Annotated in this window: 192 protein-coding genes, 22 tRNA genes and 1 pseudogene (1 of these 215 cut by a window edge); 139 read left to right on the top strand and 76 right to left on the bottom strand. The window is 40.3% G+C overall.

Annotated features, from left to right (window positions below; all coding sequences use genetic code 11):
* The 5 genes in view from V6R21_RS26090 to V6R21_RS26070 are tightly spaced (at most 43 nt apart) and all read left to right on the top strand, a layout consistent with a single transcriptional unit that may run on beyond the window.
* Positions 1 to 405, top strand: the 3' end of a protein-coding gene (locus V6R21_RS26090) for a PNGase F N-terminal domain-containing protein (protein ID WP_334246454.1). 870 nt of this gene lie to the left of the window's left edge; the window shows 405 of its 1,275 coding nt (coding positions 871–1,275); its start codon lies off the left edge, out of view; the stop codon is at positions 403 to 405.
* 27 nt (positions 406 to 432) lie between these two features.
* Positions 433 to 2,994, top strand: a complete 2,562-nt coding sequence (locus tag V6R21_RS26085; protein WP_334246453.1) for a beta-mannosidase — start codon at positions 433 to 435, stop codon at positions 2,992 to 2,994.
* A 3-nt stretch (positions 2,995 to 2,997) separates the two neighbouring features.
* On the top strand, positions 2,998 to 4,428 hold the full coding sequence (locus V6R21_RS26080) for a glycoside hydrolase family 125 protein (RefSeq protein WP_334246452.1): 1,431 nt from the start codon (positions 2,998 to 3,000) through the stop codon (positions 4,426 to 4,428).
* Between the two features lie 43 nt (positions 4,429 to 4,471).
* Positions 4,472 to 5,581, top strand: coding sequence for a carbohydrate-binding family 9-like protein (locus tag V6R21_RS26075; RefSeq protein ID WP_334246451.1), 1,110 nt, complete (start codon positions 4,472 to 4,474; stop codon positions 5,579 to 5,581).
* 27 nt (positions 5,582 to 5,608) lie between these two features.
* Positions 5,609 to 6,694, top strand: coding sequence for a glycoside hydrolase family 10 protein (locus tag V6R21_RS26070; RefSeq protein ID WP_334246450.1), 1,086 nt, complete (start codon positions 5,609 to 5,611; stop codon positions 6,692 to 6,694).
* Positions 6,695 to 6,773: 79 nt separating this feature from the next.
* On the opposite strand, the gene V6R21_RS26065 is transcribed toward V6R21_RS26070, so the two are convergent.
* Positions 6,774 to 7,451 (bottom strand): porin family protein, encoded by a 678-nt coding sequence (locus V6R21_RS26065; RefSeq protein ID WP_334246449.1) that lies wholly within the window; start codon positions 7,449 to 7,451, stop codon positions 6,774 to 6,776.
* A gap of 442 nt (positions 7,452 to 7,893) precedes the next feature.
* Between V6R21_RS26065 and rpoC the strand changes: the two genes are divergently transcribed.
* The gene (gene rpoC / locus V6R21_RS26060) at positions 7,894 to 12,189 is read left to right on the top strand and encodes a DNA-directed RNA polymerase subunit beta' (protein WP_334246448.1); all 4,296 of its coding nucleotides are present in this window, start codon (positions 7,894 to 7,896) and stop codon (positions 12,187 to 12,189) included.
* A 74-nt stretch (positions 12,190 to 12,263) separates the two neighbouring features.
* Here the strand turns inward: rpoC and V6R21_RS26055 are convergent, their stop codons facing one another.
* The gene (locus V6R21_RS26055; protein ID WP_334246447.1) at positions 12,264 to 12,602 is read right to left on the bottom strand and encodes a hypothetical protein; all 339 of its coding nucleotides are present in this window, start codon (positions 12,600 to 12,602) and stop codon (positions 12,264 to 12,266) included.
* Positions 12,603 to 12,867: 265 nt separating this feature from the next.
* On the opposite strand from V6R21_RS26055, the gene manA reads away from it, so the two are divergent.
* The 3 genes from manA (at position 12,868) to V6R21_RS26040 (ending at position 16,512) form a co-directional block, all read left to right on the top strand.
* Positions 12,868 to 14,073, top strand: a complete 1,206-nt coding sequence (manA, locus tag V6R21_RS26050) for a mannose-6-phosphate isomerase, class I (RefSeq protein ID WP_334246446.1) — start codon at positions 12,868 to 12,870, stop codon at positions 14,071 to 14,073.
* Positions 14,074 to 14,321: 248 nt separating this feature from the next.
* A complete protein-coding gene (locus V6R21_RS26045) occupies positions 14,322 to 15,599 on the top strand; it encodes a CHASE2 domain-containing protein (protein WP_334246445.1) in 1,278 nt (425 codons plus the stop codon).
* Between the two features lie 22 nt (positions 15,600 to 15,621).
* Complete coding sequence (locus tag V6R21_RS26040) at positions 15,622 to 16,512, top strand: hypothetical protein (RefSeq protein ID WP_334246444.1); 891 nt, start codon at positions 15,622 to 15,624, stop codon at positions 16,510 to 16,512.
* 39 nt (positions 16,513 to 16,551) lie between these two features.
* On the opposite strand, the gene V6R21_RS26035 is transcribed toward V6R21_RS26040, so the two are convergent.
* Complete coding sequence (locus V6R21_RS26035; RefSeq protein ID WP_334246443.1) at positions 16,552 to 17,247, bottom strand: TVP38/TMEM64 family protein; 696 nt, start codon at positions 17,245 to 17,247, stop codon at positions 16,552 to 16,554.
* Between the two features lie 265 nt (positions 17,248 to 17,512).
* On the opposite strand from V6R21_RS26035, the gene V6R21_RS26030 reads away from it, so the two are divergent.
* The 11 genes from V6R21_RS26030 to V6R21_RS25980 all read left to right on the top strand — a co-directional run bounded on the left by V6R21_RS26030 (position 17,513) and on the right by V6R21_RS25980 (position 21,507).
* Positions 17,513 to 17,588, top strand: a tRNA-Thr gene (locus V6R21_RS26030).
* 37 nt (positions 17,589 to 17,625) lie between these two features.
* Positions 17,626 to 17,701, top strand: a tRNA-Thr gene (locus V6R21_RS26025).
* A gap of 36 nt (positions 17,702 to 17,737) precedes the next feature.
* A tRNA-Thr gene (locus tag V6R21_RS26020) sits at positions 17,738 to 17,810 on the top strand.
* 38 nt (positions 17,811 to 17,848) lie between these two features.
* Positions 17,849 to 17,921, top strand: a tRNA-Thr gene (locus tag V6R21_RS26015).
* 149 nt (positions 17,922 to 18,070) lie between these two features.
* Positions 18,071 to 18,143: transfer RNA gene (locus V6R21_RS26010), tRNA-Thr, on the top strand.
* 49 nt (positions 18,144 to 18,192) lie between these two features.
* Positions 18,193 to 18,268 (top strand) — tRNA-Thr (locus V6R21_RS26005).
* 195 nt (positions 18,269 to 18,463) lie between these two features.
* Positions 18,464 to 18,703 carry a 50S ribosomal protein L28 gene (gene rpmB / locus V6R21_RS26000; RefSeq protein ID WP_334246442.1) on the top strand — a complete coding sequence of 80 codons (240 nt, stop codon included), beginning with the start codon at positions 18,464 to 18,466 and terminating at the stop codon, positions 18,701 to 18,703.
* A 48-nt stretch (positions 18,704 to 18,751) separates the two neighbouring features.
* Positions 18,752 to 18,934 (top strand): 50S ribosomal protein L33, encoded by a 183-nt coding sequence (rpmG, locus tag V6R21_RS25995; RefSeq protein ID WP_334246441.1) that lies wholly within the window; start codon positions 18,752 to 18,754, stop codon positions 18,932 to 18,934.
* Positions 18,935 to 18,936: 2 nt separating this feature from the next.
* Positions 18,937 to 19,089, top strand: coding sequence for a DUF4295 domain-containing protein (locus V6R21_RS25990; protein WP_334246440.1), 153 nt, complete (start codon positions 18,937 to 18,939; stop codon positions 19,087 to 19,089).
* A 306-nt stretch (positions 19,090 to 19,395) separates the two neighbouring features.
* Positions 19,396 to 20,394, top strand: coding sequence for a signal recognition particle-docking protein FtsY (ftsY, locus tag V6R21_RS25985; protein WP_334246439.1), 999 nt, complete (start codon positions 19,396 to 19,398; stop codon positions 20,392 to 20,394).
* A 174-nt stretch (positions 20,395 to 20,568) separates the two neighbouring features.
* On the top strand, positions 20,569 to 21,507 hold the full coding sequence (locus V6R21_RS25980; RefSeq protein ID WP_334246438.1) for an NAD(P)-dependent oxidoreductase: 939 nt from the start codon (positions 20,569 to 20,571) through the stop codon (positions 21,505 to 21,507).
* 57 nt (positions 21,508 to 21,564) lie between these two features.
* On the opposite strand, the gene V6R21_RS25975 is transcribed toward V6R21_RS25980, so the two are convergent.
* Positions 21,565 to 22,230 (bottom strand): ParA family protein, encoded by a 666-nt coding sequence (locus V6R21_RS25975; RefSeq protein WP_334246437.1) that lies wholly within the window; start codon positions 22,228 to 22,230, stop codon positions 21,565 to 21,567.
* Between the two features lie 257 nt (positions 22,231 to 22,487).
* Here V6R21_RS25975 and trmB point away from each other — a divergent pair, with 257 nt between their 5' ends.
* From trmB to V6R21_RS25945, 6 genes are all read left to right on the top strand, one after another.
* Positions 22,488 to 23,144, top strand: coding sequence for a tRNA (guanosine(46)-N7)-methyltransferase TrmB (gene trmB, locus V6R21_RS25970; RefSeq protein ID WP_334246436.1), 657 nt, complete (start codon positions 22,488 to 22,490; stop codon positions 23,142 to 23,144).
* 71 nt (positions 23,145 to 23,215) lie between these two features.
* Entirely contained in the window at positions 23,216 to 23,896 is a 681-nt protein-coding gene (locus V6R21_RS25965) for a WbqC family protein (RefSeq protein WP_334246435.1), read from the top strand.
* A gap of 107 nt (positions 23,897 to 24,003) precedes the next feature.
* Positions 24,004 to 26,541: an ATP-dependent Clp protease ATP-binding subunit gene (locus V6R21_RS25960; protein WP_334246434.1), complete on the top strand. Its 2,538-nt coding sequence runs from the start codon at positions 24,004 to 24,006 to the stop codon at positions 26,539 to 26,541.
* A gap of 309 nt (positions 26,542 to 26,850) precedes the next feature.
* Positions 26,851 to 29,916 carry a tetratricopeptide repeat protein gene (locus V6R21_RS25955; RefSeq protein WP_334246433.1) on the top strand — a complete coding sequence of 1,022 codons (3,066 nt, stop codon included), beginning with the start codon at positions 26,851 to 26,853 and terminating at the stop codon, positions 29,914 to 29,916.
* A 25-nt stretch (positions 29,917 to 29,941) separates the two neighbouring features.
* A complete protein-coding gene (locus V6R21_RS25950; RefSeq protein ID WP_334246432.1) occupies positions 29,942 to 30,502 on the top strand; it encodes a cob(I)yrinic acid a,c-diamide adenosyltransferase in 561 nt (186 codons plus the stop codon).
* Between the two features lie 263 nt (positions 30,503 to 30,765).
* Complete coding sequence (locus tag V6R21_RS25945; RefSeq protein ID WP_334246431.1) at positions 30,766 to 32,244, top strand: TolC family protein; 1,479 nt, start codon at positions 30,766 to 30,768, stop codon at positions 32,242 to 32,244.
* Positions 32,245 to 32,322: 78 nt separating this feature from the next.
* On the opposite strand, the gene V6R21_RS25940 is transcribed toward V6R21_RS25945, so the two are convergent.
* Positions 32,323 to 33,369 carry a glycoside hydrolase family 73 protein gene (locus V6R21_RS25940; RefSeq protein WP_334246430.1) on the bottom strand — a complete coding sequence of 349 codons (1,047 nt, stop codon included), beginning with the start codon at positions 33,367 to 33,369 and terminating at the stop codon, positions 32,323 to 32,325.
* 197 nt (positions 33,370 to 33,566) lie between these two features.
* On the opposite strand from V6R21_RS25940, the gene V6R21_RS25935 reads away from it, so the two are divergent.
* The 4 genes from V6R21_RS25935 (at position 33,567) to V6R21_RS25920 (ending at position 35,900) form a co-directional block, all read left to right on the top strand.
* Positions 33,567 to 34,346, top strand: a complete 780-nt coding sequence (locus tag V6R21_RS25935; RefSeq protein WP_334246429.1) for an XRE family transcriptional regulator — start codon at positions 33,567 to 33,569, stop codon at positions 34,344 to 34,346.
* A 104-nt stretch (positions 34,347 to 34,450) separates the two neighbouring features.
* Complete coding sequence (locus V6R21_RS25930; RefSeq protein ID WP_334246428.1) at positions 34,451 to 34,657, top strand: hypothetical protein; 207 nt, start codon at positions 34,451 to 34,453, stop codon at positions 34,655 to 34,657.
* 242 nt (positions 34,658 to 34,899) lie between these two features.
* Positions 34,900 to 35,370, top strand: a complete 471-nt coding sequence (locus tag V6R21_RS25925) for a hypothetical protein (protein ID WP_334246427.1) — start codon at positions 34,900 to 34,902, stop codon at positions 35,368 to 35,370.
* A 2-nt stretch (positions 35,371 to 35,372) separates the two neighbouring features.
* A complete protein-coding gene (locus V6R21_RS25920) occupies positions 35,373 to 35,900 on the top strand; it encodes a GNAT family N-acetyltransferase (RefSeq protein WP_334246426.1) in 528 nt (175 codons plus the stop codon).
* Positions 35,901 to 35,988: 88 nt separating this feature from the next.
* Here the strand turns inward: V6R21_RS25920 and V6R21_RS25915 are convergent, their stop codons facing one another.
* A complete protein-coding gene (locus V6R21_RS25915) occupies positions 35,989 to 36,966 on the bottom strand; it encodes a vWA domain-containing protein (protein WP_334246425.1) in 978 nt (325 codons plus the stop codon).
* A 232-nt stretch (positions 36,967 to 37,198) separates the two neighbouring features.
* Between V6R21_RS25915 and V6R21_RS25910 the strand changes: the two genes are divergently transcribed.
* From V6R21_RS25910 to V6R21_RS25880, 7 genes are all read left to right on the top strand, one after another.
* A tRNA-Ser gene (locus V6R21_RS25910) sits at positions 37,199 to 37,282 on the top strand.
* A 22-nt stretch (positions 37,283 to 37,304) separates the two neighbouring features.
* Positions 37,305 to 37,379: transfer RNA gene (locus V6R21_RS25905), tRNA-Pro, on the top strand.
* Positions 37,380 to 37,439: 60 nt separating this feature from the next.
* Positions 37,440 to 37,513, top strand: a tRNA-Arg gene (locus V6R21_RS25900).
* Positions 37,514 to 37,621: 108 nt separating this feature from the next.
* Positions 37,622 to 37,705: transfer RNA gene (locus V6R21_RS25895), tRNA-Ser, on the top strand.
* Positions 37,706 to 37,735: 30 nt separating this feature from the next.
* Positions 37,736 to 37,810, top strand: a tRNA-Pro gene (locus tag V6R21_RS25890).
* A gap of 57 nt (positions 37,811 to 37,867) precedes the next feature.
* Positions 37,868 to 37,941 (top strand) — tRNA-Arg (locus V6R21_RS25885).
* 273 nt (positions 37,942 to 38,214) lie between these two features.
* Positions 38,215 to 41,490: a WG repeat-containing protein gene (locus V6R21_RS25880; protein WP_334246424.1), complete on the top strand. Its 3,276-nt coding sequence runs from the start codon at positions 38,215 to 38,217 to the stop codon at positions 41,488 to 41,490.
* A gap of 328 nt (positions 41,491 to 41,818) precedes the next feature.
* Here the strand turns inward: V6R21_RS25880 and V6R21_RS25875 are convergent, their stop codons facing one another.
* The 3 genes from V6R21_RS25875 to proS all read right to left on the bottom strand — a co-directional run bounded on the left by V6R21_RS25875 (position 41,819) and on the right by proS (position 44,647).
* Complete coding sequence (locus tag V6R21_RS25875; RefSeq protein WP_334246423.1) at positions 41,819 to 42,280, bottom strand: hypothetical protein; 462 nt, start codon at positions 42,278 to 42,280, stop codon at positions 41,819 to 41,821.
* A gap of 43 nt (positions 42,281 to 42,323) precedes the next feature.
* Entirely contained in the window at positions 42,324 to 42,959 is a 636-nt protein-coding gene (locus V6R21_RS25870; protein WP_334246422.1) for an acetyltransferase, read from the bottom strand.
* A 212-nt stretch (positions 42,960 to 43,171) separates the two neighbouring features.
* A complete protein-coding gene (proS, locus tag V6R21_RS25865; protein WP_334246421.1) occupies positions 43,172 to 44,647 on the bottom strand; it encodes a proline--tRNA ligase in 1,476 nt (491 codons plus the stop codon).
* Between the two features lie 387 nt (positions 44,648 to 45,034).
* Here proS and V6R21_RS25860 point away from each other — a divergent pair, with 387 nt between their 5' ends.
* The 4 genes from V6R21_RS25860 to V6R21_RS25845 all read left to right on the top strand — a co-directional run bounded on the left by V6R21_RS25860 (position 45,035) and on the right by V6R21_RS25845 (position 50,545).
* Entirely contained in the window at positions 45,035 to 45,973 is a 939-nt protein-coding gene (locus tag V6R21_RS25860; RefSeq protein ID WP_334246420.1) for a hypothetical protein, read from the top strand.
* A 112-nt stretch (positions 45,974 to 46,085) separates the two neighbouring features.
* Positions 46,086 to 47,876: a hypothetical protein gene (locus tag V6R21_RS25855; RefSeq protein WP_334246419.1), complete on the top strand. Its 1,791-nt coding sequence runs from the start codon at positions 46,086 to 46,088 to the stop codon at positions 47,874 to 47,876.
* 103 nt (positions 47,877 to 47,979) lie between these two features.
* A complete protein-coding gene (locus V6R21_RS25850) occupies positions 47,980 to 49,209 on the top strand; it encodes an HD domain-containing protein (protein ID WP_334246418.1) in 1,230 nt (409 codons plus the stop codon).
* 193 nt (positions 49,210 to 49,402) lie between these two features.
* On the top strand, positions 49,403 to 50,545 hold the full coding sequence (locus V6R21_RS25845) for a hypothetical protein (protein WP_334246417.1): 1,143 nt from the start codon (positions 49,403 to 49,405) through the stop codon (positions 50,543 to 50,545).
* Positions 50,546 to 50,591: 46 nt separating this feature from the next.
* Here the strand turns inward: V6R21_RS25845 and V6R21_RS25840 are convergent, their stop codons facing one another.
* Positions 50,592 to 50,861, bottom strand: a complete 270-nt coding sequence (locus V6R21_RS25840) for a hypothetical protein (RefSeq protein ID WP_334246416.1) — start codon at positions 50,859 to 50,861, stop codon at positions 50,592 to 50,594.
* 333 nt (positions 50,862 to 51,194) lie between these two features.
* Here V6R21_RS25840 and lpxD point away from each other — a divergent pair, with 333 nt between their 5' ends.
* The 5 genes from lpxD (at position 51,195) to V6R21_RS25815 (ending at position 55,957) form a co-directional block, all read left to right on the top strand.
* Complete coding sequence (lpxD, locus tag V6R21_RS25835; protein ID WP_334246415.1) at positions 51,195 to 52,229, top strand: UDP-3-O-(3-hydroxymyristoyl)glucosamine N-acyltransferase; 1,035 nt, start codon at positions 51,195 to 51,197, stop codon at positions 52,227 to 52,229.
* Between the two features lie 91 nt (positions 52,230 to 52,320).
* Complete coding sequence (locus tag V6R21_RS25830) at positions 52,321 to 53,721, top strand: bifunctional UDP-3-O-[3-hydroxymyristoyl] N-acetylglucosamine deacetylase/3-hydroxyacyl-ACP dehydratase (protein WP_334247605.1); 1,401 nt, start codon at positions 52,321 to 52,323, stop codon at positions 53,719 to 53,721.
* 180 nt (positions 53,722 to 53,901) lie between these two features.
* Positions 53,902 to 54,675: an acyl-ACP--UDP-N-acetylglucosamine O-acyltransferase gene (gene lpxA / locus V6R21_RS25825; RefSeq protein WP_334246414.1), complete on the top strand. Its 774-nt coding sequence runs from the start codon at positions 53,902 to 53,904 to the stop codon at positions 54,673 to 54,675.
* 159 nt (positions 54,676 to 54,834) lie between these two features.
* Positions 54,835 to 55,449: an ABC transporter ATP-binding protein gene (locus tag V6R21_RS25820; protein WP_334246413.1), complete on the top strand. Its 615-nt coding sequence runs from the start codon at positions 54,835 to 54,837 to the stop codon at positions 55,447 to 55,449.
* 79 nt (positions 55,450 to 55,528) lie between these two features.
* A complete protein-coding gene (locus V6R21_RS25815) occupies positions 55,529 to 55,957 on the top strand; it encodes a hypothetical protein (protein ID WP_334246412.1) in 429 nt (142 codons plus the stop codon).
* Between the two features lie 51 nt (positions 55,958 to 56,008).
* On the opposite strand, the gene V6R21_RS25810 is transcribed toward V6R21_RS25815, so the two are convergent.
* The 3 genes from V6R21_RS25810 to recO form a co-directional block, all read right to left on the bottom strand.
* Positions 56,009 to 56,635, bottom strand: a complete 627-nt coding sequence (locus tag V6R21_RS25810; protein WP_334246411.1) for a trimeric intracellular cation channel family protein — start codon at positions 56,633 to 56,635, stop codon at positions 56,009 to 56,011.
* A gap of 35 nt (positions 56,636 to 56,670) precedes the next feature.
* Positions 56,671 to 57,045 (bottom strand): hypothetical protein, encoded by a 375-nt coding sequence (locus V6R21_RS25805; protein WP_334246410.1) that lies wholly within the window; start codon positions 57,043 to 57,045, stop codon positions 56,671 to 56,673.
* Between the two features lie 87 nt (positions 57,046 to 57,132).
* Entirely contained in the window at positions 57,133 to 57,819 is a 687-nt protein-coding gene (gene recO, locus V6R21_RS25800) for a DNA repair protein RecO (protein WP_334246409.1), read from the bottom strand.
* A 500-nt stretch (positions 57,820 to 58,319) separates the two neighbouring features.
* Here recO and V6R21_RS25795 point away from each other — a divergent pair.
* From V6R21_RS25795 to V6R21_RS25755, 9 genes are all read left to right on the top strand, one after another.
* Positions 58,320 to 58,392 (top strand) — tRNA-Trp (locus V6R21_RS25795).
* A gap of 233 nt (positions 58,393 to 58,625) precedes the next feature.
* Positions 58,626 to 58,698: transfer RNA gene (locus V6R21_RS25790), tRNA-Trp, on the top strand.
* Between the two features lie 97 nt (positions 58,699 to 58,795).
* The gene (secE, locus tag V6R21_RS25785) at positions 58,796 to 58,993 is read left to right on the top strand and encodes a preprotein translocase subunit SecE (protein ID WP_334246408.1); all 198 of its coding nucleotides are present in this window, start codon (positions 58,796 to 58,798) and stop codon (positions 58,991 to 58,993) included.
* A gap of 32 nt (positions 58,994 to 59,025) precedes the next feature.
* Positions 59,026 to 59,595, top strand: a complete 570-nt coding sequence (gene nusG, locus V6R21_RS25780) for a transcription termination/antitermination protein NusG (RefSeq protein ID WP_334246407.1) — start codon at positions 59,026 to 59,028, stop codon at positions 59,593 to 59,595.
* Positions 59,596 to 59,599: 4 nt separating this feature from the next.
* Positions 59,600 to 60,043, top strand: coding sequence for a 50S ribosomal protein L11 (gene rplK, locus V6R21_RS25775; protein WP_334246406.1), 444 nt, complete (start codon positions 59,600 to 59,602; stop codon positions 60,041 to 60,043).
* 26 nt (positions 60,044 to 60,069) lie between these two features.
* On the top strand, positions 60,070 to 60,765 hold the full coding sequence (gene rplA, locus V6R21_RS25770) for a 50S ribosomal protein L1 (RefSeq protein ID WP_334246405.1): 696 nt from the start codon (positions 60,070 to 60,072) through the stop codon (positions 60,763 to 60,765).
* 2 nt (positions 60,766 to 60,767) lie between these two features.
* The gene (gene rplJ / locus V6R21_RS25765; protein WP_334246404.1) at positions 60,768 to 61,310 is read left to right on the top strand and encodes a 50S ribosomal protein L10; all 543 of its coding nucleotides are present in this window, start codon (positions 60,768 to 60,770) and stop codon (positions 61,308 to 61,310) included.
* Between the two features lie 174 nt (positions 61,311 to 61,484).
* Positions 61,485 to 61,862, top strand: coding sequence for a 50S ribosomal protein L7/L12 (gene rplL / locus V6R21_RS25760; RefSeq protein ID WP_334246403.1), 378 nt, complete (start codon positions 61,485 to 61,487; stop codon positions 61,860 to 61,862).
* Between the two features lie 149 nt (positions 61,863 to 62,011).
* The gene (locus V6R21_RS25755; protein ID WP_334246402.1) at positions 62,012 to 62,242 is read left to right on the top strand and encodes a hypothetical protein; all 231 of its coding nucleotides are present in this window, start codon (positions 62,012 to 62,014) and stop codon (positions 62,240 to 62,242) included.
* 154 nt (positions 62,243 to 62,396) lie between these two features.
* Here V6R21_RS25755 and ahcY read toward each other — a convergent pair whose 3' ends face one another.
* Both ahcY and V6R21_RS25745 read right to left on the bottom strand, forming a co-directional pair.
* A complete protein-coding gene (ahcY, locus tag V6R21_RS25750; RefSeq protein WP_334246401.1) occupies positions 62,397 to 63,704 on the bottom strand; it encodes an adenosylhomocysteinase in 1,308 nt (435 codons plus the stop codon).
* Positions 63,705 to 63,841: 137 nt separating this feature from the next.
* The gene (locus V6R21_RS25745; RefSeq protein ID WP_334246400.1) at positions 63,842 to 64,381 is read right to left on the bottom strand and encodes a hypothetical protein; all 540 of its coding nucleotides are present in this window, start codon (positions 64,379 to 64,381) and stop codon (positions 63,842 to 63,844) included.
* A gap of 577 nt (positions 64,382 to 64,958) precedes the next feature.
* Here V6R21_RS25745 and ruvB point away from each other — a divergent pair.
* The 4 genes from ruvB (at position 64,959) to V6R21_RS25725 (ending at position 69,741) form a co-directional block, all read left to right on the top strand.
* Positions 64,959 to 65,990: a Holliday junction branch migration DNA helicase RuvB gene (gene ruvB / locus V6R21_RS25740; RefSeq protein WP_334246399.1), complete on the top strand. Its 1,032-nt coding sequence runs from the start codon at positions 64,959 to 64,961 to the stop codon at positions 65,988 to 65,990.
* 340 nt (positions 65,991 to 66,330) lie between these two features.
* Positions 66,331 to 66,927, top strand: a complete 597-nt coding sequence (locus V6R21_RS25735; protein ID WP_334246398.1) for a hypothetical protein — start codon at positions 66,331 to 66,333, stop codon at positions 66,925 to 66,927.
* A gap of 247 nt (positions 66,928 to 67,174) precedes the next feature.
* Positions 67,175 to 68,365, top strand: coding sequence for a phosphoglycerate kinase (locus V6R21_RS25730; RefSeq protein WP_334246397.1), 1,191 nt, complete (start codon positions 67,175 to 67,177; stop codon positions 68,363 to 68,365).
* 80 nt (positions 68,366 to 68,445) lie between these two features.
* On the top strand, positions 68,446 to 69,741 hold the full coding sequence (locus V6R21_RS25725) for a M28 family metallopeptidase (protein ID WP_334246396.1): 1,296 nt from the start codon (positions 68,446 to 68,448) through the stop codon (positions 69,739 to 69,741).
* Positions 69,742 to 69,774: 33 nt separating this feature from the next.
* Here V6R21_RS25725 and V6R21_RS25720 read toward each other — a convergent pair whose 3' ends face one another.
* Positions 69,775 to 70,665, bottom strand: coding sequence for a DUF4382 domain-containing protein (locus V6R21_RS25720; RefSeq protein WP_334246395.1), 891 nt, complete (start codon positions 70,663 to 70,665; stop codon positions 69,775 to 69,777).
* Between the two features lie 170 nt (positions 70,666 to 70,835).
* A complete protein-coding gene (locus V6R21_RS25715; RefSeq protein WP_334246394.1) occupies positions 70,836 to 71,327 on the bottom strand; it encodes a hypothetical protein in 492 nt (163 codons plus the stop codon).
* A 432-nt stretch (positions 71,328 to 71,759) separates the two neighbouring features.
* Here V6R21_RS25715 and gltB point away from each other — a divergent pair, with 432 nt between their 5' ends.
* From gltB to V6R21_RS25695, 3 genes and pseudogenes are all read left to right on the top strand, one after another.
* Complete coding sequence (gltB, locus tag V6R21_RS25710) at positions 71,760 to 76,187, top strand: glutamate synthase large subunit (RefSeq protein WP_334246393.1); 4,428 nt, start codon at positions 71,760 to 71,762, stop codon at positions 76,185 to 76,187.
* 36 nt (positions 76,188 to 76,223) lie between these two features.
* Positions 76,224 to 77,653: pseudogene (locus tag V6R21_RS25705) on the top strand (glutamate synthase subunit beta).
* A 602-nt stretch (positions 77,654 to 78,255) separates the two neighbouring features.
* Positions 78,256 to 78,561 (top strand): DUF6787 family protein, encoded by a 306-nt coding sequence (locus tag V6R21_RS25695; protein ID WP_334246390.1) that lies wholly within the window; start codon positions 78,256 to 78,258, stop codon positions 78,559 to 78,561.
* A 113-nt stretch (positions 78,562 to 78,674) separates the two neighbouring features.
* On the opposite strand, the gene V6R21_RS25690 is transcribed toward V6R21_RS25695, so the two are convergent.
* Positions 78,675 to 79,373 (bottom strand): hypothetical protein, encoded by a 699-nt coding sequence (locus V6R21_RS25690; RefSeq protein WP_334246389.1) that lies wholly within the window; start codon positions 79,371 to 79,373, stop codon positions 78,675 to 78,677.
* 281 nt (positions 79,374 to 79,654) lie between these two features.
* Here V6R21_RS25690 and V6R21_RS25685 point away from each other — a divergent pair, with 281 nt between their 5' ends.
* The 6 genes from V6R21_RS25685 (at position 79,655) to V6R21_RS25660 (ending at position 86,142) form a co-directional block, all read left to right on the top strand.
* Positions 79,655 to 81,037 (top strand): sigma-54-dependent transcriptional regulator, encoded by a 1,383-nt coding sequence (locus tag V6R21_RS25685; RefSeq protein ID WP_334246388.1) that lies wholly within the window; start codon positions 79,655 to 79,657, stop codon positions 81,035 to 81,037.
* Positions 81,027 to 82,394 (top strand): sensor histidine kinase, encoded by a 1,368-nt coding sequence (locus V6R21_RS25680; RefSeq protein ID WP_334246387.1) that lies wholly within the window; start codon positions 81,027 to 81,029, stop codon positions 82,392 to 82,394. Before V6R21_RS25685 ends, V6R21_RS25680 begins: the two co-directional genes overlap by 11 nt.
* 89 nt (positions 82,395 to 82,483) lie before the next feature.
* A complete protein-coding gene (locus V6R21_RS25675) occupies positions 82,484 to 83,185 on the top strand; it encodes a CAP domain-containing protein (RefSeq protein ID WP_334246386.1) in 702 nt (233 codons plus the stop codon).
* A 506-nt stretch (positions 83,186 to 83,691) separates the two neighbouring features.
* Positions 83,692 to 84,423 (top strand): 1-(5-phosphoribosyl)-5-[(5-phosphoribosylamino)methylideneamino]imidazole-4-carboxamide isomerase, encoded by a 732-nt coding sequence (locus tag V6R21_RS25670; protein WP_334246385.1) that lies wholly within the window; start codon positions 83,692 to 83,694, stop codon positions 84,421 to 84,423.
* Between the two features lie 248 nt (positions 84,424 to 84,671).
* On the top strand, positions 84,672 to 85,139 hold the full coding sequence (locus V6R21_RS25665; RefSeq protein ID WP_334246384.1) for an Lrp/AsnC family transcriptional regulator: 468 nt from the start codon (positions 84,672 to 84,674) through the stop codon (positions 85,137 to 85,139).
* A 574-nt stretch (positions 85,140 to 85,713) separates the two neighbouring features.
* Positions 85,714 to 86,142, top strand: coding sequence for an AP2/ERF family transcription factor (locus V6R21_RS25660; protein ID WP_334246383.1), 429 nt, complete (start codon positions 85,714 to 85,716; stop codon positions 86,140 to 86,142).
* 55 nt (positions 86,143 to 86,197) lie between these two features.
* Here the strand turns inward: V6R21_RS25660 and V6R21_RS25655 are convergent, their stop codons facing one another.
* Positions 86,198 to 87,553, bottom strand: a complete 1,356-nt coding sequence (locus tag V6R21_RS25655; RefSeq protein ID WP_334246382.1) for an MATE family efflux transporter — start codon at positions 87,551 to 87,553, stop codon at positions 86,198 to 86,200.
* Between the two features lie 98 nt (positions 87,554 to 87,651).
* On the opposite strand from V6R21_RS25655, the gene V6R21_RS25650 reads away from it, so the two are divergent.
* The gene (locus V6R21_RS25650) at positions 87,652 to 87,774 is read left to right on the top strand and encodes a hypothetical protein (protein WP_334246381.1); all 123 of its coding nucleotides are present in this window, start codon (positions 87,652 to 87,654) and stop codon (positions 87,772 to 87,774) included.
* Between the two features lie 74 nt (positions 87,775 to 87,848).
* Here the strand turns inward: V6R21_RS25650 and V6R21_RS25645 are convergent, their stop codons facing one another.
* Complete coding sequence (locus V6R21_RS25645) at positions 87,849 to 88,766, bottom strand: chromosome segregation protein SMC (protein ID WP_334246380.1); 918 nt, start codon at positions 88,764 to 88,766, stop codon at positions 87,849 to 87,851.
* 416 nt (positions 88,767 to 89,182) lie between these two features.
* Here V6R21_RS25645 and V6R21_RS25640 point away from each other — a divergent pair, with 416 nt between their 5' ends.
* The 5 genes from V6R21_RS25640 (at position 89,183) to rny (ending at position 95,928) form a co-directional block, all read left to right on the top strand.
* Positions 89,183 to 90,382 carry a GAF domain-containing protein gene (locus V6R21_RS25640; RefSeq protein ID WP_334246379.1) on the top strand — a complete coding sequence of 400 codons (1,200 nt, stop codon included), beginning with the start codon at positions 89,183 to 89,185 and terminating at the stop codon, positions 90,380 to 90,382.
* Between the two features lie 241 nt (positions 90,383 to 90,623).
* The gene (gene pheT / locus V6R21_RS25635) at positions 90,624 to 93,038 is read left to right on the top strand and encodes a phenylalanine--tRNA ligase subunit beta (RefSeq protein ID WP_334246378.1); all 2,415 of its coding nucleotides are present in this window, start codon (positions 90,624 to 90,626) and stop codon (positions 93,036 to 93,038) included.
* 63 nt (positions 93,039 to 93,101) lie between these two features.
* Entirely contained in the window at positions 93,102 to 93,650 is a 549-nt protein-coding gene (locus V6R21_RS25630; protein WP_334246377.1) for a hypothetical protein, read from the top strand.
* A gap of 250 nt (positions 93,651 to 93,900) precedes the next feature.
* Positions 93,901 to 94,200, top strand: a complete 300-nt coding sequence (locus V6R21_RS25625) for a cell division protein ZapA (protein WP_334246376.1) — start codon at positions 93,901 to 93,903, stop codon at positions 94,198 to 94,200.
* A 129-nt stretch (positions 94,201 to 94,329) separates the two neighbouring features.
* The gene (rny, locus tag V6R21_RS25620) at positions 94,330 to 95,928 is read left to right on the top strand and encodes a ribonuclease Y (protein WP_334246375.1); all 1,599 of its coding nucleotides are present in this window, start codon (positions 94,330 to 94,332) and stop codon (positions 95,926 to 95,928) included.
* Between the two features lie 71 nt (positions 95,929 to 95,999).
* On the opposite strand, the gene V6R21_RS25615 is transcribed toward rny, so the two are convergent.
* From V6R21_RS25615 to V6R21_RS25605, 3 genes are all read right to left on the bottom strand, one after another.
* The gene (locus V6R21_RS25615) at positions 96,000 to 96,122 is read right to left on the bottom strand and encodes a hypothetical protein (protein ID WP_334246374.1); all 123 of its coding nucleotides are present in this window, start codon (positions 96,120 to 96,122) and stop codon (positions 96,000 to 96,002) included.
* A gap of 73 nt (positions 96,123 to 96,195) precedes the next feature.
* The gene (locus tag V6R21_RS25610; RefSeq protein WP_334246373.1) at positions 96,196 to 96,702 is read right to left on the bottom strand and encodes a hypothetical protein; all 507 of its coding nucleotides are present in this window, start codon (positions 96,700 to 96,702) and stop codon (positions 96,196 to 96,198) included.
* Between the two features lie 246 nt (positions 96,703 to 96,948).
* Positions 96,949 to 99,396 (bottom strand): transglycosylase domain-containing protein, encoded by a 2,448-nt coding sequence (locus V6R21_RS25605; protein WP_334246372.1) that lies wholly within the window; start codon positions 99,394 to 99,396, stop codon positions 96,949 to 96,951.
* A 524-nt stretch (positions 99,397 to 99,920) separates the two neighbouring features.
* On the opposite strand from V6R21_RS25605, the gene V6R21_RS25600 reads away from it, so the two are divergent.
* The 4 genes from V6R21_RS25600 to V6R21_RS25585 all read left to right on the top strand — a co-directional run bounded on the left by V6R21_RS25600 (position 99,921) and on the right by V6R21_RS25585 (position 106,281).
* Positions 99,921 to 100,340 carry a hypothetical protein gene (locus tag V6R21_RS25600; protein ID WP_334246371.1) on the top strand — a complete coding sequence of 140 codons (420 nt, stop codon included), beginning with the start codon at positions 99,921 to 99,923 and terminating at the stop codon, positions 100,338 to 100,340.
* A gap of 176 nt (positions 100,341 to 100,516) precedes the next feature.
* Positions 100,517 to 101,608: an efflux RND transporter periplasmic adaptor subunit gene (locus V6R21_RS25595; RefSeq protein ID WP_334246370.1), complete on the top strand. Its 1,092-nt coding sequence runs from the start codon at positions 100,517 to 100,519 to the stop codon at positions 101,606 to 101,608.
* Between the two features lie 25 nt (positions 101,609 to 101,633).
* Positions 101,634 to 104,828, top strand: a complete 3,195-nt coding sequence (locus tag V6R21_RS25590) for an efflux RND transporter permease subunit (protein ID WP_334246369.1) — start codon at positions 101,634 to 101,636, stop codon at positions 104,826 to 104,828.
* Positions 104,821 to 106,281 carry a TolC family protein gene (locus V6R21_RS25585; RefSeq protein WP_334246368.1) on the top strand — a complete coding sequence of 487 codons (1,461 nt, stop codon included), beginning with the start codon at positions 104,821 to 104,823 and terminating at the stop codon, positions 106,279 to 106,281. Before V6R21_RS25590 ends, V6R21_RS25585 begins: the two co-directional genes overlap by 8 nt.
* A gap of 386 nt (positions 106,282 to 106,667) precedes the next feature.
* Here V6R21_RS25585 and porW read toward each other — a convergent pair whose 3' ends face one another.
* On the bottom strand, positions 106,668 to 108,875 hold the full coding sequence (gene porW, locus V6R21_RS25580; RefSeq protein WP_334246367.1) for a type IX secretion system periplasmic lipoprotein PorW/SprE: 2,208 nt from the start codon (positions 108,873 to 108,875) through the stop codon (positions 106,668 to 106,670).
* 444 nt (positions 108,876 to 109,319) lie between these two features.
* On the opposite strand from porW, the gene V6R21_RS25575 reads away from it, so the two are divergent.
* The 11 genes from V6R21_RS25575 to V6R21_RS25525 all read left to right on the top strand — a co-directional run bounded on the left by V6R21_RS25575 (position 109,320) and on the right by V6R21_RS25525 (position 118,307).
* Entirely contained in the window at positions 109,320 to 110,222 is a 903-nt protein-coding gene (locus V6R21_RS25575; RefSeq protein ID WP_334246366.1) for a M23 family metallopeptidase, read from the top strand.
* Positions 110,223 to 110,330: 108 nt separating this feature from the next.
* Positions 110,331 to 110,783, top strand: coding sequence for a bactofilin family protein (locus tag V6R21_RS25570; protein WP_334246365.1), 453 nt, complete (start codon positions 110,331 to 110,333; stop codon positions 110,781 to 110,783).
* Positions 110,740 to 111,027, top strand: a complete 288-nt coding sequence (locus V6R21_RS25565; protein WP_334246364.1) for an AtpZ/AtpI family protein — start codon at positions 110,740 to 110,742, stop codon at positions 111,025 to 111,027. The genes V6R21_RS25570 and V6R21_RS25565 overlap by 44 nt, the downstream gene beginning before the upstream one ends.
* A 336-nt stretch (positions 111,028 to 111,363) precedes the next feature.
* Complete coding sequence (locus V6R21_RS25560; RefSeq protein ID WP_334246363.1) at positions 111,364 to 111,783, top strand: hypothetical protein; 420 nt, start codon at positions 111,364 to 111,366, stop codon at positions 111,781 to 111,783.
* Complete coding sequence (gene atpB / locus V6R21_RS25555) at positions 111,780 to 112,835, top strand: F0F1 ATP synthase subunit A (RefSeq protein ID WP_334246362.1); 1,056 nt, start codon at positions 111,780 to 111,782, stop codon at positions 112,833 to 112,835. Before V6R21_RS25560 ends, atpB begins: the two co-directional genes overlap by 4 nt.
* An 85-nt stretch (positions 112,836 to 112,920) precedes the next feature.
* Positions 112,921 to 113,169 carry an ATP synthase F0 subunit C gene (gene atpE / locus V6R21_RS25550; protein ID WP_334246361.1) on the top strand — a complete coding sequence of 83 codons (249 nt, stop codon included), beginning with the start codon at positions 112,921 to 112,923 and terminating at the stop codon, positions 113,167 to 113,169.
* Positions 113,170 to 113,285: 116 nt separating this feature from the next.
* Positions 113,286 to 113,768: a F0F1 ATP synthase subunit B gene (gene atpF / locus V6R21_RS25545; RefSeq protein WP_334246360.1), complete on the top strand. Its 483-nt coding sequence runs from the start codon at positions 113,286 to 113,288 to the stop codon at positions 113,766 to 113,768.
* 98 nt (positions 113,769 to 113,866) lie between these two features.
* Complete coding sequence (gene atpH / locus V6R21_RS25540) at positions 113,867 to 114,409, top strand: ATP synthase F1 subunit delta (RefSeq protein ID WP_334246359.1); 543 nt, start codon at positions 113,867 to 113,869, stop codon at positions 114,407 to 114,409.
* Positions 114,410 to 114,513: 104 nt separating this feature from the next.
* The gene (gene atpA, locus V6R21_RS25535; protein ID WP_334246358.1) at positions 114,514 to 116,094 is read left to right on the top strand and encodes a F0F1 ATP synthase subunit alpha; all 1,581 of its coding nucleotides are present in this window, start codon (positions 114,514 to 114,516) and stop codon (positions 116,092 to 116,094) included.
* An 81-nt stretch (positions 116,095 to 116,175) separates the two neighbouring features.
* A complete protein-coding gene (atpG, locus tag V6R21_RS25530) occupies positions 116,176 to 117,069 on the top strand; it encodes an ATP synthase F1 subunit gamma (RefSeq protein ID WP_334246357.1) in 894 nt (297 codons plus the stop codon).
* 563 nt (positions 117,070 to 117,632) lie between these two features.
* Entirely contained in the window at positions 117,633 to 118,307 is a 675-nt protein-coding gene (locus V6R21_RS25525; RefSeq protein ID WP_334246356.1) for a hypothetical protein, read from the top strand.
* Positions 118,308 to 118,375: 68 nt separating this feature from the next.
* Here the strand turns inward: V6R21_RS25525 and V6R21_RS25520 are convergent, their stop codons facing one another.
* The 5 genes from V6R21_RS25520 to V6R21_RS25500 all read right to left on the bottom strand — a co-directional run bounded on the left by V6R21_RS25520 (position 118,376) and on the right by V6R21_RS25500 (position 125,122).
* Positions 118,376 to 118,855, bottom strand: coding sequence for a YchJ family protein (locus V6R21_RS25520; RefSeq protein WP_334246355.1), 480 nt, complete (start codon positions 118,853 to 118,855; stop codon positions 118,376 to 118,378).
* 499 nt (positions 118,856 to 119,354) lie between these two features.
* The gene (locus V6R21_RS25515) at positions 119,355 to 120,854 is read right to left on the bottom strand and encodes a choice-of-anchor I family protein (RefSeq protein ID WP_334246354.1); all 1,500 of its coding nucleotides are present in this window, start codon (positions 120,852 to 120,854) and stop codon (positions 119,355 to 119,357) included.
* Positions 120,855 to 121,097: 243 nt separating this feature from the next.
* The gene (locus tag V6R21_RS25510; protein WP_334246353.1) at positions 121,098 to 123,641 is read right to left on the bottom strand and encodes a TonB-dependent receptor; all 2,544 of its coding nucleotides are present in this window, start codon (positions 123,639 to 123,641) and stop codon (positions 121,098 to 121,100) included.
* Between the two features lie 479 nt (positions 123,642 to 124,120).
* On the bottom strand, positions 124,121 to 124,738 hold the full coding sequence (locus tag V6R21_RS25505) for a peroxiredoxin-like family protein (protein ID WP_334246352.1): 618 nt from the start codon (positions 124,736 to 124,738) through the stop codon (positions 124,121 to 124,123).
* Between the two features lie 108 nt (positions 124,739 to 124,846).
* Positions 124,847 to 125,122, bottom strand: a complete 276-nt coding sequence (locus V6R21_RS25500; protein WP_334246351.1) for a hypothetical protein — start codon at positions 125,120 to 125,122, stop codon at positions 124,847 to 124,849.
* A gap of 216 nt (positions 125,123 to 125,338) precedes the next feature.
* Between V6R21_RS25500 and V6R21_RS25495 the strand changes: the two genes are divergently transcribed.
* Both V6R21_RS25495 and mnmE read left to right on the top strand, forming a co-directional pair.
* The gene (locus V6R21_RS25495; protein WP_334246350.1) at positions 125,339 to 125,785 is read left to right on the top strand and encodes a hypothetical protein; all 447 of its coding nucleotides are present in this window, start codon (positions 125,339 to 125,341) and stop codon (positions 125,783 to 125,785) included.
* A gap of 181 nt (positions 125,786 to 125,966) precedes the next feature.
* Entirely contained in the window at positions 125,967 to 127,349 is a 1,383-nt protein-coding gene (gene mnmE, locus V6R21_RS25490) for a tRNA uridine-5-carboxymethylaminomethyl(34) synthesis GTPase MnmE (protein ID WP_334246349.1), read from the top strand.
* Between the two features lie 164 nt (positions 127,350 to 127,513).
* On the opposite strand, the gene V6R21_RS25485 is transcribed toward mnmE, so the two are convergent.
* Positions 127,514 to 128,668 (bottom strand): J domain-containing protein, encoded by a 1,155-nt coding sequence (locus V6R21_RS25485; RefSeq protein ID WP_334246348.1) that lies wholly within the window; start codon positions 128,666 to 128,668, stop codon positions 127,514 to 127,516.
* A gap of 196 nt (positions 128,669 to 128,864) precedes the next feature.
* On the opposite strand from V6R21_RS25485, the gene V6R21_RS25480 reads away from it, so the two are divergent.
* The 3 genes from V6R21_RS25480 to V6R21_RS25470 all read left to right on the top strand — a co-directional run bounded on the left by V6R21_RS25480 (position 128,865) and on the right by V6R21_RS25470 (position 130,966).
* A complete protein-coding gene (locus tag V6R21_RS25480) occupies positions 128,865 to 129,620 on the top strand; it encodes a helix-turn-helix domain-containing protein (RefSeq protein WP_334246347.1) in 756 nt (251 codons plus the stop codon).
* Between the two features lie 371 nt (positions 129,621 to 129,991).
* Positions 129,992 to 130,603, top strand: a complete 612-nt coding sequence (locus tag V6R21_RS25475) for a transposase (protein WP_334246346.1) — start codon at positions 129,992 to 129,994, stop codon at positions 130,601 to 130,603.
* 42 nt (positions 130,604 to 130,645) lie between these two features.
* Positions 130,646 to 130,966 carry a 5-methylcytosine restriction system specificity protein McrC gene (locus V6R21_RS25470; protein ID WP_334246345.1) on the top strand — a complete coding sequence of 107 codons (321 nt, stop codon included), beginning with the start codon at positions 130,646 to 130,648 and terminating at the stop codon, positions 130,964 to 130,966.
* 164 nt (positions 130,967 to 131,130) lie between these two features.
* Here the strand turns inward: V6R21_RS25470 and V6R21_RS25465 are convergent, their stop codons facing one another.
* Positions 131,131 to 131,427 (bottom strand): hypothetical protein, encoded by a 297-nt coding sequence (locus V6R21_RS25465; protein ID WP_334246344.1) that lies wholly within the window; start codon positions 131,425 to 131,427, stop codon positions 131,131 to 131,133.
* A gap of 546 nt (positions 131,428 to 131,973) precedes the next feature.
* Between V6R21_RS25465 and V6R21_RS25460 the strand changes: the two genes are divergently transcribed.
* The 6 genes from V6R21_RS25460 (at position 131,974) to V6R21_RS25435 (ending at position 136,799) form a co-directional block, all read left to right on the top strand.
* The gene (locus V6R21_RS25460; RefSeq protein WP_334246343.1) at positions 131,974 to 132,522 is read left to right on the top strand and encodes a tyrosine-protein phosphatase; all 549 of its coding nucleotides are present in this window, start codon (positions 131,974 to 131,976) and stop codon (positions 132,520 to 132,522) included.
* 120 nt (positions 132,523 to 132,642) lie between these two features.
* Positions 132,643 to 133,434 (top strand): HipA family kinase, encoded by a 792-nt coding sequence (locus tag V6R21_RS25455; RefSeq protein WP_334246342.1) that lies wholly within the window; start codon positions 132,643 to 132,645, stop codon positions 133,432 to 133,434.
* Positions 133,412 to 133,795, top strand: coding sequence for a DUF3037 domain-containing protein (locus V6R21_RS25450; protein WP_334246341.1), 384 nt, complete (start codon positions 133,412 to 133,414; stop codon positions 133,793 to 133,795). The genes V6R21_RS25455 and V6R21_RS25450 overlap by 23 nt, the downstream gene beginning before the upstream one ends.
* A 201-nt stretch (positions 133,796 to 133,996) precedes the next feature.
* The gene (locus V6R21_RS25445) at positions 133,997 to 134,539 is read left to right on the top strand and encodes a heme NO-binding domain-containing protein (RefSeq protein ID WP_334246340.1); all 543 of its coding nucleotides are present in this window, start codon (positions 133,997 to 133,999) and stop codon (positions 134,537 to 134,539) included.
* Between the two features lie 35 nt (positions 134,540 to 134,574).
* Positions 134,575 to 135,960: an ATP-binding protein gene (locus V6R21_RS25440; RefSeq protein ID WP_334246339.1), complete on the top strand. Its 1,386-nt coding sequence runs from the start codon at positions 134,575 to 134,577 to the stop codon at positions 135,958 to 135,960.
* Between the two features lie 50 nt (positions 135,961 to 136,010).
* Positions 136,011 to 136,799 carry a DUF3050 domain-containing protein gene (locus tag V6R21_RS25435; protein WP_334246338.1) on the top strand — a complete coding sequence of 263 codons (789 nt, stop codon included), beginning with the start codon at positions 136,011 to 136,013 and terminating at the stop codon, positions 136,797 to 136,799.
* A gap of 88 nt (positions 136,800 to 136,887) precedes the next feature.
* On the opposite strand, the gene V6R21_RS25430 is transcribed toward V6R21_RS25435, so the two are convergent.
* The 6 genes from V6R21_RS25430 to V6R21_RS25405 form a co-directional block, all read right to left on the bottom strand.
* Positions 136,888 to 138,504, bottom strand: a complete 1,617-nt coding sequence (locus tag V6R21_RS25430; RefSeq protein WP_334246337.1) for a hypothetical protein — start codon at positions 138,502 to 138,504, stop codon at positions 136,888 to 136,890.
* Between the two features lie 11 nt (positions 138,505 to 138,515).
* A complete protein-coding gene (locus V6R21_RS25425) occupies positions 138,516 to 139,274 on the bottom strand; it encodes a hypothetical protein (RefSeq protein WP_334246336.1) in 759 nt (252 codons plus the stop codon).
* Between the two features lie 52 nt (positions 139,275 to 139,326).
* Positions 139,327 to 140,463 carry a hypothetical protein gene (locus V6R21_RS25420; protein WP_334246335.1) on the bottom strand — a complete coding sequence of 379 codons (1,137 nt, stop codon included), beginning with the start codon at positions 140,461 to 140,463 and terminating at the stop codon, positions 139,327 to 139,329.
* 273 nt (positions 140,464 to 140,736) lie between these two features.
* Positions 140,737 to 140,991, bottom strand: coding sequence for a DUF6952 family protein (locus V6R21_RS25415; protein ID WP_334246334.1), 255 nt, complete (start codon positions 140,989 to 140,991; stop codon positions 140,737 to 140,739).
* The gene (locus tag V6R21_RS25410; protein WP_334246333.1) at positions 140,972 to 141,286 is read right to left on the bottom strand and encodes a thioredoxin family protein; all 315 of its coding nucleotides are present in this window, start codon (positions 141,284 to 141,286) and stop codon (positions 140,972 to 140,974) included. Before V6R21_RS25410 ends, V6R21_RS25415 begins: the two co-directional genes overlap by 20 nt.
* A gap of 94 nt (positions 141,287 to 141,380) precedes the next feature.
* Positions 141,381 to 142,019 carry a peroxiredoxin gene (locus V6R21_RS25405; RefSeq protein ID WP_334246332.1) on the bottom strand — a complete coding sequence of 213 codons (639 nt, stop codon included), beginning with the start codon at positions 142,017 to 142,019 and terminating at the stop codon, positions 141,381 to 141,383.
* 530 nt (positions 142,020 to 142,549) lie between these two features.
* Between V6R21_RS25405 and V6R21_RS25400 the strand changes: the two genes are divergently transcribed.
* Together V6R21_RS25400 and V6R21_RS25395 are read left to right on the top strand one after the other, a co-directional pair.
* The gene (locus V6R21_RS25400) at positions 142,550 to 143,752 is read left to right on the top strand and encodes a sensor histidine kinase (protein WP_334246331.1); all 1,203 of its coding nucleotides are present in this window, start codon (positions 142,550 to 142,552) and stop codon (positions 143,750 to 143,752) included.
* 175 nt (positions 143,753 to 143,927) lie between these two features.
* Positions 143,928 to 145,442, top strand: a complete 1,515-nt coding sequence (locus tag V6R21_RS25395) for a flavin-containing monooxygenase (protein WP_334246330.1) — start codon at positions 143,928 to 143,930, stop codon at positions 145,440 to 145,442.
* Positions 145,443 to 145,454: 12 nt separating this feature from the next.
* Here V6R21_RS25395 and V6R21_RS25390 read toward each other — a convergent pair whose 3' ends face one another.
* The gene (locus V6R21_RS25390; protein WP_334246329.1) at positions 145,455 to 146,531 is read right to left on the bottom strand and encodes an aminotransferase class I/II-fold pyridoxal phosphate-dependent enzyme; all 1,077 of its coding nucleotides are present in this window, start codon (positions 146,529 to 146,531) and stop codon (positions 145,455 to 145,457) included.
* Between the two features lie 558 nt (positions 146,532 to 147,089).
* Between V6R21_RS25390 and V6R21_RS25385 the strand changes: the two genes are divergently transcribed.
* The 3 genes from V6R21_RS25385 to V6R21_RS25375 all read left to right on the top strand — a co-directional run bounded on the left by V6R21_RS25385 (position 147,090) and on the right by V6R21_RS25375 (position 154,406).
* Complete coding sequence (locus V6R21_RS25385) at positions 147,090 to 150,530, top strand: starch-binding protein (RefSeq protein WP_334246328.1); 3,441 nt, start codon at positions 147,090 to 147,092, stop codon at positions 150,528 to 150,530.
* Positions 150,531 to 150,602: 72 nt separating this feature from the next.
* Positions 150,603 to 153,278, top strand: a complete 2,676-nt coding sequence (locus tag V6R21_RS25380; protein WP_334246327.1) for a starch-binding protein — start codon at positions 150,603 to 150,605, stop codon at positions 153,276 to 153,278.
* Between the two features lie 219 nt (positions 153,279 to 153,497).
* Entirely contained in the window at positions 153,498 to 154,406 is a 909-nt protein-coding gene (locus V6R21_RS25375) for a PIG-L deacetylase family protein (RefSeq protein ID WP_334246326.1), read from the top strand.
* 51 nt (positions 154,407 to 154,457) lie between these two features.
* On the opposite strand, the gene V6R21_RS25370 is transcribed toward V6R21_RS25375, so the two are convergent.
* The gene (locus V6R21_RS25370) at positions 154,458 to 155,036 is read right to left on the bottom strand and encodes an alkylphosphonate utilization protein (protein WP_334246325.1); all 579 of its coding nucleotides are present in this window, start codon (positions 155,034 to 155,036) and stop codon (positions 154,458 to 154,460) included.
* A gap of 335 nt (positions 155,037 to 155,371) precedes the next feature.
* Here V6R21_RS25370 and V6R21_RS25365 point away from each other — a divergent pair, with 335 nt between their 5' ends.
* On the top strand, positions 155,372 to 156,265 hold the full coding sequence (locus V6R21_RS25365) for a dienelactone hydrolase family protein (RefSeq protein ID WP_334246324.1): 894 nt from the start codon (positions 155,372 to 155,374) through the stop codon (positions 156,263 to 156,265).
* Positions 156,266 to 156,360: 95 nt separating this feature from the next.
* On the opposite strand, the gene V6R21_RS25360 is transcribed toward V6R21_RS25365, so the two are convergent.
* Complete coding sequence (locus tag V6R21_RS25360) at positions 156,361 to 157,215, bottom strand: hypothetical protein (protein ID WP_334246323.1); 855 nt, start codon at positions 157,213 to 157,215, stop codon at positions 156,361 to 156,363.
* 383 nt (positions 157,216 to 157,598) lie between these two features.
* Between V6R21_RS25360 and V6R21_RS25355 the strand changes: the two genes are divergently transcribed.
* Positions 157,599 to 158,276, top strand: coding sequence for a DsbA family oxidoreductase (locus V6R21_RS25355; protein ID WP_334246322.1), 678 nt, complete (start codon positions 157,599 to 157,601; stop codon positions 158,274 to 158,276).
* A 45-nt stretch (positions 158,277 to 158,321) separates the two neighbouring features.
* On the opposite strand, the gene V6R21_RS25350 is transcribed toward V6R21_RS25355, so the two are convergent.
* The 3 genes from V6R21_RS25350 to V6R21_RS25340 form a co-directional block, all read right to left on the bottom strand.
* Positions 158,322 to 158,726, bottom strand: coding sequence for a group III truncated hemoglobin (locus V6R21_RS25350; protein WP_334246321.1), 405 nt, complete (start codon positions 158,724 to 158,726; stop codon positions 158,322 to 158,324).
* A gap of 222 nt (positions 158,727 to 158,948) precedes the next feature.
* Positions 158,949 to 159,320 (bottom strand): SnoaL-like domain-containing protein, encoded by a 372-nt coding sequence (locus V6R21_RS25345; protein WP_334246320.1) that lies wholly within the window; start codon positions 159,318 to 159,320, stop codon positions 158,949 to 158,951.
* 135 nt (positions 159,321 to 159,455) lie between these two features.
* Positions 159,456 to 160,244, bottom strand: a complete 789-nt coding sequence (locus V6R21_RS25340; protein ID WP_334246319.1) for a hypothetical protein — start codon at positions 160,242 to 160,244, stop codon at positions 159,456 to 159,458.
* Between the two features lie 239 nt (positions 160,245 to 160,483).
* Here V6R21_RS25340 and V6R21_RS25335 point away from each other — a divergent pair, with 239 nt between their 5' ends.
* On the top strand, positions 160,484 to 161,962 hold the full coding sequence (locus V6R21_RS25335) for a sensor histidine kinase (protein WP_334246318.1): 1,479 nt from the start codon (positions 160,484 to 160,486) through the stop codon (positions 161,960 to 161,962).
* A 23-nt stretch (positions 161,963 to 161,985) separates the two neighbouring features.
* On the top strand, positions 161,986 to 162,696 hold the full coding sequence (locus V6R21_RS25330) for a response regulator transcription factor (protein WP_334246317.1): 711 nt from the start codon (positions 161,986 to 161,988) through the stop codon (positions 162,694 to 162,696).
* A gap of 47 nt (positions 162,697 to 162,743) precedes the next feature.
* On the opposite strand, the gene V6R21_RS25325 is transcribed toward V6R21_RS25330, so the two are convergent.
* The 3 genes from V6R21_RS25325 to V6R21_RS25315 form a co-directional block, all read right to left on the bottom strand.
* Positions 162,744 to 164,147 (bottom strand): PP2C family protein-serine/threonine phosphatase, encoded by a 1,404-nt coding sequence (locus V6R21_RS25325; protein WP_334246316.1) that lies wholly within the window; start codon positions 164,145 to 164,147, stop codon positions 162,744 to 162,746.
* Positions 164,148 to 164,157: 10 nt separating this feature from the next.
* Positions 164,158 to 164,802: a DUF6436 domain-containing protein gene (locus tag V6R21_RS25320; protein WP_334246315.1), complete on the bottom strand. Its 645-nt coding sequence runs from the start codon at positions 164,800 to 164,802 to the stop codon at positions 164,158 to 164,160.
* 340 nt (positions 164,803 to 165,142) lie between these two features.
* Complete coding sequence (locus V6R21_RS25315; protein WP_334246314.1) at positions 165,143 to 165,859, bottom strand: porin family protein; 717 nt, start codon at positions 165,857 to 165,859, stop codon at positions 165,143 to 165,145.
* A gap of 45 nt (positions 165,860 to 165,904) precedes the next feature.
* Between V6R21_RS25315 and V6R21_RS25310 the strand changes: the two genes are divergently transcribed.
* The 4 genes from V6R21_RS25310 (at position 165,905) to V6R21_RS25295 (ending at position 174,220) form a co-directional block, all read left to right on the top strand.
* On the top strand, positions 165,905 to 166,783 hold the full coding sequence (locus V6R21_RS25310) for a fructosamine kinase family protein (RefSeq protein WP_334246313.1): 879 nt from the start codon (positions 165,905 to 165,907) through the stop codon (positions 166,781 to 166,783).
* Positions 166,784 to 166,981: 198 nt separating this feature from the next.
* Complete coding sequence (locus tag V6R21_RS25305; RefSeq protein ID WP_334246312.1) at positions 166,982 to 170,419, top strand: GMC oxidoreductase; 3,438 nt, start codon at positions 166,982 to 166,984, stop codon at positions 170,417 to 170,419.
* A 65-nt stretch (positions 170,420 to 170,484) separates the two neighbouring features.
* Positions 170,485 to 171,906 carry a metallophosphoesterase gene (locus tag V6R21_RS25300; protein ID WP_334246311.1) on the top strand — a complete coding sequence of 474 codons (1,422 nt, stop codon included), beginning with the start codon at positions 170,485 to 170,487 and terminating at the stop codon, positions 171,904 to 171,906.
* 196 nt (positions 171,907 to 172,102) lie between these two features.
* Complete coding sequence (locus tag V6R21_RS25295; RefSeq protein WP_334246310.1) at positions 172,103 to 174,220, top strand: 7TM diverse intracellular signaling domain-containing protein; 2,118 nt, start codon at positions 172,103 to 172,105, stop codon at positions 174,218 to 174,220.
* Positions 174,221 to 174,310: 90 nt separating this feature from the next.
* Here V6R21_RS25295 and V6R21_RS25290 read toward each other — a convergent pair whose 3' ends face one another.
* Together V6R21_RS25290 and gatB are read right to left on the bottom strand one after the other, a co-directional pair.
* Positions 174,311 to 175,432, bottom strand: a complete 1,122-nt coding sequence (locus tag V6R21_RS25290; RefSeq protein WP_334246309.1) for a TlpA disulfide reductase family protein — start codon at positions 175,430 to 175,432, stop codon at positions 174,311 to 174,313.
* 169 nt (positions 175,433 to 175,601) lie between these two features.
* Positions 175,602 to 177,059 (bottom strand): Asp-tRNA(Asn)/Glu-tRNA(Gln) amidotransferase subunit GatB, encoded by a 1,458-nt coding sequence (gene gatB, locus V6R21_RS25285; protein WP_334246308.1) that lies wholly within the window; start codon positions 177,057 to 177,059, stop codon positions 175,602 to 175,604.
* Between the two features lie 435 nt (positions 177,060 to 177,494).
* Here gatB and V6R21_RS25280 point away from each other — a divergent pair.
* From V6R21_RS25280 to V6R21_RS25245, 8 genes are all read left to right on the top strand, one after another.
* Positions 177,495 to 177,569 (top strand) — tRNA-Glu (locus tag V6R21_RS25280).
* A 38-nt stretch (positions 177,570 to 177,607) separates the two neighbouring features.
* Positions 177,608 to 177,682, top strand: a tRNA-Glu gene (locus V6R21_RS25275).
* A gap of 38 nt (positions 177,683 to 177,720) precedes the next feature.
* Positions 177,721 to 177,795: transfer RNA gene (locus V6R21_RS25270), tRNA-Glu, on the top strand.
* Positions 177,796 to 177,833: 38 nt separating this feature from the next.
* A tRNA-Glu gene (locus tag V6R21_RS25265) sits at positions 177,834 to 177,908 on the top strand.
* A gap of 38 nt (positions 177,909 to 177,946) precedes the next feature.
* Positions 177,947 to 178,021 (top strand) — tRNA-Glu (locus tag V6R21_RS25260).
* A gap of 38 nt (positions 178,022 to 178,059) precedes the next feature.
* Positions 178,060 to 178,134 (top strand) — tRNA-Glu (locus V6R21_RS25255).
* 38 nt (positions 178,135 to 178,172) lie between these two features.
* A tRNA-Glu gene (locus tag V6R21_RS25250) sits at positions 178,173 to 178,247 on the top strand.
* A 38-nt stretch (positions 178,248 to 178,285) separates the two neighbouring features.
* A tRNA-Glu gene (locus tag V6R21_RS25245) sits at positions 178,286 to 178,360 on the top strand.
* Between the two features lie 46 nt (positions 178,361 to 178,406).
* On the opposite strand, the gene V6R21_RS25240 is transcribed toward V6R21_RS25245, so the two are convergent.
* Positions 178,407 to 178,808 carry a hypothetical protein gene (locus tag V6R21_RS25240; RefSeq protein WP_334246307.1) on the bottom strand — a complete coding sequence of 134 codons (402 nt, stop codon included), beginning with the start codon at positions 178,806 to 178,808 and terminating at the stop codon, positions 178,407 to 178,409.
* Between the two features lie 269 nt (positions 178,809 to 179,077).
* Between V6R21_RS25240 and V6R21_RS25235 the strand changes: the two genes are divergently transcribed.
* Positions 179,078 to 179,821, top strand: a complete 744-nt coding sequence (locus tag V6R21_RS25235) for a 5'-nucleotidase C-terminal domain-containing protein (RefSeq protein ID WP_334246306.1) — start codon at positions 179,078 to 179,080, stop codon at positions 179,819 to 179,821.
* A gap of 1 nt (position 179,822) precedes the next feature.
* The gene (locus V6R21_RS25230; protein WP_334246305.1) at positions 179,823 to 180,779 is read left to right on the top strand and encodes a bifunctional metallophosphatase/5'-nucleotidase; all 957 of its coding nucleotides are present in this window, start codon (positions 179,823 to 179,825) and stop codon (positions 180,777 to 180,779) included.
* Positions 180,780 to 180,848: 69 nt separating this feature from the next.
* Here the strand turns inward: V6R21_RS25230 and V6R21_RS25225 are convergent, their stop codons facing one another.
* A complete protein-coding gene (locus V6R21_RS25225) occupies positions 180,849 to 184,160 on the bottom strand; it encodes a TonB-dependent receptor (protein ID WP_334246304.1) in 3,312 nt (1,103 codons plus the stop codon).
* 156 nt (positions 184,161 to 184,316) lie between these two features.
* Between V6R21_RS25225 and V6R21_RS25220 the strand changes: the two genes are divergently transcribed.
* Together V6R21_RS25220 and V6R21_RS25215 are read left to right on the top strand one after the other, a co-directional pair.
* Positions 184,317 to 185,021 (top strand): spheroidene monooxygenase, encoded by a 705-nt coding sequence (locus V6R21_RS25220; RefSeq protein WP_334246303.1) that lies wholly within the window; start codon positions 184,317 to 184,319, stop codon positions 185,019 to 185,021.
* A 147-nt stretch (positions 185,022 to 185,168) separates the two neighbouring features.
* Entirely contained in the window at positions 185,169 to 185,690 is a 522-nt protein-coding gene (locus tag V6R21_RS25215) for a heme NO-binding domain-containing protein (RefSeq protein ID WP_334246302.1), read from the top strand.
* Positions 185,691 to 185,752: 62 nt separating this feature from the next.
* Here V6R21_RS25215 and V6R21_RS25210 read toward each other — a convergent pair whose 3' ends face one another.
* The 11 genes from V6R21_RS25210 to V6R21_RS25160 form a co-directional block, all read right to left on the bottom strand.
* Positions 185,753 to 186,403 carry a hypothetical protein gene (locus tag V6R21_RS25210; protein WP_334246301.1) on the bottom strand — a complete coding sequence of 217 codons (651 nt, stop codon included), beginning with the start codon at positions 186,401 to 186,403 and terminating at the stop codon, positions 185,753 to 185,755.
* A gap of 157 nt (positions 186,404 to 186,560) precedes the next feature.
* Positions 186,561 to 190,223: an AAA family ATPase gene (locus V6R21_RS25205; protein ID WP_334246300.1), complete on the bottom strand. Its 3,663-nt coding sequence runs from the start codon at positions 190,221 to 190,223 to the stop codon at positions 186,561 to 186,563.
* A gap of 162 nt (positions 190,224 to 190,385) precedes the next feature.
* Positions 190,386 to 190,715 carry a DUF805 domain-containing protein gene (locus V6R21_RS25200; protein WP_334246299.1) on the bottom strand — a complete coding sequence of 110 codons (330 nt, stop codon included), beginning with the start codon at positions 190,713 to 190,715 and terminating at the stop codon, positions 190,386 to 190,388.
* Positions 190,716 to 190,914: 199 nt separating this feature from the next.
* The gene (locus V6R21_RS25195) at positions 190,915 to 192,489 is read right to left on the bottom strand and encodes a PepSY-associated TM helix domain-containing protein (protein WP_334246298.1); all 1,575 of its coding nucleotides are present in this window, start codon (positions 192,487 to 192,489) and stop codon (positions 190,915 to 190,917) included.
* A gap of 3 nt (positions 192,490 to 192,492) precedes the next feature.
* Positions 192,493 to 192,795, bottom strand: a complete 303-nt coding sequence (locus V6R21_RS25190) for a hypothetical protein (protein ID WP_334246297.1) — start codon at positions 192,793 to 192,795, stop codon at positions 192,493 to 192,495.
* Between the two features lie 8 nt (positions 192,796 to 192,803).
* A complete protein-coding gene (locus V6R21_RS25185) occupies positions 192,804 to 193,133 on the bottom strand; it encodes a hypothetical protein (protein WP_334246296.1) in 330 nt (109 codons plus the stop codon).
* 41 nt (positions 193,134 to 193,174) lie between these two features.
* Complete coding sequence (locus V6R21_RS25180) at positions 193,175 to 193,909, bottom strand: DUF4198 domain-containing protein (RefSeq protein ID WP_334246295.1); 735 nt, start codon at positions 193,907 to 193,909, stop codon at positions 193,175 to 193,177.
* Positions 193,910 to 194,161: 252 nt separating this feature from the next.
* Entirely contained in the window at positions 194,162 to 194,926 is a 765-nt protein-coding gene (locus V6R21_RS25175) for a DUF2490 domain-containing protein (RefSeq protein ID WP_334246294.1), read from the bottom strand.
* A gap of 9 nt (positions 194,927 to 194,935) precedes the next feature.
* Positions 194,936 to 195,382, bottom strand: a complete 447-nt coding sequence (locus V6R21_RS25170; protein WP_334246293.1) for a PepSY-like domain-containing protein — start codon at positions 195,380 to 195,382, stop codon at positions 194,936 to 194,938.
* Between the two features lie 78 nt (positions 195,383 to 195,460).
* Positions 195,461 to 196,726, bottom strand: a complete 1,266-nt coding sequence (locus tag V6R21_RS25165; protein ID WP_334246292.1) for a sensor histidine kinase — start codon at positions 196,724 to 196,726, stop codon at positions 195,461 to 195,463.
* Entirely contained in the window at positions 196,723 to 197,400 is a 678-nt protein-coding gene (locus tag V6R21_RS25160) for a response regulator transcription factor (protein WP_334246291.1), read from the bottom strand. The genes V6R21_RS25165 and V6R21_RS25160 overlap by 4 nt, the downstream gene beginning before the upstream one ends.
* Positions 197,401 to 197,727: 327 nt before the next feature.
* On the opposite strand from V6R21_RS25160, the gene V6R21_RS25155 reads away from it, so the two are divergent.
* Both V6R21_RS25155 and V6R21_RS25150 read left to right on the top strand, forming a co-directional pair.
* Positions 197,728 to 198,075: a hypothetical protein gene (locus tag V6R21_RS25155; protein WP_334246290.1), complete on the top strand. Its 348-nt coding sequence runs from the start codon at positions 197,728 to 197,730 to the stop codon at positions 198,073 to 198,075.
* A gap of 50 nt (positions 198,076 to 198,125) precedes the next feature.
* Complete coding sequence (locus V6R21_RS25150; RefSeq protein WP_334246289.1) at positions 198,126 to 198,404, top strand: hypothetical protein; 279 nt, start codon at positions 198,126 to 198,128, stop codon at positions 198,402 to 198,404.
* Positions 198,405 to 198,406: 2 nt separating this feature from the next.
* Here the strand turns inward: V6R21_RS25150 and V6R21_RS25145 are convergent, their stop codons facing one another.
* A complete protein-coding gene (locus V6R21_RS25145; protein WP_334246288.1) occupies positions 198,407 to 199,369 on the bottom strand; it encodes a Gfo/Idh/MocA family protein in 963 nt (320 codons plus the stop codon).
* A 115-nt stretch (positions 199,370 to 199,484) separates the two neighbouring features.
* Here V6R21_RS25145 and V6R21_RS25140 point away from each other — a divergent pair, with 115 nt between their 5' ends.
* From V6R21_RS25140 to V6R21_RS25130, 3 genes are all read left to right on the top strand, one after another.
* The gene (locus V6R21_RS25140; protein ID WP_334246287.1) at positions 199,485 to 199,826 is read left to right on the top strand and encodes a n-acetylglutamate synthase; all 342 of its coding nucleotides are present in this window, start codon (positions 199,485 to 199,487) and stop codon (positions 199,824 to 199,826) included.
* Positions 199,827 to 199,909: 83 nt separating this feature from the next.
* Positions 199,910 to 200,497: a hypothetical protein gene (locus tag V6R21_RS25135; RefSeq protein ID WP_334246286.1), complete on the top strand. Its 588-nt coding sequence runs from the start codon at positions 199,910 to 199,912 to the stop codon at positions 200,495 to 200,497.
* A 101-nt stretch (positions 200,498 to 200,598) separates the two neighbouring features.
* Positions 200,599 to 201,498, top strand: coding sequence for a hypothetical protein (locus V6R21_RS25130; RefSeq protein ID WP_334246285.1), 900 nt, complete (start codon positions 200,599 to 200,601; stop codon positions 201,496 to 201,498).
* Positions 201,499 to 201,549: 51 nt separating this feature from the next.
* On the opposite strand, the gene V6R21_RS25125 is transcribed toward V6R21_RS25130, so the two are convergent.
* Positions 201,550 to 202,092, bottom strand: coding sequence for a hypothetical protein (locus tag V6R21_RS25125; RefSeq protein ID WP_334246284.1), 543 nt, complete (start codon positions 202,090 to 202,092; stop codon positions 201,550 to 201,552).
* 28 nt (positions 202,093 to 202,120) lie between these two features.
* Here V6R21_RS25125 and V6R21_RS25120 point away from each other — a divergent pair, with 28 nt between their 5' ends.
* Genes V6R21_RS25120 through V6R21_RS25110 form a run of 3 tightly spaced genes read left to right on the top strand, consistent with a single transcriptional unit; the run spans position 202,121 to position 204,184 of the window.
* Positions 202,121 to 202,687 carry a GNAT family N-acetyltransferase gene (locus V6R21_RS25120; protein ID WP_334246283.1) on the top strand — a complete coding sequence of 189 codons (567 nt, stop codon included), beginning with the start codon at positions 202,121 to 202,123 and terminating at the stop codon, positions 202,685 to 202,687.
* Positions 202,688 to 202,693: 6 nt separating this feature from the next.
* Positions 202,694 to 203,437 (top strand): alpha/beta hydrolase, encoded by a 744-nt coding sequence (locus V6R21_RS25115; RefSeq protein ID WP_334246282.1) that lies wholly within the window; start codon positions 202,694 to 202,696, stop codon positions 203,435 to 203,437.
* A 39-nt stretch (positions 203,438 to 203,476) separates the two neighbouring features.
* A complete protein-coding gene (locus V6R21_RS25110) occupies positions 203,477 to 204,184 on the top strand; it encodes a ZIP family metal transporter (protein WP_334246281.1) in 708 nt (235 codons plus the stop codon).
* Between the two features lie 53 nt (positions 204,185 to 204,237).
* Here the strand turns inward: V6R21_RS25110 and V6R21_RS25105 are convergent, their stop codons facing one another.
* Both V6R21_RS25105 and V6R21_RS25100 read right to left on the bottom strand, forming a co-directional pair.
* A complete protein-coding gene (locus tag V6R21_RS25105; RefSeq protein ID WP_334246280.1) occupies positions 204,238 to 205,149 on the bottom strand; it encodes an alpha/beta fold hydrolase in 912 nt (303 codons plus the stop codon).
* A gap of 200 nt (positions 205,150 to 205,349) precedes the next feature.
* Entirely contained in the window at positions 205,350 to 205,952 is a 603-nt protein-coding gene (locus V6R21_RS25100; protein ID WP_334246279.1) for a short chain dehydrogenase, read from the bottom strand.
* Between the two features lie 189 nt (positions 205,953 to 206,141).
* Here V6R21_RS25100 and V6R21_RS25095 point away from each other — a divergent pair, with 189 nt between their 5' ends.
* Together V6R21_RS25095 and V6R21_RS25090 are read left to right on the top strand one after the other, a co-directional pair.
* Positions 206,142 to 207,788 (top strand): 7TM diverse intracellular signaling domain-containing protein, encoded by a 1,647-nt coding sequence (locus V6R21_RS25095; protein ID WP_334246278.1) that lies wholly within the window; start codon positions 206,142 to 206,144, stop codon positions 207,786 to 207,788.
* 115 nt (positions 207,789 to 207,903) lie between these two features.
* The gene (locus V6R21_RS25090; protein WP_334246277.1) at positions 207,904 to 216,762 is read left to right on the top strand and encodes an FG-GAP-like repeat-containing protein; all 8,859 of its coding nucleotides are present in this window, start codon (positions 207,904 to 207,906) and stop codon (positions 216,760 to 216,762) included.
* A 211-nt stretch (positions 216,763 to 216,973) separates the two neighbouring features.
* Here the strand turns inward: V6R21_RS25090 and V6R21_RS25085 are convergent, their stop codons facing one another.
* Both V6R21_RS25085 and V6R21_RS25080 read right to left on the bottom strand, forming a co-directional pair.
* Complete coding sequence (locus V6R21_RS25085; RefSeq protein WP_334246276.1) at positions 216,974 to 217,456, bottom strand: hypothetical protein; 483 nt, start codon at positions 217,454 to 217,456, stop codon at positions 216,974 to 216,976.
* A 593-nt stretch (positions 217,457 to 218,049) separates the two neighbouring features.
* A complete protein-coding gene (locus V6R21_RS25080; RefSeq protein ID WP_334246275.1) occupies positions 218,050 to 218,781 on the bottom strand; it encodes a helix-turn-helix domain-containing protein in 732 nt (243 codons plus the stop codon).
* 298 nt (positions 218,782 to 219,079) lie between these two features.
* Here V6R21_RS25080 and V6R21_RS25075 point away from each other — a divergent pair, with 298 nt between their 5' ends.
* From V6R21_RS25075 to V6R21_RS25060, 4 genes are all read left to right on the top strand, one after another.
* Complete coding sequence (locus V6R21_RS25075; protein WP_334246274.1) at positions 219,080 to 219,346, top strand: hypothetical protein; 267 nt, start codon at positions 219,080 to 219,082, stop codon at positions 219,344 to 219,346.
* Positions 219,347 to 219,358: 12 nt separating this feature from the next.
* Complete coding sequence (locus tag V6R21_RS25070; RefSeq protein ID WP_334246273.1) at positions 219,359 to 220,729, top strand: hypothetical protein; 1,371 nt, start codon at positions 219,359 to 219,361, stop codon at positions 220,727 to 220,729.
* A 357-nt stretch (positions 220,730 to 221,086) separates the two neighbouring features.
* A complete protein-coding gene (locus tag V6R21_RS25065; RefSeq protein ID WP_334246272.1) occupies positions 221,087 to 222,838 on the top strand; it encodes a hypothetical protein in 1,752 nt (583 codons plus the stop codon).
* A 5-nt stretch (positions 222,839 to 222,843) separates the two neighbouring features.
* On the top strand, positions 222,844 to 223,248 hold the full coding sequence (locus V6R21_RS25060; RefSeq protein WP_334246271.1) for a hypothetical protein: 405 nt from the start codon (positions 222,844 to 222,846) through the stop codon (positions 223,246 to 223,248).
* A 195-nt stretch (positions 223,249 to 223,443) separates the two neighbouring features.
* Here V6R21_RS25060 and V6R21_RS25055 read toward each other — a convergent pair whose 3' ends face one another.
* Genes V6R21_RS25055 through V6R21_RS25015 form a run of 9 tightly spaced genes read right to left on the bottom strand, consistent with a single transcriptional unit; the run spans position 223,444 to position 230,551 of the window.
* Positions 223,444 to 224,133: an arsenate reductase/protein-tyrosine-phosphatase family protein gene (locus V6R21_RS25055; RefSeq protein WP_334246270.1), complete on the bottom strand. Its 690-nt coding sequence runs from the start codon at positions 224,131 to 224,133 to the stop codon at positions 223,444 to 223,446.
* A gap of 45 nt (positions 224,134 to 224,178) precedes the next feature.
* Positions 224,179 to 224,913 carry a metallophosphoesterase family protein gene (locus V6R21_RS25050; protein ID WP_334246269.1) on the bottom strand — a complete coding sequence of 245 codons (735 nt, stop codon included), beginning with the start codon at positions 224,911 to 224,913 and terminating at the stop codon, positions 224,179 to 224,181.
* Positions 224,910 to 225,962 (bottom strand): ACR3 family arsenite efflux transporter, encoded by a 1,053-nt coding sequence (gene arsB / locus V6R21_RS25045; RefSeq protein WP_334246268.1) that lies wholly within the window; start codon positions 225,960 to 225,962, stop codon positions 224,910 to 224,912. The genes V6R21_RS25050 and arsB overlap by 4 nt, the downstream gene beginning before the upstream one ends.
* Positions 225,959 to 226,579, bottom strand: a complete 621-nt coding sequence (locus V6R21_RS25040; RefSeq protein WP_334246267.1) for an arsenate-mycothiol transferase ArsC — start codon at positions 226,577 to 226,579, stop codon at positions 225,959 to 225,961. Before V6R21_RS25040 ends, arsB begins: the two co-directional genes overlap by 4 nt.
* A gap of 10 nt (positions 226,580 to 226,589) precedes the next feature.
* Positions 226,590 to 227,936: a protein-disulfide reductase DsbD family protein gene (locus V6R21_RS25035; RefSeq protein WP_334246266.1), complete on the bottom strand. Its 1,347-nt coding sequence runs from the start codon at positions 227,934 to 227,936 to the stop codon at positions 226,590 to 226,592.
* 9 nt (positions 227,937 to 227,945) lie between these two features.
* Positions 227,946 to 228,719 (bottom strand): arsenate-mycothiol transferase ArsC, encoded by a 774-nt coding sequence (locus V6R21_RS25030; protein WP_334246265.1) that lies wholly within the window; start codon positions 228,717 to 228,719, stop codon positions 227,946 to 227,948.
* Between the two features lie 17 nt (positions 228,720 to 228,736).
* A complete protein-coding gene (gene trxB, locus V6R21_RS25025) occupies positions 228,737 to 229,678 on the bottom strand; it encodes a thioredoxin-disulfide reductase (protein ID WP_334246264.1) in 942 nt (313 codons plus the stop codon).
* Between the two features lie 19 nt (positions 229,679 to 229,697).
* Positions 229,698 to 230,168, bottom strand: coding sequence for a DUF6428 family protein (locus V6R21_RS25020; RefSeq protein ID WP_334246263.1), 471 nt, complete (start codon positions 230,166 to 230,168; stop codon positions 229,698 to 229,700).
* 47 nt (positions 230,169 to 230,215) lie between these two features.
* On the bottom strand, positions 230,216 to 230,551 hold the full coding sequence (locus V6R21_RS25015) for an ArsR/SmtB family transcription factor (RefSeq protein ID WP_334246262.1): 336 nt from the start codon (positions 230,549 to 230,551) through the stop codon (positions 230,216 to 230,218).
* Positions 230,552 to 230,686: the final 135 nt, after the last annotated feature.

Here is a 230,686-nt window from a genome sequence, read left to right as displayed (position 1 = left end):
CATGCTAAGGGAGATGAGTTTGTAAAAGAAGAGAATATTCTCTCCCTTGATGGAGAACCGCTTTATCGATTTTTCCCTTGGAGAGACGATTGTGCATCTTTCCGTCGTTTCAATCCTCATTCAGGAACATGGCAGATCAAGAGATCAACGAAGGTAAGGGACAAGTCAACCAAACAATTGGTAGAGACAGAGATTGAAGAGTTTCAGGCATCTTCTGACCTATCGCGTTCTAACTGGTGTCCGGGTTCATCGGTAACGCCATTGATGATTCCATTGGTAGGGGTTGAGGCAGGACAACATACGCTGACTATCAGTATTCCGGATGCACAGCCATTGGATACCGAAAAGAATGAATTCAACCACTGGTTGGTGTCGGCTTATTTAGTAGGAGAGATGGCAGAATAATTTTTTCACTTTCAAGTCATAAACAACATGCATTCAAAATTCAATATCGGGCTACTTTTGGGAATTCTCTTCACAGTGTGGGGGTGCTCAAAAGTAGCCCCTGTTTCTTCAGAAGAAATCACATTGCACACCAATTGGCAGTTTCGTCAGGTAGGAACTGATGAGTGGCTAAAGGCTACAGTGCCCGGTACTGTACATACGGACTTGCATTCAAACGGTAAGATAGAGGACCCATTCTATAGAGATAATGAGAAGAAGCTACAATGGATAGAAAAAGAGGATTGGGAGTATAAAACTACCTTCAATGTCTCGGCTTCTATGATAGAAAAAGACAGTATCGACTTGAATTTTAAAGGTCTGGATACCTATGCAGATCTCTATCTGAACGGAAAGCTTGTTAAGCAAACCAATAACATGTTTGTGGGGTGGACAATCCCAAGCAAGCAGTACTTGAAAGAAGGTGAAAATGAGTTGAAGATTTACTTTCACTCTCCTATCAATTTTGTGAAAGAAAAAGCCTCAAAGCTGGACTTTACCTATCCAGCAGATAATGATGCTTCTGATGAAAAGCTGAGTATTTTTACCCGTAAGGCACCTTATCACTATGGTTGGGATTGGGGACCTCGGTTTGTGACTTCTGGTGTTTGGAAACCAGTAAGCTTGAAAGCATGGAATAGTGCCAAGATTGAAAATGTGCAGTTGGTACAGAAAAAACTGACAGATGAGCTTGCTGAAGTGACTGCCAATTTTGAACTGACCGCTGCTATGGAATGTGAGGCAATATTGACAGTGTCAAGTGCTGATCACTTGTTTGCGAGCCAAACGGCAAAAGTAAGGTTAAAGGCTGGTGAAAATCGTTTGCCACTGACTTTTCAGGTGAATAATCCAAAACGATGGTGGCCTAATGGTTTAGGGGAAGCATTCTTGTACAATATCAATACTTCGGTTGAAGTGGCAGGGGAAGTTTGTGACCAGCAGGATGAAAGAATGGGGCTTAGAACCCTTGAAGTAATCAATGAGCCGGATAGCTTGGGAGAGAGCTTTTATGTGAAAGTCAACGGAGTTCCTGTTTTTATGAAAGGAGCGAATGTAATTCCTTCCGACTCCTTCTTGCCGAGGGTGACCCGTCAGAAGTATGAAAAAATGATGGATGATGCAGTCACTGCCAATATGAATATGCTTAGAATTTGGGGTGGCGGCGTATATGAGAGTGACACTTTTTATGAGTTGGCAGATGAGAAAGGGTTATTGGTATGGCAAGATTTTATGTTTGCTTGTACGCTTTACCCTGGAGATAAGGACTTTTTGGATAATGTAAGGCGGGAAGCCATTTACAACGTCAAACGCTTGAGAAACCATCCTTCTTTAGCCCTTTGGTGTGGTAACAATGAGATACAGGTAGGTTTTGATAATTGGGGTTGGGAAATCACCTATCAGTATTCGGATGAGTTACGCCAGAAGCTATATAGTTTTTATGAAAGCCTGTTTAAGGAGCTGCTGCCTGAAGTGGTAGCTGAATATGATGCAGGACGTTTCTATTACCCATCTTCTCCTATCAGCAATTGGGGAAAGAAAGAAGACTTTGCTAAGGGAGATAATCACTTTTGGGGTGTTTGGCATGGAGAGTATCCGTTTGAAAGTTTCAAGGAGTATATTCCCCGCTTTATGAGCGAATTTGGCTTTCAGTCATTCCCCTCTTTTAAAACACTTCAGAAAATTACTAAGTCTGAGGATCTCGGGTTGACTACTGAGGTGATGAATACTCATCAGAAAAGTTATAAAGGAAATAAGCTGATTAAGACCTATATGGAGCGGGACTTTATCATTCCTGAATCATTTGAGGATTTTGTTTATGTAGGGCAACTCTTACAGGCAGAAGGAATGAAGTTGGCTTTTGAAGCACAGCGTAGGGCGATGCCTTATTGTATGGGGACCTTGTATTGGCAATTCAACGACTGTTGGCCTGCTGCCTCTTGGTCATCAATAGACTATTATGGAGAATGGAAAGCCATGCATTACTATACGCGCAAAGCTTTTGCTCCTATTCTGGTATCTCCTGTTGAAGAAAATGGGGAAGTCAAGGTATATATCGTTTCTGATCTGCTTGAGAGTCGAAAAGGTTTATTGAAAGTGGAGGTAAAAGACTTTAATGGGAAAGTGCTGGCAAGTCAGGAAAAAGCAGTTGTGGTTCAACCTAACAAAAGTGATGTGTATTTGGCTTTGCCGTCTAGTGATAAGTACAAAAATGCTTTTGTGAAAGTCACCTTCCAAGGAGCAGATAATAGTGTTTTAGAGAATGTACTTTTCTTCCAAAAACCAAAAAATCAGCAATTGCCAAACCCACAGATAGAGATGCATATAAACAAGGTGAAAGCAGGGTTTGAGGTAAAACTTACCTCTGATAAGTTGGCAAGATATATATTCCTTCAGTTAGATGGAGAAGGTTATTGCTCTGATAACTATTTTGATCTTTTACCAGGAGAGGAAAAGGTTATTACAATATCTGATACAACTTTTGAAAATGCAGCAGAGCTGGAAAAAGCAATTCAGGTAAAGTCATTGACAGATTGTTATCCACAAAAATCATAAGCAATGAGAAGAAGGGATTTTTTAAAAAACACATCAGTCGCGTTTGTTGGGACTGTCGCATTAGGCAATTTGAATGTAGCTTATGGTTCAAGTCAGGCTACTTTCCTTTCAAAGAGACCGAAGAAAGAAGATAGGAAATTCCGTTCTGAAGCAGTGGATAAGTTGATTGCTAAAGTGAAAAAGCAAATCAATGATCCAGAACTGGCGTGGATGTTTGAAAACTGTTATCCCAATACGCTAGATACTACAGTGGAAGTATTTGGGGAAAGGGATGGGAAACCAGATACAGTGATCATTACAGGTGATATTCCAGCAATGTGGTTGAGGGATTCAACGGCACAGGTTTGGCCTTATTTGCCCTTGGTGAATCAGGATGTAAAGTTAAAGAGGCTTGTTCGGGGACTTATTCACAGGCAAAGCTATTGCATTCTGATAGATCCTTATGCGAATGCCTTTGAGGTAGATCCAACCAAAGCATCTATGTGGGGCTCGGATTTTACAACGATGAAACCAGGTTTGCATGAACGTAAGTGGGAGATTGATTCTCTTTGTTACCCGATTCGTTTGGCGTATGGTTATTGGAAAGAAACAGGGGATAGGTCTGTTTTTGATGATGAGTGGAAGTCCGCAATGCAAACAGTGATCAAGACTTTTAGGGAACAGCAACGGAAGGATGGAGTTGGTCCTTATAGTTTTATGCGGAAAACACAGAAACAGGAAGATACATTGCCAAACTGGGGAGCCGGTGCGCCAATCAAGCCAGTTGGGTTGATTGTTTCCTCCTTCAGACCTTCTGATGATGCAACCCTTTTCCCTTTCCTGATTCCTTCCAACTATTTTGCCGTGACCTCACTAAAGCAACTGGAAGAAATTGCCCAAGAAGTTTTGAGTGATAAGGAGTTGTTAGGAGCTGCTAAATCTTTGAGAGAAGAAGTAGAAGTGGCACTCGGACAATATGCTAGGGTAAATCACGCCAAATATGGAGAGGTACTGGCTTATGAGGTAGATGGGTTTGGGAACAGGGTGTTGATGGATGACGCTAATGTACCTAACTTGTTAGCCTTGCCTTACTTGGATAGTATCGATGTAAAAGATCTCCTTTATCAACAAACCCGGCAGCTGGTGTTAAGTGAAGATAACCCTTACTTTTTTAGGGGGAAGGCAGGTGAAGGAGTAGGCGGCCCACATGTTGGGTTGGACTACATCTGGCCTATGAGTATTATCATGAGGGGGATGACGAGTATTGATGACAATGAAATCAGAAAGTGTCTACAGCTGCTGAAGACAACCCATGCTGATACAGGGTTTATGCATGAGTCTTTTCATAAGGATGATGCGAGTAAGTTTACCCGCTCTTGGTTTGCTTGGGCAAACACCTTGTTCGGGGAATTGATCCTGAAGATTCATAAGGAAAGATCATACCTATTATCCTGATGAAGTAACTTTTTAGAATATCAAACTAAACCAGAAACCTCAGATGACTCGCATTTACTTTCTGACACTTTTTTTATTACTGACTTTTCATTGTGGTTTTACTCAGGTTTATGAAAAACCGGAAGAAATAACCCCTCAGGCTTATTTATGCTATCACTCTAAGGAGCCTTTGAAAATTGATGGGAAACTGGATGATACATCATGGGAGATGGCAGCTTGGAGTGCTGACTTTGTTGATATAGAAGGGGATGAAAAACCAAAGCCATTTTATAGGACACGTATCAAGCTACTATGGGATAAGGACTACTTATATGTAGGGGCTGAGATGGAAGAGCCTCATATATGGGGAGACATTACCGAAAGGGATGCGGTGATTTTTCACAATAATGACTTTGAGATTTTTCTGGACCCAGATGGCGATACCCACAACTATATGGAGTTTGAGGTGAATGTATTGAATACAGTTTGGGACTTAATGCTGAATAAGCCTTACAGGAATTGGGGGAGATATATGAACTCTTGGGATATGCAAGGGTTAAAGTCTGCGGTAAGCCATGAAGGTACTATAAACAATCCTAATGATGTAGATAGGAAGTGGAGTGTAGAAATTGCCCTGCCTATTTCATCACTGATAGAGTCCTCAGGTAAAAAGCAGCCAAAAGAGGGTGATCGATGGAAAATCAACTTTTCACGGGTACAGTGGGAGCATGAATTGGTAAATGGAAGCTATCAGCGTAAGAGAAACCCTCAAACAAGAAAACTATTGCCAGAGTACAACTGGGTATGGTCTCCTCAAGGAGTTATTAACATGCATGTACCTGAGCAGTGGGGATATCTTCAGTTTACCAGCAAACCATCGGGAGCTGTTTCATTGAAGCCAGAAATGAGAGAAGAGAAAATTAGAAGACATCTATATGATATACTATCCTTGCAAACAGCTTATAGAAAACAAAACGGCAGCTATGCAACACATTTAAAAGACTTAGGTGTTACATCGATCAAAGTGGGAGATGAGGTTTTTCCTCTTGAAATGGTGGCGTTAGGGAGTGCTTTTACAGTTAGGCTTTTCGATAAAATAGCAAAACAGTATTTCTATCTCCGTGAAGATAGCAGAAGTTGGATTGAGAAGGAACAAACCCAAAAAGTAAACTAAACAGCAATTCAATTCATAAATAACATCATGCAAAGAAGAAACTTTATCAAGAATGTAGGTATTGCCTCTGCGGGCGTTGTAATGGGAACTTCATTATTGTCAAACGCATTTGGCAGGGTGCCGAACCTTCCCACGAACTGGATGTGGATGCACGCTAAACCTGAGTGGACAGAAGACAAGTGGCTATCAACGTTGACTCAACTTAAGGAAGCCAATATTGAAGGACTGCTATTGGGTGGAGGTAAAAATATGTTGGAAAAGGTGATTCCGTTGGCAGAAAAGGCAGGGATCGAAGTGCATGCTTGGATGTGGACCTTAAACCGTAATGGTGATGAAGAAGCTTGGAAGCATCCGGATTGGTTTGCCGTAAGTCGTGAAGGGAAATCCTGCCACGAGCATCAGCCTTATGTAGAATATTATAAATGGACTTGTCCTTCCAAAAAGGAAGTGCGGGAACATATTGAAGCACAAGTAAGGGAATTAGCGCAAATAGAAGGGCTAAAAGGAGTGCATTTGGATTATGTACGTTATGCAGATGTGATTTTACCGATAGCACTTCAGCCTAAGTATAATCTTGTTCAGGATAAGGAGTACCCTGAGTTTGACTTTTGCTATTGCCCAACCTGTCAGCAGAAATTCAAGGAGGAATATGGAAAAGATGTGATGAAACTGGAAGACCCTACTGCTGATGCGGATTGGAGGCAGTATCGTTACGACAGCGTCACAAGGTTGGTGAATCACTTGTACAAAGTAACGCATGAATATGATAAACTGCTTTCGGCTGCAGTGTTCCCACAACCGGATTTGGCACGTAAGATTTGCCGTCAGTCTTGGGATGATTGGAGTTTGGATATGATCTTCCCGATGTTGTATCAGAACTTCTATAGTGAGGAGCTGGATTGGGTGAAGTCCTCAGCCAAAAAAGGTGTGAAAGCATTGGATGGTAAGTTTCCTCTTTATGCAGGACTTTTTATTCCTTCTATTGAAGCTACAGACTTTGACGAAGCATTGAAAATGGCAAAAAAGGGAGGAGCAAAGGGAGTCTCTGTTTTTGATCTTAACTCAATGACGACAGCGCATTGGGACGCACTGAAGCAACGCTCAGTTCGATAGTTTGATATGCTAAAAATAAAGCGGTTCAAATCTTTAAGATTTGAACCGCTTATTATATAAGTACTCTATGTTTTTTTATTTAAAAGCTTGAAAGTGTTAGACCCACAACGATGGTACGTGTATCATCAGAGAAGTTAACGAAGGCATCGTCTTCAAACAAGTTGGTGAAACTGTAGTAACCAAATACATTGAAAGCGCCATATCCAATACGTAATGTGCCTCCTGCTCTAAAACGATTCAGGTTGAAGTCCGCTTTGTTTTTCAGCTTCTGATTGTCATCACCGACTTCATACTTCACTTTTGTATGAGCGTCAAACAAAACACCACCTTTTACACCAACACCAATTCTAAAAGCATTTTTCCCTGGGTGTGTTCTGAACCTGAACTCTAATGGAACATCAATATAGTTCACAGCAAGTTTAGTTTTTTTGACATCATCAACAATCAGTCCCTCGCTTATAGGAAAGCCTACTGTTTTGCCATCCACTTTACCCAAGGTAATATCATCATCAAAGAAGTAACTTTCATGGCCATATCCTAAACCTGGGTGGAATGTGAATTTCTCACTGCCTAGAGTGAACTCATACATGTATGATATATTGATTCCTCTTGATTGGGTTTCTAAATCGAACGGTTCTTCATCAAGCATTGCTAGACCAAGATCGAAGTAAAAGTTGCCTGGTAAATTCGATGGTACCTGGGCAAAAGTGACATTAGCTACGAACAGCAATGCTGCTAAGGCAAATAGTTTTTTCATCGACAATTAATCGTATTTTGAGGTTATTCTTATAAAAAGTATTTACAACAGTTTAGCGCTAAATTTTAAGACGTTACTGCTTTACAAGTAGGTAAAGCTCAAGAAAGGAATTTCAGTATAACAATGAGACTAAGTCCAATTTACTAGGGTTTAAATAAAGTCTGATTGTGATTTACTGAATGTAACATTTCTATGTAATTGGTCTTGTCAACTGTATCATAAAGATGGCTGAAACTCCGGTGTAGACAAAAAAATTGCAATATAAATTTTAAGGGAGTTATATTTTTTTGTGTTGATATAAGGCTGAATTTGGATTAATGCAGTGATGAAATTGTGTTTTTTAATGTCTATTAATAAAAAAAAGAAATAAAAAAAGGGTGCGGGTAGAAAAATTATTTATTAATAGATATATTTGCAAGCTTAGAAAAACCGCAAATTGCAAATGGCATTCAGAAAAAACAAAAAAATCAACAACGACTTTACGAAAGTCACCATTAGCTTAGCGTCACCAGAATCAATTCTGGAAAGCTCTCATGGTGAAGTGACTCAGCCGGAAACCATCAACTACAGAACTTACAAGCCTGAAATGGGCGGTTTGTTTTGTGAGCGCATCTTCGGTCCTGTAAAGGACTGGGAGTGTCACTGTGGTAAATACAAGCGTATTCGCTACAAGGGCATTATCTGTGATAGATGTGGGGTAGAAGTTACTGAGAAGAAAGTACGTCGTGAGCGTATGGGACACATCCAGTTGGTTGTGCCTGTTGCACATATTTGGTACTTCAGATCTCTGCCTAACAAAATTGGTTACTTGCTGGGGCTGCCTACCAAAAAACTGGATCAAATTATCTATTACGAAAGATATGTAGTAATCCAAGCGGGTGTTAAGGCAGAGGACGGCATTCAGAAAATGGATTTCCTGACAGAGGACGAGTATTTGGATATACTGGATAAACTGCCTAGAGAAAACCAAATGCTGGATGATGATCACCCTGATAAGTTTATTGCTAAGATGGGTGCTGAATCACTTGAAATGCTCCTGTCAAGAATTGCTTTGGATGACTTGTCTGCTCAATTGAGAGATGCGGCAAACAACGATACTTCTCAACAGCGTAAGGCTGAGGCCTTGAAACGTCTGAGAGTAGTAGAAGCATTCAGAGATGCAGGTTCACGCATTGAGAACCGTCCTGAGTGGATGGTAATCAGCATGGTGCCGGTAATTCCACCAGAACTTCGTCCATTGGTGCCTTTGGATGGTGGTCGTTTTGCGACATCAGATTTGAACGATCTTTACAGACGTGTTATTATTCGTAACAACCGTCTGAAAAGACTGATCGATATTAAAGCTCCTGAAGTAATCCTTCGTAACGAGAAGCGTATGCTTCAGGAAGCAGTTGACTCACTGTTTGACAACTCACGTAAAGTGAACGCAGTGCGTTCGGATGGTAACAGACCATTGAAATCACTTTCAGATATGCTGAAAGGTAAGCAAGGTCGTTTCCGTCAAAACTTGTTGGGTAAACGTGTGGACTACTCAGGCCGTTCGGTAATTGTAGTAGGTCCTGAACTTAAGCTGCACGAATGTGGTCTGCCTAAGAATATGGCAGCCGAGCTGTTTAAGCCGTTTATCATCCGTAAGCTGATTGAGCGTGGTATCGTAAAAACAGTGAAGTCTGCCAAGAAAATTGTAGACAGAAAAGATCCTGTTGTTTGGGATATCTTGGAAAATGTACTGAAAGGACACCCTGTACTGTTGAACCGTGCTCCTACGCTTCACAGATTGGGTATTCAGGCATTCCAACCAAAACTGATCGAGGGTAAAGCGATCCAGTTGCACCCACTAGTATGTACGGCCTTCAACGCCGACTTTGACGGTGACCAGATGGCGGTTCATGTGCCACTAGGACACGAGGCTATCTTGGAAGCGTCTACCTTGATGTTGTCTTCGCACAATATCCTGAACCCTGCGAACGGTAAACCAATTGCGGTACCTTCTCAGGACATGGTATTGGGTCTGTACTACATCTCGAAAGGTAAGCGTACTATGGGAGATGAAGTAGTAAAAGGTGAAGGAATGATCTTCTACAGTGCTGAAGAAGTAATCATCGCCCTAAACGAAAATAAAATCTCCCGTCATGCATGGATCAAAGTGAAAACTAAGGTTCGTAATGACGATACTGGAGAGTTGACAGAACAACTTGTTGAGACAGTAGCTGGTCGTGTGGTATTTAACCAGCACGTACCGGAGGAAGTAGGTTACGTAAACGAACTACTTTCGAAAAAGTCACTTCAGGTGATTATCGCAAGGGTTGTGAAGATTGCTGGTATGGCAAGAGCTGCACACTTCCTTGATGATATCAAGTCATTAGGTTTCCACATGGCTTATAAAGGTGGTCTTTCATTCGGTTTGGATGATGTAATTATCCCAGAAGAAAAAGTATCACTGATTGAAGAAGCTAAAGAAGAAGTGGAATCAATTACTGGTAACTTTATGATGGGTCTGATTACAGACAACGAACGTTACAACCAGGTGATTGACGTTTGGACTAAAGCCAACAGTGCTTTGACCAACGAACTGATGAAGCAAATGGAGGAAGACAGACAAGGCTTCAACTCAATTTACATGATGATGCACTCAGGAGCCCGTGGTTCAAGAGAGCAGATTCGTCAGTTGGGTGGTATGCGTGGTCTGATGGCGAAACCTCAGAAGAACCTTTCAGGAGCAAGTGATGGTAACATCATTGAAAACCCGATCCTTTCAAACTTTAAGGAAGGTCTGGACGTATTGGAGTACTTTATCTCCACTCACGGTGCTCGTAAAGGTCTTGCCGATACAGCCCTTAAAACAGCCGATGCGGGTTACCTGACTCGTCGTTTGGTTGACGTTGCACAGGACGTAGTAGTAACTGAACGGGACTGTGGAACATTGAGAGGTCTGACTATGACTCCTCTGAGACAAAACGATGAAATCGTTGAGTCAATCTCAGACAGAATTGAAGGTCGTTCAAGCTTGGAAGATGTTTATCACCCAGCTACAAATGAACTGATCGTAGGTGCTGGAGAGAGAATCTCAGAAGAATTAGCCCTGAAAATTGAGCAGGCAGGTATTGAAGAGATTGAAATCAGATCAGTACTTACTTGTGAAGCGAAACAAGGGGTTTGTTCGAAATGTTACGGTAAAAACCTTGCTACAGGTAAAAATGTAGGTAAAGGTGAGGCTGTAGGTGTAATTGCCGCACAGTCAATTGGTGAGCCAGGTACACAGCTGACACTACGTACATTCCACGTTGGTGGTGTGGCCGGTGGTTCTGGAGTAGAATCAACTATCAACGCCAAGAAAGGTGGTAAAGTAGCATTCACAGAAATGCGTTCTGTACCTACCGTAAAAGACGATGAACAAGTAGATATCGTAATGGCACGTACAGCGGAAATCAACATTACTGATGATAAAGGTAAAGTGGTTTACAACGTGAACATTCCTTACGGTTCATACTTGAAAGTGAAAGAAGGAGATGTTGTAGAGCAAGGTCAGGAGCTATGTAGCTGGGACCCTTACAACGCCGTAATCCTTTCACAATTTAACGGTACTGTACGCTTCGAAGCAATCGAAGAAGGTATTACGTTCCGTACTGATACTGACGAAATCACAGGTATGTCAGAGAAAGTGATCATCGATACGAAGGATAAGGCTAAAAACCCTACGATCGTGATCGAAGCTGACAACGGTGAAGTAGTGGCATCCAACATTCCAGTAGGTGCACGTCTGTCAGTAGAAGATGGTCAGCGTGTGAAGGCAGGTGATATCCTCGTGAAGATTGCAAGAGCCGTAGGTCGTGCAAGAGATATTACGGGTGGTCTGCCAAGGGTAACAGAGTTGTTTGAGGCTCGTAACCCATCTAGCCCTGCTGTTGTGTCTGATATCGACGGTTTTGTAACTTATGGTGCTGTGAAACGTGGTAACCGTGAGTTATTCGTTGAGTCTAAGGATGGCGTGAAGATGAGATACATGGTACAGCTGTCGAAGCACATCCTGGTACAGGAAAATGACTTCGTGAAAGCTGGTATGCAGTTGTCAGATGGTGTGATTACTCCTTCTGATATTCTGAAAATCATGGGTCCAACGGCAGTACAGGAATACCTGGTAAATGAAATTCAGGATGTATACCGTCTGCAAGGTGTAAAAATCAATGACAAGCACATTGAGGTAATCGTACGCCAAATGATGCAGAAGGTAATTATCGAAGACAACGGTGATACACTATTCTTGCCTAACCAAGTGGTAGACAAGTGGGAGTTCCGTGAAGAAAACGATAAGATCCTGAACATGAAAGTGGTAACTGATGCAGGTGAGTCGGATCGTTTCAAAGCAGGTCAGCTGGTAACAGCTAAAGAGCTTAGAGATGAGAACTCTACATTGCGTCGTCGTGATATGAAGCTAGTGAAAGTAAGAGACGCGCAACCTGCAATCTCAAGACCTACACTGCAAGGTATCACGCAAGCATCACTGGATACGAAATCATTTATCTCAGCAGCTTCCTTCCAGGAAACTACTAAGGTATTGAGTGAGGCATCTATCCGTGGTAAGGAAGATCACTTGAACGGTCTGAAAGAGAACGTGATTGTAGGTCACCTGATTCCAGCTGGTACTGGTCTGAGAGAATACCAGAAGATCAAGGTGGGTCCTAAGGATGAGTATGAAGCGCTTTTAGCTTCAACTACTGAAAAGGATATCATCAGATAATCAGCTATTGCGGTTTCTAAAAAATATAAGCCTTCCAGAGTAATCTGGAAGGCTTTTTTTATAAGCTTTTTCTCCTAGTAAGAAGATACAACTAGGTTTCTTGTCAAGATATTGTGACCTGAACTGTAAGTGAAACTATACTCTCCAATCGGTAAGTCAATCATCTCACTAAGAGAGTCAGTAGCTGAATCCAAAGCTTTGGTAAGCACTATTTGACCGTGTTTATCTCTTACCTCTATTTGGAAATGGAGATCCTGATTAAAGAGGATATGGGTGTTGAAAATAGAGTGTGAGTGTTTTTTGAATGAGAATTGGATTTTGTCACTATTGAAGTCTGCACTAACGTCGGTATTATAGTTGGAGCATAGTACAAACATTTGGATTAATTCTTTGGTCTTAATGTTCACTTTCATGATAGTAAGGGTAGGTTAGTAAAGGTTTGGATTTAATTGTATATACAATATAAATGCGGAGTAGGACTTTCTCAATGATTATTAAAGGAAGTTCCATTACAATAGTTTATTTATACAATGTTATTTTCTTTTTGGAAGACTTCTAAAGGGTGAAGAATGAAGTGTAGATGATAAAAATCCTGCAAGCATTTTTTAAGGATTTACCTACCTTTATGGCGCTTTAACAAGACATCAACTTTTTAATCACTTAAGTTTGAGCAAAATCATGAGCCAAAAGAAAATCTATAAACTAGAGGGAGTTGTACAGCATTATGCATGGGGAGGAGAATCCTATATTCCTGCACTCCTTGAAGTAGAAGCAGAGCAAGGTAAAAAATATGCAGAATATTGGATGGGAGCACATGATAATGCCCCTGCACTGATTGGAGATGACAAGCAACCTTTGAACAAGGTACTGGAGGCAGATAAGAATGTATTATTGAATGCTGATGTAGCAGCGAAATTCGGTAGACTTCCTTATCTTTTTAAGGTATTGGATGTTAAGGATATGCTATCTATTCAGGTACACCCAACAAAGGAGGAAGCTGAAAAGGGTTTTGCTTTGGAAAATAAAGCTGGTATACCTATTTCTGCTTCAAACAGAAACTATAAGGATGATAACCACAAACCTGAAATTATGGTAGCTCTAAGTGAGTTTTGGTTATTACATGGTTTTCGTCCTGAAAACGAACTGAAAGAAATCTTAGCCTCAGTTCCTGAGTTTAGACACCTACAGGAAATATTTGATAATGAAGGTTACTTTGGGCTTTACAAGTATGTAATGGAGTTGTCTCAAGAAGAGGTAAATCAGTTGCTGAAGCCTTTGGTAGAACGTGTACTACCATTATATAAAGAAGGAAAACTAGAAAAATCATCTGCTGATTACTGGACAGCAAAAGCTGTGGATTCAGCTGACTCTTCAGATTATGACAGAGGTATCTTCTCTATTTACTTTTTCAATATTGTCAAGGTGAACAAGGGGGAGGCAGTATTTCAGGATGCTGGTGTGCCACATGCTTATTTGGAAGGACAGAATATGGAACTGATGGCTAACTCTGATAATGTATTGAGAGGAGGACTGACGCCAAAGCATGTAGATGTTCCTGAGCTGCTTAAGCATGTCACTTTCGAGGCCGTACACCCTAATATAATGAAGGGGGAAGCAGTAAAGTCAGGGCTTGAGCGTATTTATAAAAGTCCTGTGCCTGATTTTGAATTGAGTAGGATTGAGTTGAATGCAGGAGAAACTTACACGCATGAAGCTTATTCTGCTGAAGTCCTTTTTGTGAATGAAGGAGAAGTGACAGTTGACGGTTCTGCATCTGTATTGTTGAAAAGTGGAGAAGCTGCTGTTGTATTTAGTGGAGAGAATTATTCATTATCAACATCAAGTGATGTAGTTATTTATAAGGCAGCCGTTCCTGTGCTGTAAATATAACTTGTAAAGTATTCTTGAGGGGGGTGAGGTCATCACTCCCCTTTTGTATATACACAATATAATTATTGTGCTTTTTTGCTAACAAAGTGTAAGTTTGATTGGGGGTAACTAAATGAAAATCCCGATTGAAAGCATTTTTTAATCTACCCTTACATGCATATTTGAGTTTCATGACGTTGGTAGTGATAAGGTATCATTGCTTTCAGGCATGTATTGCCTGTTGTTTTTTATAACCCGAAAGTATGAAACAATTATTACGAATTAGAAATCTTATAGGTACAGTCACGGTCTTTCTATTTTTATGGATGTTGAAAGGTATTGGACTGCAATTAGAGTTACTCAATGTATTTGAGCAGGTATTTGACAACTTTGAGTTGACAGATGTTTACTATACCCGTTTGAGAAACCCTCAAAGTGTACCCTTTGAAAGGAATGTTGTATTGGTCAATATTGGAGATCTGGATAGAAGAGGGATAGCTAGACAGATTCAGATTTTGAATCAATATAATCCAAAGGTAATAGGGATGGACGTTCTTTTTGACACCCCAAAAGACGATCCTGTTGGAAATTTTCAGCTTATGCATGCCATGAGAACTGCTGGAAATGTGGTGCTGGGATCAAAACCAGTAGGTCTTAGCCAAAACCAAGAATTTGATTCATTGGCATTGCCTTTTGAGATGATTAGACCTGTGGTATCCACAGGACATGTTTATACAGGAGTAAAGTATGGTGACTTTGTTACATGGAGAGATATTCCTGTAAAAGTAAAAACAACGTCAGGAAAGGAAGAGCCTTGCTTAGCGTTAGCCATCATGGAGCAATATGATTCTACTGTAGCTAAAGCAATGGTAGAGCGGGGAAATGAGCGTGAGACGATCTACTTCAAAGGAAATCTGGACAAATTCAATAAGTTAGATGTGAAGGATGTGCTGGAAGAGAATTTTGACCCTAGCTTAATCAAAGATAAGATTGTTCTGATGGGGTATATGGGAGCTGGCTATACAGATTACTTTTTTCAGGAAGACCGCTTTTATACACCACTAAATAAAAATTCTATTGGTAGAGGTGTGCCAGATATGTACGGGGTTGTAGTACATGCTAATATACTTTCCATGATACTGGAAGGTAATTATATAAATGAGGTACCAATCTTCTGGGCAGTGGCTGTCGCTGTCTTGGTATGCTATTTCAATATGATATTGTTCAGTTATATACTTGAAATACACAGGTATGCTGTTTGGTATAATGCCATAACCAAAAGTATTCAGCTACTGGAAGCTGTTGTAGTCTTAGGACTAAGTGTATTTACTTTTGCTGAATGGCACATTTCTTTCAACTTTACAATCACTTTTCTCGTAATATTGATTTCGGGAGACCTTATAGAAATTTTTGTAGAGGTAGGGCTTAGAGCAACCAAAGCTTATTACCATCGTTTTAAAAAATTTAAGGAAACCAAAAAGCTAGCAGTTGATGGACAGGTTTCATCATCAACACCCAAAACTGATATTATACAAGACTAAAAGCTAAATCCTTTTAAAAATCATGAAAAACATCAAACAAATACTTGGTGTCATTGCGCTGATGGCACTAATACCACTTTCTGTAAGCGCGCAAGATTATACTTTTATGATCTTGGGAACAAAAGGAAATGTACAGGTTAATGGTAAAACACCTAAAGTAGGTGAGAACCTATTAGCAAACCATACAGTTACAGTCCCTCCAAATGCTTATTTGGGGTTGGCACATGCAAGTGGAAGTACACTTGAAATTACACAGCCAGGAACTTATAAGGTGAAAGACCTGGAAGCAAAAATCTCGAAAGAAGATGCTTTGACTGGTAAGTTTGCTTCTTTCGTCATTGATGAGATAACAGGTAAAAGTGATGATGGTAATGGATCCCGTCAAGTTAAGTATGGATCGGTGACGAGAAATACGAAACCAGTCAAGATTAATATGCCTTCCAAAACAGCTGTACTAAGAGGAGAAGTGGCACTGGATTGGGAATTGAAAGGTAAGCAAGATCATGTTCAGACAGGACCATTCAAACTGGTTGTTAAAGATATCTCACAGAATATCCTGATGGAGACCCCTGTGGAGGGTAATAGTACAGTTTTGGACTTGAATGATGAAAAACTGAAAGGTCATGATAGACTGGTTTATTTTGTAGAAGCTATTGATAACAAAAGACTAGAGTCAGGTCAGTATCTTTTTGAAGTAAAAGAGGCAGAGGTACCACAAGCAGATAAAGAGCAGTATGAAGCCCTGAAAAGCAAAGATTCTGCACTAGGCAAAATGATGCTGGCGAAGTTTTATGAAGACAAAGGTTTACTTCCAAATGCGAAGATGGCTTATCATGAGGCGATCAAGCTGTCTTTTGGAAGTGAGCAGTACCAAAAAGTATATGAACGCTTTGCAGCAAGGTACGGACTGTAAGATATTAGGTTTGTAATAAAGTGTAGAAGAGCCCATCCATTAAGGTTGGGCTTTTTCATTGAGTGCACGTTTGAATACAATTGAGATGCCCCACACTGAGATAACAATTAGACCTCCAATTAGCCATGTAACCAAGCTGTTATTAGCATTGCCTTCCATTACTTGTTGAAATGTATGGGCACTTCTTCCTACCCAAATAGCAGCCAAGGTTCGAGGAAGCATCCCGATCAGACTACCTAGTAAAAAATTAGGAACACTAGCTCCTCCAATTGACAATAGGACATTACTGGCAGCAAAAGGAAGTATAGGAGAGAGTTTGGAGAGGATAACTATTTTTAATTCTTCTTTTTTTAGTCCATGTATAATCCGGTCTACCCCATCAATTTCATGAAGGCTATCCAAGAAAGTCCCGTTATCTAATTTTTTGGCTACTGAATAGCAAAGTAAAGAAGCTCCCATATATGAGCATATTAAGGCAGGAATGGCTTCCCAACCCAATAAATATCCACTAAGAAGTGAGATAAACGTAGTAGGAGTCAAGGCAAACCCCATGGTAAATACAGTGATGAGAAATACGACTCCCCATTGAAGAAATGTAAAACTGCGTAGCTCAGATTCATATTGGATGGCAGCATATCCTAAACTAGAACTGACTATAAGGGGTAATGTGCATAAAAGTATGCAGTAGGTTAGGGATACACTGTTTTTTCTTAAGATCTTAAACCACTTTTTCATATTCTGCTGATAGTGTGAGATTGTTTATTCGTTTGCCTTGTTTATCTACTATATGGAAGAGAAGTCTGCAAAACTCTGAAAAAAAAATCAGAACGGGTAATGGAAATCTTACAAATTAATCATTTGTGAATCAGAGTGTTTATTTTACATAAAGAAATTGAGGGATAAAGAAGAGATAATTATTTTAATAGCTACTATTGACAAAAATGAAAATAGTAGTACCTTTGCAACGCTTTTGGGATAAATGGTCTCTAAAGAATGGTAAGCCTCCTTAGCTCAGCTGGTAGAGCAACTGATTTGTAATCAGTAGGTCACTGGTTCGACTCCGGTAGGAGGCTCCAAAAAAGTCTGTTTAAGATTGAAACAAGTTTCAATGAAGCCTCCTTAGCTCAGCTGGTAGAGCAACTGATTTGTAATCAGTAGGTCACTGGTTCGACTCCGGTAGGAGGCTCCAAAAAGTCTGTTTAAGATTGAAACAAGTTTCAATGAAGCCTCCTTAGCTCAGCTGGTAGAGCAACTGATTTGTAATCAGTAGGTCACTGGTTCGACTCCGGTAGGAGGCTCTAAACAGTCTTTCAATATTGAAATAAGTTTCAATAAAGCCTCCTTAGCTCAGCTGGTAGAGCAACTGATTTGTAATCAGTAGGTCACTGGTTCGACTCCGGTAGGAGGCTCTCAAAATACTTGTTCAGAAGTACTGAATGTCACAGACGGTGACGATTTGAATAGCTGACCTTCTAAATTTAGTTAGAACTTAAGCCTTCTGAAAAGTAAGCCATACAGTTGGCGTTTTGATGTAGTGGTTGTATTCCTTGTATAATTAGCCTCCTTAGCTCAGCTGGTAGAGCAACTGATTTGTAATCAGTAGGTCACTGGTTCGACTCCGGTAGGAGGCTCTATACATCCACCAACAAAACATGTGTGGTGTATTTCTTGATTATTTTAGCCTCCTTAGCTCAGCTGGTAGAGCAACTGATTTGTAATCAGTAGGTCGCTGGTTCGACTCCGGCAGGAGGCTCCAACAGGGAAACCTTTTAAAGCATTTATGTTTTGAAAGGTTTTTTTCGTTGTCTGAATTTTAATCTTCCTATCTAAGTATAAAAACTTGTTTCAGGAGGTTGTTTGCTTCAAATCAAGGCTTTAAGAGCAGATATGATTTTGGAGTTTGACTTAATTTTCAGATATTTGCAGACCTCAAACTAAAAAGAATATAACGATGTCAAAAGTTTGCGATATAACTGGTAAAAGAGTTAGAGTGGGCAACAATGTGTCGCACGCTAACAACAAAACAAAAAGAACATTCTCTCCAAACCTGCACAAGAAGAAATTCTACATTCCTGAAGAGGACAAGTGGATTACTTTGAAGGTTTCTACAACAGCACTGAGAACTATCAACAAGAATGGTATCTCTGCAGTACTGAAGAAAGCTAGAAAGCAGGGCAACACCCTGGTGTAAGTTGGCGTAAGTTAACGGAATCTTAAGAATCTTTAATCTATTAAAGTCATGGCAAAAAAAGGTAATAGAGTACAGGTGATTCTTGAGTGCACTGAGCATAAAGCTTCTGGCATGCCAGGTACTTCAAGATACATTACTACTAAAAACAGAAAGAACACTCCAGACAGAATGGAGCTTAAGAAGTTCAATCCTATCCTGAAGAAATATACTGTTCACAGAGAAATTAAATAATTATGGCTAAGAAGGTAGTAGCAACACTTAAGCAGAAAGGTGGAGTTAAATTCGCCAAAGTAATCAAAGCGGTGAAATCACCAAAATCAGGCGCATATACTTTCAAAGAAGAGATCATGCCTGAAGATCAAGTAAAAGATTTTCTTGCGAAGTAATTCGCTTAAGATATAAAACGAGTCTCTCGTGGAAAAACCCTGCATTAGTAGGGTTTTTTTTTGTGGAGGGCCTTTTCCCAAAGGTCATTTTGGGAGATAAATAGCATTTTTGGTGTTATTTGATATAAGGATATAATGTGAACGCTTGTCTTTCAGTATCCTTTCACCTAATTTCACTAAATAAATCCGCTGAGAAGGCAGGTTTGTAAAGTGCTCGTACGTTCTTCGGTACGTAGGATCTTATCCACCATCAAAGATTGAGAAATGACAGCCGGTCTGTCTTTTTGACTTAAATGAAAAAAGAAAATGGGCTTTTTTGATAAACTCAAAGATAAATTCTCGGGAAAACCAATCACTGAGGAAGACAAGGAAAACCTTGATAAGGGTCTTGAGAAAACGAGAGGAGATTTTTTCTCGAAACTGAGCAAAGCAGTTGCCGGTAAGTCTAAAGTGGATGATGAAGTCTTGGATAACCTGGAGGAAATCCTTGTTACTTCAGATGTGGGGGTAGATACCACACTCAAGATTATTGAGCGTATCGAGGCTAGGGCAGAGCGTGACAAATATGTAACGACTGCAGACCTGAACAGGATTTTGCATGAGGAAATTGCAGGGTTGCTGGCAGAGAATCAAAGTGATGATGTCAACGGATTTACAGTTCCTGAAGACAAGAAACCTTATGTGATCTTGGTAGTAGGGGTAAATGGTGTTGGAAAAACTACAACGATAGGTAAGCTTGCTGCAAAATATATTGCTCAGAACAAGAAAGTGGTATTGGGTGCGGCAGACACTTTCCGTGCAGCAGCTGTTGACCAATTGAAAATGTGGGGTGAGCGTGTAGGTGCAGAGGTCGTTTCAAAAGGAATGAATACAGACCCTTCTTCTGTAGCATTTGACGCAGTAAAGGTGGGTATAGACTCTGGCGCTGATGTTGTGATTGTGGATACAGCTGGTCGTCTTCACAATAAGGTGAATTTGATGAACGAGCTTTCCAAAATCAGACGTGTGATGGAGAAAGTGATTGACGGAGTTCCTCACGAAGTGTTGTTGGTGTTGGATGGAAGTACAGGTCAGAATGCCGTAGAGCAAGCCAGACACTTTACGAAAGCGACAGATGTAACAGCTATCGCAGTAACCAAACTTGACGGAACAGCCAAGGGAGGCGTAGTGATAGGTATTTCAGATGAGTTCAAAATTCCGGTTAAATACATCGGAGTTGGAGAAAGTGTAGACCACTTGCAAGCTTTCAATAAAATGGAATTCGTTGAATCCCTATTTGGAGGCAAGGATGCTACAAATATTTAATTTCTCATAACGATAATAATTAAGCTCGTACATGTTCAAAACATTTACGGGCTTTTTTTCTGTTTAAATACATTGTGATATAACATCTTCTATTACTTTAAATAATGAAAAATCAGGTGATAAAAGAGATGTGTTAAGCATAGAGAATTGAATAATAACCAATAGTACTCAAATATGATTAATGTACTTATAATAGATCAGATGCACGATTCCATTGTGCCAATGCTAAAAGGTATTGGAATCAACCCTGATTATAGACCGGATATTACGGCTGAGGAGGTGCATGAATTGCTGCCTAATTACGAAGGGTTGATTCTGAGAAGCAAGATGAAGGTAAAGGTGGATTTGTTGGAAAAAGCACCAAGACTGAAATTTGTAGCAAGAGCAGGAGCTGGTGTTGATGAGATTGACAATGATTACCTTGATAAAAGAAATATTACTTTGCTTAATGCTCCAGAAGGGAATTGTGATGCGGTAGGAGAACATGCATTGGGAATACTTTTATGCTTGATGAATAACTTGCATACAGGTGATAGAGAAGTGAGAGCCAAAAAATGGCGTAGAGAGGCAAATCGTGGGTATGAATTGCATACTCGTACGGTGGGTATTATTGGTTATGGTAATATGGGGCAAGCGTTTGCAAAAAGACTGAAAGGTTTTGGTTGTGAAGTCTTGGCTTATGATAATGTAAAAACAGGATACAGTGATGAGTTTGCAAAAGAAGCATCACTGGAGGAATTACATGGACAAGCAGATGTACTCAGTTTTCATATTCCCCTGAATGATTATAACAAATACTTAGTAGATGAGGAGTATCTAGGTAAGTTCAAGAAGCCTCTTTATTTGATCAACCTTGCAAGAGGGGAGATTATGAAACTGAAGACAATAAAATGGGCTTTAGAGACAGGGAAAGTGACTGCAGCAGGGTTGGATGTATTGGAAAATGAAAAGCTACAAACATTAACGACAGAGCAAGAAGTTATTTTTGATTGGCTGGCAGAACAGGACAATGTACTTTTCTCTCCACATGTTGGTGGCTGGACTTTTGAGTCTTATGAACGAATCAACAAAGTATTGACGGAGAAGATTGATAAGCTATTGAATAAAGCATAAAGAAAGCCCTCTCAAAATCTTATTTGAGAGGGCTTTCTTTATTAGAGCTAACGAATATTAGAGAACACATTTAGTGAGGAATTCATCAAAGTATTTATTGAATTCATCATCCCTCAATTTAGGGTCTGTAATATCATATACTGTTGAAATGCCTCTTTTGTAGCGGACAAGGTTGGAAATAGGAGAGTAGAAAAACTGCATATCTCCAATGCCTGCCATTTCCTTGAGTCTCATATGTTCGACCGTTTGGTCTTTCTTATTGACTACACCAAAGACTTGGAAGCTGTATCCTTGCTCTTCTTTGAGCTGCTTGATTCTAGGAAGTGTTTTAAGGAAACTTACCGTTGCTTTTATATCCAATACACTGGCAACAATAGGTACTACCACAATATCAGATACCAGAATACTGAAGTAGATTTCTTTTCCTTCGATACGTCCTGGAACGTCCAAGAAAATAACATCATACTTTTTTTCAGCCAAAGCCAAAGTCTTGTCAAAGTTCACCTCTGGTTTGGGCTGCTTCCAGTTGAAGGCAATCACGTCATAAGAGTCTTTATTGTCTTTTTCATGATTGTAGATGTCCTTAACGGATTTCTGAGGGTCACAATCAATGACCAGCACTTTCTTATCTGTGCGGTTATGCAATGCTGATGCCGTTAGCATAAGCAAAGTGCTTTTGCCTACACCACCTTTTTGTGTTGCGAATGAAATTACCTTAGCCATTTGTTAGTAGATCTTTTACAGTAACTCTAAAGGAGTTTACTGTCCCTGAATACTTCTTTGAATAACAGAAGTATAGCGTTATGATGCTAAGAAAAAAGCTGTTTCCGAGCAATGATTACCGATTAAAAAATTAATAATTCTTAAGGTCTCGGTTCCTAGCATAGAATAATACGCCGTAACTTATTCCGAAAATCAAATATACGCAAGCTTTCATTCATTTTTTGTAATTTTGCACCCTTATTCCAATCAATAGTATTATGGCAAGACAAAAACTGAGAAAGTTTGCCGAAAACAAAGAAAGAGCAAACGTAATACAGGCTGAAAAGCCGTTCTATGATAATTGCAAAGGCAAGTGGAGAAGTGAATATTTCAAAAACGACAATCCAATAGTTTTGGAATTGGCATGTGGAAGAGGAGAGTATACTACTGGTCTAGCAAAAGAGTATCCTAATAAAAACTTTATTGGTATTGACATGAAAGGCGACAGACTCTGGTTTGGTAGCAATGTGGCTATCGAGAATGAGTTGGATAATGTGGCTTTTCTAAGATGTCAGATTCAACACCTTGAAGAGTTTTTTGCTAAACATGAGATTGACGAAATCTGGATTATACACCCTGATCCACGTCCTAAAAATAAAGATGCTAAACGCAGGTTGACACACCCAAGATTCTTGAAAATATACAAGAAACTACTGAAAGAGAATGGGTTGATGAGACTTAAGACAGATAGCAGGTCGCTTTTTGAGTATAGCGTGGAAACTGTGGTACATGAAAAACTCAATCTGGAAGCGATTACTTTTGATTTGTATGAGTCAGACTTGAAAGTAGAACATCATGGTATTTCTACCCGTTATGAACGAAAGTTTACACAAGAAGGTCATAAGATTCATTATATGAGGTTCCGTTTCCAATAATTTGTGAAGCAAGTAGCTTAAGTGGGATTAATTGCTATATTACTCAAAAGAACTGAACTACAATTCACCTGATGGGGCAACAAGTAGAGAGACAGAAAAGGATAGTCATTGAGTCGCAGTACTTTCCGTGTGTAGAATATTTCACGATTCTAGAAAAGGCTGATGAAGTGTTTATTGAGCGTCAGGAACATTTTCAAAAACAGAGTTACAGGAATCGTAGTTATATACTTACTGCGAACAAAATTGATCGTTTGACGGTGCCAGTTTTGGGGGCAAATAAAGGATTGCCAATTGGCGCAATGGAGATTGACTATAAGCATAAGTGGCAGCATCGTCACTGGAAAGCAATAGAGTCTGCTTATGCGAGGGCACCTTTCTTTGAATTTTACCAAGATTACTTCAAAGAGATCATCTTTACCGATTTTCAATACCTGATTGACTTGAATAAAGAAATATTAGGACTTTGTAGTAAACTATTAGGACTAAAATCACGTATCTATTACACGGAGGAGTATATTGAAAATTATCAAGAAACCGGGATAGATCTCAGATCAGAGATACATCCCAAAAAAGCCACAGGTCTGACACAATTACAGGAGTATGTGCAGGTGTTTGGGGATAATTTTGAACCGAACTTGAGTATTTTGGACTTACTCTTTTGCGAAGGACCCAACGCCATCCGTTTATTGAGAAATCAAGACAGTGTTTTGTTGCACAAGGATTGGGGAATTGCAGGGCATATTTCAACTTAATCGTTTTGTAATATAGAAATGTATTGCTTTATTTTATGAAGTATGCTCAAGTATTTTGAATAATAACTATCAAGAAATAAAGACATAAAACATATAAACCCACAGCCATGGAAGCTAAATTCTCAAATAGGGTTAAAGAGGTCATATCTCTCAGTAGAGAAGAGGCATTGCGGTTAGGACATGACTACATTGGAACGGAGCATCTCTTGTTGGGTATGATCCGTGAGGGTGAGGGTATTGCCGTTACTTTACTCAAGAAGCTTGGGGTAGATTTGAACAATTTACGACAGTCTATCGAGCAGGCAACTAGAGGTACTGCCAGCCACAATGTGAAAAACCTTGCAAATATACCTTTAACCCGTCAGTCAGAAAAAACGCTGAAGATTACATATCTAGAAGCGAAAATATTTAAAGCCAGCTTAATTGGAACAGAACATTTACTGTTATCTATATTAAGAGATGATGATAATTTGGCAACTCAGATACTCCATAAATTCGATGTGAATTATGATGTAGTAAAAGAGTTGTTGGAATATCATACTGAAAATCCAATCAGTTCTTCAAGTGCTGATGACGAAGGTGATGAACCAACTAGGAGCTTCTCAGGTGGAGGCGGAGGTTCAAGAGGTGAATCCTCTAGGTCTTCGACAGAAAAGTCCAAAACACCAGTCTTGGATAACTTTGGTCGTGACCTTACCAAGTATGCAGAAGATGGTAAGCTAGACCCAATTGTAGGTCGTGAAAATGAAATTGAGCGCGTAGCACAAATTCTAAGCCGTCGTAAGAAAAACAACCCGATTCTAATAGGTGAACCAGGTGTTGGTAAAACTGCGATAGCAGAAGGTTTGGCGCTAAGAATTGTTCAGAAGAAAGTTTCACGTGTGCTTTTCGGTAAACGTGTCGTTACGCTTGATCTTGCTTCATTGGTGGCAGGTACAAAGTACCGTGGTCAGTTTGAAGAAAGAATGAAGGCTGTGATGAACGAGCTGGAAAAAGCACCGGAAGTAATTCTGTTCATTGATGAGATCCATACAATTGTAGGAGCAGGTGGTGCTTCAGGTTCACTTGATGCCTCCAATATGTTTAAGCCTGCATTAGCAAGAGGTGATATTCAATGTATTGGTGCTACAACACTTGACGAATACCGTCAGTACATTGAGAAAGATGGCGCTTTGGCAAGACGTTTCCAAATGGTAATGGTAGATGCTACTACACCAGAGGAGACAATCGAGATCTTGTCAAATATCAAGAACAAGTATGAAGAGCACCATAGAGTAAGTTACTCAGATGAGGCGATTGATGCTTGTGTGAAACTGTCAGACAGATATATTAGTGATAGGTTCTTGCCAGATAAAGCAATTGATGTACTGGATGAGGCAGGTGCACGTGTGCACATCAATAACATCCATGTACCAGAAGATATTGTAAAACTGGAAGAGCAGATTGAAGATATCAAGACACAGAAAAATAAGGTAGTTAAAAGCCAGAAATATGAGGAGGCTGCAAGGCTGCGTGATACAGAGAAAAAACTGATTGATCAGCTGGACCAAGCCAAAACACGATGGGAAAAAGAAAGCAATGAAAAAGTCTATCCTGTAAGTGAGGAAGATGTTGCTGCTGTAATCGCAATGATGACAGGTATTCCGGTAAATCGTGTAGCTCAGAACGAAGGCCAGAAACTGCTAGGAATGTCAAATGAATTGCAGGCTAAGGTTATTGGACAGGACGATGCGATTGTGAAGCTAACTAAAGCTATTCAACGTACACGTGTTGGTCTGAAAGACCCTAAGAAGCCAATTGGTTCATTTATATTCCTAGGTCCTACAGGTGTTGGTAAAACAGAGTTGGCTAAAGTGTTAGCAACTTACTTGTTCGACAAAGAAGATGCCTTGGTGAGAATTGACATGAGTGAATACATGGAGAAATTCTCGGTATCTAGACTTGTTGGAGCGCCTCCAGGTTATGTAGGTTATGAAGAAGGTGGACAGCTGACTGAAAAGATTCGTCGTAAACCGTACAGCGTTGTGCTTTTGGATGAGATCGAAAAAGCTCACCCAGATGTATTTAACCTGTTACTTCAAGTGTTGGATGACGGTATCCTGACAGATGGTTTAGGTCGAAGAGTTGACTTCCGAAACACGATTATAATCATGACCTCAAATATTGGGGTGAAAGACTTGAAAGATTTTGGTGCAGGTATTGGTTTCAATACTCAAGCAAAATCCAACAGTCAGGATGAGATCATGAAAAGCACAATCCAAAGTGCTTTGAAGAAGGCATTCTCTCCAGAATTCCTAAACAGGTTGGATGATGTGATTGTATTTAATTCTTTGGAAAGACAACACATTCACAAAATCATCGATATCTCGTTGGGTAAACTGTTTGGAAGAGTTCAATCACTTGGTTACAAGATTGAGTTGACTACAGCAGCAAAAGACTTCTTGGCAGAGAAAGGGTACGATCCTCAATATGGGGCAAGACCTCTTAATAGAGCCATTCAGAAGTTTTTGGAAGACCCGATTGCCGAAGAGTTGCTCAAAGGAGAGATCAATGAAGGTGATATCATCCTTGCAGACCATGATGGTAAAGGAGATGAGCTTTCGGTCTCTGTAAAGAGTGGAACACCTCAGAAAGCAGAGGAATAAAACAGATAAGTTGATTTAATTGAAATATGAAAGGAGCCTCATATAGGCTCCTTTTTTTATGCCCGTTTTGTATTTTTGACAATACAGTAGTGAAAAACCGTTATGAGTAATGAGACATACTGATCTATTTAGGCAGTAGCAATAATCAAGTTTTAGAGGTTGTGAAGATAGATGTGCTGGTAATCAAATGCTTTTATGATTTCGTGAAATAAAACGATAAGGCACATTTTGTGCTTTGAGCTTTATATCTTTGTAGCTGTGATGTGTCTCATCTAATACACTAAAAACCTTAACATTAATCTATAGGCAATGAATAATTTTTTCTTCTGGAAAGACTGGAAACTAGGCTATAAATTACCTTACCTATTAGGACTGGCTATATTGATAGGAGGGGTTGCATTTTTTGGAACCTTTTACTTTTTAGGTGAAAAGCTGGTGTTTCCTTGGGGAAAGGATGGGGAATTGGAACTCTTGAAGACTTTTCTATATGGATTTAACTTTAACTTCTTTGAGTTTTCATCGACAGCAGATTCATACTTGCTGCTTGAGTCTTTCAAAGTAAGAGAACTACAGATTAGTAGTCTGGCATATAAGCTTTATGGTGGGTTATTGGTAGTTGGTTTGGCTTTTTACCTAAGTAGTATTTCTGATTTAAAACGGATATGGTATATAGTAAGTGCAGGTCTTTTTTGTTTACTGGTAGCTAGTATGCATTTAGAGGAACTTGGACTGTTAGTAGGAATACATCCTAAGGCATTTATGTTTTTGGTTCTGGTTGTGTTTTTACTGTTGACTTTTTATTTCCATAGTTTCAATCAGTATGCAAGTTATAGTGTAAGGTTAGTAGCTTATTTAATAGTTGAGGTAGGTTTTATTTGGTTTGCTGCGACCAATACAGGGAATCCACATCCACTGGAATCTGTACTCAGTTATGGTATTGCAATTCCTGTTATATTGACTGCCATTTTTATCTTGATCGATGCCTTGACGATTCCATTAGGTATTCTGTATTTGGTAACTGATAAAAATGACGGGACTTCGGGAAATACCTTCAATCACTTTTATGGGTTGATGGGGATATATGTATTCAATTTACTTTATGCCTATGCCCATCATTTTTACTTTTTAGATTTAGGATTATACTTCCTTCACCCTCTGTTGATATTTCCAATAAGTACAGTTATTGGAATATGGATGATCAAAAAGCAAGAGCCATTATATCAAAAAGTTCTTCCTTACCTTCCTGCAGGAGCCTATTTGTATGTTGGGTTAGCCATTATTGCTTTTGCTAATATTGGGTTTGCTTTCGCAACAGCAAATGAACCTTTGATCAGAGCTTTAACAGGAACTTTAAGTGCTATTTATTTGGGCTTCGCAATGGCCTTTATGGTATATGTTGGGAGCAATTTTTATGTATTGCTTAAGCAAAATATGCCAGTATATAAGGTGGTGTTCAACGCTCCAAAAGTAGACTTTCTAATTGCATGGACAGTCGGAATCTTCCTTGTTGCGGTTTTGGTAGGAATTAAGAGGTTTCCACAATACAGACAGGTTGTATCAGCTTATTATATCATGTTAGGAGATATGGAAGCCGTTAATAACGAAAAGCTGTTGGCTTCACAGTACTATCGAATAGCAGGAACTTACAGGCCTAACCATCGTGCAGATTACTCAATGGCATCTTTGGCATTAAGTGAAAATAATAATGCCGCTGCAAGTGTCTATTTGAAAGACGCAACTCGTAGACTGGCAATTCCACAAACTTATGTCCAGTTAGCAGACTTGTACACAAAAGATGAGAAACCATTTGATGCCATATTTACTTTAAAGGAAGGATTGGAAAAATACCCAAATGAGAGTCACTTGATGAACAATCTTGCTTTGCTATATAGTAAAACCAACATGCCAGATAGTGCTTTGGTATATATGGAAAAAGGAATGGTGGCAAATGAGAATGCCCCATTGATGGAAAGTAATTTGTTTGCTTTGACAGCTCAAATTGACCCTGACAATGAGATGGTGAATCAGTACCTAGCAAAAGGAGGCGCTAAAGACGAGTATGTGGCTGCTGCTGCAAATAGAATGGCTTATATGAATAAGCAGCAAATCCGTTCTGTCTTGTCATTGAATACTGAATTGTTGAAAGACTCAGTATTGGGTACTCCAGAGCTTTGTTACTTGTATAACTATATGTTGAATAAAGGAGGAGAAACAGATTCTACGACTATTCAGATCTCAAAAGAGTTTGAAAATATAGGAGTGAATAATAGTTTCTTAAGGTATTTGAGGTTTGCAAGGTCATATGTGAGTATATCAGAAGGCAATGTAGAAGAAGCTTATAATTTGCTTAGATGGGTAGCAAAAGATGCAGGACAATATAGTTCATATTACCCTTATCAGTTAGGGTTGTTAATGCTGAAAGTGGGAGAGTATGGTCAGGCTGCTGAGCATTTCAAGAATGCCTTTTATTTAGGTAATCGGGAAGCTGCCTTACCAATGGCATTAGCAATGGCTGAATTAGAAGATAAATCCAAAGCATTTACCGCATTGGATAATGTAGCAAGGCTACAGATATCAGGAACAGCAGAGACAGCTAATGAGATCATCAACATTCTGAATGACAAATCAACAGATAGTCAAAATTACCTTAGCTCAAGTGTGAGTGACATTACAAAGTATCGTTACTTGCACTATAAGGGTGATAAGATGTCTGATGAGGCATTTGGGGCAATACTTAGCTCGATTGGAGAGGCTGATATTCGCGCCTCATTGGCTATTGAAAGGTCAAAAAGTTTATTGCGAGAAGGGAAATGGCAAGAAGCCGAAGGTTGGCAGCCTTCAGATATGTCAAAATACTCGTTGGAAATGCAGCAACGTTTTCAGCTTTGTCAATTTCATATATCATATTTGAAAGGTGAAGTAGACCAGCGTTTTTATCAGGATGTAACGGCTTTTGATTACCCAGACTTTGCCAAAGGCTGGAAGTCGTTTTACCAGGCTGTTTACTATGATAAAAACAAGGATTTAGAGAATGCTAAAGCTTATTATAAGGAAGCATTGAAAGGGTTATTGTTTGAGGATGAGGTACAATTGGCTTATTTCACCTTCTGTAAAGAAAACCATTTGAGTGAAGAGGTGTATAATTCTATTTACAGTGCTTACTTGTACAATCCGTCTTCATTGAAAATTGCAAAGGCTTACATGTTCTATTGCCTTGAGATCGGTAGAGACAACTATGCAGCTGAGGCATTGCTTGAAATTTCAGAATACTTGACCCCTGAGCAATATCAAAAGCTAGAATTGGAGTATAAAGCCAAGAAGGAACTGGAAGCAAAAAGGGCATTGCAGTGGGGGGAAGAGGATTTAGTCCAATAGTAATTAACAAACAGACCATAAACACATGAAAATATACACAAAGACTGGTGATAAAGGACAGACTTCCCTGTTTGGAGGTAAAAGAGTTTCTAAGGCACACCTACGAATTGAAGCATATGGAACAGTAGATGAGTTGTTGTCATATATAGGCTTGGTAAGGGATCAGGAAGTAAACAAATCTAGGAAAGAAGACCTGAAAGAAATACAGGATAGGTTGTTCACACTAGGGGCTGCATTGGCGGCAGACCCTGATAAGCCAAAACTGAAAAAACCAGATCTGTTTGAAAGTGATGTTGAGTGGTTGGAGTCAGAAATGGATAAAATGAATGAGGAGTTGCCAGCATTGACACATTTTGTATTACCTGGAGGACATCAGTCAGTTTCATTCTGTCATTTGGCGAGAGTTGTATGCCGTAGAGCAGAAAGGTTGACCATTCGCTTGATGGAAGATGGAGAAGAAGTCGATGAGCTGATTACCAAATACCTAAACAGGTTATCTGATTACCTTTTTGTACTATCAAGGAAAATGGCAAAAGAAATCGATGCAGAGGAAGTACCTTGGATACCAAGGACTGTATCCAAGTAAGGAGATAAATTGATAAATATACCAAAAGGGACACTTCAATTGAGTGTCCCTTTTTTTGATGATGAAATTGGGTGAATTTGATTTAAGTGTTTGATTATCTAAAGTTATATTTTGTTTAATTCAATTATTAACAAACATTATGTAATGTGTATTATATATGATGTTTCTTTTGTCTATTCTATCCTTCTATTTGTGATTTATTTAATAAAGCTAAAAGCTTTCGACTAGCACTATGTGTAATATCTTATAACTTCAATTAAAAAATGCGTCTCAACTACTACCAAGTATTATTAAGTACAAGCCTATTAACAGTATTATTTTTAGTTCCTTTTTGTAAAGTCAATGCACAACAGCAGTTTTCACTGGATCAGATTATAAGGTTAGCAAGAGATAATTCCCTGTCTGCCCAGCAAGCTGAGAATAAAAAAGAGAACCGCTATGGAAGTTACCTGAAGTATAAATCCAACTTTTACCCGCAGCTTTCATTGGAGGGAGCATTACCGGATTTTAGTAGAGCTATTGATCCTGTGACACAGCCTGACGGTACACAGAAGTTTATTCCGAGGAGTTTTGCCAACTCCTATTTGGGCTTGAAATTAAAACAAACTATATCCGCAACCGGTGGCGAAATCTATTTGGAGTCTCAAATCACAAGAATAGATAACTTGGCTGAAGAAGAAGGAGGAAGTACAACCTCTTACTCTGGTAATCCATTGGTTTTAGGGTTTTACCAACCAATTTTTACACATAACTGGTTGAAATGGAGTAAAAAGATTGAGCCGATTAGGTATCAGGAAGCAGAAAAGAAATATGATGAGGAGCTGGAATGGATTGCTTGGAAAGCAACCGACTTGTATTTCAACCTGATGATTGAGCAAATTAACTATCGTATAGCCCAAAAGAACCTAAAAAGCAGTACTAACATTCTTGAAAAAAGCGAAGAGAATACGAATGTTTCTGAAAGTGAAAAGCTTCAGATGGAGCTAAGTATCATGAAGGCGCAAAGTGATGTAGCTTCTGCTGAGTTGAGAGCAGATAATGCCATGTTGAGATTGAAGACATTTATAGGCTTGTCTGAATCAGATAAAAGTTTTGATCTGGAAATACCCAAAGAAATTCCGGAGTTTAAGATAGATGATAAAATTGCGGTAAAGTATGCCAAGAAAAACCGTCAGCGTTATTTGAGTTTTAAGAGAAGAAAACTGGAAGCAGAACGTGATGTGGCAAGAGCAAAAGCAGAAAGTAACCTTGACTTATACTTGACAGGTAGCTTTGGTCTTACCCAACAGGCAGATAATTTGCCGGGAGTATATGAGAACCCGCAAAACCAACAGCGTGTACGATTGGGGTTTGTTATTCCAGTTGCTGACTTTGGTAGGAGGAAAGCAAATTTGCAAACAGCCATTGCTAACCAAAAGTTGGTGGAGAGTAGTGTAGCGCAAGACGAGATAAACTTTGAGCAAGAAATCGTGGTGTTGACCAAGCAGTTTCCCATTCTTGTCAATAAGGTAAAAACAACCAATAAGGCTAATGAAATTGCTGAAAAGCGTTTTAACCTTTCTCATAAGCAATATATGAGACAAAAGATATCAGCGACAGACTATAACCTGGCGCTTCAGGAAAAAGACAAGTCAACAAGGGAATACTTGAAAGCTCTAAAAGATTATTGGTTGGCTTATTATGACCTCCGTATGAAAACACTCTACGACTTTGAGGGTAATATGAGTATGATAGGGATGTAGGTGATTCTGCATGAAAGAAAAAAAGCCGGCAGAAACTGCCGGCATTTAAATCGTTGAATTCAGTTGCATTCAGAGGAATTAATAATCAAGCAAATCAAGATTATATCGTTTAATGATTTTTTTCAGCAGCTCGCCGTATATAGGCGATGTTGCATAGCCTACCCCACCGTATTTGGTAGATCCAATTTTTTCAGCCCAAGCCTTGTAGTCACGACCATTGGTGAACAAAGGAGAGTAACGTTTACTTTGGTTCAGGAAAATAGAGTGTGACCTGAAAGACTCCCATGGAGTTTTGTAACTTGCAAAGCTGTCCTTGACAAGGCACTTATAGAGCTTGCGTCCACCCTTTAGAACCTCAGAGCTGGATACCACTTTGTGTTGGTTATACTGAAGTTCCCTGTGGGTGTAATATTCTGTAGTGTAAATTGGGGTTGTCTGTTTATCTTTGTCCTTGATTCCAAAGAAATTGTTATTGATTACACGATTACCGTAGCCTGTCTCAAGAGCAGCTTGCGCTAGTGTAATAGAGGCCGGAACATGGTATTTGGTCTGTTCCATCAAGGCAGTTTCAATTTTTCTTAAAGGATATTCTGCGGCAAAAAACTGATAGACATGCTTGGGGATACTCGGGTCAATCATCATTTCTTTGATAAACAACTCACTGACCTCACGGTTAAGGTCTAAGAGCTTTTCATCAGAAAGCTGATCGGTTCTGCTAACCTTTGACTCAATCAAGAACCTTGAGAGTATAAGTTGCTTTTGGACAGTGAATTTTTCTCGAGAATCTTTAGCAGTAGCAAGACTAGTGGACTTGAGATCTTCAAATTCGTCAAGGATAAGTCCTAAGACATCGTTGGTATCACTATTGGGAGCTTTGTGACTTACTTCAGCAAAGCTTGTAGCAGCTGAAGCCTGCAAAGTTGGAACGTTATTCTGGTAACCGGGAACAAATTGGGCAATCAGGTAGATAATAGCCGCTCCAACTATTGCAAGGGTAACTTTGTTGCTAATTACAAAGTAGTAGATGTTGCCGCGTGCACCTAGGTAGAAGCTGCCTTGATCGTAGCCACATCTGACCATATCTCCTTTGTAGCGCATTGGTAGGGTGAGGTGTACAGTTCTCATGTTTATGTAAAGTTTTTGAGCCAAGTTTCAGTTTTTATTTGGAAGCGAATTCAACAAGAAACCAGCTTCCACAGAGTATCAATTTTATTGCTTTTATCAGAAGGAAATGAGTCAATCCCTTTGTCATTTCCTTCTTATGTTGATACAAATAAAAGCAGTTTGAATTTAATTGTCAATATTATTAGCAAATAAATGTTATGTTTTTTAACAAAAATAGCAAACACCTGCGTGTGCTGCACGGAATGACACAAAAGGAGCTAGCAGAGAGAATAGGTGTTTCACGCAAAAATATCAGTGCTTACGAGCAAGGAAGTGAGGCTCGGTATGATACTTTAATTAAAATCGCTAATTATTTTAACATTGCGATTGATGATTTAATGAACAAGGATCTGGCAGCCGAAGCCATCGAGAAATCTGCAACCAAAAAGGAAGTGGAGGAAGCTTTGAAAGGGGCAAAGATGCGCGTGTTAAGTATCACGGTAGATCAGGACAATAAAGAAAATGTTGAACTTGTACCGCAAAAAGCGGCTGCAGGATATACAGCAGGTTTTTCTGATCCTGAATACCTGAAAGAGTTGCCAAAGTATCAGTTGCCGTTTCTATCAGACTCAAAGACCTATAGGGCATTTGAAATAACAGGAGACTCTATGTTGCCATTACAGTCAGGAAGTGTCGTGGTAGGAGAGCTCATGATGGATTGGAGCAACATTAAGGATGGAACTGTCTGTGTGTTGGTAACTGATGAGGGGATTGTCTTGAAAAAAGTATATAGTCAGGCAAAGGATAAAGGCATTTTCCTTCTGAAATCAACCAATCCATTGTATCCACATTACGAAGTGCCTATCAATGAGGTACATGAGATTTGGAAGTATGCAGCCCATGTTGGAAGAGAGTTTCCTGAGCCTGAGCAACAAGATGGTTTAAGAGAAACCATTGAGCAGCTAAAGGATGATCTTTACAAGATTAGGCTGAAATAAAAACGAAGCCTAATATATATTACAAGGCTAGGTGCTAGACAATTTGACAGAAAGATAAGTTGGTACCTAGCCTTTTTCTATTAAAAAATTAATCAACCAAATAAATGGGAATAGCAATCAACACCATTCGTGTAGGTCTGAAGTATGTACTGACCAACTATGGAGAGACACATAAGTTCCAAGTGATAGAAGCTTTGGAAGAGGGTAACTTCAAGGTGAAAGATATGGAAACGCTAGAAATCTATGAATTGGAAGATCTAATCCGATATGGTGAAGGAAAGGATTTTGAAATTTTAGAGATTGAAGAGTGAACTTCTGGAAGGGAGTTTTTTTAGTGGTTAGTTAAGATTGATATTTTATCTGGAGGTATTTAGTGTGTTCTGGGAAAATTAAATTTCATCGATGAAATTTAAGAAGGTTGATGTGTGTATTGAAATGTGTTGATTTTCAGGTGGAAATGATTTGTGTATTATACAATGATGTAATGTATGAATAGGGATTTAGCTTTGATGGTGATGTATTTAGATTCAAGAGAGAAACCAAAAAGTATTTTTTGAAAAGCGGTTTTAAACTTAAAAGCGAATTGGAAAATGAGCTTGTTTTTGAAAGAGGGAGTACTTTATTGAATATGGTTACCTTCAATCCGCTTAAATGGAAATCCCTGATTTCAATAAGTATACAAGATAATATGATATCAGCTAATTTTGATGTTTCAACTATAGGACAGAGTCTGACAGCAAAAGAAGAGAAGTTGTGGGATACTTTTGTTGAAAATTATCAACAAGCCATGCAATTGGGAGTGGGTAAAATCGCTGATAATAGAAAAGAACTAAGAAAGACTAAATTAAAAAGCTTCCATTACATATTGTGGGCTATTATTGGTGCTGTTCTTTTTGGAATTCCTACGGGAATCATAGGGGCTTTGTTTGAAATTGATAGTTTAGTAGGTGTAGGTACTTCAGTGGGTGCGATGAGTTTTCTTATGTACAAAATAGAAATGGATAAAAAATCTGAAGATCAATAATAATGAACCAACATAAATATATTATCCGAGAAGCAGAGCCTCAAGAGTTTGAAAAAGTAGGAAAACTAATGGTGAAGGCATATTCCCAACTTGAGGGTTTTCCAAAGCAGGACGAACAACCTGAATACTATAAGAAGCTGGCGGCAGTGGGAGCTTGGACTGAAAAACCTAAAGTGAAGCTTTTGGTTGCTGTTTCTTCAGATGGAGCGATTTATGGAGGTGTTGTTTACTTTGGGGATATGCAGTTTTATGGTTCTGGGGGTACGGCTACACAGGAGACCAATGCGGCAGGCTTTCGGTTGTTGGCAGTTGACTCATCAGTTAGAGGGAAAGGAATTGGAAAAGTATTGACGCTGGCGTGTATACAGATGGCTAAGGACGAAGAACAGCAACAACTTATACTTCATTCTACTGAAGCTATGAAAGTGGCTTGGGGGATGTATGAAGGACTTGGTTTTAAAAGGTCAGAAGACTTGGATTTTATGCAAGGAGAGCTTCCAGTATTTGGTTTTAGACTACCTCTGAACTAATCGTTTTGTATAAAAAGAATTGCATTGAAAAATGGCTCAAGAGACGTATACTCTTGAGCCATTTGTATATTGAATTAAAACTGAGTAGTTAGTTCAGTTTAACTACTTTGACAGTGAATAATACATCAATAATCATCAATAGGATAGCCAATGCCAAGAAGTAATAATACTTGTTGTTTACAGCATCCACTTTTTTGGAGCCTCTCATTTCACCCTCAATGTTGTTGATCGCAGAGATCATTCTGTTGATATCATTGCGTTGATCACTGATTTCAAAGTATTTTCCATCAGTCATATCTGCTAGCTTCTGAAGAGATTGCTCATTCAATTGGGTAAGGACATCATTGCCATTTTTGTCACGCTTAAATCTGTAGCCGTGAGGAATCTTGCCACCTGATTCTGTTCCGACCCCTAAAGTAAATAGTTTTATGTTTTCACTTTTAATCTTGCTTAGTGCTGCATCGGTAGTTTCCCCAAAATCTTCTCCATCACTGATCAGGACAATGATTTTAGCTTGTGCCTTTGTTGGAGGTAAGCCTTCTTCTGCATCATTAAGTTTTTCTAGTGCCATCTCTAATGGAGGTGCGAAATCAGTACCTGCACTTGAGATTAAGCCGGTACTCATGGTCTCAATAAACATATTGAGCGCATTGCCATCATAGGTCAATGGACATTGCAAAAAGGCATCATTGGTAAAAACAATCAGTCCGATTCGGTCTGAGCTGAAAGACTGAATCAGGTTTTTCATCTCGAATTTCACTTTGGAAAGGCGGGATGGCTGAATGTCAGTAGCATCCATAGACTTTGACAAGTCTACACACAAGTAAATATCTTTTCCAACGGATTTTACTTCACGCTTCATTTCCCCAAAAGAAGGGCCTAACAGTGCAAAAATGAGTAGTGCAAAGTAGGTTGTACGAAGCAGGAGCTTATAAGCAACTGCATTGCCTTTACCTTTCATGGCTTTGTTTACAAACTGTACACGCATCAGGTAGCCTAGGTACAGTACTCCAAACAGGACAATCAATGTAACTTCCAGTATTCCAAAATCTCTGCCGAACGTCATCGCTTACATTTATTGATTAGTTGATTTTTGTCTATTGTGTATTTCCAAATTTATAGAATCATGTTAAGAGTCAAAATAGTATAAAAAAAAGTAAAAAAATTTCTCTTTGATTATCAGTCATGTGAATAGATTATGGCTATTTATTTAACATTTTTTTGTGAGGCGATTTGGAATAAAGAGAAAGGGGCTGCTATATTTGCATCGCAATAACGGGAACAGCAGGTTCTCGTTTGGAGAGTTGGCAGAGTGGTAATGCAGCAGCCTGCTAAGCTGTGCACGGTTTTTCGTGTCGTGGGTTCGATCCCCACACTCTCCGCAATGTTTCTTGAATATAAGTTCGGGGCGTAGCGCAGCCCGGTTAGCGCACCTGCTTTGGGAGCAGGGGGTCGCAGGTTCGAATCCTGCCGCCCCGACGAATTTATGTTTTGAAGTGTATTTCGAGTATACTTCTAAATCTTAGATCTAAGAAACTTGGTCCGGTAGCTCAACTGGATAGAGCTTCTGCCTTCTAAGCAGAAGGTTCCAGGTTCGAGTCCTGGCCGGATCACACAGTTAAAACCACTGAATCGTCAGTGGTTTTCGTTTCTTTATGAAACTTATCAAATGTATTAGTTTGGTTATTATAAAATACTACTAACTTTGCATCTGCAAAGAAGGAGAGTTGGCAGAGTGGTAATGCAGCAGCCTGCTAAGCTGTGCACGGTTTTTCGTGTCGTGGGTTCGATCCCCACACTCTCCGCAGGTAATTTTTATAATACCCAAAATTGTTCGGGGCGTAGCGCAGCCCGGTTAGCGCACCTGCTTTGGGAGCAGGGGGTCGCAGGTTCGAATCCTGCCGCCCCGACAACAACATTGGTCATTTATCCTGACTAAATTTATTAAGATATTGCTTAGGCAAAAGGGTCCGGTAGCTCAACTGGATAGAGCTTCTGCCTTCTAAGCAGAAGGTTCCAGGTTCGAGTCCTGGCCGGATCACAAACCACCAACAGAAATGTTGGTGGTTTTTTTTATGCCTCTTGTAGACCTCTCTAACACCGTAAACCCTATTTTGAAGCGCTGATTTATCTGCTAACGATTGGTATCTAGACTTTGAATGATTATCAATAGCACTATTTTTGTTTTATCGGCAGATAAAGTCATAAAATTGTGTAGCAAATGCCAATTTCAGATGATTTGCTGCTATTACAAGATTCCTATCCGTAGGAAGGAGAGATCTCTCTTATGAGATTGATAAAACTTACTGAACATATGCTGAAGAACTGTTTTAAGCTTTTATTTCTATTGTTTGGTGCATCAGCTACATATGCACAGGATGCGTTTCCGGTTATTAAAGAGGGTAAGTGGGGAGCTATTAATGCCAAGGGAGAAATGGTTATTGCTCCTAATTACAGCTTTCTGGAAGACTTTACGGCCAATAACCTAGCTGTTGCAGAAAAAGATGGAAAAGTAGGGCTAATTGATGCTTCCAATAAGGAAATTCTGCCGTTTGAATACCAAAAAATCACACTGATTGATGATAGCCATGCTGTGGTATGGAAAAATTTCCTGTGTGGTATGGTTAACCTCAAAGGGATGGTAGTTATGCCTATCTCTTATGAGGGAATCAAGCCATTTACAGACCAGACTTATGTTTTTCTCCAAAACAGAAAGTTTGGTTTGGCAGATGAGCAGGGAAATGAACTTGTACCTGCCCAATACACGATATTAAATCCGTTTGAGGAAGACAAGCAACAGGTGACAGTATTTGGAACAGAGGGGAGCCTAGGGTTACTTAATCGTGAAGGGAAAGTAGTGGTGGAGCCTGCCTTTGAAAAGATCGAACTGGATAAGAATACAGCAGTAGGTCGTAAGGGCTATACAGTAAGCTATTTTGTTTTCGGAGACAATGCTGAGTTATTGGATCATCAGGATTTCGGAAATGAAAAAATGTTTACCCGCTATAAAGAGGAGTTAATTAAAAAGGCAAGAGCTGCACAATGGAAAGATGATCCAGACCCAACCAAACCAAGATGGCAGTTTGTTGATGGACATTATGAGTTGACTGATGCTGCAGGAAGAAACTTGCTGGGAAAAGAGTTCTACTATAGAAATGAAGACAAGGAAACAGGGTTGTCCTTGGCAAGAACATCAGGAGAAGAGAATTACTCTGACCTTTATTATTTACTGGACCTGAAGAATACAAAGGTTTTATATACTAGTCCATTCAAGGATATCGTGTTGGCTGACTACAGGGACAGCGAATGGGCAAGGGCAACGGTAGATACACTTTATGATGCCCTGATATCAAAGAATGGGACAGTAAAAAGAAAGCTTAGCTACAAAGAACAGGCTTTTACAATTAATGATGCAGGTAGCTTCAATAATGGGCTTGCTTATGTGAAAAGTGGAAGTCGCTACGGCTTTATTAATAACAAAGGAGAAGTTGTCGTACCATTTATATATGAAGTGGCAAGCAACTATGAAAATGGTTATGCGATCGTTCGTAAGGAAGGAAAGTTCGGAGCAGTTGATGTAAAGGGTAAGCCAGTTATCCCATTTGTGTATGATGGAATTTCACCATTTCAGGAAGGGCTTTTCAGAGTGAAGAAAGGAGCTGGAACTTCGGGTAAGTGGGGTGCAGTTAATCTGGAAAACCAACCTGTTATCCCTTTTGAGTTTGAGTTGATAGGAGACTTTACAGAGGGTAAGGCTAATGTGAAAAAAGCAGGTCGTTGGGGCAGAATGACAAGCAAAGGCAAGATGGTTATTCCACCTTCAATACCTGTTGATTTTATGAGCAACTTCCGTAATGGCATTGCAGAACTTAGAGATGGAGTGTATACAGAAAAGCAAGGGGAACATAACGTAATACTTTACCGCAAATATGGTTACATCAAGGAAAGCGGAGAAGTGCTTTTAAAACCTGAGTACTCTAGAATTTTAGGGTTTGATGAAATATGGGAAGCTAAGGAAGGTATAGCCATGCTTTACAAGGGGGATAAGGTAGGTTATGTGAATTACCTTGGTGAAGTAGTACTTCCAGCCATGTACAATAGCATTAAGAACTATGAGCAGGTTTGGAAGCTGCACAAAGGCATAGCTCAGGCACAGAAAGACGGTAAAGTCGGGTATGTTGACTATAACGGTACGGAGGTTTTACCAATTGAATATGACTTTATATCTGATGAGTTTGAACAAGTTTGGGCAGACAGTATCGGGTTTGCAATGGCTCGAAAGGAAGGTAAGTTTGGATATATTGATTATACAGGCGATCCAGTTATTCCATTTGGGTATGATGAAATTAGTGAGATTAAGAATGGAATAGCCCTAGTAAGACAGGGTAACCTTTGGGGAGCTGTAGATTTGGAGAACAGGAAAGTGTTGGAGGTGAAGTATGACTTTGTATCCTTTTTGGAAGGTTCTGATGATAAGCTGCTGAAGGTATGGAAAATGATCCCATCTGTTTACAGTGTTAATGAAAGAGGGATGCTTTTACCTAAAAAGCAGATAAGCGACCCAAGACGTCCATACAAAAAGAATGAGAAATTCGATTACGATACACCATTTGATATAAATGGACTTGCGGTAGTTTATAAGCCAGGAGATAAGGATGAAAAAGCCATTATCAACGGTGAAGGTAAATTGATCACTAAGCTTAAGTACAAGCGCATTGGTGAATTCAGTGAAGGTGTGGCTTATGCTCAGGTACAGGATAAATCTGTGGATAAAAGGTTGTATGGCTTTATCAGTACAGAAGGTAATGAGGTAATTGCGCCGGCTTTCAATAAGGCTGAAAACTTCAGTGATGGTTTGGCAGCTGTGATGAGGAAAGGTAGATGGGGATATATCAACGAATCTGGAGGTTGGGTTATTCAGCCGCAGTTCGAAGAGGCTTTGCCTTTCCATGATGGTTATGCGGTGGTCAATGGCAATACCATTATTGATGAGGAAGGAAATATCATGGGTAGGTACAAAGGGAATGGACATATTGATGGTTTGTTTGTTTCTGATAGGGCAAAAGTTCGAGTGACAGGTGGTGCATTCCATATTCTTCCAAATGGCGTACCCGCTTACCATGAGCGTTATGATGAGGTGACTGACTTTGTTGGCGATGTGGCTTTTGTGAAAAGAGGTGAGGTTTGGGCATTGATTCGTACTTATAATGGCATTCCGAAGAAGGTGCAAATGGATAAGCGAACAATGGAAGTTTATATCCAAAAATTTGGTAAAGACCGTAAGATCAAGACTCCTTATGGAGATGTAATCAAGGATGAAGGTTTTGAGAAGATTGCAGATGGAGCTTGGAAGATGATTTATAAAGACGGAAGCTATGTAAGTGATGCTGTATTTGATTCTGTTACGAAATCGCCAACAGGCTTTGAGGTGAAGTTGTCCAGACTGAGTGGCGTGGCTACAAGTGAGGGAGAAGTAATCATTGAGCCAAAAAGTGCGGTAATCAAGGCGAGCAGTCCGGAGATCATTAAAGTAGAACAAGCAGGTAAGATTATTTACTTCAATACTAATGGTAAAGTAATCTATGAATAGGTGCTAAACAAAACGCCTGACTGCCAAAGGCGGTCAGGCGTAAAATATATAATGTAAATACTTTTTGCAGAAATATGCCATCAAATGTATTTGACTGTTTCAGTGTCTTTTACAGAACCGCATTACCAATGCTGCAATACCTGAAAATGGCATGCTTATCTGCATGTTGGCGGCAAATAAATAAAAAAAATAGCATTGAAAAACTTTTGTGACAGAAAGTTGGATAGTTATTTAAAATAAGGAAGAATCTTTAGGAAATAATCATGAAAAAAGGCTATGCTCTAAGCATAGCCTTTTGATTTATACTGCCTTATGACTCCCAAAAGAGTTATTTTTCTAGCTTGTCCCGATGCATGTTGCCAAGGTTGCCTCTCAAGAAGTTGAGAACTTTACCAACATTAGAGAGTTCCTTGTCATTAAGACGAACAATGCTGCCATATTTCATGCGCAGTTCGATTTCAAGGAAATCTGCACCATTCACAGTCTTGTATGTATCTTGCCAGTAAAGTAATTCCTTTCCTAATTCATACTGTTCCTCTGTCATAAAACGGAGTGGATACTTCACCTTCAGTATATGTTTCTTAGGAGTAATGCTCAGCGTTTTGTAAGCAAACATGATCCTCAATAAAATACCAATGGCCAGAAGGGAAAATATGCCAAGCATGATAAAGTGATACCATGCGATGCCAGCAGCCATAAGTCTGACAGTACCAAACAGCAGCATAAAAATGACCAAAATGAAGATAATCAATGCAAAAAAGGAGCTTGATTTAGGTCTGCAAGTAATCATTGATACAGATTTTTTATTTATAAGAGACTGCTGTCTCGTTCAATTAAATTTGTTTGGCAGGTACACCGAATACCGTTGCTCCTTCAGGTACATCCTGCATCACTAGAGAGCCTGGAGCTACCTGTGCACCTTTTCCGATCTTGATACCTGGAGTAATCGTCGAACCAGAACCGATTAGGGCTTCCTCTCCAATCTGAACACGAGCACCTACGACAGCGCCAGCTCCTATCTGTACAAAATCTCCCATCTCGACACTGTGCTCTACAATTGCACCAGCATTGATGATACAGTGGTTCGGAACTTTAGCATCCGCCCCAACTACAGCTTGAGCATTGACCATGTTGCCATATCCTAAAAATGCACTTTGCGCAACAGATGCATCCTTATGGATGGCATTGACAGGCATAACCTTTCTGCGGTCGTTAAGCATCTTTACAATGCTTCTGCGTTGCTTGTTGTTGTCAATAGCAACAAAAGCGTCACACTTCTTGCCTATATATTTAAGAAAGCCGTCATCATTGATGTCGCCTAGTACGCCGACTTCAGCTACTTCGGAGCCATGTAACTCACTGTCTTCATCCAAAAAACAGTAAACAAGTACATCCTGACTTTTGAAGATTTCCAATGCAGTTTTGCCGAGACCAGTTGCCCCGAAAATGATTACCGGATTGATTGTCATATTTTTTATCAATTTTAGATTGAAGACTTGAGGTGTGAGACAGGTATTGATCTAATGTCCCTTGTCTAAAGTCTTTTGTCTTTTTCAAATAAACACCTCTGAAAAACAAAAGATTGAAAATATGCGCAAATCAGCTACACACTTCCAATCTTTTGAATTGAAATAGATATTAGAAAGTCCAGTGTCTAGCATCTAATACCTATTCTCCTATTCTAATATGCTTTAGCAAACAATACACGTTGCTTCGAAGGTTTACCTGTTACGATACAAGTACCTTCTTCCTGCTCATTGTTGAGAGGAATACAACGGATAGTTGCTTTTGTCTCGTCTTTGATTCTTTCTTCAGTTTCACCACTACCATCCCAGTGAGCTGAAACAAAGCCACCTTTCGTATCCAGTACTTGCTTGAACTCTTCGTAAGAATCCACTTTTGTGATGTGCTCATCACGGTAAGTAAGCGCCTTATTGAAGATGTTCTCCTGAATGTCTTTCAGAAGTTGCTCTACGGTCTCAGATACATTGTCCAGCGGATAAGTAGCTTTCTCTTTTGTATCACGACGAGCGATTTCTACTGTATTGTTTTCAAGGTCACGAGCACCCATGGCAATACGAACAGGAACACCTTTCAATTCCCAGTCAGCAAACTTAAAGCCTGGTCTTAGGGTGTCTCTGTCATCGAACTTCACAGAAATTCCTTTCTTCATAAGCTCTTTTCTGATCACGCTTACTTTTTCAGCAATCATGTTCAGTTGTTCTTCACCTTTGTAGATTGGCACAATCACTACTTGGATTGGAGCCAATTGAGGAGGAAGTACCAAACCTTCGTCATCAGAGTGTGCCATGATCAAGGCTCCCATCAGACGTGTACTAACACCCCATGATGTACCCCAAACGTGTTGCAACTCATTATTCTGGTCAGCATATTTTACATCAAATGCTTTAGCGAAGTTCTGTCCTAGGAAGTGTGAAGTACCTGCCTGAAGCGCTTTACCATCTTGCATCAGTGCCTCGATACAGTAAGTTTCTTCAGCTCCTGCAAAACGCTCGTTTTCAGTCTTGATACCTCTTACAACTGGAACGCCCATAAACTCTTCAGCAAATGTTGCATATACATCCAGCATTGTTTCAGTCTCTCTGATAGCCTCGCCTCTAGTTGCGTGCGCAGTATGTCCTTCTTGCCACAGGAACTCAGCTGTACGCAGGAAGAGACGTGTACGCATCTCCCACCTTACAACGTTCGCCCATTGGTTAATTAGCAAAGGCAGGTCACGGTGCGACTGGATCCAGTTTTTGTAAGTACTCCAGATAACTGTTTCTGAGGTAGGTCTTACAATCAGTTCTTCTTCAAGCTTGGCATCCGGGTCTACTACTACGCCTGAACCATCTTCTGCATTTTTCAGTCGGTAGTGTGTAACTACTGCACATTCTTTTGCGAATCCCTCTACGTGATCAGCTTCTTTGCTCAGGTAAGATTTTGGGATGAACAAAGGGAAGTAGGCATTAGAGTGTCCTGTGTCTTTGAACATTTTATCCAATGTCTGTTGCATCTTTTCCCAGATGGCAAACCCGTATGGTTTGATCACCATACAGCCTCTTACCGCCGAGTTCTCTGCCAAGTCTGCTTTCTTGACCAGTTCATTGTACCAGGCAGAGTAGTCTTCGCTTCTTTTAGGTAGCCCTTTCGCCATGATTTTAAATGGTATTTTTTAACTCTGAATAATCAATTTTGTACTTTATTGGTTAAACAATAAAAGGCTTCTTAACTTAAGCATGTGTTCTTCCAATAAAGAATGCGGACAATCAGTTTATCCTGTTTGTCATCTAAAAAATCTTAGCATATATTTTTATATATTTGGAAGAGAAGTTTGTACTCCAACGTAACGAGTACAAATTGTGTCCGTAATAGTAAGAATAGGACCCTAATTCTTAGCTCTTTAATTTCCAAATGCAAGACTGTCTGCAAATATAACAGCTTTTTATTGATTGTTTACATTTGAGGTGGAGCTTGTAAAGAGGAGAAGAAGAAAGGTCTTCCAATAATTACATAACGAATTTCATTCAAACCTATAAATCAAATGAAAAAGTTTTTTGCCACCGTTTTAATGACAGCTTTTGTGTTGGGGGGCAATGTGGTGTTGGCACAAGAGTATGATGATATGTATTTCTTCAAGTCTGACCGTGAAGCATTGGCGCATAATGCCTCACCAGCTATGAAGCCATCCAAGCTACAAAAGCCAGCTTATCAGTCAAACGAAACTAATCAGTCTAAATACTCGAATCCTGATATTTCGGGAGAAAGCGGTAATGCTGATTATAGCTACTACGAAGAAACAACCCCAACAGGAAATTCTGTTTATCCAACAGATGCCATGGCTCAGAGTGCCTACAACTATCGCAATAACCCTTGGAGACCTAATATGTCCATGAGCATGGGTTATGGATTTGGAGGTCCTTCTTATGGTGTTGGCGCTAATTGGTCGCCATTTTGGGGTAATAGCATGATGTGGAGCCTTGGCTTGAGCTACGGTTTTGGTAGTGCATGGGGAGGTTATCCAGGTTATTATGGCATGCCTTATAGCTATGGTATGGGAGGCTTTTACGACCCGTATGACCCATTCTATAATCCTTATGATCCATTCAACAGATATGGTTATGGATATGCATACAATCCATGGTATAACCCTTGGAGGAACTCTGGGGTAGTTGTTGAGAACGTAAATGTGAGAACTGGGGAGAGACCAACCCAGAATGGCTATGTGAATGCTGCCTCGGCAAATGTGAAGTTACCTAACAGGTTCAGACAGCAAGAGACATACAACTATTCTAATGGTAATAACACAAATGCCAGAACGCGTCAGTATAACGGCAATTCACAAAACTACAACAACAGAAACTCTTCTCCTTGGAGGAACAGCAATAGCTTTAGCTCACCTGCCTCAAATAGCAGGGTTTCTTCACCAGCTTCAAGCGGTACAAGAAGTAGCTCAAATATGAGATCTTATAGAAGAAGGTAACGCAAGTTGCTTTCAGTAGTAATATGCAAACGTATTTCCGTACAGAACCTTCAAGGCATTTTCTTGAAGGTTTTGTCTTATTCGGAGTATGACAACCAGAATAAACGATACTATGCGAACTGTAACTAACTTCAAGACTTTTTGCCTGATTGCAGGAGCTTTTCTTAGCTCACATTTGCTTCAAGCCCAATCACAACCTACTGGTTATTATTTGGATGCCCTTAGGTATTCAAGAACCTCAATTACAGGATCTGCCCGCATGCAATCTATGGGTGGTGTTGGGGTTGCATTAGGTGGGGATATCAGTAATGCGTTTACCAATCCGGCAGGTTTGGGATTTAACAGGAAATCTGAATACCACTTTGCACCCTCATTATACTTTGCAAATACCGATGCTTCTGGAAACGGGGTCAGTGGTTCTGAGAGTCAAACCAAATTCAACTTCCCATTACTGGGCGTAATTTTCAGTAAGGCTAAAGGCGGACCGCAAACATGGAAGGGAGGATCATTTGCTATAGCCTACACTAGGTTGAATGATTTTAATGGCAAAACCTTTTACGAAGGAGATGGTACTAACCAAACCTCAATGGTTGACTATTTTAATGAGACTGCTCAAGGGCTTCCGTTAGGCTTTTTGGAAGATGAAAAGCAGTTTAGCTCAACTATAATAGGTTCGTTGGGGTATAGTGCTGAGTTTTTGAGAGTAACCAAGCCTAATGCATCTGAGGATACTCCTCAAAGTCTTTATACTCTGATTTTTTCCTCACCTGACAGTAGGGATGGACAAGTGTCAACGTCTGGTGCACAGCAGGAGTTTAGTTTTGCCTATGGTGCCAACTTTGGTGACCGTGTTTATGTGGGGGCAAAGCTAGGAATCCAGACATTCCGTTATGACAAAGACCAGTATAATTTTGAAGGGCGAAATGGATCGGGAGACCTTCAGCAACTCAATTTCTCGGAAAGATTCAGAACGGATGGAACTGGATTTAATGGTTCGATAGGAGCTATTTTTAGAGCGCATGATTATTTGAGGGTAGGACTTGTTTACACACTTCCGACTTATTATAACGTTACGGATATCTATTCTGCCAGCCTTTCGGCAGATTATAATAACTTGAACTTTGATGAACAGGCATATTTTCAGTTTATAGTCGACAGTGGTGTTTCTGACCCTCCAAATCCTGCTGATGGTGATCCTAATGTATCCATCAATGGTGAGCGAACAGCATTCCATGAAGCTATAGAGACACAGTTTAATATGCGTACTCCTTATAAGTTGGCGGCAGGGCTTACGGGCTTTTTAGGTAAAAGAGGGTTACTCTCTGCTGATTTCGAATATGTAGCCTACAATACAGCAAAACTTAAAAAGGCAGAAGAGTATGTGTCAAGTTTTGATCAGGTATTTCCACTTGATGTAACAGGAGATAATGAAATTCTATCAAATGAATATAGAGGTGTTGTAAACATCAATATCGGTACAGAGCTTCGTTTTGGTCAGTGGTATGCAAGAGGAGGTTATGCTTTGAAGCCTGACCCTCGCAAAAAAGATTTGCAGACCATCAAGGAGTTTAACTTTGAATGGGATCAGATTGAAAACCCTGATGTGCCAATGGTGATAGAACGCTCTACAAAGTCCAATGCACAGTTTATTACATTTGGTGGAGGTTTTAGGAATCAACGGTTTTTTGCTGATTTAGCCATTGTTGTCCAAAGCCAACCAACTTATTTGGTTCCTTACCAACTGGATGTTCGATTCCCAAATAATTTTCTGGACCCTAACCTAGACAATTATCAGCAGCAGTTGGATCGGGTTGGAGAAGACACAGAAATAGTGATACACCCAACCATAAAAGTAGACGAGTCCAATATAAGAGCGATGTTGAGTATTGGTACTTATTTCTAAAAAACAGTATAAAGAAAGGTTGTATAGTTGGTGATAAAGCCATTATGCAACCTTTGAACTTTCATAAAATATCAACTTTAAGTTTTTCAACTACCATATCAGTATGGAAACAATTAAGAAGAAAATCATTAACGACCCTGTTTATGGTTTTGTGAGTATAAAGTCAGAGATTTTCCATGACCTTATTCAGCACCCTTGGTTTCAACGCCTCGGAAGAATTAAACAGCTAGGGCTAAGCAGCATGGTTTACCCGGGTGCTATACATACGCGCTTCAGTCACGCTTTGGGGGCAATGCACCTGATGTCGATGGCAATGGATGCATTGAAAAACAAAGGACATAAAATTCCGAAACATGAGCGTGAAGCTGCCATGATCTCAATCTTGTTACATGATTTGGGACATGGTCCATTTTCGCATGCACTGGAGTTTGCATTGATGGATGGTGTACATCATGAAGAGTTGTCCATATTGATGATGGAAAAGCTTAATGAGGAGTTTGATGGACAGCTTTCAACTGCTATTAAGATTTTTAAGAATACTTATAAGGTGAAGTTTCTGCACCAGTTGGTGTCAAGCCAGTTGGATATGGATAGGATGGACTACCTGCAACGGGATTGTTTTTTTACTGGGGTAATAGAAGGAAGTATCGGTACAGATAGGATTATCCGAATGCTGGATGTAGTGGATGACCGGATTGTTGTGGAAGAGAAAGGGATTTACAGTATTGAAAACTTTCTGAATGCCAGAAGACTTATGTATTGGCAAGTGTATTTGCATAAGACAGCTGTTGGTGCAGAACAGATGTTGATTCAGCTAATCAGAAGGGCTAAGACATTGGCTAAAAGAGGTGAGAAGCTAATGGCTACACCTGCTTTGGAAACTTTTCTTTACCAAAGTATCTCGTTGGATGACTTCAGGAAGAATCCAGAATTGATTGACCAATTTGCCGCATTGGACGATCATGATATTATGGCGGGTGTCAAATGGTGGAGTCAGAGTGAAGATAGGGTATTGAAAGAGTTGAGTAATAGGTTACTTAACAGAAACCTGTTTAAGGTGCGTATCTCAGATCAGCCATTTTCAGATACTGAAGTAGAAGAAATAAGAAGCTTGCTCAAGAAAGACTTTGGCTATAGTGATGAGGAGTTATCTTTTGTTTGTGTAACAGGAACTGTTAGTAATGCAGCTTATGTACCGAACTATGAAAATATCAATATCAAAACCAAAGCTGGTGATATCATTGATATAGCTCAAGCATCAGACCTTCCAAATATTGATGCTTTGAGTAAAGTGGTGAAAAAGCATTACCTATGTCATCCCAAGTTAAGTTAGTAACATACTGCGTAACGGTTTTTTTGACTTTGATAAATCCACTTTATGTCTACACATCGTATGATGTACAGTAGAGTTGTTTTTATTGTGAATAACCTGACAAGTAATTGGATATTTCTACTTTATACGTGGATATAATCCAATTGCTTCTTATTTTTATAATAAGCTTAATAAACTAAATCCCAATAACTAGATGAATACCTCTTCTCAAACTGCTGTTGCTGAAAAGGCCATACAGAGTGAACGAATCTATTGGCCTCAGGTAATAGCACTTCTGCTATTAGATATATCGGTGATCATTTCATGGATTGCTTACCATGAGTATCAACCACAAGTCCTTTATGTTTTTGGCTTTGCAGAATACAGCTTGCCTTTTACGGTGTGGCAGGGTATTCTGGTGGTAGGTACACCCGCACTTGCAGGTTGGCTAGCTGACCATCAGTTGAAAAAATATGGTAAGAGACTGCCGATTATTAATATCGGGATCAACGTAGTGGCTATGATTTTTATGGCTGTAGCCCTGACTGTTTTCTTTCAGCCTCAAGGTTGGATAAGATGGTTTGTACCTGTGTTTATTACAGGATGGTTGATCAGTATGAACATATTTAGAAGTCCTGCCATTTCGTTGATCGAACGGTTTGTCCCACAAAGATTGTTGCCCGCTGTGTTGGCTTTGTTTGTGCTGACATTTGACGTAGCATATTCATTGGAGCCAATCATTGTGGATATACTAAGCTTTTTAGGAGGTCCTATAACTTTTGCGGTTGGAGGGATTTTGATATACACTTCAGGGGCATACCTGCAACGCTCTTTCAAGAAAGTGTCTGATGATAAGCTAGGCATTGGTTTTGACAATAATACTAACTCAGGGAGTTCTAGGTTTTGGGTTGTTGTAGTAGTGAGTGTTGTATTAGGTATCTATACGACAGTAATTTTTAAGTTTTTACCAACAATCTACAACAATGTATTCCAATTTGGGGAAGCTTGGTTGAATGGCAAATTTATTGGTAGTGGTATCGTAATAGCATCGGCTTTGCTTTCGGTTATTATTGGCAAGTATATCAATAAGAAGAATATTGTTACAATCGCTGTAATCGGTGCTAATGGTTGTGCGTTGATCTTTGCTGCCATTATCTTGATTCAAGATCCAATAGCCTTAATGGTTTTAGGAAGTTTACTGGTCATATTTTTTGCTTTACTTTCTGTTACAGCCTTGCCATTGGCTTTGTATGAACTAAGTTCTGGGCAGACAATCTTCGGTATTGGTCTGTTTTATGGCTTGTCGGAGTTTGCCGACCAGGGTTATGCAGTATTATTGGAAATTTTTCCTCAATAAATAAGAAAAGCCCCAAGCAAGAAAAGTTGCTTGGGGCTTTTGATTTTTATACACAGTCACAGGCAAAGTAATCATTGGAATAGTAAGGAGATATGTCTCCATCTACACTGTATATCTGTTCCAATTGGATTTTGGACCCAGACTCCAACGCTAAATATTTTACATCCCCTTCTGGAGACACGTTTTTGATAGAATCTGTGAGGCTTATTCGGTTATTATTTTCATCAAAATAGATAATGTGGTTTAATGGTTGTTGAGTAGCTTCAAACATCAGGATATGTTCATAGCTGGACGAATGATGACGATTACTTTTCATTGCTATATAACTTTAAGGTGATTTTTGTAATGACCAAGAAACAGGGGAGTTGCTTTTCCTGTTACAGAGGTAAAAGTATTGAAGCGTAAGGGTTACTTACTAACCAATTTTTCCTTAAGTGTTGACAATTCATCCTACATGTCTTTGGAGGAGTTGAAATATACCTGTTATCAGGGTTGAAGGTCAGTAGCTTAAGGATTTATTGTTTGTTTATAGAGGGTGAAATAGTATCTTTGTGAGATTTTTTGTTGATCCTTAGATATAAAGGGTGACACATTTTGATATCACAACCGCTGTTTTGTTGTGATCTGTGTATTTGGTTCTGAAATAAAAATGGAAATAAGCGTAAAACAAATCGCCCAGATTCTGGGAGGAAGAGTTGTGGGGGATGACTCTGCGATGATTAATACTGTTGCCAAGATTCAGGAGGGTGGTCAAGGTGCCATTTCTTTTTTGGCTAACATGAAATACGAAGAGTTCATTTATACGACTGAAGTTTCCGCTGTGCTGGTAAGTGAAGGGTTTGAGCCTAAAAAGGAAGTTAAAGCCGCACTAATTTATACAGAAGATGCCTATTCGGCTTTTACAGCACTACTGACTGAGTATCAGCGCATGATGAGCTTCAGGAAGCAAGGAAGAGAGCAACCATCTTTTATTCATGATTCAGCTCAGGTTGGCGAAGGAGAGTATATTGGAGCTTTCGCTTATATCGGAGAGAATGTGAAGATTGGAAGCAACGTAAAAATCTATCCACATGTTTACATTGGCGACAATGTAGAGATTGGTGATAATGTTATCCTGTATGCTGGAGTGAAGGTATATGCTGATTGTAAAATTGGTAGTTACTGTACCCTACAGGGGGGGGCTGTGATTGGTTCTGATGGATTTGGTTTTGCGCCACAGTCTGATGGGACTTACAAGACAATCCCTCAGATTGGTAATGTGATTTTGGAAGATCATGTAGATATCGGAGCAAATACAGTAGTCGATTGTGCTACAATGGGCTCGACTGTTATTAAGCAAGGGGCTAAACTGGATAACCTGATTCAGGTAGCTCATAATGCAGTGGTTGGTAAAAATACGGTTATTGCTTCTCAAGCTGGTATATCTGGTTCAACAGAGGTAGGGGATAACTGTATGTTGGGAGGTCAAGTAGGTTTGGCTGGACACATTAAAGTTGCTGATAGAACCATGATAGCTGCGCAGTCAGGTATCGCACAGTCTGTGAAAGAACCAGGTACTAAAATTATGGGTTCTCCTGCCATTCCATCAGGTGAGCATATTAAAGCCTTTATGGTTTACCGCAAATTACCTGATCTTCAGCGTAAAGTTGCGGAATTAGAAAGAAAGTTATTGGCTGATAGCTAATTAAAATTGTCCTAATTTATATTTCAATTGTCCTTGTTAGAAGGCTTTGTTTTATCTCTGATAGACTAGAAATTTTTTCTCTTTAGATATGATGTATACTAAGCAACATACAATTCAAAAGAGTGTCACTGTAACAGGTGTGGGTATCCATACAGGTGAGCAGGCGACTATGACTTTTGTGCCGGCTCCTCCAAACCACGGTTACAAGTTTCAGCGTGTTGATTTGGAAGGTCAGCCAACCGTAGACGCTGACGTAGATAATGTTGTTGATTTGTCAAGAGGCACAACAATTGAGCAAGATGGTGCGAAAATCTATACGGTTGAGCATACTTTGGCTGCTTTGGTGGGCTTACAGATTGATAACTGCCTAATTCAGATGACTGGACCTGAGCCTCCAATTATGGATGGTAGCTCAATCAAGTTCGTAGAAGCACTTATGGAAGCAGGTTTGGAAGAACAACCAGCTTTGAGAAACTTCTTTGAAGTTCCTGAAGGTGTTTTCTACAAGGAAGAAGATAGAAAAGTTGAGATTGCAGCACTGCCTTTAGACGATTACCGTGTGACGGTAATGGTGGATTATAATTCACCTGTTTTGGGTAGCCAGCACGCAACATTGAATGATATAGAGGAGTTTGCAACTGAGATTGCAAGCTGCCGTACTTTCTGTTTCTTGCATGAAGTGGAAATGCTGAGAAAGGCTAACCTGATTAAAGGTGGTAATTTCAGCAATGCAATTGTAGTAGTTGATCAGGTGATCTCTGAAAGCGAACTGGCAGAGCTGGCAAAGCTGTTTGACTTGCCAAGTGTTGAAGTGAAAGAGGAAGGTATCCTGAATAACGTTGAGTTGAGATTTACCAACGAACCTGCCCGTCACAAGCTTTTGGATGTGATTGGTGATCTGGCTTTGGTAGGTCGTCCAATTAAGGCACAGATTTTGGCTGCAAGACCAGGACATGCTGCAAACGTAGCATTTGGAAGAAAGCTGAAAAAGCTGATGCTGAAGTCTGAGCGAAATAATGTACCTGAGTATAACCCTAAGGCGCCATCATTATATGATGTAAATGACCTTAATAACTTGCTACCTCACCGTTACCCATTCAAATTGGTAGATAAAGTAACTGAGCTTACAGATACTTTTGTAGTAGGTATCAAGAATGTGACAGTAAACGAAGAGTTTTTCAATGGTCACTTCCCAGGTAACCCTGTAATGCCAGGAGTTCTTCAAGTAGAAGCTATGGCTCAAACAGGAGGAGTATTGGTGATGAACACTGTGGATAACCCTCAGGAATACTGGAGTTACTTTATCGGGATTGATGACTGTAAATTCAGGAGAATGGTAGTGCCAGGTGATACACTGATTATGAAGTGTGAGTTGATGGCACCAATACGTAGAGGTATCGCCAAAATGAAAGGACAAGCTTTTGTAGGTGATAAACTCGTTTGTGAAGCAACAATGACAGCAAGCCTTGTAAAAAAAGAGGTAGCTGAATAGTTATAATTCTTAAATGAAAATGCAAAAGGTTGTGAAATACAGTCTTTTGCATTTTTGTAAATGATTAAACTGGACTAATAAATTCACAGATTTACAGAACTTTGAGTGCTGTTTGGATTGCATTGAGCAATTATATGGTCGGTCTTGTAAGTCTCTTAATTCGGTATAATAAAGGTGGTAATGGATTATCCTCTAACGAATATACACCCTGATGCCAAGATAGGGGAAGGCGTAGTGATTGAACCGTTTACAACAATCCGTGGGAATGTAGAAATTGGCGAAGGCTCTTGGATTGGTCCCAATGTGACTATCATGGAAGGGGCTCGAATTGGTAAAAACTGTAAAATTTTCCCAGGTGCTGTTATCTCAGCAGTTCCGCAAGACCTTAAGTTTGAGGGAGAAGATACAACAGTAGTAATTGGAGATAACACTATTATCAGAGAGTGCGTAACGATTAATCGTGGTACATCAGATAAGTGGGAAACCCGTATAGGGAACAATTGCTTACTAATGGCATACGTTCACATCGCTCACGATTGTCAGATTGGAGACTACTGTATTTTCTCTAATGGAGTTCAAATGGCTGGACACGTAGAAGTAGGAGATAATGTGGTAGTAGGTGGTACAACTGCTATTCACCAGTTTGTGAAAATCGGAACCCATGCATTTGTAGCAGGAGGTTCTTTGGTGAGTAAAGACGTTCCTCCATTTATCAAAGCTGGTCGTGAACCGCTTCGTTATTGTGGTATTAACTCAGTAGGATTGAAACGTAGAGGTTTTGACAATGATACAATCCATGAAATCCATGAGATATACCGAAACCTTTACAACAAAGGAGTCAACCTTTCTGTCGCTGTTAAAATGGTAGAAGAGGAAATGGCTCAGACGGATGCTAGAGAGGAAGTTTTGACATTCCTCAAGAATTCGGATAGAGGCGTTGTCAAAGGATATTAAGGAATATTAGTATTAAGTGAAAAGCGGAGATTGGTGATTGTCTCTGCTTTTTTCTTTTTTGTATAAAGACAATTTATATTTCGTTCGTTATCAATCTATTTTGTTCTAATAAGAGATTAGGTTATCCTTATTATAGAAATAGTTTACATAAGGCTACCAATGAAGATCAAAGCTGAAGGACTAGGGAAAAAATTTGTACGAGATTGGATTTTTAGAAACGTAGACCTTGAGCTGGAAATAGGTAGGAAGTATGCTATAACTGGAGGTAACGGAAGTGGCAAAACCACCTTATTGAAGACTTTGGCAGGGGTGATGCCCCAAACAGAAGGAACACTGTTATATGAGGCTGAAGGTAGGCAGGTCAGTGCAGACCATATTTACAGCCACCTAACAATTGCAGGGCCTTATACTGAAGTGATAGAAGAGTTTACACTTACCGAGTTACTAGACTTTTATCAAAACTTCAAGCCATTGAGTAAAAGTACTGGCGAGATTATTGATCTGTTAGGTTATCAGCGTTCTAAAGATAAGATGATCAGAGACTTCTCCTCTGGGATGAAGCAAAAGCTAAAACTAGCATTAACTTTTTATAGTCAAGGTGAAATTATCATGTTGGATGAACCAACTTCAAACCTTGATCACCAAAATATAGAGTGGTATTTGGCCATTGCGACACAGCCAATGCCTGATAAGTTGGTCCTAATTTGTTCCAACCAACCTTACGAATATGAATTTTGTAATGAAATTATTTCTGTAAATAATTATAAAAGATAGATAAGTCCATATATTTACAGAATTAAGTAGGTGTCCCGTTAGTTAATCATCAATCCAATTTCTAATTTTTTATTCAATTATGAACAAGAAAACTTTAAGATTTCTAGCTTTCTTACTTTCTATGTCAATGGTATTCACTTTCGGGTGTGGAGACGATAGTGATGATCCAGATCCAGTAGTAGTGACTTACGCTTTGGCGAATGCAAACCCTTCAACACCGACATCTAACCCTGACTTTACTTTGACAGTATCGTATGATAATGATTCATACTCTAGTGGTACTGTTGTTGTTTCAGGACATAATAGTGATGTATACCCTATGCCTACAGGCTTTGGTAGCGGTGCTGTAAGCAAAGCAGATAAAGTATTTGGTGATGTTGAGTTCGAAACAGTTTCAACGTCTGCAGGTACTGTTCAACTTATTTGGACTAAAAAAGCAGATACTTCTGCTAGTGCAAGAGTTGCAGAAACAGATACTCAATATAGCTATACTTTCTCAGCACAATAAGACTGTAAGAATTTATACAAAAGCCTTTGCTTTAATTAGCAAAGGCTTTTTTTATGCTTCTTCGGGAAGTACAGGTAACTGTAAATGGTACTTTATTGAAAAAAGCCTGATACAGATGATTGTGAAAACAGTAAGGCAGGTATTCAACACATTGTTGATTTCGAAGTGATTTAATATTAAGTAGAGGATACCTCCAACGAAGCATGCTGTTGCATAAATCTCTTTTCTGAAGATTAAAGGGATTTCATTGCACAGTGTATCTCTAATAGCTCCACCCATTACAGCTGTAAATGTTCCCATTACTACTGCTACTCCAGGTAAAATACCATAGTTGAGGGCCTTTTCTAGTCCCATCACTGTGAATACACCAATACCAACTGTATCAAATAAGAAAAGTGTCTTTCGAAGCTTACTTACAGTTTTCCTGAAAGCAAATGTGAATGCTGTTGCTGCTGATATAACGATCAGGTAGTTATAGTCTGAAGCCCATGCAACAGGGTGTGCACCAAGAATAAGATCCCGAAGGGTACCTCCTCCAACTCCTGTGACGGCGGCCATCATTAAAGCTCCAAAGATATCAAGCCTTTTATTGGCAGCGGCTAAAGTACCACTAATGGCAAAGGCAAATGTTCCAATTAAATCAAGTATATATAGCACTTCCTTTTTTTTGGGTGCCAATATACTAAGCTAATATTTAGTTAGCATGCAAATGCCTACTCTCTGTCAAAAGCTTTCCAGATTTTTAAGGCTAACCTGTTGTAAAGTTTATTGTCCTTTTTTGTGCCTGATATCACAGATATCTTAGTGCCGAGATCTTCTTTTTCTAATACAACCATAACCTTGTTGTGAGTCAGAATTACTTTATCTGATGCAGCATAGGTCGTTGTAAAAATAAGGTTCTCGTTGATAATCACTTTTGTTACGATGCTTTGTGCATCTGTAAGTGCCTCGTCCGAAAAGACATCCGTTCTGTTGTCTGGAGTGGATACCGTGTCTTTCGAAGATACTATAGAAGTCGTGTTAGAGTCAGTTGAGGCAAATGCCTGTAGTGTTGATAGGCATATTAGAAATGTTGCCAATTTTTTCATAGTGGTAAAAGCTAATTGTTTCCACTACTAGTACAATTTGAAATTCCACAACCCTACTCAACTTATTGATTATGATGTGATTGATTGTTAATCACTTAAGACTTCCTGTAATATGGCTAAAGACTTTACAGTACCAAAGTTATGCATATGCAATTGAAAGTATTTTAATAGATAGTCTAGTATAGTAGACCGGGTTTTATGATTGAGTGGGATGGCTGCTGTATAGGAACTGTCTAATAGCATATTAATGGCTCCTTCTATCTGTTTGTCTTCAGTACGAACAGCTTGAAGTTGTTCAATCATCTCAGAAGCCTTACTAAACCCAAATCCCATATGTAAAGGTAATTTTAGTAAGAACTGTAAATGGAAATTTGAAAAATGTGCCTCAATTTGATCAAAAGCAATTAAGCTTTGCTCCAAGAAAGTAAAGAGCGCATCATTGCTTTCTTCCTCTTTTAATAGTTTCGACAGGACTTCCGTTAAAAAGATGAGTATGGTAGACTTGTATATGTTGGATTGGAAGCTGAAGAATGGGCGACTTATTCGGGCATCAGCTACCTTTTGGATTTCGGTATTGCCTCGTTCATAAACCTCCATGTCCAATAAGGTTAATGGTCGATACAAAGCAGCTTTATTGTTTTTACTTTTACTGCTTCTTACCCCATGGATTATGTAAGAGCGAAGACCTAGTGCTTCAGTATATATTCTAACAATGATAGAAGACTCTTTGTACTTGATAGAGCCTAACACAATTCCTTTCGTTTTTATTAGCATCGTTCTACAGTTTGGGTCTGCAATATAGAACTTCAATTATTTTGAACTGAATAGTGAATGGCCCTATTTCAAAATATAGTGAACAAAAAAGGCCTGATGAATTTAATATTCACCAGGCCTATGGGAGTTAATATTTTAAGATCAAAAAGATGAGTTAAAAAAGTAGTTCTGAAAAAATCAGTTTGTTCATTAGTCCAAAAATTCTTTTCCCACTTCAAATATGGGGGAATGAGTTAAAAAATGCAAAAAATGATGAATAAATTTATATAAATGTATCTTATATATAATTCAACCTAGAAAAAAATTGTAGAGTATGGTGACTTGAAGAAGTCTGAGTGAAAATTTATTCGATTTTTTTTCGGTAAATAAAAAGTTGATGGATAGTGCTTTATAAGATTTGAGTGAGAAGTGTTAGGGAAAATGTTTGAATGGTGTTTGGGAATTACAATTTAACCCCTTAATATTGCACTCGCTTTCAGGGATAGAATAGCAAAACAAAAACGGGCGTAGCTCAGCTGGTAGAGCGGCGGTCTCCAAAACCGTAGGTCGTGAGTTCGAATCTTACCGCCCGTGCAACAAGGAATTCCCCGTAGGAAACTACGGGGTTTTTTCTTGCAGTAAACATTGGTTTACTTTAGTGTAAGTAATGGCAAAGGAAGTTAATAGATTGGGTTAAAGGAGATTAACTAAAATAATTTCTAGAACTATTTGATTATCATAGTTAACTTTCTACCTTTGCATCTCGAATTTCAAGTAGATGTGTTTTTTGTAAGAAAAAATACCTATACTTGCTTCGTATACTGTACACGGGCGTAGCTCAGCTGGTAGAGCGGCGGTCTCCAAAACCGTAGGTCGTGAGTTCGAATCTTACCGCCCGTGCATTAGTTTACAGGATATCTGGTTTTTTAACCTGGCATAAGTAGAGGCTTTAGAAACGAAAAGCTTCTTTTTTATGTCCATAAAACTTACACGACACATGAATAAATTTGTTCAATTTCTGAGAGAATCTTATACAGAGATGACAGAGAACGTAACGTGGTCATCTTTTAGTGAATTGCAGCAGAGCTCAATTTTGGTGCTTGTATCTTCCCTGATCTTCGCTTTGGTGATTGGTCTTGCTGATACAGCATTCAATGAAAGCCTGTCAGCTTTTTACAATTCTTTCAAGTTTTAATTTAGTTGCGCCTCCAAAAATAATATAGTCGAATGAGTGGTCTGAATTGGTATGTAGTCAGAGCCGTAAGTGGACAAGAGAAGAAAGTGAAAGAATACCTTGTAAAAGAGGTAGAGAATCAAGGCATGGGTGCCTTTATCACGGATGTGTTTGTCCCAACTGAACGTGTTTACCAAACACGAAAGCAGCGCGATGGCAAAACCAAAAAAGTTGAAGTAGAACGTATCTCACTTCCAGGCTACGTAATTGTTCGTGCTGATTTATCTAATGGTGAGGCATTGCACATGATCAAAAACGTTTCAGGTGTCATAGGCTTTCTGAATGCGGACACAAAAGACCCATCAGTGCTTCCAAAGCCTATGCGAGAGTCTGAGATCAACCGTCTATTAAATATCAATGAGCAGGACGAGGAAGAAGTGAAACACGATGTTTCCTTCGTTGTTGGCGAATCGGTGAAAGTAATGGACGGACCATTCAGCGGTTTCACAGGAACTGTTGAAGAGGTACATGACGAGAAGAAAAAACTGAACGTCATGGTGAAGATCTTCGGGCGTAACGCACCAGTGGAACTTGATTATAAACAAGTAGAAAAAGTAGATTAAGAAAATGGCTAAGCAAATAGCGGGTTATCTGAAGCTACAGATTAAAGGTGGAGCAGCTAATCCTTCGCCTCCTGTAGGTCCTGCGCTGGGTTCTAAGGGTCTGAACATTATGGACTTCTGTAAGCAGTTCAATGCCAGAACTCAGGACAAAGCAGGCAAACTGCTGCCAGTATTGATTACGATCTACGCCGACAAGTCGTTCGACTTCGTAATCAAAACTCCTCCGGCAGCCAACATGCTGATGGAAGCGGCAAAAGCAAAGAAAGGTTCTTCTGCGCCAAACCGTGACAAAGTAGCATCAGTTACTTGGGATCAAGTAAAAGAGATTGCCGAAACTAAAATGCCTGACCTAAACTGCTTTACTGTTGAGTCTGCCATGAGAATGGTAGCAGGTACTGCAAGGTCTATGGGTATCACTGTTTCAGGTCAAGCTCCTTGGGAAGCATAATTTTTCACAAGAAGTATTAAGAAAACATGGCACTGACAAAGAAATATAAAGAAGCCTTGTCTAAATACGACGGCAACAAAGCTTATACCCTTGAGGAGGCTTGCGCGCTTGTGAAAGAGCTGTCTTTCGAGAAATTCGACGCTTCTGTTGATATTGACGTAAGACTGGGTGTAGACCCACGTAAAGCTGACCAAATGGTAAGAGGTGTAGTATCTCTGCCACACGGTGTAGGTAAAGAAGTAAGAGTACTAGCACTAGTTACTCCTGATAAAGAAGAAGAAGCGAAAGCTGCAGGTGCAGATTACGTAGGTCTTGACGACATGATCAAAAAGATCGAAGGCGGATGGACTGACATCGACGTAATCATCACTATGCCAACGGTAATGGCCAAAGTAGGTCGTCTTGGTAGAGTATTGGGTCCTCGTGGTCTGATGCCTAACCCTAAGGCGGGTACTGTAACCCTTGAAGTAGGCAAAGCGGTACAAGAAGTAAAAGCTGGTAAGATTGACTTCAAAGTTGATAAAACTGGTATCATCCACACTTCAACTGGTAAAGTTTCTTTCGAGGCAAACATGCTGAAAGAAAACATTGAAGAGCTGGTAGGTACAATCAACAGACTGAAGCCATCAGCAGCTAAGGGTACTTATTTCAAGAGTATTACGATCTCTTCAACTATGGGCCCTGGTATTAATGTTGACAAAGGTTCAATCCAAGGTATTTAATCATGACTAAACAAGAAAAGTTTGAACTTGTCGAGGAACTGAGCCAAAAGTTAGCTGCAACTGATTACTTCTATATCGTTGATGCTGCATCAATGACCGTTGAAGAAGTAAACAAGTTCAGACAGGCTTGTTTCGACAAGGGTATCGAATACAGAGTAGTTAAAAATAAACTGATCGAGAAAGCCCTGGGTACACTGGAGGCTGACTACAGTGAGTTCACTGATAAAGCTGTACTGAAAGGTATGTCTGGTATCATGTTCTCTCCAGAGTCTGGATCAGCACCTGCTAAAGCTCTGAAGGAATTCAGAAAAGGCATGGGTAAAGATAGACAAATCCCTGTATTGAAGGGTGCGTCAGTTGACTCAGCACTTTACGTAGGTGATAACACCCTTGAAGCACTGACTTCAATCAAATCGAAAGCGGAGCTTATCGGCGACGTTATTGGTTTGCTTCAGTCACCAGCGAAGAACGTTATTTCTGCGCTGTCTTCAAGTGGCCAAACTATCTCTGGCATCCTGAAAACTCTAGAAGAAAGAGGAGAGTAAGGAAGCTCTTAAGTTACCAACTGGTAGCTTAACCCTTAAAGTCTTGCTTTTTGCAAGCACCGGAAGTAGAATGTTACGCTAAGAGTCAATGAGATACCTCTCTGACTTGAGGTTGCTTCCATATATATATTTACACTTATTATTTGGAAAAAAACTTTTAAAAGTCTTTTAAAAATGGCAGATCTGAAACAATTCGCAGAGCAACTGGTAAACCTGACAGTTAAAGAAGTACAAGAACTGGCGGAAATCCTTAAAGAAGAGTATGGTATCGAGCCTGCAGCTGCTGCTGCTCCAGTAATGGTAGCTGGTGCTGCTGACGGTGCTGCTGCTGCTGAGGAGAAAACTGAATTCGACGTAGTTTTGAAATCAGTAGGTGACCAAAAGCTGAAAGTTGTTAAAGCACTGAAAGAAAGCGCTGGTCTTGGACTGAAAGAAGCAAAAGAACTTGCTGACTCTGCTCCAGCTCCAGTAAAAGAAGGTGTTTCTAAAGACGAAGCTGAAGCTCTGAAGAAAGCACTGGAAGAGCAAGGTGCTGTTATCGAACTGAAGTAATTTCTATTTCGATATATACAGAAAGGCAAGCCATTTGGCTTGCCTTTTTTTATGCCCTGATACGAACAAAGTTGTATATTGGCATAACATTAGGCATGTCTATTGCACAAGTCTTGATTCACTAATTACTAATTAAAAAACTTTTTATTATGGCTCCTGAACAAATAGCAGTAATTGCAGTAGCAGCTGTTTTAGGAATATTTATTTTGGTTAAAGTAGCCAAAATGATCATGAAGCTGGTATTGCTGGCATTGGTAGTGGCTGTTGGATACCTAATGTTCCAAGAGTTTGCCCCTACTGAGTTTGAAAAAGCAACCATGAAGATTGAGAAGTCAATTGACAAGGTTGGTGATAAGTTAAAAGACAAGCTAAAGCACTAGTCGAGAAAGAAGGAAGTCAAGGTAATGGCTTCCTTTTTTGTTGATAGAAGCCTAATAAAAGAGATATTTGGTGTTGATAACTACCTCTGAATTTTTAGTAGAAAAAAAGCCACTCCCTAGAGAGTGGCTATATATTTTGTATGGACACAGATGATTAGTATCTGTATTCGTCATTTTTGAATGGACCTTCAACAGGTACACCGATATAGTCAGCCTGTTCTTTAGTCAATACTTCAAGGTCAACACCAACCTTAGCAAGGTGCAGCATTGCAACTTTTTCGTCAAGGTGTTTAGGAAGTGTATAAACCTTGTTTTCGTACTGGTCATTACGCAACCACAGCTCGATTTGAGCAAGTGTTTGGTTAGTGAAAGAGTTAGACATCACAAATGAAGGGTGTCCTGTCGCACAGCCAAGGTTTACCAGACGACCTTCTGCCAATATAATCACATCGTGACCGTTTACAGTGAATTTATCAACCTGAGGCTTGATATTCACTTTAGAGTCGCCGTGGTTTTTGATAAGCCAAGCCATATCGATTTCATTGTCAAAGTGACCGATGTTACAAACGATCGCTTTGTCTTTCATGTTCTCAAAGTGGCGGCCAATGATGATATCCTTGTTACCAGTAGCTGTTACAACAATATCAGCTTCTTTTACAGCATCATCCATTTTCTTTACTTCGTAACCTTCCATGGCAGCCTGAAGCGCACAGATCGGGTCAATTTCAGTAACGATAACTCTAGCACCTGCACCTCTCAGTGAAGCAGCAGAACCTTTACCAACATCACCAAAACCAGCAACTACAGCCACTTTACCAGCAAGCATAACATCAGTAGCACGACGGATACCGTCTACCAATGATTCACGGCAACCATACTTGTTGTCAAACTTGGATTTGGTAACCGAGTCATTAATGTTAATAGCAGGAATTGGAAGTGTTCCTTTTCTTTCTCTTTCGATCAGGCGAAGAACACCAGTAGTTGTCTCTTCAGAGATACCTTTGATGTCTTTTACCAACTCAGGGTAACGGTCAAGTACCATATTAGTAAGGTCACCACCGTCATCAAGGATCATGTTCAAAGGCTTGCCACCTTCAAAAGCGAAAAGCGTTTGTTCGATACACCAGTCAAACTCCTCATCAGTTAATCCTTTCCATGCAAATACAGGAACATTTGCAGCAGCAATAGCAGCAGCAGCATGGTCCTGTGTTGAGAAAATATTACAAGAAGACCAGGTAACTTCAGCTCCCAGATCCACAAGTGTTTCAATCAGTACGGCAGTTTGGATTGTCATGTGCAGACAGCCAGCGATTCTAGCCCCTTTTAGCGGCTGTTCTGCTTTGTATTCTTCTCTGATGGCCATCAGACCTGGCATTTCTGCCTCTGCCAGTTCAATTTCCTTACGTCCCCAGTCAGCTAGGGAAATGTCTTTTACTTTGTATTTCAATGCTGTTTTTTCCACTGTAAAGCAGTTTTTTGTGTGATAAATCAGTGCAAATTTAAAGATAAATCAGAAGATACTATGTCTTGTTGGATATTTGTTAAGACAACATCCAAAATCTAACAGGAAATAGCCTTTGAATGTTTGATTAAGTAGTCTTATTCTCTAGAGGCAATATTCTTTTTGACTTTTTCTATTTCACAACCCATGATGACCAATACTTCTACTTCACCGCCATCTATAGGTTTTTGTGCAAGTAAAACAGGTTTTGAAAGGGCAAGGGTTTCTAACGAACTTCCTCTGGTGATAAAAGAAACACCTTGTGGGGTAGTACTCTCAAAATACTGGATAGCTTCTTTCATCATGCCCAGTTTACATTTTTCAATGGCAGCTGTCCGAGCCATATCCACAGAGTGACTCTTGGCTTTTTCAGCATATAGAAGGAAAGCTGGCTCTGTACGAGTACTGTTTAGTTCAATCATGGAGGCAATTACTTCCCATTGCATGTTGAAAGGAATGGCATCATCCATTTCTATATATCCTTGGTCTGTCAGAATATCAGCAGAAGGAAGGTGGGTGCCATGCGATGTAAACACCATGTTGGTGGCAGTGTCAGTATTTTGATCATATTGTCTGCTTTGACATGAGAACATAACAAGGATAAGTAGTGTTAGCGGTAAAAGGGTATTGGTACACATAGCTTGATAATTTTAATGGTAATGGATCAATAATAGAATGCATAGCTCGTCTTGCGCTCTCAAGGGCTGAGAGTGAAGTTTGAATTTGAGTAGCTAGAATTAATGGTATTGAAACGCAATGAAGTATTACGTGTGTAATATTTTATAGAGATTGTGTCAATATAAGGATTTTAATGAAGAGGTAAACACTTAATTATCAATTAATAATTCCTAAAGAGGCGAATGAATATTTGCTCTATTTGATTAATCAAAGAATAAATTTGACAATATAAATCAAATGTAAATGGCTGTTATGGAAGTACTTTTAAAAGCATATTTACATAATATTAGATAAAGAATGCAGTAGAGGCTTTAATTGTCACATGTAAGTGTTTTTTGCTATGTTATGAGTTATTTTAATTTTCTGTGAAGAAATATAATTATGAAGCGGAAATGTAAATTGTGGCAATAAAGCATTATTTTTGTGTTTAAAATATGAGCATGTTAATATAGCAATGCTCAATTCATTAGGGGTATAAAGAAGTACAAGGGAAGAAGAGGTAGCAGTACCCTAATACGGACGAACCGTTTGACGATTATGCGAGAAGAATATCTGAAAGGAGATAACCACGATATGTCAGATTCGGAAAGGGATGTAGAAAGAGCATTACGCCCCCTTTCTTTTGATGACTTTACTGGACAGAAGCAGATACTTGAAAACCTGAAGATCTTTGTAAGTGCTGCACTTAATAGAGAAGAGCCTTTGGATCATGTGCTGCTACATGGCCCTCCCGGATTAGGGAAAACCACTTTGGCTAACATTATCTCGAATGAGATGGGTGCAGATATCAAGATCACTTCTGGACCAGTGCTGGAAAAGCCAAGTGACCTTGCAGGGTTACTAACCAATCTGGAAGAAGGAGATGTATTGTTTATTGATGAGATTCACCGATTGAATCCTGTAGTGGAAGAGTACCTCTATTCTGCTATGGAGGATTTTCGAATTGACATCATGCTTGACTCAGGTCCCAATGCAAGAACAATTCAAATCGGGTTAAGTCCCTTTACCTTGATTGGAGCAACAACCCGATCAGGTCTACTTACAGCGCCATTAAGGGCTCGTTTTGGTATAAATGCCAGATTGGAATATTATGATGCAGAGTTACTGTCCCGCATTGTCACACGCTCTTGTGGTATTTTACGGACACCAGTAGATGACAACGCATCATTTGAAATTGCAAGAAGGAGTAGAGGAACTCCACGTATCGCCAATAACTTGCTACGTAGAACAAGAGATTTTGCAGAGGTAAAAGGCAATGGACGTATTACTATTGACATTGCAAGAATTGCATTGGATGCCCTCAATGTGGACTATGATGGTTTAGATGAAATGGATAACCGAATCCTTCAAACCATCATTGAAAAGTTTAAGGGCGGGCCTGTGGGCTTGAATACAATTGCAACGGCTTGTGGAGAAGAGGCTGAAACGATTGAAGAAGTATATGAACCTTTCTTGATCAAGGAGGGATATATAAAACGGACAGCTAGAGGTAGGCAGGCTACGGAAGCCGCTTACAAGCACTTAGGGCTGTCAGCGCCAAATGACGGATTGCAACAAAGTTTGTTTTAAAGTGGTGTTGGTTGAGGCAATGGAAACTCCTGAAACGTGTAAGTTTCAGGAGTTTTTTTTATATTATTAAATAGCTGAATGTGAATGAAATGGGGTTTTGATATCATCATTTTAAGAATACCATTTCATTAATATAAGATTGTTGCATGTAAGAAATTTATCTGTAATAAATTAACAGTGATAGTATACATGCACATGACTTTGCTAACTAACTGTATAGATGCTGTGACTGCCGATGGCCTTGTCATCGGATAATCATGTAATGGGAGTGTATTAAGTATTACGGAGCCTATTGGCATTCAGGTAAACTGTATCATTACTCAACAAAAAACAACCGACTATGAAACTCAAAATTTTGTTACTATCAACATTAATTGCTTTTGGTTTTACTGGATGTAAAGATACCAAAAATGACACTGAGAGAGCTGCTGACCGTGTGAGTGAGTCAGCTAGAGAAACTGGAGATGAAGTCGAAGACATGTCAAGTGATGCTTACAACAGAGGAAGCGAAATGATGGATGATGCCACTACGAGGGGTAAAGAAATGGTGGATGATGCCTCTGAGAGAGCTTCTGAAATGGCTGATGATGCTGAAGACATGACTAACAAGGCTGCTGATAAGGCAAGAAGTGAAGCTGAAGACAGTTGGAATGCAACAACTTCGACAGTGAGAGGTACTGCTAGTGAAATGAGTATGGAGAGTGTTAATAGCTCTTTGGCTGAGATTGCCAAGAAAAGTGGTTTTGACCTCAGTGCAAGTAATATTACCAGTGATACTCCTCTTAGTGAAATCTGTAGTGGTGGAACTGCTTGGCAGCAGCTGCATAATATGCTAACTCAGGAAATGGGAATCCCAAAGGAAAAAGTGGATAGCCAATGGAGTAGCTTCAGAACTGTGGGAGATGTCACCAGTTTTATCCAAAGTGCTAAGGAATAATACAGCAAAACAGTTTAGTTATTTCGAAAACTGGTAGTATGGAGCTGCCAGTTTTTTTATTGTCTAGGGATAACCATACTTTTCAGGACTAATAAAAATCATTTTTTAATGCAGTTCTTACTTCTAATTTAGAGGGCGGTTTCAAAAACAGGAATCGTAATAATACCAAAACTGAGTATTGATTGGGGATGACTTTTTTCTTGATTGAGAAAACCAAATAACATCTATTATACTTAAAAAACACTTAATGAAAACTGTAGCAGACTATAATTTCAGCGGCAAGAAAGCTGTCGTAAGGGTTGACTTGAATGTACCTTTGAACAATGACTTTACAGTAAGAGATTATACAAGAATCGATGCGGTAATTCCTACTGTGAAGAAGATTTTGGAAGATGGTGGTTCGGCTATCCTAATGTCTCATATGGGACGTCCAGCTGATGTATATGAGGAAAAGTATTCCTTGAAACACATCGTTAAGCCACTTTCAGAAAAACTTGGTGTAGAAGTGAAATTTGGAGGTGACTGCATTGGTGCTGAAGCAGATCAGATGGCAGCCGACCTTAAGCCGGGTGAGGTGATATTGCTTGATAACCTCAGATTCTATAAGGAAGAGAAAAAAGGTAACGAAGAGTTTGCTCAGAAACTGGCATCTCGTGGTGATGTATGGGTGATGGATGCATTTGGTACGGCTCACCGTGCGCATGCTTCGACAGCTGTAATCGCTAAATTCATGGATGACAAGGTAGCCGGCTTTACAATGGGCCGTGAGATCGAGGCATCTAAAGAAGTACTTGAAAGTGGTAAAAAACCTGTGACAGCCATTATGGGTGGTGCTAAGGTTTCAGATAAGATCCTGATCATTGAAAAAATGCTGAATGTTGCCAACAATATCATCATTGGTGGTGGTATGGCTTATACTTTCTTCAAAGCGAAAGGTGGTTCTATCGGAAGCTCCCTTTGTGAGGAAGATAAATTGGATTTGGCACTTGAGCTGATCAAGAAAGCAGAAGAAAAAGGTGTAAACCTGTTGTTACCAGTTGATTCTCGTGCGAACACTTCATTCTCTAATGATGGTGTATGCATCGAAGTTGACAATATGGAAATTCCAGAAGGACATATGGGATTGGATATCGGTCCTAAAGCAGAGCAGCAATTTGCAGATGTAATCAAAGCATCAAAAACAATCCTTTGGAATGGACCAATGGGAGTATTTGAATTTGAAAACTTTGCTAGCGGTACTGTGAAAGTTGCAGAAGCAGTAGCTGAAGCAACAGAGAAAAGCGGTGCTTTCTCACTGATTGGTGGTGGTGACTCAGCTGCGGCTGTCAATACACTTGGCTTTGGTGATAAAGTATCTTACATCTCGACAGGTGGTGGAGCTATGCTTGAGCTGATGGAAGGTAAAGAGTTGCCTGGTATTGCAGCACTGAAAGCATAATAGCCTTAGCTAACTAGTGATATGAAACCCGGCAGCTTTCCGTTGTCGGGTTTTATTTTTATCCAAACCAGAGAGACCGTATGAATAGCCTAATAACAAGAGCCTTATTGTTAAATATCTTTATGTATTGCTGCATTGTCAGTTTATCTGCACAGGATATGAATCGGGTACGAAAAAATATTGCAAAGCTCTGTTCCAAAAAAATGCATGGCAGGGGATATACCTATGGGGGAGACCGTAAAGCTGCAGACTTTATTCAAAAGCAGTTTGAAGCGAATGGGCTAAAACCTTTTGGTGATACTTACTTTCAGTCGTTTACAATGCCCGTTAATGCATTTCCTGAAAAGGCTAAGTTAAAAGTAGGTGATCACTCACTTAAACTTGGGGAAGACTTTATTGTTCATCCAGCTTCTGCTTCCGCTAATGTGAAAGGTACTTTGGTGTACATTCCTGATTCAGTCTTTGAAAATCATGAGAAGTTAGTGGCATATTTTTCTGCGAAAGATATACAAGGAAAAGTATTGGTCTACGATAGCAAGTTTGAGCGGGATGCAGTGATGTGGCCCCGAGTAGTACCTGAGAAACTAAAAAAAGCTGCTGGTGTAATCCTCTTGGTTGATAAACTAACTTTTGGCGTCAGTAGAAAGCAGGGAGACGTTTCAAAGTTGATTGTGAGAAAGGCTACTCTGGAAAAGTATAATGCTGAGGAAATTGAAATACATGTCAGAGCAGAGTGGCAACCCGCTTATCAGACGCAGAATGTAATCGGTTATATAGAAGGGACAAAGCAAGCTACACAGTATGTCGTATTTTCAGCCCATTATGACCATTTAGGGAGTATAGGAAAACAAGTGTATTTTCCTGGAGGAAATGACAATGCGACAGGAGTAGCGATGCTGTTAGAGTTATCTCGTTGGTATAAGGTAAACCCTCCTGAACATTCAGTAGTATTCATGGGATTTGCGGCTGAAGAAGCTGGTTTGGTGGGGTCTCGATATTATGTGGAGAACCCATTATTTGATTTGAAGGATATTCGTTTTCTGATCAATCTTGACTTGTTTGCTTCTGGAGAAGAAGGCATGATGGCAGTTAACGGGGCTGTATTTGAAAAAGAATTTAATTTGTTGACGGATATTAATTCCGAAAAACAATACTTACCTGTGATACAGAAGAGAGGTAAAGCCGCAAACTCAGACCATTATTTCTTTACAGAGGCAGGGGTGCCTTCATTTTTTTTCTACCTGATGGGGAAGTCATGGCAACATTATCATGATATATATGATACAGGAAAAGTGCCTTTGAGTCGTTTTCAGGGAGCATTTCAGCTGATCAGAGATTTCTCAGACAGTTTAGACATAGAAAAAGGGATGCCGTAATAGCATCCCTTTTTTTCTTATTTGAAGAAAGCATTAGTTACTGCTTTCTTCAGTATCAGTGTTGTCACCTTCTTCAGTAGTTGTGTCATCACTTGTTTCTTCTGTTTCCATTTCAATCAATGTAATTGGCTCCAACGTGTTGATTTCCTGATCTACAATGATGATGTCTGTTGTGTCAGCTACGTAGATGCTGCCCTCAAAAGGTACAACTGCCAATGAGTAAGCCCCAGCTTCGATTCCTTTCAACAGGAATTGCCCATCGTTGGTTTCTGTTCCTGCTACTACTGTTTCTCCAGCCAGTACTTCAACTCTGAATGACTCTTCTACAGGATTAACAATACCTGTTACTGATCCGCCATAAGCATCCATAGAAGCTCTGATCACAGGCTTTAGGTTATACTTGCCAGAGTTACCAGCCTCTACGATAGAGCGGTTGGCATCAAAATCAAGTGTTAGTGTATAGGCAAGACCAGGATTCATTTCAGCATCTACTTTTACTTTAAGTCCTGAAGTCTGTCCACTTGGTGTTGTTAGGTGGTGTTTCTTATTGTCTATTATAACTGTGTTACTGTCACCCAAAATCAGTCTCACATTATTCAGGTGCCCTGCAGGGAATTCAATGTCGCCTAGCATTGCTTCAGCGCCAGCAGTTAGTTCTAATAAGTTGTAAATGTTGGGGTTCATTTGATCCAGCGATACCCAGTTCTCTTCAGTTGAGGTTTCGCTGTAGGTAGTGTAGTCAACCATTACATCTTGAATATCAATGTTGACTTCGTCATAGTTGGCAGGTGCATCTACAAGGATGACATTCAGTCTTACTTTATCATTAAGTGGACTGGCGTTTTCCTCTTTTTTGCTTGACGTACAGGCTGCAAGAGCCGCAAGTCCAAAAATAGAGACAACTCTAATAATGTGCTTTTTCATAATGTGTGCATTTGAGAAAAATAGAAATAGATACTTTTGTAAATACTTCTTCCAAGAAATATTCCATATTATATGAAAATTTACTTTTTTTAAGATGAGACTTGTATTAATCCCATTTTTCTACAGCACATAACACATTTTTAACATTTACCCCCCTTTTTCATCATCCGCTAAAAATGGATTTTGATTGTAGGAGTCTCTTCCTTATTAATATTTTTAGAGTTGCCCCCGAAGTCTTCCGCTGTAACCGAAAACTCAACCACACCATTTTCATTCATGGGTTTAATCATGATCGGCATATTGATGATTTGTTCTATGCACTTATCAGAACCATGGTAGGTCAGTGTTTTGTGAAGCGGGTCTTTGCTTTCGTCTACCAAGAACTTTTCTGTATGGTACCGCTCCAAAATACCAGAATTCATATTGTAGTCCAGTTGCCTGATCCCTCCTTTGTCGTGGCATTTGATATTGATGCTTACTATCCCCTCATTGGTTTCAAATGGGATCTGAAATTTACTTGTGTCTTTGGATGAATAGGTTTTTGAGTTGATCGCATCAGAGACTTCAATGGTTATTTCAGGCTTGATGATATCTGTTGAAGGGATGCTTTTGCAACAACCGGTTAGCAGTAGTATTGGAAGGAATATTCTAGCAGTTTTCATGGAAAGAATTTGTGGATGGAGAATCTGAGGTTAGCTGTAATGGCGTGAGGAAACTACTATAATATATGACTATAATTCCTTACAAACAATCTCCAGATAAATGAGGTACAAGGAGTCCTGTTAAGGTGTTTTTCTTACATGAAATCGGTTGTTGTGAACGGATGAATTAAATGTAAATAATACACCGAAATTATGAGAAAATTTCATATTTAAGTTTAAAATTTTATTTATTTTTTAAAAATTAAGATTATATTTGGAAATAATACCGAAACAGGAAATGTCTTAGTTTTATTTCATCACAAGTGAAATTGTGGGAAGGGGTAACCAAAACATTACATGGACTCCATGCTGAAAAGCACCGAAAGCTTTACAAAACCCAGCTCTTTCTCATCGATTTTTACGACTCACCAAAAAGACTAACACTTGAGCCTTATGAAAGATAGAATTACCGCTTTTAAGGACAATTGTGGCTTTGGCATGCTTGCCAACTACAAGAATGTTCCTTCGAGGCAGATGACGCTCGATGCAATCGAGGCTCTGTCACGAATGATGCATAGGGGTGCTGTGGCAGCAGACGGAAAAAGTGGAGACGGAAGTGGATTCCTTTTCTCCATGCCCGACCGTTTTATGCGCAGGGTTGCTGAAATGAATGGCTTTGATTTGCCGGAGCGTTATGCAGTGGCGATGCTGTTCTTGACAGAACCTTCGCAAAGGGAAGTGTTTACGGACTATTGCCGTCAGAATGACCTTCAGGTGCTTTTCTTCCGAAATGTACCTACCAACAAAGAAGCATTGGGAAAACAGGCTCTAGAAGTGATGCCTGAGATTGTACAGGCATTTGTAGTGCCAGGTGCATTGATGTCGACCAAGCGCTTCCAAGCATTGCTATATCTTACCCGTAAAGAAATTGAACACCACTTTGAGAGTGAAGAAGATTTCTATATCCCTTCTTTCTCTGAAGATGTGGTCTCCTATAAAGGGCTTGTAATGCCCACTTTCATCAAAGATTTATACCCTGACCTGCAGGAGGATGACTTTGAGGTAAGCTTTGCGCTATTCCATCAACGCTTTTCCACCAACACGTTGCCTCGTTGGAAACTGGCACAGCCTTTCCGCACATTGGCACACAATGGTGAGATAAACTCTATTCAAGCCAACCGCTTCAATGTGAAAATCCGTGAGGAGGTATTTGAAAGTGAAGTTTATGACAAGGAAGAGCAGAAAAGAATTTACCCGATCCTGAGTAAAGGTACGAGTGACAGCGGTACGCTGGACAACTACTTTGAGTACTTGCTAGCAAACGGAATGGATTTCTTTCAGGCAGCAAGAAGCGTAGTGCCCGCACCTTGGCAAAACGCACCTCATATGGATTCAGGGTTGCGTACCTTCTACGAGTATGCTTCCTGCAACTTTGAGGCTTGGGATGGTCCTGCAGCATTGAACCTGACCGATGGACGTTACCTTGCTTGTATCTTGGACAGAAACGGTCTGCGTCCTGCCAAGTATATCATCACAAATGATGACAGAATTGTGATCAGCAGTGAATATGGGGTAATTGACCTTGATGAGCAGAATATCAAGGAGCAAGGAAAACTGAAGAGTGGTCAGATGATTGGGATTGACCTCCGCTATGGAACAATCCTGAAGAATGGCGACATAAATGAGTATCTGAAAAACAAAGCACCTTGGGGTAAGTGGCTAAATGAAAATAGCGCTTTCCTGATGGAGCATATTGATAAAAACTATTTTGACCTGTCTGATTACAGGGATGATAACCTAGTTGAAAAACAGCGCTACCACAACTATACAAATGAACTGGTAGAGCAGGTTATTTCACCAATGGTGGAGAATGGTAAAGAGGAAACAGGCTCTATGGGAGATGACACTCCTTTGGCATGTTTCAGTAAAGTGCAACGTAACTTTACAGACTTCTTCCGTCAGAAATTTGCACAGGTAACAAACCCCCCAATTGACCCACTTCGTGAAAAAGTGGTGATGAGTACCAGTATCAGCTTTGGCGCAAGGAACAACGTATTGCGAGATGGATCTACCAACGCACATAGGTTGAAGTCCATGAACCCAATCCTTTCATACGAAAAGGTAGAGGTGCTGAAAAGCTTTGGCACAGAAGGGAAACAGCTTTATGATCCAGCATATAAGTGCAAGACGCTTTATACGCATTATGAAGCAGACCTAAAGGCTTCATTGCATAAACTGGGAGAGTCAGCTATAAGAGCAATCAATGAAGGTGCTCATGTATTGATATTGGATGATAGAACGCTTTCTGCATCACGTAAGCTGATTCCAATGGCAATGGCTGTTGGATATATCAATCAGGTCTTGGCTAAGCACTCACTGAGAAGCAAGGTGTCCATTGTAGCAGTATCAGGAGAAGTATATGACTCTCACTCTGCGGCTGTCATGTTGGCATTTGGTGCTACAGCAGTTTATCCTTACCTATTCTTCGCTACGATTGTAGATACCATGGATAGGCAGGGAGCTAAAAACAAAGCTGCTTACAAGAAAGCCCTGACCAAAGGACAGAAAGCCATTAATGCAGGTTTGTTGAAAATCATGTCAAAGATGGGTATCTGTACAGTAGAGAGTTACCAGAACTCAGCACTGTTTGATACAATTGGTCTGAACAATGAAATTGTGGAAGAGTGCTTTACTGGCTCAGTGGCATTGCTTTCAGGATTGAAATATGATGACATTGAGTTCAGAATCGATAAGTTTCACAAGAAAGCATTCAAGATACAGCGTGTTAAGAAAATGTACCCGCTTGAAGTGGGTGGTTTCTATAAGTACGCAGCAAAAGGCGAATACCATGACTTTTCTCCTGAAGTAGCGAATGCACTCCGTAAATATGCGAGAACAGGCAGGGGAGAAGATTATCAGGAGCTGAGAGATAAGGTAAACCAGAGGGGGCTACGAATGATTCGGGACTTCTTTGAGTTGAACTCAGGTAGAGAACCGATCGATATCAGCAAGGTTGAGCCTGCATCAGAAATTACAAAAAGGTTTACTTCTGCTGCCATGAGTCTGGGGTCAATTTCCCCTGAAGCACATGAGGCGATCGCAGAAGCCATGAATATCATAGGTGGTTATTCTAACTCCGGAGAGGGAGGGGAAGATCCAGTCCGTTTTGGAACCATCAAGAACTCGAAGATCAAGCAAGTGGCATCGGGTAGGTTTGGTGTTACACCACATTACCTGAGAAATGCAGAAGAGATTCAAATCAAGGTGGCGCAAGGTGCTAAGCCGGGTGAAGGTGGACAGTTGCCAGGATCGAAGGTAACACCACTGATTGCATCCTTGAGATGTACGATTCCTGGTGTAACCCTGATTTCACCTCCCCCTCACCACGATATCTATTCGATTGAGGATTTGGCTCAGCTGATTTTTGACCTTAAGCAGGTAAACCCAAAAGCAAGAGTCAGTGTGAAACTGGTGTCTTCAGCAGGAGTGGGAACCATCGCAGTAGGTGTAGCCAAAGCATATGCGGATAAGATTATTATCTCAGGTGCTGATGGCGGTACAGGTGCTGCACAATTGGGTTCCATCAAGTTTGCGGGTAACCCTTGGGAACTTGGGTTGTCAGAAGCCCACAATGCCTTGAAGGCAAATGGACTTCGTGAGTTTGTAGAAGTACAGACAGACGGTGGCCTGAAAACTGGTTTGGACATTATAAAGGCTGCAATTCTCGGAGCAGAGAGCTATGCATTCGGGACAGCATTGCTGAGTACGATTGGATGTAAAATCCTGCGTGTTTGTCACCTGAACAAATGTAGTGTAGGTATAGCCACTCAAGATGAAATGCTGAGAGCGTACTATACAGGAACAGTCAAAGGTATTGTCAATTACTTGACTTCTATTGCGGAAGAGGTAAGAGAGTTGTTGGCAAAAATGGGTTATACATCCCTGAATGAAGTGATTGGTAGATCAGAACTGTTGTCAGTGGTCAATGATGAGTTTGCCAAGAAATTTGACTTCTCAGACGTGTTATATCACGTAAATGGAGGAAACCTTCAGACACATGCTTCCAACGTTCCTTGGGATGATAACAAGTTCGAAAAGCAAATACTGGAAGAACTGATGCCAGTAATCAGAGGTCCGCATTTCCGTACAGTGTTGCACAAGGAGATCAGAAATACTAACCGAAGCTTTGGGGCGATGATCAGTGGTCAGGTAGCAGAGTTTTACGGTAAGGCAGGGTTGCCTAAAGAACTGATCACAATCAACCTGAAAGGGGTGGCAGGACAATCATTTGGTGCATACCTGATGCAAGGATTGTTGCTGCATCTGCACGGAACTGCCAATGATTATGTTGGTAAAGGTATGAATGGTGGTCATATTATTATCACACCAAAAGACGGTGTCAGTCAGCAGAGAAACCTGGCTGGTAATACATGTCTTTATGGAGCGACGGGAGGTAAACTTTTCGTTGCAGGAAAAGTGGGAGAACGTTTTGCCGTTCGAAACTCTGGTGCTTTGGCAGTAGTTGAAGGTACAGGAGACCACCCTTGTGAATATATGACAGGAGGTACAGTGGTTGTCTTGGGAGAAACAGGTAACAACTTTGGCGCTGGTATGACAGGTGGTGTTGCATTCGTGTACGATAAGGATATGACGTTCATAGACAAGATGAACCAAGAGCTGATATCGGCTCAACGTATCGATACGGATGAAGAAGATGAAGCACGTTACTACCTGCAGCGTATCCTGAGAAGTTATCACTTCCGTACGGGTAGCAAGAGAGCGAAGTTTATCTTGGAAAACTTCCGAAGAGAGGTTCGCTACTTCTATATGGTGACTTCCAAAGACATGAAGGCACCGCTGAACCCAATGGAGGGTAACTAAGCACCATTTTGTGGAACACTTGAATTGACCTAAGAAATGTACGAATTCACTAAAATAGAAAGAATATCGCCTTCGATGCGACCTTCCAATGAGCGTATCAAAAACTTCCACGAAATCAGTGAAGTTTACTCGCAGGAAGAAGCTAAGTCGCAGGCAAGCCGATGCGTTCAGTGTGGTAACCCTTACTGTTCAGCAACAGGCTGTCCGTTAAGTAACTTTATTCCGCAATGGCTTAAGTTCATTGCGGAGAAAGACTTGGAGCAGGCATTCAGAATTTCTAATGAAACATCTCCTTTTCCCGAAATTTTGGGGAGAATCTGCCCACACGACCGTCTTTGTGAAGGCGCTTGTACCCTGAATGATGGAAATGAAGATCACTTGATAGGTGCTATTACCATTGGTTCGATTGAGGTAGCAATTTCTGAAAGAGGCTTTGACCAAGGACTGAAGCCAGAGTTTGCGGAGAAGCTAACAGAAAAGAAAGTCGCAATCATTGGATCAGGACCAGCAGGACTGTCTTGTGCTACATTCTTGTTGAGAGCAGGGGTAAAACCTGTGATCTATGAAAGAGCGGATAAGGCAGGTGGCTTATTGACATATGGTATCCCAGGCTTTAAGCTGGAGAAGGAAGCCGTTGAGCGTAGGGTGCAGTTGTTGCTCGATGCCGGAATGGAATTGCACTTGAATACGGAAGTGGGTAAAGACATCACTTTTGATGAGCTGAAAGAGCAGCACGATGCTGTCTTTATTGGCACAGGTGCTATGCAAGGTAAAGTCTTGGACCATGAGGGTTACAGTAGCAATAACTTGTTTATGGCGGTACCGTTCCTGACCAATGTACAGAAGAAAATAGAAGAAAGCCTTTATGATCGTAAATACGATGTCAAAGGGAAAAGTGTACTGGTAATTGGGGGGGGGATACTGCTATGGACTGTGTACGTACCTCCATCAGAGAGAAGGCTGCATCCGTAACGTGTGTTTACAGACGTGATGAGGAAAGTATGCCAGGTAGCCGTAAAGAAGTCTTGGCAGCCAAAGAAGAAGGAGTGGAGTTCCTTTACCTGAAATCTCCTAAGAAATTGATAGGTGATGAGAGAGGTAATGTGATAGGGGTCCGTTTTGTGGATATGGAGTTAGGTAAGCCTGATGCAAGTGGCCGTTGTTCTGTATCAGAAGTGGAAGATACTGAACGAGTGATCTCTGCTGATATCGTGATCTTGGCTTTGGGCTTTGACAATGAAAAGTTCAAATGGTTAACTGATAACGGTATTAAAACCAATGCTTGGGGAGCTGTTGAAGTAGATGAGACAGGTATGACAAGCGTTGAGGGCGTTTTTGCAGGCGGTGATAACGTACGTGGTGCAGACTTGGTAGTGACCGCTGCACTAGATGGACGTGAGGCAGCCTTTGGAATGTTGGATTATATATTTGAAAATGAAAATATTCAGGCAGAAAAACTGTCCTGAACCAACTACTCAATTTGCGGAACACTCCGATAGGAGTGTAGCTTTCAGGGAAATACATGGCTTGATAAAAGCGGAACAAATAGCATCAGAAGAGACTATTTGAACAATATTACCCTTGAAAGTATTATAAAGCCATCCGATCCAGTTCGGATGGCTTTTTTGTGTGCCATACACACCTGCCCCGAAGAGGCTAAATAAGTAGATGTAACCTTGAAATTGGAAGTTTTAAACGCTTCAAGGATTTATAGGTTCAACTCCTTTGGAGTTGGATAAATGGATTTACTTATACCGCAGGCTTTTGCCTACGGCTACTATTATTGAATCCCTTTGGGATTATTTCTCTTGCAGCAAACACCGTTTCCAAAGGAACCAAACAGTATTAGCTCTGGATGTCGGGGTTTGTGTAATTTAGATATTTCAACGTTGAAGGGGGGAGAAGAATATGGATCATATTGCGATAAAGGGCTCGAATAGGAACTCTCCATTTCAAATCAAAATGCTCATAAGATTTCTTTTAGTAATACAAAGGCCACTGATTTTTTATTAAATCAGTGGCTTTTGTATATTTGCAACCTTTTGAAGGACGATTTAATAGACTAAACATGAGTAGGTTAGCGAAAATGAAGGAAAAATGGGGTGTCAATAGTGGATGGCAAGTGTTGGCTATCCTGTTGGCATTTACCTTTGCAGGTTCATCAGTAGTGGTAGTACGCAAAATGTTTTTCTCTGCTATTGGCATTACAGAACAAACAGAAATGTGGATCAAGGTGGTGACCTATATCCTATTTATTTTTCCTGCTTACCAAACCCTTCTGCTTTTTTACGGAACAATCTTAGGGCAGTTCAACTTCTTTTGGGAGAAAGAAAAGAAAATGTTCAAGAGAATGGCTGGTATTTTCAAAAGATAAGTACTGGATTAGCAATAAGAGTAGATCGGCTTGAACATGTGCAGGTAATAATTGGAAAAGGTACTCAGACAGCTTTTGATAGTCATGTTTGAGTACCTTTTTTGGTTGTTTGTTTATTGCGTGATTGTATCACCGTAAAAAACAGGAACAGGCTTAAGAGATGCATATTTGCTGTCAAGCTGCTTGAGTTGGTCTGCCTGCTTCAAAATGATATGGTTCAGCTTTCTGGCGTAGTCATTATATTCTTTTCTTAAGAAAAGGTCTTGATTTCGGGTTTCCATAAAGTGATCATACAGTGTTTGGGCTCTCATGTACCGATCAAAATCAGAAGTCTCTTTCCTGAGGGACTGTACAGCTGTCAATAGTTTATCAGTAGCCGAATCGTATTGGATCATAACCTGTTCAGACCCTAAAGACTCTTCTGTATACATATTGGCTTTAACATCGGCGTAAGCTTTTTCGAGGTTTTTGGCAGCCTCAACAGGTACTTTTGCACCTGAGACCTGTAAATCTTTTAATAGCTCTAAAGCCAAAGACAACTTATTCTCTTCCGATTGAAATGCTTTCTGTTTATAGCTGTTAAGGCTATCCAATGTGGCAGGAACTTTCTGCTCAAAAGGCAACTCGGTTTCTTTCTCAAACCCCCAATCAGCAGCATCCTTTTCAGTCCAGACTTCTTCTTCGACTACAGCTTTTGACTCAGCTTCTTTGGTTACTTGCTTTTGGTTATTGTTGGTCGTGTTACATGATGCAAAATAAAGGCAGGTACTTACTGCCATAATAATGCAGACACTTATTTTCGGTAATTTCATTGGTTTCTATTATTAGATCTGAAGGTCCTACACTTATATAATTATATCAAATATCATCCCATTCCAATACTTCAACGTAGAAGGGATTAAATATGCAAAATCTTGGTCGTATTTGAAGTATAACAAGATACTAGTATATTGTATTTTATAATTTTCATTGGATTTTTTTGAGTATAGACTCACCAATCAAAAGTGTCAAATTAATGAGGTAGCTCCTGTAAGGAAACAGAACAGTAAGCTGCTGAACCAAAAGTTTTAAACCAATACAAGCAAATAAACCAATGGGCAAGCCGTTAGGAAAAGTTTTGATTATTGATGATAACGAGGACGTATTGTTGGCTGCCAAGATGCTACTTAAAAAGCATGCGGATCTCGTTCAGGTTGAACAAAACCCAGGAAAGATACCTTTCCTGTTGAATAATGATAAGTACGATGTCATCCTGTTGGACATGAACTTTACGAAGGACACTGCCACAGGTAAGGAAGGATATCATTGGTTGGAGCAGATTCTGGAAATAGACCCAAATGCAGTTGTGATCATGATTACGGCATACGGGGACGTAGAGACAGCCGTAAAGTCATTGAAAGCTGGTGCAACAGACTTTGTACTGAAACCTTGGCAGAATGAGAAGCTGATCGCTACACTGACTGCTGCGGTGAAATTGAGGAAATCCTATGATCAGGTGCAAACCCTGAAGGAGGAAAATACGAATCTGGCAACAGCATTGAGTAAAGGGTCAGATACCGCCCAGATCATTGGCGAAAGTGATGCTATGAAGTCTGTCTTCAATTTGGTACACAAAGTAGCACAGACGGATGCCAATGTCTTGATTTTGGGAGAGAATGGTACAGGTAAAGAAGTGATTGCCCGCGCTATTCACAATGCCTCACTTAGAAAAGAGAAGGTGTTTATTGGCGTAGATATGGGCTCCATTACAGAGTCGCTATTTGAGAGTGAACTGTTTGGACATAAGAAGGGTGCATTTACAGATGCGAAAGAAGATAGAGCAGGACGATTTGAGGTAGCCAACTCAGGAACCTTATTCTTGGATGAGATTGGAAACCTCTCAATGGCATTACAGTCCAAGTTGTTGACAGTCTTGCAAAAAAGAGAAGTAACCAGGGTTGGGGCAAACAAGGCAACACCTATTGATATTCGCTTGATTTGTGCGACTAACATGCCATTGTATGAAATGGTAGAGAAAAACGAATTCCGTCAGGATTTGGTATATCGTATCAATACAGTGGAAATCCACTTGCCTCCATTGAGAGAGCGAGCAAGTGATATACCTTCATTGGCATTATACTTTTTACAGATATTCAGTAAGAAGTATCGAAAGGAAACAAAGCGAATTTCTTCAGCTGCGCTCAAGAAGCTTGAAAAATATCATTGGCCAGGTAACGTGAGAGAGTTGCAGCATGCAATTGAGAGAGCCATAATCATGTCAGAAGGAGATACATTGGAGCCTGTAGACTTTATGTTCCTGATTGAGAAAAACGATGATCAGGAAGTAGATTTCTCAGAGTATGATCTTGAGACAGTTGAAAAAATGATGATACAGAAAGCGATCAGCAAACACGCCGGAAATATATCAAAGGCGGCAAAATCACTGGGTCTGACGAGGGCGTCGCTTTACAGAAGATTAGAGAAGCATGGGCTTTAAGAATTTTAAACTGAACGTTACACTTAGGGTATTAGGACTCTGCATCACCATTTTTGCTCTCCTGATTTTGATCAAGACAGCTTATATGGCAACCATTATATTCTTTGTGGTATTGGTGGTTTATCAGGCATATGCATTGATTAACCTAATGGAAAATACCAACAGGGAGATGGTTGACTTCCTGAGTTCTATCCGGTATGATGATTTTTCACAGACTTATAACCTTAAAGGCAGGGGAGGAAGCTTTGATGAACTTAATGAGGAGTTTAATAAAGTGCTTTCCCGTTTTAAGGAAGTGAGAGCGGAAAAGGAAGCAGACTATCAGTACCTCAAAAACATTATCCATCATATAGGAATTGGCATTCTGTCTTTTGATAATGATGGTCGGGTACAGATTATCAATACGGTGGCAAAGCGCCTGTTCAAGCTTAACAGACTTCGTAATATTGAAGACCTGAGAGCATTCAGTCCTGATTTGTATAAGCAACTTAAGGAATTACGTACAGGCTCGAAGGCATTGGTTAGGATTCGAGACAAGGACGACACCATTCAATTGGCGGTGTATGCAATTGAGCTGTATCTAAGGGGGGATGTTTACAAACTGGTAACGGTTCAAAACATTCACCACGAGCTGGAAGAACAGGAGATGGAAGCATGGCAGAACCTGATCAGGGTATTGACACATGAGATCATGAACTCAGTAACTCCAGTTTCCTCATTGGCCAATACATTGGAGGATGAAATCAATTATTTCAAGGAGAAAAAAGCCAATGGAGAAATGATTGAGGACGATGAGTTGGAGGATATGAATTTGGCTGTATCCACTATCAAGCGCCGGAGTGATGGGATGATACGTTTTGTCAATGAGTTCCGAAACCTGACACAGGTTCCTGTTCCACAATTGGAGCATGTACAGGTAGCTGATATATTTGGTCATATACAACTGTTGATGGGGAGCGAATGTGAAAGCAATGACATTACCCTAAAGGTAGAAATGGAGCCACAGAACATTGTGGTCACGGCAGACATGGAGCAGATTGAGCAGGTACTTATCAATCTTGTGAAAAATGCGGTGCAGGCATTACAGGAAAATGGATCAAATGATGGAGCCGAAAAGGAAGTGGTACTTACAGGAGGCTTGGGTAAAGGAAACCGTCCAGTTATTAAGGTAAAAGATAATGGACCGGGTATTGAGCCAGAAGCATTGGACCGTATCTTCATCCCTTTCTTTACGACCAAAAAACAAGGTTCAGGAATAGGCTTGAGTTTGTCAAGGCAAATTATGAGACAGCACAAAGGAGCTATTACAGTAGCTTCACATCCGGGGGAAGGAACGGAGTTTACCTTGAAATTCTGATGTTATAGCCTATTATTTGGACGTTTTTAAGTGAAAAAGCCTTAAATTATATAAGCACAGACAAAAGAATTGAATCAAAAAAAGCAAATATGGAAATGATTCGACGCTGCCTATTTTTTGTATTGCTTATGCTGACAGTAACTGCGGTTAAAGCGCAAAGTAATTGGAGTGAAAGTTTTTATACTAAATATACATGTGCCAATTACGCTAAGTACAAACCGTTTTTAGCTGTTATAGACTTAGATAATATCGATTACCCGCTGCTGAATGCAGCCTTGTTTTATGAAACCAACCTTCAGCGAAAGAGGCAAGGAATTCCAACCTTGAAACACTTGTCTGCTTTAGAGCATGTAGCACAAGGACATTCTCAGGATATGGTGGAACAAAACTTCTTCAGCCATAGGAGTACTGTCCAAGGTAAGCACAGTATGGTGGATAGGTTTAAAAAAGAAGGTATTAAGTTTTCCGTGTGTAGTGAGAATATTGCCTATAATATGGTCTACCCTGTAGAGAACAAGAGTTTTTACCCTCCATCGGTTAATGGGGGATATTTTAGCTTTGAATACAAGGGAGAACCTCTTAAGGTAATGACTTACCAGTTTTTTGCAAGGCAAATGGTTCGTCAGTGGATGAACTCATCAGGTCATCGGAAAAATATTCTAGATAAGGAAGCCAATTATCTGGGATGCGGAACTTGCCTGATGCTTTTCAGTAACCCAGACCGGATACCGAGGATTTATGGTACTCAGAACTTCTGCAGCTTGTTGAGTGATTCAGAAAATATAGAATGAATACTTACTAGAGACAGGAATGAAACAAGGAGTACAGTTTTACCAGACTGTACTTTTTTTATATCTCTGACTAAATAGGTGAGAATGAATGAAGTATCTTTTTTAGTCAAATAAAGTGTATGTAAAAAATGTTTTGAATGATTTTTTGAAATAATATTTTTCTTTTTATAGAAAAAACCTTATTGTATTATATATTTGTACATCTGACTGTATATTCATGTAATATGTTACTTGATGTAGATTTCAAGTTGTACATTGAATTATAGATAGAATCAGGTCTTATTTACCTTGTTTTTTTTGTATTGAAATTCGCATATATCAGTTCTATTTGGTGAGCATTGGCAAAACTATGGAGACCAAAACCACACTATAAATACACGAATAACTCCTAACTGGATGGACGCCAGTTTTAGTTATAATAATTGCCGTAATGAGGTAAATTTTGAACCAAATACGTTTGCGTTTTTTTCTCTTCAATTAATCTTGAACCCTAATAAAATTCTAGTATGATAAAGATTATTCCATCCATTTCGGTGATGAATGGCAAGTGCGTGCGCATTCTTGACCGTGACTTTTCGAAAGCAACTGTTTACGATGAAAGCCCATTGGACGTAGCCAAAAGGTTTGAAGACCATGGTATTGAAGAACTACACCTTATTGATCTGGAAGGCTCTAAGAAAGGTGAAGTGGTGAACTATGATACATTGAGTCTATTGACAGGACATACAGATCTGAAAATTAATTTTGGTGGGGGAATCAACACAGATGGCGACATGAATAAGGCATTTGAGTTTGGTGCTGAAAAAGTGACAATTGGTAGCTTGGCTCTGACCAATAAAGAACTGTTTGCTTCATGGCTGATTTCTTATGGACGTAATAAACTGTGTTTGAGTGCTGACTCATACAAGGGGAATGTTGTTCACAATGGTTGGCAAAAAGTAGAGAATGTAAAGCTGTTAGACCATATCGATTACCACTACCAGAGAAGTGTACAATTTGTAAAATGTGCTGATACTGATAAAGATGGTAAACTGGAAGGTCCAGCCATTGATCTATATGAAGACATCCTTACCAATTATCCAAAAATCAAGTTGATGGCCAGTGGTGGTGTTGGTTCAGTAGATGATATCAAGAAGTTGGCAGATATTGGTGTTTACGGTGTCATCTTCGGAAAGGCTTATTACGAAGGCAAGATTTCACTCAAAGAGCTAGACACTTTTATTGCTAAGAAGGTATAATACAGTTGAATGCATGTAAGCTCCGGTGCTTTTTGATAATCTTTTTTAGGAAATATTGAGTACACTTAATAGGTTAAACAGAATTTCTGTTGGAAATAACAATTATTTACCAAAGAATTTTCTTAGATTTGTGACTCAAAATTAAATAATTCTAAAAAGGGTAATGTACTGATAACCAAAACCGTAAAATGAATGCTTTATGTATCATGTAGGTTTTGAGTGTCATTATTAATTCAGACTAAAACAACATGGCTATTAAATTGGATCAGACCGACAGGAAGATTCTGGATATTCTGCAAAAGCAGGCTAAAATTACAAACGCCCAGCTCTCAAAGGATATCGAACTTTCACCAGCCCCAACACTTGAAAGAGTGAAAAAGCTCGAAAACTCGGGCATTATTATGAGCTACCATGCTAAGCTGAATACAAAAGCTCTGGGCTTAGGCGTGACTACATTTGTCAATGTAAAGCTGGCTAAGCATAATAAGGAAAATAATGCACTATTTTTAGGTAAGATTGAGCTTATTCCTGAAGTGATCGAATGTCACCATGTTACAGGTAATAGCCACTATCTGTTGAAAGTAATTACAACTGATATTGAAGAATACCAGAAAATTCTGCTGGACAAACTGAGTGAAATTGAGGAGATTGATGACCTTCAGTCTATGATGGTATTGTCCACACCAAAAGACAGCAAGACTATTCCGATTCCGTAAGGAAAAGACGTTAGAAATATTTGAAGCAGGCTCAAAAGCCTGCTTTTTTTATGTTTACCCTACTCAAAATGGTTGATAACCCTCTCTTTTTGCCATTTTTCTGACGTGCCACTCACTTTTTTCCCTTATTCAGTATTCACCAATGAATATTATTGGAATTACAATATTTTAAACTTGAAAAACTCATATTTGGCTGATTTTCTCATCTGAAATGCTCCTAATTGGTGTAGTAACCAGTGTGTTGTCATGTATTTGTCAATAAAAACTTACATGGCATAAAAAGGGTTCTTTTGACTTTTACAAAGATCGAATATAGCTTTAATTATACTTCTACTAGTCGTTTTGACACTTATTATTAACCCTGTTTTTTTCCGGTTGAATGAACATTGAATACACCTCAAAAAGAGATGTCTGGTATAGGGACTATTACCCCTAGTAACGATGAAACCCTGAAATTCTCCGATACCTAAACAATTATCCAAAAGCTGTATTAACTATGCTGATTGAACTAATTAACTCTGATAAAAAAGTTAAGCTTTGTCGAGACGGGTTTAAGTTTTTAAAAAAGAAGGGTATGGACAAAGGGTGGAGGCTTCACTCCGCAGGCTATGCGGTACTTCAGTTTACCCGCTTTGGAAGAATCCATACCATTTACATGCACAAGATGTTGGCATCTGAATTCCTTGACAAACCTGATACAGAAAAGAAGCTTTTTGTCCGTATGAAGAATGGGAAAAAGCTGGATTGCCGCCTAGATAACTTTGAATGGAATACGATGGCAGAGCTGAGGAGACAGCAAAAGAACTCTTCTGGTTACAGAGGAGTGTCTAGAGATGGGAACAAGTTTAGAGCAGTATTGTATGATAAAGGTGAGCGTATCTATTTGGGTATGTTTGATACTGCAGAGGAAGCTGCTAAAGCATATGATGATGAGTCTGTAAAGCGATTTGGTGAAACCAACAGTCTCAATTTTATGCAAGAAGAAGAAATGGCTGTACTTTAATAGAAAACAGGTCATAGCAAATATAAGTACTGTGCTATGACCTGATGACTGATTTTTAGCTTGCAATCAGATTTTTTTGTTTGCCCCTTGTAGCAAAGTGGAACCTGATGGTTAGCAATATGGCAGCCGTTGATAAGCCAAGTAAGAAACCATACCAGATACCCAGTTCATTAAAGCCCAAGTAAAATGCCATTATATAACCTGCAGGCAGGGCAATGACCCAATAAGCAAAGAAGGCTATAATGGTTGGTATTTTTACATCTGAGATTCCTCTAAGCGCACCAAAAGTTACCACTTGAATTCCATCTACTAATTGGAAAAAAGCAGCAACAATCATCATAGGAGCTGCAATTCTAATAACAGCCTCATCAGGTGTATGGAGCGATGGAATAAGTCGGTTTCCTAACATGAATACAACCGAAGTCATACACATAAATAGAATGATAATATGAAGTGCAGACCATGTCAGTAACCTAGCTTCTCCAATCTTACCAGCACCTAATTGGTTACTCGTACGGATGGTCACTGCACTTGCTACTCCACTAGCAATCATGAAAGTGACAGAAGCCATGCCTATGGCAATTTGGTGTGCCGCAATTTCCGTCTTTCCAATCTTGCCAACCATAATTGCCCCGATAGCAAATGCTGCAACCTCCATTACAAATTGCATACTAATAGGGAAACTGATTTTCAGGATACTTTTGAATGTTGACCAAACGTATGAAAGGTCGAAAAATGTATTCAGGAATGCTCTGAACCTCTTGGATGACATTGTGTAATATGCCATTCCCAACGCCATTGCGATTCGGGCAGTAAGCGTGGCATAGCCAGCTCCATCAAGCCCAAGTTCAGGAAATCCCCAGTTTCCATAAATCAGCAGGTAGTTCAAGAATACATTCAACCCATTACTGATAAGGGTCATTACCATAGCAGGTTTGGTGGATGATACTCCCTCTGCAAACTGCTTGAAAGTAAAGAAGACCATTATCGGTAACATTGACCAGTTCAAAACCTTGAAGTAGGTGATCCCTGTTGTTACCACTTCGGCTTCTTGTCCTAAGTGATACAGTAATGGGGTACTGTTGTTAAGGATAATCAAAACAATAAGCGAAAGCACCACATTGAGGAGTAAGCTGTGTTTTAGCAAGTGTCCTGTGTCTTCGTACTTTTGCTGACCGAATGCCTGACCTACCAATGGTGTCAAACCAATGGAGAAGCCTATGCCCAATACCAAGAAAATGACAAAAACACTATTGACAAATGCTGCTGCCGACAAGGATAGTGTATTGTAATGACCGATCATTACGTTATCGGCAACGTTTGTCAGGGTTTGCCCTGCTTGGGAAATTACAACTGGTATTGCCAGCTTGAGGTTATCCCTGTAATGTGCTACATACTTTCTTAAAGACATATATTTCTATCTGATGCACAGCTTGTCAATGTACAAACTGTTTGGTTTTTCTTTAACTTGCTACCTGAAATGTTTAGGTAGATGAGGATCTGAAAATCATGAAAAAACTGAAAGAGATTTACTTGAAATACAAACCCTATATCAGGATAGACCTACTGATGTACTTCATAATGATTTTGACCATCATTATTTATGTGACAGTAGTATCCATGTCGAGATAAATAAAGGCATAAGAAAAGCCCCACACTTCATAGGAGGAAGTGTGGGGCTTTATTTCAGCCAGCTTTATGTGATGCTATTTCAGTATAAAGCTTCCTTCTCCCATTTTATGTCCACCACTGTATAGTTCGGCAGTGTATTTTCCTTTTTTGAGGTCTCCTTCTTTTGTGTAGTTGAAGATTACCTCCTGAGTAGAGTTGTCAAACAAGATTTCCTGCTTGGCAGTATAGAAAATCTCTTCTTCGTTATACTCAAACGTACCAGAGCCTGCTGAAACATTGTAAAGCGTAGCTCCTTCCGGCTCAATCAGTCTTAGCATGATTGACTTGGCACCAATTGGTGTAAGTGGGTTCGAGTCGATATTGAATCTGATGCGCAACTGATCCAGACGGCGTTCTTTGAACTCAGTGTCTTCTTTCACTCGACCACTCCTGCTAACCTGTTCAAACTTGAGGTTGATAGCTTTTAAAGCTGAAGCCACATTGATCTTTTTGCTCATGACTTGCTTTTCCTGCTTCAGGTTACTGACCTCATCTTTGAGAGTATTCTTTTCCTTTTTCAGTGAAATTGTCTGATCCAATAGAGTGGCATTCACATCGTTTAATCGGGCAATTTCAGCATCTTTATTTTTAAGTAAAGTCTCGTATACCTCTACCTTGTCTTTGATTTCCAAGTAGCGGTTTTGAGCTATATTTTTAGATGTTTTCAACTCCTGTTTTTCCTTCTCCAATTCTGCTTTGATAGCCAACAGTGAATCAACATTCTCATTCAGTTGTTGAAGTTCAAGGATTTTCTGATCCAACTGCGTTGATATAGAGTCAAGTTTTGCGTAGGTCGTAACCAATTCCAATTCCTTGTTCTCAAGCAGCTCTTGGTTTTTTTGGCTCGAACGGTGGTTCAGGTACCACTGCAAGCCATTGAGTAAAACCAGTATCACTATCAGGGCAAGCAAAAGGTTGGTTTTGTTATTTTGTTTTTGTTGTATTTCTGTCATATTTCTACTGTAGTTTATTGTACCCTTTGCGTTAGTTTTTTAGTTTATTGTAGCAAATATTCTTTTGAAGGCAAAGATATGTATTTCTGACCATAACAAATGAACCCTTTGCCATATAATCTTATGGTAAGGTTAGTCACAATATGTATATAAATTTGAGTGAAAACACTGTTTGTGAGTAACTAAAGCCTTATTTTCCTAATATTCATCTACTGAAACATTCATGCTTAATTGAAAACAGTTTTGAATTATTTGGATAATAAAATTCAATTTACGTCTAAAAGCGTAAAGGCATTCAAAAAATACCTCAATTTGTCTGAACTTATCTGAAAATACCTTCAAGTATCATCCCATTTCAAAATAATACTTTCCTGACAGCACTCATTGAAAGTGCTGAAGCCCATAATAACCCAATCATGAGTAACGGTGTACCATTCAGAATCATAAGTAGCGGAGAGCTTGATCGACTTCGCTTAGAAATATCACAGCAGGAGAAACAGTTGTCGGCGGTAGAAGAGTTTGTCCATAATATAGCTCAAAATGAATTTGAAGTTCCATTCAAAGGAGGTTCCTCAACGCCAATTGCAACAGTCCTAAACTCCATGAAAGAGAAGGTTCAATACATAATGTTGGCCGAAGAGAGAAGACAGTGGACTATTGAAGGGATATCAGGGTTTGATGCTATCACGCGTAATAATCAGTCGAATGTAAAAGACCTTTGTGATAAAGCTCTGTATTATATTGTCCGTTATTTGAAGGTTAATCAAGGGGGGCTGTTTGTTGTGTATGGAGAAGGTGAGGATGATATACACTTGGAACTACAGTCTTGTTATGCATATGAGCGAAAAAAGTACCGAGAGAAAAAGGTCTATCCGCAAGAGGGAATTGTAGGGCAGGTGTTTGTGGAAAAGTCGCCACTTTACATGACAGAGGTTCCTCAAAACTATGTGTTTATCACCTCAGGCTTAGGCAAGGCTACACCAAGTTGCATTTTTGTGGTTCCGATTACAGTTAATGATCAGGTATATGGTGTGTTGGAATTAGCATCTTTCAAAGAATTTGAGGCTTTTGAAAAAGAGTTTATCATGAAGATGTGTGAGAATTTTGGTAGTACATTGGCCTTTGTGAAAAAGGCTGAGCAAACCAATATGCTGTTGGAGGAAACACAACGGCAAACAAAAAAGATGTCCCTTCAGGAAGAGATGATGCGTAAGCACGTGGAAGAGTTGAGGCTAACACAAGAGGCTATGCTTAATAAGCAAAAAGAGGTTGAGAGTGCAAATGAAAAATTGCGTAGAAATGAAGAGGTACTGAAAAAGGCATATGAGTCATCCAAACAGACCGAAACACTTCTCAAGAAACAAAACAGGAAGCTGGAAGAACAGGAGGTGCTGCATCAGAAGCATATGGAAGAGGAGAAGGAAGGCAAGGCTCTTATGTTGAAAAAACAAGAAGAGCTTGAGTTGCTTGTCAGAAAAATGGAAAATCAGGAGATGGTCATGAAGATCGCATTGAAGACCGCTCGTCAGAGAGAAGAGAAGTATAGATCGACGATCAATGAGCAGGAAAAAGAAATCAAACGACTGAAAGAAGAACTGGATAAGTATCACTCATAATAAATTAAAGATCAAGATTGTGAGTGGACGTTAATGGAGCTTGGAATAGTCTAAAAATGGTGGTTGAACGACGCTGTACAGGAATAAATGTACAGATATCGTTTAGCCACCATTTTTGTTGTCAAACCTTTGACATTTTTGTCTTATTTTTGCCTTTTAGAAAAAATCAGGGCGCAATTGCGCTATTTTTATAATTTGATGTGTAATTGGAGCACATCTGAATAAAAGAGAAAAGGGAAAAATGAAAATATCACTTGATTGGCTGAAAGAGTTTATTAACATCAACGAGTCTGCCGAAGAGATTTCTCACCAACTGACTATGTCGGGCCTTGAAGTAGAAGGTATTGAGGAGTTTGAATCGATTAAGGGAGGACTCCAAGGGCTGGTCATTGGTGAAGTCCTTGAATGCGGTAAACACCCTGATGCAGACAAACTGAGCCTTACTAAGGTGGATACAGGTGCTGAGGAGCCTGTGCAGATTGTTTGTGGTGCACCGAATGTAGCAGCTGGACAGAAAGTAGTAGTAGCAACTGTAGGGGCTATGCTTTATCCAGGAGAGGGTGAGCCATTCAAAATCAAGAAAGGAAAAATCAGGGGAGAAGTATCATTGGGAATGATCTGTGCCGAAGATGAAATCGGTTTGGGTGCTTCGCATGATGGCATTATGGTATTGGATACCGATTTGCCAAACGGTACACCTGCTGCAGAATATTTTCAGATCAAATCTGATCAGGTCTTTGAAATAGGTCTAACACCAAACCGTATTGATGGCGCGTCTCATTATGGCGTAGCGCGTGATTTGAAGGTGTTATTGGATAGGGATATCAAATTCCCAGAAACGGATGATCTGAAAGTAGCTAACCTGTCTCGTACAATTACTGTTGAAGTTCAGGACGCCGAGGCTTGTCCAAGATATACAGGTCTGACGATTTCTGGTTTGAAAGTAGCAGAGTCTCCAACTTGGTTGAAAAACCGTTTGGAAGCTATTGGTTTAGCTCCAATTAACAATGTAGTGGATGCAACCAACTACATTCTTCATGGTTTGGGACAACCACTTCATGCCTTTGATGCAGATAAGGTGACTGGTGACAAGATTATTGTGAAGCGTGCAAACGCAGGACAGAAATTTGTGACACTGGATGAAGCAGAGCGTACTTTGACTGCTCAAGACCTGATGATCTGTAATACTGAAGAGCCAATGTGTATTGCAGGAGTATTCGGTGGTATTGCTTCGGGGGTTTCAGACCAAACAACTAGCATCTTCTTGGAAAGTGCCTACTTTGCTGCGGATGTGATCAGAAGTACTTCACAGCACCATTCCATCAAAACGGATTCATCATTCCGCTTTGAGCGTGGTACAGACCCTAACATGCCTGTAAGGGCATTGAAGGTAGCTGCTAAACTAATCACAGAGTTGGCTGGTGGAGAAGTGACTTCTGAGATTGTTGACATTTACCCAAACCCTGCTCAACCGTTTGAGGTTAGCGTAAAATATAAGCATGTTGACCGTTTGATCGGAAAGCATATTGAGCCTGCAAAAGTTCGTGAGATTCTTGAAGGTCTTGAAATGGAATTCTTGTCAGACTCAGAAGAAAGCTTCACAGTAGCAGTTCCTCCATACAGAGTAGACGTTACAAGAGAGGCAGATGTAATTGAGGAGATTCTACGTATCTACGGTTTCAATAACGTAGAACTGGCAGAGGACTTGTCTGCTGATTACTTGGCTCACTTCCCTAAAAAGGATAGCGACCTGCTGTTGAGTAAGCTGAAGTCAATGTTGGCGGCTACTGGTGCCAATGAGATCATGACAAACTCACTGACGTCAAGTGAATATGTGAAACTGGTCAATAGCATCCGTGACGAAGAAAACGTTCAAATCTTGAATGTACTAAGTGCAGATTTGGATGTAATGCGTCAATCATTGCTGTTTACAGGATTGGAGTCTATAGCACATAATATCAATAGACAGCAGCGTAACCTGAAAATGTTTGAGTACGGCAAGGTTTACCGCAAGGTAGAAGACAAGTACGAAGAAGATAACAGGCTGTCAATTTTTGTTACAGGTGATCAAAATGACGAAAGCTGGAGAAGAAAGACAGGCAAGTCTCAATTCCATGACCTTGTTTCATTGGTGGATCGTGTATTCCAATTCCTGAATATTAATAAGTTTGAGCAAGATTCAGTTGAGTCAGACCTGTTTGCTTATGGATTGTCATACAAGTCAGGAGACAAGGTGTTGGCTAACGTAGGAATGGTAAATCCTAAACTTCAGAAGAAAGCAGGGGTGAAGCAGACTGTTTTCTTTGCGGAGTTTGATTGGGATTTGTTAGTAAAACGCTATAAGCAGGATGTTACTTTCAAGGAAATTCCTAAATTCCCAGAAGTAAGAAGAGACCTTTCACTTGTTTTGGACGAGAATGTCACTTTTGCCTCTGTTAAAGGATTGGCATTGAAGGCTGAACGTAAGCTGCTTAAGCATGTCAATGTATTTGATGTGTATAAAGGAGAAAACTTGGGTGAAGGCAAAAAGTCTTATTCAGTAAGCTTTACGTTGCTGGATGAGCAAAAAACCTTGACTGATAAGGTGATCGACAAAACCATGCAAAGGCTGATTACAGCTTTTGAAAATGACTTGGGAGCGATCATCCGTAAATAAATTTCACTATGGCAAGCAGCAGGGATTCCTGCTGCTTGTTTGTTCGTTTTTCAGACTGTGATTATGAGCAAACTTTCGACTAACATTTCTGTACTGGAAACCAATATTCGCACATTGCTGCAAGAATTGACTGAAACCCGTGTTCATAATGAAAATAACATAAGGCAGCGTCAGCTAATGGAAACACAGTTGGCAGAGGCAATGGAGCAGCTGCAACAGATGCAAGCGCATAATGATGAGCTTCAGAGAATGTTGGATACCCGTACTGAACAGCTAAGTGACCTGAAACAAACATTTTGGGAGGTTAATGCGAAGTTGCAGGAGAAAGTAGCGATTGTTACAGCTTTGAATGAGGAGATAGAGGCGTTGCTTGAAAAAAGTCAGGAGAAGGAAAAACAAATTGAGGAACTTAAGCAGGCTTGTAGTGAAGCATCTTCTGTGAAACAAGAACTGGAGCTGCACCTTGAGCAGCAGGAGTACACACTCACCACTCAGGAAGTACAGATGAACCAACTGAAGGAAAAGCTTGAAAATCAACTGAAGCAGCTTGAGGAACTAGAATTTGAAAGAGATTTGTTGCAGGAAGAACTGACTAGTAATAAAGGCAATTGAGGAGGGGAAGTACCACTAAAATTGGATGTAGGATAGGTGAAATTTAAAGGTTCCGAGATATAAAATTGAAGAAAGAACAGGAACCCACTAAAAAATTATCTATTTTTCATATCAATTGAAATTTGCTAGAATTGTAACTAATCGGCAGAGGGGAAGCTTAAGGAAAAGTCGGTAAGTGAAAGTTAGTGGGGAATAGAAATGCTACTGGTATCATTTGTTGTAGGTATCAGTTAGAGTGCAAAATATTTCTATGAAAAGTCAGATTAAAATAAAAATATGTGAACGGGAATATACGTTGATTGCCGATGCTCAGGAAGAGAAACTCCTGAGGAAGGCTGCGTATACCTTGAACGAAAAAATTGAGCTGAAACGCAAACGTTTGGGCATTGCTAGTACTGCGGATCTCTTGGCCATGACTGCTTTCGATATTTTGGTTGAAAGTATGGGACGGGCTGAAGAGGAAGCCGAAGCAGTTGCAATGCTGAGCGGGCTGAACAGCCTGATTTTGTCTGGTCTGAATACCAGCGGACAGGAAAACCCAGAAATCTGAACTTGCCTACTTGCTTTTAAATATTGCTTCCTTAAGAATCTGTATAAAGCAAACTTACCCGAAGCCAGATTTTATAGATGGTAACCTTGCATTAAATATGATGCGAGGTATTTCAAAACTGGTGTAAACATGATGGAAGTTGTAGTAACAGCAGTAGTTGCCCTGATTATAGGGGTAGTTATTGGCAGATATTTACTGATGCTTGTGTTCAAGCAAATGGAGACGGATGCTCGTCAAAAAGCAGAGAGGCTTATCGAGGACGCTAAGAGTGATGCAGAAGCCAATAAGCGAAGCAAGATACTGGAGGCAAAGGAGAAATACCTGAAGATGAAGTCTGACTTTGATAGTGATGTTGCAAAGCGTAAAAACCAACTCAGTGTTAATGAAAACAGACTGAAACAGTACGAAAATAAACTGAAGCAGAACGAAGCGAAACTGAAGCAGAAGGAAGCTCAGCTGGCAAAGCAATCAGAGCAACTGAAGAAGCAGAATACAGAGTTGGAGGATCGTTTCAATGAAGTAGCAGATCAAAAGCAATTAGCTATAAAGGCAAAGGACGAGGCTGAAGTGTTGCGTCAGGAGCAGGTTTCCAAACTGGAAAAGATTGCAAACCTAAAAGCAGACGAAGCAAGAGAGCAGTTGGTAGAAGCGTTGCAGGACGAGGCACGTACCAAAGCATCAATCCATATTAAGAACATTATGGAAGAAGCAAAGCTTACTGCAACCAAAGAAGCTAAGAAAACGATCATTACGACAATTCAACGTACGGCTGCAGAGCATGCGATTGAAAACTGTGTATCAGTATTCAACCTTGAAAATGATGATTTGAAAGGTAAAATCATCGGTCGTGAAGGTAGAAATATCCGTGCACTGGAAGCCTCTACAGGAGTGGAGATTATTGTGGACGATACACCGGAAGCGATTATCATTTCTGGATTTGATCCTGTAAGAAGGGAAATCGCAAGAGTTTCACTTCAGCGTTTGGTAGCGGATGGACGTATTCACCCTGCAAGAATCGAGGAAGTAGTAACCAAGACTCGTAAGAGTATTGAAGAGGAAATCGTTGAGTTGGGTGAAAGAACAGTGATCGACCTAGGTATTCACGGATTGCACCCTGAGCTGATCAAGATGGTTGGTAGAATGCGTTTCCGTTCATCTTATGGTCAGAACCTGTTACAGCACTCACGTGAAGTAGCCAAGCTTGCAGCATCAATGGCTTCTGAGCTAGGGCTGAATGCAAAACAGGCTAAGCGTGCGGGACTATTGCATGATATTGGTAAAGTATGGCCAGAAGAGCCAGAAGTACCTCACGCAATCTTGGGTATGAACTTGGCAAAGAAATACGGAGAGCATCCTGATGTATGTAATGCGATTGGAGCTCACCATGATGAAGTCGAAATGACGACACTAATTTCTCCAATTGTTCAGGCATGTGATGCAATCAGTGGTTCTCGTCCTGGAGCTAGACGTGAGATGATGGAATCTTATATCAAGCGATTGAAGGATCTGGAGAGTATGGCACTTAGCTTTAAAGGAGTGAACAAGTGTTATGCAATGCAGGCGGGTCGTGAACTGAGAGTGATGGTGGATGCCGAGAATGTAACAGATACAGAAGCAAGCCAACTGTCATTTGAAGTAGCTGACAAGATCGAAAAGGAAATGCAATATCCTGGACAGATCAAGGTGACAGTTATCAGAGAGATGCGTTCTGTGAATTATGCGAAGTAATCAATACAGATAGAGTTATAAATTAAAAAAAGCTGACCATTTACTTGGTCAGCTTTTTTTGTTTATCAGCATTACTTCTGCTTTCGCTGATGCATTTTCTTTCTATGACGGAAATCCATGTAGTATCCAGCCATTGGGAAAAGTGTACTCATCAGGAAAATGAAGATGATGGTATATACGATACTGTTATCCATATGCTTGATTGTTAGTGAGTATTGCGCTTTCTATATCCGCAAAGGTGATACATTTTACGCTTGATTACAAACCTCAAATACTCTTAGACTCATAATAGACGTTTACTTTGCCTCTTTGGTATTTGGGGGCGTCAATTGTACCATCTGTCCAAGAAGTCTTTCCTTTTTCCTGATCATAGTATGGCAACACATCTATAACTCTAATATATAGCCTCTTGTTTATAACCATGTCCCGGATGCTGTAACTTCCTTCCTTAAAATTTAATAAGTACTCATGGAACTTGTCTCTTACAAAGCGGGCGCGCATTACTGCGAGCTGTATGTTTGCAAGGGTACTTTCACCTGAAGACTGCCCCCGCCCTTCGATGGATATACGGTAACGTTTTTGGGGGTGGTGCAATACATTGTGAAGGACGCTGTGACAAAGTTCATCCAGCATGGGTTTATGAATCTCAATAAAGTTGTCGAGTTGAGTATGTCCCTTCATAAAGTTGACAAGAGTCTTGACCGATCCTGCAACCTTGAATAAGGTGCGTTCTCCGACAGGTATTTCAGTATGGGCTAGTGGGTTGTATTCCATATTGTATAAGAAGGAGTATTGTGAACAAGTGGTTTATATATGTATGGTGATTTATTTATTGTGTATGTAGTAGGTCTAAATCTAAGTGAAAAGTGAACCCATTTCAGGTATAGTTGAGTTCAGATTTGAGAAGATACATTAAGTAAAGAAATGGAAGAGACTTTCTCAACTACCTTTTGTAAAAAAAATGATAACAAAAAATCCCGAGCTGTTTAACAACTCGGGATTTTTGTATTGATAAGTTTATTATAGAATACCGTCGTCGGTTTCTTTAGGAACTTCATATGCTTTGTCGACCTCGACTGAGTCTCCTTCAATTTCAGAGACTACATCACCGATATCTCCACATTCTAGGTCTATGCCGATTGGTTTGGAAGGCTCAGGGAACAGGCCTCTTGAGTAACCAAGTTCCTTGCAAAGCTCTTCATCACCGTAAACAGATTCCATAAAGTAAGCAAATTCAGGAAGTGCCTGTCTTGCTCCTTGACCATACTGAATAGAACGGAAGTGGATACTTCTGTCTTCACCACCAACCCATACGCCTGCTACAAGGTCTTTTGTCATTCCCATGAACCAAGCATCAGAGTAGTTAGCTGTTGTACCTGTCTTGCCTCCTACATGGAAGTTTTTCCAGTTTTTCTGATCTCTTCTGAAGTTGAATTGTGTCAGTCTTAAAGACGTACCTCCAGACTCTTCACTTGAACCTCTTAGCATATAAGTCATAAGCCAAGCAGTTTTTTCATTCAAGCTCTCCTTAGTCATAGGAGTGAACTCTTTCAGGATACGGCCATCTTTGTCTTCTATTCTAGTAATGAATAGCGGCATAGTCCATGTACCCTTGTTAACGAAAGTACCGTAAGCCGATACCATTTCATATACAGAAACATCCTCTGTACCTAAACATAGAGACGGTACAGCCTGTATCGGCTTCATGTCGTAACCAGTCTTGCCTGCTACTTTATCATCGTTGGAGATCATGTAACCAAACAGGTCATCACGAACTTCCTTGAAACCAAACTTGTCTCTAGCATATTGTGCAAGCCTTCTTGGACCTAATACTTTTACCAGATATGCAGCAGAGGTGTTTACCGAACGGGCCATGGCTTGTCTTAATGTCATGGTCTCTCCAGAGTAGTTGTCTGCATTCTTAGGAGTCCAAGGTTCTCCACTGCCTGTTTCATCAGGTGTGAATGTAATTGGCGCGTCCACAATTGGCGTACAAGGTGTGAACTTGTCTTCCAATGCCGCTGAATAAAGCATTGGTTTGAAAGTTGAACCAGGCTGTCTGTAACTTTGTCTTACATGGTCGTACTTGAAGTACTTGAAATTGATACCACCTACCCATGCTTTGATGTCTCCATTGTATGGGTCCATAGCCATGAAGCCAGTATGCAGGAAGTGCTTGTAATATCTCAGTGAGTCATAAGAGCTGAAAGTTGTATCAGTTTCATACTTGTCATTTTTCCACGTGAAGACTTTCATTTTCTTCTTGCGGTTCAACTCTTTTTCAATTGCCTTGGCATTGTTTCCGTATTGTGCTTTCAATGTACGGTAAACATCAGTTCTCTTAATTGCTCTTTCAAGGAAGCCTTCCAAAGGTTTTCCTTCTTTATCAATCCACGGATCACCTTGTCCTTTCCAGTGGCTCCAAAATAGCTTTTGCTGCTGTTTCATGTGTTTCTCAACAGCTTGTTCAGCATAGCGTTGCATACGGGAGTCAATTGTTGTATAGATTTTCAGACCATCCCCAAATAGGTCATAACCTTGAAGTTCAGGGTCGTTAGCAAACAGTCTAAGTAATTCTCTTTTAACCTCCGCTCTGAAGTAAGGAGCTAAACCTTTGGTGTGGTTCTCAACTTCATACTGTAGTCCCATCGGGATAGTCATCATTGAGTCCAAGTCAGCCATAGTGATATCCAATGACTGCTCAATGTCTAAGTCATCATAGTACTTCTTGATTTGACCAATCACTTTGTTTCTAACGACAGTTGCTCTGTCTGGATGGAAACGTGGGCTGTAATATGACGGTGCCTGTAGGATACCTACCAAAGTAGCCGCTTGGGGAATTGTTAGGTCTTCAGGAGTAGTATTGAAAAAGGTTTGAGATGCTACCTGAATACCAAAAGCATTACTGCCAAAGTCAACAGTATTCAGATACATTTCCATGATTTCCTTTTTGGTGTAAGAACGTTCAAGCTCTATAGCCAATATCCACTCCTTGAATTTGTTGATGACAAGACCTAACAACTTAACATCACTCAGTTTGCCTTTAAGCTCATCTGAACGACGTGTGTTGAATAGGTTTTTTGCCAACTGTTGCGTCAAGGTACTTGACCCTCTCTTTACACCTCTTAGAAATGAGAATGGAATTGCCGCAGTGGCACGCAAGTCAATACCACTGTGTTCGTCAAAACGGATATCTTCTGAGGCGTACAGTGATTTAATCAGGTTAGGAGAAAGGTCTTCATAACGAATGTTAGTCCTGTTCTCACGGAAGTATTTGCCCAGCATTACACCGTCAGCAGAGTAAAGTTCGGAAGCTAGTTCCGTTTCAGGGTTTTCCAGTACGCTTGGGTCCGGAAATCCTCCGTAAAGGTTAAACCAGTTTTGTTTAAGAGATATGGCAAACATAAAAGCGCAAATCACTCCCAAACCAAATAGGACCCAAAGTATTTTAATAACTTTTGAATACATTATTGTTCGCGTATTTATAAATCTGATAGTATTGAAGTCCACATTTGAAATGTCTAAGCCCATCATGGCAGGAAAAGACATTTTAATGCATGGTTAAACGACACTTTATTGATGGTCGCAATTTTTTAAAGCATCCATGATGGAGATGGAATAAACTGGAACTTCAGAATGGATTTCATTTGATTGAAATTCAGTTGTGTATCGTGGTTGTTTTAATTACCTCACTCCCATAATGCTAATAGTGGCTGCAAAATACAACCATTCAATGACTTGAAAAAGTACACTAAAAAAAAGAGTATGAACAATTTCTCAATTACGTGAAATACCATATCAATAACTGTACCTCTCCAAGTAAAATTTTTGGTTATTATATATTGATGATAATGTAGAGAATATTATTTTCAGTAGAGTGTTCGATAGCCCCATAGGTTGATTCCAATGACAATTGTCACTAGTAAGTAACAACCTTTAACACTTTCATCTTGCCTGTATAAACAACTTTGTATAAGTTTGAAGCCGTAATTATGAAAACTTTACTTAGAATTTTTATATCGCTCTGCATTATCCTGCTAAGTGGACTTAGCCAACTGTATGCCAATACAGATCAGGATCGTAGTGCCCTTTCGGAAGTAAAGGTTCTTGATAGTTCATACCAAACAAATTTGGGCAAAGTCCAAAGTGACATTGCATTACACATCAAAGCTACCCAGTCGGGTAAGAAAAAAGCACCTAATAAAGGTCATCTCCTCGACATTGAGGAAGAAGAAAACGAGTCTTCTCACTCTAAAAAGAATTTAGAGTACAATAAAGACCTTCATACTGCTTTTTATATCCACTCGGGACTTTTTAGCTACTATACCGAGAAGTTTACTCCCTACAAAAGACATTTTTCATATTTTCCAACTTATAGTCGATATCTCAAATTTCGAGTTTTGAGAATATGATGACTTATTTTGCGTAGACAGATCTCCTTTTGTCTGCCTTTTCCCTATGCGTATTTTTTATGCCTGAAATCACGGTAGCATTATGCTTATGCTACTCATGATATCCAGCGCATCGTGTTTATACATCTCTTAGGTTTAGATTAATCAACATTTACTGCTTTAAAAGCAAAATTATTATGAAGAGAATTCTCATGCTCATGAGCTTGGGCTTGTATGCTTTGCTGTGCGCTACAAGCTGTGAATCACACAAAGAAGAGAAAAAAGAGGCTACCAAGTTTTTGGTGACAAGCCCTATAAAAATGGATACTTCAATTACCAAAGATTATGTGTCCCAAATAAAATCAATACAGCACATTGAGCTTCGTGCTCAAGAAAGAGGCTATCTGGAAAAGATTTATGTGGATGAAGGCCAGACTGTTAGAAAAGGACAGCTTCTTTTCAGAATTATGCCCAACCTGTATGAAGCTGAGCTGAAGAAGGCTAAAGCGGAAGCCAACTTTGCAGAAATTGAATACCAAAACACAAAAAAGCTAGCTGATAGCAACGTCGTTGCTCCAAATGAGTTGGCTATGGCGAAAGCCAAATATGAAAAGGCAAATGCTGAACTGGCATTGGCGCAAGTACACCTTCAGTTTACAGAAATCAGGGCTCCTTTTGATGGAATCATTGACCGCTTCCACGTAAGACTTGGTAGCTTGATTGATGAGGGTGAGTTGCTTTCGAACCTTTCAGACAACAGCAAGATGTGGGTGTACTTCAATGTTCCTGAAGCAGAATACTTGGATTACAAAACTGAACTGAAAGAGGATAGTGACCTCAAAGAAGTAAGCCTGCTGATGGCTAACAACAAGATATTCTCACACTCAGGTTTGGTGGAGACAATTGAAGCTGACTTCAACAATGAGACAGGTAACATCCCATTCAGAGCGACATTCCCTAATCCAGAGGGTCTTTTAAGACATGGCGAAACCGGTAATATCTTGATGGTTGAGCCACTTAAAGATGCTATCATCATTCCTCAGAAGGCGACTTTTGAGATCTTAGATAAGAAATATGTCTTTGTTGTAGATAAAGAGCACAAAGTGAAACAAAGAGAAGTGACAATCGGTGCTGAAATGGAAGATCTGTATGCAGTAAGCAAAGGATTGAATCCTGATGAAAAGATCCTTCTGGAGGGCTTGCGTAAGGTGAAAGACGATGATGAGATCGAATTCGAATACGAAGCACCTGAAAAAGTGATCACTCACTTGAAGTTGTTTACTGAATAATTTGACGCTTTAAAAAGACATTACCATGTTTCATAAATTTATAAAACGGCCGGTGCTCTCGATCGTGATATCATTGGTGATTCTCTTTATGGGATCACTGGCTATCAAGACACTGCCGACATCTCAGTTCCCCAATGTGGCGCCTCCAATGGTTAATATTTTTATTGCCTATCCGGGTGCCAGTGCAAAGGTATTGGTGAACTCTGTATTGATCCCGATGGAGAAAGCCATCAATGGTACTCCCGGCATGAAATACATGACCTCTGACGCAACCAGTGCAGGGGAAGGAACTATTCAAATTGTATTTAACCTGGGTGTTGACCCTAACGCTGCGGTAGTAAACGTAAAGAACCGTATCGAGCAGGTGACCAACAGGCTTCCTCCACTTGTACAGCGTGAAGGGCTTATCATCACCCCTGTACAGCCTAGTATGTTGATGTATGTCAACCTGTATAGTGAGGATGAACATGCGAATGAGAAATTCCTGTACAACTTTGCCAATGTGAACATCCTGCCAGAGCTGAAGCGACTTAACGGTGTAGGACAGACAAAGATCCTTGGTAGCCGTCAGTATGCGATGCGTGTTTGGTTGAAACCAGACCGTATGAGAGCTTACAACGTTTCTGCTGAAGAAGTGATGGAAGCACTGGAAGAACAAAGTATCATTGGTTCTCCTGGTAGATTGGGTAGAAGTGACGGTAAGAAGTCACAGTCACTTGAATATGTACTTACTTATAAAGGTAGGTACAACGAGACTAAGCAATACGAGGATGTCATTATCCGTGCTAATGCAGAAGGTGAAATATTATACCTGAAAGACATAGCTGAGGTTGAATTGGGCTCAGAATTCTATGATATCTATTCCAACTTGGATGGACACCCATCTGCAGCCATTACGATTAAGCAGAACTATGGTAGTAACGCTAATGATGTAATTCAGGAGGTAAAAGATAAGCTTGATGCTATTAAGGAAAGCTCTTTCCCTCCTGGTATGGATTACAAAATCAGTTACGACGTTTCAAACTTCTTGAATGCCTCTATCGAAAAAGTAGTACATACCTTGTTTGAGGCGTTTATCTTGGTGGCGATCGTAGTATTCCTGTTCTTGGGTGACTGGCGTTCTACACTGATTCCAACCATAGCAGTACCAGTATCCTTGGTCGGTGCCTTTATCTTTATGCAGATGTTTGGCTTGACGATCAACTTGATTTCGCTGTTTGCCCTAGTATTGGCAATTGGTGTAGTAGTCGATGATGCCATTGTAGTAGTAGAGGCTGTTCACGCCAAGATGGCGGAGCAACACCTCACACCTTTCCAAGCCGTTAAGGTTGTATTGCACGAAATCAGTGGTGCCGTAATCGCGATTACACTCCTGATGACAGCGGTATTCGTTCCAGTAGCCTTTATGTCAGGACCTGTAGGTATTTTCTACAGACAGTTCTCGATCACGATGGCCTGTTCTATCGTCCTTTCAGGTTTGGTTGCCTTGACGCTTACACCAGTACTTTGTGCGATGATCCTGAAGGATACACATGGAAAACCAAGAAAGAAGACACCTATCAACAGGTTCTTGGATTGGTTTGATGAGGTATTTGAAAAGGTTACAGGGAAGTACATCGGATTCCTAAAACTGATCGTCAACCGCAGGTTGGTGACGTTTGGTCTCTTGTTGGCATTCTGTGCTGGTATTTGGGCAACTTCTAATACACTACCTTCCGGTTTTATTCCGAATGAGGACCAAGGTATGATCTATGCGATTATCCAGACACCTCCGGGCTCTACATTGGAAAGAACCAACCATATTTCTCGTCAGCTTCAGGAAATGGCTGAGCATATCGAGGGAATTGAGTCGGTATCGTCACTTGCTGGTTACGAGATCCTGACAGAAGGTAGGGGTTCCAATGCGGGTACCTGTATGATTAACTTGAAAGACTGGTCAAAACGTAAACACTCTGCAGCTGAGATTATCGAAGAGTTGGAGGAGGAAGCCCACCATGAGATTCCTGGTGCGACTATCGAGTTCTTCCAGCCACCAGCGGTTCCTGGTTACGGTGCAGCAGGCGGTTTTGCACTTCGTCTGTTGGATAAAACCAACTCAGATGATTATAAGGCATTTGAAAAAGTGAATGATGAGTTCATGGCGAAGTTGAAAGAGCGCAAGGAGCTGACAGGTCTGTTTACTTTCTTCGCTGCCAACTATCCGCAATATGAGGTAGAGATTGATAACAAGGCTGCTATGCAGAAAGGTGTTTCGATCGGTAAAGCGATGGACAATTTGTCAATCCTTATTGGTAGTACATATGAACTTGGTTTTATCAGGTTTGGTAGTTTCTACAAGGTTTTCGTTCAATCATCTCCAGAATATAGAAGATTGCCGGACGATGTCATGAAACTGTATGTGAAAAATGACCGTGATGAGATGGTACCTTACTCTTCTTTTATGAAAATCAAGAAGACTCAAGGACTAAATGAGATCACTCGTTATAACATGTACACTTCATCTTCAATCAATGGTTCACCAGCTCCAGGGTATAGTAGTGGTGAAGCGATTGAAGCAATCAAGGAAGTCGCCAAAACACTTCCAAGAGGTTATGGCATTGACTGGGCTGGTCTTTCTAAAGATGAGGTAGCTCGTGGTAATGAAGCCATCTATATCTTCCTGATTGTATTGGGATTCGTGTACTTGGTACTAGCGGCACAATACGAAAGTTTTGTACTTCCATTGTCCGTAATTCTTTCTCTGCCAGCAGGTATTTTTGGATCATTCATTCTGCTTAAGGTCATGGGCTTGGCCAATGATATATATGCGCAGGTCGGACTGGTCATGCTGGTTGGTTTGTTGGGTAAGAACGCCGTACTGATTGTCGAGTTTGCTATCCAGAAACATGAGCAAGGATATACCGTTCTTGAAGCTGCCATTGCAGGTGCAAAAGAACGTTTCCGTCCGATCCTGATGACCTCATTTGCCTTTATTGCAGGTCTGATCCCATTGGTACTTGCAACAGGTCCAGGTGCTATCGGTAACCGTACTATTGGTTCGGCGGCAGCCGGCGGTATGTTGCTGGGTACTATTTTCGGTGTCATCATCGTACCGGGTCTTTACTACATTTTCGGTACAATCGCTGCAGGTCGTAAGTTGATCCAGGATGAAGATGAGATGCCATTAACGGAAGATACTGAAACTGAAGAAGACACTGAAGACATAGCATACAATGTGTAAAAGAGTAATATATAAATGTATAAAGCTGGCCTGTATACCGTTAGCTTTTACAGCTTGTAAAATTCCAGCAATCGTTGATAAACCAATAAACAACACTGTTCCTGCGAGTTATAATGACTCGCAGGATTCTACCAACGTAGCTGAAGTACAGTGGAAAGAATATTTCACAGATCCTCATTTGAATGAACTGATTGATGTCGCTTTGAAGAACAATCAGGAACTGAATATCATGCTACAGGAAATTGAGGTAGCAAGAAATGAGGTGAGAGCCAAAAAAGGAGAGTACTTACCATCTGTTAGTCTTAGAGGTGGAGCAGGTGTTGATAAAGTTAGTAGATACACCAATATTGGTGCTAGTGAAGCTACTACTGATATTGAGCCTGGAAGGGAAACTCCTGAGCCATTGCAAGACTACCTGTTAGGAGCTTTTGCTACTTGGGAAGTGGATATCTGGCATAAGTTACGTAATGCCAAAAAGGCGGCACTCAATCGCTACCTATCTTCTGTAGAAGGTAAAAACTTTATGGTAACTAGCCTGATTGCTGAAATTGCTAACTCATATTATGAGCTATTGGCACTTGACAATCAGTTGGATATTGTAGAGAGAAATATTGAGATACAGACAAATGCCTTGAAAATTGTAAGACTGCAGAAGGAAGCGACTAAGGTGACCGAATTGGCAGTACGTAAGTTTGAGGCAGAAGTGTACCATACCAGAAGCCTTCAGTTTGATATTCAGCAGAAGATTACAGAAACTGAGAACAAGCTGAACTATTTGGTAGGTAGATTCCCTCAGCCTATTGAAAGAGAGTCAGAAGCGTTCATTAGCTTGGTTCCTGACCATATTCAAGCAGGTATTCCATCACAGTTATTGGCAAATCGCCCTGATATCAGACAGGCGGAACTGGAGTTGGTAGCAGCGAAGCTTGATGTGCAAGTAGCTAAAGCTAACTTCTATCCTTCATTGGGTATTACAGCTGGTATTGGCTTGCGGGCATTTGACCCAACTTATTTGGTGAAAACACCGGAGTCGATGCTTTTCTCACTGGCAGGGGATTTGACAGCACCACTGATCAATAAGAATGCAATTAAGGCAACTTATTTCAGTGCAAATGCTAAGCAAATTCAGGCTGTTTACAACTATGAGCAGACGTTGTTGAATGCTTACATCGAAGTAGCAAATCAATTGTCAAAGATCAATAACCTTGAGCAGAGCTACGACCTGAAGTCTAAAGAGGTGGATGCACTTACGCAATCAATCAATATTTCCAATGACTTGTTCAGATCGGCAAGAGCAGACTATATGGAAGTACTGATGACTCAACGTGATGCTTTGGAGTCAAAGTTTGAGTTGATCGAGACTAAAAAAGAGCAAATGAGCGCTTTAGTTAATATATATCAAGCACTTGGTGGTGGCTGGGATGCCACACAGCAACCGGCTGATGCTAATTAATAATTAGTAGGTTGTCCAGGTTTCATTTGAGATTGATTCACTAGCATGAAAGCCATTGAGGTCGTTGACTTCAATGGCTTTTTTTGTTTAGTCTCAATTGTATTTTTTAAGTAGCGTTTGATTGAGTGTTTTGGGACTATTTCTTATATGCTTTTTAAATATAATGCGTAATAAGACTCGTGTGAGGGTGTTTTATTAAGTCGAAAAGGTATTTTGCTATAGTGAAAATTAGAAGAGGGTTTTTGGATAAAATACAGTTTCATAACAAAGTGTTTTGGCTGTCTTTAAATCAGAAGTAGTACACGGATTTGAGCCCAATAAAAAAGGTGGACAGTTTTGATGTCCACCTTTTTTACTTTGCAATTTCTAAGTTGAGATAGAAACGGCTATTGTCTTTCGTAATGGTATCTGCCCGGTATTCTTTTATCCAAGGCATTGGTATCTACTTGTTCCAATAAACTGTTGGCAATAGGCATCAGTTCGCTTTCCGGATTTTTTTCAATGAAATCACTGATAGCTTGATGGTACTCTTTGAAGAAGATAGCCGTCTGTCCAACGATCAGTACCTCCAACATTTGGAATTTATCTTTTAGCCCATTGGTAGGATACCTTACTAATGTCTCTTCAATCAGCCTCTGAGCATTTTCATAGTTACCTGACTTATACAGTCTGTATGCCCTTTCGTAGTTCTTTTCAGCAGCTCTGTTCATCAGGTTATTCTGCGAGACATACTGTGGATTAATAATGATCTTCGCGTAAAACGACTCAGGATGTTGTTCCAGTAGGACATTTTTGTATATCTCCTGATCACAGTTTTGATCCTTGCAAAGTGTATAGAAAATATAAACAGCTTCAGGAGTGTACACACCCTTGTCAAACTCATTTATAAGGCGCTGACAGATTTGCTCAGCATCTGGATAACTTTTGATTTTGTAGATATATACTTTCATCAGGCTGAAGAGTGCTTCTTCAAGCTCGTTTCGTATTTGCTGGATATCTTCAGGTGAAGTAGGTATTTCAGCTTGACGTTGCTCAACAGATTTAACTGAAGCAAAAACGTCTTCTTCAGCGGCTTTGCGTTGCTGCTCATCCTGTGCCAATGCTTCTTTTAGGTTGTTGGTTTCCACCTTCTGTTTGCGGGATCTTCTCCAGTTATCTTCCAAAGGCCTGCTGCCCCAAGTCCTTAAGAAGGCAGAGCTACCAGCCACTGATGCAGTTGCATTGTAGAAGTACCAGCTGTTACCTCCTTTAGTACTTGGTAGCTCACTGGTAACCATTTTGAGGTTTCTTCTTCCTTCATTGATTTTATCATACTCCTGCTGTTGGATGATGGATTCCTTTTCAGATGTAATCTCCTGCTCGAAGATTGACTGCTGTTCTTCAGGAGACATTTGAGAAAGCTTGAGCAACCTGTCTTTTTCTTCAATGATAGAAGTGAACTTAGCCAAATCTTTCAGGTAGTCCGCTCGTGTGGCAACCTGCTCATAGTCAGGGATGGTTTTTGGCAAAGTTTGGATAGCACTATCATAGTAGGCAGCAGACTTTACATAGTTGGTTTTTTCAGTATAGTAAAGCTGACCTGTCAACAAGTATGAGTAACCTTTTTGAATTTGATCCTTGGTACTCAGTTGAATAGATTCATTCAAGTATGTTAGAGCTTGATCCAAGTCAGGGCGTTTTAGCTCTACTTTTGCCATCTCATAGTAGATACGGTCACGGTAGTCCCAGTTTTTCAAGTCTTTCAGTGACTTCTGAAAATACTTGTCAAGTTCTTCAGATATTTCAGGGTTGGAAAGTTCCTGAGGTTGTACCGCTTTAGCGTTTAGTGCTGCCACGAACTCAAGATCGTAAGAGGTGTTGATCTTGGATACTGTATGGAAGTAGTCGTATGCTTTTTCGTTATCATTTAATTGTCGGTAGAGTTGACCTAGAATGAAAAAATAGCGGGCACGTCTGTTTTTATCTTCTTCCAAAGGCGCTGCAAGGTGCAAGTGTTCTGCTGCAGGGGCAAAATTTCTTTCTAGTCTATAGTAATGTGCCATTGTCAAATGGTACATCTTAGTATTTTCCTTATTGAAAGGGCGTGTGTCATCATTGATAGCTTGTTTCACCACCTCCATATTACGAGGCTCATCTTTTTCAATAAAAAGTCTGAGCATCCAAATCAAGGCTTCATGTACCTCAGCAGGGTCCTCACTGTTCGCATAGACGTACTTGTAAGTATCGAGGGCATTGTCATAATCCTCCTGATAAAGGCGTGAACGTGCTATCAGGTTATAACAGTCATCAATCCATTTGCTGCCCTTGTGCCATTTGATCGGCAATGAAGCTTTTTTGATGATGTATTCCATACCCTCTTTTTGTGCGTTGGTACGTGTCGAGTCTATTTCGTCAAACACAAAAAGCACATCATTGTAGTCATTCTGGATATTTTCAAAGAAGGCTTGTTCTACTTCTTTCAGTTTTTCGTTGGCTAAAAAGTAGGCATTGTAGTGTGCGGCAGTATCATGATAAAACTGGCACCCTCCCAATAGAAGAAGAGGGAAAGCTCCGATAATTAGTCGTAGAAGTATCTTGTTTAGAATGTTTGTCACGCCTTATCAATATTTAAAATTTTCGGTATAGGGTCTCACAAAGCAGGTGTAATAGTTGTCCTGACGCTTGCACATTGTTGAGTTTTAAAAAGCAAGTTAACTTTTTTATCCTCAAAATATGTGCATTATATATAAAATCGTTAGGAGAAATAACAAGAAAATGTTAGAAAGTTACCTTTTTAAGTAGTATGGTTAGGAAGTGCTAACACCTATTAAATAAAACTCTGAAAGTTATAATTCAATCATAGTTTTGTGAAAAAGAATAAGATTGATTTACTTTTGTGGATATGGGATGTTCCCATGTTTTTTTAAGGGGTAGTGTGGGTATGTCAACTCAGTAAAACATGTTGAAAGGAAATTTTAGCATTTGTTTTGCATAGACAGCCTCGGTTTTATAGGTCCATAAGTTGGTGCCTGATCCGAATAAGATTGAATTTAATCCTGATGAGACAAAAAAAGACATTATCAAGCTGGCTTGCCTCTAGGTTTGTGCTGGTGGTTCGGGACGAGGAAACCTTTGCAGAGAAAGGTTCTTATCCTTTTACTTATGCAAAAGTAGTTTTACTGTTAGGTAGTATATTTACAGTAATGCTGCTGGGGAGTTTCTTGATGATGAAGACGCTTTTGGCAAGGTGGTTTGACCCTCACTATGCATATGTGAGAACTGACCAAAAGCTAATTGAACTTGAGGAACAGATAGACTCTTTGCAGTTGGCTGTAGCTAACAGAGATCTTTACATTCATAATATACAAGCCGTATTGAACGGTAATGTTGGAGACGAAAAGGCTGATGCGAATGCTTCGGAAGATGAAAATGCGTCAGTAGTAGAGGAACAGGCCCCAACAGAACAGCCCGTACCTGTGACAGATGCATTAGCGAGTATCTCACCAACTGACTCAATATTCAGAGAACAATTCGAGAATATTGATACAGAGCCAGCCCGGAATGTAAGCAGTACAAGAGCACTTTTGGAACAGATTTTCTTCTTCCCACCTATTAGTGGAGTAATTAGTAATCGATTTAACATTAGTGAGAAGCATTATGGTATAGACCTTGTAGCCAAAGCAAACGAACCGATTAAAGCTGTGGCTGATGGAACGGTCGTAATGTCTTCTTGGACACAAGATTCTGGATATGTGATTGGCATCCAACATAAAAATGAGTTGGTGTCGTTCTATAAGCATAACTCAACACTGTTGAAGAAAGTAGGAGATGACGTAAGAGCTGGAGATATTATTGCCATTATTGGTAACAGTGGAGAACTAACGGATGGGCCTCACCTGCACTTTGAACTTTGGTACAAGGGCAACCCAGTGAACCCAGCCAACTTTATAGTATTTGAATAGGCTTTAATCAAGAGGTTTTTTAAGTTATATAGCGTTTAATTTGGAGTAAGCCGATGCGTATTTGACGCAAAGGAACGGTACTTGCTTCATAAAACTAGGATAAGAATCATGAGTCTTTTTGGGAACAAAAACGAAAAGGAAGCTGAAATGCATCAATTAAGCGAGTCAAGCAACAAGATTGCTAAAGGAACAACAATCAAAGGAGATGTAGAAACTTATGGTAACTTCCGTTTGGAAGGTAAGCTGGTAGGTAACATCCGCTCGAAATCGAGAGTAGTATTGGGTAAAGATGCCCATGTAGAAGGTAACATCTATGCGCAAAGTGCAGAGATCGAAGGTGAAGTAACAGGTGTTGTAGAAATTACAGAGAGCCTAGTGCTGAGACCAACGGCTGTCGTTCATGGTGATATCGTTACCAATAAACTGACAGTAGATCCAGGAGCTGCCTTTAATGGACAGTGTCGTATGGGTGAGAGCGCAAAAGGATCTGCAGCTTCTACTGTAAAGAAAGAGAAAGTTGAAAAAGCAGCCGCACAAGAAGCCTCAACAGCAACAGCTTAAGAAAGGGCTAGGCAAGTTTAATAACTATATACGCTATATCTCTCTAAGTACAGAGATGATCGGCGCAATGCTATTGTGTGCTTGGCTAGGACGAATGTTGGACCAATGGCAGGAGACGGACAAACCGTATTTTACGATTGGATTCCTACTTTTCGGAGTTTTCTCTTCGTTGATGCTACTCATTAAAGGACTGAAGAAAATCTCTGATGATAATAAGAGACGGAAAGATCCGGATGAAAAATAACTTCGCATTATGAAGTATTTAAAAAAAGCGTCTGAAAAAAGTCAGACGCTTTTTTTATGTAAAAAATTAAGGAAACCTCTCTTTCCATTACTTTATGGCTACATTTGTGCTTTGGCTCAAATGATAAGTTTTGTAAACATTTAGGATTTAATGGTATAAAACACACTAAAAAGGCTTTTGTTTAAAGTATATTTTTTTAAGTTTGCAGCCGAATTAAGAGAACGGAATGCGACGGGTACAGAATGGAATAACTTCAGGGTACTTCAAATTAGATAGTTGACTGAAATACAAACTCCAACATCCAAGCTTTCAATAAAATTTGCAAGACACAAACAAATGGCAAAGATCGGTAGTCGAGGGTGGTTTTATGGGGGGATACTTGTGTTGTCCTCGATTTTCTCTGTAGCAATAATTTTTATGCCTCACTTTATTGAAAGCATTACAAGGTGGTTTACTTTCCCACTATTGGCGGTTAATATTGTGTTGGTAGTTATATCATATGAAATCATATCACTTGGCACAAAAGAAGGCGGAATAGCTTTTTATAATTTTTTTATGGGGGCTACAGTCCTAAGACTGTTCTCGGGTATTGGGTTATTTCTTACCTATATGATACTCAGTGAGGCGGGTAAAAGTGAGAAGATTGTGTTTGCAATTACTTTCTTCACATTTTATTTCTCTTACACCATGTTTGAAATTATTAACCTATTCTCTAAATTGCGCCAAAATTCGTTAGAGACTAAGAATAACCGATGAAAAACTTGAACTTTTCTTGGCTAAGGTACTTCGTTTGCGGCTTGCTGGTAGCCGGTTTATTTACTGCAGTTTCACCTGCATACGCATCTGAAGAGAAGGGTGGGAACGAACTAGGCTTCAATCCGACAGAAATGATCCTGCACCACGTATTAGATGATTACTCGTGGCACATAGCAGATTGGAAAGATGAGACGGGACACGAGCATGTGGTTTCGATTCCACTTCCTGTAATTTTGTTCACTGATGGAAACCTGGATGTGTTTATGTCTAGTGCTTTTCACCACGGAGAACATACAGTAGTGAAAGGAGACAGAGAGTATAAACTGGATCACGGACACATTGAAGAGGTAAATGGAAAGAAAGTTTGGGATTTCTCATTTACAAAGAACGTGACATCGATGTTCTTATCAGTAGTATTACTGTTTGTGATATTCTTTGCCGTTCTAAAAGGTTACAGAAACAGAAAAGGACAATCTCCTAAAGGGATTCAGTCTTTCTTTGAACCAATCATCATCTTTATCAGAGATGAGGTAGCAAAACCAACTTTGGGTAACAGGTCCGAGAAATTCTTGCCTTACCTATTGTGTGTTTTCTTCTTTATCTGGTTCAATAACGTGTTGGGCTTGTTCCCAGCCGCAGCTAACTTGTCTGGTAATATCGCATTTACAATGACATTGGCAGTATTTACATTGATCGTGACCAACGTAAATGGTAATAAACACTACTGGCAGCACATCTTTGCTACACCAGGTGTACCAAAGCCGTTGTTGATCATTATGGCACCTGTAGAGATTATGGGTATCTTTACAAAGCCAATTGCCTTGATGTTGCGTCTTTTTGCTAACATTACGGCAGGTCACATCAGTATCCTGTCATTCATTACACTGACATTCATTCTGAAGAGTGCATTGATCGGTTTTGCTGCAGGTCTGTTGATTGTGCCATTGTATTTCCTTGAGCTTTTTGTAGCATTGCTGCAAGCTTATATCTTTACAATCCTTACTGGTCTGTACATTGGTATGGCTACTGAGGAGCACGGTGATCACCACTAATCTGGTAGGAACCATTTGGATTCGTATTCAATCTTTTGAATAGTATATAGTTTAATATTTATTTCAATTCTAAATTTTAACAAAAATGCTACTTGCAATTTTGCTAGAAGTGATTGGTTCTATCAGCCAAGTAGGTGCTGCTGTTGGAGCTGGTCTTGCTGTAATCGGCGCTGGTCTTGGTATTGGTAAAATCGGTGGAAACGCTGTAGAATCAATGGCTCGTCAGCCAGAATTCGCAAGCAACCTGCAAACTGCGATGATTATCGCTTCAGCCCTGGTAGAGGGTGTTGCGCTGTTCGCAGTAGTAGTTTGTCTGCTGATCGGTCTGGGTTAATTCTCAAGACAAAGATCTTCAAAAACTTGGATGACCTGCCCATCAGGGTTTGCCTGGGGCAGGCATCTTCTTGAAAAGCATATCATTTGAACTATTATATATAAAGTATAAGAACAATGAGTATCATAACTCCTGGTATTGGCCTGATTTTCTGGACGACATTATTTTTCCTCATTGTGGTATTCATTCTCGGTAAGAAAGTGTTCCCTGAGATCGCAAAGGCACTGAGAGAAAGAGAAGACTCAATTGATAAAGCACTGAACGAAGCAGAAACTGCTCGTAAAGATGTAGCAGGGCTGAAAGCGGACATCGATAAGATGAAGCAAGAAGCTAGAGCAGAGCGCCAAGAGATTATCAAGGAAGCTGAAGGACAGGCTAAGAAAATTGTTGTTGATGCACAAGAGGCTGCCAAGTCTGAGGGTGATAGAATCATCAAAGAGGCTAGAGAATCTATCGAAGCTGAGAAGAGAGCTGCAATGGCTGAGGTAAAAGATCAAGTGGCTACACTGTCTCTGGAAATCGCTGAGAAAGTGATCCGCCAAAAGCTAGAAGCAGACGAAGCACAGAAGCAATTGGTAAAAGAACTGCTTGCTAAGTAATTAATTGAATCTTTAGGCTCTATGGAATGGTTCTATGCTGAGTGTATGCTTGAACCAGTATCGCCCATAGAACCGTGCAACCATAAACCATTAACAAAATGAGCGCGGAATCAAGAGTTGCCGTCAGATATGCCGATGCACTGATCACGCTAGCTCAGGAGCAGGGCACGCTTGAGCGTATCAAGCAGGACATGGAGATGATCAAAGCAACGATCAAAGACAGCAGAGACCTGAAACTGTTCCTGAGAAACCCTGTAGCTCCCCTTGACAAGAAAGCAGGTGTTCTGAATGCATTGTTTGCCGATAAAGTGGACAAGGTGGTGACCAACTTCCTGAAGTTGGTAGCAGACAAAGGCAGAGCGGATGTGATGGAGGATATCGTTGATGCAGTAATTGCTAAATACGAGAAAATTAAAGGCATTCAGACAGCTACCGTTAAAACGGCTTTCCCTATTGACGAAGAACTGAGAGCGGCATTTACCGCAAAAGTGAAGCAAATTTCAGGAAAGGATAGTGTTGAACTTAATGAGGTGATTGACAAATCTCTGATCGGAGGTTATGTACTCAATGTCAACGACAGACAGATCGACACTTCGGTTGCCTCACAATTGAAGCAATTGAAGCAGTCATTTGCCGAATAAGAATAAGATTTAATGTTAGGCAGTATTTTTACTGCTGACAGTATATTTTGGACGAAAGTCCACTTTTATTTCTACGAACAATAAACTATAAAAAATAAGATACAATGGCTCAAGTAAGACCGGACGAGGTGTCTGCAATTCTTAGAGAGCAACTGACCAACTTTGAAGGACAGGCTAGCCTGGAGGAAGTTGGTACCGTACTCCAGGTAGGTGACGGTGTTGCTCGTATCTACGGACTGACGAATGCGCAGTCAGGTGAGCTGCTGGAGTTCGAGAGTGGTTCTATTGGTATGGTGTTGAACCTTGAAGAAGATAACGTAGGTGCCGTAATCATGGGTAATTCTACTGAAATCAAAGAAGGTGACACTGTAAAAAGAACTAACCGTATTGCTTCTGTAAAAGTTGGTGAAGGTGTGTTCGGTCGTGTAATCGACGCCCTTGGTCAGCCAATTGATGGCAAAGGCGAACTGGCAGGTGACCTGTACGAAATGCCACTGGAGCGTAAAGCACCTGGGGTACTGTTCCGTCAACCAGTAAACGAACCACTGCAAACTGGTATCAAGTCAATTGACGCGATGGTGCCAATCGGTAGAGGTCAGCGTGAGCTGATTATTGGTGACCGTCAGACTGGTAAGACTGCAGTTGCAATCGATACGATCATCAACCAGAAAGAGTTCTACGACAAAGGAGAGCCAGTATATTGTATCTACGTTGCAGTAGGTCAAAAAGCTTCAACAGTTCGTGGTGTAGTAGCTTCACTTGAAAAAGCGGGTGCTATGGAGTACACTACAATTGTAACTGCCAACGCATCTGACCCTGCACCAATGCAGTACTTTGCGCCATTTACAGGTGCTGCTGTAGGTGAGTTTATCCGTGACACTGGACGTCCTGCATTGGTTATCTATGATGACCTTTCTAAGCAGGCAGTAGCATACCGTGAGGTATCCCTGCTACTGAAACGCCCTCCAGGACGTGAAGCTTACCCAGGTGACGTATTCTACCTTCACTCTCGTCTGTTGGAGCGTTCTGCAAAGATCAACTCTTCTGACGCGATTGCAAAAGATATGAACGACTTGCCAGAGTCAATCAAGCACTTGGTTAAAGGTGGTGGATCACTGACTGCCCTTCCAATCATTGAAACTCAGGCGGGTGACGTTTCAGCATATATCCCGACCAACGTAATTTCAATTACAGACGGTCAGATCTTCTTGGAGACTAACCTGTTCAACTCAGGTATCCGTCCAGCGATTAACGTAGGTGTATCGGTATCACGTGTAGGTGGTAACGCTCAGATCAAGCCTATGAAGAAAGTAGCGGGTACATTGAAACTGGATTTGGCTCAGTACCGCGAGTTGGAAGCTTTCGCTAAATTCGGTTCAGACCTGGATGCTGCGACTAAGCTGACAATTGACCGTGGTCAGAAGAACACTGAATTGCTGAAGCAGGCTCAGTACAACCCATTCTCAGTAGAGGAGCAGGTTGCTGTAATTTGGGCTGGTACTAACGGTATTCTTGACCCAGTTCCAGTAGAGAAAGTGAAAGCTTTCGAAGCTGAGTTCTTGCAAGTACTGGAAAGCAAGCACAAGAGCACACTGGACGCTATGGCTAGCGGCAAGTGGAGCGACGAAATCATTGAGGTACTAAGAACAGTAGGTAAGGCAGTTGCTGCCAACTACAAAGCTTAAATATAAAGTAATCAGTAGTTAGTAGTTAGTATCATCATACTGACTACTAACTATTAACTACTAACTACTAAAATTTGAATAATGGCTGGTCTTAAAGAAGTTAAGGAAAGAATTGTTTCTGTTAAGTCTACGCAGCAGATCACCAAAGCTATGAAAATGGTGGCGGCATCTAAATTGCGTAGGGCACAGGACAAGATCACGCAAATGCGTCCTTACTCTGAAAAGCTGTTTTCAATCCTCGAGAACGTAACTTCATCACTCAGAGGCGAAGTGGAAAACCCTTTCGCAGTTGAGCCTGAAGCAATTAATAACGTCCTGATCTTCGTAGTGACTTCTGATAGAGGTCTGTGTGGTGGTTTTAACGCCAACATTATCAAAGCAACCAAATCACTGATTGCTGAGAAATACGCAGAGCAGGAAAAAGCTGGTAATGTGACACTCGTTTGCATGGGTAAGAAAGGTTACGACCACTTCCGCAAGAGAGGTTACAATATCATCAGTGACTATGTTGGCATCTTCCAGGACCTTAACTTCGAGCAAGTAAAAGAGGCTGTTGAGATGGCAATGGACGGTTTCCTGAACGAAAAATACGATGCAGTACACGTTGTATACAATGAGTTCAAGAACGTGGTAACACAGATCGTTCACACTGACCGCTTCCTTCCGGTAGCACCAGCTGTTAAAGAGGGTGAAGCAGAAGCAGAAACTGAAATCGATTATATCTTTGAGCCTGAGAAAGAGCAGATTATTAAGGAGCTGATCCCTAAATCGCTGAAAATCTCATTCTATACAAGAGTACTTGATTCAAATGCTGCAGAGCAAGGAGCACGTATGAGCTCAATGGATAAAGCAACTGACAACGCAGGAGAACTGATTAAAGAACTGTCGTTGCAGTACAACAGATCAAGACAGGCAGCTATTACAACCGAGATCACAGAGATCGTAGGTGGTGCAGCCGCACTTGCCAACAACTAAGGCAAACTGATCTGAAAAATATACAGCCTAGCACTTTTACAGTGCTAGGCTTTTTTTGTGTTTCAACTTTGATCTTGAGAATGATTATTCATTTTGAATGAAATTTTTTTTAAAGACTTTTTTAATAAAAACCATTTTTTGGCGATAGAATAATCAATTCCTTATTACCCGCTTTGTTAACTAATATTTTATAAAATTTCTAAAAACAATATAATCAACTAATAACATCGTATATTCAAATAGAGGGTGTTTCTGTAATTGTTTGGGAATGAGTGAGTAATAGAGACGAAAGAGCCGTCTTTAATACTTAATATTTTTTTATTGTATAATTAAATTCTTTTTATTTGTGTACATCGGAAGGAAGACCACTATCAATATTACCTTGTGAAATCAGACATCTACTGGACAAATGACCTTTTACAGAGAGGTATCCAGATTAGGCCTCACACACCTGACTTTTTCCACTAGCTCCAGCAATGCACTGACGATTCAATGACAACTTGAGGGTACATACTGACCGAAATTAATGGGGTTGAAATTAGCAAACTTAAAACGCTGCAACTATGATTTTACCGACTGACAAAAAACTTGCTACCATTGATCATGATAAGGTTCGTTCACTTGACCCACTGGGATTTGACGAATACAGAGATGTGGTAATCGCCTTTAACAAAAATGACGAGGTAAGAGAACTGATCGCAATAGCACAAGATCTTACTGAGAAGGCTATCAAACTCAACACAACTGACCTTTATAAGGCACTGGCAATCGTTCGTGACCTTGGTATCGTAGCAGGTTCTATCAAGCGTTTGCAAATTGCTCCTGTAAAGGAAGTAGAACAGATTGACGGACTGCTGTTAGAACTGTCAACAGTGACAGGCTTACCAGCTAGGGACACGCTCCTGCATTATGTACTTTGGAACCCAGAAGGGGACAGAGTTCGTACCTATACAGGTGAGCAGGAAGAAGTGGATTTTATTAATAAGCTTCGTAGTGTACTTCCTATGGACGAGGAGACACTTTACAAGTTGACAGAGATGCCAAAGGTTATCGTAGGTGTGAAGTCCTTGAAACAGGCTTCAGCGGCACTTGATTATCCTTTGGAACAGATCAAAGATGAAATGGCAACTGAAATTGCATCACCATTCTATAAGGAAACACTTCAGGAGTACTTTGCAGATGTAATCATCAGAGGCAAGCACCTTGCAGGACCATGCCAATTCCTTTCATTGGCATAAACTGAGGGCTATTTGATATAAAAAAGGTCGTTACTGCTTTTAGTAACGACCTTTCTTTTTATATATGCTTAACCGCAGCATTTCTTATATTTTTTACCACTTCCGCACGGACATGGGTCATTACGACCTACTTTATGAGGATTCACTTCCTCTTTTGGGTCCAGTTTTCCGCTATGGAAATACCATACGCCATCTACTTTTCTGAAGGTCGAATTTTCATGATGAGACTTCAGGGCGTTACCTTCCTTGTAGTGAGCCTTGAACTCTACTTTTCCGATTTCATGGTTGATACTTCCCAACTCACGACTGATCAGCTCAAGACCTTGCCATTCTGTATTTTTAGCCCATTCAGCAATGGTGGCTTTGTCATGAGATTTTCTCTCTGATGGGTGAACGGTATTGATGATATAGTCAATCTCATTTTTGACATGGGCAGTATAACGTGATCTCATCAATTGCTCAGCTGTTTTCGGCTTTTCAGTACCACTGATGTAAGGACCACAACAGGTATCATAGGATTTGCCTGATCCACAAGGACATTTTTCCATAACTATTCTTTTCTTGAAACTCATCAATTACGCAGTCCGCAAAGATAATTATTTAAAACAGAAGAGCGTAATGACGATGGCTGTCGATGGGTCTGAGTAGTGGATAAAGGGAAAAAAAGAAGGTCAAAAAATTACCGAACAGGGGTAATAAAAAGTGTAAAGCAAAAAGTTGTATAGATAGTGAGTTAATGGCTTCAATGAAGCGCTAGTCGATAGGGTTTTTAGTTAGGTTATAGATGATTGATATAAGGGTTAAAATTAAATAATGGGAATAATTTAGGTTTAACGCTGGGTCCGATAGTTACTGACTTTGTCAGTCGTAATCTTGATATGTCACAAAAGTAGGGCAAGGATATTACTTGATTGTCACAAGTGCATTGTGAAATAATGGATTTAGCGTAATTAAAATGAATAAAATGTTAAAACTGAAATGGTACTAAAAAGCCACCCTAAACCAGAGTTTGGGGTGGCTTACTTATAAATAAAACGAAATGTTTTTCTAGATACTGTATACCTTCAGGTAGCCATCATCCTCGGAGCTTACCAAAAGCAAAGGTTTGGAGGTTGGACTCTTGTCTGCATCAATAAAGAGGATTCCTTCAGGAGCATCGCCAGTTAGGAGTGTTTGCATAAACTGTGGAGACTCTGGTACAGAAACATCATAGACCAATACAGCGTCTGCACGTTCAAGTCCAACAAAGGCGAGGATTTTTCCATTGACAGCACCAATCGCTACACCTTCCGGTTCGACCCCTTTGTCATCACTTCTGCCATCATCGTAATGTGAAGGTGCTGTGTCCATCAAATCTTTTTCGAGTGTTGAGCAGTCACTTACAAGACTTCCATCACTACCATTCCAGATACTGAATGAGCGAGCACCAAAACCGTAAAGTGTTTCATATATACCATCTTGGTTAGTATCACCTTTAGTGTTGGTGACAATCAGTCTGCCGAGGTTATTCTCCAGTTGAAGTTGTGATACATTGTTAAAGGTAGCAGGATCGAGCGTGATATCCTTTACCCTTACTTCTTCACTGAAGCCTTCATAATCACGGACATCTCCTTCATTGGCGGTCACAAGGTAAGTAACACCATTAATTTCAAAGCTGGCGATGGCATCCGGCTGATAGAATGACATTACAGGGTGGTTTGACAGTAAAACCTGGTCGTCTTTGTTGCTGGCATCCATCAGATTGGTAGCTTGACTAAAGTCTTTTGTACCTAACGGGAAGATATCAGTAATCTGTTGGGAGATCAGGTCGACTTTGGCAATGCCGTTGTTTTCCTGAAGTGTAACCCAAGCAGTCTGAGATTGGCTGTCAATCGTAATATATTCAGGTTCGACATCCTGTGCTAATGTAGCATTTGGTCCGAACACTCTAAACCCTTGTTCTTCCAGCGAAGCTACCTTACTGTTGAACGGCTCAAAGTCCAGTGTTTTGACTGCATAGCTATTGGCTACATCAATAATGGATATGCTCCCTTTTGGGTCAATAGTGTAATCATCGTTAGGCTCACCTTCATTAGCTGATAGGATATACTTTCCATCAGGGCTGAAAGTAACCATATCTGGGAGTGCACCGACAGAGAGAATAGCTTCAGGAGATGTAAGGTTATTGGTCTTGAACAAGACTACCTTACCATTATCAGTCTTGGTGTCAGCTTCAACAGCGATAGCCAGCAGTTCATTCTTAACAGCGACACTATTGACACCACCTCCAAAAGTAGTAATATCAATGCTGGAGACTATTGACATGTTACTGGGATCAGAGAAGTCGATTACATCAACACTTGAACCACTGCTGTTGTTGACTACAAACAGTTGTTGGGTTACAGGATCGTAAGCCGTGATTTCAGCAGCAGCTTCACCACCAATCTTGATTTCACTTATTTCCTTGAATTCACTTGATAAAATTGGCTCATTTTCATTGTTATCCGTATTGTCACACGCAGCCATTAGAGAGGAAAAAATCAGTAATGTACAAAGTTGCTTTTTCATTGTTTTAGCACAAGAATTAAGAGTGGAGAAAAATACCTTCAGAATTACTTCTAAGGGATGTAAAGGTTTGATTTGTTAATTTGACGGGTGCAAAAATAAGCGAGAAAGGTTACCCCTATGTGTACGAAAGGTTGTGAAAAAGTATAGGATATAATTTTCTACATAAAGAATGGATGAAAAATGAAAAAGGAGACCCTCTTTACAGAAAAGTCCCCTTTGAGTTCATAGCTAGTAAATAATATTTTAGAAGCTGAAGCCTAGTCTTGCAAACCAGTAAGCGCCGTTAAAGCCCATTTGGGTTGCTTCCCAGTATCCTCCGCTGTCAGTCTCGTTTGGATCCTGTTTGTCAGGATATACATTGAAAATATTGGAACCACCAACTGTTACTTTCGCATTGTCCGTCATATTGTAAGTCAAGCTGATGTCAGTGGTCATTTTAGGCGTATAATGCTGAACCAATCCATCACCAGACCAAGTACCCATTACGACATTGCCGAAGTAGCTCTGTCTCGCCATTGCTGCAAATTTGCCAAAAGTATAGTCTACCGTCAGGTTACCTTTCCATTCAGGAGCAGAACCTTCAAGGAAATACTTCTCTCTTTCTCCAAAGTAAATATCTTCCTTGCCTTCCAGTTCAGGAGAAGTCTTTACGTCGCCTACCACTTTTGTCTTGTTGTAGTTGGCACCTAAGGAAACTCCCAAGTTGTTTTGACCAATGTCCGTTCTATAGCTTACCACCATATCTACACCTTGTGTTTTGGTATCAATAGCATTGGTAAAGAATGCAGCCTGACCAACACCAAGTGCTTGAAGTTCGTCACCAATCTCAGGATCATCACTTGAGAAGTAACCTGTCAGTACAATTCTGTCTTCAATATCAATCTGGTAAGCATCAACCGTTAGTGTCAGCCCTTCAGTTGGTGTAGCTGTAAAGCCTAGTGAGTAGTTCTTAGAAGTTTCCTCTTTCAGCTTTGGAATTCCAAGAGCCTTGGCTATCTCACTGTCATTTGGTGCCAGTATTACTTCAGTCGCTACGCCCTGAATAAAGTCTGTATAAGTAGAGTTGAAATAAGCTTGTTGTAGTGATGGCGCTCTGAATCCTGTACTGATAGAGCCTCTTAGTGCAAAGCCTTCACCAAAAGAGTATCTGGAAGCTAATTTTCCGTTCACTGTACTACCAAAATCACTGTAGTTTTCTGCTCTTACAGCAGCGCCAACCATCCATGCTTTGGTGATATCCAATTCAGCATCCAGGTATGCAGCTACGTTATGTCTGCTGGCATCTACCTCATTGGAAGGGCTAAATCCTGGGAATCCTTGAGAACCACCTTGCTTATAGCTTCCATCCTCATTCGTAGTCTGTTGGTAATTTTTCCATGTACCTTCCTCACCTGAAAAGATTGTGTACATATCTACTCTGAACTCTCCCCCTGCAGCAATGTTCAATCCTTCCAGTACTTCAGGGAAGAACTTGGAAGCATTCAGGTTGGTCACGTTTTGACCAAATGTAAAGCCACCTGCATAGAAGTCAGTAGGTGAAGTAGCTCCTATTGAAGCATTCAGTGTATTGGAAATATCAAAAGACATCCTGTTGTGCCCGAAAGTATTACTCAAATCAAGGTTCCATCCTTTTACCTTGTGTGTGATTCCGGCTGTTGCAGAGTAGTCTTGAATTTTGGTATTAATATTAGGGACAAAACCATTTGGATAGATTTCAGGGATGTTTCTGTCATCGTCGGCAGCTCTTCCCCAAGCTGCAGATTGTCCTTCTCTGTAGTTGACACCACCAAAGGCATAAACTTTAGTCTTGTCATCCAGTGGCAGCTCCGCATTGATGAATGTGGAGGTATTCAACATCTCGGCATCACCGATAACCCTCATTTCACCTTCAGGTGCTCTGTCAGTCTTGTATCTCTTGTTTACTTCAGCGGATACATTGACAAAACCTTCTTTGCCCATCTTGAAACCAAAATTGGTATTGGCCATCAGGTTCTCGCCATCGCCTTCCTGATAGATGCCGGCAGCAGTATTGATCTCAACCTTGTCAGTTTGTTTTTTCAACACAATGTTAATCACACCGGCAATGGCATCAGATCCGTATTGAGCAGCAGCACCGTCTCTCAGAACTTCGATTCTTTCAATGGCGGAAACAGGAATTGTATTTAGGTCAGTAGCTACCTTGCCTCTTTCTCTTGTTCCCAATAAGTTGACTAGGGAAGAAGTATGTCTTCTCTTGCCATTAATCAGAACCAAAACCTGATCAGGTCCCAAGCCTCTCAAAGAAGCTGATTGGATATGGTCACTACCATCAGATCCCGCATTGTTGTTGGCATTGAAAGAAGGAGCGGCAAACTGAAGCAGCTGTGTAAGATCAACTTGTCCGACTGTATTGGTTACTTTATCCAGTGGCAAAACATCAACTGGAACAGCTGTCTCCAAAGATGATCTGTTAGCATTACGGCTACCGATTACTACTACATCTTCAAGGAAAGTTTCTTCCTCTATCAATTGGACGTTTAAGGTAGTAGCCCCCGATACATTTACTTCTTTATCCTGATACCCTACAAAGCTGAAGATCAATGTTGCAGGACCGTCTACTGCCAAGGTGAATTTACCATCTATATCAGAGGTGGTACCTTTGGCTGTTCCTTTAATCAGGATGCCCACTCCTGGAAGGGGCTCATTTTGCGTGTCTGTTACTGTTCCGCTTATGGTAATGTTTCCGGCAAAAGCCTGTAATGCAGTAAATATGCTTGCCAAGAAAACAAGTAGGCTAATTCTAGACATTGTATTGCTGGTAATTGAAGTCTGTTTGTGAAAATTTAAACAATAGAATTGCAGGACGCCCAATACCTGATTGGTGCCTTTTGGCGTGTATGAAACACATGAGATTAGTAAGGAATGCCTATCGTCGGGATTGTCGTAAGCGTAGATACATTGTTGTATGAATTATTTGGTTTAATTGTATCATCTTTTCAATGCATACCATGTCTGGTATTTATCTGGTAAATTGTTTGTTAGATGATGCAAAAGTAGAAGGAGTATTAGGTGGGTGCAATTAAAAATCAAAAACGTTCAAAATACTTTATTCAAGTTAAAAAATGAACATTGTATTTATTTTTTAACAATTAAGGGTTTTTATAACACTTTTCAAAGGTTGTTCATTGTACTCAAATGAATGTTAGCAGTAAGGGAGAAAAAGAAAAGCACTTCAGAAGTTTTACTGAAGTGCTTCGGTATGTTGTCCTTCAAAAGTATTGCTTTCCTTACATTTCCAGTCCTTCAGTAGCTGCTAAAAGCAGTTCACTGCTGATTCGTTTAGAGTAGTCAGGGTTAATGTACTCGAAATGGATCTTTCCTTCTTTGTCTACAATAAATACAGAAGGAACCGGTAGCTCGTTATGTGATTCTCCTGAAGCTGTTGTCAGGTTGATACCATAATCTTTGTATTTGGTCAAAGTTTGTTGGCTTACTTTAAATGAAATACCGAACTGACGTGCCGCTTCCATCTTACTGTCAGAAAGTAGTGTATAGTTTAGCTCATTTTTGTCAATTGTCGCTTGAAGGTTTTCAGGCGTGTCAGGACTCACTGCTACAATCTGAAAGCCTTTGGCTACAAGTTGGTCAGCAATTGCTCCCAAACCCGAAAGCTGGCGGTTACAATACGGACACCATCCACCACGATAAAATACGAGTACAGTAGGTTTTTGCTTTAAAACCTCTTTGAGAGTAACCTTGTTGCCATTGGTGTTGGTAAGTGCTACTTCCGGTACGCTTTCACCAATAAGCAACGGACTGATGTCTTCTGCTTTGGTTGGGACGTTTTGAGCTGCTGTTACTAGGCTTAATAGTATCCCTGCTATCAGTAATATTGATCTTTTCATTTTGCTTGTAAAGTTTGTGTTTAACGCTGAGGCAAACATACAAATCAGTACAAGCATAAAATGTAGGGAAAATGACAAAAATGCATCGTAATGGAATATTTCAATTCCTTATCCTATCATTTCATAGGTGTAGAGTAGCTTGATCGGTATCCCAAACTGATTGAAATCCAATACAAACTCTTTCTTATCCTGTAGGGCTAATGAACGAAATTGATCTTCAATAAGGCAATAAATTTTTTCACGTTCACTCGTAGAAACCATACTTCTGATTCTCTGTTTTTGGAGTGCGCCCATAGTCCAGTAGGTTCCGAGCTCAAGGTCAGAGATACAGGTTCTGTCAATAATTTTTTCTTGTTGGTTGAGCAGATAGATATAGTTGTTCATAATGGCTTTGTTGCTTTATAATAAGGTATTATTGTATGTTGCTATCTAAAAATATTAATATTATGTTAATATTTAGAATTAAATTTTAAAATATTTATTTATCCGTGCTGTCAATTTTGGTAATGTGTTTGCTCATGGAAATATCAGGTATATGATATAAGGTAAAGCCTTGTCGGTTTTGCCTCATGTTCAATCAGAAACCAAACCCCAAAGACTATGATGACGACAAAACGTTTGATTTTGCTGATGGCATCACTATTTGCCTTAGCATCATGTTCGCAAAAGCAGGAAGAAGGAGGTGAGCAGACGGAAGTACAGACAGCCGCAGCCAGCCTAGCACCTGCCATGGAAGAAAAGCTGAGTACAGCAATGATTGCTGAGATTGAAAAGCAATACGAAAGTGGTGTTGCTGAGATCAAATCCTTTGAGGTACACGAAGAGAACGGTGTACTACAGTTGAAGGCAACAGCATTGCTGGAAGATGGCAGAGAAGTAGAATACAAAGTGAACAAAGATAAGGAGACTGTGACTGAGGATGGTACTCAGGTAGAAGAAACAGAGAGTACTGACCCAGAAGCAGAAGTGACAGAAGAAGAGACTTCTGAACCGACTGAAGGTGAAACTGAAGAAACACCTCAGCAGGAAACAGAGGCTAAGGAGTAAATATCCTTGCTGTTACATACTTTGATGAAATGCCACAGTAAACAACCTGTTTGCTGTGGCTTTTTTATTGATTTCCTATCTCCTCTATCAAGGCTGAAGTCTCAAGTCTATTTTTCCTATCTTTGCGGAAACATTTGGGAGAGACCTTGGTTTTTACTCCCGAAAAGAATAAGCGAAATATATGAAACTGATTGATACACAAGATACTATTATCGCTTTGGCTACTGCTCCGGGTAAAGGGGCTATTCACGTACTGCGTGTTTCGGGGGAGGACGCCATTTCGATTACCAATAAGCTTTTTAAAGGGAAAGACCTTGAAAAGCAAAAAGGGCATACGGCTCATTTCGGGACCATCCGTGATGCAGAAGACCATATTGTGGATGAGGTGTTGGTTACTGTATTTAAAGGGCCGAACTCTTATACAGGCGAAAATACAGTAGAGATCTCTTGCCACGGTTCAGAGTTTATTGTACAGAAATTGCTGAAGCTATTTTCTGAAAATGGTGTACGCTATGCTAAGGCAGGAGAGTTTACAAAACGAGCCTTCCTGAATGGCAAGTTTGACTTGGCACAGGCAGAAGCCGTAGCAGACCTGATTGCATCTGATTCGGATGCCAGCCATGATGCTGCCATGAACCAGATGCGTGGTGGTTTCTCGATAGAGATTAAGGCACTGCGTGAAAAGTTGATCCACTTTGCCTCCATGATTGAGCTGGAGCTGGACTTTGGTGAAGAGGATGTAGAGTTTGCAGACCGTGATGACCTGAAAGCACTGATTTATGAGTTGCAGGCTGTATTGAAAAGACTGATAGAATCTTTCTCTTTAGGAAATGTGATCAAGAATGGTGTACCAACAGTAATTGCAGGTAAGCCAAATGCTGGAAAGTCTACCTTGCTCAATGCACTGCTTAATGAGGAGAAAGCCATTGTATCAGATATTGCCGGTACAACCCGTGACTTTATTGAGGATGAGATTAATATTGGAGGTATAACTTTCCGATTTATTGATACGGCTGGGTTGCGCCATACAGAAGATAAGGTAGAAGCGATAGGGGTAGAGCGTTCTTACAAGAAGATGAAGGAAGCCTCTTTGATCTTCTATATGTTTGATGCTTTGACAGAAGGGTTTGATGAGGTACGCGATGCAGTGGACGAAATCCGCCAGATCGGAACACCCTATATTCTGATTGCCAACAAGATTGATCTGTTACCTGAGAAAAAACTGGCAGGGGAGTTTTCGGTATTCAGCAAGGAGTTGGTGGAAATTTCCGCAGACCAGAAAGAAGGTGTGGAAGATTTAAAAGAAAAAGCGCTGGCATTGGTAAAAGCCGACCAGTTCAGAACAGGAAATACTGTAGTAACCAATGCCCGTCACTACGAAAGCTTGTTTGAAACACAAAAATCATTGGATGATGTGTTAAACGGACTTGGTATGAATATCACAGGTGATTTCTTAGCATTGGATATCCGTACGGCATTACATCATTTGGGAGAAATTACTGGAGAGGTAACGACAGATGATTTGCTGGCTAATATTTTCAGTAAATTCTGCATCGGAAAGTAATAAAGAATTTTTACCATTTATTTCTTCTATTCAAAAGGACAAGGCAGCTAAAAGGCCTTGTCCTTTTTGTATGTTGCGTCAAGCCTGATGAATGTCCGGCTTTAATTATGTACTTATACGGTATTCATCAGAGTTGCCATCAAATAAATTACAGACAGTCTATCTTACCTGAAAAAATCATTAAACCCGAAGAGATCAAAAGATCGTTGCTGATCTATCGCTTCGATGGTGTTCTCAATGACTTCGATTACATATAGCACTCCTTTTTTTGTATGCATCGCACCAAGGTCTTCTTTCATCATCTGAATGCGTTGCTGATTTTCTTTGATGTCCTGCTTCATTTCCTTTAATCCAGACTTGAGCGTGTAAAGGCTATAATCACGGACAGGTATATACCTTGGATCATAAGGAACATCGCTCTTTTCCTGAAACAATGCCCAAGTCTGCTCTTGCAGGGTTTGGTTATATAGGGACAGTTGCTGATCTGTTAAGGTTTCAAGGTGGTTAGATTCTTTTCGGAGCCATTCCATCTCCAGTCTGAGGAGCGTCGGTAAGTCCTTTTGTTTATAGGCTTCCGATACCTGCTTCATCAGCTCTTCTCGCTGTTCTTTTTCCACCTCACTGTTTTCTTTGTCAGGATGCAACAGCTTGGCCAGAGAGTGGTAAAGGCTCTTAAGACTTTTCAGCCTATTCTTCTCGTCTTCTTGTTGCAAGGCTTCTTTTTCCAGTTGTTTCGGTGTTTTCTTCTGCGCTTTTTGTGCAGCTTGCTGTTTTTCAAATGTCGCTTCTGATTTCTTTAAAAGCATTTCTTCGAACGCTTTAAAATCTTCAGGAGTAGCCGTTTCAAAATCAGGCAGGTCAATTTCTTCTCCAAAAGCCTGGCTAAACATGGATTTGGCTAGGTCCTGAAGATGTTCCTTATCGGCTTCAAGTGACTCCTCATAGGTTATGGAAGACCACTGGTCGTAGATGTCAGTCAGAGAAGGTTCCGGCTCCAGTTCAGCAAAAGCCTCATCCAGTAAGAAGGTAATGACTTCTCTTATATTCTCCAGTTGCTTTTTGGTGTACTTATACTGTTCGGTAGACAAATGAATCTGGGTCGCCATCTCCGCTTGCAGCTTTGCTACTTCCTTAATGCTGGGAGCGTAGTCTGAGAGGTACAATTGTAAAAAGGCTTCCATTTTTTCCGTTTCCTTCAGAATTCCTTTCTGAAGGGTATCGATTCGCTTAGTCAGTCGGTTAAATTCTTGCTGGGCTTTGCTTAGTGACTTTTGCTTATCTTTCTGTTCTACCCTGAGAAGCTTGTTTTTCTGGTTCATGTTCTATTGAGTAAGGGTGGAGACTGTTTGATGTGATAATTTAATCAGAAGTGGAATCAGTTGTAGTACGTAGCGTGAAAAAGAAATAAAAATAACATTATTTGAGAAGGAAAGGTAAGTGCCACAGTTTTCTGATCAAAAGAAAAAATATACCTTTCATTATCAGTCTATTATATGCTTAACCCACTAACCAACTATGCCCCAACTCACCCTTTTACAACGTGGAACCATTGCAAGACTCTTGCCTCAAGGATTTTCCTTTGCTGCTATTGCAAGGGAGATTGGGGTAAACCGCTCCACGGTCAAAAGGGAAGTGGAACGCAATTGCAATAAGGATGGCAGCTACCATGCGCCTGCGGCGGAACAGCACAGCCGATGCCGTAAAGCAGTGGCAGGAGTAAAAGCGTACTTCAGTCGGGATATCCCTATGTCACAGGGTGGCAGGAGAGGAAAAGCGATAAGGGCAAGAAGGCCTTACCCGAAATTTTTCGAAGAGAAACGCATTCCGAAGAGGCGGTATTTCTACTGGCGTAAGAGACGGGATTTCCGCTATCGCCTTTGGACAAGCTGGGAAAGAATCCGTTATCGTCATCGGGATAACAAGGCGTTGAAGCAGTGGCTGGATAGCCGCCGGAAGCGCAACTATTATAAGGAGTATAAGGTTCGCTGGATGTTTGGCATTCCTGTTCGCTTGCCTTTTGTACCAAGACCGTTATACCTAAGAAAACCATTCCAATATCGAGCACCCCGAAAGGTTTACAGAAAACCTTATCCAAGATTAATTCTCAAGCCAAAGCCAGTTGTCTCTATTCCATTGCTGGAAGTCGTTTCTGAAGAGAGAGCAGTAATTGAATCTCTGAAAAAATACCCTGTGCCATTGCTGGTTCACTTTGTTGTATGGCTTTGGTATATTCAAAGGCGATTGTATCCTTTTGCTTTAGGACCACCATAACGATGTTAAATAACCATGGACTGGACCTTGGTCTATAAGGACTGTGACCCTGTATCGCTTCAAGATACTGGTCCAGACATTTTGGTCCACCTTAATTGGTTACCGTGTATCTTCCCTAAAAGCTAACAGCCCATCAGGCTGTTATTTTTTTGTCTGAATTCGCCTCTTTTTAAAATTAGCCGATCACTCTTGTTGCAAATGCTCCTGTTTGATGGTTGTTCGCCGTGAAACAAAATCAATAAGATAATTGTATAGGTACCCTTTGTGGATCTTTTCTATTTTTTTTAAATGCCATTATTTACAAACCTGTTATGAATGACGATTGTGATCAATACAAAGCTACCTAATCAAAACCCTAAAACAATTGAACCATGCCTTATGACCCACAAAAACATCACCGCAGATCCATTCGCCTCAAAGGATACGATTATTCGCAGGCAGGATTATATTTCATTACTACCTGTGTTCAAAACCGGAAATACCTGTTTGGAAAAATCAACAATGGTGAAATGATTTTGAATGATGCCGGTAAAATGATTGAAACCGAATGGCTAGACTTAAAAAACCGATTCCCCAATATCGAATTGCACGAATTTGTGGTGATGCCCAATCATTTCCACAGCATCTTGGAAATCCAAAATACCCCCGTACGGGCACCCCTTGTGGGTGCCCTTGGTGCAGATGCCCAAGACGTGGATATCCGAAATAATGGTGATAATGAAACACAACATTCCCATATGAAAGGGCAACAAGGGTTGTCCCAACAGAAAACAGTAGGGGATATGATGGATGCATTCAAATCAATTACGACTGTTGAATATATCCGTGGGGTCAAGCAAATGGGATGGCAACCGTTTGATGGGAAATTGTGGCAGCGTAATTATTATGAGCATATTATCCGTAATGAGGCTGCGTGTCAGAGAATAGTGGCATATATTATAAACAATCCCGTCAATTGGGATAAGGATAAATTTTCCACGTAGAAGCAACCCTTTTGGTTGCCCCAATAATTGCTATTCCAAATTGTGCGTCCAGATATTGTATTAACGTTTTTAGATGGACAAGAGAAAGTTGTTTTGGATACTAAGTGGAAAATTCCCCAGAGTGGACAACCCACAGACGATGATTTAAAGCAGATGTATGTATACCATCGTTATTGGGATGCGAAAAAGACCTACTTACTTTATCCTAGAGCGTACAAACAGCAGGTAAAAAAGAAAGGTTGCTATCATGATAATGATATGGGATTTGAATGCTATATGTATTATTTGGATGTCATTGATGGTGAAAGGTTGAATAATAATTTGGGAGAATTTATAAAAGAATTTTCCGGAGCAGAGATTTAAAGTGACATAATGTGAGCTATAGGTTCACCCCTAAGTATAAAACTAGTACGTCATTATAACCAGATATTCCTGAATGTATCGCTTCTACAGAGCTGTTTACTTTATTTGCTCCGTTAGGAGCGACATCTTTTATAGTCAGTTATATAGCCCATCAAAGCTTGGGTTTATAGAGAGTGAAGGTGTTGGTTATTAGGGTAGTATTTAATCATGTTGTCGGATGTGGCGGCGGCAAGCGCTGCTTCTACTGACGGCCGCTTGTCTTGAAGTTCAGCTAGTAGAGCCATATCTTTTTGATATTGCTCCTTGTTAGCAATTTTCCTTTTTTCATAGTTGGTAACAGTATCTGTGTATTCATAATACCAGGTTTGTAGCTGAGTCAGACTATCACTCAGGTCAGTATCTATTTGAAACTCCGTTCCAAATGTACTGTCAGGAAAAATGGGTTTTAATAATTCGATCATAATGTCTTTCGAATTTTAATTGAGATCAGGTTGGATAACATTGTGAATATACACACTGCTATTTTTTGAATGGTTACTTGCTGTTTATAATTTCTTACAGGTGTATGCTTTTCAGTTTTATTTTAGGTCGTATGTTTTTGGGGGTTGGTGATCTAAAAGAATAAGGTATCTTTGCATCCCTTTTATAAAATTGTCAACATACTAAGGTGAATAGGTTTTGTATTTTAAATGAAAATGGAAAAGTTATTCACATGATTGTGAGTGATAATTTAGTTTTCAGTCAAGTATCTAAAATCTTTATTCATAATTCAACTGGATATTCACATTTTGGTGGATAACTATGGGGGTTTTATCTTTTCTTCAATGATTGACAAACTTCATTGTTGATAAGTGATTGATTATATCTCGATTTCTAAGAATATTACTAACATCGGGTGTGAATTGTGGATAACAATTTTTTATTCACAAAGACAAGATAATTTGGGTTGATAAGTGATAAGTAGTTGGACAGAGATACAACTGAAAAACTTTAAAAGCTAAAAACATATGGGACTGAATTACACAGACGGATGTGTTAACTTCAGAGACTTTGGAGCATATATCAACCTGATTCTTGGAAAGGATTTATTACCTGAAGGAAAGTTTTATAGGGGTGGGAGTATTGATCATATTGATCAGCATGCAGAGATTGAACACGTAAAATCGATTGTCAATTTGCGCAATAGAATGGACTACCAACCTTTTGAGGTAAACTATTACCATTTCCCGATGCAGAATAAGGTAGAAAAGTATGATACAAGCCAAAAAGAAGTCAGAAAGTGGCTAAACATAATCATGCAATTATTTGAGGATCAGTCTTTACAATACCCAGTGCTTATTCATTGTCTTTCGGGTAAGGACCGGACTGGAATTGTGGTCTGCGCACTGCTGATGATAATGGGGGTACAAGTAGATGCTATCGAGGAAGAGTATTTGTTGAGTGAGGGAGAAGTGAAGTTATCATGGATAAGACAGGCTATGGAAGGAATGTGGGATATGGAGAATTACTTTAGCCGTGTCGATCTGGATAAAGTTAGGAAAAACCTTCTTGGATGATGCAAGAGCTAGAGTAGTAAGCCCAAAACTATCGATACCATATTATTGTTATTATGCTTGTTGGCTGAGAAAGTCGTAGTGGTATAAATAGAGTGTTATCTGAAATTGAGATAAAAGTAAATGAGTAAACCTGAGATACGAACAGTAGATGTGACACGGTATGTACAGCCACTGAGAGAAGGTGGTTCGTTACCCGCTATTGTAGAAGCGGATGATGAGTTTTTGTATGTACTGAAATTCCGAGGGGCAGGGCAAGGGAAAAAGGCACTGATTGCGGAGTTGATTGGAGGTGAGTTGGCAAGAGCCATTGGTCTGAAAGTACCGGAACTGGTATTTATGAATTTGGATGATTCGTTCAGTAGAATGGAGCCAGATGAAGAGATTCAGGACTTACTGAAATTTAGTGTAGGGCTAAATTTAGGTTTGCATTATTTGTCAGGTGCCATAACCTATGACCCCTTGGTATCGGTGGCTGATCCACTGTCGGCATCGAAGGTAGTTTTGCTTGATAGCTTGATCAGTAATGTGGATCGCACGCCCCGCAATACCAATATGCTCAATTGGAAGAATGAGCTTTGGCTGATAGACCATGGGGCTAGCCTGTATTTTCACCATGCATGGAACAGCTGGGAAGACCATGCTCAGCGTACCTTTCCAAAGGTGAAAGATCACGTGATGTTAGAAAGAGCAACTATGTTGGAGCAGGCTGCTGAAGAGATTAAGGCAAGTCTCAATCCTGAAGTTATCCGTAATATTGTGGAAGTGATTCCGGATGATTTCCTGATACAGGAGGGGGATGATAAGACACCGGATGAGAAAAGGGAGGTTTACAGAAAAGTATTGGAAACCAAGTTGTCCAATCTTGATTTACTAACAAAAGAAGCGACTGATGCAAGAAAAGCAATTGTATGAATATGCCTTCATTCGCTTTGTTCCTAAAGTAGAGCGAGGGGAGTTTATCAACGTAGGAGTTATTATATACTGTAAGTTCAAGAAATATATAGGAGTCAAATACCACATTGACGAAAAGCGTTTGGAAGCTTTTTCTGATCGTACTGATGCAGGTGTTCTGGAAGCGTACCTGAAAACATGGGAACTGATCTGTAATGGTGGTAAGGATGGCGGTAATATTGCTCAATTGGATATGCCAAGCAGGTTCCGTTGGTTGACAGCTACAAGGAGTACAATTATCCAAAGTTCGGAAGTGCATACAGGACTTTGTACAGAACCTGAAGCAGTCTTGGAAAAGCTTTTTGAAGAATATGTCCTTTAGAGTTAAATAGGTCAATAATATAATAGAGACGTCATATTGGCGTCTTTTTTTATTGCTGGAAGTACTCAAACATTTTTTGGAAACCTTACGGATGTAATAAAAGTGGGTTATGTGGAATAAATAAATGTTAATAATAGGCTATACTGTATTATGTAACCCAATTATCATTTAACCTAATCCCATAACTTAATACACATCGAGATGAAAGGAATCGTCTTTACACAACTGCTGGAAATGGTAGAGGAACAGTTTGGCTACGATATAGCAGATAAAGTAATACTGGATAGTGAACTTCCCAATGATGGCATCTATACCGCTGTTGGTACTTACCCACATGAAGAACTGATGACGATTCTGGAGCGTCTTCAGGAAAGAACGGATATCAGTATTCCCCAACTAATGTATGAATATGGCAAGCACCTTTTTGGTGTATTTACGTCTATGTACAGTCATTTTATAAAGGATGTAGACGATTTATTTGAGTTTCTACAGCAAATTGATGGGCATATACATAAAGAAGTGTTGAAGCTCTATCCAGATGCGGAGCTTCCCAAGTTCCGTTATGAGTTGACAGATGAAGGAAATACCCTGTTGATGTATTATTCTTCACAACGAAAAATGGCAGATTTCGCTGAAGGCTTGCTGATGGGAGCGATTACCTATTTTGGTGAAAAAGTTATGGTAAACCGTGAAAATCTTGATGATGGAACCAATGTAAAGTTTGTCATTCAGAAGCAGCAATAAAGTCATTAGGGTATCAAAAACTGTCATATTTAGCGATGATCAATAATAATCAGTGTACTGAAAATATCAATGCAATCAAGAGGATATTGCAGCGGGAAAGGATTGCCCGAAAGAAGGCCGAGGAGGTGATTGAGGAAAAGTCGATGGAGTTATATAACCTGAATCAGGAACTTATAACAGCCAACCATTCACTGGAAGAGAAAGTCAAGGCCAGGACCTTGGAGTTGCAACAGACGTTGAGTGATCTTCAAAACCTGAATCAGGAACTGACTTTAGCCAAAGAAAAAGCAGAACAAGCTAACAAGGCTAAAGATAATTTTTTGGCTACCATGAGCCATGAGATCCGGACTCCCCTGAATGCTGTAATTGGTATTTCTTACAGGTTGCTTCAGGACGATCCGAAAACGGAACAATTGCCTAACCTTGAAACACTCCGATTCTCCTCCGAAAACTTGCTTTCCCTTATCAATGATATTCTTGATTACAATAAGATGGAAGCGAATAAGCTGGATTTGGAGGAAATCCCATTCAACATTCAGTCCCAAGCGCAGAAGGTAAAAGATGCATGGGGAATCAAGGCAAAGGAAAAGGGAATCCGTTTGAAATGCCTGATTGATTCTGAAGCAGACAAGATGGTATTGGGTGACCCTACCCGTTTGTCACAGGTACTCAATAACCTTATAGGTAATGCCCTTAAGTTTACAGAAGAGGGGAACATTACTTTGGCTGTGAATGTGACAGACGAAGACAAAAGCCATCTTTTTGTAGAGTTTGAGGTGAAGGACACTGGTATTGGGATACCTCAAAGTAAGCTGGATAGTATCTTTGACCGTTTTACCCAAGCAGATAATAGTACTTCAAGAAAGTACGGAGGATCGGGTTTGGGGTTGACGATCAGTAATAAAATACTGAAGCTCTATGGTTCAAAATTAAAAGTAGAGAGCGAAGCAGATAAAGGTACCACTTTCTCATTTATTATTGCTTTCCAAAAAGCTGCTTTAGAAGAAAGACAGCAAGAGTTTGCCTCAAAAGATGTCCCATTGGAAGGAAAGAGTGTATTGGTAGTAGAAGATAACAACGTCAACCAGCAGTTGGTAGAGTGGTTCCTGAATGAATGGGGCTGTAAGATAGACTTTGCTGATACTGGAAAAATGGCATTGGAAAAAGTGCATGAAAACCAGTATGATTTTATTCTGATGGATTTGCAAATGCCGGGTATGGATGGCTTCGAAACCACAGAAGCTGTACGCAAATCTTCCAATAAAAATATAGAAACGCCAATACTGGCTTTAACGGCAACTGCTATGATGGGTGGTGTCAGAAGTCAGATTTATGATGCAGGTATGAACGGGATTGTAAGTAAGCCATTTAAGCCGGATGAATTGTTGACAGTCATACAAAAGGCATTATCATCTATTTAAAAAAATATTTGAATACCATATTAAACTTATTATTAAGTAAATAGCAAAAAATGAGTCAATTAGATCATATAGAGAATGAGCTTGCAGAATTGAGAAGCGAGCTTAGGTATCATGCCTTGTATGACCGTCTGAAGAGTATAGAGGATATTCAGATTTTTACTGAAAATCATGTCTTTGCTGTTTGGGACTTTATGTCTTTGTTGAAATCCCTGCAAATTATTTTGACCAACCTTTCAGTGCCTTGGACACCCAACCGGAGTTCTACCTTGGCCAGGTTTATCAATGAAATTGTTTGTGGAGAGGAAACGGATATCAATGAAAAGGGAGAGCCTAAGAGTCATTATGAAATGTACTTGGATGCAATGGTCCAAATCGAAGCTGATACAGATAAAGTGGTTGCATTTGTAGAGGCTGTCAGTGAGGGTGCGGAGGTACAGGAGCTGGCAGCTCAGATGGAGCTGGATCAGGTAGTGCAAGAATTTATGGGTTTTACATTTGATATTATCCAAACCCGGGAACCGCATCTGATCGCTTCAGCTTTTACTTATGGGAGGGAAGATGTTATTCCAGATATGTTTATCAAGGTTTTAAAGAACCATGAAAATAGCCAACAGACCTGTAATAAGCTCAAATATTACCTTGATAGGCATATTGAGCTTGACGGAGATGAACATGGGCCACTTTCATTACGTATGGTTGCCGAGTTATGTGGAACCGATGATAAGAAATGGAGAGAGGCTTTACATGTAGCCAAAGAAGCGCTACAACTAAGAATAAGACTGTGGGACAGAATCACTGAGCTGATTGATCAAAAAAACAGTGTCAGGATGTCTTACTAAGGAGTTATTTATACTTTAGATCTGAGCAAAATGAAACGGTTACCCTTTTAGAGTAACCGTTTTTTGATTTATAGCATAAAAAGTACTTTTAGAAGCAAACGTCTTCTGCATACTCTTCAGGGATTTCCACTTGTTGGGTAATCTCAGAACTACTGACTGTATATGTGAAGCTTCTGTAACCTGCATATCTTCCTGCAACATAGACATAAACGAAGAACTGGTAGTCTTGACCAATTTCAAGTTTATCCGTTGTTAGCTTTCCGTCTTCCATATTACCTAAAAACTGGTAGTACCCACAATCAGTACTTTTAAAGTAGATATTGGCATTTGGGTAAAGAAGGACATTTGGATCATTAGGACATACAGCTGATAAGTCAAAAGAGACAAGATCTTGTTGTGCGAGTCCTGTGTCTGTTACAGTAAAAGAAAGTGTCTGAGACTGACAAGCATTAAAAGATGCTGAAACAGCAACAGGCGTTACATTGTCTGTATTGCAAAAAGAGTAGTTTCTATACAGCTCAACCTTGATTGGGAATGCTGAAGGAGCATTGTAGAATGACAATACCTCATTGTTGGCGATATAGAGATACTTTTGCTTTTGATACCTTCCTGTAGTGGCGTTGTAGAAACGGGCAAGGTACTTTCCTGCTGTAAACTGTTCATCAATCTGGATGGTAATGTCAGCAGGAGGACAAGCATTAAATACCCAATCGAGGTTATAATAAGAAAGGTGAGTGATACTCAATTTGGCGTATAACTTTCCACCTTCTTCATAGACGGTAGTGCTTCCTTCATCTGCCCATTCTGTTTCACCTTCACTCAAACTCCACAGCGGGATTGTATCTCCTGCTTTTATAGCGGCAAAATTGTTGTCAGGGTTGGGGGTGCCTGCTGGAATTTCCATTACCACCGTAATTGGTGCTGAGAAAGTCTTTACTAGCTGAGAGCCGCTACTAATCTCAAGTGCAAACAGTCCTGCTGTTTCGAATTCAAATTCTCCACTCTGGTTTTGCAATGCGATATTGCTAAGCCCTCCAGGGAATGCCTCAAGTGATGAGGTACTTGTCGGTGAGAAGTAAGTAAGCTGAGCATGCAGTGCTCCAGAGACAGGGTTTCCGTTACTGTCTTTCATGATAGTACCTGAAGGGATGGTCACTTGAGCACTTCCCAAATTATCAGTGGTAGCACTGAAAGATATTTCCGTAGAGGTAGCGCCTGTTGAGGAGGTGTTGAAACTGCTTGCTGTTGTACCAACTCCCTGTGGAGTAGTAGTTAGGTTGACCATTTTGATGACAGGACTTTGTTGTCCACTTCCAACGACCTTAATATTTTGCGAAGCAGAAAGGTAGCCATCAGCTTTTGCTGTAACTGTAAAGTTTCTTTCAAGGGGAGTTTCATTTTCTCCTTGTGACATAACGAAAAGAGATAACATCCCTGATTCATTAACTGTAAAGTTATTGTCACCACTTTCGCTTAAGACAGATGCAGCGTCAGTGCCATTTACGGTTACTTCAATATCCTGAAAAGGCAAAGTAGTTACTCCATTGGCATCCATAAACTGAACGGTCACAATATGGTCTTTGATCTCCTCATTAAGCGCCAACTGGATCTGAACCCCGTCTAAAGGGTCTTTACAGCTGTAAGTAAACAATAATCCGAATAAGCCTACGAATAGTAATGACTTTATGATTTGAGTAGTTTTCATCTTGTTTTTAGCTAAAAAAGGTTGAATGTGTAGTGTATTCTAAGAGCAAGGTTTGGATAAAGCCTGTACTGAGAGAGGTTGTCATTAAGAACAGCCTCTTGAGATACATTTGGAGACAAGTAGTTAGTAGCCTCCATATCGGTAATACTCGCTTTTCCGTGGTAGAATGCACCAACATCCAGGTTCAGGCCTAAGTTTTTCAGGAATGGGTTTAGAATAAACCAATGCTTCCTTCTTAAGGCTCTGATATTAACTAGTTCAACACTGCTGCCAATTCCCAAATAAGGCATTACCTGACTGGTATTGACTTGTACCGCGATATACCCCATTTCTTCTGGAGTCAGGGTCATTTCACCAATATTTACGTTGTTGTCATTAATACCTTTGACAGCGTAGTTATTGATAAGGTTGTAGTTAATACCAGCAGTTGCTTTCAGTGACAGCGGAGCGTGTCGAGAGCTTTTGTGGAAGTAGTAATGTCCAAACACACCGGCAGATAAGGTTTCTGCCTCGACCTGTGCTAGGATATTGTACTTCAAAACATCTTTGTCTTTTTGAAGGCTGATGTTGAGATAATTGACGTTTGCGCTGATGGCAAAATTGTTTCTTAAGGATTTTTCAACCTCAATACCGATACCTTGACTTCCTATTTTTATTCCGGTATGAAGCTGTTTTCTGGTTCTCATTTGTGCATGAGACTCAAGTCCTGACAAAAGCAGAACCGCAAAACTTCCTAACATTAGGAGTTTTGTTACAAAGTGAGTTCGCATTTCTTTTAGTCGTTTTTAGCTATGTTGTTAGTCAGTAAGGAATACTTTCGAACTAGTCAAGCAGTACCCTGTCAGCTCTTTGGATATTATCATCCAGCACTCCATCTTGGTAAGTAACTACCACAAACTGTCCATCTTTCAGCATCAGGCCATAAGTATGCTGTTTGCTAGAGATAGATAGTAGGTTATCTACAACAGCTAGGCTATAGCTTTTCGAAAGCTGTAAAGTAACCAAGTGCATATTTTGATGATAGATTCCCAATAAGTCTTCAGAGACAGGTTTCATGTAAAGTTTGTTATCTGCAAAAAAGCTGGGAAGTGAAGCTTTGTCACGAAGTTGAACTCTATTGGTATCCGTTTCAAACTTGAAAAGGTCAAAGCCATCAAAAAAGTAATCGCCTCGTTTCTTATGCGTAAGGATCATCCATGATCCAAAATCCACATCCTCATTGTAGGAAAACTTTCTCACTTTCTTTTTTTGGCGAACAGATTCCAGTACAATCGTATTCTCTTCTTCTTGTTTTACCTCAGAAGCAATGGCTTTGAATTCAAGAAGCTGAAGCATTTCTGTAAGGGATAGGTCTTCGGCAGTACCAAGAGGTTTAAGGTCAATAGTTGCAGGAATTTGGTCATATTCTTTTTGCGGCTCTCTGTCATGGCTAGAGCTGCCTGAATAATACCTTTTATTATCCTGAACATCATTGATTTCTTCAGTGTTTGGATTGCTTTGAGAAGTCTTGTTTGAAGCTGTTTCCTCTTCTTTCTTTTCTGTTGTAGCAGCTAAAGCTTCCTCTGGAGTATAGGGATTTGTAGAAACTTTATTTCCATTAATTTCATCTCTTTTAGCCATTACTTCCGTTCTTCTCTCCATGTATTTAGGTTGGCAGAAAAGAATATCAGACTTTTTGACACTGCTGACGGGGACCCCGTCTTTAAACACTCGGATAAACTTGATGTCATCAACTTGGTTGTAACCGATAATTCGACCAGTACTGTTAAGGTCAAATTTCTCCTTTTCACCATTGAGTTTAACAACTTCCAGTTCAAATCCTGCCAGCTTTTCAGTTTGGTCGATCATTATGTTGTATTGATCAGCCTCTTGCTGAATAAGCAGTACTCCTTTCCAAGGATCACCATCGGACGGGGGTGAAAAAAATGGGAATAAAAATAGTAATAATAGAAACCTCATAAGTAATAGGGTATTATATAGAGTAATCACACAATTGCCTACTTCACATAACTTTAAAAAAATGTGAAAATTGCACAGAAGTTAATTGGTTTAGTACAAACCAATATGAAAATAAAATTTAATCAAAATATCCCTTGATGGAAATAAACTAAATGAGGAAGGAGAATAAGGTGCTTTAGGTGTGTTTAAGGGTTGATAGAGAGTGTTTTATAATGAAAAAGCAGAGAGGTAATACCTTACTTCTCTGCTTTTAAAGGAAATGCCTTTTATATATTAACTTATTGATCCCACTACTCTTTTCATAAAGTCATTGAGGGCTTCTTTTTCTGATTTTCCTTGTTTGACCAGTTCACGCACTTCCAGTGCGCCATACATATTGGAGATCAGTTCACCGATTACATCGAGTTCTTCGTCTTTCAGGTTTTCATTTTCTGCAAGGTTCTCCAACACTTCCAATGCCTCGATCACATAATCCTGATCGTGCTCCTTGATAAACTCGTGTACGTGCTTAATTACTGGTAGTCTCATCGATAAAAGTTTTTAGGGATTCTGCTTTGTTTGTCTGTACTTGGTTGATTAGTGCTCCATTTTTGAAAGCCGCAAAGGTAGGCAGGTTATTTACGTCAGCCAGTTTACGCGACTCAGGGAACTTTTCAGCATCAACCACAACAAATTTAGCATTAGGAGTTTCACCTGCAAACCTTTTGAACTTAGGTTTCATGATACGGCAGTTTCCACACCATCCTGCGGAGAATTGAACCAATACAGTTTCATTATTATTGATTACTTCAGCCAGGTTATCTTCTTTCAGTTCTTCAAACATGTCGATGTTATTTTAAGGAGTTTAAGTCTGTTTTGTTTTCATAAAGTCTACTACCGATAGATTACCGGCAGCAGACTGATGGGAAGTTTATTGATTAGTGCGAGCTCAGGTAGTCAGCAACACCGGAGCGATCTGCTTTCATTGCATCTTTTCCTTCTTCCCAGTTGGCAGGGCATACTTCGCCATGCTGCTGTACGTGTGCATATGCATCAATCATACGCAAGAATTCACTAACATTTCTGCCTAGTGGCATATGGTTAACACCTTCGTGGAATACAACACCTTCCTCGTCAATCAGGTAAGTAGCACGGTAAGTTACGTTGTCTCCTACTTTCAGGTCAATATCCAATTCTTCGTTTCTTACAGTTTGCTGAGCATCCAGAATACCCAATACTGATGAAAGGTTACGGTTGCTGTCAGCCAGAATATTATATGTTACGCCTTCGATACCACCTTGATCTTTTGCTGTGTTCAACCAAGCGAAGTGAACTTCTGCAGTGTCACATGAAGCACCGATTACGATTGTATTTCTTTTATCAAATTCAGGTAGTGCTTCTTGGAAAGCGTGTAGCTCTGTTGGACAAACAAAAGTGAAGTCTTTTGGATACCAGAAAAGCAATACTTTTTTCTTATTCTTTACAGCTTCTTCCAGAACGTTTAGTTCAATAGTGTCACCTAATTCGTTCATTGCTGGTACTGTAATATTCGGGAATTTTCTGCCTGTATATGTCATAATTATAATGTAGTTATAAGTGTTTCGCGATTGATTACATGACAAAAGTAGGGAGGATTGTTGGTTAGAGAAAATTGATATTATTTATCTCTGTATAAGATTTTGTCTATAATGTGGGTTTGGAGATTGTTTGGGCCTATATGAGAGAGCATAGAGAAAAAGAATGACCATTTAGGACTTATTGAAATTGAAACCCCGATAGTCTTTCTTGGCATCAGGGTTTTAGTACCAAGGTAAAATTACTACTCTTTGAGTTGATGTCTGCAGCATCTAAAAAACAAAGAAGCGTAATCCCATTTACTATTGGTCATATGGTGAAAAAAATAACAATGTATAGTAAAGAAAGAAAGGGCTTTAGGTTTGATCAACGACTAACAATGTATAATATAAGGCGAATAACATTTCTAATAAAGACAAAAACTGACTTGTAGTATTGTTGTATATTAATGTTATTTGTTGAATAATGACATGTCATTAGAGGCTTATCCACGGTATTAAAATGCTTACAGATAAAATGTAAGCTTAGAAATATGATTATTCCAGACAAACCTTACAACGAGACTGATAGATTGGCAGCGCTCTTTTCGTATTCCATTCTCGATACATTACCAGAGCCTGATTATGATAATCTGACTTCTATTGCTGCTCAAATATGTGGTACTCCGATTTCATTAATTACACTGATTGACCAGAATAGGCAGTGGTTCAAATCTCATCATGGGCTGGCTGTTACAGAAACACCTCGAGATTTTGCCTTTTGTGCACACGCTATTCATGATCCAGATAACATATTAATCGTCAATGATGCCAGAGAAGACAAGCGCTTTCATGATAACCCATTGGTGACGGGAGAGCCTCATGTTATTTTCTATGCAGGAGTTCCCCTTGTTAATGAGGAAGGAGCGACGCTTGGTACTTTGTGTGTTATTGATGATACTCCCAAAGAGTTGACACTTGGTCAGATTGATGCTTTGAAGGCACTTTCAAAGCAGGTAATCAGCTTATTGGAACTTAGAAGAAAAAAGGTAGTACTTGAAAAAGAGCTGGAAGAAAAAACACAACGTGTAAAGGTGTTGGAGCAGTTTGCTTTTGAAGCAGCACATGACCTTAAATCGCCACTCAATAATATTTCTAACCTGACTAAGTTTTTGCTGAAGGATTTTGGGCAAGAGCTTCCTCCCGCAGGGCAGCAATTAATAGAGCTTATTAGTGTGTCTTCTGAGAAGTTAAAGGGACTCATAAATGGATTGTTGACCTATAGCAAAGCGGAGGCATTGCAAAAAGAAAAAAAGTCTGCCGTAAGCCTCACAACATTTTTGGAAGAGATCAAGAGTGTTTACTCGATGGATAAGAAAGCCAATATTCGTCTAAATACAGATATGACAGAGATTATCACTAACAGGTTTGCTTTTGAACAGATTATCAGAAATCTGGTATCAAATGCCATCCGATATAATGATAAGGAAGTAGTGGAGGTAGAGATAGGGGTATTTGGCAATGAAAAGTACTATGAGTGCTATGTTCAGGATAATGGGTTAGGGATTCCTAAGGTTTATCATAAAAAGATTTTCAGGGCTTTTGAAATTCTGGAGCGGAAAGACCGATATGGGCAATATGGACACGGAATCGGTTTAGCCATTGTAGAAAAAGCAATTAACTCATTGGGTGGGGCTATTGGTGTGAGTTCTGAAAAAGGAAAAGGAACGAGGTTTACTTTTACACTTGAGCGATAATATTTTAAAGGCATACATACTATTTCATAGACAAATAAGCACTTTTCGTCCTTGACGGGGTTTCACTTATTTTGAAAATATTACTATCTAAAGCATTTAGCATTTTACACTTGAGTTTCAAGCTGAAGAAGCTGCTAAAAACCGACAGACATTTTTTATCACTAAACATTTCAAAATGCGCATTGCTATTATCGGAGCCGGAATATCTGGCATTGCTACTGCTATTATTTTACAGAAAGCGGGTCATGCTGTAACCCTCTTTGAAAAATCAGACAAAATTGGAGGAGTGTGGGCGATGAGTTACCCAAATGTTCGCTTGCAAAATGTAGGGGAGCAATATTGCTTCTCTGATTTTCCTTGGCCCAAACAGCCAGACCAGCATCCAACAGCAGGTCAAATAATGGAATACCTTGAAGCTGCTATAGAACATTTTAAGTTGGATGTGAGGTTGTCCCATAACATCATTACGATGGATGAAACAGCTACTGGTTGGAGCTTACAGGTGGCAAAGGGTTCAGAAACTAAAACTCACGATTTTGATTATGTGATTTCAGCCATAGGTCAGTATAGCGGTGGTAAACGCAGACCTGAATTTAAAGGAGAGCATTTATTTAAGGGTGAAATTATCACAGAACGTGAAATGAAAGACCTCAGCAATTTTGAAGGCAAGCGGGTTGCAGTGGTGGGCTTTGGCAAAAGTGCCTTGGATATGGCTACTATGGCAAGTAAACAAGGAGCACAGGTAGAGCATGTCTTCCGTACAGCCCGTTGGACAATTCCATTCAAGATTTTGGGTATTCATTATTCTTATCCACTGTTCAGTAGGTTTGGTTCAGTGATGATGAGTAGCTGGGCACATCCTAGCACGATGGAACAATTGCTACATAACAAGTTGGACTTTGTGGTGAAGGGGTTCTGGAGTTCACTGTCAGGCCTTTTTGCGACACAGGCAAAAGCCAATGCTTGGTTTAAAGGAGATGAAGCCAAGCTTAGGATACAGAAAGTAATCCCCGAACATCCGTTTATCAAGGACCTGCGTTCAGCGGCAGCACTGGAACCTACCCAATATTATGAGTTTGTAGCAGAAGGGAAAATCAACCCGCATCAAGGGGATTTGGTGGCTTTTTCAGAAAAAGGAGTCCTGCTAAAGGATGGTCGTGAAGTGGAAGCAGATATGGTGGTTCTTTCGCTGGGATCAGAAAAACCTCGTTTTCCATTTATGCCAGAGAAGTATCGTACCATGCTGGAAAAGGAGACAGATGGTGTGCAACTCTATCGCCATATTCTACACCCTGACATTCCAAGGTTTGCTTTTGCAGGGTATAATCATGGTTTTATGCACGTGCCTGCAGCTGAAGTAGGGGCAGCTTGGTTATGTGCTGTTTTGGATGGTGACTTGACCTTACCGGAGATTGCCGAGATGAAAAAGGCGATTGAGTATATGAGTGAATGGAAACGTAACCATATCCATTTTGAGCCTTCCCGTTCTTGTGCGATCAACACCCGTTTTCAGCAGTACTTGGATATTATGCTGAAGGAACTCGAAGTTTCTCCATACAGAAAATCTAACCCAATCGCTGAACTGTTCGGTCGTTATGAAGCAAAGGACTATTCGGGTGTTTATGAAGAGTATTGTAAGGCAAAAGCAAAACGTCAAAAGCCGTTAGAGAGTTTAGAAATCTGGACTTGATTCAGGTTGAAGTTAAGAGGAGAGTATTCTAAAGGTAGAATGCTCTCCTTTTTCTTTTTCCAAGTCATTCAAAATTTGAATCAGGTTTAGAATATCCTGTTTAGAATGTGAGGCATTGATCACAATTCTGTTGAGTAATGCAGCATCGGGTGTAGGGTATCTGAAGCTTGAGATCAGAACTTTCTGTTGTTGAAGAAATGTTACCAGGTTTTGGTTCTGACTGACAAAAACAGGAAACTCATTGAGGGTTTTGAAAAAGGGTTTTATTGAAGGAGCTTCCGCAAAAAGTTGCCTGTTATACAAGAGTTTTTCATACTGTGTCTGAATAAGTGTTGCAGATTTTAGAAAAGCATATAGATAAGCAGGGGAGGCAGGGGAGCTACCTCCAAATAAAGGGGATTTTCGCAGTTGATCCATCGTAGACTTGTCTCCCATAATGATTCCGGCGGGCATGGAGTAGGCTTTTCCTAATGAACCCAATAATACCAGTGATATATTTGGAAAGCGTTTTATAAATCGGTTTACCTGCATTAAAAGCTTTTCTTGTACCCCAAAGGCATGGGAAGCGTCAACCACAACAGTAAGCGGTTTTTTAGGATCAATTTCCATAAGCCATTCAAAATCGATGACTTCACAAAAAAGAGGGTCCAGTGCATTGAACAGTACCATTGCAGGACCATCTTCCTGATTGATTTGCAAAGCCCCATCAGTATCAGCAGTAATAAGCTTGTGTGGCTGATTTTGAAATAGGCTTGGGTGGGTACCTTTTATATAGAAACAGGCGAAGTTTTTTCCATATGCCTGTACAAACAGTTGGGCTGCCAATGTACCTGAAGAAACTACAATTCCATCTTCATATCCCATCTTACTGGTAAAGGCATTTTCAAAATCTTCAAATACGGATAGTTTCAGGTTACCTAATCTGGAAGCACCAAAATGGTGACCATATTGTCCAATTCCTTCCTGAATAGCTGCATTGAAGGTTTCATGTACATCTAGACCCAGATAAGCCGTACCTGCAAAATAAAGGTATTCGCCTTGATCGGTCAGTACTGTTCTGCCTGTCAGTTTGTTGGTATAGTGATTCATTGTAGCAACCAGTTATATGTAATAGAAAAAGTGGGTTTGAGTCAGTAGATAAACTGCTTTGGGAAATTACTGATTTATCATCTGATTTTAAATAGGTCACCCTACAGATAGTGGATGATTAAGGTATAGAAATGTACCCTAACTTCCTGTGAAATTTATTTTTTATATAAAATGAAATTTTTTTCACCCCGAAACCGGTTGAAATTCTGAGTGTTTTAGAATGATATTGCTTTGTATTGATATTTTCATTTGTTTAAAGATGTATATGTTACACCTATAGAGGATTTGAGTCGTGAATTAAACCAATATGGTATTGATATGATGACTTTTATATTAAAATCTGATAGGTATTCTTTATTTCAAAAACTGAAGAAAGTATTTAAAAATAACACAACACTTCCAATTAGAGCAGTTGTTGAGAATAGCCTAATCTATTCTTAATTTAATTGTATCGTAACACTGTATATTTTGTTTTGAAAATTACAGGCAATCGTTGCTGATTACTTTTGCTTACAGGGCTTCTTTTGCCCAATTTATTCAACTTACACACGCTTTCCGATGACTAAAAAACTATCATTGCTACTCATAGGCATCTGCTTATGGGCCTTGCCGATCTATGCCCAAACTGATTTCAGGGAAGAAAGTATATATTTCCTGATTACCTCCCGTTTCTTTGATGGCGATCCTTCTAACAATGTCCCAAACGAATGGAGTTCCTATAACCCTGACCCTAACATTAACCCGTTGATTACCGATCCGCAGGATGTAACCTGGAGAGGGGATTTCAAGGGGCTGATTGATAAGCTGGATTATATTCAGGACTTGGGTTTTACCGCCATCTGGATTACTCCGATTGTGCAGAACTGGAGTCCACTAGATTATCACGGTTACCATGCCTATGACTTCACGAAGGTTGATCCGAGACTGGAATCTCCGGGAGCGACTTTTCAGGACCTAATCAATGCGGTACATGCAAGGGGAATGAAGATTGTACTCGATATCGTAACCAACCATGCCGGACGCTTCGGGGTGAAGGGCTTGGCAGAAATCAAGTACAATACTGACCCAACACAGACTTGGGGACAGGACGCATCAGGGAATACACTTCAGCCAAATCCCAATTGGGAATATGATGGGATGACACCTAATCCTGCTGATGGCAAGATCTGGAGCCGTGCGAACCTGCCGACTATGCCTGCCCCATACAATGCCGACCTTTCAGCTTATAACTGGCCAAGTACCCAATCTTACGTAGATACGTCTGACCCTGACTGGTATCATCATTCCGGTAATGGTTTTGCCCAAGGTTGGGACGATACCGAAAACCTTTACAACCGTGCTTTGGCTGGGGACACACCTGACCTGAATACGGGCAGTCAGGTAGTAAGGGACTACTTGGTGAATGCCTATACCACCTTTATCAATATGGGCGTGGATGCCTTCCGTTGGGATACCATCAAGCATATGAGCAAGGAGGATGTACTGTATTTTCTGGATGCCTTCAAGGCGGTAAACCCTGACCTGTTTGTTTTTGGGGAAGTGGCGCAGAAACGACATGAGTTGCATCAGGTTGAGGAAATCAACCCGCATTGGTACACTTGGAGAGGAGAGGTGAACAACTCACAGCCTTCGGGTATGGCAGTACTGGATTTCTATGCGGAAGCTTCATTCCACAATCCTTTTGAGTATGGAGGCAGCTTTTCAGAGGTAATGCAGGCAGACCGTTATGATCATTTGTACGCCGATCCTTCCACCAATATCATGTGGCTGGATAACCATGATTTTGGACCTAATAATGACTGGAATAAACGCTATGGTGGAACGGATGAGAACTTGGCAGCCTGTCTGAATTTTATGTTTACATGGCGAGGTATCCCATGTGTATATTATGGGACGGAGATGCGTTTCAAGGCAGGAACCTATGCCGATATACATGACTCACAAGGTATTCAGAAATCGATTAATGAAACAGGAAGAGCTTATTATGGGGATGTAATTGATCAGGCATCATCACATCAGGTTTATCAGCATATCAAGAAGCTGAATGCAATCAGAAAAGCGGTACCTGCCTTGCAGAAAGGCTCTTGGAGATGGGATGGAAATGGAGGTGGAAATGGTGTTGGTTTTGTCCGTCAGTTTGGCAGCAGTGAAGTGGCTGTAGGTTTGGCGAAAGATGGTACCGCTACATTCAATTTTTCAGGTCTGACTAATGGCATTTACAGAGATGCGGTAACAGGAAAGGAAGTATCCGTAAGCAATGGAACATTGTCCATGACGGTACCTGCAGCTTCGGCGGGTATCTATGTATTGAATGGTCCGGGCATGATTGGTGCCAATGGGGCAGGTTTCTTCGAAGCAGGTACAGGTGGTCCTTCCAAACCGGTAGTCAATGCCAGTCCTGAACCGAAAAGGTATACAGCACCAGTGGAAGTATCCTTGAGTGCAGCTCTAGGATCAGGTTCGCCTTATACAATTTACTATACAACAGATGGCAGTACGCCTTCAACTTCGACAACGCTTTATACCGGACCGTTTACGGTTTCTTCTACTGCGACTGTCCGTGCGATTGCTTATGATGGGCAGGGACAGACATCAGATGTGATGGATTTTGCTTATACCATTGATCCGAATGCTCCAGAAATGACCTTGTACTGGAAAGCCACCTGTGGGCAGCCGACCGTTTATTTCTGGGCAGTTGAGGATGGTGATGCGACAACTACTTGGCCGGGAGAGACAATGACTGATACGGATGGAGATGGCTGGTATGAATATACCTTGGAAGCTTCTTGTGCCAATGTGATTTTCTCCTGTAACGGTGCAGACCAGACTGCTGATCTGAACGCTTGTGGTGACAGCTGGTATGACAATGGATGGACAACATCCCCAACGCCAGATACAACGCCTCCAAGTGTAGTATTCTCACCGTTAGGTGGTAATTACTCAAGTGCTGTGGAAGTGACTATTTCGGCTTCAGATGACCGGACAAGTGCTCCAACGATTTACTATACAACGGATGGCAGCACACCGAATAGTGGTTCCACCTCAGGACAAGGCAGTGTTACCCTTACTTTGTCTGATACCACCATATTGAAGGCCTATGCAGTGGATGAGGCAGGCAACGTTTCTGCTGTTTTTCAGGAAACATATAATGTATCCGAGTCACCTGTATCAAGTGGTTTTACAGTTTACTTCCAAGGCTACAGCAATCCGAAAATTTACCATTGGGCGGCTACGCCAACAGGCAGTCTGGCAGATGCCTCTTGGCCGGGTGTGGAGATGACAGCAGGCACGGATGGCTGGTATGCTTTCACTTTTCCTGAGGCAGTTACTTCGTCCAACCTGATTTTCAATGATGGGGTAGGAAACCAAACAGCAGACTTATCTCGAAGTAGTACAGGCTGGTATAAGGATGGATTGTGGTATGATTCCAAACCTACCGAGGAAGTGTCTCAAGGATTGACCATTCATTTCAAAAAGCCGTCAAGCTGGTCAGTCGCGATGATTCATTACTGGAATGTGACACCTTCCTCAATTGCAGCAACAACTTGGCCAGGAGTCAGTATGACTGCTGAAGGGAACGACTGGTACACTTTTACAATTGCAGAGGCAACAGCTTCAAACTTACTATTCCATGATGGGGCAGGAAATCAGACAGCAGACTTGTCCAGAAATACGGAAGGGTGGTATGATGGCGGATGGATTACTGACCCTAATGCAAGAATGGCGGCTTTATCTGACAATGTTTTGCAAAATGAAAGCATTCAGGTTTGGCCTAATCCAACCAATGGTCAGGTAAAAGTGCAATTGGTACTATCAAAAGAGCAAGCAGTGAATTGGTCCATTATGGATTTGAGTGGAAGGATTGTGAAACAATTCAGTACACAGGTTAGCCAAAATCACCAATGGCAGCTTGACCTTTCTAAAGAGGCTGCAGGAATGTACTTGATACGTTGCCAGTCCGAAACAGGAAGCCAATTTATGAAACTCCTCAAAAAGTAATCTTGAAAATGAAAGGGAGAGTTCTAGGACTCTCCTTCAACTTGTTTATTCACTTCAACTTGTAAAAACCCAATGTTTAGAAAACAATTACTTTTTATTCTCAGCTGCTTTTTAGGGTTGGGAGTCTCATTTGGGCAGTCATCCAGTGATGGACGTGTACTGCTGCAAGGATTTTATTGGGAGGCGCATGATGCTCGTCCGGAAGGGTGGTACAATTATGTAAGCAGTCTGGCGCCACAGATTGCAGATGCCGGAATTGATATGATTTGGCTGCCACCTCCAAGTGATGCGGGTTCGGATGAAGGTTATTTGCCTCGCCAGTTGAATAACCTCTCCAATAGCTACGGAACGGAAACAGAGCACCGTGCTATGCTCCAAAATCTCAATAACAATGGAATAGAACCTATTGCGGATATTGTAATCAATCACCGGGTAGGCTCTACCAACTGGTTGGACTTTACCAATCCGACATGGGAAAGCTGGACGATTGCTTCCAATGATGAGGTGTGGTCACAGGCGGCTTATCAGAGTTTACCTCGAGGAAATAATGACACAGGTACTGCTTATGAGGCAGCAAGGGATATAGACCACTCCAATACATTTGTCCAGAGTGAGATTATCACTTGGTTGAATTACCTGAAAGCGGCAGGGTATAAAGGCTGGCGTTATGACTTTGTACATGGCTTTGGAGCTGGTTACATCAGTCAGTACAATGGGGGTGCGCAACCTACTTTCTCAGTAGGGGAAGATTGGCAAAGCAAGCAGGAAATTCAAAACTGGATTGATGGTACAAACCAGACATCTACAGCCTTTGACTTTCCTACCTATTATACCTTAAAAAGTGCCATCAAGGATAACAACTATAGCTATCTGGCTTTTTACAACAGCAGTACTGGGAAGAATGAAGCATCAGGATTGATCGGTTGGTCACCTTCAAAATCAGTAACTTTTGCAGAGAACCATGATACACCTCGTTACGATGCTGGCAATAATGTCCTGAATAGCGGAAATGTTGGATTGGCTTATGCCTATTTGCTGACACATCCAGGTACGCCAACCATCTATTGGGAGCATTATTTTAACTGGGGAGTAAAGGCTGAGATTGATGCGTTGATCAAGGTCAGAAAAGACTTTGGTCTGACCAATACCAGTACACTGGATATCCAGGTATCAGCCAATGATAAGTATGTCGGGTTAATTGACAGTAAAGTGGCTGTAAAAATCGGTTATGGAGACTGGAGTCCTTCGCAGGCTGGCTGGTCAGATGCTACCGACTGGACACTGCAGGCTTCCGGCAACAACTATGCTGTTTGGGGCAAAGGAGATAGTATAGATCCTGACCCTGATCCCGATCCAGAACCGGCTAATGGTTTTACGGTTCACTACAAAGGCTATAGCAACCCGAACATTTATTATTGGGGTGCAAATCCGACAGGTAGTTTGACCAATGCAACTTGGCCGGGAGTCAGTATGACAACAGAGGCTGATGGCTGGTACAAATATACTTTTCCGGAAGGGGTAGCATCCATTAACCTGATATTTAATGATGGTGGAAGTCAGCAGACGGATGACTTGAGCCGAAGCAGTGAAGGCTGGTATACAGATGGACAATGGTATGATCAGAATCCTGATACGCCGGAAGAGGATACAACAGCACCAAGCCTGTCTTTTTCTCCTGCAGAAGGAGATTTTACAAACAGTGTAACAGTCACAATTTCTGCCTCGGATGACCAAACAGCTGCCCCAACGATTTATTATACTACAGATGGCAGTACACCAGATAGCAATTCTCCTTCAGCTCTCGGCAGCGCTACGTTGACGTTATCCGATACGACAGTGGTTATGGCTTATGCAGTAGATGATGCAGGAAATGCTTCAACTGTGTCACAACAAACATACAATGTAACAACCGTTCCTGTTTCTGGAGGCTTTACAGTGTATTTCCAAGGTTACAGTAATCCTAATATCTATTATTGGGGCGCGACCCCAACAGGAAGCTTGACAAATGCAACTTGGCCAGGGGTCAGTATGACTGCTGAAACGGATGGCTGGTACTCATTTACATTCCCTGAAGCAGTGACATCGGCTAACCTGATCTTTAACGATGGGGCAGGGCAACAGTCAGATGACCTAAGCAGAAGCAGTACGGGTTGGTACAAAGATGGACAATGGTATGACTCGAAACCTGAGGAGCCTGCTGGGTTGACTGTGCATTTCAAAAAGCCTTCAGGCTGGTCAGGAGCCATGATTCATTACTGGAATGTGATACCTTCCTCAATTGCAGCTACGACTTGGCCAGGCGTAAGTATGACTTCTGAAGGAAATGACTGGTATAAATACACCATTACGGATGCTACAGCTTCCTCTTTGCTTTTCCATGATGGGGCGGGAAATCAGACAACAGATTTGAGCAGAAGCTCGGAAGGGTGGTATGAGAACGGCAGCTGGAGTAATTCAAGTGCTCGATTGGCAATGTCAGAAACCATAACAGAAGGTGGTTTGAAAGTTTGGCCAAATCCATCGAGCGGAGCATTCGCACTACAGCTGAACCTTCAGGCAACTCAAAAGGTAGGCTGGTCCGTGATCGATCTTGCAGGAAGAGTAATCTTGCAGCAGGAAATCTTACAGATAGAGAGAGGTCTGCATCAATGGCAATTGGATCTTACAAGGGAGCCTACAGGATTGTATATTATTCGATATCAATTAGATGATCAAGTGAATTTTATTAAAATGATTAAGGATAGGTAAAAGGCTTTTAATTATTGTAGAAAATGAGAACCCCTTGAATAGTTTTAACTTTCCAAGGGGTTTTTACTTTTCAATTTTTCTGATTGAAAATGGTATGCAGTTTTAACTTATCCTATTTTAATTCATTATCGAATCTACCTGAAAAAGGGGAAGGAAAAACATTGTGGTTTGAATAGGTTACTTCCGTTTAATTTTTGTTTTATCCTTATCCCAATAGCAATGCATAAACTCAAATTTTTTAGAAATGGTCTTCCTATCATTTTGTTATTTTTTTCTTTAAATATTTACGCCCAACAACTGAGGGTATTGGTTATAAAGGCTCACCCTGATGAGGCTGAAGAATATGCCGGTGGAACGGCAGCCTTGTTAAAGGAAGCTGGCCATGCCGTGAAGTTTCTTTCGCTGACGAATGGAGATGTAGGACATTGGACTATGACTAAGGAAGCTATTGCCAAGCGAAGAAAAGCTGAGGCATTAGAAGCTGGAAAAAGGCTGGGAGGCGTTGAATACGAGATTTTGAATTATCATGATGGTGAGTTGGAAAGTACTGTGGAAGTCCGCAAGGAAATCGTGAGGGTGATCAGGGAATGGAATGTGGATCTGATTATCTCATTCAAGCCGATGTTTGGCGGCGGACATCCTGATAACATGGCAGCAGCACGAGCTTTGCAAGAAGGGGCAGGCTTGTCTATGGCCCCCTTGTTTATGCCAGAAATTCCTGCCTTGAAAAAGAAGCCGGTTTTTTTGTTTATGAGAGATTACTACAGCAAATCATTTCCGCATAAGCCAGACTTTGTGATTCCAATCGATCGGACTATTGAAAAAAAGCTGGCATCCTTTGATGCCCATGCTTCTCAATTTTATGAGTTTGCACCATACCAGCGAGGATTGTTGGATGAGGTACCCGAAGGTTGGACAGAAAAGAAGGTATTCCTGCATAAGTATTGGGGAGAGTTCAGTGCTGTCAGTGGTGAAATGAAAAGCTGGTTGGAGAACAGGTTTGGGAAAGAGCAGGCTGCAACTTTCCAATATGCAGAGGAATTTGAGTATGCACCTTTCAGCAGAAAGATGACGGAAGAGGAGGTGATAAGCTTTTTTCCTGTCCTAAGGGTGAAAAACAACAATTAGCAACAAGAGAAAAATATCCGGTAAGTGAGTGATACACTTACCGGATTAGTACTATGACTTCTTCACATACTTGGTCAAAATAACAATATGTTGTCCATTAACACGTCCTTCAATCTGTTCCGGATTGTCATATACCAGTGAAATATTTCTGACAGCCGTTCCTCTTTTGGCTGTAAAGTTGGCTCCTTTTACATTCAAGTCTTTAATCAGGACAACAGAGTCTCCTGCATTCAGCACAGCACCGTTACTGTCTAAATGTTTAATACTGTCTTCACTCTGGCTTTCAGTTGCACCAGCTTTTGCCCAAGCCATGGTCTCATCATCAAGGTAAAGCATGTCCAGTAGGTCTTGTGGCCAGCCTTCGGACTTTAACCTGTCAAGCATTCTCCAAGCCATTACCTGTACAGCAGGTACCGTACTCCACATGCTGTCATTCAGGCATCGCCAATGGTTGGCATCTACCTTTTCTGGATTTTCGATTTGTTCATGACAAGTGCTACACACCAGAATACTTTGATCGGCGCTTCCATCAGAGGTTGGCGGTACTTCGTAAACCTGAAGGTTGTCTGTAGCTGCACACAACTCACATTTTGATTCGCTACGTTCCTGTAATTCCTTTTCTGTACTCATTTTATCTTGATTTAGAGTTGATTCACTGATAGCTATTCTAATGCTGAAGCCATTGGAATGGGAAAAAAGTTCCTTTATTCTGACGTGGTATTCAATTGAAAGCTAAAGCAGGAATTAGAAATTAATTCGCACAAAGATACATTCCTCCATAAAATTTTCAGCATTTCAATCCTTCGAAAAGTACTTTACGGATTAAAGGTTGATGGGGTGGAAACCTTAGGGTAAGGGTAAATAAAAGTAAGATATTTGCTTTAAATTAGATTAAAGTACAAACATTCAGTTGTGGTTTTGATTTTATATTGAAATGCGTTTTTTAAATACAACCCAAATATCCTATGAAGAAGTACCTATCATTATCTGTAACGATTATTGGTTTGCTGATACTTACAGCTGCATTTGTAAATAAGCCTTTACAAAAATTATCAGTACCTCCTACCGATTCAAAGCTGTGCCATAGCATAGATGATCCGATTATGGCATTTGCTTCATTTGCTAATAACAAGGAATTTAGGGATGCTCATGCCTTGCCAAGACCTTTTAAGCCAAGAGCCAAACAACTGAAAGGTAAGATGGTGGATTTCAAGACACCTGGTGCCGAAAAGGGACATGCGTATCTAGTAAAGGCTCCTAAGAAATCAAACCAATACTTATTTATGTTCCACGAATGGTGGGGACTGAATGAGTATGTTAAGGATGAAGCTGCTTTTTGGGCAGAGCAGTTGGGGGATGTCAATGTACTGGCTATTGACCTTTATGATGGAAAGGTAGCTACTACCCGTGAGGATGCAGGCAAATTGATGCAGGGTGTTGATAGCGATCGGGCAGAAGATATTATAAAAGGAGCTATCAGTTATGCAGGGCAGGGAGCTAAGTTAGCTTCCATCGGTTGGTGTTTTGGTGGTGGCTGGTCATTGCAGTCAGCTATTATTGCCCGTCATAGTATGGAAGCATGTGTTATGTATTATGGCATGCCGATACAAGACGAGGAACTCCTTGAGACTAAGTTGGAAACAAATGTATTGGGTATTTTTGCCAAGCAAGACCGTTGGATTACCCCTGAGGTTGTAAAAGAGTTTGAGGAGAATATGAAGAAAGCAGGAAAAGAACTGACAGTAGCCATGTATGATGCCGATCATGCCTTTGCCAATCCAAGTAGTCCTAAGTATGATGAGGAAGCTGCTAAAGATGCAAGAGAAAAAGTACGACGCTATTTGGAGTTGGTTTTTTAAGACGTTCATTTAGTGTTGACTACAAAAAAAGTCCTTTGGAACACATCTTCCAAAGGACTTTTTTAATATCTAAATATAGCTTACAGCGGAGTATCCTACCAGTCTGGCTTGTCTCCTGAAAGCGGCTTTTTAGAGCGTTTTTGCTGTTGCTGGAAGTACTGAACCTCATTGTTCTTAAGTGCTTCCAAGATCATCTTAGCTTGCTGCTCAGACATCTTGATATCCTGCATGCGTTGCTGTTTCATCTGCTGTTCCTTGGCTTTTTCTTCAGCTTCTTTATCAGCTTCGCTTTGCTGTTCCTGTTGTTTTTGCTCTTCCTCTTTCTGCTCGCCTTCTTTATTTTGTTGCTGTTGTTCTTGCTCTTGTTGCTCCTTGTTTTCTTTTTCTCCCTCTTTGTCTTCTCCTTCTTTATTCTCGTTCTGCTTATCTTTATTCTGCTGCTGGTCTTTATTTTCCTTATTCTCCTCGTTCTCCTTATTCTCTTGTTCCTGCTGCTTTTGTTGCTCTTCCTGCTGTTGCTTAAGCTGTTTCACTAGCTCGTAATTATAACGGGCTTCCTGATTTTGAGGATTAGCTTTCAGTGCAGCTTTCAGAAACTCAAGAGACTGATCATATTTCTTTTCGTCAGCCATCATGACACCTAATTGCTGATTAGCCACCGAGGCAATCTCTTTTTCTTCGTTGAGTTGCAGGTTGGCATATGCGTTAGATGCTTCTTCTTTCTTTCCCGAACGGTAATAGGAATGAGCCAAGTTCAGTTGAATACCCGCATCATCTACCTTGAGTGTATCCTTGAGGTAACGGTAGTAGGAAGCTGCTTGATCGTACTCGCCTTGTTCAAAAGCTTCTTGGGCTTTCTCCTTGTACTCATTGGCTTTGGCAATCTTCGTGACATCAGAAAGATCTGTGAAAGTGCTTAATACAATTAATAGTACAGCGATAATCTTCATAAACTAGATTGGCTTTTATTTAAAAGAAGTCAGGTATTACAATGTTGTTAACAAATTTCTTTAGTCGGTCAAAATACAAAGTGAAGGTGGCGCATAGAGGTATTTTAACAAATTTAACGGGTCTGTACATTGCTAAGAATCTTGAAAGAAGAGGAGGGAAGTGGCCGCATTTAATTGTAATAAAGTGGCAGGGCTAACAATTTAGAAGATCGGCAGTTATAGAGTTTATAGAAGCCGAAGCACTGAATCAAGATTAGTCAGGCTTTCTATTTGCTTTTTTGGCAAACTCATGAAGAGTACATTCTTTTGCATCTTTATTAGCGTTGAAACATTGCTTACTAATAGAGATCACAAATAGCGATCAGATTTTATAGAATTGGATAATGAAAAAGTTGAAGATTGATATTGTCTCAGATGTAGTGTGTCCCTGGTGTTACATCGGTAACGGAAGGTTGGAAAAAGCACTGTCGGAGACATCTGGAATAGACGCAGAGATTAGCTGGCATCCATTTCAGCTTCATCCGGATGTTACGGAAGGAAGTGCTATTTCACTGCCAGAATATCTTGGCAAGAAGTACGGGCAAGATCCCAAGCCAATGATACAACAGGTACAGAACATCGCCAAGTCAGAAGGATTGGAGATGGAAATGGAGAAAGTGCAAGGCGTACCAAATACTGTTCAGGCGCATACACTGATGCACTTTGCAAGAGAGGAAGGCAAGGATAAGGAGCTTTCACTTGAACTGTTCAAGGCGTATTTTGCAGAGTCTCAAGATATGGAAGACAAAGCTACCCTTATGGAATTGGGGAAAAAAGTAGGGCTTTCAGCTGAGGCACTGACAAAGTTTGAGACTTCGGAAGAGGGTAAAGCTGAAGTTTTGAAGGAAGAAAGCAACTACCGTATGATGGGGGTAAATGCTGTTCCTACTTTTATTATCAATGACAAATACATGATTCAAGGAGCACAACCTGTAGAGGTATGGAAACAGGCTTTTGAACAGGTAGAAGGCTTACAGACTGGTAGTGATGCAGTTTGTGGACCTGATAGTTGTGATTTCTAAAAAATAGTATTTCATGCAAAAATAGCTGACAGGAATTGTATTCTGTCAGCTATTTTTTTGTCCATCTGTTGTGTAGCGTTTCATATATACCCTCATAAAAATAGTATGAGCCATTTTACGGGCACGCTCTTTGGCTAAAGTAGCTTTTTCTCCCTCAAACAGTTCATCCACTGTAGAAAACCAATGTTCCATCCAATAGCCAAAATGCTTCTGTTCCAGGTTTTCTGTATCATCTACCTCCATATGCGTCTGGATAGGGTTGCCCTTGTACTTCTGAACGAAAAGCAGGTTGGTCTCCCAGAAATCATACATGATAGGCAAGTGTTTTTGCCAATCCACTTGCGCAACATCATCAAACAGATATCCGATGCGTTGATCATCCCTTACTTTTTGGTAAAAAGTATTGACAAGTAGCTGAATATCATCCCTATTGGTAATGTCCTTTTTCATACAGCAAAGATACATGAGTAAGCACAAAAAAAGCTGACAGAAATTACTTTTCTATCAGCTTTAGACAAGGGACAGTGATTTCAGCAAATTCTTTCATTATACTTTAACCCCTGTCCTTGATTTCAAATGCTTCCTATGATAGTGGTTTTGCTTTTTTGTGTATGTAGCGTAGTGTTGATAAGGTGCTTTGATTTGCAAGGATAAGGGTGGGGAAAAGTTCGCTTATCTTTGGTGTGGAGGGATGTTGTAGTAGAATCGCTCCCGAATGATCTTGTCTCCTCTCCAGTGTTGTATGGCAACTTCTTCCATTTTCATTCGACCTCCGTTCTTGAAAGTAACGTCAGTCCAACTTTCGACCATAGTGACCCCTTTTTCTTCATTGGAGGTAATGTCATGTGCTCCACCACCATGAAACTCCTTTACCATGTTCTGCCATTCCTGAATAGCTTCCCGCTGTTCGTTTTTTCCATTTCGGGTAGTGCCGTCGGCTTCCATGATTACCACCTCGTCATCATAGAACCTTTCAAATGCTTCCATCAATTTGCCTTCTTCCATCATCTGATAGAGCATTTTCGCTTTTAGTAAGAAACTCATAGTGTTGTAGGGTTTTTGGTAATACAACAGAGTTAATAACTAAAAGCTACATTTTCAAGAGAAAAAAGGCGATAAAAATTAAGGTACAACCCATTAACTGAATTGTACCTTAATTACTTATGAAGTGGGGTCAGGCTATTCTTTTACCTTCTCTACTTTTTTCTGAATGAAAATCACTTTATCATTTTTTGACCCGCCATCTGCTTGTCTCATTTCTTCTTGAGTGTAGGTCAACTCTTTTGATACTGTACGTCCATCTTCCAGCAAAGCAGTGGCATTGATGGTTCTTAGCTCATTTTTAACATTGATTTCAATGTTCTTGATTTGTTCCACCTTGGAACCGTACTCTTCTTCAATAGCAGCCGTAATCTTATTGTCGAATTCAGACGTATGGTTGTTGCCATCTGATACAAATACCTTCACTTTGCCATCATTTACCTGAACAATGTCCTCATCTTCACTAATGATCGTTTTGCCATCACCATGTTTTATGATATGAATACGTTCTACCTTTTTACCATCTTCCGTATCCAGAGACGAATTCCAAACTACTCCATCATTTCCTAATGAGTCTACTTGCTCAGCAAAAGCAAGCATTTTTTCTTTGGTCATAGTTTTAGAGAAGTCATGCTCTTCGCCATTTTCAAGTAGCATCTTGCCGTTAATAGTCAGGTTGCCATCTTCAAACTCCACATCCATATCAAGGATTTTCTCGACTTTTGAACCATACTCCTCAGCCAAGTCTCCCAATAAGTTTTTCTCATTGAAGAAGTAAACCATTTTATGGTCATCTCCATCTTTCAGCTCCGTAAAAGCCATGCGCATGTTTTCGGTTCCTTTTTGCTGTTCAGGAGTTAGTTCTTCTTGGTTACAACCTGCCATTACGGCTACAGCGAGCATCATTGAGAATAGTTTTGCTTTCATCTTAATCTTGGTTTTGAATTGAATAACTAATATTTCAGACATAAGACCTGTCAATGAGTTTAGAGCCTATGTTTAAAGTCCATGTTCCAAATGTAAGTAGTTGTTAATTCCCTTTGAGTTAAGGTGTGGTTAAACAAGGTTAAGCAAGGTTAAGATGGATGTTTTGTAGTGTCTATTTGGCTGGCAGTGATTAGATTTGGTACTGCGGAACTGATTAAATATATGCGACAGATACGGAGATGAAAAAGAAGATAACCTTGCTGATGATACTGATGAGCATTGCCTTATTGGGGATTTTAGGCTTTCAGTCTTATTGGCTTTACAGCAGTTTTCTGGAAGAGCAGCAACGTCTCTATGAAGAAGTAGGTTTGGCTGTCCGCAATGCCGGTGAAAAGTCAGCAGGAGAATCAGTACTTACATTTTTTAAGTCACAGGAAGGGAACAAGGAACTGTTGATCAAACCATACCTGATGGAGAAAGAGGAAGACCTGACTATGAAGCTAGATGAGCAATTCTTTGAAGATACCGTGCAGCAAGAAACGAAGGTGTGGGTCTTTAATGGTAACAAAAAGGTACATGTAGGTACACATGTGTTTCGGGTGAAGCAAAACAGTCAGGAAGACAAAAAGGACGTAAATGTAGAAGTAGATAAAAAGGCAAACATCACTACCGAAATGGTGTGGGGGCAGCATTGGCTGATAACTCATTTTGATAGCCTGCTAAGAAAGGAAATGCTGGCAATCGGTATCAAGGATTTTGCTTATGGCTACTGGAACAAGGCTGAAAAAACATATGTACTTTCGGGTAATAAGCAGGTGATTGACCATCTTGATGGCAAAGGTATTCGGATAGGTCAACAGTTTTTGACAGGAAGTAATGCCTCCAACCTGAAGGTGTTTTTACCTTCACAATACAAAATGACTTTTTGGCGGATGAGCTTACCTCTGACAGCTTCATTGGTATTGGTGTTGTTGATCTCAAGTTGTTTTGCATATGCGCTGATACTGATCTTTAATCAGAAAAAGCTTTCCGAAATCAAGAGCGACTTTATCAATAATATGACGCATGAATTCAAGACGCCAATTTCTACGGTATCCTTGGCCTTGGAAGCATTGCTTCGTTTTGATATGCGTAAAGACGATGAAAAGGCAAAGCAGTACCTAGGGATTGCCGAAGGAGAAAACCGAAGGCTTGGGCAGATGGTGGAGAAAGTGTTAAATGTCGCTGCATCAGAAAAAAGGGAGTTAAAACTGAACCTTGAACGGTTGGATATGCATATGCTGATCGAGAGAGCTATCAGCAATATCAGAATGCAGGTGACGGAAAAGAATGGGGTAATTATATCGGATTACAAGGCTGAGCACCCATGGATATTGGGAGATCAGGTACACTTGTCTAATGTGATTTATAACCTGATAGACAATGCGTGTAAGTACGCTGAGTCAGCACCTGAAATCCGTATCATAACTGGTAACAGGAATGGTTTCTTTTACTTGTCTGTAGAAGATAATGGCATAGGTATCCCAAAAAGTGAACAGGCTCAGGTGTTTGAGAAGTTCTATAGGGTACCTACTGGAAATGTACATAATGTAAAAGGGTTTGGCCTTGGACTTAGCTATGTATGGATGGTAGCCGACAGGCATCAGGGACAGGTTACTTTGGTGAGTCAGGTAGGAAAAGGAAGTACCTTTACTGTTTGGCTTCCTTTGGATAAGTAAGGAACTTTTTAAGCAGTATCAATATGGCAGAGAAAACTAAAATCATGGTGGTGGAGGATGATCCGTTTTTGGGATTGATCGTCAAGGAACTGTTTGAGAGCAGGGGATATGATGCCAGTCTTTTTAAGGATGGTGAACAGGCACAGCAGGCATTCTTTGAGGAGCAGCCAGACCTTTGTGTCTTGGATGTCATGTTACCCCGAAAGGATGGTTTTACCTTGGCTAATGAGATCAGACAGTCAGGAAGTAATGTTCCGATTGTATTTCTGACGGCAAAATCCATGACAGAAGATGTGGTGAAAGGTTTTAAGCTCGGAGCCAATGATTATGTTAAGAAGCCTTTCAGTATGGAAGAGTTGTTGGTAAGAGTAGAGTCTATTCTTCAGCGAAATGAACAGGTAGCTGCACATCAGGAAGAAGTGATCCAGCCTCAGGAAGAGTTGTTTTTATTGGGAAATACCCATTTCAATTACACTTTTCAGTGGTTGGAGGTCGATGGAAAACAACAGACGCTTACGCCACGTGAAGCGGAATTACTGAAGATGCTGTGCTCTGAAAGAAATAAGGTAGTAAACCGCAAACTTATCTTAGTGAAGCTTTGGGGTGATGATACTTTCTTTAATGGTAGAAGCCTTGATGTGTTTATTGCCAAAATCCGGAAAATGCTTAAACATGAACCTGATCTCAAGATTGTAACCATTAGGGGAGAAGGCTATAAACTAGTATCCAAATAAGGAAAACCCCAACCCCCATATTGTAGGAGGTTGGGGTTTCTGTTTGATTACAGCACCATATCTGCCGATTTCGGCAGTTGGCTTGAACTGATAGCCAGTATATCATTGGAAGAGAAGCCAATGATCAGGATATCATCTATCTGTGACTTTTCACCTTTCCATTCATTGAAAGTATCTTCAAATAGCATACGTTGCTCAGAAGGAGTGTACATATTTTCTGATAGTTGACCGATAAGGTTTAGCAATTTGTTTTTACCAAATTTTTTGTTGTCAGGTCCACCAAACTGGTCTTGATAGCCATCAGAGAACATATAGAAGTACTGTCCTTTTTCTAATGTGATATCATGTTGTGTAAATTGGCTGACACCATCGCTTACCCACCTACCGATTGGGTTTTTATCCCCTTTTATTTCACGTACGTAGTCTTGTTCTGTTATCACCAATGAGCTTTTGGCACCAGCAAATTGGAGAGACTTGTTTTTGCGGTCTATGGAGCAGAGTGATATTGTCATGCCATCTCTGTTACCAGATTCTCTTTGTTTGAGTGTATGTTGGATGCTGTCATCCAAAAGCTCCAGTATTTTGGCAGGCTCAACGATACCCCGTGTGTGTACAATCTCATTCAGCTTTTCTGTAGCCAGAATACTCATAAAAGCCCCCGGGACGCCATGTCCTGTACAGTCAATAGCTCCAATCAAGTTGATATGCCCCTTTTGTGTAAACCAAAAAATATCTCCACTTACGATATCCTTAGGTTTGTACAACAACATTGCTGAAGGTAAGTATGCCCTGATCCCTTCAATTTTTGGAAGAATCAGGTTCTGTATTTTTTGAGCGTAGTTGATGCTTTCCTGCATCTTACGCTTGTTTTGTATAGAGTCGTTATAAAGCTGGCTGATCCTGTCCTTTTGCTCACTGTCTCTCTTGTTCCGTTTATCAAAAGAGTAAGACCAATACCCAGATACCACTACCACTACAGTAGCCAATGTCATATGGAAAGCAAAGGTTTGTGCATCCATATAGTCCAATTGAGTGAAATAGACATTTGGCTTGCCAGCAAACTGTGCATAGGCAAAAGTGGCGTGATGTAAGGAAACGGTCAGAATAAATGGAATTTGAAGTATCCACTTCTGGTAACTGATCAGAAAAGTGGAAAAAATAAAGGCAAAAAAGTGCATCTCAAACAGACCATGCATCTGGTATATGTATTGAGCCACGAATACAGCCAACACAATAGCGGCTACATATTGGTATAAAGTTGACTTTGGTAAGGCGATTTTGCTTAAAAAGAAAGCTGATAGACAAATTCCTCCAACACCTATACCGACAAACCAAGTGTCGTAGAATGTTGCCAGAAAAAGTCCCAAAAGAAAGTTAGAAATAAGTAGCAGCTGCATGGAAGTGTCAGCTTTCTGCTTAATAGACTGGTAATACGAATTATCCTGAGTCATTTGTAAGTGTTTAGTTGAAGTCAGTAAGTAGAGTCTGAATTATGTTGTTTGAATTAGAACTGTCATAGACTGAAAGTGAACAGCCATATGCTTGAACAGCACTCCAACCAAAGAAGGGAGCGGGCTTTCCGCCAATAAAGTCTTCTACAGCCTGTTGTGCATAGTTTGAAGTAGGCTGTGTGCAATAGCGCGCTTTATTAAAGTTTCCCTTGTAGTAAAGTTGATGTTGCTGGTCAATGATGACAGCTTGAGGGGTGGCATATATGCCACATACAAGTGCAATTTTAGCGTCAGGTGTGTCAGTGATAATGTGGATTCCTTCAGGAAATGCTTCAGCAATAGTTGTTGGGTCTTTTCCATCTTCAACAACTACCACAAAGTTTAAATCATTTTTATGCTTGTTGTAGATGCTGCGGAAATGCTTGAGGTTAAAACGTGAGCAAGGACACTCATCATTGAAATAGTGTATAAATAGAGGAGTTGAGATAGAGGCAAGAGCAGTATGACTGAAATCAATATTGCTCCCAACTTCAACTTCTCGGTGATTTTCCGGAATTGGAGTCGGCTGAACATACTTGTATTCTTGTTCCCAAAAAATTGTGGCAACAATACAGCCTTGTACTACGAGCAGTACAAGTACTAAAAGCTTTTTCATTAATCTAGTTTTTGCTATTAAAAAAAACCTGTAATGAACAGGTAGTTAGTTTATTTGGTTTCGAGATGAGGGGGTTAGTCGAGTATTAAGCTGTTAGTAGTGCGAAAACGTATGGATTAGGGCAAATGTTTAAAAAAAAATGAACAGTTATTCATAATTTGTGTTAATCGTGAATGTATGTACTTGATAATGAGATTGTAAATCGTGGTAAAAAAATATAAAGTAATTAAACAAGGTTTTTAGATTATCAACTAACGGATACAATTGTACTATTTAATCAATAAAAAAGGCTTCTGAATCAGATCATTCAGAAGCCTTTTAGGTTAAAGGAGATGTTGTACTACTGATTTTTAACTTTCTCTTCTTGTAGCTCTCCCATGGTTTTATTGTTTTTCCATCCTGTAATCGGAATTAGGTAAGCGAATGAGATATTGGCACCTTGAAAATAGGCAGACTCCGATGATGTACGTTCAGGTCTTTCAAGGCTATCAGTCATTCCAGCAAAATAGCGGGCTTCCAATTGAAAATGTCCAATTCCTGTCAGTACAGACAGTCCACCACCTACCACAAGGTCAACGGAAAGTTGGTGAGGTTCTCTGTCGAAATAGTCATAGCGTTGTTCAGAGAGGTCTCCATAGACTTCGCTACTTTCATCTAGCAGGTAATTTGCCTGTGCTCCTGCATTGACGAATATATGTACCCTTTTGATGGGAAAATAAATATGTGCCAAAACCGGGACAGCCACTTGATCAAACTCTCTTTTGTAAAGAGCGACTCCTTGGCTGATGGCTTCTTGATATCCTTTGGTTTCGTAGTTTACTTCCCATTGCAATCCAATTTTCTTCTCTTTGAAATATTGGAAAATAACACCAGCTGTTTGTGTATTCAAACTCAGTTGGGCAATACCAGGCGAAAAAGTCATGGAAGGTAGTAAAATACCGCCTCTGAGACCTGCGGCAAACTGACCTTTTTGCAGCATATTTTGTTGTGCTGAGGCTACTTGGCTAAAAAAGGTAAAACCAATGATAAGCGAAAATATATATATTGCTTTATTCATGCAGAAGTATCATGTTTTAACTCAACAAAGTTATAATAATTTCAGATGCTCGATACCAATCAACACAATTTCTTTAAAACAGCCTTGACAAATGTGTTGGGGAAGGCTGTCACGTTGAAAAGTATAAAAAACGTGACAGGAGGCTCAATCAATGATGCTTTTCGATTGGAGACGGAGGATGGATACTTTTTCTTAAAATCAAATAGCCGTCATGGAGAACATATGTTTGAGGTGGAGTCCAAAGGGTTAGAGTTATTGAAAAGTGCAACTCAATTGAAAGTACCTGAGGTTGTCGGAACGGGTGTTTGTCAGGATAGGGCATTTATTGTCATGGAGTATTTACCGCCTTCAGTTGCCAGTCAATTGTATTGGAAAAAACTGGGTGAAGGATTGGCTGAGTTACATCGATTTAGGAGTAATCAGTTTGGGCTGGAGTATGATAATTTTATTGGTTCGCTGTCACAGTATAATCACCAGCATAAGGACTGGTTGACATTTTTCATAGACCAACGCTTGCGCCCACAGTTTGAATTAGCTTGTAGAAATGGAGTGATTAACCAAAACTATTTGGCAATGCTTTCTGAGCTAAAAGAGAAATTGAAAGGTATTTTTCCAACTGAAAAACCGTCGCTGTTACATGGTGATTTATGGAGTGGAAATGTCATGGCTTCAAATGATCCCCCATGCTTGATAGACCCTGCAGTCTATTATGGACACCGTGAAATGGAGTTAGCTTTTACCTTATTGTTTGGAGGGTTTGACCGTGCCTTTTATACTGCTTATCAAGATAACTTTCCATTGGATAAAGGTTTTGAAGAGAGAGTTCCTATATATAATATCTACCCACTTATGGTGCATGTTAACTTGTTTGGAGTGAGTTACTTTGGTGATGTTAGAGCTGTTTTGAATAAGTTGTTGGGATAAATTGAAAATCAGCATATTTCTGTCTGGAAAATATTATTATTATCCATCCTCTGTCTACTTTTTTTTCTATATTATTTCTACAAAATCATTTCAGTTGAGGAATTCAGTAAAATAGAATTGATCTGTAGCTGTCAAAATAAGTCCTACCCAAAAATCAGCTGCAAATTCTGACTTTCAAATTTAAAGTAACCCAAAAAAATGAGCCGAATATCCACTCCTGTGGAGCGTATCAAGGAGCATTATGACATTGTCGTAATAGGTTCTGGTTATGGCGCTTCCATTGCTGCTTCCCGAATGTCCCGTGCCGGACAAAAAGTTTGTGTTTTGGAAAGAGGAAAAGAGTTTCTTTCAGGAGAGTATCCTGATTCTACCTTGGAAGCTGCTTCCGAAATACAATTCAATGCCCCTGAAAAGCATATTGGTTCCCGAACAGGTTTGTTTGATTTCCATGTGGGAAAAGATATCAATGTCTTGGTTGGTTGCGGACTGGGAGGAACATCCCTAATTAATGCCAATGTATCGATTAAGCCTGATTTCAGGATATTCCAGCATGAGATATGGCCTGAGGAGATACGGAAGGAAAGTGAACAAGCTGAAAGTGAATTGGAAAAGGGCTATCAATTAGCCAAGGAGATGCTGAAGCCTAACGTATACCCTTCAAGTTATCCTCCATTGAAAAAGATGGAAGCTCACAAACAGTCAGCAAGGGCTATGGGAGAGCGGTTTTACAAGACCGAGATTAATGTCAATTTTGATATTGATGGAGTAAACCATATAGGTGTAGAACAGCGTCCGTGTAATAACTGTGGCGATTGCGTTTCGGGTTGTAACCATCAGGCTAAAAATACAACACTGATGAACTATTTGCCCGATGCTGTCAATCATAGGGCAGAGATTTTTACGGAAGTCGAAGTACAGTACCTTGAGAAAAAAGAAGATAAATGGTTGATTCACTATCAAGTATTGCGTTCGGGTAGGGAGCGGTTTGATGCGCCATCATTGGTTGTCAGGGCTGACATGGTTATTCTGGGTGCAGGAACATTGGGTTCGTCTGAGATATTGCTTCGTTCCAAGCAAATGGGACTCAAAGTTTCTGACAGGTTGGGAGAACGTTTTTCTGGAAATGGAGACGTGTTGGGCTTTGGCTATAACAATGATCAAGCAATCAATGGTATTGGAACGGGGAGTAAGAAAGAAGATACCAATAACCCTGTAGGTCCTTGTATTACGAGCGTGATTGATATGCGGAAAAATACGGAAGACCTTTCGGAAGGATCTATTTTGGAAGAAGGTTCAGTGCCTGCTGCCTTGGGTGATATTTTTCCAATGATGATGGCGACTACAGCCAAGCTAGTTGGTGAGGATACTGATGATGGATGGTTGGATAACCTGAAAGAAAAAGCAAGGGTATGGGAAAGCCTGACTAGAGGAGTGTACCATGGAGCTGCACGAAATACGCAAACCTACCTGACCATGTCTCATGATGATGCCAATGGAAAGATGCAATTGCAGGAGAACGGTCGTCTACGGATTGATTGGAAGGATGTAGGAGAACAATCAAATTTTGTGAAAGCCAATAAGGATATGCTCAAGGCAACCGCTGCTTTGGGCGGTACATATGTAAAAAAACCTATTTGGTCTGAGTCATTTGACCACAACCTGATTACTGTACATCCATTGGGAGGTTGTGCTATGTCAGGTGATGCTTCAAGAGGGGTGGTAGACCATAAGGGACAGGTTTATACAGGAGAAAACTCTGATGCCCTTCATAAGGGGTTGTATGTTTGTGATGGTGCCGTAATACCTGTTTCATTAGGAGTAAACCCGTTATTAACGATTTCGGCTTTGGCAGAAAGAAGCTGTATGCAGATTGCCAAGCAGCATGGCTGGACGATTGACTATAGTCTGAAACATGTACCTCAAGCCAAGCCTTCCACACCTGACAAACTAGGTATTCAGTTTACTGAAACTATGAAAGGGTATATCTCTATGGGAGAGAATCTGGACTTTGAGTTTGCCGCAGAAATGGGGAAACAGAACGGAACCCCTATCTCTTTTACCATGACGGTAGTAGCAGAAGATGTGGTCTCACTGATTGAGAACAGGGAACATGCAGCGGAAATGATTGGGACAGTAAGTTGTCCATTGATCTCTTCCAAGCCAATTACCGTCACTCGTGGAGCATTCAACCTATTTACAGAGGATGCTACCCAGATGGAAACACGGAATATGCATTACCTGATGAACCTTGATACAGAAGAAGGCAAACATTATAGACTTGAGGGGTATAAGGTGATAAGAAATGACAGAGGTCTTGATCTTTGGTCTGATACAACTACACTGTACGTGACATTGTACAGTATGCCTGATGAGCAGGAAGTGGGAAAGGGAATTCTAAAGATTGCAACTACGGATTTCTTGAAGCAGATGACGACCATGAGGGTAATCAATGCAACCTCTAACACCCAAAAGCTTCAAACGCTGGCAGCCTTTGGGCGATTCTTTGCGGGTGAGCTGTTTGAAACTTATGGAGGAGTGTTCGCAAGGGATAACCTGTTGAACCCTAAAGCACCTCCGAGAAAGAGGCGTCCACTGCGGGCTCCAGCACCTGAAGTAGCTTATTTCAATGCCAAGGATGGTGTGACCTTAAAGTTGACACGTTATCATGGAGGGAGAAAAGGACCTGTGATGTTATCACATGGTTTTAGTGTTTCGAGTTTTATCTATGCACTTGATACCATAGAAACCAATATGGTGGAATATCTCTGTACACATGGGTATGATGTCTGGCTGATTGATTACCGTACAAGTGTTGAACTTCCGTCATCTTCCAAACAATGGAGTGTGGATTGGATAGCCGCCAATGACTATCAGCCTGCGGTCGATTATATCCGGAAAATGACAGGAGCCCCTGCTGTACATGTCATTGCTCATTGTGTTGGATCGGTTACATTTTTCACCTCCATGCTACAAGGGTTGGAAGGAATAGCCTCCATTGTGGGAATGCAGATTGGAACAGATATGATAGGAGCACCTCAAACCAAGCTGAAAGCCTCTTTGCACTTGCCAAGTTTACTTGATTCTTTAGGATTCAGTACCATGAATGCTTATACCGATCAGAATACAGGAATTGTGGGCAGGGTATACAACAAATTGGTGAAAGTATATTCAGCTGCGATTGATAATGAATCCAATAATGCAGTGTACAACAGGATCAACTTTATGTTTGCACCGCTCAATGAGAAGTATAACCTGAATCAGGAAACCTTGGAGGCATCCCATGAGATATATGGAATCACCAATATGACGACTTATAAGCAACTTGCAGAGATTATGCGTCATACGTATTTGGTTGGAGAGAATGGAGAGGATGTTTACCTGCCAAAAGTAGAGGAATTGCTCAACTTGCCAATCACCTTTATTCATGGAGAAAAGAACAGGGTATTTATTCCTGAATCAACAGAAAAGTCATTTGAACGACTGTGTAAACTGAATGGTGCAGACAAGTATGACAGGCATGTGATTCCATTATATGGTCACCTTGATTGTGTCATTGGTAAAAATGCTGTTCATGATGTGTATCCACATGTAGTTGCACACCTTGAGAAGTATGCAGAAAGAGTAGTGAAAGCCTAAACCTTTAGCGCCTGAAGGACCATGCCCTTCAGGCGCATATTTATGACCCATTTATCTTCCCAATTATGTCCGAAATTCAATATATCTGCTTGTCAGATATGCATTTGGGGGCAAGTAACAGTTTATTGACCCCGCTTCGACCCTCCATATCAGGAGAAACCAAAAATGAAAATCTGATTGCCCCCCTCGAAACAAGTCCTATCCTGAAAGAGACGATAGAAACCCTCAAGTTTATTGTCAGAAATAATAACAGAAAAATAAAACCGAAGCTTATTCTAAATGGTGACTTGCTGGAGTTGGCTTTGGCCAATACGAACGAAGCAGGGATGGTGTTTGAGCGACTCTTGGAACAACTGTTTCCTCAAGGAGAGAAAGCTGTTTTTGACTCGGAATTGATTTTTATCCCCGGTAACCATGACCATCACCTTTGGGAAACTGCCCGTGAAGCACAATACCTGAACTATGTATCTCAACTAAAGGAAAAGTATTTACCCGAGCCTTGGCATACAACTAAAATGTTCAACCCAGACCCTGTACCTTCTTTGTTTTTGAAAGGACTGATTAACAGGAATGCAAGTCTTAAGAATAAGGTAAGTGTTAATGTGGTGTACCCAAATTTGGGTATTCTGGATACAGAAGGTAAGAAATGTGTTGTATTCAGTCATGGACATTATGTAGAGTCTCTTTATTCCCTGATGACAACACTCAAAACCATGATTATCCCTGATAGGGAAAAGCCACGTCACATTTGGGATATAGAAGCAGAAAACTTTGCATGGATTGATTTCTTTTGGTCAACTCTTGGGCGTTCCGGAGAAGTTGGCAAAGACGTAGAATCTATTTACAACAAGATTCAGGTACCTGAAAAGTTTGATGAGTTGTTGCGCCAGTTTTCCAAAAGCTTCTCAGGTAAGGTGACTGACAAGGTATTTATGCAGTGGTTAATTAAGACTGCATTGGACTATATACTACCAAAAACAGTAGGGACAATTGCACGCAGAGAAAGGGGAGATACTTCCAATGTATTAAGTGAAGATGCTAGATGCGGGTTAAAGTGTTATATTGAGGAGCTACTGCCGCTACAGATGAAACGTGAGCTAAAAGATAAGCCTATTCCGGAGCAGGTCACTTTTATTTTTGGACATACCCACAAACCTTTTCAGGAACTGCAAGCCTACAGAGGTTTTAAGAAAGCTATCCATATTTTCAACTCAGGAGGTTGGGTGGTAGATACCATCAAAGAGGAACCGTTTCGTGGTGCGGCTGCAATCCTTGTGGACGACAATCTGGATACGGTTTCATTGCGTTTGTACAATGAGCAGGACTACCGGACAAGAGTGGAAGCACCTTCACAACACCCTTTCTTTTACCAGATAGATAACCTAGTGAAATCAGAGCAACATAAGTTTGAAGAGTTGACACGTCTTATTTGGGGTGAAGTGAAAAATAGAATTGGAGTGCTGGAAGAAGAAATAGACCAGACTTGATGATGTTGAGATAGTACTTTTATTCGATAGAATATAACAAGGTAAAAATTGTATGTTTTGACTTTTGTATTGGTAAAATCATTACTAGCATTAACTTAATACTTGTAAACAAAGATAAGCAGCAGTAACATATTGCTGCTTATTCTCTTCCAAGATCCCTTATCTCATACCTGACAACCTTCGTCATTACCCAATCATGAAAAAAATATTTCTAACCTCGTTTCTGTTAACGTTGATAGGCTTTGTAGGGACTGATACATTTGGCCAGAAAACTGTAGTACTTGATGATGTCGAGAAACTCTACAGTATTGGTACAAGTACATATGTGTTTAAAGATGAAAGCCACAAGATGGAAATTGAAGATGTTACCATTCAGGGACACCTTTTCTTTCAGTCAAAAGAGGATGTATTGAATTTTGGTAATAATAAGGATATCATCTGGTGTAGGTTAACTTTGGAGAACAGTTTACAGAAAGCGTTAATGTTGGAGGTTGGGAGTGGATTGCTTCAAAGTGTAGAACTGTTTTATGAGGATGGTATCACAGGAGAGTTTGTATCAGTAAAAGAAGGGTCTATTTTTCCATACTCAGAGAGGCGTATCAAAATGCCCACTTTATTTTTTGAGTTGCCTGAGTTTACTGGAGAAAAAACATTTTACCTGAGAATCAATTCTGAGTTTGCACATTTTCCTATCAAGGTCGGAACAGCTAAGGCCTTCTTTCAGTCCCAACATATCGTGGACTTCTGGAATGGGATATTCTATGGATTCGTGATTTTGATTGCCTTTTATAATTTCTTCATCTTCATGATGGTGAAAGAGCGGGTTTATATTTACTACGTTTTGTATGTGGTGTGCCTTGGGTTGTTTATTGGTCAGCTAAAAGGTCATGGAATAGAATTTGTTTGGGGAGAAAGTATATGGCTCAATACACACGGATCTATCTTTCCATCGTTTGCGGGAATCTTCTCTATCTTATTTACAACAAGCTTTTTGAATACACGTAGGACAGCTCCTACAATCCATAAATTATTCCTTGGTTCAATTGGTGCATTCTTGTTGGCGCTAGGGGCAGGGATAAGTGGGGATATTTTGGTAGCCTCTACGCTCAATCAGCTTTCCGGTTTTATAAGTATTGTTTTTATAACAGTGACTTCTCTGAAATTGATAAAAACCGGCTACACACCTGCTCGATACTTTATCTTGGCTTGGTCATTTTATGTAGTCAGTATCTTTGTGTTTATTTTGGCAGGTGCTGCCATTACGCCATTTTTTGAATTCCATAATTATGTATTGCAAACAGGCGCAGCTTTGGAGATGACCTTGCTTTCAATTGCTTTGGCTGAAAAGATCAACCATTACAAGCGAGAGAGAGCGGAAGCACAGGAACAGGCATTGGCTTCTTTGAAGGAGAATGAACGCTTGATAAAAGAGCAGAATCAAGTGTTGGAACAAAAAGTAGCGGAAAGGACCGAAGAGCTTTGGCAGATCAATGATGAGTTGAGCAGTACTTTAGAGACTGTCAATGAGCAGAAAACACTGATCGAAAAGAAAAATATGGCGATCACTTCCAGCATCAATTATGCACAACGTATTCAACAGGCCATGCTCCCACTCAAGGAAAAGATAGATACACATCTGCCAGAACATTTTATACTGTTTCAGCCAAGAGATATTGTCAGTGGGGACTTTTATTGGTTTGAGGAAGTGAATGGGAAATCAGTGGTCGCAGTGGTTGACTGTACAGGACATGGAGTACCTGGAGCATTTATGTCGCTTATAGGGAATGATTTATTACATGAAATTGTGGTAATCAAAGAGATTACAGATCCGGGTAAAGTATTGTCATTACTGAATAAAGGAATACAGCAGGCGCTTAAACAGCAGGATACACAGAATAGGGATGGAATGGACATGACCATCTGTACAGTTGACAAACAGAGGAAAGAGCTAGCTTATGCAGGTGCCAAAAATCCATTACTTTATGTACAGCAGGGAGAGATTCAGGAAATCAAAGGAGATCGTTATTCTATTGGAGGGTATCGTACCGAGCAAAACATGGATTTTACGACCCATACCATCCCATTGGATGAGAAAACAACCTGTTATATGTTCAGTGATGGTTATGCCGATCAGTTTGGGGGAGAAAACAATCAGAAGTTTATGAAGAAAAGACTTCGGAACCTGTTGTGGGACATTCATGAGAAGCCATTTGATGTACAGCAACGTCTCTTGGAAGAAAACCTTAAACAATGGATGGGGAATACCCATTCACAGTTGGATGATATCTTGGTAATGGGTTTTAAAGTAAACTAAGTTCATTGGTTAGCCTATAAAAAAAGAAAGACATGCTTACAGGCATGTCTTTCTTTTTTGTTCCTAATTGGAATCAATTAGCAGTGAAAATTACATTGAACCTTCTTCAGTTGAGAAGATCTCAGCAAGTTTATCTTCCAAAGCTTTTCCTCTCAGGTTCTTGGCAATGATCTTACCTTCCTTATCCAAAAGTAAAGTAGCTGGGATAGCTGTAATGTTATAAGCTTTAGCAGCTTCTGATTGCCAGAATTTCAGGTCTGAAACCTGAGGCCAAGTCAGTTTGTCTTTTTCAATTGCTTGTACCCAATCCTCTTTCTTTCTGTCAAGAGATACACCAAAGATTTCGAAGCCTTGATCGTGGTACTTGTCATACAGTTTTACAACATTAGGGTTTTCTGCACGGCAAGGACCACACCATGAAGCCCAGAAGTCAATCATTACAACTTGACCTCTTAATGAAGAAAGTGCAACTTCTTTTCCTTCAGGAGTAGCAAGTTTGATCTCAGGAGCCATTTCACCAACAGCAGTCTGCTTGCTAGAGCTTAGTCTCTTAGCAATTTGATCAACCATTTCATTGCCAGGGTTTTCTTCTTGCATTTGTTTTACAATTGGCTCAGCAAATGCGTATTCGCTATCTAGGTCAATTTGTTGTAAAACAAGTACGTTAACCAAAGAGCCACCTGCTTTCTTTGCAAATTCTTTTCTCTTTTCAGTAACTGTTTTCTGGAAGTCTTCGAATTTAGCTTCAACAGCTGCTTTGTCTTCTGCTTGCATGTACTCTTCACGAAGCGCCATTACTTGCTCATTCTCTTTCGCAGACATTTCCTGAAGCTCCTCTAGTAGGTCGTTGTCTTTAGATCCTGAAATATCGTATTTAGATTTTTCCTGATCGTATTTGAAAGTCAGCTCTTCACCAGCAAGGATGAAAGGGAACTGGTTTGTGTTATAGATGTTGGCAAGGAAGATACTAGGAGCATCAACCTTTACATCAGCAGTGAATTTACCGTTTTCGTCAGCTGTTGCTTTGGCAACCTCATCGCGGGAACCACTTGCACCAATAGCGTAAATTATTACCTCAGCATTGTCTCCTTTAGGAGCCTCCAACGTACCTGAGATAGTGGTAGTTGTAGGGTAAGTCACTTCTTTTTTCTGGGTGTTGCAAGCAACTGCCAGTATTCCAAGGATCAATGCAAATAAATGCAGTTTTTTCATTTTGATCTAAGATTGTAAAGGTTTGAATAGTTTTTTGAGTGCACCCTGAATGACAGGTTAACTGTTTTTCAGGGTGCCGACATAGTCCTGTATGAACAATCAGACAAGTTATCAAATACAAGATAACAGCGTGTTAACTTCAATTTTCTTGCCTAAGCATCAAAGGTGCTTATTTTTCCAATACCTCCCTAATAAGCTGGTTAGCTTTTTTAGGATCGACTTTGCCATTGCTAAGTTTCATAACTTCTCCCATAAATAGCCCCAGTAAGTTTTTCTTACCAGATTGGTAGGCTTTCACTTTATCAGGGAACTTGGCAAGAGCCTGCTCTATAATTGGAATAATAGAGTCATCATCGCTATCCTGTATCAGGTCCAACTGGTGGGCAAGTGTTTCAGCTGTTGTCTCAGGTTGTTCCATCATTTTTGGCAACAACTGATTGGAAGCCGCCGTGTAAGAAACCTTGTTTTCTTCTACCAGTTCAATAATCGATGCAATTTGCTCAGCTGATAACGGGAACTCCTCCATGCTGATCGACTTATCATTCAGACATGACTTGATAGGACCCATCATCCAGTTTGAAGCAACTTTGTATTGATTGGTTTTAGAACAGAGCGCTTCAAAGAAAAAGGCAATATCTTTTTGGTCAGTCAAAACCTGTGCATCATATTCAGGTAAGCCGTATGTATTTGTAAACTTTTCGAATAGCTCTTTCGGAAGGCTTGGCATCCCTTTTCGGATCGACTGAATCCATTCTTCAGAAACAATCAAAGGTGGAAGGTCAGGACAAGGGAAGTACCTGTAATCATTGAGTGTTTCCTTGCTTCTCATCCCTGAAGTACTGCCATCTTGTGCATTGAACGTGCGTGTCTCAGAGTCAATGGTTCCTCCGTTTTCAATGATCTCGACCTGACGGACAAACTCATGTTCAATAGCGCGCTGTACATTTCGAATAGAGTTCATGTTTTTGACCTCTACTTTTTTGCCATATTCAGCAGCTCCTTTAAGGCGAATTGAAATGTTGGCATCACAACGCATCGAGCCTTCTTCCATATTGCCATCACAGATGTCAAGGTAGCGTACAAGCTTTCTCACTTCAGTCAGGTAGGAGTGAGCCTCTTCAGCTTGTCTGATGTCAGGTTCAGACACAATCTCAATAAGTGGTACACCTGCACGGTTCAAATCCACCAGAGTATCAGGTTCTCCTTCTAGGTGAATAGATTTACCAGCATCCTCTTCCATGTGGATACGGTTGAGGGCAATGTTTCTTTTAGTCCCTTCTTTGGTTTTGACTTCTACATGACCACCCATACAAATAGGCGTTTTGTCCTGTGTTGTCTGATACCCCTTTGGCAGGTCAGGGTAGAAGTAGTTCTTCCTGTCAAAGATGTTGTATTCTGAAATGCGAGAATTGCATGCAAGTCCCATCTTGATAGCATACTCCAATACCTTCTTGTTTGCTTTTGGAAGTGTACCTGGATGTGCCAATGTGATGACGCTAATATTAGTGTTGGGTTCTTGACCAAATGCATTGGCATCGGATGAGAATATCTTAGAGGAAGTCTGCAGTTGAGCATGGACTTCCAGTCCTACAACCAATTCGTATTTATCTAAAGTTGCTTTGTCCATTCAAATAGAGTTTATCAGAGCTGTCCTGAAGTGTTCGTAGTAAAATTCAAATTTCTAATGAGATAAAGCCAAAAATAAACAAAAAATTGGTACAGAAGATTAGGAATATGCGTTGCTTTAAGAAAGATTGATTTTCGTCCGTAACAAATGGGTAATGGGATTCTATTGTTTGGGAATACTCTGAAATTATTTTTGACTGTCGGGAAAAACTTTATCGTTTTAGCTGAAAAAAAAATCAGGGAAAGAATCAGGTTTATGTTATGAGGTTTTAAGTGGTTGGAAATGAGATTTTTTAGCTTTGTTTGCTACTTGAAATAGTTCATTTCAGATAGGTTTTTCATGACCTTAACAATCAGTAATCGTAAAATTTTTTAGAGAAAACTTTTGTGCTTTTATTCTAAAGCTATACATTTGCACTCGCAAAAAACAAGCAATGCTCCGTTCGTCTAGGGGTTAGGACGCCAGGTTTTCATCCTGGTAGCAGGGGTTCGAATCCCCTACGGAGTACCAACTGTTAAGTTTACGGCAGTCAAAACAAGTAAACACCCGCTCCGTTCGTCTAGGGGTTAGGACGCCAGGTTTTCATCCTGGTAGCAGGGGTTCGAATCCCCTACGGAGTACCAACTGTTAAGTTTACGACAGTCAAAACAAGTAAACACCCGCTCCGTTCGTCTAGGGGTTAGGACGCCAGGTTTTCATCCTGGTAGCAGGGGTTCGAATCCCCTACGGAGTACCAACTGTTAAGTTTACGGCAGTCAAAACAAGTAAACACCCGCTCCGTTCGTCTAGGGGTTAGGACGCCAGGTTTTCATCCTGGTAGCAGGGGTTCGAATCCCCTACGGAGTACCAACTGTTAAGTTTACGACAGTCAAAACAAGTAAACACCCGCTCCGTTCGTCTAGGGGTTAGGACGCCAGGTTTTCATCCTGGTAGCAGGGGTTCGAATCCCCTACGGAGTACCAACTGTTAAGTTTACGGCAGTCAAAACAAGTAAACACCCGCTCCGTTCGTCTAGGGGTTAGGACGCCAGGTTTTCATCCTGGTAGCAGGGGTTCGAATCCCCTACGGAGTACCAACTGTTAAGTTTACGGCAGTCAAAACAAGTAAACACCCGCTCCGTTCGTCTAGGGGTTAGGACGCCAGGTTTTCATCCTGGTAGCAGGGGTTCGAATCCCCTACGGAGTACCAACTGTTAAGTTTACGGCAGTCAAAACAAGTAAACACCCGCTCCGTTCGTCTAGGGGTTAGGACGCCAGGTTTTCATCCTGGTAGCAGGGGTTCGAATCCCCTACGGAGTACCAATAAAAAAGCCACCTCATGGGTGGCTTTTTCTATTTATAAGCTTTTCTATTGCATAAGCCACTTTATGGCTTCATCACGATTTTCAAACTGTTTGGCTTGAGTGTTGTGATTCAGATGGCTCAGTGCTTCTTCATAAGCAGTATCTAAAGAGAGCCGAGCAAAAATTTTCTTAGGCAGTACGACAGCACCCTTAACTATTCCTTCGTCGGTAATTGCAGGTATCATCACATCATCATTGTATTGCTGATTGGATCGGTGAAGCTGTGGGGCTATAGATACATCCATGAGAATACGTGATGCTTTATGCTTTTTAGCAAACTCAATAATTTTAGTGCCATCTTCTTTCAGCTTACCTTCTGGTACAAAATCCTCTGACCAATCCAATATCAGCATATCCTTTTCTTTGTCGTATGACAAGTCGAGAAAGCCAAAGTTTAGTTGTTCCATGTTGTGTCAATCAAATTTAGGAGCTAATCCGTTGTTGAAGTCGTAACAATGAGTAGTGTGTTTCATGTTGAATAGATATTCAAGGTAACTTTTTTGATCAATTCTTCAGAAGGTTTTTCAATAAAAAAATGAAGTATTTATAAAGGATGCTTCAAAAATGAAGGGGTATATAATAAAAGGAATGACAATGATACTTCTGAGGGAAAAATTTGTTGTAAGAATAACATTGATTAGAAGTCTCTCATTATAACAGAAATTTCAAAAATGAAATGATGAATACAAGATACACCTATAAGCTGTTGACATTAGTTTTTTTATCTATAGCCTGTAGTCCTGTACTGCATAAGGTGCGGTCAGATAGTAAGACAATGGCCATACAGCAACAGATGCAGGCAGACAATGAACTAATGGAGGTGGTAACAACTTATAAACAAGAATTGGATAAGGAAATGAATGAAGTGATTTCCTTTGCTACAATGGATCTGACCAAAGATGATGGCGCTTTAGGGAACTTGGTATGTATAGCTTGTGAAGAAGCACTCCAGAAGTATAAAAATGTAAAGGCAGATATTTGCTTGATGAATACAGGTGGTCTGCGTGCACCTATTTACCAAGGGGCAGTCACGAAAGGGGATGTGTTCGAGCTGATGCCTTTTGACAATTCATTGGTCTTGATTACGCTATCAGGAGACAGAATACAAGAGTTGGTGGACTTTTTGGCAATTAAGGAGCAACCAATATCAGGGTTAGAGATGACTGTAAGAAATAACGAAATAGAAACTGTAACGATCAATAGTCAGCCATTCGATCGAAACAAATCATATACTGTACTAACATCAGATTACCTGTTTGGTGGAGGGGATAATATGGTGTTTCTTAAAGATCCTGAAGAATCGGAGTTTCTTAATATTTTGGTGAGAGATGCCATTATGGAGTATTGTGTGCAGCATGATAGCATTGCTGTTGCAAAAGAAAATGGGGTCATTTTTCTTAAAGAAGTAACTACTGACTGATATGGATATAAATCAAGGAAGAAGAGGATTTATCAAGCAGCTTTTAAGGAATACAGCATTGGTGGGTGCTGGTTTATGGTTGCCGGTACCGTTGTTCGGAGCTTCTTCTACAGTCAAAAAGCTCACCATCCTGCATACCAATGATACACATAGTCATATTGAGCCATTTCCTGAAACTGATAGGAAATATCCTGGAATGGGAGGAGTAGTACGGCGAAAGGCTTTGATAGAAAAAATTCGGGAGGAGGAAAAGAATGTATTGCTACTAGATTCGGGAGATATTTTTCAGGGAACACCCTACTTCAATTTCTTTAAAGGAGAAATTGAATTTAAGGCAATGTCTGCCATGAAGTATGATGCAGCGACCATTGGAAATCATGATTTCGACAACACTGTTGAGGGACTGGAAGCTATGTTGCCACATGCTGATTTTGATTTCGTGATAGCCAATTATGACTTTAGCAATACTGCAATGAATGGGCGCTCTCGACCTTACAAGATTTTTGAAAAAGATAAGATAAAGGTTGGGGTTTTCGGGTTAGGAATTGAGCTTGAGGGGTTGGTGGCTAAAGGTTGTTATATGGAAACAGAATATATTGATCCGATTGCTGTGGCACAGGAATATAGCTCAAAGTTAAGAGATAAGGAGAAATGCGATTTAGTGATTTGCTTATCCCATTTGGGATATAAGTATGACCATGAGAATGAGTCGGAAAAGGTATCAGACATAAAGCTTGCAGCGGCAACTGAAGGTATTGATTTGATATTGGGAGGCCATACCCACACATTTTTGGATGAGCCTGTGACTGTAACCAATGCAAAGGGAAAAGAGGTACTGATAGCACAGGTGGGCTTTGGTGGTATCAAGTTAGGTAGGATAGACTTCTATTTTGATACTAAAACAAATGGTTTGGCATGGCATAGTACACAAGATAGCCAAGTATATCAGATCGGGTAAAAGCCACTTTTTAAAATGGAAAAAGCCTGTGAATCGAGAAATACGAATCACAGGCTTTATGTGTGCTATTTAGAATGAGTAACGAAGACCAATCTGGGCTTGCCATCTTGAGCTGTTAACTCCTGAATCATCAATACTCTCAACTTTACCATCAGAAGGAGCATTGAAGTTATAAACTGGCTTTGTAATGTCATTTCCACCACCTTCAAGTTGTTCATATCCAACATGGCTAATCAACCCGAAGTTTTCATTCTGAACAAAGTATTGTCTACCCCAATCCTTGTTCAGCATATTAGTGAAGTTGAATATATCGAATGTTACTTCCAAGGTGTGCTTGTAGTCTCCAGTTTCAATGAAGAAGTGCTGCTTTAGTCTAAGGTCAAGCACTGTCTGGAATGGAAGTCTGTCCCCATTTCTTTCAGCATATTGCCCTCTTCTGTCTCTTAGGTATTCATCACCTCTGATGTAGGCGTCCAGTTCTTCCCATTGTTGTTCTGCTGACTTGATCAGTGTACCATCAGCGGCAAATTGGTCCACTAGCCTGATTTGGTCAGCTCTGTCAGGAACAAAGATAAGGTCCGCTTGGGTACTGCCCGAACCGGTATCATCATTGGCAATCTGTCCTGAGCCGGAGATAGGCGTGCCATCTTCTGTAAAGGTAGAACCACCACCATAGATGTAAGAGAACCTTGTACCTGATTGGGCTGTAAGGAAAAGGGCAATAGAAGTACCGAAGTGTTGGAGGTATTCTTTGGAATAAGATACAAACCCGACTACTCGATGTCCTAGGTCAAAGTCAGAATAAGTAAGGTCAAGCCTGTTTTTACCATTGACATTTTCCATAAATCGCCACTGAGAGGAGTTTTGAGATGAAGTACCATCATTGACCGCTTTTGATCTACCATAAGTATATGCTACGCTTACATCAAAACCAGTTTTCTTAAAGCTTTTTTGTAAGGATGCAGTCACATTGTATGAATACCCTTTTTGTGTATTATCAGCTAAGATAATTCGAGTATAGCGGCTGTCTACTGGGTCACGACGGTCGTAGACAGGGCGTCTGTCGCCATCTTGAGGACCATCTAGGCGTTGCGTTGCTGGTTTGGTATTGACGTTGTAATACACAACATCGTTAAGCTTTTTGGTATAAAGGAATTCTCCACTGAACACCAAGTCCCAAGGAAGTACATGGTCAACGCCGATACTCGTTCTAAGCACCTGAGGAAGTTTGAAGTCATCCACAAAAAGGTCCATTTGTCCTGAAGGGATAGGGTCTTCTTTACCGAAGTCAACAGCTGTATATTGGTTATTTGGGTCAGGTTCAAAGTTAAGACCATTGTTGATGAAATCTTGGTCGTTGGCTGTGACACCACCAATGGTAATGCCATTGTTGGTATAGGAACCTGCTGGCCACACAAGTGGTACACGGCTGTTGAATATACCGAATCCACCACGTATTTGAAGCCTTTCGTCTCCATGTACATCCCAGTTGAAGCCGATTCTTGGAGCAAACAATAACTGAGGGTCAAACATTTTACCTGATCGAGCTCCTTCTAAATCGTAGAACAGCTCTACATCAGGTCTTGTCTGATTATTGAAAGTCGTATCCACCGTAGGGTCGTCATTGAATATAGGAATATCAACCCTTACCCCTAAAGTGAATTTCAGGTTATCAAGTACCTGATATTCATCTTGAGCATAAAACCCAAGTTGGAATGCATTGAAGTCAGCCGCCGCCGCACTACCATCTCCGGTTACGTTATCTACCAGTGAGTAGCTACGGGCGTAGTTGTTGGGAACTTCTTCATTGATAAAGTCAGAGACGTTGTTGAAAGTGTATTCACCAAAGTTCTGACGGATAAACAAGTTATACACCTTATAAAACTCGTTGTGTGTACCAAATGTAAAGGTATGACGACCTTTGAAAAGGGTTAGGTTATTGGTGATGGTGAAGATATCCTGCTCCAAGGCATTTGCAGCAGAGAATGCCTCGCTACCGAAGTTGATTCTACCACTACCATCATTGATAATTACACTTGGAAAATTAGCTCCCAGAGGGTCTCGGTCATCTCGAACCCTTGTATAACCTAAGATCAGGTCATTGGACACATCTGAACTGAAGGTACTTTTTAGCTGGATAGCAGAAGAGTTAGTAGTGGAGATAAAGGATATACCAGCATTGGTGAAGTAAATGTTGGTATTGGAAGATCTGGTAGGAGATGTGTTATCACCTTTGGTGTAGCTGTGTCGTATTGATAGCTTGTGATTTTGGTTGATATTCCAGTCAATTTTCCCTAAGAATTTTTCACCATCCAAGGAGATGGTATTGTTGTCATAGGCTCCCATGCTATATCCATATCTTTCGTCTACAAATGAGATCAGTTCGCTAAGTCCATCTGCATCCGTATTACCTTGGTAGTCATTTACATTAAATGGCTGAGGGGTTTCATCACGCTGAATTTCGGCATTGACAAAAAAGAAAAGCTTGTTCTTGATGATTGGCCCACCAAGACGAGCCCCGTAGGTTTTGGCACTAAAAGGATCTGCCTTTACCCTTCTGATATCGTTGTCATCAGTAGGAGTTTTACCTGTAATGTTTTCATCCCTGAACAGGTAATAGATAGAGCCATCAAACTTGTTTTTACCACTTCGGGTTACAGCGTTAATCCCTCCTCCAGCAAATCCACCTTGACGCACATCATAGGGAGCAACCACCACCTCAATTTGCTCAATAGCATCAACACTGATAGGTGAAATACCTGATTGACCACCATTGTTGCCATTTTCTGCCAGTCCAAATACATCATTGTTGACAGCACCATCAATAAAGATGGAATTATAACGGTTGTTGCTACCGGCAATGGTAATACCTCCATTGGAAGTAATTCGGGCTTGAGGGGTGACCCTTGTAAAGTCAGAAAGGTCACGGGCAACAGTAGGGAGGTTGTTGATCTGTTCAACATTGACTGTAGTTTTGGCACCTGTTCTATCTCCATCGATGATGCCTTCAGCCTGTCCTGACACGATCACTTCTTCGAGTGTTTGATCTTCTTCTGACATCTTGAAGTCCTGTCTCAGGTTTTGTCCAAGCTTCACATAAATACCTTCAAGTTTGACCTCCTGAAAACCAAGGAAAGAAGCTGTAAGGGTATAGGGGCCTCCTACTTGTAGGTTGGGAATTCTATAAAAACCTTCTGTGTTGGTCGTCGCCCCATATTCTGAGCCAGTTGGTACATGTACAGCGATTACTGTAGCACCTATGAGTGTCTCACCAGTGGAGGCACTGACGACACTACCATTTAATCCTGCGGTAGTACTCCCCTGACTAAAAGCAAGAGAGGTTAAGGATGTAAGAAACAATAGTAAAAGTAGTTTTTTCATATCAGTTAGCTGGTTTGATATCGTTGTTTGTACATTGTTAAAATAGCTATATAATCTTAAATGGACTATAATGAAGGTGTTACGTTTTTGAATATTTATCACTAATAAATGTGAATGCTTATGTTTGTAATGTAAGATCCACTACCTTCTAATAGTATGAAACAAGTTGTTACGATCACTTTCTTCCGTTTTTTGAGCTTACCCGATCAAGTTTGGGCTTTTAGGATGATGGGGTTAGGCAAATATGCTTTACAGGATGTTGAAGGATTGACTTTTTGCAAGTTGATGGGAACAGGTGCCAAAAATGGCTTTAGCCTTATGCCTGACTTTACATCGTATTGCCTATTGTGTGTTTGGGAAAACCAGACGTACTCGGAGGCTTTTATGGCAAACTCTTCAATGTTTAATGAGTACCGTACCCGATCAGATGAGTTGTTGACCATTTGGATGCAGTCCTTTCAAGTACATGGGCGGTGGGCTGGGGTACAACCCTTTGATTGTACTAATCGTTATGAGGAATTGCCGATAGCAGTGCTCACTAGGGCTACTATTCGGACTAACAAGTTATATTCCTTTTGGAAGCAAGTACCTAAGGTCAGTCAGTCAATTGTTAATTGCGAAGGTCAACTTTTTGCGAAGGGAATTGGGGAGTTACCATTTGTACAGCAAGCTACTTTCAGTCTTTGGCAGGATGAAGCATCTATGAAGTTATACGCTTATCATAACAAGGCTCATAGGGAAGTTATCCAGAAAAAGGTTCAGGGAAATTGGTACAAGGAAGAGCTATTTGTTCGCTTGCAACCAATTGCTGTAGAAGGGGGAATATTTGGTGTAAATCCGCTTCAAAAATACTTTGAATAGCATATAGAGTGCAGTTATCATTTAAATATTGAAAAACTTAGAATCTATTAAATCAAATAAAGATTCTTGATCATTCAATTAGGGTTTGTTAATAATGATGACTAGTATTTACATCATTAATCAATTATTAACCCATTAGAACCATATATGAAAGGGACAATTCACATTTGTCTTGGTAAGATGATCAAGCAAAATTATGGCCCAACCAAATGGGAAGAATGTTTAACCTCAATGGGCTTGTCAGCCAACCATGACTTTTCTGTTTATGACGATGTTGATGAAAGCCTCACCATGGAATTCATCGTTAATACCACAAAAGTTTTGGGAGTGCCACTATCTCAAATATTTGATGAATTTGGAGAATACTGGTCTTGCTCTTATGCACCTGAAGTGTATAAGGCATTTTATCTGAGTGTTTCTTCTACAAGGCAGATGATAGAAAAGTTGGACAATATCCATGTAGTTATGACCAAAGCAATGGATAGTGCCCGTCCTCCACGGTTTGAGTATAAATGGCTGGAAGGAAATAAGCTGGAGCTGACATATAACTCGCAGCGCCAGTTGATAGACCTAATGATTTCCTTGATAAAAGGGCTAGACAAGAAATTCCAGTGCAATACAAACATTACCAAAATGGGCCCTTCAAAAATGATTTTAGAGTTTAATTAACGAACTGAAAATTTATTAACCCATTGAAAAACCCTTAAGACTTTTCTTAAGGGCTTTTTTTGTTATTGGGAAATTCTGAAGTAGACGCCTCCACTAAAGTCTCCTTGGACGACGGGAACAGAGGAAGTGACACCTAAACCAGTTGAGGGCCCACCTGTACCTATACCGACATATCCGCCAACACCATCAAAGTAAAAAGGCATCAATAGCCTGCCCTGAAACCTGAGGCCAAAATGATCGGCTAAAGGGATTTTGATACCACCACCAAATGTGATTGCCAGTCGCCATGCATCTATGCTGTTGTCCTTATCGTTTAGACGTGCGGCACCAGCACTGAATTGTGCAAAGGGGATGAGTGCTGAGTTACTTCTGAATTCTCTAAGCCCACCAATCTGAAAGTATTCTACTGAAGCTCCGATATTTTGGCGTTCATAGTTAAAGGGAGGATTCTGATAGAATGGAAGCGGACGCCATTCTGCTCGGGTATCCATACGGGTATAGCCAATTTCCAACATATAGGAAGGAACAAGCTCTACACTGAAAATACCTGCGAAATTGGCATTGTCTTTAATCTTGAGGTCTCCCTCAACAAATTCAACTTTTCCGCCAAATTGGTATCCGCCCAAGCCAGTAAACTCCATAGCTCTCTGGGCATAGGAATAAGAGGAAGCTGACAATACCAACAAGAATAAAAATCCAATTATTTTTTTCATAAGTCAGGAGGGGATTAGTGACTCGAATGGAATAAAAATAGAGATGGGAGGAGTGAATAGGAGGTTAATAATGATAAGATAAGAATAAGCACTAACTTTTATGATACCACTCAAAAAGTCAGTGCTTAATATTGTTTAATGGAGTATGGTGAATTTCTTAGACTACAATCGTGATTTCACTAAATCCATTGTTACGTTTTCTTAGTTGCACCTGTGAAGTCAGTCTCTCTTTGAGAGGCTGTACGTGAGAGATTACACCAATCATCTTTCCTGAAGCTTGCAGGTTTTCCAAAGCAGAGATGGCAGTATCCAAAGTATCAGGGTCCAGCGTGCCAAAACCTTCATCAATAAACAGGGAGTCAATGCTGATGTTATGACTGGCAAGGTCTGAGAGTGCCAAAGCTAAAGCTAGACTGATCAGGAAGGTTTCACCACCACTGAGCGTAGCAGTTTCCCGAATATTATCAGCCTGATAGTGATCCACAATGTCGAAATCAAGGTCTGAGTCTGTCTTGCGTTTGATACTGTATCGAGGATTCAGTTCGTGTAACCTTTCATTGGCTAGCCTAATCAGGAATGACAATGTCAATCCTTGTGCAAAGTTATTGAAAGCATCTTTGCTTGTGTGTTCTGTTCCTGTTTTCAGGCAAATCAGCTTATACAGTTGTTGCCACTTATCAAATACTTTTTGCTGTTTGTCTATCGCCAGAGCAGCATTTGCATGTTGCTTGCGAAGATCCATATCCTGTTTGAGGCAGATATCAATTTCGGTTTCTCTTTTCTTGTAGATGTCACGTTCTTTCTGAAGCGATTCTATTTTCAGTAGAACCTTGTCAAGCGGGTCTTCTGATGGTTTTTCAGCTAAAAGCAGTGCTCTTTTTTCAGTAAGATGCGTTAACTGTCCTTCTAGGTTGTGTAGCTTTTTGTCGTATAGCTCTTTTTGTGAGGTAATCTCAGAGTATCTCTTATCCGAAAGAATAGCGGCTTTAACCTCTTCAAAACTGTCAAACAGACTCTGCTCCAACAGTGTATCCAATTGGCCTTGATGGGTGTTGAATGCTGTTTCAATTTGAACCAAAGTGGCTTGGGTATTCGAAATGTTATTTTCCAGCAGTTGCAACGCAGATTTTGCTAACTCAACTTCCTTGTTGGCACTATCTAAACTAACCTGACTTTTGTCTATGGCATTTTCAAGTTCTTCCGCTTTTTGGTCAGGCGTTCCCGAAGGCAGAATATCTTTGAGTTTGGTTCGCTCCTCAATTCCTTTTTCCTTGATATTGGTAAGTGCCTGATTGCATTCATCCAGCTTTGAATCTGTATCCTTTAAGTTTTCGGTTAGGTTACTGATTGTTGATTGGAGTACAGAACAGGTTTCTTTTAGACTCTGTAAGGCTTCTTCTTTTTGGTGGTATTGACCAATTTGTTCCGTCAAGTCTTTGACAAAGATTGGGAGTTGTTCTTCAGCAGGCATTGACAGTCCAAAACCTTGAAGTTTGGTTTCTAAAAAGTCATACTCCTGCTTTGTCTTATCCGTTTGTGTCTTGAGTTCTTTATGTGTCTCTAACAGGTTTTCTTCTATTCCTGTTAGGGTTGCCTGCTGAGCAGCTTGTTTTGTTTTTAATTCCTGTAAATGATTACGCTCTTCTTGAAGATTTTCACTTGCCGATTGCCATTTAGAATATATAGATTCGGCTAGGTTGATTTCCTTTTCAGTAGTGGAGAATTTTTCTTGGGTTGCTTGGAACAGGGTTTTCCACTTTTGTTCTGCTGTAATTTCAAATTGCTTGTGCTGAGGGATTTCACCAAACTCTCTTTGCCAAATAGCAGCTTCTCCAGATAGCTTTTCGATTTGTTCCTGAATGCTTTGTTTATTTCCTGCCAGTTGACTGATTGCCGTATCTAAATTGTTCAATTCGTTTTTGATCTCTTTCAGTAGAATTGCCAGTTGTTCAGTACGCTGCTTGGATTCCGAAAGTGTTGCATCTGTATCATAATTGACAAAAGGGTGCTCTTCAGAACCGCACAATGGGCAAGGCTCTCCCTTTTCAAGTACATGGCGGTGTTGTGCAAAATCATGGATGATCTGGTCTTTTTCGAACAGCTTTTTGGCATCTGTCAGTTGCTGCTCAGTACTTGTATGTTGTTCAGAAAGCTTTAGATGTTCAGCTTTAAGCTGTTTAAGTTTAGCGTCAAGCGTATCAAGATTTTCAAGTTGCAGGTTCTTCGCTTGTTCCGAAAGTATAAACTTGCTGGACAGTTCGCATAGTTTTTTAAGTGCCTCAACTTCATGGGTCAAGCTATCACGAGTACTCCGTAGGCTGTTAAGGTCATAACTTTTGAGTTGACTGTCGAGTTCTTTGATGCGATTGGTCTTGGCTTCCTGTTCCTGAACAAGTTGCTGTATTTTTAGTCCTAGATCGGTTATATCCTGAGAACCCTGACGTTGCTTGTTGGTCAGGTGTACCGTTGCTTGCTTTTTTTGTGCTAGTTCAGTTTGTAATGCTTGTAATAGCTGGAAGCGTGATTTTATATCTTCTAGTTGTTTTTCAAGCGTTACAAGGCGTTGGTTGTCATTCAGCCAGCTTTCCAATTCTTTTAATTGGGATTGCTTTTGTATAAGCAGCAGCTGTTTCTCTTCAAAAGATTGAGTGAGTTGGGTATGCTTTTTTTGCCAATTATCACTTTCAGTTTTCTTATCCTGATGTTGTGTCAGCAAGTGGTTGATATTACTTTCCAGTTCACGAGCTACCTTTAATTTTGGATCCCAATCTTTTTTTGACTGTTTGGTAGCAGCCAAAGCTTTTTCAGCATCAGTACATGTTTTTTCTGCAAGCTTTAAAGCCTGTTGGCAGGCAGGTTGCTTCTGTTGAAAACTGTCCATTGCCGTTGCCTGTGTTTGCTTCTGGTGTTGGAGGTTTTCGATCTGAGTGATAACTGAATGAAAAGGACGAGTTAGTTCATGAAGTGTGAGTTGCTTAAAGTCAGTCTTCAAGTTCTCTCCTTCTGTTAGCAGAGTTTCCTTTTCAATGGCTTTCACTTTGAAGTCTTCTTCAGTTTGCTGAAAAGTCTTCCACCATTGCTGTTTATCGGTCTCCAACTTTATTTCAATTGCTAGCTTTTTTAAGGTCTCCTCAATGGAGTTATGTTCTTTTTGGAGGGTGTCTATTTCTTCAGGTGACAGCAGCTGACTATTATCAATTTGGGTTTGTAGGACAGCCAGTTTTTCTTTTTCCTCCTTGAGTCTCTCATCAGCTTTTTCGGCTATTACCTTGTAGATGGAAGTTCCTGTCATTTGCTCTAACAAGTCACCACGATCTGATGGCTTGGCTTTTACAAATGCAGCAAAATCACCTTGAGCCAGCATTACAGACTTCAGAAACTGAGTATAGTTCAAGCCTGTCAGCTCCTCTACAACTTTAGGTAGTTCATTCTTTTTACTGGTCAGAATCTTTCCTGAAGGAAACTCGGCTAATGAAACACTATCTTTGCTATTGCCTAACCGCTCACCGTTTTGCTTGAGTACACGAAGACTCCAAAATGCTTTGTACCGATTTCCTTTTGCCTCAAAGACTACTTCAGAGCTAGCTTCAGGTGCATTGTAGCTAACCAGTCCATCTAAATTAGCATTATTGGCAAAGCGTGGTGCACGGTGGTATAGGGCAACAGTGATTGCATCCAAAATGGTAGTTTTGCCAGCACCTGTAGCGCCTGTTATGGCAAAAAGTCCAGAGTCCTTAAAGTGTTCTTCAAAGTTAATGGTAAAAGGTTCTTCAAAACGAAGTGAGTTGATGTTTTGAAATGCAACACTGACGATTTTCATTTTATTCTGATCTGTAAAAAGCTTAAGCCAAAATTGGCTGAACGTTTCAAAATAAAAAGAAAGATTGGAATAATGCTACAAGAAGTGAGGAGTGATTGTTGGAATAGCAGAAAAGTAAAACGACCGCAAAAGTTCTTTTGCAGTCGTTAAAGCTATATAACTTTAGAATACCATTGTCTTTGGATCAGAACCGTATTCGTTGTCTCCTTGTTCGCCTTCACTAACAGCCAAGATCAGGTTGTAGATAGGGATAATGAAGAACCAGCCGCTTTTGCCTACATCGTGCATTCTTCTTACACCTACAGCAAGGCTTGGTACTAGAACAACTAGTGAATACAGGGAATTTAAAAAGCCAAGTCCTAGTGTTACATCAAGGCCCATAAGAACAAATGTGAAGATAACATTAAACAGTACAAAGTACCAATACTCACTTCTTCTTGCTCTGCCGCTGAATACAGCATAGTTCTGTAATACTTTCAGGTAGTAATTCATGATTTTTCCTACTTTAAAAAATTGATAATCGTTTAGCTTTTGAAACTGTCCAAATAATGATTGGACTGGCTCTAATGCAATAGGTTATGGGTTTCCTATAACATTATGATCTTCTGAAGCAATATATCAATTTTCTTTGACTGAATAAGAAAAAACTAATTTATCAATGCTTTATATTTTAATTAATTTTCATAATCAGTTAACTATATGCCTTGGACATGCTTTTGGCATTGATGATTTTTTTCTGAAGCTTGAATGAAATAGCGATTGTCAGGACAGAAATAAGAATCCAAAAAACGTCAACTACAAATATCTGATCATACCCTTTTGCATAGCTTACCCAAATCCAATTTCCAGTGACCAACCCATTGACCAAAGGAATAAGCAAACCAATCATTCCTCCTAATAGTAATGAGAAGCGGTTGATAAAAGCATTGTTGTTGATGGCAATAAATACAATGGACAATACCAACCAACTGATAAAGTAGAACTGGTAGATAAAGCTCATGCCTGCGGGGTTATTAAGCTGTACAGCCACAAAAGAAGCTGCTGTAACAGGGTACATACTTAGACAGATTCCCATATAAATGCGCACGACCCAAGCATTGAAACGCTTTCGTTTTTCTGGAACATTCTTTTTATCACGGGCAACCAGCCAAATCATTACACCAGAGAGGATGACAAAGCATGTTACTATCCCAAGTATAAAACTGATAACTTTCAAGGCATAGCCACCATAATCTCCAAAATGAATCCTGTAAAGGATATTTTTTGCATGGTCTATGTAGCCCATGTCTGTAATGGGGCTTTTACTGTAAACAACTTCCTGTGTACTAGCCTTGAATATCTTTCTTCCTGAAGAAGTGAATTGATCTTTGATCGCAAGATTACCATCCACGACAATATGCATGTTGCTATCACCTGCATGGATAACTTTAACCTCAGTAACTTTAAAGCCTTCCCATTCAGCTTTAGTCTGTGCAACTAAAGCATCAACACTTATATCACTATCCAGCTTTTTGTTTTCAAATGTATAGGATGGTGCATCATATCCCAGTTCTTGATATAGCTTTCCTTGGTTACCTCCATAAAGCATCAATACGCCAGGAGCTACCAGCAATAGCTTTATCATAAAGAAGGCACCTGTGAGTGCATACACAAATTGAAATGGCAACCCTATCATACCCAACGCAGTATGCGCATCGGTCCAAAGTGTTTTCAGCTTATCCCAAGGTCTGAACAAGTAAAAATTCGAGACAATTTTCTTCCAATGTACCAGTACTCCTGTTACAATAGCAAAAAGGAAGAAAAAGGCAGTGAAACCTGATAGGTAATAGCCTGCAGGGTACGGGATCTGTGCTAGAAAGTGCAGTCTATACAGAAACTCGCCCAAAGAGTAGGCCTCTGCATAGGTATGTGTATCATCTGTTTGCATATCCAAGTAAAAAAACTGGGACGCTTTGGCTTTTTCAGAAGCAAGAGAATCTTGAGATGGCTGAAGCCTTACATTGATGCTATTTTCATTGTAAACATGCTTAAAGCTGACACTTCTACCATATAGCGTATGTTGACTGTCTATAGAGTCCAACACTTGATCTAGTCCAAGAGATATCTCATCCCTGATTTCTACTGGTTGGTTGCGTTCCCAACTGATAATTTCATCCCTGAAAAAAGAAAAGGAGCCTGTAAAAAAAATCACAAACAGCACAGCACTGATTACAATGCCACTGACTGTATGAAGGTGAAAGAGTATGTTATAAATCCTATTACTCATAGATCAGATAATTGGTTGGTGATAGACCTTGCCGAGGTATAAAACAGATGAAAAAACGAGGGTAAGGAACAGGTAGATTCCCCATACTTTCCAGCCATTCCTAAACAAGAATGCCAAAATGAACAATGTAACCCATAGCATAAAGCCACTGTAAGCCATGGTAATCATGATTGTTGCACGATCAAACCACGCTGCAATAGCTAAGTGAAGAGATATCATAACAAAGTAACCTCCCAGAAATCCAGCTGAGATTTTGGCAAATCTCTGTAACCAAGAGTGGGTGAGGTGTTTGGAATTTGCAGGCATGCCAATTTTTATATTAAGTTTTCCAGAATGAACGAGAGTGCTATAAGAGCTGCCACGGACTTGTATCCTATAACTTTGATTGGGCTCAGGACAACAATCAGGCTTCCAAATGTCATTAGCATAACAGTAAATGACAGGATACCAGCAAACCAGCCCAGACTGTAGATACTGAGTGCGGTGGATAGTATCAGGCACGTAACTCCTATAATGTTACCTTCTTTTGGAGAATCATGAATCCACTGTTCCAGAAGGAGTGTACGAGGAGGGGTTGCCCTTTTTGAGGTATGATAACAGAAATAGAAACCTGCCAAGGTTAGAATAATTACCAAAGTAGCCATATGTGGTTTGACTTTAAGTGCTGCTCTTTATCAATAAAAGTTTAGTTGTTAATACTATGGCTTGGGATACAATAGGTCGCGCAGTGCCAGATAAACTCATAGTCTGTTCCTTTGTATTTGCCAGGAAGTTCTTCCTTCAAAGTAGTTTCGATCACATATTTCATATTCCATGGCAGATTGAATGAAACTGAGCCTTCTTCATTCGTATGCAGGGTCTTGCTCCAAAGGTCTGATACAAATACCTTTACCTCATTTTTTGGTAATGGCTTTCCTTTATAAAGAACTTGAAGCGTTACTTCGTTTTTATCATTTTTCACCTCCTTGATAGAGATGCCATTATCGTTTTGGGCTACTGTATTTTGTGCTTTTTCACCAACCTGAATTTTAGCAGTTGAATGGTAGTGTGTTTTAAAAATTCCAAAATCGTATTTGGTATAGTCAATCACATCAATTTTATCATTATTCAAAATGACAGTATATGTTCCGTCTTCTTTAGGTGTAAAACTGGAAGTATAATGGTCAGTAGCAGGCTTAACTGCCAATTCCGTTTTGTTTCCTTTCGAGTCAATAACCCAAAGTGTAAAGTCTTTCACCTTCGGGAATGCTTCCCCTTTTACTTTTTCAGAAACGCCATATGTATATTCCCCAAAGTAGACTTTGATTTCTTGAGACTGATTTTTGGTTCCAGTGGCATTGGTTTCAATCCACATATAATGTGCGAATGATGGGAGGGATGTGGTGAGTATTAGTGAAATGAATAATAATAGCTTCTTCATGGCTTTGGGAATTTATTGGAAATCAATATTTAAAAAATTTATTTAGACTTATTACAAATAATGTTACGAATGTAGAACATGACCATTTAATATGCAAGAACACTTAGTATAGGTAAAGGTAAAGTGGAGTGTGAATTGGAAGTTTATGGTTGTAAGTAGTTGTTTATTAGTTTGTTATTTAAGGTGTTTTATAAAATTAAAAAAGACCTGAAAATGTTAAATTTCAGGTCTCTTTAATTAAGTGCTTTAGGATCATCCAAATATTATATCAAATGCCAAATAGTGTGTGTCGCTATCAAATGATTTTCCAATGAGGTCATACATATAGCCAATATTGAAATTCAGCTTTGAGTTTGGTGGTGAAAAAGCATAGTACAGACATAGCCGTGTGTCTTTGTATTCAAACTTTTCCCATTTGTCATGTTTTCCTGAGGAGAATAATACTTCTGCACTGGAAATGAGTCTTTTTGTGCTAGCTTCATTCAAATCAATACTCATTTTGGCTTTTAGCCTTGAGCGAAATTGAATTCTTTCGCTATATGGTCTAAAGTCTGGGAGATAGAATAATCTCATTTCCGGTCGGTAAGTGACTGCATATTTAAGCCTTGATATAGACTTCAAGTAAGATAGTTGACCATAAAATCTAAATTCTTGCCTTCCTTGAGTAACGTGATGATCCCCTGTAGTACTGTTATCGTTAAAGAGGTTTTGCCACCTGTAGCTAAGTGCAAAAGCATATTTCCAGTGTTCGGTGAAATGATTGGATACTTCTTGATTGATAACAAAAATACTACCCCTCTTAAAGGGATTATCATTTGTTGGACTGCTTGTTCTCCCCATTCCAATATATGTGATGGACGATACCTGTTTTGCTGAGTCCAAAGCTTGTTTTATCCCAATAGCCATCCATGATGCGGTATTTACTTTTCCTAAACCAGGAGGGGTAATTTGTCCAAAACAATTAGAACCTAATATGCCAAGAAAAAGGAAGGAAAGAAGAAGTTTCTGAATATTCATCTGGTGCGGTTAATCTGCTATTTTACTCAATACTTTTCCTGTTTCATCAAAAGCTATTTTCCATTCTTCTGTGAAAGACTTTAATTCCAATGTGTAAGCCGTGTGAGAAGAGCTGGAAATCTTTTTTAAATCATCAATCGCATAGCGACTGAATTCAGTATTGAGCTTATTGTTAATTGCTTCGGGGAGGCTTCGTCTGTATATATCCTCTTCGTGTTTGACAATTTCACCAGCTGAGTTGTACCATACATCATGATCTATGTCCCAACCTGTTTCAAACTCAACTTGGTACATTTCACCTTCCTGTTCCCATTCTACATCTTTGGCGTTGGGAAATGTTTTCTTGAAGTTGTTTTGAATAACAGAAGGAACGAGACTTTGTGGGATATCCTGACCAATTACTGAAGAAGAAAAGCCAAATAGGGCTAAGGCGATTGCTAAAATATTCTTTTTCATCTGTATAAATTTTAGTTTATACAGTAAACCAACGGGGTGAATTTGGAAAGAATCTGGAATTTATTCCCAAGTCGAAATTTATTTGAAATAAACTTCGAAATTATGCCTTCCAGTGAAAGAATAGGTAATGGTATAGCCATACAGCTGACAGATGGCATGTGCAATGGCTAGTCCTAAGCCTGTACTTTTATCAGTTTCGGTATTCTTATAAAATCGCTTGAAGATCTCTTTCTCATTAAGTGCTCCAACATCAGAGGAATTGCTGACGATGAACTTATCTGGCTGGATTTGAACGATAACATCTCCTCCTTGGATATTGTGGAATATAGCATTTCTGATCAGATTTGAAATTAAGATGCTTGCTAACATTTTATCCATTTCGAGTGATAAGGCACTAGCTTCATCAAGTTTAATAGAGATGCCCTTGAACTGGGTGAAATCTTCCAAACCTGTTATTACTTGTGTAGTCAACTGATTAATGGATACTTCTTGTCTGTCAGAGAATTGTCTGTTTTCAATTTTACTTAATAAAAGTAGCGACTTATTGAGTTGCTTCAGCCGAGAGGTGATTTGCAAAACCTGAGCGATTGTATCTGCATCGTTGGTTTCCAAATTGTTGTTTTCAAGTAGTAATTCTAATTTGCTGGTAATGACTGCAAGAGGTGTTTGTAGTTCATGCGCGGCATTTTCTGTAAACTGCTTTTGGTTTGAGTAAGCCGTAGTTGCATGTTCAATCAAGATCTCACAGGCATTTTGAAGTTCCTTGAATTCTTTGGTGTCGGTATCTATATCCGTAATGGTCGAGCCTTTGTCTATCCTAAAGCTTTTAAGTTGTGTCAGTAAATTGTAGAATGGCTTCCAAAGCTTTTTCAGTACAACATTGTTGATTGAAATTATACTGACAATTAGTATTAGGTAAAGCCATACGATTGACCAAAAAAGATCTTCTATAAGGTCATCCTCTTCCACCATTGAAGATATAACTTGTAACTGGTAGTACTTTCCGTTATGGGCAAATGCTGATTTTAAAAGCCTAACAGGTTCCAAGTCTTCCTCATAGGGCATATACATCAATGTATCTTTGTAGGTATCTCTAATGCCTAAAGCTATTTGTTTACTGATAGGTTGGATAGCATAGTTACTTTCATCAAATTCAATTTTATGAAGCACACTTGGGTCTCGCTCTGCTTTTCGAATAATGAGCAATTTGTAATTATCCAACCCATCGTCAATGCTGTCGTATATTTCATCCAGTAAATTGAAATACAAAATAACAGACCAAACACTTACAATAAGTAAGATTGAAATGGATAGGAATTTTAAGGATTGGTTGAGAAGTTTCATGATACAATCAGTTTATACCCGACTCCATAAACAGCCTGTATTTCGATTGCTGCATTGGTCTCCTGCAATTTCTTTCGAAGGTTTTTGATCTGGTAGTAAATGAAATCAAAGTTATCCATCTGATCGATATTATCTCCCCAAACATGTTCAGCCAAGCCAGTTCGGGTAACAAGCCTGTTTTTGTTTAGCATGAAATAGTTGAGAATGTCGAACTCCTTGCGGTTTAATGTAATAACCTGATCGTTTATTTTTACCAAACGCTCATTGATATCCAGACTTACATTGGCAATTTCAATTGTATTTTTGCCTTCCAGTTTGTTTCGTCTCAATACAGCTTTAATTCTGGCATTTAATTCGGCAAGGTGAAAGGGTTTGGTAAGGTAATCATCGGCTCCCAACTCTAGTCCTTTAAGCTTGTCATCCAATGAATCTTTTGCAGATATAATAATCGTGTTTTCACTTTTTCCATTTTTTTTAAGCTCATCAAGAATGTCCAGCCCACTCCCATGTGGTAGCATGATATCCAATAGAATGCAATCATACTGGTATATGGAAAGCTTATCCATGGCAGAGTCAAAGTCTGAAGCAGTTTCGACAACATAATGCTCTTTTTCAAGAGAGTCTTTGATAGCACTCTGCAGTTCTTGGTTGTCTTCTACAATTAAAATTTTCACGGCTCAAAGTTACTGTCAGATTCTGGAAAGAATTGGGAATTATATTGGTTTAACTTAGTTCAAAGACTGTTGTTCGAAGCTGATTTTATATTTAAGTATTTTACCAGATAATCCTGATAACAAAGTGTACTTACTTTAGAAGTGCTTTAGTTATTTAGCCAATTTGAAGCTAGGTATGCTAATAAGTCTCAAGGAAACTAAACATTGATAAGAAATAACGTAGGCTTATGAATACAGTATTATCCCATTACTATGTATCAAAACACCTCTAAGGAAAATCAGCCTCAACCTTTTGCGCAAAGAAATAGTCTTTCAATTTTATGCCAAGTGATATGTATTCTTATTCCTTGGCTCATCTTAACATCACCTGTAAGATCACAATCAAGTAAGACAGTTGGAGAGTTTTACCTGTCTGTATCTGGAGGAATCAGTATGTTTGGAACTAAAAGGGATTTGGAAACAAATATGGACCGGTCAGGCTATGGTGATAGTCAGGGTAGCTTTTTTGGAACAATTCAATATCCGGTATCAGAACGAAAACCCGTCTACAATTTTGAACTGACTTACCTTTTTAATGTAACACATGGTATTTCGGCTAATTATGGGATAGCAGAGAATTTGGATGTCACAGGATATGATACAAATACTTTTAACCGATTAACAATTGAGAGTTAAGTACAAGTATATTCTATTTGTTATAGCCAAGGTTTAAAGCAGAGAGAAATATGGTATTTATTGGACCCTCTTTGCTTTTTCATTCACTAGAAGGTGCTGGTGACGAAGATGATAATGTTCAGTTGGGTGTTTATTTAGGTTATACCTTGAATGTGATTCACAAAAAGAATTGGTTTTTGGGAGTAAAAATGAATTATCAATGGTCTCCAACATCTGAAATCGGACCATTAGATGTGGAAGGCAGCCCTAACTTTAGACAAGTCAAAGTTAGGGTAGCCAATGCCAATCTTGGTGTCGTAGTTGGTATTAGAGTGAATGGTAAAGCTTGATTTTAGTTAAAATGACTTACCACTTCCTCCATCACTTCCTGAAATAGCATGCTGACCGAATGTGGAACGGTGTCCGACATTTTCTTTCCTTCCAACAGGTCTTTGCTGACGGCTTCTATCTGGTAACTGAAACCAAATCCTTGTCTTTTGGCTTCAAACTTTTCTATACCACCTTCAAGGTGAAGCGTACAGGCGTCAGCCTGCCAAAAATTAGGGATGGAGATAAATCCATTTTCTCCTATGATATGCGCAAAATTGGGTAACATATAATTGAAGGAAGTATGGAGGTCTGCTTTTCTTCCGTTCGGATATTCAAACAGCATATTGACATCACTATCTACACCGGTTGGCGCTTTTTGAGCCATCACCTGCATACTTGTCGGCTTGGAATGAAAGAATAATGTAGCCATGGCAATATTGTAGATGCCAATGTCCAGTATTGTTCCTCCTGCCAGATTCGGATTGAACAGACGTGAGTGAGGGTCAAACGGTACCTTAAATCCGAAGTCGGCTTTAATATGTCTGACTTCCCCGATCCGTCCTTCGGCTACCCACTGCTGGGCTTTCTGGATAGCAGGGAGGAAGTAGGTCCACATGCCTTCCATCAGGTAAGTATCGTTGGCTTTGGCTGTTTCAATCAGTGAGTGGAGTTCTGATGGGTTTATCGTGATTGGTTTTTCACACAGTACCGCTTTGCCGGCTTCCAGCGCAGCCTTGGCACATTCAAAATGAAAATTGTGGGGCGTGGCAATATAGACCGCCTCTACCTCAGGGTCTGCATAAAGTGCCTCATAACTGCCATAAGCTTTTGCAGCGCCAAATTCTTCCGCAAATGTTTTGGCCTTTTCATCATCTCTAGATGCAATGGCATGTAGTGCACAGTATCCGGCATACTTGAAATCATTGGCAAATGCACTGGCGATCTTGCCAGGCCCGATGATTCCCCATTTTATTTTTTGAGTCATTTATTTGTCAGTTACCAATCCTATATATTTTGAATAGGCTACTTTCCTAAAGTAGCAGCAATATTGCTATCTTAACTAAAATCAAATGTACTTGCGTAGACTTAAAAATGAAAGGATGAAAATAAACTATCATAACAAACGCTTCCGTCCAGTTAGTAATACTGAAAACGGTGAAACCTCAGAAGAAACCATTTTTCATTACAAACAGGAAGGGAATGTCTTAACTTCTGAATATAGCGGAGGACAAATTGTAAAAGGACACCTGATTGGGTTGGTGTCAGAGGAAGGGGAAATTAATATGCGTTACCATCAGGTCAATGCCAAGGGAGAGCTGATGACAGGAATTTGTTATTCAAAACCTGAGGTGTTGCCCAATGGGAAGATCAGGTTGTTTGAAAAATGGCGATGGACTTCAGCGGATATGTCAGAAGGTGAGTCGATTATTGAAGAGATTTGAGTTTTTTTTCTATTTTGAAGATGGGTTTTATGAAAATGAAACCCATTTTTTATTTCTAATATTCACATAACAAAATACTCAAAATGAAATTGAAACTCACATTTTTTTCAATCATCCTTTTTTTAAGCTGTTTTTCTACAAATTTATTTGCCCAGCATAAAGATATCATTGGTGTAAGTTTAACATTGGACGCCGAGGTTGAAAATGAATTGAGACCTGGATTTGGTTTAACTTATGAAAGAATTATAACAAGGCGTAGTTCGTTTAGCACTGGAATTTTCTATAGAACGTCAGAAACAGGTTTTTCTGCTTATAATGGAAGTGGGCAATATCTTGGCAATGCAGGAGTAGCAGGTCGATATATCAATATTCCTTTACTATATAAATACCGTCAAAAGTGGGTTAACTTTTCAGTAGGGCCAGTATTTGATTTTTATGTTGGTTATACTAGGAAGTATAGCAATAATATTGATTTAGCGAACACAAAGTATAACCAAGGTACCGATTTGAATATTGGCGTAATGGGAAAAGTAGGGAAAGACTTCAAGTTAACTGAGCAGTTGTTGTTGGAACCTGAGGTTAGGCTTTACTTTCCGTCGTTTAATGGGGGAGTCGAGCAAACACTGTTTTATGGAGCAGCTGTAAATATGCGCTATCTTATAGGAAAGTGATAGTAGAAGGAGTTTTCTGGATTTATTCAGCAGCAGTATATGTTCCGAAGAAAAGGTCTGACGAACATATACTGTTTTTGTTTTAGCAGAATCTTATGAAAATGAAAAAGTGGCTATTTCTAATTTTACTTTTCTTGGTTCAGGAACTCTATGCACAGCAGACAGGGAAAGTGGATTACCAGTCTTTGGGAATTTCTTTTACAGTACCAGATGGCTGGTTAGGACAAGAAGTGAACGGTGGCTTTATAATGGGCTCCAATACGGTTCCTGGGTTTGTACTGTTAATGGTCAATAATGTATCGTCTTTGGATGCGATGAAAGCAGAGATGCAGCAGGGAATGGCAGAGGCAAATGGTACAGTGTTGAATTTGGATGGCAGCACAGAAAACATTGGCAAAAATGGTATAGGCGGAACCTTTAAGGGAATGATGGAGCAGCAACCAGCTAAGGCATATATTATAGGTCTGGTCAATACTTATGGTAATGGGGTAACGGTGATTACAGCTACTTCAGCGGAACAATACAATGATTCTTACCAGCAGCTTTGCAAGAAAGTAGCTGAGAGTATTCAGTTTTATAAGCCAAAAGCAACAGCAGCCTCTAAAGAATGGAGTGAGGTATTGAAGAATGCCCGCCTGACCTATATGGATTCTTATTATTCGGGTGGAGGAGGTTACGATGGCTACTCGACAGGAGGTGGTTATAGCAGTAAAGAGGTGATTGATTTGTGCGCAGCAGGCTATTTCAAACACTCTTCAGCTAGCAGTGTTTCGGTGGATACCGGAGGTGCATTTGGCAATGCAAGCGATCAGGGGCAAGGTGCTGGTACATGGAAGGTGGTTAGCAATGGCCAAAGCCAGCCGGTACTGCAACTGAATTTTTATAATGGCGAAGTGTATGAGTATGTCATCACTACAGATGGAAACAAAACGCTTTTGAATGGCAAGCGGTACTACAGAACCTACGGTACAACGGCAGATGACGGACCAGACTGCAATTGATTCAAAATGCCACCTGCTGATTACGGTAGGTGGCATTTTGTGAATCCTAAATTAGAATAAGGAATAACTGATCCCAAGGTCTAAGCCAAGCGTAGATTCCCACTCTTTACCATTTACAGTGTAAGCTCCCACACCAATTGCGCATTCCATAAAGAAACGTTTTCCTAGATTTCTTCTCAAACCCCACATAGGAATAACCTCTAGGTTGGCAATTGCTTCTGCATTTTTTCCTAATGAAATTCCTGTATAATAAGTTGTGGATAAGGAAAGATAATTGGCTGCATTGTGCAGGATGTTTTTGCCTTTGTTTTCCCGTTTATCAAAATTGTAATAGTACCTTGGTTCTACACCAATTGATGGCGAGATTAACCAATACTCCTGCTTTTCATCAGTAAAGAAATTGCCTCTTTGACCATACAAACAATTGATTTTTAATTCTGAATTGAGTGTGAATTGATTGCCCAGCACTTTTTCATAATTATATCCTAAACTAAAGAACTGTAATTTTAGGCTGTGGATATCCTGTAGGTTTTGACCAAAAGAGAACTGGCAGTACCCAATGAAAAAAAGTAATGAAAAAAACTTCTTGATCATTTAATTTGAAATTAAAGTTGAAAAACGAATGACTGATAAAAAATACCTCTTCAAATCTGACAGATTGGGTTTTAGGAATTGGGAAATGGAAGATATTCCAAAAATGTATGCCATCAACTCGGATCCAAAAGTGATGGAATATTTCCCTTTTATTCCTACTTATGGACAGACAGAATCATTTGTTGGACAAATGTTGATTCAATTTCAAAAGAAAGGGTTCTGTTACTTTGCAGTAGAAACGTTGAGTGTTGGAAAATTTATCGGTTTTATAGGGCTTTCGGAAAAGGATTTTAAAACTACTTTTTCACCTTTTGTAGATATAGGTTGGAGATTAGGGAAATATGCTTGGGGAAAAGGGTATGGTACGGAAGGTGCAGAACGTTGTCTTGCCTATGCATTTGAGGAATTGAAACTGGAAAAGGTCATGTCATTGGCTCCAGTAGTGAATCAAAAATCTATTCATGTAATGGAAAAAATTGGTATGCATAAAGTCACTACATTTAAGCATCCACAATTGAAAGAAGACAAACGATTGGAGTCTTGTTTTTTGTATCAGATTTCAAATAAGGAATGGAAGACAAAGCTGAAAATATAGAAACCAATGAAAAAAAATATCTGGAGAAATATTCGAAAGGTGTGGGCACTACTGGGTTTATGTATAATAGGTTGGATGTGGTTTACCTTTCAGGCACAACATGTAGATGCATCCATATTTGAAAGCGATACGACCCTTGAGGTAACAGCGTCAGATGATCTGATTTCTTTTACGCCAAAAGAAGGTTTTGATAAGGTATTGCTTTTTTATCCAGGTGGAATGGTAGCGCCTGAAGCTTATGCACCACTTTGCAGACAGATAGCCGAATCGGGTTGTCAGGTGCAGCTCATCAAGATGCCTTGGAGGTTGGCAACCAAAGGGTATAACAAACCTAAGGAATTGGATCTGCTTGCTGACACAACCTTTGAATATATATTGGCAGGGCATTCTCAGGGCGCGAAGATGGCGGCACAATTTGTATATGAAAATCCATCACTGATTGATAAGTTGATCCTGATTGGCACTACCCATCCCCGTGATATTAACCTGTCTTCAATCGGTTTGCCTATAATGAAAATATCAGGTACAAATGATGGAATAGCTTCTATGGAAAAGGTGCTGGAGAACAAACCAAAACTGCCGGAGCATACACGGTTTGTGACCATTGAGGGAGCCAACCATTCCCAGTTCGGACATTATGGCTTTCAGTTTGGAGATGATAAGGCGGATATATCAAGAGAGGAACAGCAAAAACAGGTGGTTGAGTATATACAGGCATTTATCCTGAACCAACCTATGGCAGCACAATGATGTATTACTAGTTTGAAATTGAAAAATAGTTGCTAGGCTATGCTTACATTGATTTTACTTTATGCTGGGTTTGCAGGCATTACCGTTTTTCTGGGAGGCATATTGGCTAATTATTTTGAGCATCATATAGAGGAAAGCCCTGTCAAATATGAGATTACACATACATTGATGGCTTTTGGTGCCGGTATAATCTTGTCAGCTGTGGCTTTAGTGCTTGTGCCTAAAGGATTGGAAAACATAGACCTTGTATCGGTCTGTATATCGTTTCTCTTGGGAGCAGTCACTTTTTTTTATATTGACCGTTATCTGGCTTTGAAAGGGGATAAGATGGCTACCTTATTGGCTATGTTGATGGACTTTATTCCAGAGTCTATTGTTTTGGGAGCCGTATTCTCAATGGACCCTTCCACATCCAAGTTGTTGGCTATATTTATTGGCTTGCAAAACCTGCCTGAAGCCTTCAATTCTTTCCGTGATTTGGTACTGAGTGGGTTTTCTGTCAAAAAAACACTGCTTATTTTCTTTGCGCTCAGTTTTTTAGGGATTATCAGTGCCTTGATTGGACATTATTACCTGAGTGACTTTCCTGATGTTACCGCAAAGCTGATGATGTTTGCCAGTGGCGGTATTCTTTACCTGATCTTTCAGGACATTGTTCCAGAGAGTGAGTTGAAAGGTTCTTGGACTCCATCTTTGGGAGCTACTTTAGGTTTTCTAGTAGGTATAATCGGCGAAAAAATAGTTTGAAACGTAAAACGGCTGGTATTGTGTTCATCAAAACCAGCCATTTCTTTCAAAAGCTATTTCAAGCCTGCCATAAAATCATGCAGGTATTGGAAATAAAGGTCATGCTGATCCAACCAACCATAATGCCCGCACTTGTCAAGTAGGATAAATTTAGAGTTAGGAAATACATCGTGGGCTTTTTGTCCAATGCTTTTACTTACCACATCCTGTTCGCCTTGAATAATAATAACAGGTTTGGTATAGGCTTTCAACTCTTCACTGCAATCGAAATCTATATTTCGCATATCCTGAAAGACAAGCCCGTTGATTTGCAGGTTGGCTTGTGTCAGCCTTTCCGCTATAATAGGCACATGGGATTTGTCATAAAGGTACGCAGGAGCTAGGAACTTCGCCCTTTGAAGTCGAGCATGAAAAGTGGTGTCCCCATTTTCAATCTGCTGACTCCAGTAGCTCATGGAATCACGCTCAACTTGTGAAAGCCTTGATGAGATAATAGAAGGACCTGAAAAGAGTCCCATATCAATTCCCCCCGAAGAGGAAAGAATCAGTCCTTTTGTGTTTTCAGGATGTTTGGTAGCATAGTAGCAAGCCAACATGCCGCCAAAAGACTGACCAAACACGACCCACTTGTCGATCTTGAGGTGTTGGCGGATAGTTTCAATATCCTTGACCATAGAGTCAAGCTTTACTGTTTCAGCATTGGCATTTGCCATAGTTGATTGTCCAGTTCCTCTTTGGTCATAGATAATAGCAAGGTTAGTTTCTCCAAACTCTTTCGCCAGTGACCTAAACCCCTCACTGCTCATGCCTGGCCCACCGTTGATAATTAGCATTGGTGCACCCTTGCCATACATTTCAAGGTGAATAATGTTTTCGCCATCCTGAATATTGAGTGTTTTTTGGCAGATGGCTGTACTGCAAGTCAGTAGCAGTAGCAATAAGATGTGGTGAATCCTTGAAATCATATTGTGTTGTTAGTTTAATAGACTGTTGATAATAATCATGTAGCCGTTTACAAAAACAGCTAAGCCGTATAAAATAGACTTAGCTGCATATTTACAAAAAGACTGTTTAAAAGGGAAAACAGGAAACCAATCTTACAGCCTAAGCTGATGATAACATAGCCTATGTTGTTTTGTTAGTTTCACTGACTTCATATTTTCCTTCAGTTATAAATCCTGATAACTTCTCCATTCCCTTTTCCTTCCACACTTCTGACATAACCGTTGATCACTTTTTTCATTGGTATTGGATTGTGTCCCGGAAAATATTCCCTGTATTTTTCTACTGCATCTTCTACTAAGCCAGATGATACGACATTTATTCTATGCCCATTTTCAAGTTCCAAAGCAACAGCCTTGACAAAACTATGGATACCTCCATTGACCATGGCTGCACTGGTGGTCATATCAACAGGGTCATCTGCCAGAATGCCGGTAGTTAAGGTGAAAGAACCTTTGGCGTTAAGGTAATCCTGACCGATCCGAACCAGATTGACTTGCCCCATTAGTTTACTCTTCAGACCGATATAAAAGTCCTCCTCTGTGAGGGTGTTGAACGGTGCCCACTTCGCTTCTCCGGCAGTGCAGATGATGGCGTCCACTTTACCTGCTTTTTCAAACATCTCTTTAATGGAGTTACTGTCAGCAATATCTACGTTGAGTTCTCCACTATGTCGACCGGCAGTAATTACCTCATGTTTTTGACTGAAGTAATGGGATACTCTTTTCCCAATTGTTCCTCTGCCTCCTATAATCAGTATTCTCATAACATCGAATTTTTATATGTGTCAGGTTTAGCGATTGTATAGACAATATACTAAGTATTTGAGACTGATATAGCCATCGGTTTTCTCACGTAAGTGACTATTATTTCGTGTCGGCATTTATTATTATTTCAAAACCTATACCTTTGTGAGGCTATAACTACTCAACTTTTTTATAACCTATTTTAAGTAATGACGCCTCCAATCAGGAACAAAGCTTTAACAATCATCTTTCTAGGATTTGTCTTGTTGTCTTTTCCGTTTGCCATTTTTGGTCAAGCCCAAAACTTGATTGATATCAGGGACCTTATGGACGGTAAAGCGGTAGGAAAGCAAACGTCCATGTTTAGAGATCCGACAAGGATGCTATCCATCAATGACATTCAAGATAGGCGCTTTATACCCAATACTAGGGACGTAGTCAATATTGGTTTTACCAATGATGCCTGCTGGCTCAAATTCGCAGTATTTAACCCTACAGAGGAAACAAAGCAGGTTATCCTCAAAACAGGAAAACTATTGGCGGATACTGTTGAGCTATTCTATGAGGTTGAGGGAGGTTGGGAGTCAAAGGTAATAGGCGTGCATATCCCTAATTCTCAAAAGGAAATTAGGGGAAAGAAGTCTTACTTTCCGATGGAGTTTCAGGCTGGAGATACCACGCAATTATATGTAAGGATAGCCAGTACTTATGGAATCCAGTTTGCCATTTCTGCCTTGAGTGAAAAAGAAGTGCTAACAGTAGATACAAACGAATCCTTAATACAGGGCTTTTACCTTGGAGCCTTACTGATTATCACCTTTTACAACCTGTTTATTGGTTTTTCCATCAAGGATAATGTTTACCTGCATTATGCATTGGCCAATCTAGCGGCTATGCTGACAGTACTTTCCATTAGAGGGTTCTTCTCATACTATATACCAGACAGTTTAGTCAGTTGGACGCCCAGTATGATTACTGGAGCAGCTGCTTTATATGTTATACTGTCTGTCAACTTTAGTATTCGGATGTTGAATCTTCGCAAGTACAGCAAGCATTCTTACTATTTGTTGCTGATAGTGGCTGCAATCTCCTTATTGCTGGGGCTTGGTTTAAGTGCGTTCAGGTTCAGTGGAGGAACCATTCACAACGAATGGCTGACCTATGCTCATACAATTTTTACCGTTACGGCCTTATATGCAGGCGTAATGGCTTACCGTAACGGTAGTTATTATGCCAAGTACTATCTAATGGGGTGGACGTTGCTGTTGCTTAGTATCCTATTGTATTCTTTGGTGATTACAGGTTATATAGAAAGAAATGACTTTACTGCAAATGTCTACCTGATTGGTTCACTACTGGAAGTCATCCTGTTGTCGTTTGCACTGGCAGACAGGTACAACTTCTTGCAAAAGGAACGGAATAAGCTGGAGCAAAAACTCAAATACAAGGATGAGGATTTGGCTATGGTGATTAGTGATAACCGGATTAAAAGACAGGTCAGGGAAAACCTGCTTCAGGAAGTGATAGAGGTGAGTAAAGTCGAAGATGGTGACTTGAGGACAAGCTTTACCAAACTGATCAATGAGATGAAGCGACAGATAGATGCTGAAACCAAACAGGATTATTTTCAGCAGAATATTGAAAGCATTAATTCTGAGTTTGAGTCAAAGTTAAAGCAAAGTCATCCGGAGTTGACAGACTCTGAAGTAGAACTCTGTTACTTGATTAAATTGAAGATGACGACAAAGGAAATGGCCAGCTTTAGAAAGACCTCAGAGGGGGCTATAAAAGTAGCTCGTCACCGAATTCGCAAGAAACTAGGAGAAGGCTTCGAAAATCAAATATCTACCCTGTAGCCCCTAAAAATGGCTATTGTAACCTATTGTAGGGCTATTGTAACCTTTTGTAACCCCTATTTTTGCTGAAAATTTGCACTGTGTTGTTAGTATTGAGTCAAAAAACTAAAACGCAGTGAAAAGAATATTTTTTATCTATTTATTGGCTCAACTTATCGTGGGTTTTGCTTTCGCACAACCCCCAGCCATTTCTTCATTCTCGCCAGAAAGCGGACCCATCGGAACACAGGTGACGATACAGGGAACAGACTTTGACGAGACTCCCGAAAACAACATCGTATTTTTTGGAGGAGTGAAAGCAACAGTATCAGCAGCGACGTCAACAGCGCTGACTGTAGAAGTACCTGTTGGAGCTTCATACGATTATCTCTATGTAAATACCACAGGACTGATCGCACAATCTAGCAGACCCTTTACGGTTACCTTCGATAGTGATGGCTCGATCGGATCTTCACCGAGCACCTTCGCAGATGTAGTGGACTTTGAGACTCACGGAATTCCATTGGGATTTGACCTGGGTGATCTGGATGGTGATGGCAAGCTCGACATGGCTGCAGGAGCCACTGGTCAAGCCTATTCCATTTATCTCAATTCATCTACAGGGCCTGGTGATATCAACTTTTCAAAAACCGTTTTTTCTGCCAGCGCTAAGGTAAATGACCTTCGGATTGCTGACTTGGACGGTGACGGGCGCTTGGATTTTGCAGCTGTGACAGAAGATGGTCTGGGTGCAGAGTATTTGGAGATATGGCGCAATACGATTACTACCCCCGGTACAGTCTCCTTTGTGCAGGATGCCAATATGCTACTGGATGGATATACCTATGATCTGAATATAGCAGATTTCAATGGCGATGGGAAAATGGATGTTGTGACTGTAGACTGGGACAATAATGTAGTTTCTATATATGAAAACTCATCTAGTACAGGCTCCATCAGCTTCGAAGATGATGTGGATTTTGATGTTACAATTACAGGTTCAGACCCTGATTCGCATGACGTAGCATTGGCAATTGGTGACCTGAATGGAGATGGACTAACAGATATTGTCACCACTGATTTCCCGGATGGAGGGCCGTCCATTACCGCATCGATCCTGGAAAACACCTCCTCTGGGGGAAGCTTAAGTTTTGCCACGAAGGTGGACATAGAGGTAGTTAATATTGTAAAATTAGGTGACCTGAATGGAGATGGGCTTGCGGAGATGATCATTCCTAATTTTAGTAACTTTACGATTTATCCAAATGAATCCACTGGCTCCATTGCTTTCGCCTCTCCAGAGGTAATCAATGTGTCTAATGGATGGTTCGGGTTGGCTCTTGAAGACTTCAATGGAGATGGTAAAGCGGATCTACTTGTATCAGAGGCGATCTTTGATGCTATGAGGGTACTAGAAAACACAAGTACCGGGTCAGGTATAAGTTTTTCAAGTGGGGTAGATTTTGATTTGAGTCCTGCTTATACTCCTTACGCTAATTATACCACTGGGGATATGGATGGTGATGGAGAGCCTGATATGGTCGTTCCATCAAATTATTATATTGATCCTTCTTCGAAACCAAAAACAATAGGTATCCTGAGAAACAAGAACTCCCAAACTGACATCACGGCCTTCAGTTTCGGGGAGCAGTTTGGTTCCGCCACCATAGATGAAGATGCGCATACTATCGAAATAGCTGTTGGCGTACCAAGCCTTGCCGCACTCACACCGACTTTTGAGTTGCCATACGGTGCTACAGCTACCGTTTCCGGCATGGTACAAACATCAGGAACTACAGCCAATGATTTCACCAGTCCGGTGATCTATACCATCACCGCAGAGGATGGTAGTACCACGCAGGACTGGACAGTCACGGTTTCATCAGCGATACCAACCATCACCTCTTTTGCTCCAGCATCCGCTGAGGTCGGATCACAAATAACCATAACCGGTTCCAATTTCAGTACAAACCCAACAAGTAACATCGTCTATTTCGGAGGAGTGAAAGCGACGGTTTTATCAGCTACATCAACTGAACTGACTGTAGAAGTACCGGCAGGTGCCTCTTCAGAATACCTGTTTGTTACGGTAGGAGGACTGATCGCGCAATCCAGCACTCGTTTTATTGTCTCCTTTGACAGTGATGGCACAATTGGTCTAACTCCAGATACTTTTGCGGATGCGGTGACTTTTTCGGCAGGGGATCAGCCTTATGGTTTTGACCTGGGAGATTTGGATGGTGATGGATTGAATGATATTGTCACAGGTAATTATGGCGGAGACTTTTCGGTTTTTGTGAACACCAGCACAGGAATAGGCAACATCAACTTTGCAGCCAAAGCAGACTTTAGCCTCAGTGCCTATGCCAATGATATCAAACTGGCAGATTTTGATGGAGATGGAAAGCTTGATGTCGCTGCGGTGACGGAAGATGATGCATATGTGAGCTATCTAGAAGTGAAGCGCAACACTACTTCCACTCCAGGTTCGGTCAATTTTGCTAATGAAGCGAACATCACTTTGGATGGATACAACTGGGTACTGGATGCGACTGACTTCAATGGGGATGGCAAGTTAGATATCTTGGTGTTGGATTCAGACAATGGAGTGGTTTCGGTATATGAAAACGCTTCCAGTGTTGGGGCTATCAGTTTTAAAGATAATGTGGATTTCACTATAGGTTCTGATCCCTACGATGTGACCTTTGGTGATATCAATGCAGATGGCTTGCTTGATATCATCACTTTGGACGGTTCTGATGGTAACGTTTCTGTTTTGGAAAATACCTCTTCGGCGGGAAGTATTAGCTTTGCCACCAAAGTAGATTTTGCCTTGAATCTGTCCACTTCCATTAGCTCTGATTGGATAGAAGTAGGAGATTTGAATGGGGATGGTTTGCCAGAGATCGTAGTGAAAAATAATGAGACCATTTCCATATTCAAAAATGAAACAACTACGTCCATTGCTTTTGCAACTCCAAATGAAATAGCAGCCACACTCAATTTTGGACCTATTGCATTGGATGATTACAACGGTGACGGTAAACTGGATTTACTTTTTGGGTCATTGGCAAGTCAGGTTGGGGTGTTTAAAAATACCAGCTCAGGATCAACGATCAGCTTTGCCGATGAAGTCCTGTATGGTACGCTTGCCAGTTATCTTCCAATGACATTTATTTCAGGAGACTTGGATGGTGATGGAGAGACAGATCTGGCTGGAACCATTCGGTCAAATTCTACTGCCGACTATAAGGTAGCAGTACTTAGAAACAATGGTTCAAAAAGCGAGATCAAGGCATTTAGCTTTGCCGATGAGTTGGCGCCAGCGATCATTGATGCAGCAGCAAGAACCATCGAGATCAACGTAGATGGTGTGCCTGACCTGACAAGCCTTACAGCAAGCTTCGAATTGTCATTCGGGGCGACAGCTACGGTAGCCAGTACTACTCAAACTTCAGGCGTAACAGCTAACGATTTTACCAATCCGGTGATTTATACCATTACGGCAGAAGATGGCTCTTCTACTCAGGATTGGACGGTTTCCGTAGCTTTGGGTTGCTCGGATGATATCGTGAACCTAACAGAAGTGGCTTGTGAGTCCTACGATTTTGATGGAGAGATCATTAGAACCTCAGGTATTTATACGAGAGTATATACCAATTTGACAGGTTGTGACAGTACAGTAACAGTGGATTTGACTATCCATCCGATAGTATTCTATGACAATGTCTATGCCGTGGGTAACTATGATTTTGATGGAGCTACGCTTACTGCATCCGGACAATATGAATACGGACCGTTTACTTCTACGGTAACCGGATGTGACAGTACTTTTGTACTGAACCTGACCATAGAGCCGGATACCTACGATACAAAAGACTATCTCCAGTTTCAAGCGTCAGCAACTGCTTTCCCTATTATGATTGAAACTGCAGCTAGTCACATTGCAGATGTGGATGGAGATGGTGAAGAAGATGTTTTCTTTATTGGAAAGTCTACCGCAGGACAGATAGCATCGCTTTTCATTCACGACGGATCGGGTAATTATATAGAAAAAACCGATCATGCAATACCAGCTACGCGTGTAGGAAACAGATCTTCGCTCTTCTTTGATGCCGATGGGGATGATGCGCTGGATTATTTGGTATTTGGTCAGCAAGGTGGTATCAATATTACCCAGCTTTATATCAATGATGGAGCGGGAAACTTTACAGAAAAGACAGATCATGGTCTGCCTATATTCACTGACGTTGTTTACAATACCTATCTGGACAGTGCCGATGTAGATGGAGATGATGATTTGGACTTGGTTCTTTCTAATTATAACCCTTCTGACGGTTATGAGTCACAAGCACAAATTTATCTCAACAATGGAGATGGAAGTTTTGTGCTCTCCACTGCCAACGATTTTCCTATAGTGAAAGAATCCCTTGCGGATTTTGCGGATTTTGATGGAGATGGGCATGTGGACTTGCTAATCAGCGGATACGAGCTGGATAATAAAATTTGGATTAATGATGGTACAGGGGTGTTTACCCAAAAGTTGGATCAATCTCTGGCTAAGCTATCCTCCAACGGTACGCTTATCTTTGATATGGATGGGGATGGTGATATGGATATTTACGATTCTAATGCGAGAGGCTATTCTGGCTATTATACGCCTATTTTCTTTAACAATGGCGATGGCTCTTTTACCTACGACCTCAGCAGTGAAATCCCAAAAATGGATGGTTATACCGGAGGTGAGGCAGGTACCCTGTCAAAGGCAGTGGATTTTGACAATGACGGAGATTTGGACATGATCCTGGAAGGTAGATATCATTATGCTGGTGGACCTTCTATAGCGGATTATTTGGATGTTTGGATCAACAATGGGTACGGTCATTTTAAACCTTTGTTGTCACACACATTAACCAAAACCTTCCCAGAAGACGGTTATGAATTTGGAAAGATCTATGGGTATGGTAGTTATCAGTTTAGTCAAACCCTAAGCGTACATGACTTTGACGGAGATGGACGCATGGATATTTTAATTTCTGGAGATGATTATTTTGATACTTACGAAAAAGTTACGCGCATACTTAGTAATAAGGTGCTATCAAGTGATTTGGTAATAGAAGCAACAGGAAGTTATGACTTTGATGGCAAGACACTAACAGAGTCAGGACAATATCAAGGAATTTACACGGATGAATATGGCAGCTCGTACCCTGTTAACCTTGACCTGACCATTATCCCTTATGTGGAAGCCTCCGAATATGCGGATGTTAAGTTTGAATTGCTTCAGCCAACTTCCTCACCAAAAGTTGGTTTGGATATACTCAAAGGAAATCAGGGACAGCATCATATTTATGATATGGATGGTGATGGTGATCAGGATGTGTTGTATTTCGCTATTTCCCCAAGTGAAGGGTATCAGGTCATCGCTTATCTCAATGATGGCAAGAACAATTATCGCAAGGTAGAGCAGGAACACAATTTTGTTTTTGATAGTAGTACACAGTTCCCAGTCGTACTGAATGCAGATCTAAATGGTGATGGAGTTGAAGACTTGTTAATTGGAGGAGAACCGATCTATGCTGCGAGTCCAAAGGACCTTGGAACCAAAGTGTACTTTGGAGACAGTCAGGGACAATTGCATTACCAAAGTGATATCGTGCTGCCTTCCTGCAATAATGGAGGTGTTCGCATTGCTGACTTTAATGACGATACCTATCCGGATATTTTTATAGTCAAATTTTCAAATGCTTATCTGTACCTGAACGACGGAGCGGGTAACTTCACTTCTCAAACGATAACGGGTATGAATAATGGGAGTTTCCTCAATAAAGTAGCGGTTTCAGAACCATATAATGGGGGAGTAGACATCATCGTGTCGGATTACAATGCAGGGCATACGGATGTCATCTATAGATGCGAAGGTGGTGTGTTCAGTGAAGTTAGCCGTGGGTTTAGAACAGTAAGTGGATACTATCATACCTTTGAATTTGCAGATGCCAATGCGGATAACTACCCAGATATTTTTATTCTGGATGATACCGAAACGTTGTTGTATCTCAATGACCAATCTGGAAACTATGTGTTGGACACTTCCAATGATTTTGATGGTTTGCAGACTAACTATGAATTCTCTTTACATTTTAAGGATTTGAATAATGATGGTGCTGCTGAGGTGCTGTTCTCAGATTATTTCAATGAGTTAGCTGTATTCTGGAACGATGGAACGGGGCAATATGCAGCACATCAAACGCTTGAGTTAAATGATGATGTGGGAAGAATAGCGATAGGAGACCTGAATGGGGATGGCTATGCGGATATTCTCAATAGTGGTGTTTCGAATAGGATTTCGTCATCTGTCGAATGGGTAACCAGAGCCTATATCAATGATCAGTCTAATGGCTTTGAGGCAGCTCAATTCAATGTGACTACAGAGTTCCGTGAGGGAGATATCGTCTTCCTTGATGCGGATAAGGATGGTGATCAGGATATGCTGGTGAGCGGTGCCTATTATGGTGACCAGAAAATGACGGAGTATTATAAAAACGACGGTGAAGGTAACTTTACTGAAGTGACCACCCATCCATTTGCTGGATTGCAGTATGCGAGTATTGCTGTGGCTGACTTTAATGGAGATGAGGTGGAAGACGTGGTACTTTCAGGTCTTAATGCATCAGACGAACTACAGACAACACTGTACTGGAATGATGGGACGGGTAATTTTACGGAAGATACTGGCAACAGCTTTTCGGGTATATCAGGTAAAGTTGTCGCCTTTGATGCCAATGGCGATCAGGTTTCAGACCTATTAGTTGTTGGAAAGAATGCTTCAGGCAGTCCGATTGCTGAACTTTACCTCAACGATGGTTCAGGCAATCTGTCACTTCACACAGCTGGTATCGAAGGCTTAATTGATGTAAGCGTAACGACAGGTGATGTGAATGGAGATAAAGCGATGGATATTTTCCTTTGTGGTACCAACGGTACGGGTACAGATATTACAGTACTTTACCTGAATGATGGAACAGGTAACTTTACAGCGGCAACAGGTAGTACTTTTGAGCCGATCAGTAAAGGCAAAATGCTATTGTTGGATATTGACAATGATAAAGACTTGGATTTGTACCTTTCGGGAAGTGGGAAATTCCTGATCTATGAAAACGATGGGGCAGGGGCATTTACCCAAAAACATGGCTATGATGGACCTTTCCTTTCAACTGCAGTTGCTGGAGATATAGATCTAGATGGTGATATCGATATTATCGAGTCTGGAAAGTGGGAAAGTGAAACGGGGTATCCGAGAACATTTGTGTATTTCAATAACGGTACAGGCAATTTCACCAAGAGCAATATGGGTGCTTTACATAGTATCTATGACGGTGCTATCGCATTGGCTGATATTGACCATGATATGGATATGGATATCATGCTTTCTGGCGCTGTAAAAGATCCTGTCACTAACTCATCAAGGCTATATCGTAATGCCACTTGTGGAACCATCACTACGTTCGAGCAAGCTGTATCGAGTTGTAATGCCTATGATTTTTATGGAACCATTCTGACAGCATCTGGCACTTATACACATTCGATTACCACTGAAGAAGGATGTGAAAGAACGGTAACGTTAGAGTTTGATTACTTAAAGGATGAAAGTACTGAAGTAGTGGAAGCTTGCGAAAGCTACGAATGGAATGGCGTGACTTATACTGAATCGGGTACTTACCAAGAGTTATTTATCAATTCGGTCGGCTGTGACAGTTTGGCAACGTTGACGCTGACAATCTTGGAACTAACATCAAGTGAGGAAACGGTAGAGGCTTGCGAAAGCTACGACTGGAATGGCGTGACTTATACCGCATCGGGCATATACGAGGTGGTATTTACCAATTCAGTTGGTTGTGATAGTACAGCGACGTTGACGCTGACAATCTTGGAATCAACTTCGAGTGAAGAGACAGTGGAAGCTTGTGAAAGCTACGACTGGAATGGCGTGACTTATACAGCTTCAGGTGTGTACGAAGAGTTGTTTACCAACTCGGTGGGTTGTGATAGCGTAGCGACGTTGACGCTGACAATCTTGGAACCAACTTCGAGTGAAGAGACAGTGGAAGCTTGCGAAAGTTACGATTGGAATGGCGTGACCTATACGACTTCGGGTGTATACGAAGAGCTGTTTACCAACTCGGTGGGTTGTGATAGCGTAGCGACGTTGACGCTGACAATCTTGGAATCAACTTCAAGTGAAGAGACAGTAGAAGCTTGCGAAAGCTACGATTGGAATGGCGTGACCTATACGACTTCGGGTGTATACGAAGAGCTGTTTACCAACTCGGTGGGTTGTGATAGCGTAGCGACGTTGACGCTGACAATCTTGGAATCAACTTCAAGTGAAGAGACAGTAGAAGCTTGCGAAAGCTACGATTGGAATGGTGTAACTTATACTGAGTCGGGCGTATACGAGGAGGTATTTACCAATTCAGTCGGCTGTGATTCAACTGTTACTTTGTACCTCTCGATCCAAGAGCTGCCAGTTGTAAATGTTCAGTCAGATGGTGTATCCTTATTTATTGAAGCACAAGAAGGGATGTCATATCAATGGTATGATTGCGATACTGGAGAAGCGCTATCAGGAGAAACTAACACCCAGTTAACTCCATCCAAAACAGGAGACTACTATCTTGAAGTTTCTAATGGAATTTGCAGCAGAGTATCAGATTGTGTATTGTTTGTTTCGCCATTAGGTCTGGAAACATTAGCAGGTCTAGAAGTCAGGGTCTTCCCGACGGTAACTACCGAAACGTTTACGTTAGACTTGAATCAGCAATTGGATGATATAAAAGTTCGGGTCATCTCACTGGATGGACAGGTGATAAAAGAGGTAGATCATAAATCCTTTAAGGAGGGAGCTTTTAAATTATCTGGACCTTCTGGAATGTACTTGATACATGTGAGTACTGGAGGAAAGTTAATTGGTACCTATCGGGTAATTAAAATGTAATGATGAACGACGTTGCATTACCGTTGAAAAAATTCTAATAGGTAAGGATACGGTAAAGTAAGTTTATAAAAATGCTAAACCCTTTGAGAGCAATTAAACTGTTCTCGAAGGGTTTTTTACTAATTAAATTGAAACGGAACCAGAAAAACAGCAGTAAAAAAATGCTGCCAACCAAAGTCGACAGCATTTTTTAAAAGGAGCAAAGCAAAGATTAGTTAGCCGTATAGGTAACTTCATTGTAAACGACAGAACCAGCTCCGATACCGCCTTTCTCAAACTCCTGACAGATGGCAACCGCAAACTCATCCAGACTGTTTAGTTCCCACTGTACTTTAACATCATCCATGGTATCCAAAATGTCATCACTGGTACCTTGCTCTAATCGAAACAACACTTTTTCTTTAGCAGCTTCAGCAGTGTTGATCTCGATTTGCCACTTTTTTTGGTCAGTAGAGGAGGTTGCATTGTCACGATTGTATGTGTAGGTAGCTATTTTTTGCTCATAAGATTGCAGCTGGTTTAGTCTACGCTGTTGGCTTGCATCATCTTTGGCGTCCTGATACTCTGATTGACTGGTAGCAAACACCAGTTCTTTACGAATACCTTTAAGCTTTTCGATAAACTCTGAAAAAGACTCGACAGTCTGCAACTTACTTAGCTGCTCTTGAGGTGGTAATGCTGAGATAAAACTCATAATAGTAGATAAAAGGTTATAAATGTTTAGGCTTTGTTGCCTGACTGAAACTGCAAAAGGTTGGCAATGATATCAAAAAGAGCCTTATGGGCATATGTAATATAATCTGCACTACGCTATTTCATTGTGTTATAGGGATGTGTTTTCGTTTATAAAACATACTCCACTTTCTAAGTCTGGAAGATGTTATAAGAAGTTTCAGGCATAGCTTTCCAGTACTTCAGTTAAACTTATCACTAACCATTACTTACATTTTGAGAAAGATGTATTTTTATAGCCTTTTTCAACGCTCCGCTAATAGAGTAGAGTTTAGGTATGGAAAAATGGCGAGTAGTTTATCAAAGAGTATCCTTTTGTAACAACTATATTTTAGCTTCACTGATTTTTGAAAATGAGAAGTTATAAGCAGTAAGTGCTAGAAGATGGTATTGGTGCTGTTTGGTGTTGTAATTTGGATGGGGAACCTTGGTGTATTGCCATCCCGTTATCACGAAATGCACGGATAGTATGAAATGGTATTTTCTTTTATGAATTGCTGTAAGATTTGGGCTGAAATTTTGGCAAGGAAGTATAAAAAAATAGTAGTGGTCATGTTAAGCTACACATTTGGACGGGCAAGAGACCGCAGAAATAAGATTGTCTATAGTATAGGAATTCAGTAGTTGTACCATCACCTTCAGGTAGATGATAACGATATAAACTTTCTGCTCGCTTCTCAACTCGGAGACAGGAGGTTTAAGAGAATTGTGCATTTTTTGGCCTTTAATGGGCAGGGTTACTTGTCGTGATAAGAGACTGGTAACCTTAACCGAAACATACGAGTGCCGTTGCCAATAAGACTGATGTATACGGTACCAACGTTTAATCAATGAACGTGAGCGTGGCAAGCGGCAGAAAGCAGATTGGCGGGTAAAACAGAAGCGGTATTGGATATTGTAGTGGCGCCCCGGAAAGGCGAATATGGCTTTCCCTTGCCTGTCAAGACGCCCATCAGCTAAAAAATCACGTACACGGTAGCGGTTATCCTTTTGCCTGCGCCACCCTCTTCGTTTTCTGCTGCGCCCATTTTTTTGAGATAAAAACCTGCGAAACCGAACAATACTATTACCAATCGTTCCATCATGGCAACTAGCCTCACTGCGCCGCTGTTGCGCCAACCGATGTGCCTGCTCCGGACAGTACTTACCATAAATACTATTACGTTCCACTTCCCTACTTACCGAAGACCGATGCACGCCAATTTGCTCACCGATTTCGGTCAGGCTATGCCCTGCAGAAAGGGCTTGTGCAATCTGTTGTCTTTGTATGTAGGTAAGGTGTGTCATAGGTACTTGTATAATAAAAGTTTCAAGGCACTATGGAAAATGGGTTATTGGTAAGGGAGAGGTAAGGTTAGAGTCAAAAAAGTGAGTAGCTTATAGGATAGCGACTTTTTTTATATGGAGGAGTTAGTTTGTTGTAGCTGGCAGGGGATTATCAGGGATACCAGAAGATGAGGAGCGTCGCAAGAGTCGCAGGGAACTCGAGGAGGAGCTTTCGGAATGCAGGGAAAAGCTGGATCAGCAGAGGGTGGTTGATTTGTTGGTGTTGTGGTATCGTTGCTGGCACAACTTTGATGATAGCATGTGGTCATGGGTATTTGGAGAGAGGGCTGTAGACTATCAGCTTCTAATGAGTAAAGGTTGTGGGATCAGTACCGTGAAAATCTGCACGCTATTTACGAAGGTAAAGCAAGTCTACCAATATCAGATGTATCGCTACTGCATGGAGGTGTACCGGGATAATATCAATGGCTTTGAGAAGTTGGCGCAGGAGCGGGATAGTGAAAGAAGGTTTTTGGAGGAGATGAATACTTTCAGTAAAGACAATTCAATTTCTATTTCAATATAAAACCCAAAAACAATGAACAAGCAATGGTCCAATATGCAGTGGCAGGATGATTTACGCCATTTTGCCGATCTCTTGGTCGAGAAACCTTACTACTTGCAGAAAAAGACAGAGTACCGGCTATCGTTAGGCATCTCCTATTTGTTTAGCACTTTGAGTGTACTGACAGCTTTTGTTTTCGCAGCTGATTTTACCTCTAAGCTGATCCCGGAATCATGGATCAGTATTGAAGTCCGATTAGGTGGTGCGGGCATTATCTGCTTTGTGCTTTTGTATGCCTTGGAGCTGTTCAAAAGGAACCTTTGGTCAGAGGTATTTGAAGCAGCACTTAAGAAAAGTAAGCTTCCTTTTTTGGCAGGATTACTAGCAATAGCATTACTGTCTATGTCTGTTTACCTGAGTGTAAAAGGAGTCGAGTTGTTCACTCGAACATCCATGGATAAGGAAGAGGTTTTGACTGCAGACTATATTTCTCAAAAATCAGCCATTGATCAGGAGTTTGAAAAGCTTATCCAAAAAGAGCAGGAAGACTTAGCCGCATATAAAGCATCTGTCTCCTATCGGGGAAAAATTAATATTCATAATCCGACAACTCGCAATGTAATTGAAGGCCATACCCGTCGCATCGCAACGCTCCGCAACGACTGGAAATTGCGGCAGCAGGAACTGAAAGATTCGCATCAACAAGCATTGACGAAGAATACCGTGAGTACTGAAAATACAGCACTTAAGATGATGGTGTTCTCCTTTTCGGTAGAGATCCTGATCGCAGTTTTGCTCTACTTTATTATGTACTATCGTTACAGGTGCTTGAAAGAAAGTGGTTTTGATCCCACTAGATCTCTACAGCTGAGTAATCAAATACAACCGGAAGAACCTAGTCCTACTGATGGTCCGGGACGAAAGCGGTATCCTAAACCGGAACAGGAAAATACTGGGAATGTAATCGCAATGCGAAGCCGCAATGACACCGCAACGGTAAATGCTTCGACTGTTGGTGCTCAGTCACCAGTGTTAACAGGTGAAGTATACTCGTTAGCCGCTGAAGAAAAAGTGCTAACACCTGAAGTCAACCCGTTAACAGCGGAAAAGAAGGTGTTAACAGGAAGTGGAAACAGTCTATTTCAGGTGCATCGCAATAACACGCCTCCAATTGAACAAAAAGATACACCCGCAGAAGAATCCGAGTTAACCTCTTTCTACTGGAAAGAACGAACGAAGCTATGCGAAGAGATTATGGATATCGAAAAGCGGAATCTTAAAGTGACCAATGTAGCGCTGGCAAAAAAATACAAATGCTGTGAGTCTACCATCCGCAACGTCCGTCGAGCCATTCTGGAAGTACCTGTTAACAGCAGCAGGCAGCAGATGAAAATCAATTTTTAAACCAAGCTGTGCAAATCAGTGCAAGCAGAGGCAAACATGGTCAAGCCGATTACACATACTTTGTAATTTGCTTCTCTGTACTGAACAGCAACTTCAAAATAAGGAAGTGAATGCATGAGGAGTATCGTTGGTACTTCTCACCGCAACACTTCACGGTGCGCACAGCAAGAGCCAAGTTGGTTCTTGTCGGGTGAGGTGGTTCGACTCCACACGCATCACGAGGAAGAAGAAGCTAACCGCTTCATAAGTGGGGAGTGTGAGTGACTCTGACAGGTCCTTGCGCTACTCCATTATCAAACTGAACAGGGATTAATCCCTCATTGCTATACTTTTTATTCCACACGACCACTTACATCAATGGTTAGTCAAAGAGAAGTCCTAATGCCTTTGCTGAGCGAAGAGCATACCTTGTTTGTAATTACCTACAAGGCCGCTTATCAACGCTGTAAATCCTATCTGGATGCCTACTTTATCTTGGATGAGATCTCAAGAGAGGCTACTGCTTTTCGCAATGGCAAAGGTCCTTACACGAAGCTTAGTGCCGAGCAGTTGCATTATGAGCATAGGAAAAGAGTGCTGAAAGCAGTTGACCGATTTGAAAAAGGAGAGGAGGGGATTAACCTGGACCTACTTAAAGAGTTTGAGACACTAACCCAAGACTTAACGATTTACCGTGAAGAAGGTAAGACAGCTGTACGCCTTCATAAAAGCATTTTGCATACCGCATTTGAGTTGTTGCGGCTTTACCTGGCAGAATATGAAGATGCCAAAAAGCTGAAGCTGACGACCTATTATAACAACCTGCCTTATCTGCATACCAGGCAGACCTCATTGGCGACGCTAACAAGGTGTCACCGCAATACAATGCGTGATCATATAGACCGTTTGAAGCAGATTGGTTTTGTGGAAAAATACCGAGAGCGTTACGCTGGCGGATTGGAAATTCTGGTGAATTGGGATGTGGTTTTCGGAAAGGAAATCGCTGCATTGGTACGCCTGTGCCACGGAAAAAGTATGGAAGAAACCCAAAAGTTATTCACAAATGGCTGTGAACAACTTGATGGCAAAACTTCCAAAATAGACGCTGAAAAGCCTTTTTTAAGAGGAGTTGCACAGAAATTCACACCTTTATCTTCTGAGACTTCTATACAGAATAAGAATAAAGAAATTAAAACAGTAGAGGATGTGTATAATGTGAATAAGTTCACAACCTCTTCTGCTGTCACCGAGGGTACTGAAATTACCAATGGAGGACACCGCAGTAACGTTATTTTTGGTAACGACTTTTTTGGGAACGAGGAAAAAGAAGCTTCGGATGGGGAAGTGCCAAATTCCGGAAGTACTATTTCAAAACAAATTCCTCAACCACAGAAAAGTGATTCAAACCATACTGCAGGCAAGAGACTAGCCAAGGCGCTCGGAGAAAAAGCCGATACGCAGCAGGACCCGACGCCGCAACAGGAGCCACAACAAGAAGCAGAACCTGTTGAAAATAGTATTACGATCTCGCCTAAGTCGCAAGAGAAGCCCCAATACGGCTACAGCGAGCGTGAGCATAATTATTATCTCAAGTATGCTACCAGCTTCTGGAAAGAGGTCCGGAACAAGCTATACGTTCACCATTTCTTCACTCCTGAGCAGGAAGTGGCTATGATCCACAAAGTAGCCGAAGTTGTATTCCGCAATTTCCAAAACGATCAGAACTGGCAACACCAAGAATGGGTACGTTATTATTACCACTGTATCGCCGCTTTGAATTTCCAACATTTGGCATTGGTCAACTATGGCGCATATGTAACGCATCCGGCGAGTTATTTCAGCCCGGAAAATACCCACAACGGCTGGAATCAAAATGTGCAACGCTTTGAGGCTTATAAACGAAAGGCAAAATACTACGCCTTAAAAGGAGAGCTAAGCAAGATAGAGCTGGAGGCGGAACAGTATAGGAATGGAGAAGGAAAGTACATGACCAAGGATCCGCAACAGCTATTCCAGCTACATAAGCAGCGACTCCTAAAGCTAAAGAGTCCAGAGGTACTACAAGCCTTTTATGAGCTAGTGGCACAAAAGAGCATTTATACAAAAAGAAACTTTGACTTGAAACCCTAAAACCCATGGATAACAAACCACATGTGCTCCATATCACCTATGTGGATGCTAACCGCAGAAAGTATGTCTGTGATAACTTAACCAGAGCCAGAAAACTTCTCAATCAATATATCACAGCAGGAAGAGTGCATAATTATGGTCTCTATGAATATGACAAAAAAGCGAAAACACAAGGACGGCTTGTGGATCGTGCTACACTACAGCCTTTATCGAACGAAGTACAAGAATACTATATCCTACATATCACTTTTGTGGATGGTAACCGCCGAAAATTTGAGTGTAAGGGAAAGCATCGGATTAATGCTGTGGTAAAGCAGTTTTTGGGAAGGATTCATAATTATGGGGTGTATGAGTATGATAAGGGGAGGCAAGAACAGGGGAGGGAGGTTGTTAGAAAGAATATCTTATAAATACAAAATAGGATTGATTTTCTTTTTTGGATAGAGTCAAAATGAACAAAAAAAACAGCTATTTGAGATTCTCAAATAGCTGTTATGTTTTTGCAAATTGTATGACTTGCAACGTCCGGATTAGGACTCAGGTATCATGCAAATAATTTGCATGTGGTTGTTTTTAAGGTTTAAACTGCCACATACATGTAAATTTTATAAACTTGCTGATTTAACCTTTGCCATTAGGTATATAAGGTCTCTAGCAATTTGTTTACAAACGATGTCATAAGCCTTCTCCTCTTCTTCTGTCCCATCAAACTTACGAGGGTCTGTATAAGGAAGTGCTACACGCAAGGTAGCTCCTGGTATGATGGGGCATGCTCTATCAGCCTCACTGCATACCATGATGGCTATAAAATCTTTTTTAGGGTTTTGCATATCATCATACTTTTTGGAGTACATCAAGAAAGTTTCTTCACCCAATTGAATCGAGTATTGCGGAATATCCGCTCCTGGTGCCATTTTTAGGTCAAATCCAACTCTTTGCAGAGTAGCAGCAGCACGAGGATTTAAGGCTGTAGCATGTGTACCACCTGAATAAGCTTCAATATTTATATTATAGTACTGTCCGATAGCTTCCGTTATAAGTTGAGCCATCTGACTTCTTCTAGAGTTGTGTGAACAGACAAAGTGTAGTTTTACTGTACTGTTGGAAATTATATGTGAAGCAGTTTCCTGAAGTACTTGCTTGCGGTCTTCTGGAATCTGTAGTGTATCCTTCTCTACACTTCTAAGGTAGCGTTTTACCTTGGATGGTAGTGTTGATTGGGCCTTCACTTCGATGGCTCCAAAATGGATAACAAAGGTGGTGATCAGTAAGATCAGAGGGTTCTTGAAATTCATGGAATTAGCAATTGAAAATTTATTTGCTTCGATTGAGACGCTGTCTTATTTGGCTAAGCGTAAGGCCTCTATATACTCAAGAGGAAAAAGACTTTGAGAAAGTTTATCTAATGCGATATCTACCTTGTAGCTTACACGGTGTAGCTTTACGTTCAATTTATCTAACTTGTGTTCAGAGAAATATTGGTCTAGCTCAAGCATTACATAACAAGCTCTATTGTCACCATCTTTTGGTTTACCGACAGATCCAGTATTAATCACATGTTTCCATATAGTTTTTCCCTGATTGACCAATGCCAAGCGACGATGATAGGGTTTGTGAGTGTGCCCACAGAGCAATATGTCTGTCTGAGAATTTTCCATCATGTCACTGATCTTATCTTTGGGATAGTCACTTGTTAGATATTCGGTATTGGAATCTACACTGCCATGAACCATTAGAAGTTTGATCTGTTGCTCATTACTTTCAAAGACTAAAGACTGATGATATGGTAAGGCGCTTAAAAACTGACGGTTATCTTCAGATAACATAGACACCGTGATTCCTCGATTTGTAAATCTGTCTGGTTCAGCTGTGATCATTGCTTCATCATGATTCCCCATGATAGTAGGTATTTTCCTGCGTCGAAGCTCTTCCACAACTTCGTTAGGCCAGCAATTATATCCCACTAGATCACCAAGACAGTAGATATAGTCTGGTTGTTTGCTATCAATATCAGCAAGTACCGCCTCTAGAGCAGGCATATTAGCGTGTATATCTGATATAAATGCGATTTTCATTTTGTAGGTAGGTTATTTGGCTTGTAGTATTGTTTTTTTAACCAAAAAGATACTTTTACCAATAGTATTAAAGCTGGAACCTCTACTAAAGGTCCAATTACTCCTGTAAATGCCTGACCTGAATTAAGGCCAAAAACTGCAATGGCAACCGCAATAGCCAATTCAAAATTATTTCCGGCAGCAGTAAAGGCAATGGAAGCATTCACATCGTACTCAGCCCCCATAGTTTTACTTATGAAAAAACCAATCAGGAACATCAAAGCGAAATACACTAATAGAGGAATGGCTATTCTTATGACATCCATTGGAATTTGAACGATCAGTTCACCTTTAAGGGAAAACATGACTACGATGGTAAAAAGAAGCGCTATTAAAGTAATTGGAGAAATAGTGGGGATGAATTTAGTTTTGTACCATTCTTCTCCTAGCCATTTTACCAAAAGAATACGGCTTAGTAGGCCAGCTAAAAATGGAATACCTAAGTAAATAGCGACGCTTTCTGCTATGATTGCAATTGATATATCTACGATAGCCCCTTCAAAACCAAATAAAGGTGGAAGCTTCGTGATAAAAAGCCAAGCATAAAAGCTGTAGGCAAATACCTGAAAAATACTGTTCAAAGCTACTAGCCCAGCTCCATACTCACTGCTTCCATCTGCTAGGTCATTCCATACCAATACCATGGCAATACAGCGGGCAAGGCCAATCAGTATAAGACCCACCATGTACTCAGGGTAATCTTGAAGAAATATTAAGGCCAGTACAAACATTAATACTGGGCCAATGATCCAATTGAGTAGAAGAGAGATGGATAAAACTTTTACATTTTTAAATACTTTTGGTAAAAGTTTGTAGTCCACTTTAGCTAGTGGAGGATACATCATCAGAATCAGCCCAATGGCTATAGGAATATTCGTACTGCCACTACTAAAGGAATTGATAAAAGTAGATGTTGAAGGGAATAAATAACCGATGCTTACCCCAATGGCCATCGCAAGAAATATCCACAAAGTAAGATATTGATCTAAAAATGATAGTTTACTCTTCATGACTTCACATTTGAGAATACAAACAACATTTCCCTGGCAATATCCTTACAACGTTCATCGTATTTTTCCTCTTGTTGTGGGGTTCCATCATAGTCTTTCGGATCCTCAAAAGGAAGTGAAATTCTTTTCGATGCCGTAGGGATGAACGGACAGTTGGCATCTGCATGAGAACAGGTCATTACAGCTGCAAACCCACTTTGTACATTGAAGCTGTCATCATATGTTTTGGAAAAACCTATTATTGCAGGTTCGTTATGATGATACTTGATACTATATACAGGGTTTTTACCTTCTGAAAGCATTTTGATTTCTAACCCTGCTTTTTCAAGTGCATGTGCAGCCATGTGATACATAGCTGTCGCTTCTGTTCCACCCGAATAAGTGCATACATTGTTAATTCCAAAGTGGAAGGCAGCCACTTGTGCCCAAACTTGGGACAAGTGACTCCGTCTTGAATTATGTGTACAAATAAGTATTAGATCAGCCTTACCTTTATCTTGTATACTTGTCTGTACAAAAGCTGTCAATTGTTTTAGTACAGCTCTTCTGTCATCAGGTATTTGGTTAAATTCTGATTTAACTTCTTCGATATATTTGTCAAGTTGTTGTGAGCTCATATCAATCGATTTATTCTGAAAGAAACATGGCTATTTCCTCTGTTTTTTGATAATCATTTGTTTTATACAGCATATTGCCATCTGTATCTGTAATTACAAAAAAGGGTAACCCAACATTCAATTCAGGGAAGCGAGAGTCTTTTTTATACTTTTCGAACTCTTCAGAAGTATCATAAATCTTGTAGAGTACTGCATTCTGAAGTGCCTCATTAAGTCCCTCATCTTGCTGAGTCAGCTTTTGAAACGCTTTACAGTTTGTACACCAATTGCCATGAAAATCCAAAAACACCAGTTTCCCTTGTTTTTTTGCGGCATCATAGGCTGCGTCTTTATCTGTATACCAAGTTAGGTTTCCTTTTTGTTCCGTTACATTTACTTCTGTGGAAGCAATGGATGGTTGTGCTGTAATAGTCTGCGGAGCAAACGATCTGAATAAAATCAGCCCACCGACTACTGCAGCCAATGTGAACAGTGCATTTCGCATTTTTTGGTGTGGGAACAACTCACTTTTTTGGAGATGATATATAGCCAAAACCAATATAAATGCTCCTATAGCAATATTGAATACTGTAGCTTCCTCGAAGCCATATCCTAATAGACCTTTTTCAAGGTAATTGTAAGAGAAATAGATAATCAGGGCAGCAAAAGCATACTGTACATATTTCATCCATTTCCCCGCTTTAGGTAGCTTGGCTCCTAGAACTCCAATCAGTAAGAATGGCGTTCCGACTCCAAAACCAAATACGAACAGTTTTAAGGATGCACCTAGCACAGACTCTAAACTTATGGAAGTAGTGTTAGAGGCAATGCCAATCAGAATACTGACCACAACAGGACCTACGCATGCAGAAGAAAGCAAGCCTGCACTTAATCCCATTAAGTAGGTACCTAAAGCTCCTTTTTGCGTACTGTCCCCACTGGATCCTGAAAAAATAGAAATAAATAATAATTCAGCTGAAGAGAGTCCCAATAAGATGAGTACTGTAGCAATCAATAAATTTGTAATGGGGTAGCGTAGTACTTCATTGAAAGCTCCCCCAGTAGTTCCTGCAATAATTCCGAAGGCAAAATACATTGACACAATACCTAGAAAATATACGATAGGGTGTAGTGTTTTTATATCTGAATTCCCTCTAGCCTTCAGGATATTGATTGTGATCGGATATAATGGATATACGCAGGGCAGCAAGCTGGCAGCCAGCCCCCCTATTAGAAGAAATAAATACGATAAGATGGAGTTGTTGTCAGCAGAGAGCTGCTGTCCTACCCAATCATTCATTTCCGAAACAATAGAGGTAGCAAAAGCGGGCGTAGAGCCCACCAGTGCTAGAACCAATAGCAAAATTGATTTCTTCATGAGGTTATATTATCCCTTTACTTGTGAAAACAGGTAAAATTCTTCTGTGGCGATCTGTTTGCAACGCTCGTCATAAGTAGCAGCCTCTTGTGGCGTATTGTCTGACACTTTAGGATCTACATATGGAATAGCCAGTCGCATAGAAGCCCCCGCTACTGTTGGGCAGTTTTTATCAGCATGTGAGCATGTCATCACAGCTGCAAAGTTTTTCTGTGGATTGCTTTCGTGTGTATACTTTTTGGAGAAGGCCTCTACTAATGGCTTATGATCACCATAGGAAACGGAGTAAACAGGGTTATCACCCTCTGTTTTTGGCTCAATTTTGAATCCGGCACGCTTCAGGCAAGCAACAGAACGAGGATTAAAAGCTGTAGCCTCTGTACCTCCAGAATAAGTAGTTACAGCATTAACACCATAATAATCGGCAGCTACCATTCCCCATAGTTGTGACATGTGGCTTCTTCTTGAGTTATGTGTACAGATGTAGATAATCTTAGCGTCTTCTCCAGCATTTGATTTTGATCTGATATACAAAGCTAGTTTCTTTAATTGCTTTTTGCGTTTTTCATCAATACTGTCAAATCCTTTAATAGCATCCTCGATGTAGGCGTTTATTTCAGCATGAAATTCAGTTCCTTTCTGACTACTTTCTGAGGTTACTTGGCTTTTTGTATTACCAAGGGTAGCCTCCTGACTTTCAGTAATATTTTCTTTATTTTCTGTTTGCTGATTACATGAAAACAACATGGTTGTCATGCTTAAAATGAGTACAATTCGTTTCATCCTTTTATTTGTTTTAGTTAAACTGTGATTTGATCTTCTATTCTCATTAGATACTTTTCCGCTTCAAGGGCTGCCATACAGCCAGATCCAGCAGCTGTAACAGCTTGCCTGAATTTCTTGTCTTTAACATCTCCACAAGCAAATACTCCGGGGATATTTGTTTCTGTAGAATCTGCTTTAGTAATAATATATCCTTGCTCATCTGTATGAATAGACGGCTTCAAAAAGGAAGAATTAGGTCTATGACCAATGGCCACAAAAAATCCTTCTGCACTGATTTCAGTAGATTCACCTGTTTCAGTGTTTCTTACTCTAGCTCCCTCAACTTCTTGTTTACCTAAAACCTCAACAGTTTCTGTATTCCAGTAGACTTTAATATTTTCCTTTTTTAGCACTCTGTCTTGCATGATTTTGGAAGCCCTCAAGTGGTCTTTTCGCACCAACATGTGTACAGTAGGGCATAGATTAGACAGGTATAAAGCTTCTTCACAGGCTGAATCACCACCCCCGACAATGATTACTTCCTTGCCTCTGTAAAAGAAACCATCGCACACCGCACAAGCGGACACACCAGAACCATTTAACCGTTGTTCTGACTCCAACCTTAGCCATTTAGCTGATGCTCCTGTAGCTATAATGATACTATCAGATGAAATTTTAGTACCGTTATCTAGCTTTAGTATGTAAGGGTGTTGACTAAAGTCAACTTCCATTACTTGGTTAAAGCGGATGTCAGTGCCGAAGCGTACCGCTTGTTGCTTGAATTCATCCATCATTTGTGGACCATTGATTCCTTGAGGGTAACCTGGGAAATTTTCCACGTCATTGGTGATCATAAGCTGTCCTCCAGGTTGTGATCCTGTAAGCATTACTGGTTTAAGGTTAGCTCGAGCAGCATAGATTGCGGCTGTATATCCTGCAGGTCCAGCGCCGATGATGATACATTTTTGATGCTCCATTTTATTTTGATTTTTGATATTAACAACATCCAGAACCAGGAGTACAGGTATTCTTCTGAGCTTGGAGTTCAGAGAGTCTGATTTTTGGTTTTTCCTGAGGTATACCACATTTGTCTTTAGCTAGACAGTCGGTTTGCATAGAGGTTAATTGGAATGTATCGGTTCTGAATTCCAGACCGTATTTTCCAATTGTTTCGCCTTGATATTCTACTTCGATCTCTAAATCCTGCAGTTCGAGTTGCTTCTCAGAAAGCTCAATGATAGATCGAAGTTTTTGAGCACTTAACCTGTGATCATAATCTGAAGCTGTGAATAGTTGAAAATTGATTACCGCTTCATTTCTTACCGTACCGCCACAATCGATGAAGTTTTTATGGACGCACCCAACTTCTGTAACATGAAAGTGGGAGGGTACTGATTCACCGCTAGGCAAGATGAATGTTACTTCTTCTATATCTAATAGAACTTTTTTGATTTCTGACAATTTCATAATTGTTAACTTTATTGCAATATTACGATGAATGAGAGTAAAAAAATTTAACAGCACTCTTGACTGTCCGGTGTTTGATAAGCATCAAACATTTCAGTGAAAAGCGACTTGATTTCCATCCAGCGCTTTCCGTCGATACAGTAACTGATAGAAGTACCTTCAATCGTTCCCTGAATCATTCCGACATTTTTAAGCTCTCTGAGATGCTGACTAATGGTTGCTTGAGACAAACCCAACTCTTGTACAAGATCACCATTAATACAGGCATTCGCCTTGAGTAAATGCTGTAAAATAGCGACTCTTGCAGGGTGGGCAATAGCCTTAGCTATAGTAGCCAATCTGTTTTGCTCGTCTGTAAATAAGTCTGTTCTCGTAACACCCATAGTTTGAATATTTATTTCATTGCAATATTGCGATGAATAAATTTTAATTACAAATACTTTTCATTATTTCTATTTGAAAAGTACTAGTATTAATGGCCGAAGTTAGCCTCCATACCTACTAGCTCTATTTTGTAG

Origin of the sequence: Limibacter armeniacum (assembly GCF_036880985.1) — a bacterium.
In the GTDB taxonomy this organism is placed as follows: Bacteria; Bacteroidota; Bacteroidia; order Cytophagales; family Flammeovirgaceae; genus Limibacter; species Limibacter armeniacum.
This window is presented reverse-complemented; position numbering and strand designations above follow the sequence as displayed.

Bases quoted from the DNA above. Each gene is read 5' to 3' on its own strand.
- V6R21_RS26085 (WP_334246453.1), top strand. From the start codon at position 433: ATGCATTCAAAATTCAATATCGGGCTACTTTTGGGAATTCTCTTCACA.
- V6R21_RS26080 (WP_334246452.1), top strand. From the start codon at position 2,998: ATGAGAAGAAGGGATTTTTTAAAAAACACATCAGTCGCGTTTGTTGGG.
- V6R21_RS26075 (WP_334246451.1), top strand. From the start codon at position 4,472: ATGACTCGCATTTACTTTCTGACACTTTTTTTATTACTGACTTTTCAT.
- V6R21_RS26070 (WP_334246450.1), top strand. From the start codon at position 5,609: ATGCAAAGAAGAAACTTTATCAAGAATGTAGGTATTGCCTCTGCGGGC.
- V6R21_RS26065 (WP_334246449.1), bottom strand. From the start codon at position 7,451: ATGAAAAAACTATTTGCCTTAGCAGCATTGCTGTTCGTAGCTAATGTC.
- rpoC (WP_334246448.1), top strand. From the start codon at position 7,894: ATGGCATTCAGAAAAAACAAAAAAATCAACAACGACTTTACGAAAGTC.
- V6R21_RS26055 (WP_334246447.1), bottom strand. From the start codon at position 12,602: ATGAAAGTGAACATTAAGACCAAAGAATTAATCCAAATGTTTGTACTA.
- manA (WP_334246446.1), top strand. From the start codon at position 12,868: ATGAGCCAAAAGAAAATCTATAAACTAGAGGGAGTTGTACAGCATTAT.
- V6R21_RS26045 (WP_334246445.1), top strand. From the start codon at position 14,322: ATGAAACAATTATTACGAATTAGAAATCTTATAGGTACAGTCACGGTC.
- V6R21_RS26040 (WP_334246444.1), top strand. From the start codon at position 15,622: ATGAAAAACATCAAACAAATACTTGGTGTCATTGCGCTGATGGCACTA.
- V6R21_RS26035 (WP_334246443.1), bottom strand. From the start codon at position 17,247: ATGAAAAAGTGGTTTAAGATCTTAAGAAAAAACAGTGTATCCCTAACC.
- rpmB (WP_334246442.1), top strand. From the start codon at position 18,464: ATGTCAAAAGTTTGCGATATAACTGGTAAAAGAGTTAGAGTGGGCAAC.
- rpmG (WP_334246441.1), top strand. From the start codon at position 18,752: ATGGCAAAAAAAGGTAATAGAGTACAGGTGATTCTTGAGTGCACTGAG.
- V6R21_RS25990 (WP_334246440.1), top strand. From the start codon at position 18,937: ATGGCTAAGAAGGTAGTAGCAACACTTAAGCAGAAAGGTGGAGTTAAA.
- ftsY (WP_334246439.1), top strand. From the start codon at position 19,396: ATGGGCTTTTTTGATAAACTCAAAGATAAATTCTCGGGAAAACCAATC.
- V6R21_RS25980 (WP_334246438.1), top strand. From the start codon at position 20,569: ATGATTAATGTACTTATAATAGATCAGATGCACGATTCCATTGTGCCA.
- V6R21_RS25975 (WP_334246437.1), bottom strand. From the start codon at position 22,230: ATGGCTAAGGTAATTTCATTCGCAACACAAAAAGGTGGTGTAGGCAAA.
- trmB (WP_334246436.1), top strand. From the start codon at position 22,488: ATGGCAAGACAAAAACTGAGAAAGTTTGCCGAAAACAAAGAAAGAGCA.
- V6R21_RS25965 (WP_334246435.1), top strand. From the start codon at position 23,216: ATGGGGCAACAAGTAGAGAGACAGAAAAGGATAGTCATTGAGTCGCAG.
- V6R21_RS25960 (WP_334246434.1), top strand. From the start codon at position 24,004: ATGGAAGCTAAATTCTCAAATAGGGTTAAAGAGGTCATATCTCTCAGT.
- V6R21_RS25955 (WP_334246433.1), top strand. From the start codon at position 26,851: ATGAATAATTTTTTCTTCTGGAAAGACTGGAAACTAGGCTATAAATTA.
- V6R21_RS25950 (WP_334246432.1), top strand. From the start codon at position 29,942: ATGAAAATATACACAAAGACTGGTGATAAAGGACAGACTTCCCTGTTT.
- V6R21_RS25945 (WP_334246431.1), top strand. From the start codon at position 30,766: ATGCGTCTCAACTACTACCAAGTATTATTAAGTACAAGCCTATTAACA.
- V6R21_RS25940 (WP_334246430.1), bottom strand. From the start codon at position 33,369: ATGAGAACTGTACACCTCACCCTACCAATGCGCTACAAAGGAGATATG.
- V6R21_RS25935 (WP_334246429.1), top strand. From the start codon at position 33,567: ATGTTTTTTAACAAAAATAGCAAACACCTGCGTGTGCTGCACGGAATG.
- V6R21_RS25930 (WP_334246428.1), top strand. From the start codon at position 34,451: ATGGGAATAGCAATCAACACCATTCGTGTAGGTCTGAAGTATGTACTG.
- V6R21_RS25920 (WP_334246426.1), top strand. From the start codon at position 35,373: ATGAACCAACATAAATATATTATCCGAGAAGCAGAGCCTCAAGAGTTT.
- V6R21_RS25915 (WP_334246425.1), bottom strand. From the start codon at position 36,966: ATGACGTTCGGCAGAGATTTTGGAATACTGGAAGTTACATTGATTGTC.
- V6R21_RS25880 (WP_334246424.1), top strand. From the start codon at position 38,215: ATGCTGAAGAACTGTTTTAAGCTTTTATTTCTATTGTTTGGTGCATCA.
- V6R21_RS25875 (WP_334246423.1), bottom strand. From the start codon at position 42,280: ATGATTACTTGCAGACCTAAATCAAGCTCCTTTTTTGCATTGATTATC.
- V6R21_RS25870 (WP_334246422.1), bottom strand. From the start codon at position 42,959: ATGACAATCAATCCGGTAATCATTTTCGGGGCAACTGGTCTCGGCAAA.
- proS (WP_334246421.1), bottom strand. From the start codon at position 44,647: ATGGCGAAAGGGCTACCTAAAAGAAGCGAAGACTACTCTGCCTGGTAC.
- V6R21_RS25860 (WP_334246420.1), top strand. From the start codon at position 45,035: ATGAAAAAGTTTTTTGCCACCGTTTTAATGACAGCTTTTGTGTTGGGG.
- V6R21_RS25855 (WP_334246419.1), top strand. From the start codon at position 46,086: ATGCGAACTGTAACTAACTTCAAGACTTTTTGCCTGATTGCAGGAGCT.
- V6R21_RS25850 (WP_334246418.1), top strand. From the start codon at position 47,980: ATGGAAACAATTAAGAAGAAAATCATTAACGACCCTGTTTATGGTTTT.
- V6R21_RS25845 (WP_334246417.1), top strand. From the start codon at position 49,403: ATGAATACCTCTTCTCAAACTGCTGTTGCTGAAAAGGCCATACAGAGT.
- V6R21_RS25840 (WP_334246416.1), bottom strand. From the start codon at position 50,861: ATGAAAAGTAATCGTCATCATTCGTCCAGCTATGAACATATCCTGATG.
- lpxD (WP_334246415.1), top strand. From the start codon at position 51,195: ATGGAAATAAGCGTAAAACAAATCGCCCAGATTCTGGGAGGAAGAGTT.
- V6R21_RS25830 (WP_334247605.1), top strand. From the start codon at position 52,321: ATGTATACTAAGCAACATACAATTCAAAAGAGTGTCACTGTAACAGGT.
- lpxA (WP_334246414.1), top strand. From the start codon at position 53,902: ATGGATTATCCTCTAACGAATATACACCCTGATGCCAAGATAGGGGAA.
- V6R21_RS25820 (WP_334246413.1), top strand. From the start codon at position 54,835: ATGAAGATCAAAGCTGAAGGACTAGGGAAAAAATTTGTACGAGATTGG.
- V6R21_RS25815 (WP_334246412.1), top strand. From the start codon at position 55,529: ATGAACAAGAAAACTTTAAGATTTCTAGCTTTCTTACTTTCTATGTCA.
- V6R21_RS25805 (WP_334246410.1), bottom strand. From the start codon at position 57,045: ATGAAAAAATTGGCAACATTTCTAATATGCCTATCAACACTACAGGCA.
- recO (WP_334246409.1), bottom strand. From the start codon at position 57,819: ATGCTAATAAAAACGAAAGGAATTGTGTTAGGCTCTATCAAGTACAAA.
- secE (WP_334246408.1), top strand. From the start codon at position 58,796: ATGAATAAATTTGTTCAATTTCTGAGAGAATCTTATACAGAGATGACA.
- nusG (WP_334246407.1), top strand. From the start codon at position 59,026: ATGAGTGGTCTGAATTGGTATGTAGTCAGAGCCGTAAGTGGACAAGAG.
- rplK (WP_334246406.1), top strand. From the start codon at position 59,600: ATGGCTAAGCAAATAGCGGGTTATCTGAAGCTACAGATTAAAGGTGGA.
- rplA (WP_334246405.1), top strand. From the start codon at position 60,070: ATGGCACTGACAAAGAAATATAAAGAAGCCTTGTCTAAATACGACGGC.
- rplJ (WP_334246404.1), top strand. From the start codon at position 60,768: ATGACTAAACAAGAAAAGTTTGAACTTGTCGAGGAACTGAGCCAAAAG.
- rplL (WP_334246403.1), top strand. From the start codon at position 61,485: ATGGCAGATCTGAAACAATTCGCAGAGCAACTGGTAAACCTGACAGTT.
- V6R21_RS25755 (WP_334246402.1), top strand. From the start codon at position 62,012: ATGGCTCCTGAACAAATAGCAGTAATTGCAGTAGCAGCTGTTTTAGGA.
- V6R21_RS25745 (WP_334246400.1), bottom strand. From the start codon at position 64,381: ATGTGTACCAATACCCTTTTACCGCTAACACTACTTATCCTTGTTATG.
- ruvB (WP_334246399.1), top strand. From the start codon at position 64,959: ATGCGAGAAGAATATCTGAAAGGAGATAACCACGATATGTCAGATTCG.
- V6R21_RS25735 (WP_334246398.1), top strand. From the start codon at position 66,331: ATGAAACTCAAAATTTTGTTACTATCAACATTAATTGCTTTTGGTTTT.
- V6R21_RS25730 (WP_334246397.1), top strand. From the start codon at position 67,175: ATGAAAACTGTAGCAGACTATAATTTCAGCGGCAAGAAAGCTGTCGTA.
- V6R21_RS25725 (WP_334246396.1), top strand. From the start codon at position 68,446: ATGAATAGCCTAATAACAAGAGCCTTATTGTTAAATATCTTTATGTAT.
- V6R21_RS25720 (WP_334246395.1), bottom strand. From the start codon at position 70,665: ATGAAAAAGCACATTATTAGAGTTGTCTCTATTTTTGGACTTGCGGCT.
- V6R21_RS25715 (WP_334246394.1), bottom strand. From the start codon at position 71,327: ATGAAAACTGCTAGAATATTCCTTCCAATACTACTGCTAACCGGTTGT.
- gltB (WP_334246393.1), top strand. From the start codon at position 71,760: ATGAAAGATAGAATTACCGCTTTTAAGGACAATTGTGGCTTTGGCATG.
- V6R21_RS25695 (WP_334246390.1), top strand. From the start codon at position 78,256: ATGAGTAGGTTAGCGAAAATGAAGGAAAAATGGGGTGTCAATAGTGGA.
- V6R21_RS25690 (WP_334246389.1), bottom strand. From the start codon at position 79,373: ATGAAATTACCGAAAATAAGTGTCTGCATTATTATGGCAGTAAGTACC.
- V6R21_RS25685 (WP_334246388.1), top strand. From the start codon at position 79,655: ATGGGCAAGCCGTTAGGAAAAGTTTTGATTATTGATGATAACGAGGAC.
- V6R21_RS25680 (WP_334246387.1), top strand. From the start codon at position 81,027: ATGGGCTTTAAGAATTTTAAACTGAACGTTACACTTAGGGTATTAGGA.
- V6R21_RS25675 (WP_334246386.1), top strand. From the start codon at position 82,484: ATGGAAATGATTCGACGCTGCCTATTTTTTGTATTGCTTATGCTGACA.
- V6R21_RS25670 (WP_334246385.1), top strand. From the start codon at position 83,692: ATGATAAAGATTATTCCATCCATTTCGGTGATGAATGGCAAGTGCGTG.
- V6R21_RS25665 (WP_334246384.1), top strand. From the start codon at position 84,672: ATGGCTATTAAATTGGATCAGACCGACAGGAAGATTCTGGATATTCTG.
- V6R21_RS25660 (WP_334246383.1), top strand. From the start codon at position 85,714: ATGGACAAAGGGTGGAGGCTTCACTCCGCAGGCTATGCGGTACTTCAG.
- V6R21_RS25655 (WP_334246382.1), bottom strand. From the start codon at position 87,553: ATGTCTTTAAGAAAGTATGTAGCACATTACAGGGATAACCTCAAGCTG.
- V6R21_RS25650 (WP_334246381.1), top strand. From the start codon at position 87,652: ATGAAAAAACTGAAAGAGATTTACTTGAAATACAAACCCTATATCAGG.
- V6R21_RS25645 (WP_334246380.1), bottom strand. From the start codon at position 88,766: ATGACAGAAATACAACAAAAACAAAATAACAAAACCAACCTTTTGCTT.
- V6R21_RS25640 (WP_334246379.1), top strand. From the start codon at position 89,183: ATGAGTAACGGTGTACCATTCAGAATCATAAGTAGCGGAGAGCTTGAT.
- pheT (WP_334246378.1), top strand. From the start codon at position 90,624: ATGAAAATATCACTTGATTGGCTGAAAGAGTTTATTAACATCAACGAG.
- V6R21_RS25630 (WP_334246377.1), top strand. From the start codon at position 93,102: ATGAGCAAACTTTCGACTAACATTTCTGTACTGGAAACCAATATTCGC.
- V6R21_RS25625 (WP_334246376.1), top strand. From the start codon at position 93,901: ATGAAAAGTCAGATTAAAATAAAAATATGTGAACGGGAATATACGTTG.
- rny (WP_334246375.1), top strand. From the start codon at position 94,330: ATGATGGAAGTTGTAGTAACAGCAGTAGTTGCCCTGATTATAGGGGTA.
- V6R21_RS25615 (WP_334246374.1), bottom strand. From the start codon at position 96,122: ATGGATAACAGTATCGTATATACCATCATCTTCATTTTCCTGATGAGT.
- V6R21_RS25610 (WP_334246373.1), bottom strand. From the start codon at position 96,702: ATGGAATACAACCCACTAGCCCATACTGAAATACCTGTCGGAGAACGC.
- V6R21_RS25605 (WP_334246372.1), bottom strand. From the start codon at position 99,396: ATGTATTCAAAAGTTATTAAAATACTTTGGGTCCTATTTGGTTTGGGA.
- V6R21_RS25600 (WP_334246371.1), top strand. From the start codon at position 99,921: ATGAAAACTTTACTTAGAATTTTTATATCGCTCTGCATTATCCTGCTA.
- V6R21_RS25595 (WP_334246370.1), top strand. From the start codon at position 100,517: ATGAAGAGAATTCTCATGCTCATGAGCTTGGGCTTGTATGCTTTGCTG.
- V6R21_RS25590 (WP_334246369.1), top strand. From the start codon at position 101,634: ATGTTTCATAAATTTATAAAACGGCCGGTGCTCTCGATCGTGATATCA.
- V6R21_RS25585 (WP_334246368.1), top strand. From the start codon at position 104,821: ATGTGTAAAAGAGTAATATATAAATGTATAAAGCTGGCCTGTATACCG.
- V6R21_RS25575 (WP_334246366.1), top strand. From the start codon at position 109,320: ATGAGACAAAAAAAGACATTATCAAGCTGGCTTGCCTCTAGGTTTGTG.
- V6R21_RS25570 (WP_334246365.1), top strand. From the start codon at position 110,331: ATGAGTCTTTTTGGGAACAAAAACGAAAAGGAAGCTGAAATGCATCAA.
- V6R21_RS25560 (WP_334246363.1), top strand. From the start codon at position 111,364: ATGGCAAAGATCGGTAGTCGAGGGTGGTTTTATGGGGGGATACTTGTG.
- atpB (WP_334246362.1), top strand. From the start codon at position 111,780: ATGAAAAACTTGAACTTTTCTTGGCTAAGGTACTTCGTTTGCGGCTTG.
- atpE (WP_334246361.1), top strand. From the start codon at position 112,921: ATGCTACTTGCAATTTTGCTAGAAGTGATTGGTTCTATCAGCCAAGTA.
- atpF (WP_334246360.1), top strand. From the start codon at position 113,286: ATGAGTATCATAACTCCTGGTATTGGCCTGATTTTCTGGACGACATTA.
- atpH (WP_334246359.1), top strand. From the start codon at position 113,867: ATGAGCGCGGAATCAAGAGTTGCCGTCAGATATGCCGATGCACTGATC.
- atpA (WP_334246358.1), top strand. From the start codon at position 114,514: ATGGCTCAAGTAAGACCGGACGAGGTGTCTGCAATTCTTAGAGAGCAA.
- atpG (WP_334246357.1), top strand. From the start codon at position 116,176: ATGGCTGGTCTTAAAGAAGTTAAGGAAAGAATTGTTTCTGTTAAGTCT.
- V6R21_RS25525 (WP_334246356.1), top strand. From the start codon at position 117,633: ATGATTTTACCGACTGACAAAAAACTTGCTACCATTGATCATGATAAG.
- V6R21_RS25520 (WP_334246355.1), bottom strand. From the start codon at position 118,855: ATGGAAAAATGTCCTTGTGGATCAGGCAAATCCTATGATACCTGTTGT.
- V6R21_RS25515 (WP_334246354.1), bottom strand. From the start codon at position 120,854: ATGAAAAAGCAACTTTGTACATTACTGATTTTTTCCTCTCTAATGGCT.
- V6R21_RS25510 (WP_334246353.1), bottom strand. From the start codon at position 123,641: ATGTCTAGAATTAGCCTACTTGTTTTCTTGGCAAGCATATTTACTGCA.
- V6R21_RS25505 (WP_334246352.1), bottom strand. From the start codon at position 124,738: ATGAAAAGATCAATATTACTGATAGCAGGGATACTATTAAGCCTAGTA.
- V6R21_RS25500 (WP_334246351.1), bottom strand. From the start codon at position 125,122: ATGAACAACTATATCTATCTGCTCAACCAACAAGAAAAAATTATTGAC.
- V6R21_RS25495 (WP_334246350.1), top strand. From the start codon at position 125,339: ATGATGACGACAAAACGTTTGATTTTGCTGATGGCATCACTATTTGCC.
- mnmE (WP_334246349.1), top strand. From the start codon at position 125,967: ATGAAACTGATTGATACACAAGATACTATTATCGCTTTGGCTACTGCT.
- V6R21_RS25485 (WP_334246348.1), bottom strand. From the start codon at position 128,668: ATGAACCAGAAAAACAAGCTTCTCAGGGTAGAACAGAAAGATAAGCAA.
- V6R21_RS25480 (WP_334246347.1), top strand. From the start codon at position 128,865: ATGCCCCAACTCACCCTTTTACAACGTGGAACCATTGCAAGACTCTTG.
- V6R21_RS25475 (WP_334246346.1), top strand. From the start codon at position 129,992: ATGCCTTATGACCCACAAAAACATCACCGCAGATCCATTCGCCTCAAA.
- V6R21_RS25465 (WP_334246344.1), bottom strand. From the start codon at position 131,427: ATGATCGAATTATTAAAACCCATTTTTCCTGACAGTACATTTGGAACG.
- V6R21_RS25460 (WP_334246343.1), top strand. From the start codon at position 131,974: ATGGGACTGAATTACACAGACGGATGTGTTAACTTCAGAGACTTTGGA.
- V6R21_RS25455 (WP_334246342.1), top strand. From the start codon at position 132,643: ATGAGTAAACCTGAGATACGAACAGTAGATGTGACACGGTATGTACAG.
- V6R21_RS25450 (WP_334246341.1), top strand. From the start codon at position 133,412: ATGCAAGAAAAGCAATTGTATGAATATGCCTTCATTCGCTTTGTTCCT.
- V6R21_RS25445 (WP_334246340.1), top strand. From the start codon at position 133,997: ATGAAAGGAATCGTCTTTACACAACTGCTGGAAATGGTAGAGGAACAG.
- V6R21_RS25440 (WP_334246339.1), top strand. From the start codon at position 134,575: ATGATCAATAATAATCAGTGTACTGAAAATATCAATGCAATCAAGAGG.
- V6R21_RS25435 (WP_334246338.1), top strand. From the start codon at position 136,011: ATGAGTCAATTAGATCATATAGAGAATGAGCTTGCAGAATTGAGAAGC.
- V6R21_RS25430 (WP_334246337.1), bottom strand. From the start codon at position 138,504: ATGAAAACTACTCAAATCATAAAGTCATTACTATTCGTAGGCTTATTC.
- V6R21_RS25425 (WP_334246336.1), bottom strand. From the start codon at position 139,274: ATGCGAACTCACTTTGTAACAAAACTCCTAATGTTAGGAAGTTTTGCG.
- V6R21_RS25420 (WP_334246335.1), bottom strand. From the start codon at position 140,463: ATGAGGTTTCTATTATTACTATTTTTATTCCCATTTTTTTCACCCCCG.
- V6R21_RS25415 (WP_334246334.1), bottom strand. From the start codon at position 140,991: ATGAGACTACCAGTAATTAAGCACGTACACGAGTTTATCAAGGAGCAC.
- V6R21_RS25410 (WP_334246333.1), bottom strand. From the start codon at position 141,286: ATGTTTGAAGAACTGAAAGAAGATAACCTGGCTGAAGTAATCAATAAT.
- V6R21_RS25405 (WP_334246332.1), bottom strand. From the start codon at position 142,019: ATGACATATACAGGCAGAAAATTCCCGAATATTACAGTACCAGCAATG.
- V6R21_RS25400 (WP_334246331.1), top strand. From the start codon at position 142,550: ATGATTATTCCAGACAAACCTTACAACGAGACTGATAGATTGGCAGCG.
- V6R21_RS25395 (WP_334246330.1), top strand. From the start codon at position 143,928: ATGCGCATTGCTATTATCGGAGCCGGAATATCTGGCATTGCTACTGCT.
- V6R21_RS25390 (WP_334246329.1), bottom strand. From the start codon at position 146,531: ATGAATCACTATACCAACAAACTGACAGGCAGAACAGTACTGACCGAT.
- V6R21_RS25385 (WP_334246328.1), top strand. From the start codon at position 147,090: ATGACTAAAAAACTATCATTGCTACTCATAGGCATCTGCTTATGGGCC.
- V6R21_RS25380 (WP_334246327.1), top strand. From the start codon at position 150,603: ATGTTTAGAAAACAATTACTTTTTATTCTCAGCTGCTTTTTAGGGTTG.
- V6R21_RS25375 (WP_334246326.1), top strand. From the start codon at position 153,498: ATGCATAAACTCAAATTTTTTAGAAATGGTCTTCCTATCATTTTGTTA.
- V6R21_RS25370 (WP_334246325.1), bottom strand. From the start codon at position 155,036: ATGAGTACAGAAAAGGAATTACAGGAACGTAGCGAATCAAAATGTGAG.
- V6R21_RS25365 (WP_334246324.1), top strand. From the start codon at position 155,372: ATGAAGAAGTACCTATCATTATCTGTAACGATTATTGGTTTGCTGATA.
- V6R21_RS25360 (WP_334246323.1), bottom strand. From the start codon at position 157,215: ATGAAGATTATCGCTGTACTATTAATTGTATTAAGCACTTTCACAGAT.
- V6R21_RS25355 (WP_334246322.1), top strand. From the start codon at position 157,599: ATGAAAAAGTTGAAGATTGATATTGTCTCAGATGTAGTGTGTCCCTGG.
- V6R21_RS25350 (WP_334246321.1), bottom strand. From the start codon at position 158,726: ATGAAAAAGGACATTACCAATAGGGATGATATTCAGCTACTTGTCAAT.
- V6R21_RS25345 (WP_334246320.1), bottom strand. From the start codon at position 159,320: ATGAGTTTCTTACTAAAAGCGAAAATGCTCTATCAGATGATGGAAGAA.
- V6R21_RS25340 (WP_334246319.1), bottom strand. From the start codon at position 160,244: ATGAAAGCAAAACTATTCTCAATGATGCTCGCTGTAGCCGTAATGGCA.
- V6R21_RS25335 (WP_334246318.1), top strand. From the start codon at position 160,484: ATGAAAAAGAAGATAACCTTGCTGATGATACTGATGAGCATTGCCTTA.
- V6R21_RS25330 (WP_334246317.1), top strand. From the start codon at position 161,986: ATGGCAGAGAAAACTAAAATCATGGTGGTGGAGGATGATCCGTTTTTG.
- V6R21_RS25325 (WP_334246316.1), bottom strand. From the start codon at position 164,147: ATGACTCAGGATAATTCGTATTACCAGTCTATTAAGCAGAAAGCTGAC.
- V6R21_RS25320 (WP_334246315.1), bottom strand. From the start codon at position 164,802: ATGAAAAAGCTTTTAGTACTTGTACTGCTCGTAGTACAAGGCTGTATT.
- V6R21_RS25315 (WP_334246314.1), bottom strand. From the start codon at position 165,859: ATGAATAAAGCAATATATATATTTTCGCTTATCATTGGTTTTACCTTT.
- V6R21_RS25310 (WP_334246313.1), top strand. From the start codon at position 165,905: ATGCTCGATACCAATCAACACAATTTCTTTAAAACAGCCTTGACAAAT.
- V6R21_RS25305 (WP_334246312.1), top strand. From the start codon at position 166,982: ATGAGCCGAATATCCACTCCTGTGGAGCGTATCAAGGAGCATTATGAC.
- V6R21_RS25300 (WP_334246311.1), top strand. From the start codon at position 170,485: ATGTCCGAAATTCAATATATCTGCTTGTCAGATATGCATTTGGGGGCA.
- V6R21_RS25295 (WP_334246310.1), top strand. From the start codon at position 172,103: ATGAAAAAAATATTTCTAACCTCGTTTCTGTTAACGTTGATAGGCTTT.
- V6R21_RS25290 (WP_334246309.1), bottom strand. From the start codon at position 175,432: ATGAAAAAACTGCATTTATTTGCATTGATCCTTGGAATACTGGCAGTT.
- gatB (WP_334246308.1), bottom strand. From the start codon at position 177,059: ATGGACAAAGCAACTTTAGATAAATACGAATTGGTTGTAGGACTGGAA.
- V6R21_RS25240 (WP_334246307.1), bottom strand. From the start codon at position 178,808: ATGGAACAACTAAACTTTGGCTTTCTCGACTTGTCATACGACAAAGAA.
- V6R21_RS25235 (WP_334246306.1), top strand. From the start codon at position 179,078: ATGATGAATACAAGATACACCTATAAGCTGTTGACATTAGTTTTTTTA.
- V6R21_RS25230 (WP_334246305.1), top strand. From the start codon at position 179,823: ATGGATATAAATCAAGGAAGAAGAGGATTTATCAAGCAGCTTTTAAGG.
- V6R21_RS25225 (WP_334246304.1), bottom strand. From the start codon at position 184,160: ATGAAAAAACTACTTTTACTATTGTTTCTTACATCCTTAACCTCTCTT.
- V6R21_RS25220 (WP_334246303.1), top strand. From the start codon at position 184,317: ATGAAACAAGTTGTTACGATCACTTTCTTCCGTTTTTTGAGCTTACCC.
- V6R21_RS25215 (WP_334246302.1), top strand. From the start codon at position 185,169: ATGAAAGGGACAATTCACATTTGTCTTGGTAAGATGATCAAGCAAAAT.
- V6R21_RS25210 (WP_334246301.1), bottom strand. From the start codon at position 186,403: ATGAAAAAAATAATTGGATTTTTATTCTTGTTGGTATTGTCAGCTTCC.
- V6R21_RS25205 (WP_334246300.1), bottom strand. From the start codon at position 190,223: ATGAAAATCGTCAGTGTTGCATTTCAAAACATCAACTCACTTCGTTTT.
- V6R21_RS25200 (WP_334246299.1), bottom strand. From the start codon at position 190,715: ATGAATTACTACCTGAAAGTATTACAGAACTATGCTGTATTCAGCGGC.
- V6R21_RS25195 (WP_334246298.1), bottom strand. From the start codon at position 192,489: ATGAGTAATAGGATTTATAACATACTCTTTCACCTTCATACAGTCAGT.
- V6R21_RS25190 (WP_334246297.1), bottom strand. From the start codon at position 192,795: ATGCCTGCAAATTCCAAACACCTCACCCACTCTTGGTTACAGAGATTT.
- V6R21_RS25185 (WP_334246296.1), bottom strand. From the start codon at position 193,133: ATGGCTACTTTGGTAATTATTCTAACCTTGGCAGGTTTCTATTTCTGT.
- V6R21_RS25180 (WP_334246295.1), bottom strand. From the start codon at position 193,909: ATGAAGAAGCTATTATTATTCATTTCACTAATACTCACCACATCCCTC.
- V6R21_RS25175 (WP_334246294.1), bottom strand. From the start codon at position 194,926: ATGAATATTCAGAAACTTCTTCTTTCCTTCCTTTTTCTTGGCATATTA.
- V6R21_RS25170 (WP_334246293.1), bottom strand. From the start codon at position 195,382: ATGAAAAAGAATATTTTAGCAATCGCCTTAGCCCTATTTGGCTTTTCT.
- V6R21_RS25165 (WP_334246292.1), bottom strand. From the start codon at position 196,726: ATGAAACTTCTCAACCAATCCTTAAAATTCCTATCCATTTCAATCTTA.
- V6R21_RS25150 (WP_334246289.1), top strand. From the start codon at position 198,126: ATGGTATTTATTGGACCCTCTTTGCTTTTTCATTCACTAGAAGGTGCT.
- V6R21_RS25145 (WP_334246288.1), bottom strand. From the start codon at position 199,369: ATGACTCAAAAAATAAAATGGGGAATCATCGGGCCTGGCAAGATCGCC.
- V6R21_RS25140 (WP_334246287.1), top strand. From the start codon at position 199,485: ATGAAAATAAACTATCATAACAAACGCTTCCGTCCAGTTAGTAATACT.
- V6R21_RS25135 (WP_334246286.1), top strand. From the start codon at position 199,910: ATGAAATTGAAACTCACATTTTTTTCAATCATCCTTTTTTTAAGCTGT.
- V6R21_RS25130 (WP_334246285.1), top strand. From the start codon at position 200,599: ATGAAAAAGTGGCTATTTCTAATTTTACTTTTCTTGGTTCAGGAACTC.
- V6R21_RS25125 (WP_334246284.1), bottom strand. From the start codon at position 202,092: ATGATCAAGAAGTTTTTTTCATTACTTTTTTTCATTGGGTACTGCCAG.
- V6R21_RS25120 (WP_334246283.1), top strand. From the start codon at position 202,121: ATGACTGATAAAAAATACCTCTTCAAATCTGACAGATTGGGTTTTAGG.
- V6R21_RS25115 (WP_334246282.1), top strand. From the start codon at position 202,694: ATGAAAAAAAATATCTGGAGAAATATTCGAAAGGTGTGGGCACTACTG.
- V6R21_RS25110 (WP_334246281.1), top strand. From the start codon at position 203,477: ATGCTTACATTGATTTTACTTTATGCTGGGTTTGCAGGCATTACCGTT.
- V6R21_RS25105 (WP_334246280.1), bottom strand. From the start codon at position 205,149: ATGATTTCAAGGATTCACCACATCTTATTGCTACTGCTACTGACTTGC.
- V6R21_RS25100 (WP_334246279.1), bottom strand. From the start codon at position 205,952: ATGAGAATACTGATTATAGGAGGCAGAGGAACAATTGGGAAAAGAGTA.
- V6R21_RS25095 (WP_334246278.1), top strand. From the start codon at position 206,142: ATGACGCCTCCAATCAGGAACAAAGCTTTAACAATCATCTTTCTAGGA.
- V6R21_RS25085 (WP_334246276.1), bottom strand. From the start codon at position 217,456: ATGAGTTTTATCTCAGCATTACCACCTCAAGAGCAGCTAAGTAAGTTG.
- V6R21_RS25080 (WP_334246275.1), bottom strand. From the start codon at position 218,781: ATGACACACCTTACCTACATACAAAGACAACAGATTGCACAAGCCCTT.
- V6R21_RS25075 (WP_334246274.1), top strand. From the start codon at position 219,080: ATGTGGTCATGGGTATTTGGAGAGAGGGCTGTAGACTATCAGCTTCTA.
- V6R21_RS25070 (WP_334246273.1), top strand. From the start codon at position 219,359: ATGAACAAGCAATGGTCCAATATGCAGTGGCAGGATGATTTACGCCAT.
- V6R21_RS25065 (WP_334246272.1), top strand. From the start codon at position 221,087: ATGGTTAGTCAAAGAGAAGTCCTAATGCCTTTGCTGAGCGAAGAGCAT.
- V6R21_RS25060 (WP_334246271.1), top strand. From the start codon at position 222,844: ATGGATAACAAACCACATGTGCTCCATATCACCTATGTGGATGCTAAC.
- V6R21_RS25055 (WP_334246270.1), bottom strand. From the start codon at position 224,133: ATGAATTTCAAGAACCCTCTGATCTTACTGATCACCACCTTTGTTATC.
- V6R21_RS25050 (WP_334246269.1), bottom strand. From the start codon at position 224,913: ATGAAAATCGCATTTATATCAGATATACACGCTAATATGCCTGCTCTA.
- arsB (WP_334246268.1), bottom strand. From the start codon at position 225,962: ATGAAGAGTAAACTATCATTTTTAGATCAATATCTTACTTTGTGGATA.
- V6R21_RS25040 (WP_334246267.1), bottom strand. From the start codon at position 226,579: ATGAGCTCACAACAACTTGACAAATATATCGAAGAAGTTAAATCAGAA.
- V6R21_RS25035 (WP_334246266.1), bottom strand. From the start codon at position 227,936: ATGAAGAAATCAATTTTGCTATTGGTTCTAGCACTGGTGGGCTCTACG.
- V6R21_RS25030 (WP_334246265.1), bottom strand. From the start codon at position 228,719: ATGAAACGAATTGTACTCATTTTAAGCATGACAACCATGTTGTTTTCA.
- trxB (WP_334246264.1), bottom strand. From the start codon at position 229,678: ATGGAGCATCAAAAATGTATCATCATCGGCGCTGGACCTGCAGGATAT.
- V6R21_RS25020 (WP_334246263.1), bottom strand. From the start codon at position 230,168: ATGAAATTGTCAGAAATCAAAAAAGTTCTATTAGATATAGAAGAAGTA.
- V6R21_RS25015 (WP_334246262.1), bottom strand. From the start codon at position 230,551: ATGGGTGTTACGAGAACAGACTTATTTACAGACGAGCAAAACAGATTG.